The 230,686-nt window shown below is 60.5% G+C and carries 196 protein-coding genes, 4 tRNA genes, 1 other RNA gene and 1 other annotated feature (1 of these 202 cut by a window edge); of the genes, 24 read left to right on the top strand and 177 right to left on the bottom strand.

Translation table 11 applies throughout. The features are described from left to right. Nucleotides 1-146 precede the first annotated feature (146 nt). The 5 genes from KJS47_RS14660 to KJS47_RS14640 all read right to left on the bottom strand — a co-directional run bounded on the left by KJS47_RS14660 (nt 147) and on the right by KJS47_RS14640 (nt 4,409). Nucleotides 147-1,940, bottom strand: coding sequence for a putative bifunctional diguanylate cyclase/phosphodiesterase (locus tag KJS47_RS14660; RefSeq protein WP_213525761.1), 1,794 nt, complete (start codon nt 1,938-1,940; stop codon nt 147-149). A 198-nt stretch (nt 1,941-2,138) separates the two neighbouring features. Next, the gene (locus KJS47_RS14655) at nt 2,139-2,750 is read right to left on the bottom strand and encodes a stalk domain-containing protein (RefSeq protein ID WP_213525760.1); all 612 of its coding nucleotides are present in this window, start codon (nt 2,748-2,750) and stop codon (nt 2,139-2,141) included. Nucleotides 2,751-2,873: 123 nt separating this feature from the next. Next, on the bottom strand, nt 2,874-3,644 hold the full coding sequence (locus tag KJS47_RS14650) for a peptidoglycan recognition protein family protein (RefSeq protein WP_213525759.1): 771 nt from the start codon (nt 3,642-3,644) through the stop codon (nt 2,874-2,876). Between the two features lie 71 nt (nt 3,645-3,715). After that, a complete protein-coding gene (locus tag KJS47_RS14645) occupies nt 3,716-4,063 on the bottom strand; it encodes a YhjD family protein (RefSeq protein WP_213525758.1) in 348 nt (115 codons plus the stop codon). Between the two features lie 151 nt (nt 4,064-4,214). Beyond that, a complete protein-coding gene (locus KJS47_RS14640; RefSeq protein ID WP_213525757.1) occupies nt 4,215-4,409 on the bottom strand; it encodes a hypothetical protein in 195 nt (64 codons plus the stop codon). 133 nt (nt 4,410-4,542) lie between these two features. Between KJS47_RS14640 and KJS47_RS14635 the strand changes: the two genes are divergently transcribed. Further along, complete coding sequence (locus KJS47_RS14635; RefSeq protein ID WP_213525756.1) at nt 4,543-5,280, top strand: MBL fold metallo-hydrolase; 738 nt, start codon at nt 4,543-4,545, stop codon at nt 5,278-5,280. A gap of 77 nt (nt 5,281-5,357) precedes the next feature. On the opposite strand, the gene KJS47_RS14630 is transcribed toward KJS47_RS14635, so the two are convergent. Beyond that, complete coding sequence (locus KJS47_RS14630; RefSeq protein ID WP_213525755.1) at nt 5,358-5,594, bottom strand: DUF3892 domain-containing protein; 237 nt, start codon at nt 5,592-5,594, stop codon at nt 5,358-5,360. Nucleotides 5,595-5,649: 55 nt separating this feature from the next. Further along, entirely contained in the window at nt 5,650-6,105 is a 456-nt protein-coding gene (locus tag KJS47_RS14625) for a GNAT family N-acetyltransferase (protein ID WP_213525754.1), read from the bottom strand. 119 nt (nt 6,106-6,224) lie between these two features. On the opposite strand from KJS47_RS14625, the gene KJS47_RS14620 reads away from it, so the two are divergent. Beyond that, nucleotides 6,225-6,644 carry a CBS domain-containing protein gene (locus KJS47_RS14620; RefSeq protein ID WP_213525753.1) on the top strand — a complete coding sequence of 140 codons (420 nt, stop codon included), beginning with the start codon at nt 6,225-6,227 and terminating at the stop codon, nt 6,642-6,644. A gap of 81 nt (nt 6,645-6,725) precedes the next feature. Here the strand turns inward: KJS47_RS14620 and KJS47_RS14615 are convergent, their stop codons facing one another. Genes KJS47_RS14615 through KJS47_RS14600 form a run of 4 tightly spaced genes read right to left on the bottom strand, consistent with a single transcriptional unit; the run spans nt 6,726 to nt 9,358 of the window. After that, nucleotides 6,726-7,952, bottom strand: coding sequence for an ArnT family glycosyltransferase (locus tag KJS47_RS14615; RefSeq protein WP_213525752.1), 1,227 nt, complete (start codon nt 7,950-7,952; stop codon nt 6,726-6,728). 17 nt (nt 7,953-7,969) lie between these two features. Next, on the bottom strand, nt 7,970-8,317 hold the full coding sequence (locus tag KJS47_RS14610) for an EamA family transporter (protein WP_213525751.1): 348 nt from the start codon (nt 8,315-8,317) through the stop codon (nt 7,970-7,972). After that, nucleotides 8,289-8,657 (bottom strand): DUF2304 domain-containing protein, encoded by a 369-nt coding sequence (locus KJS47_RS14605; protein WP_213525750.1) that lies wholly within the window; start codon nt 8,655-8,657, stop codon nt 8,289-8,291. The genes KJS47_RS14610 and KJS47_RS14605 overlap by 29 nt, the downstream gene beginning before the upstream one ends. Nucleotides 8,658-8,659: 2 nt before the next feature. Continuing rightward, entirely contained in the window at nt 8,660-9,358 is a 699-nt protein-coding gene (locus KJS47_RS14600) for a glycosyltransferase family 2 protein (protein WP_213525749.1), read from the bottom strand. A gap of 418 nt (nt 9,359-9,776) precedes the next feature. Between KJS47_RS14600 and KJS47_RS14595 the strand changes: the two genes are divergently transcribed. The 3 genes from KJS47_RS14595 (at nt 9,777) to KJS47_RS14585 (ending at nt 11,158) form a co-directional block, all read left to right on the top strand. Then, the gene (locus KJS47_RS14595; protein WP_213525748.1) at nt 9,777-10,292 is read left to right on the top strand and encodes a DUF1572 family protein; all 516 of its coding nucleotides are present in this window, start codon (nt 9,777-9,779) and stop codon (nt 10,290-10,292) included. 63 nt (nt 10,293-10,355) lie between these two features. Further along, entirely contained in the window at nt 10,356-10,877 is a 522-nt protein-coding gene (locus KJS47_RS14590; protein ID WP_213525747.1) for an acyl-CoA thioesterase, read from the top strand. A gap of 208 nt (nt 10,878-11,085) precedes the next feature. Then, nucleotides 11,086-11,158: transfer RNA gene (locus tag KJS47_RS14585), tRNA-Val, on the top strand. 233 nt (nt 11,159-11,391) lie between these two features. Here KJS47_RS14585 and KJS47_RS24110 read toward each other — a convergent pair. The 5 genes from KJS47_RS24110 to KJS47_RS14565 form a co-directional block, all read right to left on the bottom strand. After that, the gene (locus KJS47_RS24110) at nt 11,392-11,481 is read right to left on the bottom strand and encodes a YjcZ family sporulation protein (RefSeq protein WP_249716382.1); all 90 of its coding nucleotides are present in this window, start codon (nt 11,479-11,481) and stop codon (nt 11,392-11,394) included. 113 nt (nt 11,482-11,594) lie between these two features. Then, nucleotides 11,595-14,681, bottom strand: a complete 3,087-nt coding sequence (locus KJS47_RS14580; RefSeq protein WP_213525746.1) for a glycerophosphodiester phosphodiesterase family protein — start codon at nt 14,679-14,681, stop codon at nt 11,595-11,597. Nucleotides 14,682-14,755: 74 nt separating this feature from the next. Beyond that, nucleotides 14,756-15,571, bottom strand: coding sequence for a carbohydrate ABC transporter permease (locus KJS47_RS14575; RefSeq protein ID WP_213525745.1), 816 nt, complete (start codon nt 15,569-15,571; stop codon nt 14,756-14,758). Then, on the bottom strand, nt 15,561-16,445 hold the full coding sequence (locus KJS47_RS14570; RefSeq protein ID WP_213525744.1) for a carbohydrate ABC transporter permease: 885 nt from the start codon (nt 16,443-16,445) through the stop codon (nt 15,561-15,563). Before KJS47_RS14570 ends, KJS47_RS14575 begins: the two co-directional genes overlap by 11 nt. A gap of 122 nt (nt 16,446-16,567) precedes the next feature. Next, nucleotides 16,568-17,878 carry an ABC transporter substrate-binding protein gene (locus KJS47_RS14565; protein ID WP_249716380.1) on the bottom strand — a complete coding sequence of 437 codons (1,311 nt, stop codon included), beginning with the start codon at nt 17,876-17,878 and terminating at the stop codon, nt 16,568-16,570. Nucleotides 17,879-18,459: 581 nt separating this feature from the next. Between KJS47_RS14565 and KJS47_RS14560 the strand changes: the two genes are divergently transcribed. Further along, nucleotides 18,460-19,038, top strand: a complete 579-nt coding sequence (locus KJS47_RS14560; RefSeq protein WP_213525743.1) for a DUF421 domain-containing protein — start codon at nt 18,460-18,462, stop codon at nt 19,036-19,038. Between the two features lie 36 nt (nt 19,039-19,074). Here KJS47_RS14560 and KJS47_RS14555 read toward each other — a convergent pair whose 3' ends face one another. Together KJS47_RS14555 and KJS47_RS14550 are read right to left on the bottom strand one after the other, a co-directional pair. Then, on the bottom strand, nt 19,075-19,584 hold the full coding sequence (locus tag KJS47_RS14555; RefSeq protein ID WP_213525742.1) for a GNAT family N-acetyltransferase: 510 nt from the start codon (nt 19,582-19,584) through the stop codon (nt 19,075-19,077). 174 nt (nt 19,585-19,758) lie between these two features. Beyond that, nucleotides 19,759-20,520 (bottom strand): DeoR/GlpR family DNA-binding transcription regulator, encoded by a 762-nt coding sequence (locus tag KJS47_RS14550; RefSeq protein WP_213525741.1) that lies wholly within the window; start codon nt 20,518-20,520, stop codon nt 19,759-19,761. Between the two features lie 178 nt (nt 20,521-20,698). Here KJS47_RS14550 and KJS47_RS14545 point away from each other — a divergent pair, with 178 nt between their 5' ends. Continuing rightward, nucleotides 20,699-20,860 (top strand): asparagine synthase, encoded by a 162-nt coding sequence (locus KJS47_RS14545; RefSeq protein ID WP_213525740.1) that lies wholly within the window; start codon nt 20,699-20,701, stop codon nt 20,858-20,860. 163 nt (nt 20,861-21,023) lie between these two features. Here the strand turns inward: KJS47_RS14545 and KJS47_RS14540 are convergent, their stop codons facing one another. The 4 genes from KJS47_RS14540 to KJS47_RS14525 form a co-directional block, all read right to left on the bottom strand. Continuing rightward, the gene (locus tag KJS47_RS14540; RefSeq protein WP_213525739.1) at nt 21,024-25,754 is read right to left on the bottom strand and encodes a hypothetical protein; all 4,731 of its coding nucleotides are present in this window, start codon (nt 25,752-25,754) and stop codon (nt 21,024-21,026) included. 233 nt (nt 25,755-25,987) lie between these two features. Further along, a complete protein-coding gene (locus KJS47_RS14535) occupies nt 25,988-27,409 on the bottom strand; it encodes an extracellular solute-binding protein (RefSeq protein ID WP_213525738.1) in 1,422 nt (473 codons plus the stop codon). A 165-nt stretch (nt 27,410-27,574) separates the two neighbouring features. Further along, entirely contained in the window at nt 27,575-29,503 is a 1,929-nt protein-coding gene (locus KJS47_RS14530) for an LTA synthase family protein (protein ID WP_213525737.1), read from the bottom strand. Between the two features lie 114 nt (nt 29,504-29,617). Then, entirely contained in the window at nt 29,618-30,469 is an 852-nt protein-coding gene (locus tag KJS47_RS14525) for an alpha/beta hydrolase family protein (RefSeq protein WP_213525736.1), read from the bottom strand. Nucleotides 30,470-30,578: 109 nt separating this feature from the next. On the opposite strand from KJS47_RS14525, the gene KJS47_RS14520 reads away from it, so the two are divergent. Then, on the top strand, nt 30,579-31,256 hold the full coding sequence (locus KJS47_RS14520) for an S-layer homology domain-containing protein (protein WP_213525735.1): 678 nt from the start codon (nt 30,579-30,581) through the stop codon (nt 31,254-31,256). A gap of 164 nt (nt 31,257-31,420) precedes the next feature. On the opposite strand, the gene KJS47_RS14515 is transcribed toward KJS47_RS14520, so the two are convergent. The 9 genes from KJS47_RS14515 to KJS47_RS14475 form a co-directional block, all read right to left on the bottom strand. Next, nucleotides 31,421-38,005 carry a carboxypeptidase regulatory-like domain-containing protein gene (locus KJS47_RS14515; protein ID WP_213525734.1) on the bottom strand — a complete coding sequence of 2,195 codons (6,585 nt, stop codon included), beginning with the start codon at nt 38,003-38,005 and terminating at the stop codon, nt 31,421-31,423. Between the two features lie 61 nt (nt 38,006-38,066). Then, nucleotides 38,067-39,665 carry an extracellular solute-binding protein gene (locus KJS47_RS14510; RefSeq protein WP_213525733.1) on the bottom strand — a complete coding sequence of 533 codons (1,599 nt, stop codon included), beginning with the start codon at nt 39,663-39,665 and terminating at the stop codon, nt 38,067-38,069. Between the two features lie 269 nt (nt 39,666-39,934). After that, entirely contained in the window at nt 39,935-40,123 is a 189-nt protein-coding gene (locus tag KJS47_RS14505; protein WP_213525732.1) for a helix-turn-helix domain-containing protein, read from the bottom strand. A gap of 22 nt (nt 40,124-40,145) precedes the next feature. Beyond that, on the bottom strand, nt 40,146-41,996 hold the full coding sequence (locus tag KJS47_RS14500) for a cache domain-containing protein (protein WP_213525731.1): 1,851 nt from the start codon (nt 41,994-41,996) through the stop codon (nt 40,146-40,148). A gap of 313 nt (nt 41,997-42,309) precedes the next feature. Beyond that, nucleotides 42,310-42,395 (bottom strand) — tRNA-Leu (locus KJS47_RS14495). Nucleotides 42,396-42,432: 37 nt separating this feature from the next. After that, a tRNA-Ile gene (locus KJS47_RS14490) sits at nt 42,433-42,509 on the bottom strand. A gap of 20 nt (nt 42,510-42,529) precedes the next feature. Continuing rightward, nucleotides 42,530-42,606, bottom strand: a tRNA-Met gene (locus tag KJS47_RS14485). An 85-nt stretch (nt 42,607-42,691) separates the two neighbouring features. Continuing rightward, nucleotides 42,692-42,859 carry a hypothetical protein gene (locus tag KJS47_RS14480; RefSeq protein WP_213525730.1) on the bottom strand — a complete coding sequence of 56 codons (168 nt, stop codon included), beginning with the start codon at nt 42,857-42,859 and terminating at the stop codon, nt 42,692-42,694. A gap of 94 nt (nt 42,860-42,953) precedes the next feature. Continuing rightward, nucleotides 42,954-43,514, bottom strand: a complete 561-nt coding sequence (locus KJS47_RS14475) for a phosphatidylglycerophosphatase A family protein (protein WP_213525729.1) — start codon at nt 43,512-43,514, stop codon at nt 42,954-42,956. 143 nt (nt 43,515-43,657) lie between these two features. Here KJS47_RS14475 and KJS47_RS14470 point away from each other — a divergent pair, with 143 nt between their 5' ends. Continuing rightward, nucleotides 43,658-44,170 carry a 2'-5' RNA ligase family protein gene (locus KJS47_RS14470; RefSeq protein WP_213525728.1) on the top strand — a complete coding sequence of 171 codons (513 nt, stop codon included), beginning with the start codon at nt 43,658-43,660 and terminating at the stop codon, nt 44,168-44,170. Nucleotides 44,171-44,491: 321 nt separating this feature from the next. After that, nucleotides 44,492-44,665, top strand: coding sequence for a hypothetical protein (locus tag KJS47_RS14465; protein ID WP_213525727.1), 174 nt, complete (start codon nt 44,492-44,494; stop codon nt 44,663-44,665). A gap of 185 nt (nt 44,666-44,850) precedes the next feature. Here KJS47_RS14465 and pyrE read toward each other — a convergent pair whose 3' ends face one another. The 9 genes from pyrE to lspA form a co-directional block, all read right to left on the bottom strand. Beyond that, nucleotides 44,851-45,498, bottom strand: coding sequence for an orotate phosphoribosyltransferase (gene pyrE / locus KJS47_RS14460; protein ID WP_283772077.1), 648 nt, complete (start codon nt 45,496-45,498; stop codon nt 44,851-44,853). Beyond that, entirely contained in the window at nt 45,495-46,181 is a 687-nt protein-coding gene (gene pyrF, locus KJS47_RS14455) for an orotidine-5'-phosphate decarboxylase (protein WP_213525888.1), read from the bottom strand. The genes pyrE and pyrF overlap by 4 nt, the downstream gene beginning before the upstream one ends. A gap of 131 nt (nt 46,182-46,312) precedes the next feature. After that, nucleotides 46,313-49,561, bottom strand: a complete 3,249-nt coding sequence (carB, locus tag KJS47_RS14450; protein WP_213525726.1) for a carbamoyl-phosphate synthase large subunit — start codon at nt 49,559-49,561, stop codon at nt 46,313-46,315. Further along, a complete protein-coding gene (locus tag KJS47_RS14445; protein WP_213525725.1) occupies nt 49,548-50,729 on the bottom strand; it encodes a carbamoyl phosphate synthase small subunit in 1,182 nt (393 codons plus the stop codon). The genes carB and KJS47_RS14445 overlap by 14 nt, the downstream gene beginning before the upstream one ends. A gap of 92 nt (nt 50,730-50,821) precedes the next feature. Beyond that, nucleotides 50,822-52,105, bottom strand: a complete 1,284-nt coding sequence (locus KJS47_RS14440) for a dihydroorotase (RefSeq protein WP_213525724.1) — start codon at nt 52,103-52,105, stop codon at nt 50,822-50,824. Nucleotides 52,106-52,151: 46 nt separating this feature from the next. After that, nucleotides 52,152-53,057 (bottom strand): aspartate carbamoyltransferase catalytic subunit, encoded by a 906-nt coding sequence (locus KJS47_RS14435; protein ID WP_213525723.1) that lies wholly within the window; start codon nt 53,055-53,057, stop codon nt 52,152-52,154. Then, nucleotides 53,057-53,608, bottom strand: a complete 552-nt coding sequence (gene pyrR, locus KJS47_RS14430) for a bifunctional pyr operon transcriptional regulator/uracil phosphoribosyltransferase PyrR (RefSeq protein WP_213525722.1) — start codon at nt 53,606-53,608, stop codon at nt 53,057-53,059. The genes KJS47_RS14435 and pyrR overlap by 1 nt, the downstream gene beginning before the upstream one ends. A 487-nt stretch (nt 53,609-54,095) precedes the next feature. After that, entirely contained in the window at nt 54,096-55,049 is a 954-nt protein-coding gene (locus KJS47_RS14425) for an RluA family pseudouridine synthase (protein ID WP_213525721.1), read from the bottom strand. Continuing rightward, nucleotides 55,030-55,542 (bottom strand): signal peptidase II, encoded by a 513-nt coding sequence (gene lspA, locus KJS47_RS14420; RefSeq protein ID WP_213525720.1) that lies wholly within the window; start codon nt 55,540-55,542, stop codon nt 55,030-55,032. Before lspA ends, KJS47_RS14425 begins: the two co-directional genes overlap by 20 nt. A gap of 155 nt (nt 55,543-55,697) precedes the next feature. Between lspA and KJS47_RS14415 the strand changes: the two genes are divergently transcribed. After that, nucleotides 55,698-56,444, top strand: a complete 747-nt coding sequence (locus KJS47_RS14415) for a TraR/DksA C4-type zinc finger protein (protein WP_213525719.1) — start codon at nt 55,698-55,700, stop codon at nt 56,442-56,444. A 100-nt stretch (nt 56,445-56,544) separates the two neighbouring features. Here KJS47_RS14415 and KJS47_RS14410 read toward each other — a convergent pair whose 3' ends face one another. The 28 genes from KJS47_RS14410 to mraZ all read right to left on the bottom strand — a co-directional run bounded on the left by KJS47_RS14410 (nt 56,545) and on the right by mraZ (nt 87,552). Beyond that, entirely contained in the window at nt 56,545-56,871 is a 327-nt protein-coding gene (locus KJS47_RS14410) for a DUF5665 domain-containing protein (protein WP_213525718.1), read from the bottom strand. Nucleotides 56,872-56,893: 22 nt separating this feature from the next. Beyond that, nucleotides 56,894-59,665: an isoleucine--tRNA ligase gene (ileS, locus tag KJS47_RS14405; protein ID WP_213525717.1), complete on the bottom strand. Its 2,772-nt coding sequence runs from the start codon at nt 59,663-59,665 to the stop codon at nt 56,894-56,896. A 91-nt stretch (nt 59,666-59,756) separates the two neighbouring features. After that, nucleotides 59,757-60,037: a binding site (T-box leader), on the bottom strand. Nucleotides 60,038-60,173: 136 nt separating this feature from the next. Then, complete coding sequence (locus KJS47_RS14400; protein ID WP_213525716.1) at nt 60,174-60,668, bottom strand: DivIVA domain-containing protein; 495 nt, start codon at nt 60,666-60,668, stop codon at nt 60,174-60,176. Between the two features lie 96 nt (nt 60,669-60,764). After that, nucleotides 60,765-61,544, bottom strand: a complete 780-nt coding sequence (locus KJS47_RS14395; protein ID WP_213525715.1) for a YlmH family RNA-binding protein — start codon at nt 61,542-61,544, stop codon at nt 60,765-60,767. Between the two features lie 2 nt (nt 61,545-61,546). Next, nucleotides 61,547-61,831 carry a YggT family protein gene (locus KJS47_RS14390; RefSeq protein ID WP_213525714.1) on the bottom strand — a complete coding sequence of 95 codons (285 nt, stop codon included), beginning with the start codon at nt 61,829-61,831 and terminating at the stop codon, nt 61,547-61,549. Between the two features lie 5 nt (nt 61,832-61,836). Then, nucleotides 61,837-62,280, bottom strand: a complete 444-nt coding sequence (locus KJS47_RS14385; protein WP_213525713.1) for a cell division protein SepF — start codon at nt 62,278-62,280, stop codon at nt 61,837-61,839. A gap of 37 nt (nt 62,281-62,317) precedes the next feature. Further along, entirely contained in the window at nt 62,318-63,013 is a 696-nt protein-coding gene (locus KJS47_RS14380) for a YggS family pyridoxal phosphate-dependent enzyme (protein ID WP_213525712.1), read from the bottom strand. A gap of 10 nt (nt 63,014-63,023) precedes the next feature. Continuing rightward, nucleotides 63,024-63,893, bottom strand: coding sequence for a peptidoglycan editing factor PgeF (gene pgeF / locus KJS47_RS14375; protein ID WP_213525711.1), 870 nt, complete (start codon nt 63,891-63,893; stop codon nt 63,024-63,026). A gap of 122 nt (nt 63,894-64,015) precedes the next feature. Then, complete coding sequence (locus tag KJS47_RS14370; RefSeq protein WP_213525710.1) at nt 64,016-64,327, bottom strand: YlmC/YmxH family sporulation protein; 312 nt, start codon at nt 64,325-64,327, stop codon at nt 64,016-64,018. A gap of 294 nt (nt 64,328-64,621) precedes the next feature. Next, a complete protein-coding gene (gene sigG, locus KJS47_RS14365) occupies nt 64,622-65,404 on the bottom strand; it encodes an RNA polymerase sporulation sigma factor SigG (RefSeq protein WP_213525709.1) in 783 nt (260 codons plus the stop codon). A gap of 164 nt (nt 65,405-65,568) precedes the next feature. Further along, the gene (gene sigE, locus KJS47_RS14360; RefSeq protein ID WP_213525708.1) at nt 65,569-66,312 is read right to left on the bottom strand and encodes an RNA polymerase sporulation sigma factor SigE; all 744 of its coding nucleotides are present in this window, start codon (nt 66,310-66,312) and stop codon (nt 65,569-65,571) included. Between the two features lie 46 nt (nt 66,313-66,358). Then, nucleotides 66,359-67,288 (bottom strand): sigma-E processing peptidase SpoIIGA, encoded by a 930-nt coding sequence (spoIIGA, locus tag KJS47_RS14355; protein ID WP_213525707.1) that lies wholly within the window; start codon nt 67,286-67,288, stop codon nt 66,359-66,361. 283 nt (nt 67,289-67,571) lie between these two features. Beyond that, nucleotides 67,572-68,711, bottom strand: a complete 1,140-nt coding sequence (ftsZ, locus tag KJS47_RS14350; protein WP_213525706.1) for a cell division protein FtsZ — start codon at nt 68,709-68,711, stop codon at nt 67,572-67,574. A gap of 82 nt (nt 68,712-68,793) precedes the next feature. Then, on the bottom strand, nt 68,794-70,029 hold the full coding sequence (ftsA, locus tag KJS47_RS14345; RefSeq protein ID WP_213525705.1) for a cell division protein FtsA: 1,236 nt from the start codon (nt 70,027-70,029) through the stop codon (nt 68,794-68,796). Nucleotides 70,030-70,278: 249 nt separating this feature from the next. Beyond that, nucleotides 70,279-71,046, bottom strand: coding sequence for a cell division protein FtsQ/DivIB (locus KJS47_RS14340; protein WP_213525704.1), 768 nt, complete (start codon nt 71,044-71,046; stop codon nt 70,279-70,281). A 54-nt stretch (nt 71,047-71,100) separates the two neighbouring features. Next, complete coding sequence (gene murA, locus KJS47_RS14335) at nt 71,101-72,384, bottom strand: UDP-N-acetylglucosamine 1-carboxyvinyltransferase (protein ID WP_213525703.1); 1,284 nt, start codon at nt 72,382-72,384, stop codon at nt 71,101-71,103. A gap of 15 nt (nt 72,385-72,399) precedes the next feature. Continuing rightward, nucleotides 72,400-73,305: a UDP-N-acetylmuramate dehydrogenase gene (gene murB, locus KJS47_RS14330; RefSeq protein WP_213525887.1), complete on the bottom strand. Its 906-nt coding sequence runs from the start codon at nt 73,303-73,305 to the stop codon at nt 72,400-72,402. Between the two features lie 236 nt (nt 73,306-73,541). Next, nucleotides 73,542-74,657 (bottom strand): undecaprenyldiphospho-muramoylpentapeptide beta-N-acetylglucosaminyltransferase, encoded by a 1,116-nt coding sequence (gene murG / locus KJS47_RS14325; protein WP_213525702.1) that lies wholly within the window; start codon nt 74,655-74,657, stop codon nt 73,542-73,544. A 5-nt stretch (nt 74,658-74,662) separates the two neighbouring features. Continuing rightward, nucleotides 74,663-75,760, bottom strand: a complete 1,098-nt coding sequence (gene spoVE / locus KJS47_RS14320) for a stage V sporulation protein E (RefSeq protein ID WP_213525701.1) — start codon at nt 75,758-75,760, stop codon at nt 74,663-74,665. Nucleotides 75,761-75,816: 56 nt separating this feature from the next. After that, nucleotides 75,817-77,232 carry a UDP-N-acetylmuramoyl-L-alanine--D-glutamate ligase gene (gene murD, locus KJS47_RS14315; protein ID WP_213525700.1) on the bottom strand — a complete coding sequence of 472 codons (1,416 nt, stop codon included), beginning with the start codon at nt 77,230-77,232 and terminating at the stop codon, nt 75,817-75,819. Between the two features lie 2 nt (nt 77,233-77,234). Beyond that, nucleotides 77,235-78,197, bottom strand: coding sequence for a phospho-N-acetylmuramoyl-pentapeptide-transferase (gene mraY, locus KJS47_RS14310; RefSeq protein WP_213525886.1), 963 nt, complete (start codon nt 78,195-78,197; stop codon nt 77,235-77,237). A gap of 80 nt (nt 78,198-78,277) precedes the next feature. Continuing rightward, complete coding sequence (locus KJS47_RS14305) at nt 78,278-79,660, bottom strand: UDP-N-acetylmuramoyl-tripeptide--D-alanyl-D-alanine ligase (RefSeq protein WP_213525699.1); 1,383 nt, start codon at nt 79,658-79,660, stop codon at nt 78,278-78,280. Then, nucleotides 79,653-81,143, bottom strand: coding sequence for a UDP-N-acetylmuramoyl-L-alanyl-D-glutamate--2,6-diaminopimelate ligase (locus KJS47_RS14300; RefSeq protein ID WP_213525698.1), 1,491 nt, complete (start codon nt 81,141-81,143; stop codon nt 79,653-79,655). The genes KJS47_RS14305 and KJS47_RS14300 overlap by 8 nt, the downstream gene beginning before the upstream one ends. A gap of 140 nt (nt 81,144-81,283) precedes the next feature. Beyond that, a complete protein-coding gene (locus tag KJS47_RS14295; RefSeq protein ID WP_213525697.1) occupies nt 81,284-83,218 on the bottom strand; it encodes a stage V sporulation protein D in 1,935 nt (644 codons plus the stop codon). 90 nt (nt 83,219-83,308) lie between these two features. Then, entirely contained in the window at nt 83,309-85,651 is a 2,343-nt protein-coding gene (locus KJS47_RS14290) for a penicillin-binding transpeptidase domain-containing protein (RefSeq protein WP_213525696.1), read from the bottom strand. A 14-nt stretch (nt 85,652-85,665) separates the two neighbouring features. After that, on the bottom strand, nt 85,666-86,094 hold the full coding sequence (locus tag KJS47_RS14285) for an FtsB/FtsL family cell division protein (protein ID WP_213525695.1): 429 nt from the start codon (nt 86,092-86,094) through the stop codon (nt 85,666-85,668). A 16-nt stretch (nt 86,095-86,110) separates the two neighbouring features. After that, nucleotides 86,111-87,067, bottom strand: a complete 957-nt coding sequence (gene rsmH, locus KJS47_RS14280; protein ID WP_213525694.1) for a 16S rRNA (cytosine(1402)-N(4))-methyltransferase RsmH — start codon at nt 87,065-87,067, stop codon at nt 86,111-86,113. 47 nt (nt 87,068-87,114) lie between these two features. Next, a complete protein-coding gene (mraZ, locus tag KJS47_RS14275; RefSeq protein ID WP_213525693.1) occupies nt 87,115-87,552 on the bottom strand; it encodes a division/cell wall cluster transcriptional repressor MraZ in 438 nt (145 codons plus the stop codon). Between the two features lie 199 nt (nt 87,553-87,751). Between mraZ and KJS47_RS14270 the strand changes: the two genes are divergently transcribed. Next, nucleotides 87,752-87,970 (top strand): hypothetical protein, encoded by a 219-nt coding sequence (locus KJS47_RS14270; protein WP_213525692.1) that lies wholly within the window; start codon nt 87,752-87,754, stop codon nt 87,968-87,970. A gap of 208 nt (nt 87,971-88,178) precedes the next feature. Here the strand turns inward: KJS47_RS14270 and KJS47_RS14265 are convergent, their stop codons facing one another. The 9 genes from KJS47_RS14265 to KJS47_RS14225 all read right to left on the bottom strand — a co-directional run bounded on the left by KJS47_RS14265 (nt 88,179) and on the right by KJS47_RS14225 (nt 98,961). Further along, nucleotides 88,179-89,441, bottom strand: coding sequence for an adenosylhomocysteinase (locus KJS47_RS14265; protein ID WP_213525691.1), 1,263 nt, complete (start codon nt 89,439-89,441; stop codon nt 88,179-88,181). A gap of 24 nt (nt 89,442-89,465) precedes the next feature. Next, entirely contained in the window at nt 89,466-91,094 is a 1,629-nt protein-coding gene (gene bshC / locus KJS47_RS14260) for a bacillithiol biosynthesis cysteine-adding enzyme BshC (protein WP_213525690.1), read from the bottom strand. A 134-nt stretch (nt 91,095-91,228) separates the two neighbouring features. Beyond that, nucleotides 91,229-92,179 carry an ABC transporter ATP-binding protein gene (locus KJS47_RS14255; protein ID WP_213525689.1) on the bottom strand — a complete coding sequence of 317 codons (951 nt, stop codon included), beginning with the start codon at nt 92,177-92,179 and terminating at the stop codon, nt 91,229-91,231. Next, complete coding sequence (locus KJS47_RS14250; protein WP_213525688.1) at nt 92,172-93,215, bottom strand: ABC transporter ATP-binding protein; 1,044 nt, start codon at nt 93,213-93,215, stop codon at nt 92,172-92,174. Before KJS47_RS14250 ends, KJS47_RS14255 begins: the two co-directional genes overlap by 8 nt. A gap of 12 nt (nt 93,216-93,227) precedes the next feature. Further along, the gene (locus KJS47_RS14245; RefSeq protein WP_283772082.1) at nt 93,228-94,139 is read right to left on the bottom strand and encodes an ABC transporter permease; all 912 of its coding nucleotides are present in this window, start codon (nt 94,137-94,139) and stop codon (nt 93,228-93,230) included. Between the two features lie 5 nt (nt 94,140-94,144). Beyond that, on the bottom strand, nt 94,145-95,077 hold the full coding sequence (locus KJS47_RS14240; protein ID WP_213525686.1) for an ABC transporter permease: 933 nt from the start codon (nt 95,075-95,077) through the stop codon (nt 94,145-94,147). A gap of 176 nt (nt 95,078-95,253) precedes the next feature. After that, entirely contained in the window at nt 95,254-96,915 is a 1,662-nt protein-coding gene (locus tag KJS47_RS14235) for a peptide ABC transporter substrate-binding protein (protein WP_213525685.1), read from the bottom strand. Between the two features lie 262 nt (nt 96,916-97,177). Then, nucleotides 97,178-98,134: a ketopantoate reductase family protein gene (locus KJS47_RS14230; RefSeq protein ID WP_213525684.1), complete on the bottom strand. Its 957-nt coding sequence runs from the start codon at nt 98,132-98,134 to the stop codon at nt 97,178-97,180. A gap of 176 nt (nt 98,135-98,310) precedes the next feature. Beyond that, on the bottom strand, nt 98,311-98,961 hold the full coding sequence (locus KJS47_RS14225) for an RsfA family transcriptional regulator (protein WP_213525683.1): 651 nt from the start codon (nt 98,959-98,961) through the stop codon (nt 98,311-98,313). A 326-nt stretch (nt 98,962-99,287) separates the two neighbouring features. Here KJS47_RS14225 and KJS47_RS14220 point away from each other — a divergent pair, with 326 nt between their 5' ends. Continuing rightward, a complete protein-coding gene (locus KJS47_RS14220; protein ID WP_213525682.1) occupies nt 99,288-99,518 on the top strand; it encodes a DUF2626 domain-containing protein in 231 nt (76 codons plus the stop codon). 163 nt (nt 99,519-99,681) lie between these two features. On the opposite strand, the gene KJS47_RS14215 is transcribed toward KJS47_RS14220, so the two are convergent. Continuing rightward, nucleotides 99,682-100,863 (bottom strand): class I SAM-dependent methyltransferase, encoded by a 1,182-nt coding sequence (locus KJS47_RS14215; protein ID WP_213525681.1) that lies wholly within the window; start codon nt 100,861-100,863, stop codon nt 99,682-99,684. Nucleotides 100,864-100,953: 90 nt separating this feature from the next. Between KJS47_RS14215 and KJS47_RS14210 the strand changes: the two genes are divergently transcribed. Together KJS47_RS14210 and KJS47_RS14205 are read left to right on the top strand one after the other, a co-directional pair. Then, nucleotides 100,954-101,916 carry a hypothetical protein gene (locus KJS47_RS14210; protein WP_213525680.1) on the top strand — a complete coding sequence of 321 codons (963 nt, stop codon included), beginning with the start codon at nt 100,954-100,956 and terminating at the stop codon, nt 101,914-101,916. A 121-nt stretch (nt 101,917-102,037) separates the two neighbouring features. Beyond that, nucleotides 102,038-103,117, top strand: coding sequence for a coiled-coil domain-containing protein (locus KJS47_RS14205; RefSeq protein WP_213525679.1), 1,080 nt, complete (start codon nt 102,038-102,040; stop codon nt 103,115-103,117). 42 nt (nt 103,118-103,159) lie between these two features. On the opposite strand, the gene KJS47_RS14200 is transcribed toward KJS47_RS14205, so the two are convergent. After that, nucleotides 103,160-104,482 (bottom strand): sugar ABC transporter substrate-binding protein, encoded by a 1,323-nt coding sequence (locus tag KJS47_RS14200; RefSeq protein WP_213525678.1) that lies wholly within the window; start codon nt 104,480-104,482, stop codon nt 103,160-103,162. A 298-nt stretch (nt 104,483-104,780) separates the two neighbouring features. Next, a complete protein-coding gene (locus KJS47_RS14195) occupies nt 104,781-106,112 on the bottom strand; it encodes a PhoH family protein (protein WP_213525677.1) in 1,332 nt (443 codons plus the stop codon). A 103-nt stretch (nt 106,113-106,215) separates the two neighbouring features. Here KJS47_RS14195 and KJS47_RS14190 point away from each other — a divergent pair, with 103 nt between their 5' ends. Continuing rightward, complete coding sequence (locus tag KJS47_RS14190; protein WP_213525676.1) at nt 106,216-106,758, top strand: YhcN/YlaJ family sporulation lipoprotein; 543 nt, start codon at nt 106,216-106,218, stop codon at nt 106,756-106,758. 32 nt (nt 106,759-106,790) lie between these two features. Here KJS47_RS14190 and KJS47_RS14185 read toward each other — a convergent pair whose 3' ends face one another. From KJS47_RS14185 to KJS47_RS14120, 14 genes are all read right to left on the bottom strand, one after another. Continuing rightward, a complete protein-coding gene (locus KJS47_RS14185; RefSeq protein ID WP_213525675.1) occupies nt 106,791-107,243 on the bottom strand; it encodes a pyridoxamine 5'-phosphate oxidase family protein in 453 nt (150 codons plus the stop codon). A 102-nt stretch (nt 107,244-107,345) separates the two neighbouring features. Then, on the bottom strand, nt 107,346-107,621 hold the full coding sequence (locus KJS47_RS14180; protein WP_213525674.1) for a hypothetical protein: 276 nt from the start codon (nt 107,619-107,621) through the stop codon (nt 107,346-107,348). A 13-nt stretch (nt 107,622-107,634) separates the two neighbouring features. After that, complete coding sequence (locus KJS47_RS14175) at nt 107,635-107,919, bottom strand: YlaH-like family protein (protein WP_306433030.1); 285 nt, start codon at nt 107,917-107,919, stop codon at nt 107,635-107,637. A gap of 180 nt (nt 107,920-108,099) precedes the next feature. After that, entirely contained in the window at nt 108,100-109,941 is a 1,842-nt protein-coding gene (gene typA, locus KJS47_RS14170) for a translational GTPase TypA (RefSeq protein ID WP_213525673.1), read from the bottom strand. 320 nt (nt 109,942-110,261) lie between these two features. Next, nucleotides 110,262-110,750, bottom strand: coding sequence for a LiaF transmembrane domain-containing protein (locus tag KJS47_RS14165; protein ID WP_213525672.1), 489 nt, complete (start codon nt 110,748-110,750; stop codon nt 110,262-110,264). Between the two features lie 90 nt (nt 110,751-110,840). Further along, nucleotides 110,841-113,735 (bottom strand): VWA domain-containing protein, encoded by a 2,895-nt coding sequence (locus tag KJS47_RS14160; protein ID WP_213525671.1) that lies wholly within the window; start codon nt 113,733-113,735, stop codon nt 110,841-110,843. Next, nucleotides 113,719-115,698 carry a vWA domain-containing protein gene (locus tag KJS47_RS14155; RefSeq protein WP_213525670.1) on the bottom strand — a complete coding sequence of 660 codons (1,980 nt, stop codon included), beginning with the start codon at nt 115,696-115,698 and terminating at the stop codon, nt 113,719-113,721. The genes KJS47_RS14160 and KJS47_RS14155 overlap by 17 nt, the downstream gene beginning before the upstream one ends. A 52-nt stretch (nt 115,699-115,750) precedes the next feature. Beyond that, on the bottom strand, nt 115,751-116,641 hold the full coding sequence (locus KJS47_RS14150) for a DUF58 domain-containing protein (protein ID WP_249716379.1): 891 nt from the start codon (nt 116,639-116,641) through the stop codon (nt 115,751-115,753). Next, nucleotides 116,638-117,627: an AAA family ATPase gene (locus tag KJS47_RS14145; protein ID WP_213525669.1), complete on the bottom strand. Its 990-nt coding sequence runs from the start codon at nt 117,625-117,627 to the stop codon at nt 116,638-116,640. The genes KJS47_RS14150 and KJS47_RS14145 overlap by 4 nt, the downstream gene beginning before the upstream one ends. A 159-nt stretch (nt 117,628-117,786) precedes the next feature. Further along, nucleotides 117,787-119,493 (bottom strand): coiled-coil domain-containing protein, encoded by a 1,707-nt coding sequence (locus KJS47_RS14140; RefSeq protein ID WP_213525668.1) that lies wholly within the window; start codon nt 119,491-119,493, stop codon nt 117,787-117,789. A 52-nt stretch (nt 119,494-119,545) separates the two neighbouring features. Next, entirely contained in the window at nt 119,546-120,388 is an 843-nt protein-coding gene (locus KJS47_RS14135; RefSeq protein WP_213525667.1) for an ABC transporter permease, read from the bottom strand. Then, nucleotides 120,385-121,314 (bottom strand): ABC transporter ATP-binding protein, encoded by a 930-nt coding sequence (locus KJS47_RS14130; protein WP_213525666.1) that lies wholly within the window; start codon nt 121,312-121,314, stop codon nt 120,385-120,387. The genes KJS47_RS14135 and KJS47_RS14130 overlap by 4 nt, the downstream gene beginning before the upstream one ends. After that, the gene (locus KJS47_RS14125) at nt 121,311-123,686 is read right to left on the bottom strand and encodes a DUF7408 domain-containing protein (RefSeq protein ID WP_213525665.1); all 2,376 of its coding nucleotides are present in this window, start codon (nt 123,684-123,686) and stop codon (nt 121,311-121,313) included. The genes KJS47_RS14130 and KJS47_RS14125 overlap by 4 nt, the downstream gene beginning before the upstream one ends. A 159-nt stretch (nt 123,687-123,845) precedes the next feature. Beyond that, a complete protein-coding gene (locus KJS47_RS14120) occupies nt 123,846-124,508 on the bottom strand; it encodes a TerC family protein (protein ID WP_213525883.1) in 663 nt (220 codons plus the stop codon). Between the two features lie 105 nt (nt 124,509-124,613). Between KJS47_RS14120 and KJS47_RS14115 the strand changes: the two genes are divergently transcribed. After that, nucleotides 124,614-124,907, top strand: a complete 294-nt coding sequence (locus KJS47_RS14115; protein WP_213525664.1) for a 4a-hydroxytetrahydrobiopterin dehydratase — start codon at nt 124,614-124,616, stop codon at nt 124,905-124,907. A 44-nt stretch (nt 124,908-124,951) separates the two neighbouring features. Here the strand turns inward: KJS47_RS14115 and thiI are convergent, their stop codons facing one another. From thiI to KJS47_RS14085, 6 genes are all read right to left on the bottom strand, one after another. Next, nucleotides 124,952-126,154 (bottom strand): tRNA uracil 4-sulfurtransferase ThiI, encoded by a 1,203-nt coding sequence (gene thiI / locus KJS47_RS14110; protein ID WP_213525663.1) that lies wholly within the window; start codon nt 126,152-126,154, stop codon nt 124,952-124,954. Further along, the gene (locus KJS47_RS14105) at nt 126,154-127,350 is read right to left on the bottom strand and encodes a cysteine desulfurase family protein (RefSeq protein WP_213525662.1); all 1,197 of its coding nucleotides are present in this window, start codon (nt 127,348-127,350) and stop codon (nt 126,154-126,156) included. The genes thiI and KJS47_RS14105 overlap by 1 nt, the downstream gene beginning before the upstream one ends. 157 nt (nt 127,351-127,507) lie before the next feature. Continuing rightward, nucleotides 127,508-128,209: a lytic transglycosylase domain-containing protein gene (locus KJS47_RS14100; protein ID WP_213525661.1), complete on the bottom strand. Its 702-nt coding sequence runs from the start codon at nt 128,207-128,209 to the stop codon at nt 127,508-127,510. Between the two features lie 133 nt (nt 128,210-128,342). Continuing rightward, the gene (locus KJS47_RS24105) at nt 128,343-129,299 is read right to left on the bottom strand and encodes a hypothetical protein (protein WP_249716378.1); all 957 of its coding nucleotides are present in this window, start codon (nt 129,297-129,299) and stop codon (nt 128,343-128,345) included. Between the two features lie 19 nt (nt 129,300-129,318). Then, complete coding sequence (locus KJS47_RS14090; protein WP_213525660.1) at nt 129,319-129,531, bottom strand: DUF1540 domain-containing protein; 213 nt, start codon at nt 129,529-129,531, stop codon at nt 129,319-129,321. 156 nt (nt 129,532-129,687) lie between these two features. Continuing rightward, complete coding sequence (locus KJS47_RS14085; RefSeq protein WP_213525659.1) at nt 129,688-130,188, bottom strand: YpuI family protein; 501 nt, start codon at nt 130,186-130,188, stop codon at nt 129,688-129,690. Between the two features lie 177 nt (nt 130,189-130,365). Here KJS47_RS14085 and KJS47_RS14080 point away from each other — a divergent pair, with 177 nt between their 5' ends. Then, on the top strand, nt 130,366-132,252 hold the full coding sequence (locus KJS47_RS14080; protein WP_249716377.1) for a S8 family peptidase: 1,887 nt from the start codon (nt 130,366-130,368) through the stop codon (nt 132,250-132,252). A gap of 192 nt (nt 132,253-132,444) precedes the next feature. On the opposite strand, the gene rnpB is transcribed toward KJS47_RS14080, so the two are convergent. From rnpB to KJS47_RS13900, 36 genes are all read right to left on the bottom strand, one after another. Next, an RNA gene (gene rnpB, locus KJS47_RS14075) (RNase P RNA component class A) lies at nt 132,445-132,853 on the bottom strand. 116 nt (nt 132,854-132,969) lie between these two features. Then, complete coding sequence (locus KJS47_RS14070) at nt 132,970-134,085, bottom strand: Nif3-like dinuclear metal center hexameric protein (protein WP_213525658.1); 1,116 nt, start codon at nt 134,083-134,085, stop codon at nt 132,970-132,972. Next, entirely contained in the window at nt 134,052-134,819 is a 768-nt protein-coding gene (locus KJS47_RS14065) for a tRNA (adenine(22)-N(1))-methyltransferase (RefSeq protein ID WP_213525657.1), read from the bottom strand. Before KJS47_RS14065 ends, KJS47_RS14070 begins: the two co-directional genes overlap by 34 nt. Nucleotides 134,820-134,821: 2 nt before the next feature. Beyond that, nucleotides 134,822-135,646, bottom strand: a complete 825-nt coding sequence (locus tag KJS47_RS14060) for a hypothetical protein (RefSeq protein WP_213525656.1) — start codon at nt 135,644-135,646, stop codon at nt 134,822-134,824. A gap of 113 nt (nt 135,647-135,759) precedes the next feature. After that, nucleotides 135,760-136,878, bottom strand: coding sequence for an RNA polymerase sigma factor RpoD (gene rpoD / locus KJS47_RS14055; RefSeq protein ID WP_213525655.1), 1,119 nt, complete (start codon nt 136,876-136,878; stop codon nt 135,760-135,762). A gap of 20 nt (nt 136,879-136,898) precedes the next feature. Continuing rightward, nucleotides 136,899-138,758, bottom strand: a complete 1,860-nt coding sequence (gene dnaG, locus KJS47_RS14050; protein ID WP_213525654.1) for a DNA primase — start codon at nt 138,756-138,758, stop codon at nt 136,899-136,901. Between the two features lie 43 nt (nt 138,759-138,801). Then, nucleotides 138,802-139,242: a YaiI/YqxD family protein gene (locus KJS47_RS14045; RefSeq protein ID WP_213525653.1), complete on the bottom strand. Its 441-nt coding sequence runs from the start codon at nt 139,240-139,242 to the stop codon at nt 138,802-138,804. Between the two features lie 120 nt (nt 139,243-139,362). After that, complete coding sequence (locus KJS47_RS14040) at nt 139,363-140,181, bottom strand: pyruvate, water dikinase regulatory protein (protein ID WP_213525652.1); 819 nt, start codon at nt 140,179-140,181, stop codon at nt 139,363-139,365. 45 nt (nt 140,182-140,226) lie between these two features. Continuing rightward, the gene (gene glyS / locus KJS47_RS14035) at nt 140,227-142,302 is read right to left on the bottom strand and encodes a glycine--tRNA ligase subunit beta (protein ID WP_213525651.1); all 2,076 of its coding nucleotides are present in this window, start codon (nt 142,300-142,302) and stop codon (nt 140,227-140,229) included. Continuing rightward, nucleotides 142,295-143,185, bottom strand: a complete 891-nt coding sequence (glyQ, locus tag KJS47_RS14030; protein WP_213525650.1) for a glycine--tRNA ligase subunit alpha — start codon at nt 143,183-143,185, stop codon at nt 142,295-142,297. The genes glyS and glyQ overlap by 8 nt, the downstream gene beginning before the upstream one ends. 340 nt (nt 143,186-143,525) lie before the next feature. Further along, nucleotides 143,526-144,272, bottom strand: a complete 747-nt coding sequence (gene recO, locus KJS47_RS14025; protein WP_213525649.1) for a DNA repair protein RecO — start codon at nt 144,270-144,272, stop codon at nt 143,526-143,528. 70 nt (nt 144,273-144,342) lie between these two features. After that, on the bottom strand, nt 144,343-144,486 hold the full coding sequence (locus KJS47_RS14020) for a YqzL family protein (protein WP_213525648.1): 144 nt from the start codon (nt 144,484-144,486) through the stop codon (nt 144,343-144,345). A gap of 120 nt (nt 144,487-144,606) precedes the next feature. After that, the gene (gene era, locus KJS47_RS14015) at nt 144,607-145,506 is read right to left on the bottom strand and encodes a GTPase Era (protein WP_213525647.1); all 900 of its coding nucleotides are present in this window, start codon (nt 145,504-145,506) and stop codon (nt 144,607-144,609) included. A 131-nt stretch (nt 145,507-145,637) separates the two neighbouring features. Then, nucleotides 145,638-146,336: a diacylglycerol kinase gene (locus KJS47_RS14010; protein ID WP_213525646.1), complete on the bottom strand. Its 699-nt coding sequence runs from the start codon at nt 146,334-146,336 to the stop codon at nt 145,638-145,640. Then, nucleotides 146,333-146,851 carry an rRNA maturation RNase YbeY gene (ybeY, locus tag KJS47_RS14005; RefSeq protein WP_213525645.1) on the bottom strand — a complete coding sequence of 173 codons (519 nt, stop codon included), beginning with the start codon at nt 146,849-146,851 and terminating at the stop codon, nt 146,333-146,335. The genes KJS47_RS14010 and ybeY overlap by 4 nt, the downstream gene beginning before the upstream one ends. Nucleotides 146,852-146,853: 2 nt before the next feature. Further along, a complete protein-coding gene (locus KJS47_RS14000) occupies nt 146,854-149,082 on the bottom strand; it encodes an HD family phosphohydrolase (RefSeq protein WP_213525644.1) in 2,229 nt (742 codons plus the stop codon). Nucleotides 149,083-149,097: 15 nt separating this feature from the next. Further along, nucleotides 149,098-150,069: a PhoH family protein gene (locus KJS47_RS13995; RefSeq protein WP_213525643.1), complete on the bottom strand. Its 972-nt coding sequence runs from the start codon at nt 150,067-150,069 to the stop codon at nt 149,098-149,100. 312 nt (nt 150,070-150,381) lie between these two features. Then, entirely contained in the window at nt 150,382-151,569 is a 1,188-nt protein-coding gene (yqfD, locus tag KJS47_RS13990; protein ID WP_249716376.1) for a sporulation protein YqfD, read from the bottom strand. 17 nt (nt 151,570-151,586) lie between these two features. Further along, the gene (gene yqfC, locus KJS47_RS13985) at nt 151,587-151,871 is read right to left on the bottom strand and encodes a sporulation protein YqfC (protein ID WP_213525642.1); all 285 of its coding nucleotides are present in this window, start codon (nt 151,869-151,871) and stop codon (nt 151,587-151,589) included. 163 nt (nt 151,872-152,034) lie between these two features. Then, the gene (locus tag KJS47_RS13980; RefSeq protein ID WP_249716375.1) at nt 152,035-153,393 is read right to left on the bottom strand and encodes a PQQ-dependent sugar dehydrogenase; all 1,359 of its coding nucleotides are present in this window, start codon (nt 153,391-153,393) and stop codon (nt 152,035-152,037) included. A 344-nt stretch (nt 153,394-153,737) separates the two neighbouring features. After that, nucleotides 153,738-154,316, bottom strand: coding sequence for a hypothetical protein (locus KJS47_RS13975; RefSeq protein ID WP_213525641.1), 579 nt, complete (start codon nt 154,314-154,316; stop codon nt 153,738-153,740). Nucleotides 154,317-154,353: 37 nt separating this feature from the next. Next, nucleotides 154,354-155,340 carry a flotillin-like protein FloA gene (floA, locus tag KJS47_RS13970; RefSeq protein ID WP_213525640.1) on the bottom strand — a complete coding sequence of 329 codons (987 nt, stop codon included), beginning with the start codon at nt 155,338-155,340 and terminating at the stop codon, nt 154,354-154,356. Nucleotides 155,341-155,403: 63 nt separating this feature from the next. Beyond that, the gene (locus KJS47_RS13965) at nt 155,404-156,777 is read right to left on the bottom strand and encodes an NfeD family protein (RefSeq protein WP_213525639.1); all 1,374 of its coding nucleotides are present in this window, start codon (nt 156,775-156,777) and stop codon (nt 155,404-155,406) included. A gap of 137 nt (nt 156,778-156,914) precedes the next feature. Continuing rightward, nucleotides 156,915-157,367, bottom strand: coding sequence for a GatB/YqeY domain-containing protein (locus KJS47_RS13960; RefSeq protein WP_213525638.1), 453 nt, complete (start codon nt 157,365-157,367; stop codon nt 156,915-156,917). An 11-nt stretch (nt 157,368-157,378) separates the two neighbouring features. Further along, entirely contained in the window at nt 157,379-157,552 is a 174-nt protein-coding gene (rpsU, locus tag KJS47_RS13955; protein ID WP_213525637.1) for a 30S ribosomal protein S21, read from the bottom strand. Between the two features lie 139 nt (nt 157,553-157,691). Continuing rightward, nucleotides 157,692-158,039 (bottom strand): histidine triad nucleotide-binding protein, encoded by a 348-nt coding sequence (locus KJS47_RS13950; protein WP_213525636.1) that lies wholly within the window; start codon nt 158,037-158,039, stop codon nt 157,692-157,694. A 333-nt stretch (nt 158,040-158,372) separates the two neighbouring features. Continuing rightward, entirely contained in the window at nt 158,373-159,260 is an 888-nt protein-coding gene (locus KJS47_RS13945) for a carbohydrate ABC transporter permease (RefSeq protein WP_374707033.1), read from the bottom strand. Beyond that, the gene (locus KJS47_RS13940) at nt 159,260-160,186 is read right to left on the bottom strand and encodes a carbohydrate ABC transporter permease (RefSeq protein ID WP_213525635.1); all 927 of its coding nucleotides are present in this window, start codon (nt 160,184-160,186) and stop codon (nt 159,260-159,262) included. The genes KJS47_RS13945 and KJS47_RS13940 overlap by 1 nt, the downstream gene beginning before the upstream one ends. Before the next feature lie 69 nt (nt 160,187-160,255). Then, entirely contained in the window at nt 160,256-161,605 is a 1,350-nt protein-coding gene (locus KJS47_RS13935) for an ABC transporter substrate-binding protein (RefSeq protein WP_249716374.1), read from the bottom strand. An 80-nt stretch (nt 161,606-161,685) separates the two neighbouring features. Then, nucleotides 161,686-163,227, bottom strand: a complete 1,542-nt coding sequence (locus KJS47_RS13930; RefSeq protein WP_249716373.1) for an extracellular solute-binding protein — start codon at nt 163,225-163,227, stop codon at nt 161,686-161,688. After that, nucleotides 163,224-165,542: an AraC family transcriptional regulator gene (locus KJS47_RS13925; RefSeq protein ID WP_213525634.1), complete on the bottom strand. Its 2,319-nt coding sequence runs from the start codon at nt 165,540-165,542 to the stop codon at nt 163,224-163,226. The genes KJS47_RS13930 and KJS47_RS13925 overlap by 4 nt, the downstream gene beginning before the upstream one ends. A gap of 404 nt (nt 165,543-165,946) precedes the next feature. After that, on the bottom strand, nt 165,947-169,399 hold the full coding sequence (locus KJS47_RS13920; protein ID WP_213525633.1) for an AAA family ATPase: 3,453 nt from the start codon (nt 169,397-169,399) through the stop codon (nt 165,947-165,949). After that, on the bottom strand, nt 169,396-170,595 hold the full coding sequence (locus KJS47_RS13915; RefSeq protein WP_213525632.1) for an exonuclease SbcCD subunit D: 1,200 nt from the start codon (nt 170,593-170,595) through the stop codon (nt 169,396-169,398). The genes KJS47_RS13920 and KJS47_RS13915 overlap by 4 nt, the downstream gene beginning before the upstream one ends. A gap of 6 nt (nt 170,596-170,601) precedes the next feature. Further along, a complete protein-coding gene (gene addA, locus KJS47_RS13910; protein WP_249716371.1) occupies nt 170,602-174,771 on the bottom strand; it encodes a helicase-exonuclease AddAB subunit AddA in 4,170 nt (1,389 codons plus the stop codon). Next, nucleotides 174,758-178,423 carry a helicase-exonuclease AddAB subunit AddB gene (gene addB, locus KJS47_RS13905; RefSeq protein ID WP_213525631.1) on the bottom strand — a complete coding sequence of 1,222 codons (3,666 nt, stop codon included), beginning with the start codon at nt 178,421-178,423 and terminating at the stop codon, nt 174,758-174,760. Before addB ends, addA begins: the two co-directional genes overlap by 14 nt. A 337-nt stretch (nt 178,424-178,760) precedes the next feature. After that, on the bottom strand, nt 178,761-180,140 hold the full coding sequence (locus KJS47_RS13900; RefSeq protein ID WP_213525630.1) for a class I SAM-dependent rRNA methyltransferase: 1,380 nt from the start codon (nt 180,138-180,140) through the stop codon (nt 178,761-178,763). Nucleotides 180,141-180,216: 76 nt separating this feature from the next. Here KJS47_RS13900 and KJS47_RS13895 point away from each other — a divergent pair, with 76 nt between their 5' ends. Next, complete coding sequence (locus tag KJS47_RS13895; protein WP_213525629.1) at nt 180,217-181,170, top strand: Na/Pi cotransporter family protein; 954 nt, start codon at nt 180,217-180,219, stop codon at nt 181,168-181,170. Between the two features lie 25 nt (nt 181,171-181,195). On the opposite strand, the gene KJS47_RS13890 is transcribed toward KJS47_RS13895, so the two are convergent. The 6 genes from KJS47_RS13890 to melA all read right to left on the bottom strand — a co-directional run bounded on the left by KJS47_RS13890 (nt 181,196) and on the right by melA (nt 187,182). Then, nucleotides 181,196-181,642 carry an NUDIX hydrolase gene (locus tag KJS47_RS13890; RefSeq protein ID WP_213525628.1) on the bottom strand — a complete coding sequence of 149 codons (447 nt, stop codon included), beginning with the start codon at nt 181,640-181,642 and terminating at the stop codon, nt 181,196-181,198. Between the two features lie 107 nt (nt 181,643-181,749). Then, nucleotides 181,750-183,090: a tRNA (N(6)-L-threonylcarbamoyladenosine(37)-C(2))-methylthiotransferase MtaB gene (gene mtaB / locus KJS47_RS13885; protein WP_213525627.1), complete on the bottom strand. Its 1,341-nt coding sequence runs from the start codon at nt 183,088-183,090 to the stop codon at nt 181,750-181,752. Between the two features lie 5 nt (nt 183,091-183,095). Next, nucleotides 183,096-183,854, bottom strand: coding sequence for a 16S rRNA (uracil(1498)-N(3))-methyltransferase (locus tag KJS47_RS13880; protein WP_213525626.1), 759 nt, complete (start codon nt 183,852-183,854; stop codon nt 183,096-183,098). A 91-nt stretch (nt 183,855-183,945) separates the two neighbouring features. Continuing rightward, nucleotides 183,946-184,644, bottom strand: coding sequence for a site-2 protease family protein (locus KJS47_RS13875; RefSeq protein WP_213525625.1), 699 nt, complete (start codon nt 184,642-184,644; stop codon nt 183,946-183,948). An 18-nt stretch (nt 184,645-184,662) separates the two neighbouring features. Beyond that, nucleotides 184,663-185,688 carry a 50S ribosomal protein L11 methyltransferase gene (prmA, locus tag KJS47_RS13870; protein WP_213525624.1) on the bottom strand — a complete coding sequence of 342 codons (1,026 nt, stop codon included), beginning with the start codon at nt 185,686-185,688 and terminating at the stop codon, nt 184,663-184,665. Between the two features lie 195 nt (nt 185,689-185,883). Next, nucleotides 185,884-187,182, bottom strand: a complete 1,299-nt coding sequence (melA, locus tag KJS47_RS13865; protein ID WP_213525623.1) for an alpha-glucosidase/alpha-galactosidase — start codon at nt 187,180-187,182, stop codon at nt 185,884-185,886. Nucleotides 187,183-187,398: 216 nt separating this feature from the next. On the opposite strand from melA, the gene KJS47_RS13860 reads away from it, so the two are divergent. Then, a complete protein-coding gene (locus KJS47_RS13860) occupies nt 187,399-188,262 on the top strand; it encodes an AraC family transcriptional regulator (RefSeq protein ID WP_213525622.1) in 864 nt (287 codons plus the stop codon). 99 nt (nt 188,263-188,361) lie between these two features. On the opposite strand, the gene KJS47_RS13855 is transcribed toward KJS47_RS13860, so the two are convergent. From KJS47_RS13855 to gpr, 14 genes are all read right to left on the bottom strand, one after another. After that, nucleotides 188,362-188,733 (bottom strand): hypothetical protein, encoded by a 372-nt coding sequence (locus KJS47_RS13855; protein WP_213525621.1) that lies wholly within the window; start codon nt 188,731-188,733, stop codon nt 188,362-188,364. Further along, entirely contained in the window at nt 188,730-188,885 is a 156-nt protein-coding gene (locus KJS47_RS13850; RefSeq protein WP_213525620.1) for a YfhD family protein, read from the bottom strand. Before KJS47_RS13850 ends, KJS47_RS13855 begins: the two co-directional genes overlap by 4 nt. 227 nt (nt 188,886-189,112) lie before the next feature. Then, nucleotides 189,113-190,234: a molecular chaperone DnaJ gene (gene dnaJ, locus KJS47_RS13845; protein WP_213525619.1), complete on the bottom strand. Its 1,122-nt coding sequence runs from the start codon at nt 190,232-190,234 to the stop codon at nt 189,113-189,115. A 175-nt stretch (nt 190,235-190,409) separates the two neighbouring features. Next, on the bottom strand, nt 190,410-192,254 hold the full coding sequence (gene dnaK / locus KJS47_RS13840; protein ID WP_213525618.1) for a molecular chaperone DnaK: 1,845 nt from the start codon (nt 192,252-192,254) through the stop codon (nt 190,410-190,412). Between the two features lie 86 nt (nt 192,255-192,340). After that, nucleotides 192,341-192,970, bottom strand: a complete 630-nt coding sequence (grpE, locus tag KJS47_RS13835; RefSeq protein ID WP_249716370.1) for a nucleotide exchange factor GrpE — start codon at nt 192,968-192,970, stop codon at nt 192,341-192,343. 98 nt (nt 192,971-193,068) lie between these two features. After that, nucleotides 193,069-194,595, bottom strand: coding sequence for a TCP-1/cpn60 chaperonin family protein (locus KJS47_RS13830; RefSeq protein ID WP_213525616.1), 1,527 nt, complete (start codon nt 194,593-194,595; stop codon nt 193,069-193,071). A gap of 54 nt (nt 194,596-194,649) precedes the next feature. Then, complete coding sequence (gene hrcA, locus KJS47_RS13825; RefSeq protein ID WP_213525615.1) at nt 194,650-195,675, bottom strand: heat-inducible transcriptional repressor HrcA; 1,026 nt, start codon at nt 195,673-195,675, stop codon at nt 194,650-194,652. Nucleotides 195,676-195,800: 125 nt separating this feature from the next. Next, nucleotides 195,801-196,262, bottom strand: a complete 462-nt coding sequence (locus tag KJS47_RS13820; RefSeq protein WP_213525614.1) for an N-acetyltransferase — start codon at nt 196,260-196,262, stop codon at nt 195,801-195,803. 59 nt (nt 196,263-196,321) lie between these two features. Next, nucleotides 196,322-197,491 carry a radical SAM family heme chaperone HemW gene (gene hemW / locus KJS47_RS13815; protein WP_213525613.1) on the bottom strand — a complete coding sequence of 390 codons (1,170 nt, stop codon included), beginning with the start codon at nt 197,489-197,491 and terminating at the stop codon, nt 196,322-196,324. Nucleotides 197,492-197,844: 353 nt separating this feature from the next. Then, nucleotides 197,845-199,662 carry a translation elongation factor 4 gene (gene lepA / locus KJS47_RS13810; protein WP_213525612.1) on the bottom strand — a complete coding sequence of 606 codons (1,818 nt, stop codon included), beginning with the start codon at nt 199,660-199,662 and terminating at the stop codon, nt 197,845-197,847. A gap of 163 nt (nt 199,663-199,825) precedes the next feature. Then, nucleotides 199,826-200,227, bottom strand: a complete 402-nt coding sequence (locus KJS47_RS13805) for a hypothetical protein (protein ID WP_213525611.1) — start codon at nt 200,225-200,227, stop codon at nt 199,826-199,828. Between the two features lie 9 nt (nt 200,228-200,236). After that, nucleotides 200,237-201,451 (bottom strand): stage II sporulation protein P, encoded by a 1,215-nt coding sequence (gene spoIIP, locus KJS47_RS13800; protein WP_213525610.1) that lies wholly within the window; start codon nt 201,449-201,451, stop codon nt 200,237-200,239. 162 nt (nt 201,452-201,613) lie between these two features. Beyond that, a complete protein-coding gene (locus tag KJS47_RS13795) occupies nt 201,614-202,375 on the bottom strand; it encodes an HAD family hydrolase (RefSeq protein WP_213525609.1) in 762 nt (253 codons plus the stop codon). Between the two features lie 134 nt (nt 202,376-202,509). After that, a complete protein-coding gene (gene gpr, locus KJS47_RS13790; protein WP_213525608.1) occupies nt 202,510-203,505 on the bottom strand; it encodes a GPR endopeptidase in 996 nt (331 codons plus the stop codon). Nucleotides 203,506-203,854: 349 nt separating this feature from the next. Between gpr and rpsT the strand changes: the two genes are divergently transcribed. Continuing rightward, complete coding sequence (gene rpsT / locus KJS47_RS13785; protein ID WP_213525607.1) at nt 203,855-204,127, top strand: 30S ribosomal protein S20; 273 nt, start codon at nt 203,855-203,857, stop codon at nt 204,125-204,127. Nucleotides 204,128-204,230: 103 nt separating this feature from the next. Here the strand turns inward: rpsT and holA are convergent, their stop codons facing one another. The 3 genes from holA to KJS47_RS13770 all read right to left on the bottom strand — a co-directional run bounded on the left by holA (nt 204,231) and on the right by KJS47_RS13770 (nt 207,409). Next, the gene (holA, locus tag KJS47_RS13780) at nt 204,231-205,247 is read right to left on the bottom strand and encodes a DNA polymerase III subunit delta (protein ID WP_213525606.1); all 1,017 of its coding nucleotides are present in this window, start codon (nt 205,245-205,247) and stop codon (nt 204,231-204,233) included. Between the two features lie 249 nt (nt 205,248-205,496). Continuing rightward, entirely contained in the window at nt 205,497-206,849 is a 1,353-nt protein-coding gene (locus KJS47_RS13775) for a hypothetical protein (protein ID WP_283772081.1), read from the bottom strand. Nucleotides 206,850-206,860: 11 nt separating this feature from the next. After that, nucleotides 206,861-207,409 (bottom strand): RNA polymerase sigma factor, encoded by a 549-nt coding sequence (locus KJS47_RS13770; protein WP_213525604.1) that lies wholly within the window; start codon nt 207,407-207,409, stop codon nt 206,861-206,863. A 394-nt stretch (nt 207,410-207,803) separates the two neighbouring features. On the opposite strand from KJS47_RS13770, the gene KJS47_RS13765 reads away from it, so the two are divergent. After that, nucleotides 207,804-208,712, top strand: a complete 909-nt coding sequence (locus KJS47_RS13765; protein ID WP_213525603.1) for a fumarylacetoacetate hydrolase family protein — start codon at nt 207,804-207,806, stop codon at nt 208,710-208,712. 202 nt (nt 208,713-208,914) lie between these two features. Here KJS47_RS13765 and KJS47_RS13760 read toward each other — a convergent pair whose 3' ends face one another. The 6 genes from KJS47_RS13760 to KJS47_RS13735 all read right to left on the bottom strand — a co-directional run bounded on the left by KJS47_RS13760 (nt 208,915) and on the right by KJS47_RS13735 (nt 216,373). Further along, nucleotides 208,915-209,511 carry a DUF1003 domain-containing protein gene (locus KJS47_RS13760; protein WP_249716368.1) on the bottom strand — a complete coding sequence of 199 codons (597 nt, stop codon included), beginning with the start codon at nt 209,509-209,511 and terminating at the stop codon, nt 208,915-208,917. A gap of 198 nt (nt 209,512-209,709) precedes the next feature. Then, nucleotides 209,710-210,609 carry a sugar phosphate isomerase/epimerase family protein gene (locus KJS47_RS13755; RefSeq protein ID WP_213525601.1) on the bottom strand — a complete coding sequence of 300 codons (900 nt, stop codon included), beginning with the start codon at nt 210,607-210,609 and terminating at the stop codon, nt 209,710-209,712. Between the two features lie 249 nt (nt 210,610-210,858). Further along, nucleotides 210,859-213,546, bottom strand: a complete 2,688-nt coding sequence (locus KJS47_RS13750; RefSeq protein ID WP_213525600.1) for a DNA internalization-related competence protein ComEC/Rec2 — start codon at nt 213,544-213,546, stop codon at nt 210,859-210,861. A gap of 176 nt (nt 213,547-213,722) precedes the next feature. Next, a complete protein-coding gene (locus tag KJS47_RS13745; RefSeq protein WP_213525599.1) occupies nt 213,723-214,229 on the bottom strand; it encodes a deoxycytidylate deaminase in 507 nt (168 codons plus the stop codon). A gap of 23 nt (nt 214,230-214,252) precedes the next feature. Next, nucleotides 214,253-215,545 carry a homocysteine synthase gene (locus KJS47_RS13740; RefSeq protein ID WP_213525598.1) on the bottom strand — a complete coding sequence of 431 codons (1,293 nt, stop codon included), beginning with the start codon at nt 215,543-215,545 and terminating at the stop codon, nt 214,253-214,255. A gap of 72 nt (nt 215,546-215,617) precedes the next feature. After that, nucleotides 215,618-216,373: a ComEA family DNA-binding protein gene (locus KJS47_RS13735; RefSeq protein WP_213525597.1), complete on the bottom strand. Its 756-nt coding sequence runs from the start codon at nt 216,371-216,373 to the stop codon at nt 215,618-215,620. 279 nt (nt 216,374-216,652) lie between these two features. Between KJS47_RS13735 and comER the strand changes: the two genes are divergently transcribed. After that, nucleotides 216,653-217,483, top strand: coding sequence for a late competence protein ComER (gene comER / locus KJS47_RS13730; protein ID WP_213525596.1), 831 nt, complete (start codon nt 216,653-216,655; stop codon nt 217,481-217,483). Here the strand turns inward: comER and leuS are convergent. From leuS to KJS47_RS13680, 10 genes are all read right to left on the bottom strand, one after another. Then, complete coding sequence (gene leuS / locus KJS47_RS13725) at nt 217,480-219,924, bottom strand: leucine--tRNA ligase (protein ID WP_213525595.1); 2,445 nt, start codon at nt 219,922-219,924, stop codon at nt 217,480-217,482. The two genes, comER and leuS, sit on opposite strands and share 4 nt — an antisense overlap. 427 nt (nt 219,925-220,351) lie before the next feature. Continuing rightward, nucleotides 220,352-221,104 (bottom strand): class I SAM-dependent DNA methyltransferase, encoded by a 753-nt coding sequence (locus KJS47_RS13720; protein ID WP_213525594.1) that lies wholly within the window; start codon nt 221,102-221,104, stop codon nt 220,352-220,354. 78 nt (nt 221,105-221,182) lie between these two features. Next, nucleotides 221,183-222,085, bottom strand: a complete 903-nt coding sequence (locus KJS47_RS13715; RefSeq protein ID WP_213525593.1) for a CvfB family protein — start codon at nt 222,083-222,085, stop codon at nt 221,183-221,185. Continuing rightward, the gene (rsfS, locus tag KJS47_RS13710) at nt 222,082-222,426 is read right to left on the bottom strand and encodes a ribosome silencing factor (protein WP_213525592.1); all 345 of its coding nucleotides are present in this window, start codon (nt 222,424-222,426) and stop codon (nt 222,082-222,084) included. Before rsfS ends, KJS47_RS13715 begins: the two co-directional genes overlap by 4 nt. A 25-nt stretch (nt 222,427-222,451) precedes the next feature. Continuing rightward, a complete protein-coding gene (yqeK, locus tag KJS47_RS13705) occupies nt 222,452-223,027 on the bottom strand; it encodes a bis(5'-nucleosyl)-tetraphosphatase (symmetrical) YqeK (RefSeq protein ID WP_374707031.1) in 576 nt (191 codons plus the stop codon). Further along, the gene (locus KJS47_RS13700) at nt 223,005-223,604 is read right to left on the bottom strand and encodes a nicotinate-nucleotide adenylyltransferase (protein ID WP_213525591.1); all 600 of its coding nucleotides are present in this window, start codon (nt 223,602-223,604) and stop codon (nt 223,005-223,007) included. Before KJS47_RS13700 ends, yqeK begins: the two co-directional genes overlap by 23 nt. A 28-nt stretch (nt 223,605-223,632) precedes the next feature. Next, the gene (yhbY, locus tag KJS47_RS13695) at nt 223,633-223,923 is read right to left on the bottom strand and encodes a ribosome assembly RNA-binding protein YhbY (protein ID WP_213525590.1); all 291 of its coding nucleotides are present in this window, start codon (nt 223,921-223,923) and stop codon (nt 223,633-223,635) included. Between the two features lie 56 nt (nt 223,924-223,979). Continuing rightward, the gene (locus KJS47_RS13690; protein ID WP_213525589.1) at nt 223,980-224,852 is read right to left on the bottom strand and encodes a shikimate dehydrogenase; all 873 of its coding nucleotides are present in this window, start codon (nt 224,850-224,852) and stop codon (nt 223,980-223,982) included. Between the two features lie 57 nt (nt 224,853-224,909). Next, nucleotides 224,910-226,049 carry a ribosome biogenesis GTPase YqeH gene (yqeH, locus tag KJS47_RS13685; protein WP_213525588.1) on the bottom strand — a complete coding sequence of 380 codons (1,140 nt, stop codon included), beginning with the start codon at nt 226,047-226,049 and terminating at the stop codon, nt 224,910-224,912. Between the two features lie 12 nt (nt 226,050-226,061). Beyond that, nucleotides 226,062-226,574 carry a YqeG family HAD IIIA-type phosphatase gene (locus tag KJS47_RS13680; protein ID WP_213525587.1) on the bottom strand — a complete coding sequence of 171 codons (513 nt, stop codon included), beginning with the start codon at nt 226,572-226,574 and terminating at the stop codon, nt 226,062-226,064. Nucleotides 226,575-226,757: 183 nt separating this feature from the next. Between KJS47_RS13680 and KJS47_RS13675 the strand changes: the two genes are divergently transcribed. Further along, on the top strand, nt 226,758-227,618 hold the full coding sequence (locus tag KJS47_RS13675; RefSeq protein ID WP_213525586.1) for an alpha/beta fold hydrolase: 861 nt from the start codon (nt 226,758-226,760) through the stop codon (nt 227,616-227,618). On the opposite strand, the gene KJS47_RS13670 is transcribed toward KJS47_RS13675, so the two are convergent. Both KJS47_RS13670 and KJS47_RS13665 read right to left on the bottom strand, forming a co-directional pair. Then, the gene (locus tag KJS47_RS13670; protein ID WP_213525585.1) at nt 227,612-228,523 is read right to left on the bottom strand and encodes a YitT family protein; all 912 of its coding nucleotides are present in this window, start codon (nt 228,521-228,523) and stop codon (nt 227,612-227,614) included. The genes KJS47_RS13675 and KJS47_RS13670 overlap by 7 nt on opposite strands. Before the next feature lie 126 nt (nt 228,524-228,649). Beyond that, on the bottom strand, nt 228,650-230,686 hold the 3' portion of the coding sequence (locus tag KJS47_RS13665; protein ID WP_213525584.1) for a DUF4129 domain-containing transglutaminase family protein. 213 nt of this gene lie beyond the right edge of the window; 2,037 of the gene's 2,250 nt are visible here — the last part of the coding sequence; its start codon lies beyond the right edge, outside the window — the gene reads right to left on this strand; the stop codon is at nt 228,650-228,652.

Genomic DNA, 230,686 nt, shown 5'->3' with positions numbered 1-230,686 from the left:
TTGCCTCGCCTCGCTTCCTCTGTTCCCTCATTAGTCGTCTTGGTTTTTTGCGGGGTCTCCCCGGCAGGCGTCCTTAGCCGCCTCGCTGCCCGTATCGTAACACGAATTCCTGGCATATTCAACGAACCCGCCAGGCTCCCAGCCCTTCAGCCGCGAGCGCCTTTCGTCCTGCTGCGGGCAGCCTCCGTCCAAGCAAGATAGGCAGGCGCCTTTCCTCTCAGGCTCCTCACGTTCCTCAGATAGCTTCTGAGCTCGTCTATTCCTAGCGGCCGTGCGATCCCATACCCTTGGAGCGAATCGCATTGAAGCTCCAGCAGCCGCTCATACTGCTCCTGGTTTTCCACGCCTTCTCCAATGACGCGCAGCCTGAGTCCGTGCGCCATGTCAATTATCGCCTTCGTCACGACACAGCTGCCCGAATCCGTTGTCAGCTCCTTCAGGAAACTCTTGTCGATCTTGAGAATGTCCAGCGGGAACTGCTTGAAGTAGCCGAGCGCCGAATAGCCCTTGCCGAAATCGTCGATGGCGAGCTGCGCACCGATCGCCTTAAGCTGCTGCAGGGTGGGGAGAACAGCCTCGATCTCATAGAGGCTTCCGCTCTCCGTAATCTCGAATACGATGTGCCGCGGATCGCACCCCGTCTCCTCGAGAATCGTCTGTAGGCGGCCGGCCAGATCGGGCTGCTGGAACTGGCGCGTCGACAGGTTGACCGCGACGCCGGTCAGCGCAAGCCCTTCCTCGCTAAGCTCCTTCCACAGACGGCCCGCTTCGGCGAGCACCCATTCCCCGATCTCAACGATCATGCCGGTCTCCTCCGCGATCGGAATGAACTCGGCCGGCGCAATAGGCCCGAGCTGCGGATGGTGCCAGCGAAGCAGCGCTTCCACACCGCTGATCCCGCCATGGGCCGCATCCATCTGGGGCTGGTAGCAGACGCTCAGCTCCCCCCTCTCCAGCGCTCGCCGCAGCTCGTGCTCCAGCTCCATCCGCCGTGTGATGGTATCGCTGATCGCGGTCGTAAACTGCTCGCACTCGCGGCGCTGTTCCTTCGCATGGTACATGGCGAACTCGGCGTGCTTCACCAGCGTTTCGAAATCGGCGCCGTCATGCGGAAACACGCTGATGCCGATACTCGTTGCCAAGAACAGCTCGTGTTCGCCGTCCACCACCGGCCGGTTCAGCTTGCGGGACAGGCGGACGGCCGCCTCCGCGGCGTCCTCCGGCTTCTGAAGCTCCAGCACGAGGGCGAATTCGTCCCCTCCGATCCGCGACACCGTATCGGACGGTTTGACAGCCGCCTTCATCCGCTCCGCCACCCTTTGCAGCACCCGGTCCCCGATCGCGTGGCCATGCGAGTCGTTCACCGTCTTGAACCGGTCGAGATCGACGAACAGCACGCCCACGAGGCGGCCGGTCAGCTGCGCTCTGGCCATGGCGTCGTTCATCCGCTGCCGAAGCAGCATCCGGTTGGGGAGGCCGGTCAGGCTGTCGTAATGGGCAAGATAGTGAAGATGGCTCTCAAAATGCTTGCGCTCCGTAATATCCGAGAACATGCCCAGATAATTGGTCAACGTTCCCGTCTCGTCGCGTACGGCATTGATTGTGAGCCACTCGGGGTAGATCTCGCCCGACTTTCTCCGGTTCCAAATCTCTCCCTGCCAGCTTCCGTTTCTAACGAGCGACGCCCACATCTCTTTATAATAGGCCGGCCCCTGACGGCCGGACTTCAAAACATTCGGCTTCTTCCCGACAACCTCCGCTTCCTCGTAGCCTGTAATAGCCGTGAAGGAGGGGTTGACGCTAATAATTCTGGTGTGCGAATCCGTGATCATGATCCCTTCGCGCGAGCCTGAGAAGACCCGCGCATACAGTCTCGCCCGGTCGTCCGGCTGCAGGAGGGCTTGTCCGGCGGAGGATTCGATGCCGATCTTCTCGTTCATGTTAGGACAGCCTCCACTCGAGAACGGCTTGTTTGCCGTCTCCCCCTATGTATTCCATTCTGCATTCCCATTTTAGCAAGTCCTTCCTGCTTAGACCGGCGAACATCTTGGCAAATCTGTGAAGAAATCGGAGGAGACGATACGCTTCCCCGAACTAACGAAAAAGCGCCCTCCGCGGAAGCGGAGAGCGCCGTTGGCTTATTCCGAACGAATGGTCTTGCGCGAGGCAACCGTATAGTCGCCATCCACAAGAAGCGAGAAGGTGACGGTGTAATCTCCCTTCTGGGAGAAGTTAACCTGAAACGGCCATGTGTACCAGAAGCTGTCGTTGACGCCGTCCAGCGGCACGGTCAACGGTTCCACCGCGTTTTGGCCGTTCGGCGCCTTGATGGTCAGCATGAACCCGGTTGCCTTCGCTTTCAGGCTGTCCACCTGGGTCGAGACGACGAAGTTCCGCGTCTCCCCGTGGTTGACCTTGCCGAACGGGCGCTTGACCGAATAATCCTTGTCTACGTCCAGCGAGACGAACATATGGACGTTGGGCTTGTAGATCTTCGCCGTCAAGGTGTCGTTGTTCCATTGGACGGTCGCCTCCAGCTCCTCGGCGAGCTGGCGGAGCGGCACGACTGTCGTCCCGTTGATGATGAACGACGGGACGCCTCCCGAGGAGGGCGCAAGCTCGGTATCGTTCAAATAGACGCGGGCTTTGTTGTAGTTCTCGTATCTTCCCCACAGCGAATCGGCAAAGGCGGTCACGGTTCCGAATAAAAAGATGATGCAGGCCAGAATTAGGATGCGTTTCGCTTTCATGAAGTAGGTACCCCCATCGATGGACATGATTGCTAGTTTATACTCGGCTGCAGGCTGAGAGTTGCGGCAGAATGGGGGAAAGTTTGCCGCTTCTTCCCTCCGACGTCCGGGCTGCCGGAGAAGTTACAAGAGACCCTTGCGGTCCAGGATGACCAACATGCGATAAAAATCGTAGGAGCCGGCGTCGGGCGTGTCGATCAGCCCTCCGGCGACGGCCTTCTGCACGCTTGTCCGCGCCCAGTCCGGCACCGCCCCCATCCTCGCCAGCTGCTCCAGATACGCTACGCGCTGCTCGAGCTGAGCCTTCTGGCGTTCCAATGCGTCTATCCGATCCGATAAGGCAGCCATGTCTTCTCCTCCTCCCTCTCTGGCAGCCAGTTCCGCGTACAGCCGGCTCCAAGGAAAGCGCGGTCCCGGGCAGTTTGGCTTCCCCTCCGGATTGACTTGAAAATGGCCGATGACATGATAGCGGTCCAGCGGGAACGAACGTCCCCACTTGTCCCGAATATACTGCTGAATATAAAGATGCAGCTGAACCGAAGCTTCGAACTGGGCATCCGTCAACTGTCCGTCGGTGCCTTCGTGCTCTATAGAAACGGTGTACAGGTTCGGATTGATTCCCATGTCCTTCACGACCTGCGCCTCAGCACGGGGGAGCTGGGCCTGAGTCAGGCCGTTCGCCCAGGCCATCCGGTCAACGGCCACATATTGATGGATCTCCCCTGTCTTGGAGACCCCGAAATGAGCCGATGAGACGGTATTGCCAGGATCGGTGAACCAGTAGTCCATGCTGGACATGGTACCGGCGGAGATATGGTCGACGATGACGAACGGGACGACACCTTCGCGGGAGCTGGAGTTGGTGTTGCTGTTGCCTATCCATCGAATGTCCATGAGTCTGCCCTCCTGCCCGAGAATCCTTCCTACCGCAGCATATGCGGCCGCCGCGGCGCCCGCTTGTACACTTACCTCTGCTGCCGGCCGACGAGGAGCCCCGTCAGCATCGCTTCGCACCGGCGCTTGAGCAGCACCGGCAGCAGCGTGCAGGTGCTCTCCATGCCCGCATGCAGGTAGCGTACGCGGACACACTTGTCCTCCCCGAGGTCCTCGGCGAGGATGCGGCAGCCCCGCGCCCCGAGACGGCGGCGCGTACTCCGGCACTCCTGCTCCACGAGGCCGAGGAGCGGGGGCCATGCCCTGCTCCAGTAAGCGCCCAGCGGCAGCATGCCCGCATACTGCCGATCCCAGCGCAGCACCTTGGCGAGCGTGGCTGCGGTAATATACTCGGCGACCTCTCCCTCCAGCTCGGACATTGTCGTCCGCCCCTTTCCGCTCTTGACTGGCTTTCTTCTTCCGGTCCCCCTGCACGCAAAGCGGACGCTCAGGAACCGGAAGAAGAACGCTCTTTGCTATAGTATACAGAACATCTGTTCCTATTCTCAAGAGGGGGGAGGGACTTTCCGCCTATTTTTTTACCCGGGTCAGGATGCAGGGCACTCCGCGGCCTACCGCTCCCGGCTCCCGCATGGCGGTCATGTAGCGGATTCCTCTTGCGCACTGCGACTTGCAGCGCTCGCAGACGTCCGAGGTGACGAGCCGCAGCGTCCAAACCGTACGGTCACTGACCGGTTGCTTTTTTTTGACAACTTTTTTAGCCATCTCCATTCCTCCCGTCCCATCCTGGTTGTAGAATAGGATATGTGAACGCCAGAGGTTGCGTACTCGTTCCGACAGGGACGGGAGGCCATTTTTGAACGGGCGCTCGCCCGCACGGCCGGAAAGGAGAAGAAAGATGGATTTGGAATTGACCATGCTTGGCACCGGAGGCGCCTTCGCCAAAAAATACGCGAACAATAACGCGCTGATCCGGTGGAACGGCGTGACCCTGCTGCTTGATTGCGGTGTTACGGCAATGGGGGCGCTGCATCAGATGGGCGTCGACGTCAAAGACATCGACGGGGTTGTGGTGACCCATCAGCACGCGGACCACGTCGGCGGCCTGGAGGAGTTCGCCTTCCGCCGGGGCAGCCGCAAGCCCCGCCTGTTCGTGCCCGCCACGCTGCGGCAGAAGCTGTGGGAGCATACGCTGAAGGGCGGCATGGAGAACCCTGCGGACGGCCTCAATACGCTGGACGATTATTTCGAGGTGACGGAGATCGAGGAAGGGCCTGCCCAGGAGATTGTGCCCGGCCTGCGGCTGCAGATTCTCCCGACCGTACATATTCGAGGCAAATCGAGCTATTCGCTGCTGTTCAACGACCGGCTGTTCTACAGCTCGGACACGACCTTCGACGAGGCCCGCCTGAAGGAGCTGCATGCCCGCGGCGTCGAGACGTTCCTGCACGAATGCCAGCTGACTGGAAAGGGGCGGGTCCATACGACGCTGGACGAGCTCCTCACCCTGCCGCCCGCCATCCGGGAGCGCCTCTATCTGATGCACTACGGCGATAACCGCGACGAATTCGATGGGCAGACCGCCGAGATGCGGTTCATCGAGCAGCGCAAGCCGTACCTCTTCCCTCTCGGTTAGCGGAAGGGCCGGATGCACGCTGCCAACGCGAAACAGCCGCCTGCTGATGCAGGCGGCTGTTTCTCATGAATGGGTGCTTAGAACGTCGGCAAGTTGTCGAGATTGTTGCTCGGGTCTCCGTCGGCGTCGCCGCGGATATAGGTTTCGCCGTCGCGTCCCTTGAAGGCGTTCACGCCCGCGATTTGTCCGCTGTGCACCTCCTGCAGCGCTTCCTCATAAGAAAGAACGCGCCCGGAGGACGTCTGGAACGACTGGATGTCCCCGTCTCCGTTCTTCTGCACGGCGACGAAGGTTTCGCGCTGATCCTGCTGCATCGCTGTCCCTCCTTCCGAATGGCTTCGGGACTAGCATGCCCGGGGTGGTGCCGGTCTATCCCAGTCTTTTCCTCATTCGGACATGAAGAATGCCCGCGTCGTAGAACGGCTCGGTCGAGATGGTCTCGTAGCCCAGCTTTTTGTAAAAGGGCTCCGCCTGGCACTGGCCGTCCAGCAGCGTGAACGCCGCTCCCGCTTCCCGCGCTTCCTTCTCCATGGCCAGAATGAGCTCGCGTCCCACTCCCTTGCCCCGCCAATCCGCAAGCACGGCGACCCGCTGCAGCTTGACGGTGCGTCCCTCCGGGGTCTCTTCCCCGTAAAAACGCCAGCGCGCGGTGCCGCACGCCGTCCCGTCCGCGAGCGCCAGCATGTGGCCGCACGCTTGCGGGGATACGTCGAATTCGTCCAGCTCCTCATCGGCTGGTACCTTTTGCTCGTTCACGAACACCTCCATCCGTATGCGCAGGCACTGGTCCAGCTCTTCTTGGGTTTTTACTCGTTTGATCATCATGTCTTCTTTCCTCCTGGTGTCGCATTCCGGGGCGGTCGGCAAGTGCCGCTATCTTCGAGCCCCGGCTTTTGGTAGAATAAGATGTGGACTACTGATTGAATGGATAAAGGAGCCCTCGCATGAACATTGCGTTTTTCCTGCTGCCCAAGCAGGATGTCATTCATTTAACGATGCAAACGACACTTCGCCAAACGCTGGAGCGGATGGAGTACCACCGGTTCACGGCTGTTCCGATCCTGAACGAGGACGGCACGTACGCCGGGACCGTCACCGAAGGAGACCTGCTCTGGTTTCTGAAGAACAACCGGGGGGTACATCTGGATACGGCCCATCGCCATACGCTGGCGGAGGTGCCGCTGCGCCTGCAAAACCGGACCGTCCGCATCGATTCCAATATGGAGGATTTGATCAGTCTGGTCAAGATCCAAAATTTCGTCCCGGTCATCGACGACATGGAACGCTTCATCGGCATCGTCCGGCGGAGCGACATCATCGAGTACTGCGCGGACAAGATCTTCAAGGAGCTGCATCATCAATAGCTTCCGCCATAAGCGCGCAAACGAACAGACACCCCGGAAAGAAGCGAAGGCTTCTCTCCGGGGTGTTTTGGCGTGTCATCGTCAGGACAGCGCCGCACGGCGGTGTTTGGCCAGCCTGCCCAGCAGCCGGAGCGTCATGACCGCCAGCTGGGCGGTCGCGAGCATCAGGAACGGCAGCATGCCGTATAGATAACGGTCGACGGGAATGAACACCGCATGCACGCTATAGAACAAAGCCAGCGACACAAGCAAATAGGCATAGGACCGGTGGAAGAATCCCAGAATGGGGATGGTAGCGAACCCGATATAGACGATCACGAAGTGAAGCTTGTTCAGAACCCAAGCGTACCACTTCGGCATCTCGAGCAGGTAAGGCCCCACCCACAGCGTCTGGAAAAAGACCTTGAACTTCCCGATCGTGAACCACCCGATCCACAGCCAAGGGTCGTCCCGCAGCCCTTGCTTGATCCGGCGCACGCCTTCGTTAAACTGGTCGTGCTCATCGATCCGGTCCCAGTCGATCGTTCCGCGGAAATACGGGTCCGTCCCTCCGAGGAATGGATTCCCCGCCTCTCCCTTGGCGACCGGAATGAAGGCGTGGAACGTCACGGCGTTGCGGATCCACCAGGGCAGCATCAGCAGCGCGAAGGCGCCTGCTCCTGTCACTATCTCGCGCAGGAACAGCCGGCGGTGCCGGACCCAGAGGAACAGATAGGGCACCACCGCTAGCGGCAGCGTATTCGGGCGGATCAGCACCGTAGCCGCAAGCAGAAGTCCCATAATAAAGTGGTCTCGGGTGCGATTCTCCTGGATAATGCGCACTTGCATGTAGAGCAGCGCCAGGAAGAACGACAGGAACGGAACCTCCGTCAGGATGGTGGACGCCGACCAGACGTAGGACGGGTAGACGGCGGCGAACAGGGCGGCGATCAGCCCCGTCGCCGGATGAAACAAGCGCTCGCCCAGCTTATAGAGAAACCAAATGGCGATCAGGCTGAAGAAGCAGAGAAAGATACGGATCTTCATCAGAGCCGGCTCTAGCGGATCGTAGCCGAATAGGCCGTACATGACGTACAGCATGGCGGGCCAGCCGGGGGTGACGAGCGTATTGGGCTCCGTATCCCGGTAGGCGTAGATTCCCTTCTCGAGCCATTGGATCGCCAGCTTCGTATACTCCAGCTGGTCCCAGACGAGCGGCGGATACGAGGCCGTCAGAACATAGGACAAGCGGAGGCCGAGCGCAAGCAGCAAAATAGCGAGTATGCCGTATGTATACCAGATGGACCTTCTAGTGTCAGGTCGTTTCAACGATTGCCTCCCCCCATTCAAGCTTTGGCAAAGACAACTACCCCGACGAGTATGATCACCATCCCGAGCCACTGCGTCATCGTGATCGTTTCCTTGAAGAATAGCACGCCTCCGACCGCCCCGAGCACGTAAGCCATTGACTGAAGCGGATAGACGCGGCTCAGGTCATAGCGGCTGAGCGCATAGAACCAGATCAAGGTAGCAAGCACGAAGAGCACGCAGCCGGCAATCATGGAGGGCTGCAGCAGGATCGTCAGGATGCTGTCCCACGATTTGAGTGGATATTTGTTAAGCGTAACCTTCCATAACAGCTGTCCTGTCACCAACAGGACGACATTAGCCAGTACGATGAGCAGGGCGATCATCCGAAGTCTCCTCTTTGTTCTGCGCCTTGAGCAGAGCCAATTCCTGGATTAGCCGGGTCACCTGGCGGTTCAGCCGGGTGACGACGATGGTCAGGTGGAGAATAATCACCATAGAAAACGTCAGGCCGATAAAAAACAAGAAGGAAGGCGCGTAGTAAATATGAAGAAGTGCCGACACACGGTCCAGCAGACTCGGGAACACGCTGAAGACGAGCATCAGCACCCCGAGCAGCAGCCAAATAATAGCGTACCTCTCCGCCATCTTCTGACGGCGGATCAATTCGACCGTGATCCCCAGAAACAGCAGACAGAAAACAACGGCAAGCAGATAAATGTTCATGGTCAGCTCACATTCCGGATGCGGGTCATCAGCACCGCAAGCGATACTTTAAACATGTAATACAGCGACTTGATCGGTGTGATCGACGATTTGCCGGCCGCCCGGTTATGCATGAGCACCGAGGCTTCCTTGACGCGGTATCCTTTGCGCTCCAGCAGCACCACCGCTTCGACCTCCGGATAGTCGTCCGGATAATATTCGGCGAACAGCCGGATCACCTGGCGGTTGACGGCTCGGAAGCCCGACGTCGGATCGGTAATCCGCTTGCCCGTCACCAGCTGGATCAAATATGTGAAGAATTGAATGCCGGCCCGTCGGCTGAGGGAAGACTTGTAGGGCGTCTTCTCGAGAAACCGGGAGCCCACGCAGCAATCGGCCTCGCCTCGACGGATGACGTCCACGATCTTGTCCAGATTGCTCGGATCGTGCTGGCCGTCGGCGTCGAGCTGAATGGCCACATCGTAGCCGTGGCGATGGGCATACAAATAGCCGGTCTGTACGGCGCCTCCGATGCCCACATTGACCGGCAGGTCGATGACATGCGCGAGTCCGGTAGTCCGGGCGACCGCGCTAGTCTGGTCCCGTGAGCCGTCATTGACGACGACAATATCCATCTCCGGATGATGGTGATGGACGGACCGCAGCACATCGCCTATGCTTTTCTCTTCATTATAGGCGGGGATAATTACTAACAGCCTCATCCGGTCTCCCTCCTTCTTCCTCTTCTGCTCCATTCTCTTCCGGGCGCCCTGCCGTTCATACGGCAGCTCCTTATGCGGCTGGCGAGCCGCAAACGAACTTACCGACGGGCGGTAGATAGCACAAATGCGCTCAGTCTCACCAAGATTATACCCTCCCCAGCAGAGCCGTAAACAAGCTGGCAGTAAGGCCAACCGGCTGCCGGGCAGGATCGTTTCGGCGGGGCTTCCCACGAAAAAGACGTCAGATCGTTCGAAAAAGTTGCATGTCCCCATTGAAAAACCGACTGTTCTATTGTTCCATATCGTCCAAAGCCGCGCAAGCGTCGGTTTCTCCCAGCTCGGCTAAACTGTTTCCCCTACGGCTCGCTATGGTAAAATAATGAAGAAAGCAAACTGGTAGCGAAAGGTGGAGAAACCAATGGAATGGCCAGCAGCAAGTACGGGAAACGTATTTTTGAAGGAAGCGATCGAAACGTTCCGCAGCTACAAAAAGCTCGGAGACAAAGCGATGGCCCAGCTGGACAATGCGTCTGATCTTCACTGGACGCCTAACAGCGAAAGCAACAGCATCGCTGTCATCGTCAAGCATCTGCGGGGGAACATGCTGTCCCGCTGGACGGACTTCCTCACCTCGGACGGCGAAAAGCCGGACCGGCAGCGCGACGAGGAATTCGCGGGCGGCGAAGAATCGGCCGAGACGGTCCTCGCCTGGTGGGAGGAAGGCTGGGAGGTCGTCTTCCGTACTCTCTCCGAGCTAACCGAGGAGGATCTGATGCGCACCGTAACGATTCGACAGGAGCCTCATTCGGTCGTAAAAGCCATCCTGCGTCAGATCTCGCATTACAGCTACCATGTCGGACAGATCGTGTACATAGCCAAGCAGCGCAAGGCGGAAGGGTTCGAATCGCTGAGCATTCCCCGCCGCAGGCCCTGACCACGGCGCACTTGTCCCGCCGGACCGCAGCAAAGGCTCTACATCCAAGAGGAGGGTATCCCCATGACTACTGCCAAACCGATCGGCTCGACCCGCTCCATCAAATCCAGCTACGTGCTGCCGCCCGATACAAACAATCACAACACCCTCTTCGGCGGCAATCTAATGGCTTATATCGACGATGTGGGGGCACGCGCCGCCATGCGGCATTCGCGCAGGCCGGTCGTAACGGCGTCCACCGACTCCATTGATTTCCTGCATCCGATCAAGGTCGACCACGAGGTCACCCTCGTGGCGGTGGTGACCTGGACGAGAACGACCTCTATGGAAGTGTTCATCCGGGTCGTTAGCGAGGATCTCCACACGGGAGAACGCATAGTATGCGCCACATCGTTCCTGACCTACGTCGCGCTGGGCGATGACGGCCGGCCGGTCGAGGTGCCCAAGGTGTTCCCGGAGACCCCGGAGGAACGGCTGCTGCACGAGGGAGCTCCCGCCCGCGCCGAAGCGCGGCGGCAGCGGAGAGTCGTCAGCAAATCTTTGGCCGAATCCCTCGGCACCAAAATGCCCTGGGAAAAGGACTAGTCCAACAACGAACGAGCCCGAAGAGCCGTCCGGAACCATCCGGCCGGCTTTTCGGCGTTTCGGAGCCTTTAGCACGGGTCTATACCGGTGAAAGGGCTGTCCGAAGACCGCTTCATTTTTTTATAGAAAAGCTGTTGACATTCCGTCCAAGCCTTGGTATTATAAATCTTGTCGCCGCGGACGAAGCAAGTTAGCGAGCGAAACACTTGACCTGATAGCTCAGCTGGGAGAGCACCATCTTGACAGGGTGGGGGTCGTCGGTTCGAGCCCGGCTCAGGTCATACGCGAAACAAGTCCGAGAAGAAATTCTCGGGCTTGTTTTTTTGTCCTCTCTTTTCGGTACCGGCTAGCACCATGCGATCCGGCATGAACAAGAAGACTCCTTCAATCCAGCTGCAAAAACACGCCGCTCCTCAAAAAAGGGGCCTCCTAAGGAGGCCCCTTTTTTGCGATCTTCGAATCTAGCGACCGAGCCGGTCTTGCAAGTTCTGCCTTCAGCACGGTTTAGCGAGTGTTAGATCAGGCATGCGCAAGAAACAATTACGAGCAGAATGAACAGCACCAGAATGGCTGAAGTGGATGTGAATCCGCCTCCGAATCCCATGCTTTTCTCCCCCTTTCGAGAAGCTAACACAGTTTATGCGGCAGCTTTCTAAAGGATTGGACAATAACCGAACACGTTCGAAACCCGCTCTTAACTAGATGGGAAAAGGATTATTATTTCACAGAAACCTCAGTCGGCCGGGCATAGACACGGGTCAGCTTGCCTTGGAATTCATATTCGTAATAAGCCTGAACCCAGGCAGTGCCTTTGCTCAACCCTTGCAGTTTATTATCCGCTGTCAGGGCGATCACTTCGCTTGAACCATCCAGCAGCCGAAGCTTCGGCGTCAGTGCTTGCTTCTCCCGGGATTGGAACACAACCTCTCCGGTGATGCCGGCTGCTTCTCCGACCTTCAATGCCACCTTCTCCGTCGTCTGCACCTCCGTCACCATGCGGGAATACTGTTGGGGCAGGTTCGCCACATCGCTGATCGGCCGCGCAAAGGTGACGATCCCCCGATGCTTGACATACTTCTCGAATACCGGATTCATGGAGATGCTGGGATTGAACAGAGCATTGGCCTTGAGCGATTCCCGGATGAACTTCTCCGCATGGCCGAGCGGATTATCCACCGAAGCCGGGCCATTATGAATGTACACAAGCCCTACTTCTTTATTGAGCTGGCGCACCTTCTTCAATTCCTCCAGACGGAAGGTAATGAGATAGACATCCTCCTCCAGTCCGTACTTCTTGACCAGCTCCAGAATAGACGATTCTATGTTAGGCGCCTTGATCTCCAGAAAGAGAGCAAGTCCTCTTGTCTTTTTCTTCTCCTTCGCCCAGGCCAGGTATTCGTCCAATGTCGGAACCTCGGCCGGCTGACTCGGATTCAAGTAGTTGGCATTCAGCTGCTTGATCTCGGCCAGCGTCATGTTGCGGATCTTGCCGGAGCCGTTCGTCGTCCTGTCCACATTATCGTCATGCATAAGAACGAGCTGACCATCCTTTGTTACGAGCACGTCGGTCTCAATGAGATCCACTCCGGCCTGCCAGGCCGCCTCAAAGGCCGGCATCGTATTCTCCGAGATTTGCTCGACGCTCCCTCTATGGCCGCCGATCAATGGACGCTGGGTGACGGTCCCCTCCGGGTAATCGCGGAGCGACGCAAGCGCCGCACGCGGATCTCCGGTGACCAATCCCCCTGCGCCGAGCGCAATCAGATCGTGCGCCTCACGCTCCGAATCTCCACCGATCCCCCACACTACGAGACCACGGACACGAAGATAATGAATAACGTCTGCCGTCAGCCGGCTTTGATCCAGCTGGATCGTGACCGCTCCGCTTCTGCGCGCCGCCAGTATCATTTGCTTCAGCTGTTCCGGGTTCACCGGTCGGCCTGCGTAATTCAGCCCGCCGCGAAGCTCGGCGTACCTTTCTTTAACAGCGGTGAGAATGCTTTCCTCTGAGGTAAAGAGATGCGCGTCCGTCCATTGTCTCGCCTTGAGCAGATCTGCCGTCTTCAGGGCAGCAGCCTCGGATTCTACCGATAGGACGGGGATCAGCTTGCCCTGGATCAAATCGAGCGCCTCCGACAGCTTCAGGATCCGCTGTCCGGCAAACTCGGGAGAGAACCAGCTGCCGGCATCCAACTGGCTGATCTCCGCCCAGGTATTCTTATCGACACGTCCTTTGCCGTTCGATCGCTTGTTCAGCGTTTCGTCCCCGAACACAATCAGCTCGCCGTCCGAGGTCATCTGCACCGGCAGCATAATTTGACTGGCGTCGGTTTCCAGCAGCTTTTCGATAGCGGCTCTCGTATTCTCGGGAGCGCTCTTGGCATCCCCGCCATACCCGATCACCGTCGGTGCGAAGGAGATCCCGGTCGCCGGCTCTCGTGCAGCAAGCACATCCGTCTTAAGAGCTAGCTCCGGGATCCGGCTCGTGTCGGCATGGGGGCCGAACAGAAGGACCCCTGGAGAAGGTTTCGGCTGCGCGACAAAATTGACGGCCGCATTGTTAGTATCCACCGCATTCCAGCGTTCGATCGAATGGCCGTTGTTCGCATTGATTGTCGGGAGGTAAGGCTGCACGCCGGGGAAAGGAGACGATTCCTGCCAAACGACGGCATCGACTATCTGCATATTCCGGTCGTAGAGCAGCGCCTGATCGCCTGCATTGCCCAGCTTCGCCATGCCGGTGGCCCAGCTCTTGTTTTGCTCCAGATTCGGTACCTCGTGAAGCGACTCCTCCAGCTCAAAATCCGCCGTCACGCCGTAACGGTCGCGAATTCCCTTCGCGTTAAGCGCGACTACAATAACTTGATACGGTTCGATGAAGGTTCCTTCCGGAAATAGAAACATGCCTTCGCCTGAGCTGGTGAACTTGGGAAATTCGGCGTCCCCGATCGAATAGCCGCTGATATCCAGACGCTCTCCGGAAACGTTCGTAATTTCAATGAATTCGCCGTTATCCTCATCGTGGATGGCATCATAGAGCACCTCGCTGATCAGGAGGCTTCGGCTGATGGCCGGCCCCGGATAAGGACGCGGCTGTCCCTCTCCCGGCACGTAGGCTCCAATCGTCGGGGGGAGGGGCCAGAAATCAATCGAAGCGTCCCCTGTCAGAAATTGACGCTGCAGCGACTGGATATGCTGGGTGATGCCCGGCGCAGCCTTATAGGTTTTGCCGTTCAGCTTGCCATCCTTCCCATAAGGGACATAATCCACCATCTTTTGTGAGGTGTCCATCAGCAGCACATCATCCCCCGCCTGCGCCAGCGTCAGGTAGCCGGTGGACCAATCCCCAGGCAGCATATCCGGCACGGACGGATCATTCTCCTTGTTATACGTCGGATGAGTAGGCAGCTCGTAATCAGGTGTCGACCCATAGCGCTCCTTCATTCCCAGGGACGATTGTGCGATGACGAAGGATTGACCCGCCTGCAGAATCGCGCCTTGGGGAAACTGGAACATGCCCTCCCCGCTTCCTTTCACTGCCGCATCGCCTATGTAGTAGCCGCTCAGGTCTACCGCCTGGCTCCCAATATTGGATACTTCCACATATTCGGCACCATCGTCGCTGCCCGGCGCATCGTACATAATCTCCGAAATGACGACCGCAGGCAGGGCCGCCGGCGCCAGCATCTCAGCCTCATTGGCATAGGAAACCGATGTTGGTCCCGCCAGAGGGAAGGCGGATGCCAGCAGAGTCAAGCTGACCGCCGCCGCCAGAGCTTTGTTCGAACGCGTCTTGCTTCCCATTGTAAAAACCTCCATTCAAGTTATGGATTGGATTCCGATAGGATAACTTCGCGATGTACCGCCTGCTCGGCGCATTATTTCACCCCTGTGCTTAGGAAGCTGCTAATGATGTGCTTCTGCACCAGAAGGAAGGCGACAATGGGCGGAATGGACGCCAGGGTAGCCACAGCCATCATCGGGCCCCAGGAAGTGCCGCCCTCCGAGTTGATGAACAGCTGCAGGGCAAGCGGAATCGTGAACATGTTCTGCTTGTTGATGACCATGAGCGGCCAAAAATACTCATTCCAAACGTTGATAAACAGAATGATGCCGATGGCGACGATCATAGGACGGACTGCGGGCACGACAATCAGCCACATTTTCTGCCAGTCGGTAGCTCCCTCGACCTCAGCGGACTCCAGCAGTGCCTTCGGGATCGTCCGGAACGACTGCCGCAAGAAGAAGATCCCCATCCCGCTCGCCAGCTGCGGCAAAATAACGGCAAAGTAGGTGTTCAGCAGTCCCCACTTGCTGAGTAGCAAATAATTCGGGAGCATGGTGACGAGGACAGGGATCAGCATGCTTGCCACGATGACGTAAAACAGCGCCTGTCTTCCTTTAAAGACAAACTGGGTCAAGGCATAAGCCGCGAAAATGCTCGTCAGCACTTGGAAGGCGGTTACCGAGGTGGCGACAACGAACGAATTCAGAAAAAATCGGTGAAGCGGCGAGCTATTGAAGGCGTGAATAAAGTGCTCAAGCGTAACAGGCAGAGGAATCGGATTCAGGAAATCCGAAAAAATCTGGTCCGTTTGCTTCAGAGCCGTGCTAACCATCCAGACAAGCGGAAAAAAGCTCAGAAGCAGGGAGAGCAGCAGCAGCAGCTGCCACGGATTCACTTTAATTTTCATAATGCACCCTCCGCTCCATCACCAGCGCCTGGAACACGATCAACCCGCTGAAAACAAGGAAGGTCAGCACGGCTGCTGCGGACGCAAGGCCGCTCTTAAAGAACTGGAATGCATACTGGTACACGGTAAACACAAGATGGCTGGTCGCCTGGTCGGGTCCCCCGTTGGTCAGCATCTGAATCGGCACGAACGACCACTGGATCCCGAATACCACGGTCATGACGAACACGAACAGCAGGGTTCCGCTGGACAGAGGAACATAGATTCTCCGGATGAGACCCATGCTGGAGCTGACCCCGTCGATCTTGGCGGCTTCCACGATATCCTGCGGCACCGACAGGATGCCTGACAGCAGCAGGATAAAATGATACCCGAATGTCTTCCAGGAGGTGATGATCACCATCGAGATCAGCGCCCAGGTCGGGTCGGACAGCCAGTTGACGGGAGGAATCCCGACGAGCGCGATCAAATGATTCACCGAGCCGCTGATCGGATTGAACAGCCACAGGAAGACGATAGACGAGACGGCCAGAGAAAGCACGGTCGGCACGAAAATAGCGGATTTGTAAAAGGCTTGCACGCGTCCCGAGATCCGAGTCACCGCATAGGCGACGAAAAACGGGGAAACAAGGAGCAGAAGAAGCAAGAGAACGGTATAGACGCCTGTGTTCCAAACGGAATTCCAAAACTCCCTGTTTTGAAGCAGATAGGAATAGTTGTCCATGCCAACGAATTTGCGGTTCGGGCTGACCATGTTCCAGCTCAGGAAGCTGATCTGCAGCGACTTGACCAACGGATAGTAGATAAACAAGGCTATCGGAATGAGGGCTGGAGCCAAATACAAGAAAGGCTTCACTTTTTGAAATGCTTTCATTCTATCAACCCAATCTTTCTCGCTTTTTTTTTCGAGTTCTCTTCTTGCAGGGACAGACGCCATAGGTTCGTAGGATAGCCCGCCCATCGGCATCCCCTGCCCGATCTAATACCAGGCCCGGCTTACTTCAGCAGTTCTCTGATCTTGGCGGCTGCCTTGGACATCGCGTCCTGGGCGGTACTCGTGCCGTTCAGAATTTGGTCGCGTGCATCAATGAGCGCCTGCTCCGCCTGAAGCCCATTGTCGCCCGGGAAGTTAGCCCACTGGACGACGGCATCCTTCTGCTCGATCGCCGGCTTCATTAACGGGTTTTCATCGAGGAATTTCTTCAGGTCTGCGCCCTTCGGATCCTTCTCTACCCCTTCGCGCGGCGGCAAGTAGCCCGTCCCTTGTACCCAGATGGCCAGCGATTCGGGCGACTGCAAGTGCTTGATGAACTCCCAGGCCGCCTTCTGCTTCTTTTTGTCCTTCGAGAAGACGACCAGCGTGTTGCCGCCTGCGGGAATGGAGCGCGGCTTGCTGCCAAAGGTCGGCGACTTGGACGTACGCAGGTCGAATTTGCTCTGCTGCTTGATCCCGCCCATTCTGCCGATCGTCGTATAGTACATGGCGATTTTTCCGTTGCCGAACGCTTGCTGGCCTTCTTCCTGCTTGCCGTGGAAGGCCAGTTTCTCCTTCACCATGTCCCCTATCATCTGATAGACCTCCACAACCTCCGGGGAGTCGACCGTCACCTTCAGCTCCTTGCCGTTCTTCTCCAGCCAATTGCCCCCGTTCGACTTGGCCAAAGCAAAGGTCGCCCAGTTATCCGGCGGTTCCTGTATGTAGAGTCCATAGTTTCCGGTCTGATCCTTGACCTTCTTGCTCAGCTCTTTGATTTCTTCCCAAGTGGCCGGAGGCTTGTCAGGGTTCCAGCCCACTTGCTTGAGCATGTCCGCATTGTAATAAAGGACCGGATTGCTAAGTCCGAACGATAGTCCTACCAGCTTGCCGTCATCCGCCCGGCTCAGATCGACGACGTTAGGCAGGAAATTATCCTTGATGAAATTGGGCTCCTTCTCGTCGAGCTTGGCCACCTCTTCGATAGGCGTATACGGCAAGCTTCCGTTCACGTAAGAAACGTAGTTGTACCCCATCATGGAGACATCTGGCGGATTGCCTCCCGCGATGGCGGCCTGAGCCTGCTGGATCACGCCCTGGTACTGATTCGGAATGTACTTACTTACCACCTGAATGGATTTGTTCTCTGCATTAAAGTTGTCTACGATTTTCTTTACTTCATTGCCGCCCCAGTCATTGGAGTTGACATGCCAGAATTCGATCGTAGTGACACCCGAGGCTTCCCCCGTACTGCTGGAGTCGGAGGAACAGCCGGACACGAGCAGCGCGGCAATCGACACGCCGATCGCGGAATAATGAAAGAATGATTTCACGATCCTTACTCCTCTCACAATTCAATCTGTCCATCAGTAATTGACCATCCCAATTCACCCAAATAAGGGAATGTAAGCACTTACAATCGTAAAGACAAAAAAAACCGAATCCTCTAGCCCCTGGGCTTACCTATCGGTTAGAAGGATTCTGGCGGTCGGGTTTCAGGGGCGTTTTCCGTTTTGCCTCCTTTCTTTCGATTTCGCTCACTTCTGCATGAAATTGCGTAGGATTAGTTCCCATCTTACATTCCTACCATAGGAGCGTCAACTATTTCCTTCCAAAAATGATCGTTTTTGTTTATTTCTTACTTTTATCCCGACATGGAGGGCCCACGGTCATGTCCGCAGTCCCACACCAAGAAGGCCCTTGGGAGTCCAAAGGACCTATCTGTCTGGCGGCCGCTATCGTACGAAATAGGATGGATCGTGGCCGCTACCCCCATCTCCCCTACATTTCCGCACCGAGCCAGCCTTTCCAGCGGCAAGCGGCTACCACCGCTTTCGTTCTCAGAATGTATAAAGAGAAGCGGACGGGAAAAGGCTAGTTCTTGGAATGCTTTCCAGAAAGGAGTGGAGAACCGATGCAATGGGCATGGATCTGGAAGTCGGTCCTTCTCCTGCTCGCCGGCATGGCGCTCTTAAGGATCGCGGGCAGAAAATCCATCTCGCAAATGACTGTGGCGACGACCGTTATCGTCATCTCGATCGGGACGACGATCGTGCAGCCCATCGCGAATAATCATATGAGCATTGCCGTCGGCTCGGCCTTTGTCTTTATCCTGTCTCTGCTCGTGGTTGAATATTTGCAGGTGAAGTTCCCCTGGATCGAGAGATGCGTCACCGGTCAGTCAAAGGTGGTCATTGAGAACGGAAAGCCGCTGGACTCGAATCTGCGCACCATGAGAATGACAGTTGACCAGCTGGAGTCGCAGCTCCGGCTGCTCGGGATCTCGAATATCCAAGACGTCAAGACCGCTACGCTGGAGCCCAACGGACAGCTCGGCTACGAACTGATGCCCCATGCCAAGCCGGTGACGATGGGGGATCTGGAACGGCTGCTCGGCTTGAAACAGGGCGAGCTGCCCAGCTCGAGCAGCAGCGCCCTGTTCGAGGAGCTCCAAAGCAGCCATTCGAAACCGATCGATCCCCGCCTGCAATAAGCGAACGGTTCCTGCCGGTCGTCCGGGTCGGAAGTGTCAGGATTCAAAAACCTGTACCGGACCGTCCCAGCTATCGCCTTGAAGCTGCTCTTCCCGGTATCCGCCCTCGCCCTTATAGGAAGCAAGAACGCGCCTCCAGAACGCATGGGCGTTCTTGTTACCGCTCGTTTGCCGGATTTCCCAGGCGCCGGGAAAGCGGTTGAACAGCGTGACCGCTACTTCCTTCCCTACTCCCTTTCCTCGAAATTTGCGCATAATGAAAAATTCCGTGATGGTGTTAGTCCCCTCTGCGGTGCTCAGCTTCATGTAAGCTTGGGGGACCCCTAGACTGACCAGCGCGAAGCCTGCGAGCTCCCCGTCCACCCGAACCAGAAACGGACGCCGGTACTCCTCCGCCCATTGATGATCGAAATAGCGGTACAAATAAAAGCCATGCTGGTTCAAAGCATGCCCATCGAACTCGCTGCTGTCATACTGATACAGCTGAAGCAGCTGATAGAGGATCGTCTTGTCCTCATATGGAACCAAAGCTACATCTATCATCATTGGTTTCCCTCCCGAATCCGATCGTATCACGAACACAGCAGCGACAGACGGATTCTAATGAAACTTTCCATACAAAAAGAGAAGCGGCGGCGGCCGCTTCTCTCCTATCGCACCTTATGCTGAGAGCTCGGCACTAAATTAAACGGCCGCGTCTCCCTCATTCGCTTGTTCTGCCTACACTGTCAACACATGGACGCCGGCCTCCTGGATCGTCTGGAGGTCGTAACCCGATGCTCCGCTTCCCGTAATGAGCGTATGAACGGCGCTCATCGGAGCGACTTGGTGAAGCGACAGCTTGCCGATCTTCGTATCGTCCGCCAGGACGATGACCTCTTGGGCCGCGGCGATCATGCCCTGCTTGGCCGGTACCAGCTGGGCGTCGGGATGCATGAGACCTCGTTTCGGATGAAGCGCCGGAATGCCCAGGAAGGCTTTGGAGACGTGAACGGAACGAAGCACCGCATCGGTGAACATGCCGTTCAGAATATTGCTTGACGGGTACAGCTCCCCGCCTGTCACCAGCACCTTGACGCCGGGCGCGTCTCGCAGCTCGGCGGCGATCTGGATGTCGTTCGTCACCACAGTCAGATGGGTCCGGTTGACGAGCTGCTCCGCCAGATGCAGCGTCGTCGTGCCCGAGTCGATCAGGATATGGTCGCCATCCTCAACGAGCTCAGCCGCGGCCTGGCCGATCCGGCGCTTCTGGTCGAGTTCGACGTGGCTTCGCTCGCGGAACGAGGCTTCCTGCCGGGTCAGCTGCTCGACGATCACACCGCCGTGGGTCCGCTTGAGCAGTCCCTCCTGCTCGATCTCCGCCAGATCCCGGCGGATCGTTACCTCATGCACGCCGAATTCACCGGCAAGCGCGGCTACGGAGGCGGACCTGTGCAAGCGCACATACTCGATGATTTTCCGTTTTCGTTCGGCTGCCAGCAATAGCGTTCCTCCTTCTCACACGGCCGCATGCAGGCGGCTCGTCTAGCACGTTCCTGCGATTAATAATAACCATGCACCAAAATATGTCAACTTGACTTCTCCTCTGCCGGAATAAACGAGCCCGTCCGAGCACACCCTAAGCTTCGTCTTTCCGACAACTATACGAGGAGTGATCAAGATGCGGGAAGGGTTAATTCCTACTGTACTTGGAACCGTCGTATCCGCTTCGGCAGCTACGCTGCTGCGCAGCCGGTATAAGCTGGCCGCCACAGGAGCCCTGGGCTTTGGGCTTGCCCATGTCGTCCTGGGTGCCATCGACCTGATCGAGCACAGGCGTTAGGAAAGACCGGGGAGGAACCGCATCTAGGCGGTTCCTTTTTCGCGTCATGAGGGCCGCGTCCAACAGCAAGAGCCTGTTCCGCAGGACCGCAGAACAGGCTCTCCTTGTGGGGCGGTGCCCCTTCCTTACCGCTCTTCCCGTTCAAGCGGGAAGACAGACCATCTTATCCGTTGTGGTGCTTGGTCCGGTATACCTCTCCGCTCTCCAGCACGATCCAGGCCCGGTCGGGCCCTGTCCCTGGATGCACATCGTTCACCAGGCCGCGGTAGGTCTCCTTCGCCTCTATGACGCCGTCCGGCTTGACGGTATATACCCCGCCGTTGTCCGTCACGGCGAGATACCGAAGCCCTTGTGCCGTCTGGACAGCCTCTGCACGGAGCACCCGATCGCCGAGCGTGGTGTGCCAGCGCACCGATCCGTCGGCTTCGATCAGATACAGCTGGAATCCGTCGGAGGCGACCAGCAGCTCCGTCCGCCCGTCTCCATCGAAATCGCCGGCTCGGATATCGTTGACCTCTCCTCCCACGTTCCGGCTCCACAGCTCCTTCGGCTTGCCGTTGAACTGGAAGAGATGCACGCGGTTCTGCTTGGTGCCGAGGGCTACCGCCGCCTGCAGGCTGCCGCTCCAGGAGGCGAGCGGCTCGACGACCTTATAACCGGGACCAGGAGCCCGGCTGCCGCCGTAGCGGGTTAGTACGCCGTCATTCAGGAACGAATAGTAGTAATACTCGAGTCCGAGAACGCCCTCGTCCTTGCCGTCTCCATCCAGGTCAAGAAATTCCATGTCCTCGATGCCATAGAAATATGCAATGTCTTCATACTGCTTGCTGCCATGAAGATCGAAGCCGTACAGGTAGCGGAACTGGGTACCGACCATGATCCACGGCTCCTTGTCGACGCCGTTCATATGCGCGACTCGGATGTTGGTGACGCCGAGCAGATTGCCCTTTTGCTCCCGATGCTCCGGACCATTCGGAATTTCCTTGTTCCACAGCTCCGTCCCTCCGGCATCCAGCACTTGGACATACCAGTTCTCGGTGGCGACGAACACCATCGGCACACCATCGACGTCCTGCACGGTCACCTCGTTCACCCGCCCCTTGGCGGCGAACGTCCATAACAGCGTGCCGTCCGCTCCTATCGCCTGCACCTTGCCGCTCGCTCCGCCGAGCAGCAAATCGGTCTGCCCGTCTCCGTCGATATCTCCCGAAGAGGAGTGGGTGACCGGCTCTCCGAAGGAATAAACTTTCTCCCTTTGAGGTGCTTTCGGGCTCCCCTCCCCCGGTGCTTCGTCTCGCTTCGGTCCTTGTCCTGGCTTACCGGGATGCGGATCGACCGGCGACCGCTTTATCTCCAGCAGGAGTCCGGCCAACTTGCCGTGGCTCGGTTGAAGCGTTCCGCTGCCGACTGTGCCGTCGTTAATGGGCTGCCCTGCTTCGTCGTACCGGGTCATGCCCTTGGTCATCCGGTACGCGGTCCAGCTTCCGTCCGTCAGGTTGAGCTTGAGCAAGACCGGCTGCTCGAAAGCGAGCGTTTCCCCTCCGATCACGACTTGCGTCGCCTCGGCGATCAAAGCTTCGCTCGGACCGATCAGATGGAATTTGCCGTTGGAGCGGAAGCCGTCCGCCTCTACCGCTCCCCAGCGGGCAAACCACTGCGACCCGTCTGCTTCCTCGATCCGGATCGTCGCGTCGTCGAGCCGCTTCGCCTGCACCGCCCGCTCATCGCTGGACCCGCTGGAGAGAACGTTGACGAACCGGGATACTTCTCCGGCCCGATACGCTTTCTCCTCCTTCACTTCGCGAAGTACATGCTCCTCGTCGGCATACGGATACGGGTACACGGTTTTCCAATACTTGATGAAATGCCCGTATCGCTCGTACTGCCGGAGGTGCGAGTCGTCCAGACTCTGCAGGCTCATCTGGACGCCCTCCTGCTCGACCTTGAACCGGTCCTTGGCTAGCGTCAGGCTGCCGAGCGTCTGCCAGGTCGCTTCGAGAGCGTATCGCCCGTCCTCCTTCATCTCCACATCGTCGTAGATTAGATAGAAGCGGCCCCCCGGACTCACAATCGACCGGGTCCAATCCGCCCCGTTATAGCTCGGCGTCTCGCTCCGGCTAATGCCGATTCCGCCGGCATCGGCCGCCCATTCCAGCCGGGTCAGCGGCGGCTTCGCTTCCTGGACGCCGTCCTTGATGACGAGCAGGCCGGTATGGTTTTTGGGCGCCTTCTCGATATAGTCGCGGTCGTCAATGAAGATCCGCCCGTTCGCGCTGTACTTGATGATCGTATTGCCGTCCATATGCCCATGCTTGCCGTCCGAGAAGCCGTCCAGCATCAGGTAGCTGTCTTCCAGCCGATAGCCCTCGCGGAAAGCGAGCTTATGGAACGTTTCGTCGATCGGGACCTCAAGCGAGCCTCCCAAATCCTTCTTCAGCTCGTCGTAGACGCCCTGCTCGACCGGGAATGCCTGCACGGCCGGATAGTCGCCCGTCAGCTCGGTCGCCTGCGCCTTGTCGGTCATGAACCGGTGGAACGGAAAATCAAGATCGCTCATGTTCTGACCGGGGAAGGGACCGGTACGCGTACGCTCCAGCAGAAACTGGTAGAGCGGCTCCTCAAAGAACCAGGACGCTGCGTTCATCACCTGCGAATGGTTCCAGGAATAGGCGCTGCTGCGGCCGAACGGATAAACGTCCCCGCCGCCCGACATCGTGCCCAGATTGTCGATCATCATGGCGTTCAGGTCGGCGCTCGGCCGAAGGCCCTTGGCCAGAAACCGCTCGTCCCCAGTCGCCATCGCGTATTCGAGCGTGATGCCCGGCACGTGCATCAAGTAATCCGAGCCTTCATCCAGGTTGATATTGCTCGTATTCCCGCGGAAGATCCGTTCCCCGAGCCGATACCAGCCGGCCATCTCCGGAAAGCCGTAGTACTTCTGGAAATAAGAAGCCCCGAAGATGAGCGACAGCGCCGGGAAGACGTCATGATTGTAACGAGCTCCCGTCTCGGGCGCGCTCACCAGGTAGCCGTCGCGCGTGTTTGCCTCATAGGTCAGATACAGAGCGGAAGCGAACTGGCTGCGCTCGGCCTCGTCGAACAGCGGCGATGCCTCCATGACCGTATACGAGCCGATCGTTGCATAGCCGTTCGTCCACATATTCCGCTTCGAAGCAAGCTGTCCCTGAGCTACCTTCGGATAGCGGTTCAAAAAGGAGGAGTAGGCTTGCCACAGATAGCGGTACCCTTCGCCGTAGCCCTCCGCCGAGGTCAGCTGATACAGTTTGCCGTAATAGGTCAGCTTGCTGAACAGCGACAGCAGATGGTTGGCATCGAGTTCGTCCGTGCTGTCCGGCACCAGCTTGGCGATCATCAGGTCGAACTCTGCCTTCATACGGACCACATCATCCGCGGTCGGATTGGCTCCGTACGGCAGCTTGGCTGCGGCCTCAGGCGCAATTACCGTCTCCGACAGCCAGGGCAGCGCCGGGGAGGACAGGCCGCCCAGCATCGCGTCCAGCCGGTCGGCTCCGGCTTGGAGCCCGGTCAGATCGCTCGCACCGAGCAGCAGCGTATTGCCGCCTTTGCCGAACGGGTCGATCAGCGTCTGCAGCTGATACCCTCCCTTGCCGGGATGAACGGCATCCGTATAAGACAAGTATAGGCCGTATAAGCGGGCGATGTGAGCATTGTTGCCGAGATTGCCCAGCACGAGCACGTTGCCCGCCCAGCCGTCCCCGACTTCGCTTTCGTCGGAGGCGGTCACCCGGGCCGTCACGCCCCATTTCTCGTTCAGCCGGGCGGCGAGCCGGTCCCCCGCCTGCCTCCATTCCGCCTCGGCGGGGGTGACGATCGTGAGCGCGGTCAAGTCGGTCTCGCGCTCCAGCGGGCGGGGCTCAATCGGCTTGGCAGGCAGCGGCTCTTCCGCCCCCAGAACCCGGACGGTCGCCGTATCCCCGTAGACGCTGTTGGTGACCGTCACGGAAGCCTGCCCGGCTTTATGCGCCTGAAGACGGCCGTCCGGCAGAGCTTCAACGATATCGGGAGCACTCGAGACGTAGCTGTTTCCGGTGCGGAGCACGTTAATGCCTCCCCCGGCGTACGAGCCAACCACTTGCAAATTCGCGGTCTGCCCGCTCTTCAGCGTATAGCTGCGGTTGACGAGCGCGAGCCCCGTCAGCTCAGCCGGATCGTCCTGGGCCCGGTCGCGAATCCGGATATCATCGATATGGAATACCCCCGTGTCCGTGCTGATGGTCGAGAACCGCAGCCGGTTGACCGACGCCATGCCGGCGTCGCGGAAGGCGGTGCCCTCCTTCACGTAGATCGGCCCGTTCTCGTCCGAGATCAGCAGCGTCTTGGTCTGCCTGGTGGCGTCGAACGCAACAGTGAACCGGTACCAGGTATCCAGATCATAAGAGGTGCCGGTATCCACCTTCGTCGCTCCATCGTAATAGACGAAGTTGCCGGTGCTGTTGAACCCGGCCCATTCGGCGGTCAACGTGCCGGACGGGCTATAGCTTTGCAGTTGGGTGATGAGCCGGGCGCGAGAGTCCGTTTTGGCCCACCATTCGATCTTACCTTCGGTGAGAGGAGAGAAATTGAGAAAGGGTCCGAACGCCTTGGTCGGATCGTCGTCCGTAATGCGGACCGAGCGGGTCCCGCTGTGGTAAACCTCCGCAGTGACGGTGGTCTTCGCGTCGGCGTTCCAGCCCTGCTGTCCTTGCAGAGGGCCGGTCTTAAACGATTCGAAATCAAAGAAAAGCCGGTCGGGCGTCGCGGCGCTCGCCGCGGAAGGAAGGGAGAAAAACGAAGAGATGGAGCTGACGACAAGCGCCAGCACAAGCAAAAGCGAAAAAACCTTGCGGGAACTGCGAAACATGGGCAATACCATCGAACTATTCCTCCTTTAATGGGAATCACTCCACAAAAAGGGGAAGCATTCTAGGTGTCGTTCAGGAAGCGCTTCCAGAATTCTGCCGGATCTAAGGCGCGCCAGGGAAGGCGCAGACCTACTGGCGAGCGGGACAGGAACAACGTTCCGTTAGGGCGGGCCCCCACCTCCTCTGGACTATAGCTACCTCATATTATGAAGGACACTGCACCAGATTACCACAATTTTTTGATTTATTTGTCAACATTGCCCGATAACTGCTTCATAGTTGTTTGCTGCAGCATGGAGGCCCAGCGGTTCTCCAGCCGCTCTGCCACCGGAGACAGTTCCTCCAGCCCGGACCAGAACAGCGCCAGCTCCCTCCTCGCTGCGAGTAGCTGCTCCTGGTTGAGCTGCAAATCGCGGACGGTCCGAAAGGTCGGAATGATGTCTCGGAACATGTGATAGCGCGACGGCTCGCTTCCCGTCTTCTTCTCTGCCATCCCGTCCGCCGCCTTCCGGTGAGCCGGGATGGATAGGGTCGTCTGCCGGATGAACAGCTGCGCTTCCCTGGACTGCATAAACCGGACAAAGGTACGGGCGGCCTCCTGGCGGGGTGACCCTGCATGGATCGCCAGGCCGACGGCAAGCAGCAGCGTCGTCGCCTCCCTAAGCGCGGGGAGGGGAGCGAGATCGAAATCGATCCGTTTGTCGCGAAGCGCGTTGATCGTAAAATAAGTCGCCAGAATCATCGAAGCCTTTCCCTGTTCGAACAGAGCCTGCAGGTCGCTGTCGCTCTCCGACAGATACGGCATATCCGCCGGCACCCGCATCAGCTCCCGGCTCGCCCGGACCGCCTCCCGAAGCCGCTCCTGCCGGTGGCCGTCCTCGGACGAACGGAACGCGTACCCGCTCTGCAGCAGGAAGATCGGCCAACGGTTCGTCGACAGGACATGGAACCCGAACCCGAGCCGCTGTCGGCCGTTCGCCAGCCGCTCCGCCGCCCGCTTCAGCTCGTCCCACGTCCAGCCGCTGTCGGGCTCTGCCAAGTCCGCTTCCCGGAAGTGCTCCTTGTTGTAGCAGAGAACGACGGGCGAGAAAACGAAGGGAGCGGCATAGATCGTACCTCGATGAATAAAGGCGCGCGTGAGAAACGGATACTCCTCTCCCGACGGCTCAGCCGGAGCCAGCTCCCGCAGCAGCTCGTCGTGCTGGCAGACGGCATCGAAGCCGGGCAGATTCAAGGTCATTACGTCGGCCAGCCGCTTGCCAATCATCTCGTGAAGCAGCAGCTCGGAATCCGGGTGGGGCAGACGGATGCATTCGATGCGAATATGGGGATGGTGCTCGTGAAACCGCTCAATCAGGGCGTCCATATTCGTCTCATGGGCCAGAGAGCGGTAGTAGCCGAACGTGAGCGTAACGGGTTTGTCCCCCTCAGGCTTCGCGACCTTGGTGCCCACGCGGGGAATGGTCGTCACATAGCCCTCCCCGGCCAACTGGTCAAGCGCCTTGCGGACGGACGTCTTGCTGAGCTGAAACCGCTCGGCGAGCCGAGGCTCGGCAGGCAGAAACTCCTCCGCCCTCCGTTCGCCCGACAGGATTTCCTCCCGCAGCGTCTTCACCATCAATTCGAACCGGTCCCGAAAGGTGGCTCGCTCTCTTCTTTTCTTCATGCCCCCGCCTCCTTGTCTCTGCTGACCTATATCTACCCTACTATATCACAGAACATGTCCCCGATTCGTCTTTGCTAGGCGGAAACCTCCATAAACAAAACAGACGGCCTCGAAGGCCGTCTGTTTTGTTTATGCCTGGCTGTCGCCGTCTACCGATCGCTGCCGTCAATTGGCCGCTGCCGTCCCCGAAGATGCCTTTTGCTGCCCCGCGGCGTCGCGTTTGGGCAGCACTTTGACGTATTCGTCCGACAGCTTCATCAGCTTGAGAATGTAGTCATAATCTTGGCGGTACGCAGAAAACTCTTCGACCGGCTCGAGCGTATGGAGCGAGATGGCCTTGCCATCCTCGAAGCCAGCGCCGGGAATGAACAGGATTTCGTTGTTGAAAAACGAGCCCGTCGGCAAATAATACCGCATGCCCACCACATTTCGCTTGCTGTTCAACAAATCCCTTCCGAACGGCAGCATGTCCTCGTCCGGCAACGCAATGCCGAGCAGATTGGCCATCGTCGGCGCGATGTCCACCTGGCCGCCTACCCGGGCGTATGCCGTTCCCTGGCTGGCGCCCGGCGCATGGATGATGAGAGGAATGTTAAAGCGGCTGACAAGCGGATGGTACGGAATGCCCAGCTCCTGCTTGAGCAGCTCGACATCGTCGCCCTCGAGCTGGAGGCCGAAATGATCACCGTATAGGACGAGCATCGTATTGTCCCAAAGTCCGTTTGCCTTCATGCCCTCGATCAGCTGCCCCAGAGCGCTGTCCGTGTAATGGACGGCCTGCAGGTAGTTTCCGATCTCGGTTCCACTCAGTTTCTCCGGAAGCGCCAGCGTCTCCTTTTCCTTCGGTATCTTGAACGGATGATGGCTCGACGCCGTGACCATCTGGGCATAGAAAGGCTTGCCGCTCTGCTGCTGCTCTGTCAGCCGCTCCAGGCCGACCCGGAACAGCTCCTCGTCCGACGCTCCGAACTCGTTGAACCGGTCGTTCGTGAACGCCGGCTTGTCGTAATACCGGTCGAAGCCGATCGCCGAATACAGCTTGTCGCGGTCCCAGAATTTGACGGCGTTGACATGGAACGTCAGCGATTCGTAGCCTCTCTCCTTAAGCAGCTTGGGCAGGCTCGGCAGTTCGCGGTTGCCGTACCCGGTCGACATGGCAATCGTCCCCGTCGGGTAGATGGACGTATTTGCGAGAAACTCCGCGTCCGACGTATTGCCCTGCCCGATCTGCTGGAAGATGCGGGAGAAGGTAAAGCTCTCCTGCATCAGCCGGTTCAGATTCGGCGTCACCTCCTGCCCGCCGACCTTGAGATGCAGCGGAAACGCCTGGAACGCCTCGAGCTGCAAGACCAGGACGTTCTTGCCCTCCTGGCTGGCAAAATAAGCGGGGTGCTCGACCGGACCTGTCGGTTGACCGTACCCGTAGTGCGCCTGCAACCGCTGTGCGATGCGGTGCGCCTGCTCCGTGCTCGTCAGCCTGGATTCTTCTTCCTTCTTGCCGTTCAGCAGAACGGCCGTCTCGTAGTTCAGGAAGCCGAGCTTCTCCGCTCGAACGAGCTCGTTGGCAATTTGGCCTTCCGCCCTGACCAGCTTCATCGAGGACGCAGCGCCAACGAGAAGCAGGACGGCCGCCGCCAGCCGGCTGATCTGCAGGACACCGTACCGGCTCTTTCCTTGTTTCTTGAGATAGTTTACGAGAATCCAGCCGATAGCGAAATCGGCAAAAAACAGGATATGCTCCGGCCGAAGCGTCGTTTTGACGCTAGAGGACACCTGCGCCAGCTGCTTGACCTCAAACAAGGACGTATAAATGACAACGGAACCGAAGTGCCGGAAGTAGACGGCCGCCGCGAGAAACACGACGGACAGCAATCCGTTTAGGCTCCAATAGACCGCGCGCTTCGCGCGGATCGGCGTCACCAGCTCCACGAGACCCGTGAGCACAATGACGCTTCCCAAGTCGACGGCCGCTCCCCGCCAACCGATCGTCCCGAACAAAAAATACCGCAGCAGCAGCATCTTCATCCATAGCAGCAGGGTGAACAGCACGAAGGGACTGCTCCCCCACGCCGCCGCTTTTGTTCTCCTCACCATGAAATGACCCCCACTCTAGCAATGTCCGCTCGCCGGCGGACTCTCTCTCCTCCTGTCTCTAGCAAAACGACCTAGCAACCATTACCCCAACGGGCACCTGCGTAAACCTGCCGTTCATAGAGAGGCCGTGCCTGCTCCCTCCAGCTGCGAAGAGATCCATTGCGCCGTCAGCTCGATCGCTTGCTCCAGCTCGCGCGGCACTTCCCTAAGCGGATGCTTGGCGTTGAACGTATGGTTCGCCCCCGGAATCTTCAGCCAGGAAATGTCGGGACGGCGGCGCGTCAGCTCCTCCGAGCCGGCAAGCAGGCGAGGATGATCCTTCTCGCCCTGAATGAGCACGGCCGGCACTCGGGAATCCCCGGCCCGCTCCAAGATGGCGAACCGCTCGCGATTGCGCTCAAGATCGTCCAAGATCTCCTTGTCGAGCGGCATCTGCTGCTTCGTCCGGGCGTTGACGACGTAGGACCGGCCTGCCGTCCGCATCTGTTCCTTTTCCCGGTCCGTGAACAGATCTACGTCGGTAATTCCGTTCCAGCTGATGACGCCCGCCACCTGCTCCGGATGGTCGAAGGCGTACAGAAGGCAGACGCCGCCGCCCCGGCTGTGGCCAAGCAGAAATAGCGGGGATGCCAGCGGCTTCCGTTCGGTCGGCAGTGCTCCCGCTTCGAGCGTGCGCATCAGAAACGTCATGTCCTCCAGCTCCCGGCTATAGGTATTGCGCGCGAACTTCTCCAGCTCCGTGAAGGTGTCCGGCTCCTCGCCGATCCCGTTATAAGAAAAATTGAAGGCGAGAACGTCCAGCCCTTCGCTCAGCTGTTCGGCGGCATACGGAAACATGCCCCAATCCTTGAAGCCCTTGTAGCCGTGGCAAATCAGTAAGGTCCCTCTTGACGTGCCCTTGGCGGGATACAAATCTCCCCGCAGCACCCGGTCCTCCCCCATTGCCAATCGGAATGCTTGGTTCATCGTCGGTTCCCTCCTTTTCGACACCAGTATACGCGGCTCTTCACGAGGTTGCAAACAAGTTGCAACATTTGGATAGACAGCCCCGTCTATCGTTACAGGAGGTGAGAACATGAAGAACAAACGCAGAATGGTCCTCCCGCTGGCGCTCGTGCTGGGCCTGACTCTGTCCTCGTCCGCGTTCGCTTTTTCCGATACGGCCGGCGATCCTTACGAGGCGCAGATCCGCGCCTTGGAGGAACGCGGCGTTGTAAGCGGCATCGGCAACGACCTATTCGATCCGAAAGGAACGATGACGTCCGCCCAAGCGGTCCAGTTGATCGTAAAGGGACTCGGGCTGAACATCGATTCGCTGCGGTTCATCAAAGAGCCCAAGGCAAGCGATTCGTTCGACAAGGTCGCCGACAACGCCTGGTATGCCGAAGCATTCGTCATCGCCAAGTTGAACGGCCTGCCGCTCGACCGGAGCATCGACCCGAATCAGCCGATGACCCGCGAGCAGTTCGCCCATCTGCTGGTCAGCGCCGTCAATCTGGAAGGACCCTTCCCGATGATCATGATGTATATCAACATCACCGATCAAGACAAGCTGGACCCGGCTTACGCCGGCAGCATCCAACAGCTGCTGCTCACCCGGCTCGCCAATCTCGACAAGGAAGGCTTTTTCCGCCCGAAGGACGCGGTCACGCGGTCCGAGGCAGCCGGCATGGTGCACCAGGCCATCGGCTTCCTGGAGTCGCACAAGAAGGATCACAAGCCGGATAACGGCTCGTCGTCCTCCACCCGTTGACGGAGGCCGGTACCCGCCCAAACTGCCGTCGCGAACAGGAGCGGCCGCTGGCAGAGAAGCGCTGCCCTCTCGGCGACAGCTTCGCGCCCCGTGCCGTTCCCGTCACACACAAAAGACCCGCCGGCAGGCGGGTCTTTTGTGTGTGAGTCGCCAGCGCAGGTCCGTCAGGAAGCACTCCCTTCCGTCCGGAGGACATCGAAACGGATCCACGTATTAACCGAGAGCGGATTCTTCTGCCCCGTGTTCACGATGCGCAGCGTGTGCGGACCCGGCGGCAGGTCCCCTATTTCCCATAGAAGGGAATGCGGGACGCCGGTGCCTCCCGAGTAGTAATCGTAGTTCGCTGCAAGCACCCCGTCCACGTAGATCTCCGCCAGGCCTCCGTTCGAAGCCTTGGTCCCGTATAGAGCCGCCCGCGTCCCGTAGAAGGGAATGTCGACGACTGCACCGTGCGCGGTGCCGATTCTCTCACTGCCGCCATACATGCGGGCGTCCTTGACGGTCGTCCAGCTGCCTAAGTAGGTGACCAGCGGACTGTCGCTGTCAACGGCGTTCTGAGCCGGATCGATGACGGCAATCGGGTCCGAACCTGCGGACACCCCGCCATCCGTCCCGACGGCGAAGACGGTATATCTACCCGGCACCATGCCCGCGGTCGGCAGCTCCGCAGGCACCCCGGCGAGTGCAGACGCTTTGACTCCGTATACCGCCTCCCCGACAGTCGTCACGGCCTGCTCCAGAGCGGTCCGGTTCGGTTGGGTACCAGACGCCACGAGGTACAGCATGCCGTCCGTAGAGCTCGTTGCCGCAACCGGCGTTCCCGCCGCAACAGGCCCGGCCGTGACGGACGAGAGCACTGGCCGTTCCAGCCCCAGGTCCGTAACCCGCAGAGCGTCGAAGGAAACGAGCGTTCCGGTGGACGCCGGGTTCTTCTCGCCGGAGGCGACGATCCGGAGGACATGCACGCCCGGCGCGAGCGGCCCCGTCCCATACAGCTCCTGCTTCGTTTGCAGCGAGGGGCTGTACAGATCGACCTTCTTGACGAATACTCCGTCTAGATACACCTCCGCGATACCGTACATACCGTTCCGAGCACCGATCCATTGCGCCTCCGCCCCGTAGAACGGAATTTCGGCGACGGCTCCGGTGCTTCTCGACAGGAGACTTTCCCCGCCGATGTAATTGCCCGAATATGCCTGCCACTGGCCGGTGTACCCGATGAGCGGATAATCGTTGTCCAAGGTGTCGAGGCCCGATTCGATAAGTGTAATTCTCACCGGCGCGGCGGAGAGGTTCCCGCCCTGGTCAAGCCCGTACAGCGCGTACCGTCCCGCGGACATCCCGGCGGTCGGCAGCTCCTCGCGCGGACCGGCCGGCACATTCGCCGACGAGCCGTTCGGCCCGGCCGCCGCCGCTTCCAGCGAAGCCGGATCGCTCGGGGTCCCTTCGGGGACGAGGAGCAGCCGGAGCGGCTCGGGCGCCGATACATAGACCGGCTTGCCGGCCGCCACATACGGCTGCGTCACCTCAAGCGACGGCGGCATCGTGTCGCCGAGCACGGCGTCGACGACAGCCATTCCTCCCGCCGGCACCGTGAAGACGTCGGATAGATAAGGCGTATACCCGGGAGCGGTCACGGCCAGGCGCCGGGGACCCGCCGGGGCGTCCGGCAGCCGATACGCCCCGGTTGCATCCGTGTACACGGCCGCCGAAGCGTAGCCGGACACGTACACCTTGGCGCCTGCCACCGGCCGGTTCCCCGGGCCGTAGACCGTGCCCGTCACCGTGCCGGCTGATCCGGCCTGCCGCTCGCTTCGGTAGACGGCCAGCCGGTACGCCGACGTGCCTCCGTCCGAAGCAGTCACGAGGATCGGCAGCTCGTTTGCCCCGGGATGCAGCGCGACGGTCTGCTCCGCCGTTCCGGTGAAGGATTGACCGGCGAACGTGATGGCGGCATCCGGCTGCAGCGCGCGGGCCGTAATCGTCGCCGCCGCCATATCGGGGCCGACAGAGACGGCGTAGTCCCGCTCGGACGGGCGGAAGGCGGGAACGAATGACCCCTGGTCGATCGTCAGCTCCGCGAGTGCGGAGGAGCCGAGCAGCTGCATCTCCGCGCCGGCCGGCCGGTAGCCGGCTGACCGGAGAACGACCCGCTTGCTCCCGCTTTCGCCGAGTGCACCCGGCGCAAACGTGACCGACCCGGGCTGAGCGGAGTAGAGTGCCGGCACCAGTTCCGCCCCGTTCACGCTCACGCCGACGAGGCCGGCTCGCCAATCCGGAGCGTCCGGAAAGGAGAGCACAACCGCCTCACTTGCTTGGGCAGCCTCGCGAGAAAAGCTAAGAGGCGGAGCGTCCAGCGCCCGTTCCTTCCATTCCAGCTCCCGCACCCCGAATTTGAAGTTGGAGGAACGGGCGTCCTTACCGGCGTTCACGAAGGTAAGCGTGTGCTTGCCGGGAGATAGCGCCTTCGTCCCGACAGGGAGGAAGACGTTGGAGGCGCCCGTCGTCCCATAGAAGTTGACGGTCTCCGTCTCCTCTCCGTCGAGCAGCACTTTGTATATGCCGTAGCTGGCGGCCAGGAACGGCTTGATGCCGACCTCGTAGACCGCCTCCTTGCCGGTCTCGAACTCGAAGGCAATGGACCCTCCCGCCTCGTTCGCCTCGAACTGAACCGTGTTCGAGCCTCCCACATACAGGGTCGGCGCCGATTGCTCCCGAACCGGCAGATCGATGAAGCCGGCCGCTTGGTAGTCGCGGGCCTGCGAGGTCATCCACACCTCAGCCGTCTTCGTCGTCCCGTTGTAGGAAACGGAGACCGTAATCAGCGCGGAGCCATCCCCTATCGCAGTAATCGTGCCGGAGGCATCGACCTCCGCGACGGCCGGGTCGCTGCTTGTGTACGTCGTCTGAACCGCCGCCGCAGGAGCGGGCCGGCCGTCCCGAAGCACCGGCGAAACGGACAGCGCCGCCGTCTCGCCCTGCAGCAGCTCCTTCCTGGAGGCCTCAATGCTTACCGCCTGCAGCGGGTTCGTATCGAGCACCTCGACGTTGTCGACCCGGAACGTGTGCGTTCCTGTCCACGACTTGGCCGGATAGAACGCCATGCTCGAGGAGCCGTCCGGCTGCAGGTCGAACCCAGGATCATGCTCCGCGAAGACGATTGCCGCACGCCCTCCCTCATCCCGCATCTCCTGAATCCGGTAGCCGTTCGTGGTCGCATCCGGATGGGTGACGACTACATACCTTCCCTTGACCGCTGCCGCCGTCTCTGAGCGGAACGGCGCATCCGTAACGACCCCGTCATAGGCATCGCCGTTCGCTCTCCGCTTCGTGGCCGTGATCGTTCCCGCCGCGGGTCCTTCTCCGGTAAGGACATGACTGCCCTTGGCCAGCCGGGTGCCGCCGATCAGCTGCATCGACGCTACGGTGCCGTTGACCAGCCGGATGAAACCCATCTCTCCCTGCAGCGTCAAATCCTCCACGACCAGAGGTTCTTCGCTGCCTCCCGGGGCACTGAGCAGGATATCCGTCGTATCGCCGTAGGTCACCCGGACCGCCACGGCCCCTTCGGGACCGGAAGCCGGCGTCAGCCGCTCGATCGACTCGATAATCGGCCCCGCCGTCCCCTGGTACGGCTCCATCGCCGTCACGAAGGTGCTCTTCAGGCCGGTGCCTTCCCTTCGCAGCACCAGCTTCGGCATATCGTATTTGGCCGCCTCGTCGTTCGTATCGCCGTTTCGCCCGAGAAGCCGCGTGGAACGAAGTGACGGCGAGCGAGCGAGAAACAGCTCGTTGCTGCCCGGCTCGAGCAAACCGGTAATCTTGAGCTTCGCCTTCTCCGCTCCTCCCTCGGACGTAGCCAGCGTGACGTCGTACCGGTCGTCCGTCAAGCTGACCTTGCGGACGTCCTTGACGCCGATATAGCCGTAATAATGGCCCTCGGCATCGCCGCGGTCGTTGAACTGCTCCGGCTCGCGAACCTGGGTGCCGGGCGGGAGCAGATACGGCCCGTAAGGCTCGGCGGCGAGATCGGTCCGGAACTCGGCGTCCCGATTGGCATCCCCCTGGAGCGTGTACTCGTGCCGGCTGCCGCCGGATACCCGGAACAGGTCCACGACATAGCCCTGTCCGTTGTCCGCACCCGGGAACGGAATGGACCACGGTTCCCGGCTGTACCGGTCAACTGCCGTATAAGCGTTGCTCTGATCCGCACGCATGACCTGCACGAGACCGGACGGAGCAAACGTCTGGATGCTCCCGCCATGCTTGGCGTCCGCACTCATCTCCATATCATGGCTGTCGACGACCACGGTGTTGTGCCCCATAGTGGATAAGGAGAATTCCCGGTATTTCGTATACGTATAGCCGATATCCGGCAGCAGCTCTTGGCCCCGGGCATACAGATTAAGCTGCAGCGGATCGTAATGGTTATGGCCGTATTTGGGCGCGAACTGGAGATACAGCTGGGTTTGGTCCGCGCCCTTGCCGTCCGCCAGCCTGCCGATACCGGCCGCCGGCATCAGCAGCGACCCGGCGTCCAGCATCGGCGCCGGCGACTTGTCGGCCGCCCAGGAATCCTGGATAGGCAGCAGCTTCCCGTCCGGATAGACGAGCAGGTTGTTGTTGGTGAGCGACTTTTGGATGATCGGATAGTTGCTTTGCAGCTGCAGATTGTCGAACCGGACTCCCGACCGCGGCGATACGTAGCCTGCGGGATCGCTGTAGCCGTTCAGGGCGGCGGCGGCCGTTCCGAGACCGTTCGTCGACTGGACGTGGTAGGATGGTGCCACCTCCTTCCAATAGCCGTCCGAGAGGAACTGTGTTTCCATATAGGCACGCATCCATTCGAACGCCAGATGAATGTAGTCCGGTTCTCGGATCGCTCTGCTCGCGTCGATCAGTCCGAGCCACTGGGTATAGTTCATGTTGCTGAGCATGCCGGGATAGCTGAGAATATAGTCCACCGAAGGCACGATCATCTGCTCAACCAGCTGTTTCTCCACGTCGATTCCCTTCTCCTGGCTCAGCACCTGAAGTGCGTTCGTCTTCTTCACGAGCTCGTAGGCGCGGAGCAGCGGGCGGAGGCTGTTCAGCTCGCCGGCCGACCAGCGGTACCACATGCCGCCCCAGTAGTTATAGGGCGGACCTGAATCGATGCTGATCGGATAGTTGTGCCAGATATAGTCGGTTGTCGGTACGTAGCCCTCGTATTTTTCTGCGAATGCGAGCAGCAGACGGGCCGCGCCCAGCGGATCCTTTTTGGCGATTTTCTCTGTCTCCGCCACCGCCCAGTCTTTCTGCAGATACCAGAGGTGAGCGGATAGGAAATACCGCTTTCCTTCGGCATCCTCATAGTACGGATAGTCGACGGTCTCTCCTTTGCGGTTGACGGCCGTCATCGATTTCGTCTCCGGATACCGTTCGTTCGGATAGACAGTCTTCGTTTTGGCCGCGACCATGCTCCGGCGGTCGGAAGATAACGTATACAGCTGGTAAGGATGCAGCTCCGGCATCTCGGGCAGCCCCGTAAAAATGAACCCCGTCCGGTCCGGAATGACGGCCATGACAGCCTCCACCTCCGCGGAGGCGGGCGCCGGGGGGACGATAGCATCCCCATCCGAAGGCAGACCAAGCCGGGCCTGCTCGATCCCAGCTGCGATCATGCCGCTGCGGTCAAAGGTAACGATCGTAAAGTAGCCATCCGCGGGACCGTTATCCCGCATAGCAATCACCTTGAGCTGGTACAGCCCGTTCTCCAGCGGCTCGGGATGCCGGATCGTCAGCGTGCAGCGGTCTCCCGCCATCTCCGGGACGACGGTCTCTAGCGTTCGCCAGTTCGATGTGGGCGTCTTCCATTGCACCTCAAACGTCGTTTTGACCGGATGAATGGCATTCATCCGTTTGACACTCAACACTTTCTCGGTGAAGCCGGCATATCGCCATTCCGTCTCCTGAGGCGTCCATGGCTGCCCAACCGGCGGACGCTCGAAGAAGACGCTGCCAAGCCGGCCTTCGTCTACGACATTCGCCTTCAGATTCACGATTCCCCCGGTGTCCCAATAGTTGGAGGTCCGGATCGGAACCCACGACAATAGCGGCTTCGTGTTGATGCGGTAAACGTGTACGATGTTCATTCGCCACTCGGTCCCCGGCGCGACCGCTCCCGCTCCCAAGGAGGCGAGCGGAATGGCTGCCTCGATATAGGTTCTCCCTTCGGCATCCGCCGTCCCGTGGGCGAACGTCTGCACCTCCGTCCGCTGCGGATTTTCCTTCGCCAACTCTCTGCCGACGTTCCAGTCCGTTTTGGTCGGCACGGCAAGCAGGGAGACCGGCAGACTGATCACATGATGCGCTTCCCCCGAGGAAGCGGTGCTGACCAGAATTTCGATTTTCTCCAGCAGCGGTTTATCCGCGGAGTCGAAGGAGCCTCCGATGTACAACGTCTCCTGGTCGAACGCCGCCTTGTAGACCGGCCCGTTGCCCGACGGCTCGTTATAGTACGCCGTTCGAAAATCGTCCAGCTCAGACGCCCCGCCCCAGGCCGGTTCGTTCAACAAACCGTCGATGACCGGAGCCTCCGTCCATTTCGGCAGCACTTTCCATTTCGTCTGGGAATGCTCGATAAGGGGCTTGGAGACGGAACCCGCTTCTTGACGGGCATTCGCTCCCGCGCCGCTTGCGGCCTGCGCGGGCAAGCCCGGTGAGACCGCAAGTGCAAGAGCGAGGGCAGCGATCAGCCATTTTCGCATGGATGTTCCTCCTATCCCGATCGAATATAAGACTTTCTCCTTCGGCCGCATGCAGGAACGGCTACTTCAAAATGCCGGCTGCCTTGAGGTCCTGGTCGTATTTCTCGACCAGCTCGGCTCCTTTGTATTTCGTCATAAGTTCTTCCAGGTACTTAGGCCAGTTTTTGCCCGACTTGTCGTCGAAGATCGCCTTGGAGAACAGCTCGTTCTGACGCTTGCGGAAGCCGGCCAGATCGAACCCGGAAGGCGGGAGCAGAGAAGCGCCGAGATAGCTCTTGGCGGGCTGGGAGGTCAGGAACTTCAGGATTTCCCTGTCGCGGTCGGTCTCGCCCTCCGAGATCACGGTCAAGCCGAACACTTCCGGCTGGTGATTCTCGTTCGTGAAGAAGGACCAGATCCGCAGAAAATCGCCCTGCTTGACGACATCGTTGCTGTACGCTTCCGTATTGAGCTTGATCGTCTTGCCTTCCCGGGTGTAATGCTTCCCTTCCTGCCCGTAATGGGTCAGCAAGTAGCCTTCCTCCGACGCGAGCCAATCCAGAATCTCGACGCTGCGGGCAATTTTCTCCGGATTCTTCTCGGCAACCGTCTTCGGGAAGAGGAACGGGTTGCTGGGCCCGGTTTTCGTCATGATCGGCGTATCCCCGACCATCGTGAACGGACGCCAGTCGGCTTTCGGATTGATGAGCTTGGAGCGGTACTGCAGACTTGTCGGGACATTGTCGTAAGCGAAGTCCCTTGTCACGCCCATGACGACCCCTACCTTGCCCTGGATCGCTTTTTCGATATGCTGCGGGGATTTGTTCAAGTACCAGTCGGGGTCGATGACCCTCTCCTGTGTCAGCTTGGCGACGTCGTCCAGCACCTGCTGCATCTTGGGACTGAGCGTCGGATCGACCCAATGGTTGTTCTCGATGAAGGATGGGAACAGCAACCCGTATTTCAGCAGCTCCGGCCATTCGTAGCCAAGGTTCGCGCCTCCTCCGGAGGTAGAGAACCCGTACGTGTCCTGTTTGCCGTTGCCGTCCGGATCCTGAAAGGTGAACGCTCTCAGTACGTTGACGTATTCGTCATAGGTCTTCGGCATGGATAGCCCGAGCTTATCCAGCCAGTCCTTGCGTATGTAGAACATCCGATAGCTCATCTTCACATAAGGCAGAGGAGCCCGATAGAACCCGCCCTGAATCTGGTAATTCTTCACTTCGCTTTCGGTCGTCCAATGCTTAAAATAGTTCGGCATCGTCGTGGGAGAGATAAAGGGAGTGAGATCGGCGAGAAGCCCGTCGACCGCGTACTTGTTCCCCCCGTCGCCGTTCATGTCTCTCCACATGTCGGGAGGCGTGGAGGCCAGGAGAGCGTTCAGCTTCGTATTGTAATCGTTTGGTGCCATGTAGGTGACCTTGAGGTTCACGTTGAACTTCTGCTGGATCGTCTGCAGGACGAAGTCCTTGGCAGGCTCGGGCAGATTCGTACTCGGCGGGGCGTTGATGAACCAGTTCAGATCTAGCTTTTCTTTGCCGTTCGTCGCCGCCGCCGTGCCGCCTTCCTTCTGTCCGGCTCCGCCGGCTGGCTGCTCGGCCTGCTTGCCGCAGCCGCTTAGGGCAAGCGATCCGATTAGCAGAAGCGCCAGAGCGCTTTTCGTAATAGGAAGCGTTTTCATGTTTCTCCTCCTCTTTATCATCCAACTCTCGGGTTCCGTCGTTCTTCGCTGACCTGCTGCGCATAACCGGCCTCTTCATCTTGGCAGGAACGCCTCTATCCTTCAATTTTCTCTTTGTAACTAGCGGTTTACCAAAAGACAACGACCCGAACCAACGGATAAAAGGGACCGTAAAAACGAAACGGCCGCTCCAGAAGAAGGAACGGCCGTGGTGGGAATGTGCTATTGCTAGGAAGGGAAGGAGCCAGGCCCTCCGACTGCGGTAGAAGTCAGCCCAATCTGGGAGGACGCTCAAGAGGCAACAAGGGCCCCGGCTCCGTTCCAGCGTCTACGAGGTCGCGATAGGCTCCCGGCGTCAGTCCCGTGCTTTTTTTGAAAATACGGGTGAAGTTCGCTACCGAGGTGTAGCGCAGCCGGTCCGAGATTTCCTTGATGCTTAGCTCGCCGCTTCGAGCCACGCCTGGAGCTCTTCGTGGCAGGTCAGCGTGTACGCCTGCGTGCGTCACGGGCGATTCCCTCCGCGAGCTCGATCCCAAGCTCCTGCAGGCTGTGATCCAGTTCGCCGACGAGGTGAACGAGCAGCCCGGCTACGGCGTCCGTGCGCTGCAGCCGGTGCGAAGCCCGCCCGACAAAGGCGCTCAGCCGTTCGCGAGCCTCGTCATAGCGTTCCTGAACCAGAGCGGCTACCACCTCCCTCTCCATGCGGATCAGATCACGCAGCGAGGCGTCCATATCCCGGACATGCTCGGGCAACACAATGGCGGACTCGCCTAATGCCAGACGATAGGCGAGTAGAGCATGGGCTTCCTGGTAAGACGCCGAGATGGCGGAGCTCCCCGTTCGGGTCTGAGACAGCGCCACAGAGACGGTGAAGGGAAAAAACCGCCTTGCCTCGGCGCATAGGCTGATCGCGAAGCTTCGAGCCGTCTCGTCCGCCTCCCCGTCCGGGCTTGCAAAGCCCATCAGGAAGACGACCTGGCCGGGCTGGGGCGACAAAGTAAGCGCCGTCCGGTGAGCCTCTGCGCTCTCTTCGGTCCACTTCCGCAGCGCATAGAGGAACAAGGCGAGATTCGCCTCGTCGTATTGTTTTCGGAGCTGGGAGTATCGATCTATCTCGATGACGCCGACGCAAAAGGCCGTTCCGCGCAGCTTCGCAAGAAGCGTCTGCACGCTGTCGTCCGCCCCATCCGGCGCACCGAAGCCGCGGAGCAGACGGTGCAGCAGGTGCTCCTCCACGATCGGCCGCTGCTCATCCAGCCGGTGGGCCATCCGGCTGTTCGCCTGCCGCATCTCTTGTACGGACCGGTCCAACGCAGCCAGCAGGTCGGTGCCGGCGGCTCCCGTCTCGCGGCCAAGTACCTTATGGGCAAGCCTCTGCAGCGGGGCGAACATGTGTCCGGAGGCGAAGATGGCTACGGCACCCCACAGAAGCGCGATACAGAGGACCAGGATCCAGCAGACGATCCGAAGGTTGTCCGCCTGGGCCGACCATTCGCGGGCGGAGGCTGCCACCACGTACGTCCAGCCGTTCAGAGAGGACGTGACGGAAGTGAGCATGAACGTCTCGCCGGCCAGCTCCACCCGGCTAGGAACGGCTCCCGCCTCCGGCAGCATACGCTTGAGATCGCGGGTGCGCTCCTCCTGCCGGCTATCGCTCCACGTTTCACCGATGACGACCTCTCGGCCTTCGTCATCGCGAATGATCAGGCTGCGGTTCGGCGGCAGCTGGCTCCTCACGATCGCGTCACCCCAACGCTGCGTATCCAGGCGAAAGACGAGCAGGCCGTTCGGCGACGAGGAATTAAGCGGAATGGGACGGACAATGAGCAGCTCGTTCTGTCCCTGGAATGTCCGAGGCGGAATTTTGTAGGAGGTGGCACTGCCGGTCCAATGCAGTTTGAGCAGCTCGGTATCGGGATAAGCAAGCTGACGGCTCATGCCGGCTCTATGGGAGTAAACCGCGTTATGGCGAGGCATGACAACCGAGATATCGATTGGCATGTCCGAGGAGGCGACTACATTATGCAGCTCGGTCATGAACTGGACCGAGAGCTCAAGCGATTCCATCGAGAGGCCCCGCTCTGCAATTTTTTGCACGGTTGGATTGAGGGATAGAGAGACGGACAGCTGGTCCATCCAGCCGATCGAGGAGTCCATCTGAATTTGCAGCTGCTTGAGCAGGCTCTGTTGATGCAGGTTGACCTCCTTTTGCAGCACCCGTCCAAACAGATTCATCGAGACCGTTCCGAGCACGAGGACCGGCACGATTCCCAGCATCAGCGAAAACGCCAGCAGCTTTTTGCGGTACGACATGGGGCCTATCGCAAACACGGTTCGCCCTCTCCCTTGCTTTCCCGACTTATGTAAGCGCATTCTTTTTATTCGTTGCTAAGAATTTAGCTATCGATATGACACGCTGTTTCCTGCTTTCCCGGTTCACGAACGATTGTACCAAAGATGGGCCAATCTGGAAACGGCAGATTGACGAGAAATGAAAAAAGCACCTTTTCAAGCGCTTCTCGTTTGGGAACGAGTATCTGCTTGAAAGAGGTGCTGTTCTTATCCGTTTCATTCGGCTTGCTGTTCGCAAGCGCGACTCTATCGCCTGTTTGTTCCCTAAACGGCTGGGAAGAAGGGACGAAAATGCCGAGGACCGGGATCGAACCGGTACGGTAGTCACCTACCGCAGGATTTTAAGTCCTGTGCGTCTGCCAATTCCGCCACCCCGGCATGTGATCGATAGATTCGATCAAAAAAAGCCTTCGTATGGTGGGCCCTGAGGGACTCGAACCCCCGACCAATCGGTTATGAGCCGACCGCTCTAACCAACTGAGCTAAAGGCCCTTAAAAAGACAAAAAAAAATTGGTTGCGGGGGCAGGATTTGAACCTGCGGCCTTCGGGTTATGAGCCCGACGAGCTACCGGGCTGCTCCACCCCGCGACACTAATAGCAGCGACAAAAATAAATATACAGGATAGATAGGGGTGTTGTCAATGGAAATAGCAGAAAAAATTGCCCGATTCGGTTATCTCATGTAACGGACGCCAAATTTGCCGCGCCTGGACCGAAACACTTCGACCGTCTGGGGGCATTCGTAGCCGTAGATCCACCAGTCCTCCTCCATCCGCTTCGCGAGGCATCCTGCCTGGAATTTGCTGTCGTACAGCTTTGCCCAATAAATCCACTTTCGCATAGCTGAGCTCTCCTTCCTTTCCTGCCGGCGTCTCTTTGTTCATAGCATAACCGGAAGGAGAGCATTCCTTACTTCCCCAGAGTCCTTTTTTGTCTTAACCGGCTGCGCCGCCCGATTCGCCGGTTTCCGATTCTCCCGCCTGCTCTTCCTCGCTTTCCTGCCAGTCCCGGCTTTTGTGGGCGATGCGGCTCGAAGCGGAGGCGGCGACCGCGGCCACCAGGTCGTCCAGGAAGGTATGGACGCCATCCCCCTGCTTCGTATCGAGCCGCAGGATGACGCCTACCTTGTGTTTGTCCAGATGCCCGAACGTCGTCACCGCTATGCTGCCGTATCCGAGCACGGCGCCGAGGGAGAGCGTCTCGTCGCAGCCGAACAGCCCTTCATCAGCCTCGACCAGCGACTGCAGCGGCTCCGAGAGCATCCCCTTCTCAGCCAGCATATCGAGCTCGATGCCGACGAGCAGGGCGTGCAGCAGCTCCCGCTTACCCAGCACCGCCTTCACACTGTCGAGGCAGGCAGCGTGCGTCAAATGAGGATGATACGGCCGCTGCATGACATAGACGATTTCCGCAATTTCCTCGAGCCTGACGCCTCTTTCGTTCAGGCGGGCCAGCACGGCCTCGTGGATTTCCTTGCTGTGGACTTTTCGGTTCATCCCATCACCTACTCTATTGGATGTGGTCCCGGTGAGACAGGAACGGCCCGCATACGGCCAGGGCCGGCGGTCGGTGTTAGAGCGGGGCAAATTGCGGTATAATAGAACAACGATTTTATTCGAGCGCCAAGGAGGCTATTCGCATGAAATACGGTATCGTCGTTTTTCCTTCCAAGGACATTCAGGACCTCGCCAACAGCTATCGCAAGCGATACGATCCGCATTATGACCGGATTCCTCCCCACCTGACCGTGCGGGACGCAGAAGAATGGGAAGAAGGGCGTCTGGAGGAAGCCGTTCGGCATCTCGAGCAAACGGTTTCGGGACTTTCCCCATTCCCTGTAACGTTCAACCGTTTCTCGTCCTTTGCGCCAGTCGCCAACGTCATCTACCTGGCGACCGAAGATCCGTCCAAGCTGACGGCTCTGCATGACGCGGTCTGCAGCGGACCGCTTGCAGTAAAGGAGCAGTCTTACCATTACGTCCCTCACGTAACGGTTGGGCAAAAGCTCGGCGACGACGAATTCCACGACGTATTGTCCAGCTTGAAGAATGCAAGCGTCAGCGAGACGTTTCAGATCGACCGCCTTCACTTGCTCTACCAAATGGACAACGGGGGCTGGACGGTCTATCAAACCTTTCTGCTCGGCAAGTAACGACCTGCTGTGAGCCGGGGCCCCTTCTCTTCTGCCGGAGAGACAGGGCTCTTTTTATCCTACGCCGCGGCCGCCAAAAGGTGCGGACGGGGACGGCTATAGCAGCCAATCGTTTTAGGTGCCAAGCATCGAAGCGAACCCTTGCCGTACCTCTTGACACCCTGTCCAGTCCCTTTCGAACCGTTCCTCTATCCTAATGAAGCTTGACCGAAAATATGCTCTTCGGTTTCGGCCAAGCTATAGGTTATTTTTCCTAGTGTTTTAATCGGTTTTGTGATATGCTGACGGTAACAGGATATGGAGAGAAAGGCGGGGTTGGCCATGAAGTGGAAATGGAGCTATATGCTGCTGGCGGCCGGTCTTTTTGTTGCAGCCGGCGTGTACGCCCAGGATTCGGGGGCGGCCAAAGAACCGGAGGCGCAGCAGCCGCAAGCGCTCATCAAATTCAACGGCAGCCAGGTGCTGTTCGCGGAAAACATGCCGGACTGCCATTAAGCCAGCAGGCCGTGCATAAGTTTATGTGCTGACAAACAAAACACCTCTTTCGCGGAACCGACCGACCGGTTCCTGCAAAAGAGGTGTTTTTTTGTTAGCTCCGTGCATGAGCCGGCAGGCAGCGGCGCTGGCGTCTCTTTCACGACGCTGCCGCCGCGCTTCGCTCGCTCCGGGGCGCTACTGCCTTACGCTTGGCCGTAGGCTTCCGGCTCCTCGCGCCACTTGCGCAGCACGTCCAGCTGGTCGTGCGCGATAATCCCCTTGGCCGCCGCCACGTCCAGCAGCGCCGTATAGTTGGACAGCGTATCGAGCGGAATGCCGTGCTCGGCGAACGCGGCCGCCGCTTTGGGGAACTGGTACGAGAAGATTGCCGCGACGCCGAGCGTCCGGGCGCCGGCTTCGTTCACGACCAGTGCGGCCTTGAGGCTGCTGCCTCCGGTCGAGATCAGGTCTTCGATAACGACGACCTGCTGGCCGGGCTTCAGCTGCCCCTCCACCTGGTTCTGCTTGCCGTGTCCCTTTGCCTTGTCGCGGATGTAAATCATCGGCAGGTTCAGCTTTTGGGCTACCCAAGCCGCATGCGGGATGCCGGCGGTCGCCGTTCCTGCGATGACCTCAGCCTGCGGGTACTTCTCGCGGATCAGCGAGGCGAAGCCCTCCGCAATCTGCTCCCGGATCGACGGATGCGACATCGTCAGCCGGTTGTCGCAGTAAATCGGCGATTTAAGACCAGAGGTCCAGGTGAACGGCTCCTCCGGCCGCAGCGCGACCGCCCCGATCTCCAGAAGCGCCGAGGCGATCTGCTCCTCCAGTTGCTTCTTTGCTTCGTTCATTCCGATGCCAGCTCCTTCCCAATCGATTCCAATGCCTGCCGCGGGTCGTCCGCACCGGTAATCGGGCGGCCGACAACGATATAGTCGGTTCCCTGGGCGAATGCCTCGGCCGGCGTCATGACGCGCGCCTGGTCGCCGATGTCCGCTCCCTTTGGCCGGATGCCCGGCGTGACGGTCACGAAGCCTTCTCCCAGCTCCCGCTTGATGCGCATTACTTCCACGGGGGACGCTACCACGCCGTCAAGCCCCGCTTGCTGCGTCAGCTTGGCATAGCGCAGGACGCAGTCTTCGACCGGACCGTCGATGCCGATCTCCTCGTTCATCGTCCGCCGGTCGGTGCTCGTCAGCTGCGTGACGCCGATGACGAGCGGCCGGGCGCCGCCTGCCTTGTCGACGCCCTCAAGCGCCGCTTCCATCATGCGGACGCCTCCCGCCGCGTGTACGTTGAACATATCCACGCCCAGGCGGGTGATGCTTTCGGCTCCGCCCTTCACCGTATTCGGTATGTCGTGCATCTTGAGGTCGAGGAATACTTTGTAACCGCGCTCCTTCAACCCGGCGACGAAGGACGGGCCCGCAGCGTAATACAGCTGCATGCCTACCTTCATGTAGCACGGGATGCCTTCGAGCTGCCGGAGCAGCCGCTCGGCCGAGGCGGCGTCCGGATAATCCAGCGCCACCATGACCTGCCCGATCCGACCCGACCGGTTCTTCGTGAAGCTGTTGTCTGTCTGCACGGTTTCTATCTCCTTCTGCCTGGCCGGCACTAGCTTCCTGAAGCGATCGTTCCGTCAAGCCGCCGAAGCGGCCGCCGTTAGCCTTCCTGGGAGAAGACGAACGGCTGTTGAACCGCTTCGTGTACCGGCATCGGACGGGATGAGAAGTTGATCGTCTCCAGCATCCCGAGCAGCGCCCTTACCGTATCGAGCGAGGTCATGCAGACGACGCCGTTCTCGACCGCCTCGCGGCGGATCCGGAAGCCGTCGCGCTCCGGCGTCTTGCCCTTCGTCAGCGTATTGACAACGAAGTGCGCCTCTCCGTTGCGGATCAGGTCCAGAATGTTAGGCGAGCCCTCGCTCAGCTTGTTGACTTTGTTCACCGTCAGGCCTGCCTTTTGCAGCGCCTTGGCCGTTCCGCCCGTCGCAACGATTTTGTAGCCCATGTCGTGGAAGCCGCGCAGAATCTCTACCGCTTCCTCCTTGTCCTTGTCCGCTACCGTCGCAATGATCGAGCCTGTCGGCGGAATCTTCATACCAGAGCCGATGAGGCCCTTGTACAGTGCCTTGGCGAAGCTGATGTCGCGGCCCATGACTTCCCCGGTCGACTTCATCTCCGGTCCGAGCGTCGTGTCGACCCGGCGGAGCTTGGCGAACGAGAACACCGGCACCTTGACGGAGACATGATCGTCTTCCTTCCACAGGCCGCCTTCGTAGCCGAGGTCCTTGAGCTTCCGGCCCATGATGAGCTGGGTAGCCACATTCGCCATCGGGATGTTCGTTACCTTGCTAAGGAACGGAACCGTCCGGGACGAGCGCGGGTTCACCTCGATGACATACACCTGATCTTGGAAGATGACGAACTGGATGTTCACCAGACCGACGACCTCGAGGCCGCGGGCGATCTTCGTCGTGATGTCGACGATCTGCTCCTTGATGTTGTCGCTGAGCGTTTGCGGCGGATAAACCGCGATCGAGTCTCCCGAGTGGACGCCCGCCCGCTCGATATGCTCCATAATGCCCGGAATCAGGACGGTCTCCTTGTCGCAGATCGCGTCGACCTCGACCTCTTTGCCCAGCATGTAGCGGTCGATGAGAACCGGATGCTCCGGATTGATCTTCACCGCGTATTCCATGTAGCTCAGCAGCTCGGCGTCGGAGTAGACGATCTCCATCGCCCGTCCGCCCAGAACGTACGACGGACGCACGAGTACCGGGTAGCCGAACTTGGAGGCGATCCCTACCGCATCATCGACGGAAGTGACCGTGCCGCCAGGAGGCTGCGCGATGTTCAGGCTTCTGAGGAGCGCTTCGAATTTCTTGCGGTCCTCGGCGGCGTCGATGCTTTCCAGATCGGTGCCCAGAATGCGGACTCCGGCTTTGGCGAGCGGCGCAGCCAGGTTGATAGCGGTCTGTCCGCCGAACTGGACGATGACGCCGACCGGCTGCTCCCGCTCAATGACGTTCATGACGTCCTCGAAGAAGAGCGGCTCGAAGTACAGACGGTCCGAGGTGTTGAAGTCGGTCGATACCGTCTCGGGGTTGTTGTTGATAATAACGGCCTCGTAGCCGGCCTGCTGGATGGCCCATACCGCGTGGACGGTCGAGTAGTCGAACTCGATCCCCTGCCCGATCCGGATCGGACCCGAGCCGAGCACCACAACCTTCTGTTTGTCGCTGTCCTGTACTTCGTCTTCCGTCTCGTAGGTCGAGTAGTAGTACGGCGTTGTCGCCTCGAATTCGGCCGCGCAGGTGTCAACCATCTTGTAGACGGGCTTGATGCCCTGCTCGAGCCGGTAGGCCCGCACCTCGTTCTCCATCACATAAGGCAGCTGCACGTTCGCATTGCGCCGAATCTCGGCGATGGCACGGTCGGTGAAGCCGTTGCGCTTCGCCTCAAGCAGAAGCTCGCGCGACAGATCCTCCTGCTGCAGCTCGAATTCGAAACGGATCAGCTTCTCGATCTTCGTCAGGAACCACCAGTCGATCTTGGTCAGATCCTGCAGCTGCTCGACCGTGTAGCCGCGGCGGAATGCTTCGCCGAGCAGGAACAGCCGTTCGTCGTCCGGCTTTTTGAGGCGCATCTCGAGCGTCTCGGTGTCGATGTGCTCGGTTTCCTTCAGGTACAGCCGATGCGTGCCGATCTCGAGCGAACGGATCGCCTTATGAATCGACTCCTCGAAGGTACGGCCGATCGCCATGACTTCGCCGGTCGCCTTCATCTGGGTGCCCAGCTTGCGGTTCGCGCTCGTGAACTTGTCGAACGGCCAGCGCGGGATTTTGGATACAATGTAGTCGAGCGTAGGCTCGAAGCATGCGTACGTTTGCCCAGTGACCGGGTTCATGATTTCGTCGAGCGTGTAGCCGATCGCAATCTTGGCGGCCATCTTGGCGATCGGGTAGCCGGTCGCCTTGGAGGCGAGAGCCGAAGAGCGGCTTACCCGCGGGTTGACTTCAATGACATAGTATTGGTAGCTGTGCGGGTCGAGCGCGAACTGCACGTTGCAGCCGCCTTCGATGTTCAGCGCGCGGATAATTTTGAGCGATGCGGAGCGGAGCATCTGGTACTCGCGGTCCGATAGCGTCTGGCTCGGCGCGACGACGATGCTGTCGCCGGTATGCACGCCGACCGGATCGAAGTTCTCCATGTTGCAGACGACGATGCAGTTGTCATTCGCGTCGCGCATGACCTCATACTCGACTTCCTTCATGCCGGCGATGCTCTTCTCGATCAGGCACTGGCCGATCGGGCTGTAGCGCAGGCCCGACTTGACCGTCTCGATCAGCTCGGCTTCGTTGTCCGTAATGCCCCCGCCCGTTCCGCCGAGCGTGTAAGCCGGACGGACGATGATCGGGTAGCCGATCTCGTTCGCGAAGTCGACCGCTTCCTGCACGGTGGTGACAATCGTGCTGTCCGGCACCGGCTGGTCCAGCTCGCGCATCAGATCGCGGAACAGATCGCGGTCCTCCGCTTTCTCGATGGCCGTCAGCTGGGTGCCGAGCAGCTTCACGTTCTCGCGCTCCAGCACGCCGTGGCGGGCGAGCTCGACCGCCATGTTGAGGCCGGTCTGGCCGCCGAGCGTCGGCAGCAGGCCGTCCGGACGCTCCTGGCGGATGATTTGGGTGACGAAGTCGAGCGTAATCGGCTCGATGTAGACCTTGTCGGCCATGTTTGTGTCGGTCATGATCGTAGCCGGATTGCTGTTGATCAGGACAACCTCCATGCCTTCTTCCTTGAGCGCTTCGCAAGCCTGGGTACCGGCATAGTCGAACTCCGCCGCTTGTCCGATGACGATCGGACCGGAGCCGATCACGAGAATTTTTTTCAGGTCTTTATTTTTTGGCATAAGTCAATTCCCCCTTCGACTCGGCGGCTTGCGCCCCGGATTGGGCTGCGCGGCTGTTGGCCAGCATGATCGCCTGGCGCGGCGGCAGCGGGTTGTTCTTCTTGAACTCGCGGATCGAAGCGATGAAATCATCGAACAGGTAGCTCGAATCGAATGGCCCCGGAGCGGCTTCCGGATGGTACTGAACCGAGAAAGCCGGATACTTCGTATGCTTCAAGCCTTCGATCGTGCCGTCGTTGTTGTTGATGTGGGTCACTTCCAGCCCGGTTCCCTGGATCGATTCGTCCAGAACGGTGTAGCCATGGTTCTGCGAAGTGATGTAGCAGCGGCCTGTGCTCAGATCCTTCACCGGATGGTTGCCTCCGCGGTGGCCGAACTTCATCTTGGTCGAGTCCGCGCCGCAAGCGAGCGCCAGCAGCTGGTGCCCGAGACAGATGCCGAAGATCGGGTACTCGCCGAGCAGCGACCGAATCATCTCTGCCGCATACGGCACGTCCTTGGGGTCCCCAGGACCGTTCGACAGCATGATGCCGTCCGGGTTGATCCGGCGGATCTGATCGGCCGTCACGTCGTGCGGCACAACCGTGACGTCGCAGCCGCGCTGGACCAGATCGCGGATAATACCGCTCTTGGAGCCAAAGTCCACGACCACGACCCGCTCACCGAAGCTCGGGGAGTGGAAGATGCTTTTGGTCGACACGCGGCTCACCTGATCGGTTACCGGCGTCATCGCGTTCAGCTGCTCCTGCAGCTCGCCGACCGATTTGTTCGAGGTTGTCAGAATGCCGCGCATCGTGCCGTAGTGGCGCAGAATCCGCGTCAGCATGCGGGTGTCGATCTCGCTGATGCCGGGGATGCCGTATTCTTTGAGGAAGCTGTCTACCGTGTACTCGGAGCGCCAGTTGCTCGGAATGTCCTCGTGGCGGCGGACGACGAACCCGTTCACGAACGGCCGGATCGATTCAAAATCGTCGCGCGTCATTCCGTAGTTGCCGATCAGCGGATAGGTCATCGTCACGATCTGTCCGCAATAGGACGGGTCGGAGAGAACCTCCTGATAGCCGGTAATGCCCGTATTGAAAACCACTTCGCCGGTGGATTCGCCGTCGCTGCCGAACGCCTTGCCGGTGAACAGCGTTCCGTCTTCCAATAACAATCTTGCCTGCATGCTCATCGCTCCTTCGCTCTATCCTGTATGAAATGCCTGCTTGCGCGTATTCTCTATCTAAACCTAGCCTAATTGCCTCGCTCTTGCCGATCCTATGCCTGCTTCTCCGACCAGACGATCTTGCCTCCGACGAGGGTGGCCGTCGGCCAGCCGGCGAGCTTCCAGCCGGTGAACGGTGTGTTCCGCCCCTTGGACAGGAACTCGTCCGGGTTCACTTCCTTCTCGGACTCGAGGTCGATCAGCACAATGTCCGCATCCGCGCCCTCTGCGAGCGTGCCGGATGCCAGGCCGAACACCTCCGCGGGCTTGCTGGTCATCCTCTCGAGCAGGAAGCCGAGCGTCCAGCGGCCGGTCTTCACGAAGTGGGTGTACAAGAGCGGGAACGCCGTCTCGAAGCCGACGATGCCGAACGGGGCGAGCTGCATGCCCTTGGCTTTCTCTTCCTCACTGTGGGGCGCGTGGTCGGTAACGATAATGTCGATCGTACCGTCCTCCAGCGCCTCGATGCACGCCTCGACGTCCTTGCGGGAACGAAGCGGCGGATTCATCTTCCAGTTGGCATCCATGCCCGGAATGTCCTCTTCCGAGAGGAGCAGATGGTGCGGGCAAACCTCAGCGGTTACCCGGACGCCTACCTGCTTGCCTTGGCGGATGAGGCGGATGGACTGCTCGGTGCTGACGTGGCAGACGTGATAATGAACGCCTGTCGCTTCCGCGAGCAGGATGTCCCGGCCGACGTGAATCGCTTCTGACTCGTTCGGGATGCCCTTAAGGCCGTTGCGGCGGGCGAACTCGCCCTCGGCGACCGGCGCTCCTTCGACCAGCGTGTTGTCTTCGCAGTGGGCGACGATCGGCACATTCAGCGAGGCAGCCTTAGCCATGGCGTCCTTCATCATCTGGGCGCTCTGCACGCCGACGCCGTCGTCGGTGAAGGCGAAGACGCCCGCTTCCTTCAGCGCCTCGAAGTCCGTCAGCTCACGGCCGAGCTCGTTCTTCGTGATGCAGCCGTAGGGGAGAACCCGGACCGCTCCTTCCGTCTCGGCCTTGTGCCGGACGAAGTTGACGGTTTCGACCGTATCGATCACCGGCCGCGTATTCGGCATGCAGGCGATGGTCGTGAACCCGCCGCGCGCCGCAGACCGGGTGCCGGTGGCGATCGTCTCCTTGTGCTCGAAGCCCGGCTCCCTCAGATGGACGTGCATGTCGATAAGTCCTGGCGCAACGAGGCGGCTCTGCGCATCCAGCACCTCATGCCCTTCCGTAGCGGGGCTTTCCTCCTCGCTGAATCTGACAATCTTGCCGTTCTCTACGTAAAGATGCTTCCGCACCAGTTCCTGTCCTTCCAGGATGCTGCCATTGATAATCCAGAGTCCCATAAGTGCCTCCTCTAGTGTTGTATTGGTGACCGGCTGCTCCTAAACGTCAGGACAGCGCTCGTTCCATAACGGCCATGCGGACCGGAACGCCGTGCCCCATCTGGGCAAAAATTTTGGAGCGGGGGTGTTCCACTAGCTCGTCGTCTATCTCGACGCCCCGATTGATAGGGGCCGGGTGCATGATGATCGCGTGATCCTTCAGCTTGCGCTCCCGCTCGACGGTAAGGCCGTAGCTGCTCCGATATTGTTCGGGCGTCGAGAACGCCTTCTCCTCGTGCCTCTCGAGCTGCACCCTCAGCATCATGACGACGTCGGCGTTCAGCGCCTCGTCCATCGTGACATAAGGGGCGAATTCGGCGAGCTCCGTGGCTCTCATCGACTCCGGGGCGCACAGCTGGACGCTCGCCCCCATCGTCCGGAGTGCCCACAGATTGGAACGGGCGACGCGGCTGTGGGAGATATCTCCGATAATCGAGACCTTCAGGCCTCTCAGATGGCCGAAGTGCTTGCGCATCGTATACAGATCGAGAAGCGCCTGCGTCGGATGCTCGTTGCTTCCGTCTCCCGCATTGATGAGCGGGATCTTCACATGCTCCGCCAGATGCTGGAGCAGGCCGTTCGGCTTCATCCGGATGACGCCGGCATGAATGCCCATCGCCTCCAGCGTTTTGACCGTGTCGTAGATCGATTCGCCCTTCTGGACACTCGAGACGGCGGCCGCGAAGTTCAGCACCTGTACGCCAAGCCGTTTCTCGGCTACCTCGAACGAGAAGCGCGTCCGGGTGCTGTTCTCAAAGAACATGTTCGCTACAAAGAAACCTTGGAACCAGGGATCGAGCTTGTTGCCGCTCTGCTCCCAGTAAGCGGCCCGGTCCAGCAGCTCGGTAATTTCCGATGCACTCTTGTCTTTCAAACCAAGCAGATGGCGTTGTTCCAGCGTCTTCAGCTGCATTAAGCTTCTCCTCCTCCTCGGTTGAATAGGACGACCTGGTCGCTTCCATCCACTTCCGCCAGCCGGACAACGATTTCTTCCAGCTTGGAGGTAGGGACGTTCTTGCCGACGTAGTCCGGGCGGATAGGCAGTTCGCGGTGCCCCCGGTCAATAAGGACAGCGAGCTGGATAAGCTGGGGACGGCCCATGTCCATCAAGGCATCCATGGCGGCCCGCACCGTGCGCCCGGTGAAGAGCACATCGTCGCAGAGGATGATCTTGCTGTTCTCCACCGAGAGCTTCTCCGGCAGAGCGTTGCTCGCGTCCCCTTCGTTCCTTCGATCGTCTCGGTATTGGGTGACGTCGATCTCCGCGACGGGCACCGGCACGCCTTCTATCTCTTGAATGCGCTGCGCGATCCGGCCTGCCAGGTAGATGCCTCGCGTGCGGATCCCGACGAGCGTGCATCCGTCGACGCCCTTGTTCTTCTCCAGAATTTCGTGGGCGATCCGGGTGAGCGCTCGTCGCATCGCCGTTTCGTCGAGCAGAACATGCTGTTCTTGGACGACCATCGCTGTCTCCTCCTGTTTGGCGGGGGAACCCGCTTGATTGCCTTGCTTTTCGCCTTTACCCGCAAAGTGATCCTTCGATCGCGTGGGAAACCGTTTGCCTCTCGGCTCCCGGCCCCGCTGCCGCGCAAAAACCCCCTTGCCCGAAGGACAAGGGGGTCTGAAGGTGCGGCTGTCCTGTCCGTCTCCCTGCTAAGGGTATACGGGTAGCATGAAAGGACGCTCGCAGCGTATTCATTCGATCACCTTGCCAGCCTCACGGGACTGATTTTAAAGGCGCTATTCAACTAAACGTAGTATCCCACTTTCGACAAAAAAAGTCAATAGACCGACTGAATAAGTTGGACGGCTCCCTGTTTAAGGAAGCCGTCCATAAAAATGGCGGCGGCCCATGAGGACCAGCCGCCCGACAGCCTAAGCTAACGCCATGCCCTCTCCCCCGTAAGCGGGAGAATCGGCAGCGGGCGCAGCGCTCCGGCATCATAAACTATTAGGAGTGGAGCCGCTGCAGCAGCTTCCCCATATCGTCCGGCAGCGGAGCCTCGAATTCGAGACGCTCGCCGGTTCTCGGATGGTCGAAGCCGAGCGCCGCCGCATGCAGCGCCTGTCCGTCCATGCCCATTCCTTTGCCGCGCCCGTATTGGGGGTCGCCGACAAGCGGATGGCCGATGAATTTCATATGCACGCGAATCTGGTGCGTCCTGCCCGTCTCCAGCTTGAGCTCCAGCAGCGTATGGGCGGCGAACCGCTCCAGCACGACGAAGTGCGTGACCGCCTGCTTGCTGTTGCGGTCGGTGACCGTGAACAGCTTGCGGTCCGCCGCGTCGCGGCCGATGGGCGCGTCGACGGTTCCCTGGTCGTGAGGAACGCGTCCCTGCACGACCGCTAGGTACTTGCGCGTGACGCTGTGCTCCTTGAGCTGTGCGGCAAGAGAAGCGTGCGCCGCGTCGTTCTTGGCCGCCATCAGGAGGCCCGACGTATCCTTGTCGATCCGGTGCACGATGCCAGGGCGGAGCACGCCGTTAATGCCCGACAGGTCCTTGCAGTGGTACATCAGAGCGTTGACGACCGTCCCGCTCGTATGGCCGGGCGCCGGATGGACGACCATGCCCCGAGGCTTGTTGATGACGATGACATCCGCATCCTCGTACACGATCTCGAGCGGGATGGGCTCCGGCAGGATGGCCGCTTCCTCCGGCTCCGGGATGACGACCGTCACCTGGTAGCCCGTCTGCAGCTTCAGATTCGGCTTGGCGCCGCGCCCGTTGACCTGCGCGTGCCCATCCTTGATCCACTGCTGGATCTGGGAGCGGGAGATGCCCTCCTCGTCTCCCAGCGCTTCGGTCAAAAACTTGTCCAGACGTTCCCCTGCCGTCTCGGCGTCAATTGTCCACTCCTGGCTGTCGGCCTCGTCCGGAAGCAAATCACGATTGCTGGGATTCATTGCGGGCTTCCTTTCTCTCCTGCGACCAGGACCGAAGTGAATCGATCAGCAGGAGCAGAACTCCGATAACGATCGCCGAGTCAGCTACGTTGAAGATGGGATAGATATAGTCGACCTGTTTGCCGAACAGGGGGAACCGAAACCAGAGTTGAAAGAAGTCGACGACCTCTCCCGTCAGCGCGCGGTCCAGAAAATTACCGAGCGCGCCCCCGAGCAGCAGGCTGAGTGCGAACGGCAGCAGCCGTTTGCTTTCTTTGCGAACCTTGTTCAGATAGTAAACAATGCCGGCGACGACAAGCGCCGTGATGACAAGAAAGAACCAGCGCTGGTCCTGCAGAATGCCGAAGGCCGCTCCCCGGTTCCGGTGAGAGGTAATTTGGAAGAATTCTCCGATCACCGGCACGGTTTCTCCGAGCTCCAGATTGCGGACGATGAGCCATTTGGTTATTTGATCGACCACGAATACAGCCAAAGCAATAAGATAATAGAGCAAAAGATGTTCCTCCCTGGAACCATGATTTCCTTGTCCACCAAGGAATTCCCTTAGTAGCGGACACCGCAAGGGCAACAATAAAGCAAGAAAAGCAACCGAACCCGGCAAGATGGGAATTCAAGAGTCCCTCTGCCGGTCGGAAGGGAGAGTTTTGCATGCACCAGTTGACAAACGACCAGCTGAGCAGGCTGCGGGAGCAACTGCAAAACGAAGAGCGTGCGCTCGCCGAGACCTTGCAGGACAACCACCATCTGGGACTCGACGACGCGCTACGCGACGCGACCGGCGAGCTGTCGGCGTACGATAACCATCCAGGCGATCTCGGCACCGAGCTGTTCGAGCGCAGCAAGGATATCTCGCTGAATGAGAGCATGGAAGCTCGGCTAATTGAGGCGCGGGATGCACTCGGACGTTTGGAAGCCGGCGAATACGGACACTGCTCTGTGTGCGGCGAACCAATTCCATTCGCTCGTCTGGAGGCGGTGCCCGCCACCCGCTTCTGCATCGATCACTCTCGCGAGACATCCGTATCGGACCGGCGTCCCGTGGAGGAGCAGCTGATGGCTCCGCCGTTCGGGCGGACGAGCCTGGACGAGCACGAGAGCACCCAAACCGAATTCGACGGCGAAGATGCGTGGCAAATCGTCGAGAGCTGGGGCACCTCCAATTCCCCTGCAATGGCGGAGGGCAATGAAGTGACCGACTACAACGACATGGCCGTCGAAGACGACGAAAATGTCGGCTACGTCGAACCGTTTGAGAGCTTTCTCGCGACCGACCTGTATGGCCAAGGCATTACGATCTACCGGAGCAAAGCTTATCGCGACTATATGGACAACGGCGAGGGTGAACGGCTGCTCGAGCCGGATGCCGAAGATCCGGGTGACGGCTTACGCTTTTAGGCCGCTTGCAGAAAACCGATCCGAATGGGGTCGGTTTTCTTGCCGTCCCGGTTAGCGAAAGGCTCGTCGGCTCCGGATCGGCAGACCGTTCCTCTCATGCTTAGTAACGCCGGTTGTCCAGTGACGCCTGAACATGCTGGATGATGTCGGCGATATAATCGCCCACGATCGGCAGGTTGAGGGCGCCGAGTGCCTGCAGCAGGTAGATGGCTGTCGAGGTCAGCAGCGTGAAGCCGACCGCGATGCCGAAGCCGCGCGCGATGCCGCCCAAAAAATGCCCCCACAGCATCCTCTTCGGCCGTTCCAGCATCGTGACATAATCGGCCAGCCGGGCCTTCTCCAGATCGGAAGCCAGCTTTCCTACTCGTTCACTAAGCTGCTGGAGCAGCAGACTCTGCTTCTCGTCCTTGTCGACCGGACCGGCCATGCGCATCTCTCCTTAAACGGACTTACTCTTCGTTCGAATCAAGCGCGGAGACGACTTCCGCACACCGCGGGCAGAGCGTCGGATGATCCGCGTCCGTCCCTACGTCCGGCGTTACGATCCAGCACCGCTCGCATTTCTCGCCTTCGGCGTTCGATACGGCAACTGCCACATGCTTTCCGCGGCTCGCCTGCTCCGGTGCCGCTTCGCCCTCCGCCACCTTCACGCCGGAGACGATGAACAGCTCATCGAGCTTGTCGAACTGCTTCAGCAGCTCCGCCGCTTCTGCGGTCGGATAGAGCGTCAGCGAAGCGCCCAGCGAGTTGCCAATGACTTTGGCCGCACGAGCCTCTTCCAGCGCCTTGAACACTTCCTCTCGCACGTCCAGGAATTGTTCCCACTTCCGCTCCAGCGCTTCGTCGTACTGAGCGGCGTCCGCTTCCGGCATGTCGGTCAGCTGAACGCTGAATCCTTCGAAGCCAGGGATATATTTCCACACCTCGTCGGCCGTATGCGGGAGGATGGGGGCAATTAATTTAGTTATTGCCGTCAGCGCTTCGTATAATACCGTTTGAGCCGCTTTGCGTCCCGGATCAGCAGGCGCGCTTGCATACAGGCGGTCCTTCACGATATCGAGATAGAAGGCGCTCATTTCTACGGCACAGAAATGATGCACCGCCTGGTAGACGACATGGAAATCGTAGCTGTCGTATGCCTTGAGCACCCGGTCGATCATCCGGTTCAGCTGAATAAGGGCGAACCGGTCCAGCTCGTTCATCTCCGCCGCAGCCACACGATCGGCTGCCGGATCGAAGCCGTTCAGGTTGCCGAGGAAGAACCGCAGCGTATTGCGGATTTTGCGGTACACCTCCGTCGTCTGGCTCAAGATGGCGTCGGAGATCCGCACGTCCGCCTGATAGTCTACCGACGAAACCCACAGCCGCAGAATATCCGCGCCGAGCGAGTTGCTCACCTTATTCGGATCGACCGTGTTGCCGAGCGACTTGGACATCTTCCGTCCTTCTCCGTCCAGCGTGAAGCCATGGCTGAGAATGCCCTTATAAGGCGCATGTTCCCGAACGGCCGTCCCTGTAATGAGCGACGAGTTGTACCAGCCGCGGTATTGGTCCGAGCCCTCCAGATACAGATCTGCAGGCCATTGCAGCTCCGGACGCTGAGCCAGCACAGCAGCGTGGCTCGAGCCCGAATCGAACCAGACATCCATGATGTCGGTTTCCTTGCGGAATTCTCCGTGGCCGCATGCCGGACAAACCGTCCCCTCCGGCAGCAGCTCTTGCTCGCTGCGCTGGAACCAGGCGTTCGAGCCTTCCTTGGCGAAGATCGAAGCGACATGCTCGATTGTCTCTTCGTTTACGACCGGCTGGTTGCAGCTACGGCAATAGAAGATCGGAATCGGCACGCCCCAGGCGCGCTGGCGAGAGATACACCAGTCTCCGCGGTCGGCGATCATGTTATGGAGACGCACCTCGCCCCACTCGGGCGTCCATTTCAGCTGCTTGATCTCCTCGAGCATCTTGTCGCGGAACTTGTCGATCGAAGCGAACCACTGCTCCGTCGCCCGGTAGATGACCGGTTTTTTGGTCCGCCAGTCGTGGGCGTACTGGTGCTGGATCGAGCTTTTTTTCAGCAGATGGCCCGACTGCTCCAGGCGCTCCATAATCGGCTCGTTTGCTTTCTCGTAATACAAACCCTCATAGCCGGGAGCCTCGGCCGTGAATTTGCCCTGATCGTCGATCGGGCACAGCACGCCGATGTTGTAGCGCTGGCCGACCAGGAAGTCGTCCTCCCCGTGCCCAGGCGCTGTATGCACGCAGCCGGTACCGGCATCGAGCGTAACGTGATCGCCCAGCATGACGAGCGAGTCTCGGTCGTAGAACGGATGCTTGGCCACAACTCCCTCAAGCTCGACGCCCTTGACCTTGCTCAGCACCTCAACCTGCTCCCAGCCGATCTCCTTGGCGACTGTCTCCAGCAGCCCCTCGGCCAGCAAGAGCTTGCGCCCGTCAGCGGACACGACCACGTAGTCGTATTCCGGATTGACACTGATACCGAGGTTCGCCGGCAGCGTCCAAGGCGTCGTCGTCCAGATAACGATGGCCGCGTCCTCCGGCAGCTTGCCTTTCCCGTCCTTCACCTCAAACGCCACATAGATGGACGGGGAGGTCTTCTCCTTATATTCGATCTCCGCTTCAGCCAGGGCACTCTCGGAGGAAGGCGACCAATAAACCGGCTTCAGCCCTTTATAAATGTAGCCTTTGCGCACCATTTCGCCGAACAGGCGGATTTGGGCCGCCTCATATTCCGGCTGGAGCGTGATGTACGGGTTGTTCCAATCGCCCCGGACGCCGAGCCGCTTGAACTGGGTCTTTTGCTTCTCGACCCACTGCAGAGCGTAGTCCTTACAGTATTCGCGGAATTCCGGCACGCTCATCTTTTTGCGGTCGACCTTGCCGCTGTTGGCGATCGCCTGCTCGATCGGCAGACCGTGCGTGTCCCAGCCGGGCACGTACGGCGCGTCGAAGCCGCGCATCGATTTGTAGCGGACGATGACGTCCTTCAGAATTTTGTTCAGCGCGTGGCCGATATGGATATCCCCATTCGCATAGGGAGGTCCATCGTGCAGGATGAACTTAGGCTTGCCGGCGTTGTGCGCCTGCACCTTGCCGTACAGGTCGTTCTCCTCCCACCATTGCTGCATCTTCGGCTCCGCTTGCGGCAAATTGCCGCGCATCGGAAAATCGGTCTTGAGCAAATTGAGCGTTTTGCTGTAATCCATTCGTTTCGTCCACTCCTTCAAGTCGTCGTCATCTGGCTTCGCAGTCTTTTCCACAGGGGAAAAGGGCCGGAAACGAAAAAAAGCCCCGCCCCAAAGGGACGAGAGCATACTCGCGGTACCACCCTAATAAGGCATGACTTCCGGTTCTCCGGATCGCCGTTCGCCTCACTCCTGCAATCGTTAACGGAATTACCCGATTCTCTCTACTTGGATAAGCGCCTGCCCTGCGCGCTTCCAGCGGCAAAAGGCCGGTCTGTCGTTCAAGAGAATACTCCCGGAGGATATTCGGACGTCTCTATTCATTAGGCTCTCACCATCCCTAATTCGCTGAGAACGAGCTCCCGTCCTACTTGTTCCGGTCATCGCTTTGGTCATCGCATGCACTTAGTTGCTAGGGAGAAGTATAGCGAATTTCACAATTCCCGTCAACTGATGCCAAAAGGGCGGCCTACGAAGCAGGATCGGCCGGCCGCCCGGCCGATCCTCCCCTTGTATTCGCTCTCTCGGATTATCCCGCCGAGCGGCTATAGTCTGTCGTCAGCTTGCCCTCCAGCGCATCCCAGCTCTCGGTGTTCAGAAGCTCGAGCTGCGCCTCGAGCAGGGTGCGGAACCGCGTGCGGTAAACCGACGCCTGCTTCTTGAGTTCTTCGATCTCAAGGGCGACCTTGCCCGACTTGACCAGCGACTCGTTGATGATCCGGTCGGCGTTCTTCTGGGCTTCGCGGATGATGAGCTCGGCTTCCTTCTTTGCGTTGTTCTTGACCTCGTCTGCTGCCTCCTGAGCGACGATGATCGTCTTGCTGAGAGATTCCTCTATATGGTTGAAATGATCCAAGCGCTCCTGTAGGCCGCCGATCTGATTGCCCAGCTCCTTGTTTTCCCGCATGAGGAGCTCATAATCCTTGATGACCAGATCGAGGAATTCGTTCACCTCGTCTTCGTCATAGCCCCGAAAAGTGCGCTTGAATTCCTTGTTATGTATGTCCAAAGGCGTAAGCGGCATGGTGCACCTCCACAAAATATAAGGATCGTCTTCCGATCTCGGTAACGGTACTATTCGACATCCGGGGCTCGATTCCTTCCGTACGCCTCAACAAAATTAACTGTATTTCCCTACCTTGACCCGCATTCTCCCTTTTTTCGTCATCCCCTCGACCGCCAGGACGCGGAACCTTCCGAAGCCCTTCAGCGAGACGACATCCCCGTCCTTGAGCGGCTTGCTCGGATCTTCCTCGGCCTTCCAGTTGACCCTGCAGCGGCCCGCCTTGATCGGCACGAGCGCCTTGGCCCGGCTCAGCCGGAATACGTCGCTCAGAATGCCGTCCAGACGCAAAGAGGCCACCGACAGGCTCATCTCTTCCAGCGTCTCGGGGCTGGTCTGCAGCTGCTCAAGCGGGAGCAGCTCGGTCTGGACATGAACGCGGTGGACCTGCTGGAGATGGAGGCGGAGGAACTCCGCTATCTCCTCCGTCACGAGAATATGACATCCCTGCTCCAGCACATGGATGTCGCCGATCTTTTCTCGCTTGATGCCAAGTCCGAGGACGGCTCCCATATAATCGCCATGCTCGAGCTCGGCCAGCTTGGCGTCGTCAGAGGTTATCGAAAGCACGACGATCCCAGCTGGCTCCTCCGCGGGATCGCGGTAATCCGGAGCGAGAATCGCCCGCTTCCGTTCCGCTTCCTCATAGCCGCCGTTTAATGCGACAACCACGTCGCTGGACCGGTTCGCGAGCGCCAGGACAATCTCGCCTTGGCGCGGATCGAGAAAATCGGTTCGCTTGACCGAGTGGTTCTCAGCCTGCCGGACCCAATCGGCGGCGCGATCGACGAAGGCATGCTCGTCGGGATGGTAATGCGTCAGCCAGTCCTTGCTCATGGCTAGGACGCCATCCCGAACAACACTTCGATGATAGCGATAATCCCCTGCACGACGAAGTTAAGGGCGATCAACGCGATGATCGGGGACAGATCCAGCATGCCTCCGATCGGAGGAATCAGCTTGCGGAAGGGAGACAGATACGGCTCCACGAGCTTAGACAGCCAGACGCCAACGATGCTCTCCCGGGCGTTGGGAAGCCAGGACAGAAGAACATAGGCAATGATGACATAGGTGTAAATGCTGCCGAGAGTAGTGATGAATTTTTCAATGGCGAATAGATCCAAACTGGTCACCTCGTATTAGTAAAATCGGTCTCGTCTTCCATCATCTCTTTAATGGCGCCCTGAATTTCCACCGAATCGGGGGTGCACAGGAAGATGCCGGGTCCGATCTTGGAGATCATGCCGTTCAAGGCATAAACGGTCCCGCTCAAGAAATCCACGATGCGCATCGCCTGGTCGGAGCGGACCCGCTGCAGGTTGACGATCACGGAGCGCCGGGAGCGGAGATGGTCGGCAATATCCTGGGTTTCTTCATAAGAGCGCGGCTCGCAGAGAATGACGCGGACATTTTTCTGGGAATGGATACTGACAATATTGCTCCCTTTACTTTTACGAGCTTCGAACGGATTGGTTTCATGCTCTTCCGCAGCTTCGGCCGCCCGCTCCCTGTCCATTCCGTCCTCTTCCTCCTGGAGCCCCAGGAAATTCATAAACCGATTCATGACACCCATTGCTCAATCTCCTCCTTTTGCGTCCGACTCCGGTCTGTCAGCCTTCCTTGCCGACCAGCACCGTTCCGAGCCGGATCCATGTCGCCCCTTCTTCAATCGCAATTTCAAAATCGTTCGACATGCCCATCGACAACTGCTGGACCTGATACGGCAGCAGCGCCCGGGCATTCAGCTCGTCCCGCAGCTCCCTGAGCCGCCGGAAGACCGGCCGAGTCTGCTCCGGCTCCATCTCGTAGGGGGCCATCGTCATGAGACCGGCTATGCGGATGGCGGGAAGCTCCTTCAGCTGCTCGACGAACGGAACCAGCTGCTCCTCGGCCATGCCGAACTTGCTTTCTTCTCCGGAGATGTTCAGCTGGATCAGGCAGTTAGCCGTCACGCCCAGCTGCTCGGCCTTCCGGTTGATCTCGTTAGCCAGCGACATCCGGTCCAGCGAATGGATATAAGCGAACTTTCCGATGACATCCTTGACTTTATTCGTCTGGAGATGGCCGATAAAATGCCACTCGGCCGCGTCTCCAATCGCTTCCCACTTAGGCTTCACGTCCTGCCAGCGATTCTCTCCGATCCGCGTGTAGCCGAGGCTTACCGCCTGCCGGGCCGTCTCCAGCGAAACGTACTTCGTCACGGCAATGACCTGCACGCTCTCCCGGGAACGGCCGCTGCGCTCGCAAGCGGCCGCCACGCGTTCTTCCACTTCTCTGGCTCTCACTTCGAACTGCTGCAAACTCATAAGACTTCCTTCACTCCGTTCTATTGTCCCCGGACCGCCAGCCTATCCAAGCCAGCATGCGGCCGGTCTTCCCCTGCTCCTTGCGGTGGGAGAAGAAGGCGTCGGTGCGGCAGCTGGTGCATAAACTAGTAAGTTCGATACGAGACGGCAGGATTCCTGCTTTTATCATAATTTGTCGGTTCAGCCGTTGCAAGTCAAGCATCGCATGTCCTTCGCCGGCCGGCCTGAGAATGGGATGCGTGGGCGCGTCGGCTGCCTCGGGCAGCTCCTTGAGCAGTCCGCGCACCCGGTCCGCCACCCGGTCGTCGACCTCGTAGCAGCATGGCCCGATCGAAGGACCGACCGCGGCGAGCAGCTCGCCGGGCCGGCTTCCGAACCGCTCCTGCATCGTCTGTACGACCGCCTCGGCGATGCAGCCGACCGTTCCCTTCCAGCCGGCGTGCGCGATCCCGACAACTCTATGCTCGGGGTCCAGGAAATAGAGCGGCACGCAGTCGGCGAACAGCGCGGCGAGACAGAGCTCCGTGCGGTCGGTGACGAACGCGTCCGTATCTCCGAACGCCGATGCCCGCTCGGTCGTCCCCCTGCCCCGATCCTCCTCGGTGACGACCGCGACCCGGGTGCCGTGCACCTGCTCGCCGAACGTCCAGCGGCCGAGCGGAATGCCGACTGTTTCGGCCAGTATCTCCCGGTTGCGCACGACATCGTCCGGATCGTCCGCGACATGCAGACCGCAATTCAGCGAATCGAAGGCGCCGTAGCTGACGCCTCCCAGACGGGACGTGAAGCCGGCGGTCAGGCCGGGAACTCTCTCCATCCATTCCGCAAGCAAATACACCCCCGGCTTGTCCCGCTTTTCAGCAGATACGAACGGTTCCATATTCGGTCTCCTTTTCCAAGTACAGTTCCTCCCATTGTACCACAGTCGGCGCACGCGGTCAGGCCGGACGGGAACGGGACGGGGAGACGGCGCTCCCCGCAGCATCTGCGCCGGTCTGCCCGTTAGGCGTCTCTGCGCTCGTTCCCGTTCCGGTAGGGCCGGTATTCGGCTGCCTCCCCTTCGTCGGCGCGGTACGCCTTCGTCTCGTCCAGCTTGACCAGCACGACGTCCATCCCAATCTTAACGATATTGCGCCAGGGAATCACCACGTCGGTCCCGTTGCCGAAGAAGCCGAAAAACCGCCCTTGATGGGGAACAACGATCGAATCGATCCGTCCCTGCCGGAGATCGAGCTCCAAGTCGCTTATCTGGCCTAGCTTCTTGCCGTCGACAATGTTCACGACATCCTTGGACTGGAAATCCGATATTTTCATGGCGTCATCACCGTCCGCTCTCTCATGATTGCGCTGCATCAGCCTATCCGCTCGTATCCAGTATATGAGCCGTCCGCCCAAAAGTGACATCCCCGTGCCTGTACAATTCATTCGGCGGCCGAAGCCCTTCCTGAAGGCAAGGCTTCGGGAAAGCTCGGAACGGCAAAGGCCAAGCGCCAATCCCGCGAAGGCATTCCATGAACCCATTCCTTCCTTCGAATGACGGTTAAAAGAACAAGAAAACGGCCTCCGGCAGTGCTGGAGGCCGCTTCCCGCGGCGGACGATTTGCCCGCTTACGATTTGACATGCTTTTGCATTTGCGAAATGGCCGATTTCTCGAGCCGGGACACCTGCGCCTGAGAGATGCCGATTTCCTCGGCCACCTCCATCTGCGTCTTGCCGTCGTAAAACCGCATCGACAAAATCATCTTCTCGCGGTCGTTCAGCTTTCGCATCCCTTCCCGAAGGGCGATCCCCTCGATCCAGGACACATCCTTGTTCCGGTCGTCGCTGATCTGGTCCATTACGTAGATCGGGTCTCCGCCGTCATGGTAGATCGGCTCGAACAGGGAGACGGGGTCCTGGATGGCGTCCAGGGCGAACACGACGTCCTCCTTGGGCACATTGAGCGCCTCGGATATTTCGTAGATCGTGGGCTCCCGGCTGTTCACGTTCGTCAGGTTGTCTCGCACTTGCAGCGCCTTATACGCAATATCGCGGAGCGACCGCGACACGCGGATCGGATTGTTGTCCCGCAAATACCGCCGGATTTCCCCGATAATCATCGGGACCGCATATGTAGAGAACTTCACATTCTGGCTCAAGTCAAAGTTATCGATGGCTTTCATCAAGCCGATGCAGCCTACCTGAAACAAATCATCCACAAACTCGCCGCGGTTGTTGAAGCGTTGAATGACGCTGAGGACCAGCCTCAGGTTGCCGTTCACGAGCTTCTCTCTCGCGTCCAGCTCCTTCTCGTTCTGCAGCCGGCCGAACAGCTCGCGCATTTCCGTATTCGTAAGCACGGGCAGTTTGGCTGTATCTACGCCGCATATCTCGACTTTGTTTCGGGTCACCGTGATTACCTCCCAAGGAGCAACATTACTGTAAATTATCTCCTCGGTTTTCGATTTTATGCGCCTCACTCCCCTCACTCCCCTCCCGTCTGTCCCTCCCAAAGGATGTGCAAACGCTCTCTCCCAGGCGGTAAAAAGAAGCCCGGAGCGCTCGCTCCGGGCCTTTAGACCATCTTGTTAAATTCTTTGCGCAGCCGCTTGATGATCCGTTTTTCGAGCCGCGAAATGTACGATTGCGAGATGCCGAGCATGTCGGCGACATCCTTCTGTGTCTTCTCCTCGCCGTTTTGGAGGCCGAACCGAAGCTCCATGATGATCCGCTCCCGCTCGCTCAGCTTGTCGAGCGCCTTGTGCAACAGCTTGCGGTCCACCTGCTCCTCGATATTTCGGTAAATGGTGTCGTTCTCGGTTCCAAGCACGTCGGAGAGCAGCAGCTCGTTGCCGTCCCAGTCGATATTGAGCGGCTCATCGAACGATACCTCCGTCCGGATCTTGCTGTTCCGCCGCAAATACATCAAAATCTCGTTTTCGATGCACCGCGAGGCGTAGGTCGCCAGCTTGATCTTCTTCTCGGGGTCGAAGGTGTTGACCGCCTTGATCAGGCCGATCGCTCCAATCGACACAAGATCCTCGATATTGATGCCCGTATTCTCGAACTTCCGGGCGATATAGACGACGAGACGCAGGTTACGCTCGATTAGCATCGCCCGGATTGCGGCGTCGCCCGTCGACAGCTTTTGCAGCAGAAATTCCTCTTCCTCTCTCGTCAAGGGCGGCGGGAGAGCTTCACTGCCGCCGATATAATAGATCTCGTTGCCCTTCAGGCCAAGCAAGAGCAGGAGCCGGTAATAGTGGATTTGCAGCGACATTCTCCATTTGAACAGCTTGGTTGTACCCGTTAACAGCATGGATTCGTTCCTCCTCATGGCTTATGTCCTTCGCTCGCCCCGTCTCCTAGCTGGCGGCGGAGAGAGAGGCGACCAGGTCGGGATGGAGAATGGCTTCGTAGCCGCCATCCTCGCTCAGCCTTCCGGCGTCCAATCCGACCAGCACCTTGGTCGACTCCAGCCATTCGCCTTGGTAGTGAACGCTTACTCCGTCCGGCTTAATGGCCAGCATGAACTGCGTTCCTTTGTTGATGCCCCGATACGGGACCAGCCGAAGGCGGTCCTGCCAGCGGAACGCCTCGGCTTCCAGTCCCGCGACCAGCTGATCGACCTCACTCCGCCGGATCCTCTCGTTCCACGAATCCGGCAGCTCCTCTAACAGGCTCGTCTGGACAACCATGACCGGTGTCCGGGTCAGCGGATCGTACAGCCGGTTGCCCGTATCGATCAGCGCTTTGCAGCACACCGTGCTGTCCTCGATCCGGATGCGCACCTCTGCGAGCAGCTGGGCGAGGTTCTCCTGCTGCCGCTTGCCGGTCACGAGCTTGCGGAGCAGGAAGAGCCCGAGCGGAATGCCCACCCCGATAACGCCGATCCCGGTCGACAGCTGAAACCGGAATCCGCCCGACTGCGTGAGCCAGATGCCAGCCAGCGTCTCCGCCGAGGTCAGAAAAAAATAATGAAGGCCGAAGATGGCGCCGGCCGTGACAAAATTAATGACATAAAAGGCACCGAGGGTGCGCAAAAACGGAAGCGTCCCGCCAAATCCAAAGGCGATCCCAATCATTCCGACGGACACCAGCAGCTTGACCACGAACGTAAACAACAGGGAAAGCTCGGGGTACAGGAGCAGGAGCGAATAGCCGGCTCCTAGCCCAGCGGCTGCCGTCAGCCTCAGCCAGCTTGCCCGTTTGCCCCGCAGGCGGGCGGTGGCGTACAACAGCCCTCCGTCGATCGCCAGGTTCCACAAGAATATGAGATCCAGATAGATTACCACTCTCCTATCCTCCCACCTTCTTCCGACGGTTGACCCCAGTATATAGCGTCCTCGCTCCAAAGTCTGTCTAACGGTGATGGTTGCTAGCCGGTTTTTTTGTCGAAGTAGAACAAGTATATGCGCCTTGTGCGCTAGACATGCCCCGGCGCAGTCCGCGAAACGAAACGCCGGACTTGGTCTGAGAGAGGGCGTCGATCGTTGCTGCTAGACATAAAAAAAGACCCCTCATGGGGCCGTTTCCGGCTCATCAAGGGGTCTCTTGCCACACCGCACAGCGCGGCGGCTAGTCGTTCAAGTGATTCTTCCCGCGGTTGCGCAGGAAGGTCGGAATGTCGAGCTGGTCGTTGCTCATCTGTCCGCCGAACGGACGGATATTCGGGGTCTTCGGCGCCTCCTGCTGGGCAGGCTCCGAAACCTGCTGCTGCTGCTGCTGGCCCATCGGCTTGCGCGCAGGCGCCGGCGTGTGCGGCTTTGTCTCGAAGCCGGTAGCGATGACGGTAACCTTGATCTCTTCCTTGAGGTTCTCGTCAATGATCGCACCGAAGATGACGTTCACTTCGGGATCGGAAGCCGCTATGACAATCTCCGCCGCTTCATTGACTTCGTACAGACTCAGGTTCGAGCCGCCGGTGATGTTCATGATAACGCCGCGGGCGCCTTCGATCGACGTCTCGAGAAGCGGGCTCATAATGGCCTTCTTGGCCGCCTCGGCTGCCCGGTTCTCGCCCGTTCCCATTCCGATGCCCATCAACGCGGAGCCGCGCTCGGTCATGATCGTCTTCACGTCGGCAAAGTCCAGGTTGATCAGCCCCGGAACCATAATCAGGTCCGAAATGCCCTGTACCCCTTGACGGAGCACGTTGTCTGCTTCGCGGAACGCTTCGATCATCGGCGTCTTCTTGTCGACGATCTCGAGCAGGCGATCGTTCGGGATCACAATGAGGGTGTCGACCTTCTCCTTAAGCGCGTTGATCCCTAGCTCGGCCTGTGCCTGACGCTTGCGGCCCTCAAAGGTGAACGGACGGGTCACGACGCCGACGGTCAGCGCGCCGCACTCCTTGGCGATCTCGGCGATGACGGGAGCGGCACCCGTACCGGTTCCGCCGCCCATACCCGCCGTGACGAACACCAGGTCGGCTCCTTTCAGCGCCTGGGTCAGCGCATCGCGGGATTCCTCGGCCGCCTTCTTGCCCACATCCGGGTTCGCACCGGCGCCAAGCCCTCTCGTCAGTTTCTCGCCGATCTTCAGCTTCGCTTCCGATTTGGCCAGGTTCAGCGCCTGCGCATCGGTATTGACGGTTATAAATTCGACACCCTGGATGCCGTTCTCTATCATTCGGTTCACGGCGTTGCTTCCGCCGCCGCCAACGCCGATGACTTTAATCGTAGCCATTTGATCCAAATCCAAGTCAAATTCAAACATAGCGATTATTATCCTCCTCACGCGTACTCTATGAACCTCTTGCCGTTACTTTCCCTTGTGCAGCATCCCGGAGGATGTACCCCTAAATTAATTCACTTAACCAGTTTTTGAACTTCTCGAACCACCCTGGCTCGTCTGTCGGGGCTTTTTTAACAGCTTGTTTCTTTACGGTTGCCACGTTGCTTCGGTTCCGAAGGGATCTCGTGAGGAACATAATAATCCCGACACCACTCGTGAAAGCCGGATCGCGAACACCGATGAAATCAGGAGCCGCAATACGCACGGACGTGGCGAGCTCCGATTGGGCGATGGGGAGGATGCCCGGCATGGACATCGTCCCTCCCGTCAACACATACCCGCCAACCGGTTCTTCATAGCCCATTCTATATACTTCAGTGCGGATCAATTGGAAGATTTCACGTACGCGGGGCTCTATGATGCTGGCCAGATCCACCTGCGAGAATTCTTTCTCGGTATTGCTCCCGATGCGGGGAACCTTGAACACTTGATCGTCCGCGGAGTCCGCCAGCGAGGCGCAGCCGAACTTCAGCTTGACCTTCTCAGCGTTCTCCAGCTGCGTATGAAGCCCTATCGAGATATCGTTGGTCACGAATTCGCCGCCAATCGGCAGCGTGGAGGTCGCTTCCAGCGTCCCATTCTCGAATATGGAGATCGTCGTCGCGCCCGCTCCTATGTCGGCGAATACCGTCCCGATCGTTCTCTCATCCTTGGACAACGTCAGATAACCTGACCCAAGAGACATCAAGACGAGGTCTGCCACATGCAGGCCGGCCTTCTCCACGACACGGCGCAAATTATGTATAGCGGTTTTGGAGCCCGTAATAATCGTCGCTTCGACTTCCAGCCGAACGCCGATCATTCCCCGCGGGTCCTGGATGCCTTCCAGACCGTCCACGAGATACTGCTTCGGCACGACGCCGATAATCTCCCGCTCCGGCGGAAGGGCGATCACTCTGGCCGCCTGCAGCACCCGTTCGATATCTTCTTCTCCAATTTCTCTGTCTTCGTTGGAGACGGCGACAACGCCATGGCTCGTCTGCAAGCCGATATGATTGCCGGAAATGCCGACATAGACATCCGAGATCTGGATGCCGACCATCCGTTCGGCATGGTCGACGGCATTGCGGATCGACTGCACCGTCTGATCGATATCGACGATCGCTCCTTTGCGGATTCCTTCTGATTCCGCGGAGCCGACGCCGATGATATTGATAGCTCCGTTCGATAATTCCCCTATAATAACCCGAACTTTGGAAGTACCGATGTCTAAACTGACAATTACGTCACCGCTGCTCAATCCGAGGCACCTCCCGTAGCTTGTCCGTTATGCAGGTCGTAACGGTCAGACCTTTGTACTTATTCAACATCGTTCTTATATACCCTCTTTTTTCGGCGATTTTTTATATAGTAAATCATTCCTAGAAGTCTCGAATACCATGGCTTCAATTTTAACACTATTAAATACCAAAGAGTAGCCCGTTTTTGATCTTTTTTTCCTCTCAAACCGGGCCGCTGCGCCGCCTGCCGGCTCAAGGACCAAGACGGCTCAGGGAGTGCCCGCCCGGTCCTGCCAAATCATCGTAAGCACGCCGGAATGCACGTTCTTCTCCTGCATTTCCTTAATCAAAACGCCCATATATGGCATCTTCTCGGGAAGCAGGCTCACGAGCGTATAGACGACGAATTGAGACTTGGTATACAGCTTGATCTTGTCCTCGAAGCCGCTCGACGGTTCGGGACGGATCTCCGAGACGTCGCTCAATAGAGCCGGCGGTATGTTCGCGAGGACGGCACACAACCGGGCCTTGAGCGGATCGTCCGCCCGCCAGCCGCTCAGAATGGGCTTGTCCGCCGGCAGACTGCTGCGGTTCAGCGGGAGAGCCGTTCCGTCGGCAAGCAGCACTTCCTTCTGGCCCGACTCGCTGATCTGGTAAGCGACGCTGGCGAATTCCTTGACCGTGATGGTCACCTGACCGGGGAACACTTTGTCGATCGTCACGGTATCGATCGCATCCAGTGAACGTATCGCCTCGGCCGCGGCGTCTTCCTTCATGGTAAAAAAGCTGTCACCGACGCGGATGCCGGAGGCTTGTCCAATTTGCTCGGTGCTGACCAGGCTATTGCCCTTAATGTCGATCTTCGAAATCTTGCTGATGGACGTCTGGAAGAATAGAATCACTAGAACCGTCACAAAAAAGACGACCAGCATGAAAAGCAGTTTCCGGTTCCCCCGCTTTTTCGGACGATCGGGTTTGATGACCGGCACTCTGTTCTCGGATTGCAAAACCGCATCATCCCAATCACAGGTAGTCATAATGCCCGCCCCTCCCCGGCCGGAGCCGGAAAGGAGCAAGGCTAGTGCTAACTCTCAAGAAAGCAGCGTCTTCCTCGTATAGGAGGCGGATTCCCGCGAGATCCTCGCCCCAAGGCTGCTGAGCATGGCCTCTATTCTATCATATCCTCTATCGATATGATGAACCTGCTCGACAACCGTCGTGCCGCGCGCAGCCAGGCCCGCGATGACCAGAGCCGCTCCCGCTCTCAGATCGGTCGCCTCCACCGTCGCCCCGTATAGGCGGGGAACGCCGCGCACGAGCGCGCTGCTGAGATCGACGCGAATGTCGGCTCCCATGCGGGACAATTCGTCGACATGCTTGAATCTACCTTCGAATATCGTTTCTTTGATGACGCTCACCCCGTCCGCCAGCGAGAGGAACACCATGATCTGCGACTGGAGATCGGTCGGAAAACCGGGATGAGGCGCCGTTACCACCCGGTCGAGCGACTTGGGCCGGGAGTGGCAGGATACGTGTATTATATCACCATCGACAGCTATTTGAACACCGGCCCGCTTGAGCACGTGCGTGACCGAGGTGAGATGGGCCGGATTGACCTTCTCCAGCGTCACGCTGCCGCGCGTGGCGGCCGCCGCTACCATGAAGGTGCCGGTCACAATCCGGTCGGGAATGACCCGGTATTCGCAAGGCTGAAGTTCGGAGACACCCTCGATAGTGATCGTATCGGTGCCGGCTCCGATAATCCTGGCGCCCATGGCAATCAGGAAGTTCTGCAAGTCCACGATTTCGGGCTCGCGGGCGGCGTTGTAGATCGTTGTCGTCCCCTCCGCTTTAACCGCGGCCATCATGATATTCTCGGTAGCCCCAACGCTCGGAAAGTCCAGCACCACGTCGGCGCCCGTCAGACGGTTCGCCCAGCAGACGATCGTGCTGCCGGTTTCCTCCACAACGGCGCCGAGCGCCTGCAGTCCCTGGAGATGAAGATTGATCTTGCGCTCGCCTATGGCGCAGCCCCCCGGCTGGTACAGCTGAACCTTACCGAACCGGGCGAGCAGCGGTCCCATCAGGAACACCGAAGACCTCATCTGACGCATCAGGTCCTCGGGTATATGCGAGGATGAAACGGACGTCGTATCTACGGTGACGGTATCGCCGGACAGGTCCGCCTTACAGCCGAGCTCGCGCAGAATGTCCAGCATGACGTGAATGTCAAGAAGATCCGGCACGTTGCCGATCGTATGCCGGCCTTCCGCAAGCAAAGCGGCGGCCATGATTGGCAAGGCGGCGTTTTTGGCCCCGTGGATCCTAATGGTTCCCGAGAGGGGCTTCCCGCCTTCGATCACGAGCTTTTCCAATGTCCCACCTCCGAATTACCGCTCGCCCACCACCAATACCTCGGGGATCAGCTCGATCCCGTTTTGTTCGCGTATGGTGGCTTTCACCCGTTCCATCAGGGCGAGCACGTCTTCGGCCGTCGCATTCTCCTGGTTAATGATGAAGTTGGCATGGAGGGTGGATACCTCCGCTCCTCCGACCCGCAAGCCCTTTAGCCCTGCCTCCTCAATCAGCTTGGCGGCGTGGGTGCCCGGAGGATTCCGGAACACGCTGCCCGCGCAGGCGAGCGAGAGCGGCTGCGTCCGCAAGCGGCGCTCTTTGTAAGAGGCGTTAGCGGCGGCGATCTCCTTGCGGTCGCCGAATTCGAGCTCGAAGACGGCTTCCGTTACAATGCCCGGCAGCGTGTGCAGCACCGAATGCCGGTATGCATACTGAAGTTCCTCCCTTGTCATCGTCACCAGCTCGCCATTGCCCAGAAGCACTTCAGCCTGTTTGAGTATGCGTGACACATCGGACCCGTGAGCTCCGGCGTTCATGTAAACGGCTCCTCCTACGCTTCCCGGGATCCCGCTGGCAAATTCGAGACCGGTGAGCCCTTCACGGCTGGCCATGATCGACAACTTGATGAAAGAGAACGCTCCGCCCGCGATGACCAGCTGATCTTCGAAACGGACGTACTCGAACGCCTCACCGAGCCGGATGACGACTCCGCGGATGCCTTTGTCGGCTACAAGCAGGTTCGAGCCCCTCCCGAGGATGAACCAAGGGATCTGGTGGCGGTTCAGAATGCGGATCGTCTCCGCCAGCTGTTCTTTCGTCTCCGGCTTCACCATCGCGTCGGCCGGACCGCCGATCTTCCAATACGTGTAAGGGGCCATCGGTTCATTAAGAGTAATGTTCTCGACGCCGGCCTCCTGCAATTCGGTTAGGACCTGTTGCAGCATAGGATAACCCTCCTTCACAAACGAACGGGGCAAAATAGCGGGGCTGCCGCCAATCGGCCGTATTCGCCGCAGCGCGCCGCGTTCAGGTTCCGGGTGTTTGTCACGGTTATAGAGTATCTTATTCGGCGGCGCCGATAGTGTGACAGCAGCCCAAACCCGCTATCTTCCCGTCCATTCTCTCTCTATATAATGGCTTGCAAAAAAGGCGGCTAGTTACAACGTTCGTAACGGAATCAGCGCTTGTGGCGCAGCCTCAGCAATTCGTCCACGAGCCGCTGGGCGGAATCGGGCGTGCCGAGCCGTCTCGATGCGCTTGCCATCTCTTCCCGGCGGAACGAATTGGTCATAATCGCCTCGATCTCCTCAAACAGACGTTCTCCTGTCAGCTCGGACTCCAGCAGGACGCGTGCCGCATCCTCCTTCTCAAGCAGGCGGGCATTCTTCTCCTGATGATTATTCGTCACATTGGGAGACGGAATAAAGATCGCCGGAATGCCGAGGGCGGTCAGCTCCGCCATTGTCGAAGCGCCGGAGCGGTTCACGACGAGCGAGGAAGCCGCGAGCACCTCGGGCATGTTGTCGACATACGGCATCACCATAAGCTGCCCGTCATCCGGAAGGGCGAGCTCGCGGATCCGCCGCGACGTCTCCTCGTAATACCGCTGCCCGGTTACATACAAGAACGAGGTGTCCGACAGACGACCGACGAGCGGTGCCATGCCGATCATCGCTTCGTTGATCGCCCGGGCGCCTCCGCTCCCGCCAACCACGACAACGAGCTGGCGACCGCTTGGCAGGCCGAGCGAGCGCCACCCGTCTTCGGGATTAGCCTGCGACACGGTAGTCGCGCGCGGGTTGCCCGTGAACACTGCCCGCTTGGCGGCCGGAAACTGCTGCTCGGAGCCGGAGAAGCTGACAGCGATCGTGTCAACGTACCGGCTCAGGAACTTGTTCGTCAGCCCGGGGATGACGTTCTGCTCGTGAACCAATGTGGGGACGCCCATTTTGGCTGCGGCGTAGAGCACCGGTCCGCACACATAGCCTCCCGTTCCAATCGCAAAATCGGGGCGGAAGGCGGTCATGAGAGCCTTGGAACGGCGGATGCCCCCAAAAAAACGCATAACCGTCTTTACGTTATCGAACGTAAGACGGCGCTTGAAGCCGGAAATCGGGATGGCCTCGAACGGAATATCCAGCCCGGAGCGGCTGACAATGCCGCTCTCGAGGCCCGAGCTGGTGCCTATGTATAGAAATTGGGCTTCCGGGTATTCCTTACGGAGCTGCTCAGCGATAGCCAATGCCGGATAGACATGGCCGCCGGTACCGCCTCCGCTTAAAACAACGCGCATGAAAGTCACCTCGAATAGCGGGATATGTTAAGCAAAATGCCTATGGATGTCAGCATCAAGGTAAGAGAGGAGCCTCCATAGCTGATCAGCGGAAGCGTGATGCCCGTGACCGGCATCATGCCTATGACGACGCCTATATTGATGATAACCTGTACCGCGACCATGCCGGAGATGCCGATCGCCAGCAGGCTGCCGAAGGAATCGGGCGCCGTGATGGCGGTCCGAACGCCTCGCCAGACCAGGAGGCCGAACAGCAGAATGACGGCGGTGCCGCCCAGGAAGCCGAGCTCTTCGCCGATAATCGAAAAGATGAAGTCGGTTTGGGGCTCTGGGAGGTAGCTGTACTTCTGCCTGCTCATATTGAAGCCGAGCCCCACGAGGCGGCCGGGTCCGATGGCATACAGCGACTGGATCGACTGGTAGCCCGCGCCGAGCGGATCCTGCCACGGATCAAGGAAGGCCGTGATTCTCTTTAACCGGTAAGGCGCCGTCAGAATCAGGCCGACGAGCCCGGCCACGCCGACAAGAGCCAGCATGGACAAGTGCAGCATCCGGGCGCCCGAGGTGAAGATGATCAGCATGGAGGCTCCCACCAGGACGGCGCCTGTCCCGAGGTCGGGCTGCAGCATGATAAGACCGAATGCAAGGCCCATAATGCCGAGTGGCGGCAGCAGGCCTTGGGTAAACCGTTTGATCGGATAATGATCCTCGGACAGAAGCTTCGCCAAAAAAAGCAGAATGCCGATTTTGGCGAACTCGGACGGCTGGATGCCGAACGAGCTGATACCGAGCCAGCTGCGGGCTCCGCCCCGAATGACGCCAATGCCGGGGATGAGAACGATGACCAGAAGCCCGAAGCAGACGAGCAGTCCTATCTTTGCATATTTTTTCCAAACCCAGTAATCGACATTCATGGTCGTCCACATCGCGGCCACGCCAAGCACGGCGAACAGCAGCTGACGCTTCACATAATAAAATTCATCGCCAAAGTCGTGGAACGACAGGATGGCGCTTGCGCTGTACACCATTATGACGCCTATGGCAAGCAGCAGCAAGGTCGATGCGAGTAAAATGACGTCCGGACCGGACCGCGCTTTCCCCATGCCTTAACACCTCTCCCAGATGGTGTGGGACAGCCAAGGCTTGGTTATCCCCCCTGTTACAGGGTATGCACGGACTTTTTAAACATGCTACCGCGTTCCTCGAAGGAGGGGAACATGTCCCAACTGGCGCAGGCGGGCGACAGCAGCACGATGTCTCCGCTCCCGGCCATGCCGGCGGCGGCGCGTACAGCCTCGTCAAGCGTCTCGGCGGCCGATTTGCCGGCCCCGTCGATGGCGACGGCCTTCTCGATACCGGCCTGCTTGGCGGCGGCCAGCAGCTTGTCCCTCGTCTCGCCAAGCGTGACGATCGCATGGACATGCTCCTGAAGCCGGGGAACCATGTCGGTGTACTCCATCCCCCGGTCCAGCCCGCCCGCGATAAGCACGACCTTACGATCGAACGCCTCGAGAGCTTTCACCGTCGCGGCCGGGTTCGTCGCCTTGGAGTTGTTGTAATAGTGGACTCCATTCTTCTCCTCCACATACTCAAGACGATGCTCGACGCCGCGGAACGACTTGAGCGCAGCGGCTACCGGTTCTATCGGAGCTCCCGCCGCCAGCGCAATCGCCGCGGCCGCGAGCGCATTCTCGATGTTAAACTCCGCCGGCAGGCCGAGCTCGGTCGCCCGGAGAATAAAATGCAGCTCGCCTTGCTCGTCGCGGTAGACGATATCGCGCTCCAACCGGCCGGTCTCCGCATGGCGGCGCAAAAAGACGCCGTGCTCCAGCTGTTCCTTGCGGCTGAACGGAAGCAGCTTGGCGCGGAGGCTCGAGGCCCGGCGCCGGCATTCTCCGTCGTCCCAGTTCAGGACCGCGATGTCGTCTTCCGTCTGATTGGCGAACAGCTTCAGCTTGGATTCCACGTAATCCTTCATGGTGCCGTGGTAATCCAAATGGGTTTCGTACACGTTGAGAAGAGCTCCGATACGCGGGCGGAACAGATCGGTCCCCTTCAGCTGGAAGCTGCTGAGCTCCACGACGAGCCAGTTGTCCTCTCCGGCCTCCTGAGCGGCTTCGCACAAAGGCGTGCCGATATTGCCGGCGACGATCGGCTTCATGCCCGCAGCCTCCAGCATGAGACCGACCCACGTGGTGGTCGTCGTCTTGCCGTTGGAGCCGGTAATCCCGACCATCGGCGCTTTGGCGACTCGATAGGCCGGTTCAACCTCGGTGACGACCTCGATCCCAAGCTCCAGGGCGCGGCGTACCGGCGGCGCCTCGTAGGGGATGCCGGGATTTTTGACGACAAGCGCCACATCCCCGTCGAGCAGGCTGTCCGGGTGACCTCCGCAAACAACAGAAATACCCAGAGCCTCCAACTCGTCGGCCTCCGGGCATGCGGTTCTTTCCTTGGCATCGTTCACCGTCACGACGGCTCCCAGCGAATGGAAAAGCTTGGCGGCTGCGGCGCCGCTGCGGGCCATGCCGAGGACGACGACCCGCCGTCCTTTATATGCGTCTGGCTGCTTCATTGTTAGAACACCTCATTTATATAGAGTCCGACTGCGGCTAACACGAGTCCGGCGACCCAGAACGTCGTCACCACGCGCCATTCCGACCAGCCGACCAGCTCAAAGTGGTGATGGATCGGGCTCATCTTGAACACGCGCTTGCCCCGGGTTTTGAAGGAGATGACTTGAATAATAACGGATAAGATCTCGACGACGAACACGCCCCCGATTAGAAGCAGGAGAATCTCCGAGTGCGTCAGAATGGATGCCGCCACGAGGCCGCCTCCGATGCCGAGCGATCCGGTGTCGCCCATGAAGACCTTCGCCGGATGGGCGTTGTAGACGAGGAAGCCCAGCACTGCACCGACCATCGCCGCGGTGAAGACTGCCGTCTCCGGCTCGTGCATCTGCATCGCAATGATCGCGAAGGCGCCGAAGGCGATCGCACTTGTGCCCGACAAGAGGCCGTCGAGGCCGTCGGTGAAGTTGACGGCATTGCTCATGCCGAGCATGAACAGGATGACGAACAGATAATAGAACCAGCCGAGCGGCAGCGCCGTATCGAAGAACGGAATACGGATCTCCGTCGGGTGGCCGATGCTGTACAGCAGATAGCACACAACCAGCGATACGATCAGCTGGCCGGCCAGCTTTTGCTTGGCCGTCAGGCCGAGCGAACGCTTGAAGACGATCTTGATGTAATCGTCCAGGAAGCCGACGAGCCCGTACCCGAGCGAGGCGACGAGCAGGATGACAAGCTCCGGCGTCTTATCGGAGAAGCGGAGGGCTGCCAGCGCCAGCGCGAGCAGGATGATGGTCCCCCCCATCGTCGGGGTCCCGGCTTTTTTCATGTGGGCCTGGGGCCCTTCCTTACGGATTTGCTGCCCGAATTTGAGCGCGCGCAATACCGGGATCAGCAGCGGCCCGGCCAGCAACGCCAGCACGAACGCCGCTCCCAGGGGAAAGAGCATTTCTTTGAAATCAATCACAACGAACCCTCCTGAACAGTTTGCGGTACTCGGAGGCCGGAGGGACAGAGGACAGACGCCCCTTCCCGGCCTCCCGCCTAGAGGAGCGCCTGCACGGCATCCTCAAGCGCCATCCCCCGCGAGCCCTTGAACAGGACGGCATCTCCGTCCCGCACCTCGGCACGCAGAGCGGCGATCAGATCCGCCTTGTCGGCGAACCAGGCGACTCTGCCGGCGCCTAAGCGCGGAGCCGCCTCCTCGGCGATGAACTTGGCCAGCGGCCCGTATGTAAACAGCAGCGTGAAGCTGCCCGGATCAAGGAGACGACCGATTTCGCGGTGATACTCCTCTTCCTCCGGCCCCAGCTCCAGCATATCGGCCAGCACAGCCAGCTTGCGGGACGCACCGGGCAGCGTCCTGAACAGCTCGAGCGAAGCTTTGGTCGACAACGGGCTGGCGTTGTAGGCGTCGTTCAGCAGCAGAGCGCCCGACGAAGCCGAGATGCGTTCGATCCGCATACCGGTCATTTCCGCAAAGCGCAAGCCGACGACGACGTCTTCGTCCGTCACTCCCATATATTTGCCGACCGCAATGGCCGCCAGTGCGTTGACGACGTTATGCTCGCCGAGCACCGGAATGAAGCAGGGCGGGAAGTCGGGAAGACTGACGGTGAAATGCATCCCGTCCTCCTCGGTCAGCATGCCGGTCGGATACAGGTCGTTCGCATTCGATCGCCCGAACCGGTACCGGAGCATCTCCTCCGGATGCGGCATCTCCGGAAGCAGCCGCTCGACCAGCGGTTCGTCCCCATGATATACGAAAAACCCGCCCGACCTCAACCCGGAGAGAATTTCCAGCTTGGCCCGACCAATCTCCTCGCGCGAGCCGAGCTGCAGCAAATGGGCTTCGCCGATGTTTGTGATAATGGCCGCATCCGGCTCTGCAATCGACGTCAGCAGCTCGATCTCGCCGCGCCCGCTCATCCCCATCTCCACGACTGCCATCTGCGTGTCTTCGTCCAGCGACAGCAGCGTATAGGGGACTCCCTGGTGGTTGTTCAGGTTTCCCTGGGTCTTGTAAGTCTTATAGGTGGTCGACAGGATGGAGAAGACAAAATCCTTGGTCGTCGTCTTCCCGTTGCTGCCCGTAATGCCGACGACCCGGACCCCGATTTGCCGGCGGTACTCCCGGGCCAACCGCTGGAAGGCGGCCATCGTATCGTCCACCAGAACGACCGGCACGCCTGCAGGCGGTTCGCCCTGGTCCTTTTGCCAAAGGCTTCCCGCAGCGCCTTTCGCCGCCGCCTCGGCTACGTACTGGTGGCCATTGCGGGCCGCAATAAGCGGAAGGAACAGCTTGCCCGGCAGCCCCTCCTCCCGGTTGTCGAAGGAGACGCCGTGAATTTCGATTGCCGCGTCCTCCCGTTTTGCAAGCTCGCCGCCCGTCATGGCCGCTATGGCTTCTAGCGTTCTCTTAATCATCGTTTCGTCCCCTTAGCGCGTCCCGGGCTTCTTCCCGGTCGTCGAAATGATGCGTCGTCCCCTGAATGATCTGGTAGGTCTCATGCCCTTTGCCGGCAATCAGGATGACATCTCCTTTGCGGGCTCGGCCGACTGCCTGCCGGATCGCTTCCCTGCGGTCCGCGAGCATGGCGTAGCGGTCGGGCCCGTAGCCCGCCTCTTTCACACCCGGCTCGATATCCCGGAGGATCGCCTCCGGATCTTCCGAGCGCGGGTTGTCGGAGGTCACGTAGACATAATGGCTGTTCTGCGCCGCAATGCGGCCCATGATCGGCCGCTTCGTCCGGTCGCGGTCTCCGCCGCAGCCAAAGACGGTCATGATCTCGCCCTCCGCGAACTCGCGGATGGTGGACAATGCATTCTCCAGACCGTCGGGCGTATGCGCATAATCGACCAGAACCAGGAAATCCTGACCTGCGTCCACCGCTTCCATCCGGCCGGGAACGACGTTCATGTTTTCCAGGCTTTGCTTGATGGCGGCCAGGTCGATCCCCTCGAGCAGTGCCGCCGTAATGGCGCCCAGCGCATTATAGACGTTGAACTTCCCGATCAGCTTGAGCTTGATCTCCGTGTCGCCGCGGAACGTCGTGAGGCGGAAGGTTGTGCCGGAAGGCATAATCCGAATATCGGACGCGCGGACGTCTGCCTCCTGCTCGATTCCGTACGTCAGCACCTGGGCCGCCGTCAGCTCCGCAAAATAAGCGGAAGCCGGATCGTCGGCGTTCAGCACCGCATAGCTCAGCTCCCGCTCGTCGTCCGCATATTCGTTGCCCAGCCGGGAAAAAAAGAGCCCCTTGGCCGCGCGGTAGTCGTCCATCGTCTTGTGGTAGTCGAGATGGTCCTGTGTCAAATTCGTAAAGAGAGCGGTCCGGAAGCGGACGCCCTTAACCCGTCCCATGTGAAGAGCGTGGCTCGAAACCTCCATCACGCAGTAGTCGGCCTGCGCCTCCTTCATGCGTCTTAAGTTTCTTTGAATCTCCAGCGCTTCCAGCGTGGTGTTGGCGGTCGGGAGCGTCTCGTCGCCGATCTTCAGCTGAATCGTGCCCATCAGACCGGTCCGGTGGCCGGCGTCCGCGAGCAGCTTCTCGATAATATAGGTCGTCGTCGTTTTGCCGTTCGTACCGGTAACCCCGATGACGCCCAGCTCGCGGCTCGGATAGCCGAACCACTTGGGGCCGATGATCGCCATGGCGAGCCGCGAGCTCTTGACGACGAGCTGCGGAACCGTCACGTCGAGCGGACGCTCCACGACGAGAGCTGCGGCACCGCTTCGGACCGCGTCTTCCGCGAACCGGTGCCCATCGTGAACAGACCCGGGCAGACAGATGAACAAGTCCCCGGGCTCGATCCGTTTCGAATTGGTGGTAATGCCTGTTAGTTCAACCTCTCCGTCGCCAATCAGTCTGGATGCGGCCAGGAGCGGTGTCAGTTCCTTCAGTTTCATTCTCTTTGTCCCCCTGTCGGCTGTGCCTGTCGTCTCTCATTCTGTCATAAAGGAAGCGCCGCGGCGATGAACGCCGCGGGCGGAACCTGCATTAGTTTCATTATATAGCGGCAGTGCCGCCAATTGTCCCCGCCGGCCGATTATTTGGCCGCCGGCGGCGGATCCGACAGATAGACGCGGACCGTTGAGCCCTGGTCCACCCTCGTCCCCGCCTTAGGTGCCTGGCTGACGACCGTCTGTCCGTTGCCCGACTTGGCCAGCACGAGATCGGAGCGGATATCCTCATAAATATCCGAGACCGTCATGCCAATCATGTCCGGCACCTCCACGACGGGCTTCTCGCCCAGCTTGTATTTCTTCGGAAGCTGCTCGGCGCTCGGCTCTACATTCATATAACGGAGCGTATCCGCCATAATATTTTTGACAATGGGAGCGGCTACCAAACCCCCGAACTGGATCCCCTGCGGATTGTCGACCGCTATGTAAATAACGACTCTCGGCTTGTCGGCGGGCGCAATCCCGACGAACGAGACGATGTGCTCGTTCGAGGAATACCGGCCGTTCACGACTTTCTGCGCCGTTCCAGTCTTGCCGCCTACCCGGTAACCGTCCAGGAAGGCGTTGCCCCCGGTGCCGTTGGCCACGACGCTCTCAAGCGCTTCGCGCACCTGCCGCGACGTATCCTCCGAGATGACGTTCCTGACGAACTGCGGCTGGACCGTGTCGATCAGCTGCTCCGTCTCCGGCTGGTACCAAGCCTTCGCCAGATGAGGCTGATAGAGTTTACCCCCGTTGACCGCCGCCGAAACGGCCGCCACCTGCTGGATCGGCGTAACCGACACGCCCTGGCCGAACGAGGTCGTCGCCAGCTCGACGGGGCCGACCTGGGATTTCTTGAACAGGATTCCATTCTCCTCGCCGCCCAGGTCAATGCCCGTCTTGCGGCCGAAGCCGAATTTGTTGATATAGTCGAAGAGCAGGTCCTTCCCGAGCTTCTGGCCCATCGCTACAAACCCCGGATTGCACGAATTCTCTACGACCTGCATGAAGGTTTCGCTGCCGTGCCCCTGCCGTTTCCAGCATCGCAGGCGAGCCCCCGCCACCTCGACAAAGCCGGGATCGTAGAAGTGGTCGGTCTTCAGATTGATCTTCTTCTCCTCGAGGGCGGCCGCCAGCGTCATGATCTTGAATGTCGAGCCCGGCTCGTAGGTCATCCAGATCGGAAGATTGCGGTCGTACGCTTCTTTCGGAAAATCCCGAAAATGGGACGGCTCATACGTCGGGCGGCTCGCCATCGCGAGCACCTCGCCGTTGTTGGGATCCATCATAATGCCGATGATATGATCCGGGTTGTGCTGCAGCACCGCCTGGTCCATCTCCCGCTCGAGCACCGACTGCAGGTAGCTGTCGATCGTCAGCTGGAGATTCAGGCCGTCCTTGGGCTTCACGTATTCGTCCGACGAATCGGGCATCTTCTGGTTGCGTGCGTCCGCCAAGTACGAGATGCTGCCGGCCTGTCCGGTCAGCAGCTTGTTGAAGGAAGCCTCTACCCCCGTCAGGCCCTGGTTGTCGATGCCCGTGAAGCCAAGCACATGCGCCGCGAGCGAGCCGAATGGATAGTAGCGCTTGTTGTCTTCCGCAACGAAGATGCCCGGGAGCTGGAGATTGCGCACTTCCTGCGCTTTCTCTTCGGTAATCTTCCTCCCGGCCGGCTGGAGCCGAACGTAAACTTCCCGCTTCTTGATCTGAGCGAGAATGCCCTCCTCCGATGCCTGCAGCACCGAGGCGAGACTGGCCGCCGTCGCCTGCGCGTCCTTGATTTGGGCGGGAATCGCCCAAACGGTAGGCGAGCTGACGTTATAGGTCAACCGGACGCCGTTCCTGTCCAATATTTCGCCGCGCTTGGCGGCGAAGGGAAGGTCCCTGCGCCACGATTCCTCCGCCCGGCTGGCGAGCTCCGGACCGAGCCACAGCTGCACATACGCCAATCGTACCACTAACGCTAGAAAAATCAACAGACCGGCAAGCAGGAGAACCCACAGCCTCCTGCGGATCGTTAAGCCAGAAACCCGCATGGACGAAATAACCCCCTTTGTCCGTCGTCAGGATCGTTCATATCCATGACTATTCCGGACAACCAGGGGTTAGAACAACCCTCCCGCTTGTCAGCGGGAGTCTTTCTTGGAAGGCGGCGGTGTCGATGACGCCGGTGCTTTCTTGTCGGACGCAGCCGTTCCGGCCTTGTCGCCGGACTTGCCCGCGCTTCCGCCGGCTGCGGCGGCCTTGACGGCAGCCGGATCAAGCGGCTGCAGCTCGAGATGAACGAGCTGCTGCCCATTTTCCTCGGTTACCGTCTGCGAGACTACGTAGCCTTCTCCGTTTGTTTGGCACGTCACGCCGAGGAACGAGCACAGCTCGAGCGCCTCGCGCATCGATTTGCCCTTCATTTCAGGAACCCCCAGTGAGGATGGCTCCTCCGTTGCCAGATAGACGGTTTGCGATGCGGTCACGCGCGTTCCCGCCGCCGGATATTGCCCGACGACCTTGCTCCCCTTGCCGAGCAGTTCAACCTTAAGACCCGCCTTCTCGAGCGATTGCTGCGCGGAGCCTTTGGCGGTGGCCGTCACATCCGGAACCTCAACGGTCGGGGATGCGGCATCGATCTCCGTCGACGTCTCGGACGTATTGGTCGACGTATCCGGCGGAACCTTCAAGTAGGCGAGCGTCTGCGACATGATCTCCTTGAATACCGGTCCGGTCAACTCCCCTGCCTTGTGGAAGTCGCCTCCGAGATCCGGCTGGTCCGCCATAACGGCAACAATCACCTTGGGATTGTCCGCCGGCGCGTAGCCGATGAACGAAATGTACCACGTATTGTCGGAGTACGTACTCTTGCCTTCCGGCACGATGTTGGCCGTTCCCGTCTTGCCAGCGACCCGGTAGCCGTCGACGGCGGCCCGCCAGCCGGTGTTGACGGACTTGTAGGCCGGGTCGACCGTCTTCTCGAGATACTCGGTCGTCTTCTTGGCCGTCTGCTCGGAGACGACCTGGCGTACGACCTTGGGCTGGAACGACTGCACCACTTCGCCTGTATCCGGGTTGACGATATCCTTGACGATATACGGCTGCATCAGCTTGCCGCCGTTCGCGATAGCCCCGTAAGCGGCCACCTGCTGAATGACGGTAGTCGTGATGCTCTGGCCGAAGGTGGCCCGCGCGATGTCGGACGGGTACGTCATGTTGATCTTGCCGTTCGCTTCCGCCGGCAGGTCGATACCCGTCTTGGTACCGAAGCCGAACTTGGTCATATAATCCTGAAGCCGTTCCTTCTGCAGCCGCTCATAGCCGAGAATGGCGAAGGCGACGTTACTCGAACGCTGCAGCCCTTCCAGGTAGGAGATCCGTCCCCAGCCGCTCCGATTGTAGTCGTGGACGGGACGGCCAGGCACATTGTACGTTCCTGATTGGTAAAAATCGTTCGGGTTGAACAAGCCCTCTTCAATCGCCCCGGCAAGTGTGACAATCTTGAAGGTGGAGCCTGGCTCGAACTGGGAGCCGACGGCCCGATTAATGTAATCGGTCCCCGCGTTGACCTCCCAGAATTTGTTCGGATTAAAGTCGGGAATGCTGGACATGCCGAGAATTTCCATCGTCGACGGATCGACGGCGACCGCCGTCAGGCTTTTCGGTTTCCACTTGGTGTAGGCCTCGCGAAGCGCCTTCTCAATATAGAACTGAATGTTCTGGTCGATCGTCAGCCGGACATCGTTGCCGTCGACGGCCGGCGTCATCGTAATCTTGGAGTCCGGCAGCTGAACGCCCATCTTGTCCCGTTCTCTTGACAGAGTGCCGTTCGTGCCGCTCAGAAATGTGTTGTACTTCTGTTCAATACCGCCGATCGCCTTGCCATCCCGGTCCGTATAGCCGATTACATGAGAGGCCAGCCGGTTGTTCGGGTAAAGCCGGTTTTGGGATTCTCTCAAATTGATGCCCGTGAGCGAGACCCCTGTCTTTTCCTTTATATCAGCAATAAGATCCCTGATCTTTTGGTATTTGTCGGCGTCGATTTTGTAGCCTTCGTTGCGCACTTCGACTTCCGTCATGAGGGTTTTGCCGTCATCCTTCGTCTTGGTGGCGAGCTTGTAGATCTTGTCCTCCAGCTTGGCAATCTCCGTGCTGTCCTGCGACTCGCTCAGCACTTGCGCCAGCCCCTGGGAAACTTCCTTCTCTATCTTCTTCGAATGGATAATCTTGGGATTCAAAGTAACGATATAAGCGATCGTGTCCTCCGCCAGCGTCTTGCCGTTGCGGTCCACAATCGACCCGCGTTTGGCGCGAAGCACCTCGTCTTCCTTCCACTTCTGCTCGGCCTGGCTCTGCAGCCAAGCCGCATCCACCACTTGGATCCAATACATTCTGCCAACCAGTGTGAGAAAAATCATTGTAAAGACAAATCCGAGGGCCAGAGATCTCAGCTTGATACGTTTCAAATTGGTTTGCTTCTTCATAAGCTCAGCCTTCCCTAAGGCTTCGTGGTCTTAGCCGCAACCTTGGAGGACGAGGCCGGAGCGGAGCCGTTCTTGTCCGTCAGCTTGACGATCTGGCTTTCCGACGGCGTTCTCAAACCGTTCTTCTTGGCTTCCGCCTCCAGAACGGCATAATCCTTCATCTTATCCATCTGCTGCTTCAGACTGCTCGCCTCAATGTTCGCATCCCGGATGGCTCTCTCGGATTTGCTGATCCGGGTGTTAAGATCATAGACGGAGGCGCTTTGCCAAATGGCCACTCCCCAAATGGCGATGGGCAGCAGCACCATGACCAGGTAGAACAGCTTCTCTCGAACGGGATTGTGCCGGCCGCGGCCGGAGCCGGGCTGAGGCAGCTTGACCGGTTCCTTCCGAACAACTTGCTTCTGCTGGAGCGCCGAGGTCCCTTGCGTGTAATAAGCCACTATGTTTCCTCCTCGCTTAGTATGGTAATTTCTCCGCCACTCTCAGCTTCGCCGAGCGGGAGCGCGGGTTCGCCTGCAATTCTTCCTCGGAAGGAGCAAGAGGCTTGCGATGGATCAGCTTCAGCACCGGCTTGCGACCGCAGACGCAGACCGGCAGATCCGGAGGGCAGGTGCAGCGGTTCGTCTGCTCGGCGAACGCCTGCTTGACGATTCGGTCCTCCAGCGAATGGAAGGTAATGACGGACATGCGCCCGCCGGGAGAAAGGCAGGCAATGCCCTGCTCCAGCGCGTCCTCGAGGGCGCCCAGCTCGTCGTTGACAGCTATGCGCAGCGCCTGAAAGCTCCGTTTGGCCGGATGGCCGCCCGTTCTTCTCGCCGCGGCGGGAATGCCTTCCTTGACCAGCTCCGCCAGCTCGGAGGTGGTCCGAATTGGTGCCTTCTCCCTTGCCTGCACGATCCGCGAGGCGATCCGGCGGGAGAACTTCTCCTCCCCATACGTGAACAAAATCCGGGCAATCTCAGACTCGTCCCAATCATTGACGATATCGGCCGCCGTCAGCATGCCCTGCGGATCCATCCGCATATCGAGCTCCGCCTCCTGGTTGTAGCTGAAGCCTCTCTCGGCTTCGTCCAGCTGCGGGGACGAGACGCCTAGATCGAACAAAATCCCGTCCACCTGGGGAATGCCTTCTCTCATCGGCACGTCCTGCTCGGCCAGCACCTCTTGCAAATGGCGGAAGTTGGTCTTCACCAGCGTCACCCGCTCCTCGAATGGAGCGAGACGCTCTCTCGCATTCGCGAGCGCCGCGTCATCCTGATCGAATGCGATCAGCCTGCCGCCCTGCCCGAGCAGCGAGGCGATGAGCTCGCTGTGCCCGGCACCGCCGAGCGTGCAGTCGACGTACACGCCGTCCGGTCTGATATGTAAGCCTTCCACCGCTTCTTTCTTCATCACGGTAATATGTTGAAACAATCCATGTCCCTCCGCTCTTTCCTGCTGTTGAGAACGTCAGCCTCCGCTTATAGATCGATCTGAAAGTCGACGAGCTTCTCGGCGATTTCGTTGAACGATTCCTCGGATTGCTGGAAGTAGTTCTCCCAGACGTCCTTGCTCCAAATCTCCACCCGGTTGGACACGCCGATGACGACGCATTCCTTGGTGAGCTTGGCATGTTCCACCAGATTGTTCGGCAAATTTACCCTTCCCTGTTTGTCCAGCTCGCATTCGGTTGCGCCCGAGAAGAAAAACCGGGTAAACGCCCTGGCATCGGACTTCATAAGCGGCAAGGATTTCAGCTTGGTCTCCAGCACCTTCCATTCGTCCATCGGATAGACGAACAGACACTGGTCCAGGCCTCGGGTGACAACGAAGCGGGGTCCTAGGTCTTCACGGAACTTGGCGGGAATGATCATGCGGCCTTTGTCGTCTATGCTGTGCTGGTGTTCCCCCATGAACATGAGCCGCCGTCCCCCTCCCACCACTTTGCCCCACTTTTCACCACTCTATATTAAATCTTCTCTATTATATCAAAAATTCCTGCCAAACCAAGTTGGCGTCCTCAAACTTTTTCGACAACTCCCTTTGTTTGCCAGAGGAGGGAGAAGGGTAAGGAACCGTATAGCCGTCAAACCCTCATCAAGAAGGAGGTCGATTCACATGTCTCTCGGCTTGGAACAATGGATCGGGGAAACGGTGGAGCTTGTTTATATGGACGACTCCGGCGTTCCCCGGCAGGAGCAGGTGGAGCTGCTCATTATCGGAGCCCGCTGTGTCACCGCCTTCAGTTACGAACGCAATGACGCCCTCATGTTCCGCAACGAATCGATTCTTGGCTTCATTCCGGTGCAGCGCCGGAATGCGACGCTCTATCATTGAACACACAACCGCCTCTACCGGCTGCGGACCGGAAGAGGCGGTTCTATGTTCACGGCAAAAACAGCCCATCCCGCATGTACGGGATGGGCTGTTCGATGATTCCGGACCAGAGCAGGGACACGGGCTTAAGCCGTCCGGCGCGCCGTGGCAAGAGCCCGTGAAGACCAGCTGGGCATCCGGTCTCCCGAACGCCTGGCGCGGCTCCCTGTTAGTGCTCCGTCCAACTGTCCAGATACTTTTTCTGTTCGTCCGACAGATGGTCGATCGACAATCCGAGCGAGGCCAGCTTGAAGCGGGCCACCTGCTCATCGAGCTCATACGGCACGTTGACGACCTTGCTGCCGATCGCTTCGTACTGCTCGTTGACATGCCTCAGGGACAGCGCCTGAAGCGCAAAGGTCATATCCATAATCTCCGCCGGATGGCCATCGCCCGCCGCGAGGTTGACAAGACGGCCTTCCGCCAGCAGATAGATCCGCCGGCCGTCCTTCAGCTTGTATTCCTCAATGTTGCGGCGCACCGTCCGCTTCGACTCCGAGAGCGCTTCGAGCTCTGGCTTGTTCACCTCGACATCGAAGTGCCCGGCATTGGAGAGGATGGCGCCGTCCTTCATGACGGCATAATGCTCGCCTCGGATGACGTCCCGGTTGCCGGTTACGGTGACGAAGAAGTCGCCGTGCTTCGCCGCTTCCTCCATCGGCATGACGGCAAAGCCGTCCATATACGCCTCGACCGCCTTGATCGCGTCGATCTCCGTCACGATAACATTCGCGCCGAGTCCCTGCGCCCGCTTGGCGACGCCTTTGCCGCACCAGCCATAGCCGACGACGACTACCGTCTTGCCGGCCACGACGAGGTTGGTCGTCCGGTTGATGCCGTCCCAGACGGATTGGCCCGTGCCGTACCGGTTGTCGAACAGGTACTTGCAGTAAGCGTCGTTGACGGCCACCATCGGGAATTGCAGCTGGCCCTCCCTCTCCATCGCCTTGAGGCGGAGAATGCCCGTTGTCGTCTCCTCGGCGCCGCCGCGCACGTTCTTGAGCAGATCCCTGCGCTCGGCGTGCAGAATCGTGACGAGATCGCCGCCGTCGTCGATAATGAGGTCAGGCTCGGTCTCGAGCGTCTTGATCAGCAGCTCCTTGTATTCCGCTGGGTCCGGGTTGTACTTGGCGAAGACGGTGATGCCGTCCTCCACAAGAGCGGCGCACACGTCGTCCTGCGTGGACAGCGGATTGCTCCCCGTAATGGCCACGCTCGCGCCGCCAGCAGCCACGACTTTGGCCAGATAGGCGGTCTTCGCCTCCAAATGCAGAGAGATGGCGACCTTAAGACCGGCAAACGGCTGCTCACGCTCGAATTCTTCCTTAATACGGTTGAGCACCGGCATATGGGCCGAAGCCCAATCGATCTTCAGATGGCCCTCGGGCGCGAGCGACAGATCGCGGATGATGCTTGCTTCTTTTGCGTTCATGGGGAAACAGCCTCCTGTCGGTACTTATAAATAAACGATCGTATGAAGAGGACGCAGCCGGAACGGCACGTCAATCAGCTCGTCAATCCAGCCGCTGCCGTACTTGTTCAAGTAGGCCAATACGTTGTAGACCCTCTCCTGGGGTTTGCCCAGCGGTTGGATGGTGAGCCGGATGCGCTCCAGCTGCCGGAGAGAAGCGTCGAACTGGGATTGGTGTGCCTCGGTAGCACGTGCCTCCAGGAAGGCGATCTGCTCGATAATCTTCTGCAGGTTCATCTCGCCCAGCTTCTTCATTCCCGGATTAATCGCCCCTACAGTCGCAAGCACAGGTGCGTACAGTTCTTCCACCTGCCGTTTGACGCCAGCGAACTGCTCCTCCAGGTGCAGCTCATCCTGCTGCTTCAGCCAGCTGTCCCGCCGTTCCTCGAAGCGTTCTGCGACGTCGTCCGGCGACAGCTCGTATTTCTCCATATGCTTCTTCACGGTTCCCTCGATCAGCGTGAACTCGCGGCGCGGAATAAGCACCGGCATTCTCATGCCGAGCGTGTGGAAGACACCCTTGGTCATGCCCCAATAGGCCAGCTCCCCGGGACCGAGGACCGCGCCGAGCACCGGCAGCAGGTAATCCTGCATGACCGGCCGGGTCATGACGTTGTTGCTGAACCGCTCCGGCTCTTCGGCAGCGAGGGCGGTGAGCTCCTCAAGCGAATAGCCCATCTCGGCTTTCTTGTCCACGAACCGGTCTCCGCTTCGGCGGAGCAGATGCCGCTCGCCATGTGCGTCGAACAGGAACAGATTCGCGTTGTCCTCCGTTGCATCCGCCTGTGGCGTGTAACCGAGCTCCCGGACGCGCTGGTAGCCTTCCAGCACTTGGTCGTTCACTTCCTTGCTCCGCCGAAGCAGCTCGGCGAACATCCGCCCTTCCAGCTTGCGGATGCCCGGATCGTCGGAATCCAGCAGCACGAGTCCGTGCTTGCCGAACAGCCAGGCCATCATCCGTCCGAAGAAATCGGATAGCGTAGCCGATTTGCCGGCGAACGTCAGGAGAGTCTCCATGAGCGGTCCTTTGAATTCCGTCTGCATCAGATGCCCGTCGAGCTGCTTCAGCGCATCCTCCCACGAGTCGATCGCCAGCCGGCTGATCGAGGTACGGATCCCGGTCGGATGCTCCAGCTTGATCTTGTCGACCGACTGCTGGGTAGATAACGAATAGATATGGTTCACTTCATCGAAATCATGATCCTCGCCAGCGATCCAGAAGATCGGCACGACCGGACGGCCCAGCTCCTTCTCCGCTTCGCGGGCCGCCTGCAGAATCGTGATGATTTTGTGAATTGTCAGCAGCGGACCCGAGAACAGTCCGGCCTGCTGCCCCCCTACGATGACGAGGGCGTCGTCCCGCTTCAGCTTCTCGATCGCCGCGAAGCTCGCAGGATCGTTATGCAGCTTGTCGTTATACCGGATCAGGCTGTGGATCAGCTCGGTCCGGTTCGCCGCCGGATAGCTCTTCTCGTCTACCCACTTCGCTCTTTCCTGCCAATCGGCCTTATCCCACGGGGAGTAATCGTACAGCTCCCGCACTATATCGTATTCGTGGCTGTAATCGCCGGCCAGCGTACGGCCGGTCCGGCGAATCCATTCCTCGAGATTCATCTGACGGCCACCTCGCTCTCTATGTACATGCTGAATTTGCGCCTCCCTGTTTCCGGAATGCGGTCAACTTGATTTTACACATCCGCTTACTTTTAGTCAAAAAGGAAAAACCGCCCCTAGGGGCGGCTAAGGTATCAGTACAGGTGGCAAGCCGTGATGTGGCCCGGCTTGATCTCCTTCATCGGCGGCATCGTCTCCGCACAAACCTGCATCGCGTGCGGGCAGCGGGTGCGGAACGGACAGCCGCTCGGCGGATTCAGAGGGCTCGGAACTTCGCCCTCCAGGATAATCCGCTCGCGCGTCCGCTCCACGTCCGGATCAGGGATCGGGATCGCCGACAGCAGCGACTGGGTATAAGGATGCAGCGGATTGGCGTACAGCTCCTCGGACGTCGTCAGCTCCACGAGCTTGCCCAGATACATAACGCCGATGCGGTCGGAAATGTGCTTGACCATCGCCAGGTCGTGCGCGATGAACAGATAGGTCAGGCCGTGCTGCTTCTGCAAATTCTGAAACAGGTTGATGACCTGGGCCTGGACCGATACGTCGAGCGCCGAGATGGGCTCGTCCGCGATAATGAACTGCGGCTCGATCGCCAGCGCACGGGCGATGCCGATCCGCTGGCGCTGGCCGCCCGAGAACTCGTGCGGGAACCGTCCCGCGTGTTCGGGATTCAGGCCGACGTCGGCGAGCAGCTGGAGGACGCGCTCCTTCCGCTTCTTTCCTTTATATAAGCCGTGAATATCGATCCCCTCGGCGATGATGTCGCCGACCGTCATCCGCGGGTTGAGCGAGGCGTAAGGGTCCTGGAACACCATCTGCATGTTCCGGGTGAACTCCCGCTGCTCCTTGGCATTCATCTTGGACACACTCTTGCCGTTAAAGACGATCTCGCCCTCCGTCGGCTCGTACAGCCGGATGAGCGTCTTTCCGACCGTCGACTTGCCGCAGCCGGATTCCCCGACGAGGCCGAGCGTCTCCCCTCGGCGAATTTCAAAGTTCAGGCCGTCGACCGCTTTGAGCGCGCCCTTGCCGAGATCAAAATGCTTCTTCAAGCCGCGTACTTCCAGAATGTTATCAGGCATGTACCTTTCCCCCCTTGCCGACAGGAGGCTCCACAGCCGGAGCGTCCGGGTGGAGCAGCCAGCAGGCAGCTTTGTGCTGATTCGTTACTTCGAATTTGTCGGGATCCTGCTGCAGACAAATGTCCATTGCATACGGGCAGCGCGCGGCAAAGGCGCAGCCTTTGGGAGGAGCAAACAGGTCGGGCGGCGTGCCCGGAATCGGAACGAGATCGCTCTTGTGCTCCAGGTCAAGACGCGGCACCGACTTCAGGAGGCCCCAGGTATACGGATGCTTCGGATTGTAGAAGATGTCGTCGACGGAGCCTTCCTCGACGATTTTGCCGGCATACATGACGACGACCCGTTGGGCCATGTCGGCCACGACGCCCAGATCGTGGGTGATCAGGATGATGGCGGTCTCCGTCTTCTCCTGGAGCTTCTGCATCAGCTCGATAATCTGTGCTTGAATGGTTACGTCCAGCGCCGTCGTAGGCTCGTCCGCGATGAGCAGCTTGGGGCTGCACGCGAGAGCGATCGCGATCATGATCCGCTGGCGCATCCCGCCCGACAGCTCGTGCGGATACTGCTTGATCCTGCCCTCGGGATTCGAGATGCCGACGAGCCGCAGCATTTCGACGGATCGTTCGGCCGCCTGCTCTTTGTTGAGCCCCTGATGCTTGATGAGGCCCTCGGCGATCTGCTTGCCGATCGTCATCGTCGGATTGAGCGAGGTCATCGGATCCTGGAAGATCATTCCCATCTCGGAGCCTCTGATCTTCTCCATGGCCCGCTCGGACAGCTTGGTGATATCGGATTTATTGTCGAACGTTATGGAGCCTTCCTTGATAAAGCTGGGCGGGGAAGGCACCAGCCGCATGATCGTTTGGGCCGTAACCGATTTGCCGCAGCCGGACTCGCCGACGATCGCCAGCACCTCTCCCTTGTACAGGTCGAAGGAAACGCCGCGGACCGCCTGGATTTCTCCGGCGTACGTCTTGAAGGACACCTTGAGGTCCTTCACGTCCAGAATTTTCGTTGGTTGTTTCTTCTCGCTCATGCTCTCTCCCCCTTACTTTCTCATCTTCGGATCAAGCGCGTCGCGGAGTCCGTCGCCCAGCAGGTTGAAGCTGAGCAGGATCAGGCTGAACACGGCCGTCGGCAGCAGCATCTGGTGCGGGTAGAACCGCATCGTCTGAGCGCCGTCAGATACGAGCGACCCTAGCGAGGCAAGCGGCGGCTTGATGCCGAGGCCGATGAAGCTGAGGAAGGCCTCGACGAAGATGGCGTTCGGCACGACAAAGGTGATCTGTACGACGATGATGCCGAGCGCATTGGGAATCAGGTGCTTCAGGATGATACGCAGCGGCTTGGCGCCGAGCGTCCGGGCCGCCAGCACATATTCCTGCTCCTTCATCTGCAGCACCTGGCCGCGGACGAGCCGCGCCATCGGCACCCATCCGGTAATGGAGTAGGCGATGATAATGGTTGAGATCCCCGGCTCCAGGTACATGATCAGCAGAATGGTGACGAGCAGGAACGGAATCGAGTAGACGATCTCCGACGCCCGCTGCATGATGTTGTCGACCCGGCCGCCCAGATAACCGGAGATGCCGCCGTACAGCACTCCGACGATGAGGTCGATGACCGCCGCGGCCAGACCGATGAAGAGCGAGATGCGAGTGCCCCACCAGATCCGGACCCACAGGTCGCGTCCGAACTGGTCGGTGCCGAACAGATGCTCCAAGGAAGGCTTCTGGTTGGTTACGTCATAATCTTGCGTAGCATAATCATAACTCGAAATGAACGGCGCGAAAATAGCAAATAGGGTCAGCAAAATCAATATAATGAGGCCGGTCATCGCCAGCTTGTTTTTCTTAAGTCGTCTCCACGCGTCCTGCCAGTAGTTGAGCGAAGGGCGGACGATCCGTTCCTGGTCCAGGTCGCGCTTGACGGGAGCGAACAGTTCTTTTTTCAGCTGCATCATCGCTACTTCCTCCCTTTCGCCAGACGGATTCGCGGATCTACAAGACCATATAGAATATCAGTCAAAAAGATAACGACAACGAGAATAGCGGAATAGAAAATCGTGAGGCCGCCAATCATGGTAATGTCCTTGGTCTGGATCGATTGCACGAAGTGCTTGCCGAGGCCGGGAACGGAGAAGATCTGCTCCACGATCAGCGTACCGGTAATGACATTGACGAAGATAGGGCCGAGCACGGTAATGACCGGCAGAATGGCGTTGCGGATCGTATGCTTGATGACGGTCGACGTTTGGGACAGGCCTTTGGCTTTGGCCGTCTTGATATAGTCCTGGTTCAGCACGTCGAGCATGGAAGTCCGCATGAGACGGGCGAGAATGGCGACGGTAGAGAACCCGAGCGCGATCGCAGGCAGAACGCGGTGCTTCGGGGTGTCCCAGAGCCCGGGAGGGAACCAGCCGAGCTTCACCCCGACATAATAGGAAAGCAGCGGGCCGAGCACCATGGAAGGAATCGACACGCCGACGACGGCGGTGAACATGGCGGCGTAATCTAGACCCCGGTTATGGTTGAGCGCCGCTATGATCCCGAGCAAGAGTCCGATCACGACGGCGATGAGCAGCGCCCACAGGCCGAGCTCGAGAGAGGCCGGAAACGATTGTGCGATTTTTTCGTTGACGGACGTATTCGGGTATTGGAACGAGACGCCCAAATCCCCTTTTAGCACATTGCCCATGTACTGCAAATATTGCTGAAACATCGGTTTGTCGAGACCATACTGCTGATACAGAACCGCCCTTTGCGCCGCGGACATTTTTTGCGACATCTCTCCAAACGGGTCGCCGGGCAAATTCATCATGAGAAAGAACGTAACGGTTGTAATAAGAAACAACGTTATGATCATGGAGATCAAACGGCGAATAACGAATTTTAGCATGCGACACCTCCAACACGGTTTCCTATCAGGGATTCGCCGAATCCCGCCAAGCAGGGCCGCCAGTTAAGGGACGTGCCGGTATGTCCGAAACCGGCCGTCTCAAAAAAAAGGGCCGTTCTGCCAGTTTGCAAGAACGGCCCCTTCTATCTGGTGGCATATGATGCGGATCTTGCTATCTACTTAATGGATGTCCACTTCAGATCCCATTCGATCCCGAAGCTTGGCAGAACGATTCCTTCCACTTTCGGCGCTTTCGCGTAAACCTTGCTGCGGAAGTAGAGCGGGCCGATCGGCATTTCGTCCATCAGCAGCTTCTCGGCTTCCACCAGCACCTTGGACCGTGCGGCCGGATCTTTCTCGTCTTCAGCTTTCTTGATCAGCTCGTCATATGCCGGGCTAGACCAGTCGGTCGTGTTCAGCGGGCTGGTCGACGTCCACATGTCCATGAATGTCATCGGATCGTTGTAGTCCGCGCCCCACAGGCTGACCAAGACCTCGTAATCCTTGCTGTTTTGTCTGTCGACGCGCAGCGCGTGAGTGATCGGCTCAGCTACGGCTTCGACACCGAGGTTCTGCTTCCACTGGGCGAGGATGAATTCGAGCGTCTTCTTAGCACCATCGGTATCGTCCGCCGTTACCTTGAACTTCGGCAGCTGGGTCATGCCGAGCTCCTGCAGACCCTTTTGCAGAAGCTCTTTCGCTTTGGCCACATCGTACTTCGGCTGGGTATCCCCGGCCACCTTGCGGAATTCCTCATTGTTGCCGTCCGCGGTGCCCGCAGGTACGAGGCCGGTCGCCGGTACGGAGCCGTTCTTCAGCACCGTCTCGACGTGCGCCTTGCCGTTAATGGCCATCGTCAGCGCTTGGCGAATGTTCTTGTTCGCGAGGAACGGCGCTTTCTTCTGCTCGAACATCAGGTAAGCGCTCGTCAGTTCTTTCTTGACGGTGTACTCCGGCTTGCCTTCGAACTGCTTGACATAGTCGCCGGTCAGGTCTGTCAAATCGGCTTCCTTCGTATCGAACAGGTTCACGCCCGTTGCCGGCTCCTTCACGATGTTGACAGTGAACTTCTCCAATTTCACATTAGCCGCATCCCAATACTTGGGATTTTTCTCGAACACGAGCTTCTGCTCATGCGCCCACTCTTTCAAAATGAACGGTCCGGCGCCGATGACCTTGTCGGGATCCTTGCCGTACTTGTCCCCTTGCTGGGCGACAAAATCTTCTTTTTGCGGGAAGAAGAGTGGGAAGGCGAGCAATTGGGTAAAGAAGGTTACCGGCTTCTCAAGCGTAATTTCGAGCGTCTTGTCGTCGAGCGCCTTTACGCCGAGCGCGTCCTTCTTCGCCTGAACCTCTTCCGGCTTGGCGGTAATGAGCGCTTCGCCGCCCTTGATCCAGCCCACCATGAAGTTGTATTGGGCTTTGGTCGCCGGGTCAAGCGTCCGCTTGAAGGAGCTTACAAAATCGCTTGCTTTGAGAGGCGAACCGTCCGCCCACGTCAGGTTGTCGCGGAGAGTAATCGTGTAGGTCAGTTTGTCTTCGGATATTTTAGGCATGTCCTTTGCGAGACCCGGAGTAGGCTTGCCGTCCTTGTCCAGCCGGTACAGTCCTTCGTTCAGCGCATTGATCATGGTGAACGCGGCGTTCGTCGTCGCTTTGGAGCTGTCGAGCACAGGCGGTTCGGCCGTAAAGTTGATATTCATCTCCTGCTTGGCCGCAGAGCCGCTTGCGCCTCCGTCACCGGAGGAGTTCTTTGTGTCGTTGTTGCCGCAGCCGACGGCTGTGGTGCCGAGCACCGTTACCGCGAGAGCAGCGACCATGGTCTTCTTTAGTGTCATGATGGCCTCCCTAATCAATGAATGTTGTGGTGCTGGTCGGTCAGGTGCACGCCAAAGACACCGCACACCCCCTAACCAAATACCCGGGTAAAAGGTCATGAGAAAAGGCGAAATAGTTAAATAATTATGAAAGTAATTATACAACCACTGGTTAATAAAATCTACGCTTTTTTAAAAAGTTTGTAGTCACTAACAAACGAGAAGTTTCTTCCAGACGGCGTTCGTCCGAAAGAAACTTCCCGTTTTTTTGCTTGCTATGGTCCTAAATTTTCACATCGATCGTCTTGCTTGCCGACTTGGCTTTGACCAGCCAGTACAGCAGCTGATGCGATTTGGCCTCGAAGCCGCATTCTGCGCCGAGTCGGAGGAGGCTGCCCGTAATGGCCTCGATCTCCGTCTCCCGCCCGGCCAGCACGTCCTGCAGCATGGAGGACTGGTTGCGCGCCGTCCGCAGGCAGACGCCGGTCACCTGCTCCCACAAATTCTCCGAGACGATGATTCCCTGGCAGCCCGCAATGCCTGCCGCCTCCTTGTACAGTGCCCGCATCGCCTCTAGCAGCTCCGGCCGCTCAAGCAGCTCCCCGTTCCTGACGTTCAGGACGGCAGTAAGCGGGTTGATCACAGCATTGATGATCAGCTTGTTCCAGACCAGCTGCTCCATGCGGGGTGCGTAGGCTGCCTCGAATCCCGCCTCTCGGAGCCGCTGCAGCAGCCCGGCCTCCGGCCCGTCCGGCACATGACGGAGCGCCTCTGGATAGACCGGCCCGAGCCAGGTGATGCCGCGGCCAGTATGCTCCACCTCGCGGGGACCGGTTCTCCTCGCCCCCTCGGTAGTCACCGCAGCGAAGAGCCGCTCGGCGCCGAGCGCCCCCGCCAGCACCTCGGTGTGGCCGACGCCGTTTTGAAAACAGGCGACCCGCGTGCCCGGCCCGCACATGGCCGCCAGCCGCTGGGCAAATGCCGGCGTGATCGCCTTCTGCTTGACGGTGACGAGAAGCCAGTCCGGCTTCCGTTCCTCCGTCCGCTCCTCCTCATCGGCGAGGACGGACAGCGAAATCTCTCTTGCCTCCTCGCCTTCGATGAGCCTCAGCTTGTCCCGGCGCAAGAACTCCGCCTGGGAGGTCGTCCTGCAGAGCAGCTCCACCGAGGAGCCTCCGGCCGCGAGCCGCCCGGCAAGCAGCAGCCCGAGCGAGCCTCCTCCGACAACCCGTATGTTCACAATCGCCAGTTCCCTCCCCTCGTTTCTGCAGCAGTTCGAGATTCTGGCACCATTATAGCATGCGCCGGCCCTTCTCCAGGCAAATGGCAAAAAACCTCCGCGCCATGCGCGTAGGCTTTTCCCGGCCGACAGCCGCGGCGTCGGTTCCTTGCCGGACGGCCGACGTACAAGGGCTACTATTCGATTCGTTCCAGATTGCCGTTAGCATCCATCTTGAAGCGCGACTTGTTGTCGTCTTCCTCCTCGACGAGGAACGCCAACTTCCTGGCGCGGTCCATAATCTGAATCAGCGCCTTGTAGTCGTCGTTGACGACCTGGTAGTCGGTCTGCACCTCGTTCACCTGCTTGCTGAGCCGTTCGTTCTCGCGGCGCAGCCTGTCGGCTTCCTCCTGCAGCTCCTGCATCTCCCGCTCCACCCCTTTGGCCTGCCGCGCCAGCTCCTGGTAGGCGTGCTTCCACTGCTTGAGGAAGCGGATGACGGTGTCGAAGCTCAAGCTTTCCTCCGAGACGCCGTCCGTACGTACCGCAACTTCGTTGGTTTCCAGCATTCCGAGGGCCGAAACACTCGGCATCGTCACCTGGGCGTGCTTCTTGTACTGGCTCCGCTTCTGCCGCTGGGCTTTGGCGATCTGGATTGCCGCCTCGTATTTTTTGCGGACGCAGCTGTTCCAGCGGAATCCGCATGCTGCCGCCGTTCTTCCGATCTTCTCGCCGACCTCCTCGAACGCGGTCAGCTGGGTGCTTCCTTCCCGAATATGACGGAGCGTCACTTCCGCCAGAACCAAATCATCTTCTTCACTCCATGCATCTTGTCTTACTGCCGACATCGCATACCCTCCCAACCTATAGTACAAGGACTCGCATGTTTTGTGGTGTCCGGGCCGCGATCTTCCGTACCTCTACACGGTCCCGCCGATACATTATCTCTATGCCCATACTAGAGTTCATAGAATCTATTTGATACTAAAAGGTATTTCCAAAATTCAGACGGCTCATACATGTTTGGCGAAGTTAAGGGGAAACCTGTAAAGGAAAGCGGAGCTAGCGAAAACTTTGTCGATTCCTTCTCGCTTTGCCAGTTTACACTCCAGGAACTGGACGCTATAATAGGATGGAGATAATTGCGAACGTAACAGTGAAGGGAGGTTGTCATGTGGCACGCATGTATCGTGTTCTAGGGTTCTGGACACTTGTAATCGGATTGATGGCTCTGGCCGGCGACTTGATTCCGATGGCGCTTCTTTTCTTCTTCCAGACAGCCGTCTTTGCGGTGTTGGGCTATATGAATCTGACGGAGCGTACCTACATAGTCTTGTTTTGGGGGTACATGTTTATCGCATTTACCGGCTTTACCTACTGGTCTTTCTTCAAAATGCCGCTTTAGGGCCCGAGGAACTCCGGACAAGCAAAAAAACGACCGCTGCGGCGGTCGTTTTTTTGTGCGTTCCTTCCGTCCCCCCGCCCACGTGCAGGCGAGAACTAGGCGATGCGGCGCCTGCCGCATGCCCGCGCTTGCCGTACCGCCGCCCCGAGAAGCGACTGCAAGGCTAACTTCCGTCGGGTGGCCCGGCGGTGCCCCTGGTTTTCGTCTGGACGAGCACCTTGAACAGCTCGCTCATCTGATCGCTGACCAGGAGCTGCCGGACGGCACGGTTCCTCCGCGCTTCTGGGCTGAACGGATCCGTTCCCGCATGATCGGCCAGCAGCTCGAGGATGCCGTTGTCGATCAGGAATTGCTTCTGGGTTCGCAGCGACTGGTCCGTCATCCCACCCTCTCTCCCCGCCTCCATGCAGACGGAGAAGTCGACATGTGCGGTTATGTCTTGGTCTCCGGGCCAGTCCAGCGGGCGGTCCGTCGCCTGATGCCGGCGGTAGGCAAGCAGCGTTCCGTTCATCCGGTGGCCGGCATAGAGTTCCTCGGACGTGTCGCCGTAGTCGATCGTGACGATCGCTCCGGCCTCAAGCCACTGCGCGCGTTCTCGCAGCCAAGCCTCGGCCTGCAGATTAAGCTCGGCCGTCTGGCGGTCGCGCAGCCGGATGCCGTGCCGCCGCATATAGCTGAGCAGCTTTGGAGAAAAGCACGGCCTCTCCTCCCAGCGGAAGCCCCCCGCGTCCTCATCCCATGCCACCCACAGCTCCATCAGCTCGCCGCCTCTTGCCGTTACGCGGTGGACCGGAAAAGCGTCCAGCAGCTCATTGGACAGGATAATCGTACGGTCCGGACGCGCCAGCCGTGCCCAGCCGGTTTCGTCCGCGGGGATAACACGCGCAGCGTGGCGCTCAAGCGTCTCCTTCTGCAGCTGCCGATGAAAGGGGCTGTTATCCACGGAGCGAAACCTCACACCCCTATACAGATCGGGTCTCTCTTCCTCCAGCGCATCCAGCACCTGCGCCGCGAACCGGCCGGTGCCGCCTCCCCATTCGAGTAGATCCCAATCGCCCCAGCCGAAGCGATCCGCCAGGCGGGCAAGCTCCCGCGCGGTCATTCGGCCCATGACGTCGCCGATGGCCGAGCTCGTATAGAAGTCGCCGTCCTTCCCTACCTTCGGATTCTTCCGCATATAATAGCCGCTATCCGGGTGGTAGAGGCACCATTCCATAAACTTAACGAACGGTACCGCTCGCTCACCTGACTCTTCGATTCTCGCCCGAATCCAAGCGGATAGCTCCTCCGTCGTACCGGTCCGCGCCATATTGGATCCCGCCCTTTCTTCCAAAGTATGATTCAACCGAGACATCCCCCGGGTAAAACGGTATAATAGGGACGGACTGCGGCCACTATATTCCATTTACTTCCATATCAAAGGAGTCTTTCTACTATGCGTGCTACCAAATCGCTGTTTTTGGCGGCCGCCGCCGGCCTTCTGCTCCTGTCGGGCTGCAACAAGCCGGACGGCGAGGAGCTGAAGAAGCAGGCGCTCGACGCCCTGAACAAGCAGCAAGAGATGAAGACGTATACGTTCAAAGGCGAGGCCGACCTCGCCATCGGACAGCCCCCGGCCCCGGGCGCGGACAACCCGATCGCCAGCACCTTGACGGGCATGTTCACCAGCGGCAAGCTGGCCTGGGAGGGAACCGCCTCCACCGATCCGCTTCGCGTGGAAGCCGATCTGAAGGCGACGCCGGCTGGCGGCTCGACGGCGTTGTCACTACCGCTTCAGCTGCAGGACAAGAAGCTGTTTCTGAGCATACCATTCCTTAGTAAGCCTGGCGAGTCCTACTCGCTCGATCTGGACCAATTGGCGTCGCTCACCGGCCGTTCCGCCGAGGATACGGAACAGCAGCTTAAGCTCGCCGGAAGCGCAGGGGGCAAGCTTACCGCCACCTTGCTGGACGGCTTCGACGCCGACTGGTTCCGACCGGGCCCCGAGGCGGACAAGGAATCCGCTATGCGGACGATCCGCGTGGAAGTGACGGACAAGAACGCGCAAAAAGCGACCGACGCCCTTCATGCCAAATGGCCCGAGCTGATCGAACAGCTCCGCACAAGCGGGCTGCTGACCGACAAGCAGGCCGAAGCGGCCAAGACCGGCGGTTCGTCCGTCCAGGTGAAGGCTCCCGGGCTGCTGGAGCTTCATGTGGACGAGCAAGGTTTTGTCCGCAAGGAGAGGATCGAGCTTAAATTTGCCGTCACCAAACCGGACGGCACCAACGCCGAGCGCACCGTCACATATGATCAGGCGTTTGATGCGATTAACGCAGAGCCTTCGTTCAAGAAGGAGCCGCCCAAGCAAGTCTTCCCGCTGGAAACCGTGCTTCGCCAGCTGATGAGAACCAAATAATCCCCCGCCCGCATGCCCTGACTGCTGCCCCAGCTTCCCGGACCGGGAAGTTTTTTTATGGGCATCATTCAAGCGGGTGAGCGATAGAGTAGAGAGTAGACCCGTCGAAAGGGGGATCTGGATGGCCAAGCCGTTCCGCAACGCTCTTGTCCTGCTGCTCTGCCTGCTGCTCTCTGTGGGCCGCCCCGTTCCGGCAAGCGCTGCGGAGCCTACGCTAGAGGAAACGCGCAAGCTGCTTGAGAAGGGACTCACCATCTATGAGCTGGAACAGGAAATAACGCGTTTGACAGAGAAGGAAACCAGGCTGGAGGCCAAGCTGGCCGAAACCGAACGGACGATCCGGGAAAACGAACAGAAGCTCGTGGAAGTGCGCGAGCATGCCGGCCACGTTCTCCGCGCTTACTATATGGGGGACCGCGATTCGGTATGGATGCTGCTGTTCAGCGTCAAATCGCTGTCCGACGCTATTTTCGTTCTGGAATCGTTGACGCTGATCGTAGAGAATGACCAGAGGGCTCTCAACGCCTATGCCGATTCCTATAAGAAGCTGAAGGACCAAAAAGAAAGCCTGCTGACAGACAGTCACGAGCTTCAGCAGGTTAAGACCGCATTTGTCCGGGAACGGGACCGCGTAGTCGCGCTCCAGGAGGAGGTCAACCGGGCGGCTCAGGCTTCGCCTGAAGCCCAGGAGGTGTTCAAGCAGATCGTCGATTTGACGACACAATGGCGAGACAAAGGCCTTCCGGTCTTCCGCAGCTACTTCCAGGCGATGGCAACGGAGATGGAGAACATTTCCGAGCTGCTCGGAGGCAGCGGCGGCAACCGCTACCTGAACGGATTGACGTTCCAGATCAGCGATACCGACCTTATCGCGTTTTTTCGTTCCAAAAACCCGCTGTTCGACAATGTCACCTTCTCGTTCCAAGGAGGCTCCTTCCGGATTACCGGCAACGAAAAAGACGTAGCGGTCTCCATAAAAGGCCACTACGTCTTGAAGGAAGCGCCGGCGAACCGGCTCACATTCCGCATAGAGGAGCTCGTCTTCAACGGCTTCCCGCTGCCGGATACAACGATCCGGGCGATGGAGGAGGATTTCCCTCTCGGCATTTCCCCCGACAAGGTCGTCCCGTTCGTCCAGGCGTCCGAAGTATCGACCGACAATGGGCTGCTGACGCTGAAGATGAAGCTTAAGCTGAAGTAACGGGGCGCCGGCCCACCTCTCTGCGCGGCAGCAGGAGCCCGGTTAAGGCTGCGGCTTCCATTGGGCGGCCGTCGTTTCGCCGAACCGCTTGAGATCGAGCTTCCCCTGCCGCAGCATGGCGGCGTCGGCCTGCAGCGCCGCCAGCTTCTTGGCGGCGTCGATTTGAACCGGCAGCACGCGGCCCTGCTCGACCAGCCAGGCGTACGACTTGTAGGACGGATCGTTGCGCAGCGCCGAGGTCGTATAGGCTGGGATAAGCGCAGGCAGCCTCCGGCCGTCCGCCCACAGCTTCATCTCGGAATCGAGCGAGCTAATCTCTTTCAGCCAGGCGACTGCCGCCTGGTTTGTTTTTGCTTTCGAGGAAAGCGCGTAGCTCCTTCCCTTGAGCCAGGTGCCCATCTGCGAGAGTTTTCCGGTGACGGTGACCGGCAGTGCGCTGATCGTTACCGAGTCGCCGCCGTGCAGCTTGTAGTCCGATACCGTGGTGAGGAAAGCGGCCAGCTTGCCGCTCTCCAGCAGCTCCCATGGCTGGAACCCCTTCCCCTCCGCTGGGTAGTGGCGTTCGAACGCTTCCGCGCTCCACGTCTTCTCATCAGGGAGCAGAAGCGATTGCAGCTGCTGGATGGAGCCCGGCTCGTCCAGCCGTGCGAGAGGACTGCCGGTCGTATCGGCAGGAATGCCGGTGGCCGACACGAGGGAGAGCAGCGAGTAGGCGTCCTCCGTTCTTGCATAGAGCCCGTACCCTGTACCATCCGGCTTGTGGAACTGCTTGATCCAGGCGAGCAGCTCCTCGGTCGACTCCGGCGTATGGTCCTTGGACCACGCAGCGGCCTTTTCCTTGCTCCAGGCGATTATATACGGATCTACATCTTTGGGAATGCCCCATAGAAACCCGTTCCACTTCACTTGATTGAGCGAGGTGGCGATCCGCTGGGACTGCTGATCGCCGGTCAACAGATCGTCGACCGTCGACAGATAGCCGAGCGCCGCGAACTCGTTGAGCCATTCGTTCGGCAGCAGCATGACGTCATGCGGCTGGCCGAGCTGAGCTTCCTTTTTCAGCGCGGCATAGGCTTCCTCGGGAGGCAGGTTGTCAATCTTCAGCTCCACTCCCTTGTGCGACGCTTCATATTGATCCGCCAGCTTCTTCATCGAAGCGAACTCCTCCTCGCCCATCGTGACGGCTACCCGGACCGACTGGCTGCTGCGGCCCGTCTCCCCCTCCGTTCCTCCGGCGTTCCCTCCACCTCCTACTTGCGTAAAGGAGGATAACGACTTCCCTCCGCCATCCATCCATTGCGCTATCAAAATGGCCGAGAGGCCAAACACGGCAAAAAGTAAAAGAGCGATGCGTTTTCTGGACAAGCTGAATACCCCTTCCATTCTATACGAAAAATCCGTTGACCGATTCCGGCGAACCGCCGCGGCTTGTTCCACCCTCTGCCCGCTATGGCATGCCATCAAAGCCGGCAACATGAGGCCTTCCGGGCAGGTATCCCTTGTCCGACCGTTGGTCGTCCAAGGAAAAGCCGAATCGGTTCCTGCTGCTGCGCCCCTCATCCCCGGATATCCCGGGGACGCGGACGGCGAGCCTAGCAGTCGTTCCTTCCAGTATAGCGATTCTGGGCCTAAGATACTAGACCGTTAGAAGGAGGGAAGCCATCTACAGGAGATCGGCGGCAAGCTGGGCGAGCTTCGACCGCTCCCCGCGCTCGAGCGTAATATGGCCGCTGACCGATTCCTTTTTGAACCGTTCGACGACGTAGGTAAGTCCGTTGCTCATGGCGTCCAGATAAGGGTGGTCGATCTGGCCAGGGTCCCCCAGCAGAACGATCTTGCTTCCTTCCCCGACCCGCGACACAATGGTCTTGACTTCGTGTCGGGACAAATTCTGAGCCTCGTCGATAATGATGAATTGTCCCGGGATCGATCTCCCCCGGATGTAGGTCAGCGCTTCGACCTGAATGCTCCCGAGTCCGGCAAGAATCTTGTCAATGTCGCCCGCCTTCTTCGTATCGAACAGGTACTCCAAATTATCGTAGATCGGCTGCATCCAGGGACGCAGCTTTTCCTCCTTTTCTCCCGGCAGGAAGCCGATATCCTTGCCCATCGGAACGACCGGGCGCGCGATCAGAAGCTTCTTGTATCGGTGTTCGTCCTCCGTCTTGAGTAGCCCGGCCGCCAGCGTCAGCAGCGTCTTGCCGGTCCCCGCCTTCCCGGACAGCGTGACGAGCGGGATCTCGTCGTTCAGCAGCAGCTCTAGCGCCATCCGCTGCTGCGCGTTACGGGCGGAGATTCCCCAGACCGGCTCGTTGCTCAGATAAAGCGGCTCCAGCTTTTTGGCATCGGCATTGACTTTGAGCAGCGCCGACTTGGTCGTCCCCAGCTCGTCGCGCAAAATGACGAACTGATGAGGATGAAGCGGGTGCCGCAGGCCCAGGCTGTTTACCCCGATCTGGCGAAAGGAATAGAACTCGTCGATGACGGACGGATGGACGTTCACCGTCAGGCAGCCCCCATACATCTCCGGCTCGGATACGACCCGGTCCGACATGTAATCTTCCGCCGGAATACCAAGGACGTCGGCCTTGATCCGCACGAGCGTATCCTTGCTGACTAGCACTACCGGCCGGGGTTCCGCTTCCTGCTGCTCCTCGAGCAAATAATTGAGCGCCACGGCAAGGATGCGGTTGTCGTTCGTAACCTCGCCGAACACTTCCTGCATCTTCAGGAAGCTGCGATGGTTCAATTCGACCTTGATCCGCCCGCCACCCTCGAGCAGAACGCCGTCATAGAGACGCCCCTTACTTCGGAAGCCGTCGAGCAGCCGGGAAACGGTCCGGGCGTTGCGACCTATCTCATCCGCCAGCCGTTTCTTCGCGTCGATCTCCTCCAGCACGACGGCCGGGATCACCACTTCGTTATCGGCAAACGCATAGACGGCGTTCGGATCGTGCAGCAGAACGTTGGTATCCAGTACATAAATTTTCTTCATGACGTAACGCTCCCCTTTCGGCTATGGTCAAGCGGAGAATGGATAGTTCCATTCCCGATCGGACAAACTACCGTCAAATCGATTTGCGGAAAGGACGTGCACAATGAAGGCATTCGTAGCACTGGCGGTATTGGCGGCGGCGCTTTCCGGCTGCGGAACCAATAAGGGAGCGGCGCCCGCTCCCTCGCCGGGAACCCATTCGGTCAGACAGCAAACGGTCCAGGAATCTCCCGCCCGCCCGGACCGCGCCCAGCTGACAGCGCATCTGGAAAGCCTCGTGAAGGGCATTCCCCAGGTCGAGGACGCGCGCTGTCTCGTCTTCGGCAATACGGCCATCGTCGGCATCAACGTCAAGCCGGATCTGGAGCGGGCACGCGTGGATTCGATTAAGTATTCCGCGGCGGAAGCGCTCCGCAAAGACCCGCACGGCGTGAATGCGTTCGTGACAGCCGACCTCGATATGACTCAGCGGATCCGGGAAATGGCTGCCGACGTTCAGGCGGGACGCCCGATCGCAGGCTTCGCGGAAGAGCTCGGCGACATTATCGGCCGCTTGATGCCGCAGACGCCCCGGGACACCTCCCCCCAGAGCAATCCGCCGACGAAGAACGACAATCCAAACAACTATCAGTCGAATAATCTTTGAAGGAAGACAAAAGCCTGACCGCAGGAAAGCGGTCAGGCTTTTGTCATGGCATCAAACACTTGTCCGTCCAGCTTGTCGGCTGCGCGCTGGTCGTAGGTCTTCTCGTATTCCGGTTCGACAGAGACGCGCGAACCGTAGAACATGGCGTCGCGAACTGCCGCTACCTCGATCTCCAGGCATGCCAGCTTGAGCGGCACGTCCTCGAGCGGGTCGGCGATGATCCGGGCGGTCCCGTTCACCGTATGAAACGAGTTGTCGCCGAAGAACGAAGCGGCGACATCGGGCCGGCTCTGCACGTTGGCGACGATGCGCGAGCGGCGGTCGACGGCGATTCGGATTCTCTCGGGAGATACGGCATGCACCCAGGACACGGCGTTCATCTGGGGAGCGCCGGTATCCGCGTCCAGCGTCGTCAGGAAGACGAACGCATTGTGCCTCAGCTTCGGAAGCAGCGACTCGGGAAGAGCATTAACGGGGTCGGCCATTAGGCGATCCTCCTTCGAGCGAGTTTGTCTACCGCCTTCATTATAGCATATGCCCGAACAGCCAGCCATCATGCGCGGCCGGCTGCTCTTGCCCCTTACCGATTATCCATAGTGATGCGGGTGGGTCTCGATGTCCGCCAGCAGCTGTTCGGCGGCTTCCCGGTCGAACAGCTGGAGCTTGGTGGTCTCCCGGACCCGGTAACGGACGTGTACCATCGTAGCGTCCTGGGCGGCAATGCTCATTTCGGTAACGCCGTGATCCTCGCGCAGCACCTGCTCGAAGAACGCGACCGTCTCCCGGGCGGCCCCGTCATCGGGCCGGGCGTCGGCGACGAGTTGAATCTGCAGCCAGTTAAAGAGAGCGTCCTGAAGCTTCATCCGGATTCCCCTTTCAGGATTTGCGGCTTTGGCGTGCTTCGACGAAGTAGCGGATGCGTACCATTAGCATGAGCAGCACCGCGATCGAAAGGCTGGGAACGATCGGAAGCTGCATGAACACCTGGAACGTCGTCAGCAGAAAGGCGCCGATCAGAATGAGGAAATAAATGAGAATTTCCTTGAGGATCGGCAGGCGGCGTACCTTGAAGACCTTGTTGTAAATATACACCAGGAAGACGTAAATCAGGACCAGCGTGACAATGGGATGCGCGGACAACCAGTCGAGTATTGCGGACAAGACCTTTGACCCTCCTTGAACGGCAAGAGAGCCGGCCTAGGCGCATCGCTCCGGACGGACCAAGCTGGATTCGCTTGACCCGTCTGCCGCGGAGCGGATGCTGCCCGGACCGGCTCTCGCCTCATACTACCGCCGGCGGGAACGGGACACGCTCCTGCCGGGCTTTTCTCTACCATACCATTAAATGTTCGATTCCGCCATCTTCCGATGCTTCTCGGCCCGCTCGCGCTCGTTCTTGTTCAGAATTTTCTTCCGGAGGCGAAGGGACTTGGGCGTAATCTCGCAATATTCGTCGTCATTGAGGTATTCCAGCGCCTGCTCGAGTGAATAGAGACGAGGCGTCTTCATCTTGACTGTATCGTCCTTGCCGGAGGAGCGTACGTTCGTCAGCTGCTTCTCCTTGCAGATGTTGACGATGATGTCGTTGTCGCGGGTATGTTCGCCGACGATCATGCCTTCGTATACTTCGCTGCCCGGCGTAAGGAACAGAATGCCGCGGTCTTCGATGGACAGAATCCCGTACAGCGTCGACGTTCCGGTCTCACTCGAGACGAGCACGCCCTGGTGACGGCCGCCGACATTAGAGCCGTAATACGGGCCATAGCTGTCGAATGCATGGTTCATGACGCCGTATCCCCGGGTGAGCGTCAGGAAGTTCGTCCGGTACCCGATCAGGCCGCGGGCCGGAATCAGGAACTCGAGACGGACGGTGCCTGTGCCGTTGTTCACCATGTTGACCATCTCGGCCTTGCGGGAGCCGAGGCTCTCCATGACCGCGCCCATACTGTCCTCCGGCACGTCGATGATGAGGCGCTCGACCGGCTCCATCTTCTGGCCGTCGATCTCCTTGATGATGACCTCCGGCTTGGACACCTGGAGCTCGAAGCCTTCGCGGCGCATATTCTCGATCAGGATGCCGAGATGAAGCTCGCCGCGTCCGGAAACGATGAAGGCGTCCGGGCTATCGGTCTCTTCCACCCGAAGGCTGACGTCGGTTTCGAGTTCCTTGAACAGACGCTCGCGCAGCTTGCGGGAGGTGACCCACTTGCCTTCGCGGCCCGCGAACGGGCTGTTGTTGACGAGGAACGTCATCTGCAGTGTCGGCTCGTCGATCTTCAGAACCGGCAGCGCTTCTGGGTTGGCCGGATCGGCAATTGTTTCTCCGATGTTGATGTCCTTGATGCCCGAGATGGCGACGATATCGCCGGCTCCGGCTTCCGGAATCTCAACGCGCTTCAAGCCCTGGAAGCCGAAGAGCTTCTCGATGCGCGCCTGTTTGACGCCGCCCTCGCGGGTCATAACGGCCACCGGCTGGCCGGAGCGGATCTTGCCGCGGTTGACGCGACCGATCGCGATACGGCCGAGGTATTCGTTGTAGTCCATCAGCGTGACGAGGAATTGAAGCGGCAGCTCCGGATTCTCGGTCGGAGACGGGATATGCTCGACGATCGTCTCGTAGAGCGCCTCCATGTTCTCTCCCTGCTTCTCGGGGTCATAGGAAGAAGTGCCCTGGAGGGCGGAAGCGTAGACCACTTGGAAGTCCAGCTGCTCGTCGTTTGCGCCGAGCTCGATGAACAGGTCCAGCACTTCGTCGATGACCTCGGCCGGACGGGCGTTCGGACGGTCGATTTTGTTCACGACGACGATCGGATGAAGGTTTTGCTCGAGGGCTTTGCGCAGCACGAATTTGGTCTGCGGCATACAGCCTTCGAACGCGTCGACGACGAGCAGTACGCCGTCGACCATCTTCATGATCCGCTCCACTTCTCCGCCGAAGTCGGCGTGTCCGGGAGTATCGACGATGTTGATCAAATAGTCTTTATAATGAATGGCGGTGTTCTTCGCGAGGATCGTAATCCCGCGTTCCCGCTCGATGTCGTTCGAGTCCATGGCGCGTTCCTGAATCGCCTCGTTCTCGCGGAAGGTGCCCGATTGCTGCAGCAGCTTGTCGACCAGAGTGGTCTTGCCATGGTCGACGTGCGCGATAATGGCGATGTTTTTGATTTTATTGCGGTCATGCATAGGTAGTAGTTCCTCTCATCGTGGTATGGTCCTCTGCAGAAGGAAAGCTCTAGGCAAACCTTCCATCAAGAAAAGCTTCTGTCGAAGGATCTTCGAAGAAGCTGTCTGTCATGGCTTAGCCGGCCGGCCGAGATTGCCCCGGACCGGAACGCGGACTGCCTCGGTTACAGGAATGGTCAGCCCGGTTCGAACTCGTCTGTCCCTCTAGGGCAGATAGGTCCAATCCAGTAAAACAGCGTCGGAGGATAGCCTCGACGCCTAACATTGCCATAATAGTATAACGAATATTGCTTCAAAAAGCAAGAATTTGTTCACCATTCTCAGCGCAGTTTCCGCCCGTTCCCCCGGAACAAAAGCAGAACACCCGCAACAAGGAGTAGAGCTACCAGCACGTAGATCGCAGCGGTAAACAGGACCATGAAGCCGAACAGGACGGCAGACAGCACGGCCAAGAACACCGATGCGCCCAGCACGCCGCGCGGACTCGTACGGTCGAAGTAGTACAGTTCATACAGGCCTACGGCGGCTCCGAACAAGAAGCCCGGCCACAGCACCTTCATCGCTCCCCAGCCGAACAGGTTGCAGAAAAAGAACAGGAGCGAGTACGTCACCAGAATGCCTCCCGGCACGAGCACGCCGGCGGGAAGCCTCCGGTTGAAGTACAGGTAATGCAGCGCCAGACCCGGGATAAGCAGCAGTGCCGGCCAGAGCAGATAGGCCAGGAAACTGAAAACGCCCAGCTTGCCGAGCAGCAGAATGACGGCGACCACGATCAGGATCAGTCCGATGGATACTTGGTTTCTTTGCATGGAGAGCCTCCCGCCAACAGATTGCGACACCAAACTACACCAAGTTTAGCGGATCGCCTCAAAAAAAACCAGTACCCTGCGAACACTCCCTTACCGGCGCCGCCTGTTCCTCGCGGCCAGCAGCCGACTCATCGTGCTGCCGGCCTCTTCCTCCGGCGTGCCCGGCTCCGCGTCCTGCGCGGTGCTGCCACGCGGCGCGGCGGGCTCTGCCGCCTGCGAGGCACTGCCCTGCGGCACGCCCGGCTCCGCCGCACGCGCGGTGCCGCCCTGCGGCGCATCGGGCTCCAACGCACGAACGGCGCTCTCCTGCGGCGCTCCGGTCGGTGCATCCTTCGCGCTCAGCCGCCGCTGCAAGCGCGCCAGCGCTGGCGCCGCCTCGGGAGCCGCCTCCGCTTCCGCGCGGCGTCGTCCCGCCACAGCCGCAGCGAGTCGGCGCCACGGAAGCGACAGCCGCCGCACGGCAATGTCGGCGATCCACAGCAGCAGCGCCGCGATGAGGAGGGGACGCGCCAGGCTGCGGTACTCGCGCCGGGCCGGAGCTTCGCCCGCGAACACCTCCTCGGGGCGCTCCAGCGACAATACGCGGCCGCCGGTCAGTTCGGCAAGCCGGGCCAGCTTCTCCCCGCCATCGCCCTCCGTGATCCGGTATTCGGCTGAATACGGCAGGACGAAGCCCGATGTGACCGAGCCCGAGAGCCCCTGCTTTCCATCCTCCCCCGCAGCACCCTTGACGTCGAGCCGCATCAGATAGGCTCCCGGCTCGGTGACGGGCAGATTGGCCTCGTACTCACCGGGCATCGTCGGCACGAGTTCTACCTCCTGGCTCTCTAGCGATTCGCCGGTCACCGTCGCCTTGAGCTCACCCTGAAAATCAGGCACCGCGCTTCGCACCGCCAAGTGCGCGTGCCCGTCCTCCAAGCGGCTGCTGATCTGGAAGGGAGAGGCGTCAAACTGTGGGAACGTCCATTTGATGATCTGATGAAATACCTGCGGGAACCGGTCCCAGGCGACCCAGTTCTTCGACCATTTGCCGCTCACGTCACTCGTCCACGCCACCGTCCGGCCTGAGCCGTACTGCCAGCGGGCGAGCACCGGATCCGGCACCGGGCTGAGCAGGGACACCTCAGCCGTTTCCTTGGGCGTCACAGCGATATAGCCGTCCAGAGAAGGCACGCCTCCCGCCCAGAAGGCGCTCCAATCGGTCCCCTGCCCGACGATCGGCGTGAACGTCCGGTCGACGATATACGTCCGGGAGATAAGCACCGCCTCTCGGCTGAAGATAGCCGGGACCGTGCTCATATCGTTCGTAAAATAAGACCGTCCCTCCGCCAGCTCCGCGAGCCGCTCGAGCAGCCGGCGGTCCGCCCCGTCGCCGATCGCGACGGTCGAGAGGGTAATGCCTTTTTTGCGCATGTCAGCAGTGAGCGACTCGTAGCTTTTATCCGTTGCCGACTGGCCGTCCGTCAGCAGGATGATGTGCTTGCGCTGTGCGCTTGAATCGGCAAGCTGCTTGTAAGCTTCCTCCACCGCCGTGTAGATTTCCGTGCCGCCGTCCGCCGGAATCGAACGGATCGCGCGGGTCACCTTGTCCTTGTCGGTCAGCTTTTCGGGCTTGACGACCCACCACGGCGTCGAATCGAACGCCAGCACGCCCAGCGTATCGTTCTCCCGCATGAGGTTGACGGTTCGTGACGCCGCTTCCTGGGCGAGCCGGATGTTCTCGCCGGCCATGCTGCCTGACTTGTCGATGACGAGCACGAGGCCGAGCGACGGCATTTCCCGTTTGCCGCGCAGGTCCATGTAAACGGGAAGGGCCTTCTCGATCGGCGTCTGGTAATAGCCGCCGAGGCCGTAGCTGTTCTCGCCGCCCAGCATGACGAGCCCGACGCCGAAGCTGCGGACCGCCTCCTCCAAGCGCTCCATCTGCGACTCTGCAATCCGCGTCGCCGGCACGTTGTTCAGCACGATGCTATCGTAGGCCGTATACCCGGCCAGTTCGCGGGGAAGAAGCTCCGGCGCAGCAGTCTCGGTGCTCACCCCGCCCGCTTCCAGCAGCGAAGCGATGGTCCGCGACGTTCCCGGCTCTCCCTCGACAAGCAGCACACGGGGCGGCCCGGTGACGCGGCTGAACGCGGCTCCGGCATTGTTGGCCGCCTGGACGTCGCCTTCCATGTAGATTTCCGCCCGATAACGGTGAAAGCCCGGCTCCTTGGCCAGCCCCTGCAGGACGAACCGGTTCGTCCCCTTCTCAAGTGTCACCTCTCGCACGCCGAGTTCCCTGTTATCCTCATAGAGGCGAAGCGTCGCCTGGCCCGCGCGGGTGCTGGCTACCGCTACCTCCAGCTTGTAGCTCTCGCCCGGATACAGCTTTTCGGGTACGCGAACACTCTCGATGGCGGCGTCCGCCCCCCGCTCCGACGGCACGTGCAGCACATCAACCGGAATGCCGCGGTCCTTCAGCAGCCGGCCTTGGCGGAGCAGGTCCCCGACATTTTCTTCTCCGTCGCTGATCAGCACCGCCCGGCGTTCCGCCGACTCGGGAAGCAGACCGGCAGCGGCGCGCAGCCCCGCTTCGAGATTCGTAAACTGGCGGTTCACCGGAGCGGTCCAGCGGAAGCCCTCCAGCGAACGGCTATCCGGCCTCCGTTCCGCGGCCGCCTCCCTTCCGACCGATACGATGCCCAGCTCGTCCTCCCTATTCTTGCCCGTCTCGGCCTGCCGAATCCAGTCGGCCAGCCGTTCGGGATCGGCCATGCTGTCCGACCGGTCGGCAACGAACAGAACCGCGCGTCTCTGGGTGACGGTGTAGGTCTCAAGCCCCGCAAGCACCGCGATGATGAGGAGCAGCACGAGGCCGCGCAGTGCATACGCCGCCCGCTTGCGGCCGCCTGCGAGCCGGTGGGTGGACCGGCAGCTCCAAAGCAGATAGCCGAACGCCGGAAGCAAAAGAAGCAGCACCCACAGATGCTCAAAGTGAATGCCCACGCCGATACACCTCCCCTTCGGCCAGCACGGCCAGGAGCACCAAGGCCGCAGCCGCCATCATCAGCGGCACCGCCGACCGTCCATCGGCTGTCCTAGAGGCGGTACCTGCCGCCAGGTCAGGCTCCCGGTCGGCTCCCGTGACCGGTCGATCAGACGCAGCGGCTCGGCCAGCCTTGGACAGATTGGACTCCCGTCCATCCATGCCTACCGCGAGCAGCCGGTTACGAATCTCTTTGCCTTGCTGATCGAGCTCGACGAACCGGTACAGGCCCGGCACGGCTGGCACGGTCTGGCTGACCTGGATCTGGCCGGCCGTCCGATGAGCCGGCTTCTCTTCGCCCGTGTCGGTATTCACCCATTTGGCGTCGGCGGCGAGAGCCGACAGCGGGATTTCCTTCGCTGAGGACGCCAGGGCGGTTCCGAGCTGGCCGGGCTTTGCGGCGCCCAGCCATTCGGCCGCATTCTGCACGAGCACCGGAAATTCCGGCCGCAGCGGGAGATCCGAACGGCGCAGATCGAAGGCAAACAAGAGGCGCGGCCGACCATTTTCTTCTCCTGCCATGATGAGCGGGCGGGACTCCGCACGGACCAGCGGACGGGCCCACAGCGGCACCCTCCCCGTCAGCACGGACGCGATGTGGGCGTCCTGCAGGCGGATGTAGCGGGTGACCGGATGCTCCGCGACGGTATAGATCCCCGCGGGCACCGGCTCCTCCGGCCCCTCTATCCCCGTGTGGATGTACCAGACGGGCTTGCCGGCGAGCGCCGTTTGCCATTCGGGCGACCGGAACTCCGCTTCCGCAACGGAATCCAGCACGATCCAGTCGACCTCGCTGTCCGGAAGAACATAGCCGGTCTCGCCTTTCGTCGCTTTTACGACCTCGACGCCTGCGAGAGCCAGCGCTTTCTCCAGAAAGAGGTTACCTTCTCCTGCCAGCAGCGCGCGGCTCGTCTGGGCGCCTGATGCGAAGGCGTGGGCGGTATTGTCCTCCCGGATCGCGTCGTCCGCCGTCAGCGCAAGCCGGTAGACCTGCGCCTCCGGCAAAGACCCGATGGCGAGCGTTTTCTGCTCGCCCGCCTTGACGGTTTCCTTCCGCTGATAAGCGAGACGGCTGTCCGCATACACGGACACGTCCAGCTCCATCTCGCGGCCGCTCCAGTTTTTGACCGAGGCGGTGCCGGCGGCAGAGCGCCCGGACGTGCCCGAACGGACGCCGAACTGCACGACGCTAATGTTGTCGGTCCGCTTCTCCTCCGCCCGGACGACCGTGTACGGAATGCCGCCCTCCGGCCATCCCGCCGGCTCCGGCCACTGGCCGTCCGTATACAGACGGAGCTCCGCCTCCTTCTCCTCGCGCGCGATCGCGCCGGCGAGCGAGACGGCTTCCTCATACGCCGCCCTGCCGTAAAAAGGCCGGACGGAGCCGACCGCTGCCTCGAGTTCCCCTGCCGTGCCGCCCGAGAGGACAGATTCCGGCCCGCCTTCCCCGAAGGCAATAACGGTAAACCGGCTGTGCTTTGCTTCCTTCCGTACCCACTGCAGCAGGTCGGCCTTCGCTGCCTCCAGCCGGGTCGGACCGCCTTTCTCCGCCTGCGCCGCCGCAGGCGACGTGCGGCCGGGACCGGAACCCGCTGTCTCTTCTGCCCTAGCTGTGGCTGCCTGCATGCTCGCGGAATTGTCCAGCAGGATGACGACCTGGGCGCCGGCGCTTCTCGGCAACCATGCGTATGGCTCGGTCAGCGCCAGGACGAGCAGAGCGGCGGCGAGCAGCTGCAGAAGCAGGAGCAGCCTGCGGCGGAGCCGCTGCCAGGGACGATTCGCCTCGCTGTCCTGCAAGGCTCGTTCCCAGAGCAGCGTGCTCGGGACTGTCCGGCGGTCATACGTTTTTTTCAGTAGATACATAGCCGCAATGGCCGGAAGCGCCAGTGCGAACCACCAGCTGGCCGCCGAATCGAACCCCATCCCCGTCCTCCTCTCCCGGATACCGGGCCGCAGCCCGCTCCGTTTCTTCTTGTTAGCGCATACCCGGTCCTCCGAGCAGCTCCATGGCCGCGAGGCGCAGCGGGGTGTCCGTCGTCAAACGGACGAATCCGATGCCTCTTGTCAGGCAGAATGCACGCAGCGATTCCGTATGGCCGCTCACGGCCTCCCTGTACTGCCGAAGCACCTTGCCCGAAAGGGCGACTTCTTTCTGCGCGCCGGTTTCGCTGTCGGTCAGCTTGAGATCCCCCGTAAGCTGCGGATCGACTTCCTCAGGCGCAAGCACCTGGACGGCGACCGTTTCCTGGCCGGCGGCCGCAAGCGCGGTCAACGCCCCGCTGCCCGCGTCCTCATACAGAAAATCCGAGAAGATCCAGCTCATCCCGGGACGCCTCGGACGGGCGGCGGGATGGGCAAGCGCCGCGGCGAGGTCCCCCCGTCCGCCGGCCTCGCCTGTCTCCAAAAACGCGAACAAGCGCCCCGCCGACGCTTTGCCGGCAAGCGGGGGCAGCGTATCCCGAACCGCCTCCCCGAACAGGTGGGCCGCAATCCGGTCGCCTCCGGAGAGCGCGGCGTAGCCGATGCAGGCCGCCAGCTGCCGGGCGTAGCGGAATTTGGCGGCTTGCCCCTGCTCCCCAAAGGCCATGGAAGCGGAGGCGTCTATGTACAGCGTGACCGGCAGCTCCTGTTCGTCCAGGAACAGCTTCAAAAAAGGCTTGCCCGTCCGCCCGTAGGCGTTCCAGTCCAGCCGCCGAAGATCGTCACCTGGCACGTACAGCCGGTAGTCGGCGAATTCCAGCGAGCTGCCCTGCTGCCGGGATTGGCGGCGGCCCTGTCTCGTGCCGCTCATCCGGCGGCGGGACCAGAGCGATGCGCGGTCCAGCAGAACCAGCATGTCGTCCGGAAGCAGCCTGCCGTCCGTCACGGGGCCGCCTCCCAACGCGCCAGCACCGAATGAAGCACTGCATCGGCCGTCATGCCGGACGCCTGTCCCTCATAGCTCAAAAAGATCCGGTGCCGCAGCGCAGGCAGCGCGGCCTGGCGCAGATCTCCTCTCGAGACATGAAGGCGTCCCGCCATAAGCGCCCTTACCTTGGCGACGGAGACGACCGCCTGAAGGCCGCGGGGGCCGGAGCCGAACCGGACATACCGCTTGACCTCCTCCGGAGCGTCCGGCTCGCCGGGGTGCGTCATCATAACGAGGCGAACGGCCTCTTCCAAGACGTCTTCCGCGAGCAAAATGTCGCGTGCCCCCCGCTGGATGGCGGCGATCGTCTCCCCGCCGGTAACGCGCGAAGCCCTTCTTTCTTCTCCCCCCGTCGTCCGCATGACGATCGCCTTGAGCTCGTCCCGCGTCGGATAGGTCACGTGGATCTTCAGCAGGAACCGGTCCAGCTGCGCCTCCGGCAGGGCATAGGTTCCCTCCTGCTCAAGCGGATTCTGCGTCGCCAGAACGAAGAAAGGCTCCGGCAGCTTGTGCGTGACCGGCCCAACCGTCACCGTTCTCTCCTGCATAGCCTCGAGCAGTGCGCTCTGCGTCTTGGGGGTGGCCCGGTTGATCTCGTCGGCGAGCACGAGGTTGCCGAAGAGCGGCCCACGCTCGAACCGGTACGCCGCCTCTCCCTGCGCCCCGAACGAGATGATGTTGGTGCCCGTTATGTCGGCGGGCATCAGATCGGGGGTGAACTGAATTCTGGAAAAGCTAAGATCGACGGTATCCGCCACCGTCTTAACGAGCATCGTCTTGCCGAGGCCCGGAATGCCCTCCACAAGCGCATGACCGCCGGCCAAGAGGCACCAGAGCAGCTGCTCCACCACCTCCTGCTGGCCGACAATCACCTCGCCGATCTGCTCGCGGATGCCGGCTATCGTCTCCCGCCACTCCGCCAGCTGCTGTTGCGATTCGATCATACTGCCACTCCTCTACGTGTCGTCATGGGGCTCCTTGCTCCTCGGGCCTGCCGCCCCTCCGAGGTATCCGGGCGGATTTCCGTGCAAGTGGAACGAGCAACCGCGTCCATCCGGCTGTGCATTCCGGCCTTGCCGGAGCGCTCGTTCTGGAGCCTCCTGCTAATTCGGCTGGATTTCGAGAAAATAGTCACGGACCAAATTCTGCACGCTGCCCGGAAGCTCCGAGCGGTTAAGCGATTCCGTCGCTTCCGCCGCATAGCTCCCGTATACTTCTTCATACGGCCGCATGCTGCCGGGGCCGACCGGCACAGGGACCCCCTTCTCGACCTGACCGCCCGTCCCGTTCAGAGGACCGGCGTCCAGCGTCGGTGTGCCGCCGCCGGAGGAAGCGCCCGGCGTGGTGACGAGGCTGCGGGAGCCCGTCCCGACGCCGCCGCTCAAGCCGCCCGCGCCGCTGCCGGTCCCACCGGCGCCGGCTCCGCCTCCGGAGCCCTGGCTGCCGGTCCCCGCACCCGGGCCGGTGCCTGGACCGCCGGCTCCATCGCCCGTCCCCGGCCCGGTGCCGCTTCCGGTGCCCGCGCTGCCGGGCCCTGCCAGCCCGCCGGAACCGCTTCCTGCGGGGCTTCCGGCTCCGCTCGCCGCACCTCCTGCGCCTCCGGCATCCGCGGCCGCCATCGCCGCAGCGCTGCCGCTCTGGCCCCAGCCGGGCGGGACGGCGGCACCTTGCTCGGCCAGCTCCCCGGCCATGGCGAGACCCGACTGCGCGAGCCGCGCCCCGGATTCCCGGAGCTCGGCAAGCAGCCGCTCCGCTTCCTCGCGGCCGGCCTGCGCCGCGGCGAGAGCCTCGCCCAGCTCCGCCGCCGAGCTGCCTTCCGGCTCCGAGCCGTCGCGGAGGCTGGAGGCCAGCTCCCGCAGCGCCTCCGCCGCTTTTCGGGCGGCTTCTTCGCCGCCCGGCGTCTGCGCGGCCAGCTCTTCGAGCCGGTTTGCGAGCTCGTCTCGTCCTTCCGGGTCCTGCTGCCGTGCCTGCTCCAGGAGGGAAGCAGCGGCCTTCGCGGCCGCTTCCGCGTCCCCCCGCTCCATCGCTTCGGCGAGCGGGCGGAGCTCCTGTCGCTGGTTCAGCTGCTGGAGGAAGGACTCCGCCTGAGCGGCCTTCTTCTCCTCGGCTTCCGCCAGCCGCTGCATCTCCTTAAGTGTCCGCTCCATACGCTCCAGCGCCGCAAGCGCCGACTCGCTATCCTTCACGCCCGTCTGCAGCTCGTCAAGCGCCTGGGTCATTCCCCTCCCCGTCTCGGTGTCGGACTGCTCCCATTCCCGCTTCAGATCAGCGGCCAGCTCCCGCTGTTCGGACAGCCAATTTTTCTCCCCGGCCGCCCGTACCGTCACGGCGTCCATCGGGTTGGGCAGCAGCAAAAGTAAGGTGAGTGACACAAGGAGGACGCCTCCTGCAGCCAGCTCCCGGCGCGGCAGCCGGAACGGCAGTCGAGCGCTCAGCTTGGCGGTATACGTTTCTGCGTACTGAGCAGCTTCCTCCCGCTGCAGCCGGGCGACGAGCGTATCCGCCGTCTCGTAGGCGAGCGCCGTCGTCATCCGGTCCTCCAGACCGCCTGAGTCCATGCGCCGGGCCGCATCCCGGACAGTCGGCCCCCGCGAGGCGGCGTAACCGGCGAAGCCGGCCGCTCCCATTGCCACAGCGGCCGCGCAGGCGGCCCGGTAGCTCCCCAAAGGGAATACGAAGGCCGCGGCTGCCAGTAGACACGCCGCTGTCATCCCCGTCAGGACGCCCAGCCAGAGATGCCGGAGGACGGCCAGCCGGTACAGCCGGGTGCGGACGGTATGCAAATAGCCTCTTATTGTTTCGTTCGGCATGACGGTCCTCCTTCCCCTCTTGGCTGTACTTACTTTTCCTTTGACAACCTGCTTATTGCTTGCCGTTACCCGCAGGCTTGCGGAGAATCGGCCGCAGGTAACGGATGCTGAGGAGAATGGCCAAGACGGTCACGAGCGTGTAGAACGGCACGAAGATATGCCAGATTTGCAGCGATGACGCCCTGCCGAACACCTCGCGGGAGAAATCCTCGTTCAGCAGGCTGAGCAAGGCTCCCATCGGATTCGTCCCCAGCACATAGCCAGCCAGCATGTTGCCCCTTGGCAGGATCGCGCTCAGGAAGATAGCGAACAGCCCCGTGAAGCCGTAGATGACGACGGTAAAGCCGTAGGTCAGGATGACGGCCACCATCGTTTTTTTGAACATCGTGGAAAAAAATACGCCAACCGCGCCAAGCATGACCATGACGAACAGAAAGAACAGAAACACCGAGATCAGCTCGCTCGGCGAAACGCCTCCGAACAGGAAGACCATGCTGTACAGCGGAAGCGTCGCGATAACGATCAGCACCATAAAGCTGAGAGAGGCCGCCAGCTTGCTCAGGATGATGGAGGCGGAACTCTGCCTTGTCGTCAGCAAGATGTTCAACGTCTGCTTCTCGCGCTCTCCGCTGATGACGCCGGCCGTGAGGCCGGGCGTCATGAAGCAGATGAGCACCATCTGCGAGCCGGTAATGAAGTAGAACAGCATCTGGCTTCTCTCGGGATTGAACGCCTGCATGCCGTAATCGTTCATCGTCACATAGAGAAAGCCGAACGCGAGGAGTGCCATCGCCACCAGATAAGAAAGAATCGCCACGATCGATTTGACGCTGCGCATCCGCAGACGGAATTCCTTCTCCAAAACGGGGTTGATCAGCCGGTCGGTCACATTCATGACAGCTTCGCCCCCTTCGTAATTTCCATAAATACATCCTCCAGGTTCGTCTGCGCCTCCGAATAGGACACGACCCGATACCCATGGCCGATCAGCCGTCCGAGCAGCGCCGCCTGGTCCGCGTCCGTGCCCCCGAAGTGCAGATGAATTCCCTGCTCGTCGAGATAGGACATGGAGACGTACGGCTCCTCCGCCAGCATGGCCAGCGCCTCGTCCTCCCGCTCGAGCAGGCGGATGTGCAGCACCCGGTTGGCCCTCATGCCTTGCTGAATGTCGGAAACCCGGCCTTTGGCGATCAGCCGACCCTGCTCGATGACGCCGATCTCGTCCACCATCTCCGCCAGCTCCGGCAGAATATGCGACGAGATGATGATGGTCTTGCCCATCAGCTTGAGCTCCTTCAGAATCTCTCTCATCTCGATTCTCGCCCTGGGATCCATCCCCGAGGCCGGTTCGTCGAGAATGAGGAGCTCCGGCTCGTGAACGAGACAGCGGGCGAGACAGAGCCGCTGCTTCATGCCCCGGGAGAGCGAATCGACGTAGAACTCCGCCTTATCGGACAGATTGACTAGCTCCAGCAGCTGGGGAATGATCTTCTTCCTCTCTGCGCGGGAGAGTCCGTAGCTCGCCCCGTAAAAGTCCAAGTACTCGGTCGTCTTGAAGTTGTCGTACACGCCGAAAAAGTCCGGCATATAGCCGATCAGCCGGCGAACGTCGCCGGGATGCTCGGTTACCTCGAACCCGCCCACCTTGGCGGAGCCCGACGTGGGGGCGAGCAGCGTGGCCAAAATAGACATCGTCGTCGATTTGCCCGCTCCGTTCGGCCCGACGAAGCCGAACACGGTACCTTTGGCGATGTCCATCGTCAGCGAATCGACGGCGGTAAAGCTGCCGTAGCGCTTGGTTAGGTCCTTGATCTCGATCATCGCTTTACCGCTCCTTCCAAGCCCAGATCCGGGTATGGGAAATTCGCCATCTGCCGAACTTCCGCCTTCACCCGAACGATGCCGCCGGGCATGATGTACACGGAAGGTTCCGGCAGCGTTTCTTCCGGCCCGCTCAGCGGCTCCCAGCTCTGCTTGTTCTCGTTCCAGATGGCGAAGTCCGCGCTGACCGACGGGTAGATCCCCCGCAGCGTCAATTTCTCATAGACGGCCTCTGGCAGCTCCGGCAGCCGGTAATCCAGCAGCACGGTGCCCTTGTCGGCCTCGATGTCCTTCCACCCGATCAACCGGACGTGTCCGCCCTGCTGGGCGGTGACGGAAGGCTGAAGTGTGCCCGGCAGGATGCTGATCCGATCGCCGTACACCATGGATATGGCGACAGGCTGGGCATACATTTCCACCAGCTCGGAGCCGACCGCCTTACCCTCGATATCGAGCACCGGTCCCTTCCCTCTGTCCGTGAATCCGATGACGAAGGATTCTCCGGCGGGACGGCCCGCATATTCCTTTTGCACATAGGCGTTCAGCAAGCCCCGTTTGGCCATCACTTCGGCGCCGTTCTGCCCGTAGCTGGGGAAGAGAGTGTAGGCAAGATCGGATGGGTAACTGAGCGAGCCTCCGTTCAGCGGAGCCCCGATCGCTGCCTTGCCTCCGGCCTTCAGCGTGCCCACCGGCCTGGCCTGGCCGTTCAGGTAAAGCGCGACATCCTCCAGGTCCTTGCCGGTGTTGTTGACGATCTCGCCCTCCAGCACACCGTTTACGCTCTTCAGCGTATAGCCGATCGAACCGGTTTCGCGGGGCTTCTGTTCCTCCATCCAGACCTTACGGACGGACCAGTAGGAGACGCCCTGGAACCGCAAGGCCGTCCGGTCGGGCGCCTGATCGACGATCAGATCGGTTTTACCGGTCAGCTGGGGCGACATCCCGTTATCCTGCAGCAGAGGAGACACGTAGCTGCCGCCAGGCACGTTCATCGCGTAATTGCCCCCTTTGGGGACGAAGATGCCGGTTGCGCTGGTGGTCGTGCCGCGGCCCTGTCCGTCCAGCTCGACAATGGCGAGCGTCTGGGACATGACGGACCCCCGGCCCGACGCCCCAATGCCGTAAATGCCGAGACTGCAGACGATCGCGATGAGCGGGATGACGCCCCACGCCCATTCCCGCTTGTCCAGTCGTTTCAGAATGCTGTAGAGCAGCGGCCCGATCACTACCGCATAAAGCACGAGCACGAGCATGAGAATGCCAAAGGATGGCGGAGCGAGCGAAGGAAAGCTTTCAAGCGCCATGGACAAATCCCCGTAGCCCGGCCCTCCCGGAACCGATTGCCCACCCGCTCCTGCCGCCAGATGCAGCGCACTCTCCCACACGGTAAGGTGGCCATTCCAGGAAGCAATTGGCTGGAGAGACAAATCGTAAGCGGCGAACCAGACCTGGCCCTTCCCGTACGGCTTGGAGGCGATCAGCGGCAGGCCGCCCTCGCTGTGGCTCGCCACCGCCCCTTGCCTGAGGGCGGACTTCGTCACCGTGAGCGGCGCCCCCAGCGGAAGCGGCTTGCCTGACGCGGCCTCCAAGCTGCTCACCGAAGGTACGACGGCCGTTCCTTCTGCGGTTACGGGAGACAGCTTGTCGAAGGGAGCTGCCGTCTTGGCATAGCCTGCTCCTCCGGCCAGGATAAGCTTGCCGCCCCGGCCGACCCAGCCTTCGATCGCCTGGACTTGCTCGGGCTTCAGCTGGTCCGACGCGTAGTCGTTCAGGATCAACAGATCGAGCCCGTCCAGCTGCATCGCGTCGGCCGGCAGCGTTTTATCCGTGAACGGCACGACGGCCGTCTGCAGTCCTTTCTGATTCAGCAGGGTCAGGGTATTCATCGTATCCGGGTCTCTGGCGAGCACCCCGGCCAGCAATCCCTCCTGCGGCAGCCGTTCGACTTGAAGCTGCGGCGCTCCTCCTTCGAACGGGACGTTTTTGCCGTCCGTTGCCCCTCCCTTGTAAAAGATCACCCGAGCCGAGCCGGGATTCGCCTCCAGAGGAGGCAGCGTCATGGTGACCACCTTGGTGCCGCCTTTCGGCAGGTCCACCTTCGCCACGTATGCGACATCCTTTTCGTTATAGGAAGAGGCAAGCTGCAGGGCCAGCTCCCCCTCCAGGTCGTCGCCCGGGTTGGTCAGGGTAATTTGCACGGGATACCAGGCGCCTTCTTTGGTTTTACCGCCCAAGCCGGCTTGGAGCTGAGCTTTTAGCGGCTCCTCTTTGGCTAGTACGCCGGCCGGAAACCCCACGGTTCCCAGCAGCAGTGCGAGACAGGCGAACAACCCGCCCGTGCGGCGAAGAATGGATAGGAATGCGTTTGCCACGGAACTGCCCCTTTCGCTTAAATGGGAGCAAGCAAGCTCCCGGTCTATCGTGTATAACGATTCACCCGTCAAAAAAGTTCCAGAAAGCCAAAAAAGCCCTCTTTCGTATCGTACCATACGAAGAGGGCGCCGGGCGGACCCGGTTTGGAATTAGCTGCCTTATGCCCGGCGGCCGGGCGACGCGAGCTTCTTGACCAGACCGGCCACAATGACGAAGGCAGCGGCCAGAATGGGAAGGAGCGTATGAAGTGTACCGTGGCCGAGGTAGACGCCAATCTTGTCGTCCTTGATCAGCATCTCCCCGGCGGTATAGCCGAGTATTCCCGCTCCGAGATAGACGAGGATCGGGAACTTCTGAAGGAGGTTCATGACGAGCGTGCTTCCCCAGATGATGATCGGAATGCTGAGCCCGATCCCAAGAATAATGACGCCGATGTGTCCGTTCGCCTTGGCGGCTATGGCCAGTACGTTGTCGAGGCTCATGACGAAGTCGGCCAGGATGATCGTGCCGACCGCCTTGCCGAGCGTGGACGCCTCCCGGACGTTCGACTCGCCTTCGTCGTCAATCAGCAGCTTGACGGCAATCCACAAGAGCAGCAGCGCGCCGATCGCCTGGATGTACGGCAGGTCCAGCACGGCCACCGCCACGATCGTAAGCACAAGCCTAAGCGCGATCGCACCGAAGGCTCCCCACCAAATGGCCTTCTTGCGCTGTTCGACGGGCAGGTTTTTGCTTGCGAGCGCAATAACAACCGCGTTGTCCCCGCTGAGAACGATATTAATAAGCATGATTTCGAGAAAGAGAATGAAATTGTCCAGCAGCATGATTAAGCCTCCTGTGAGTCCGGGTAAAAAATGGAAGCGGCCGGCTGGGCGCCCGTAGTGCGTCCTGCCTCCGTCCATTTAAAAAAGAAGAGGTGATGCTTCATGTCGGTCAAACTGTCCGAAGAACAGGTGGCGGTTTATCTTAGCAAATTAATGGACTGGCGGTACGAAAGACAGTCTCTCGTCCGGACTTACGGCTGCCGGAGCTTTCGGGAGGCGGCGCAGGCCGCCGCCGCAATCGCGGAGCTGGCCGAGCTCGCGGATCATCATCCCGACCTGTCGATTCAAGAGCGTCGGCTCACCGTTTCGCTGACGACCCGTGATTGCAGCGGCGTGACGGGCAAGGATTTTTGTCTTGCCCAGCAGATCGACGCCCTCCTGCTGCCCACGCACTAACCAAGACCAAATACGTATCAGTTCGCGCCCGGTTTCAATCTGGTTTAAAAAAACCGGTCCAGCGTGTCCCGCTGCTTCCAGTACACCTCGATGGTCTCGGTTTTTGCAACGGCCTCCTCAATCGCTTCGTCAAGCCAGGGCATCGCCTGTTCGGCCCGCTCCACCACCGCCATATTGGGGTTGGTGGTCGGCGATTTGGGGACGAAGATCGTGCAGCAGTCTTCGTAGGGCAGGATCGAGGTTTCGTACGTGCCTATTTTCTCCGCCCACCGGATAATCTCCTGCTTGTCCAGCGTAATGAGCGGACGAAGGATCGGCAGCGTCGCCACTTGCCCGATGGCGTGAAGGCTCGGCAGCGTCTGGCTGGCCACCTGTCCGAGGTTCTCTCCGGTGACGATGCCGAGAGCCTTGCGGCGGTGCGCCAGCTTTTCTGTGATGCGCATCATGATTCGGCGCATGACGGTAATCCGGATGTTCTCACGAACGGCCTCCAGCATCCGAGTCTGAATGTCTGTGAAGCCGACAAGATGAAGCTTGAGCGGGCCGCCGTACTGCGTCAGCGTTTTCGTCAGCTCGATGACCTTGTCCTTGGCGCGGTCGCTCGTGTAGGGATAGCTGTGAAAATGCACGGCTTCAATCTCCAGCCCCCGCCGCATCGCCATCCAGCCGGCGACGGGAGAATCAATGCCGCCGGACAGCATGAGCATCGCCCGGCCGTTGCTTCCGATCGGATAGCCTCCGTTGCCCGCTGCAACTTCCGTATAGAGGTAGACTTCCTCCTGCCGCATATCCACGCGGAGCTCCGCTTCCGGATGGCGGACGTCGACCGTCAGGCCGCTCATCCGCTCGAGAATATAACCGCCCACCTCGTAGCTGATCTGCTGCGAGTCGAGAGGGAACCGCTTGTTCGCCCTGCGGGACGACACCTTGAAGGTAGCGGGAGCAGGCTCCACCCTTTTCATAACCATAAGTCCCGTCTCCTGAATCGCCTCGAGATCGAGCGGAGCTTTCCAGGCGGGACTGTAGCTGACGATACCGAATACTTTGTCCAGCTGACGGGCGGCTTCCTCGTACCGTTCTCCGTTGAGCTCGAGGTAGAGACGACCGAATTCCTGTTTCCATCCGATCCGGGGCATAGCGCCCAGCAAATCGGCTATTTGCGCGTGTACCGTGCGGACGAATCGTCCCCGGTTGCGCCCTTTTAGCATAACTTCGCCCAGCCGGACGATGATGACTTCTGGCTGCATTATGACGCTGATCCTCCTTCCGGCTGCAACACGGACCGGCCGGCCCCGGCCGGCCGCATCGGTGACAGTTTGGCGAGGACGGCTGCCAGCTCGTCCGCGAAGCGCGCAAGCTCCCCGGCGGTCCGGGAAGCTGTATAACTGACGCGCAGGCCACTGGCCGCGCGTTCCTTGTCCATTCCCATGGCGAGCAGAACCCGGCTCGGCGACGACTCACCAGAGGCGCACGCCGATCTTGTCGATATGAATATGCCGGCTTGCTCCAAAGCATGCACGATCACTTCCGATTTCATTCCGGGACAGGTGAAGTGTACGAGATGGGGAGCCATCTCCTCGGGACGCCCGGAGCCGCTCACCTGCACGTCCGGCATTTCCGAGAGCCGCGAGACCAGTCCGGCCCGAAGCTGCTCGAGCTTCCGCCGATTGTCCGGCTGCGCGTCCATAGCCATGCGAATCGCCTTGGCCATCCCGACGATGAGTGGGACGTTCTCCGTCCCCGAACGGTAACCATGCTCCTGACCGCCTCCGCTGAAGAGCGGCGTCAGCCGGACGCCCTCTCTTACATAGAGCAGTCCGGCTCCCTTAGGCCCCTCCAGCTTGTGGGCGGATCCGCTCAGCAGATCGATCCCCCACTCGGAAAGACGGACGGGCAGCTTGCCTATGCTCTGTATGGCATCGACATGAAACAAAACCTTGGGTCTTGCGCCGAGCAGCCTGCCCACCTCTTCAATCGGCTGGATGCGGCCGACTTCGTTGTTGACATGCATGAGACTGACGAGAATCGTCTCGTCGGTCAGCGCCTTCTCTACATCCTCTACACGAACCGCGCCGGTCTCGTCGACGGGCAGGTACGTGACATGGAACCCTTCGTCCTCCAGCTGGCGAAAGGCTTCGTAGACCGAAGCGTGCTCGACAGCGCTCGTAATCAGATGGCGCCCCCGCGCCCGGTTGGCGTTCACGGCTCCTTTGATCGCCAGGTTATTGCTTTCCGTGCCGCCCGAGGTGAACACGATCTCGCCGGGGCGGACGCCCAGCGCATCCGCAAGCACGCGTCTGGCCTTGGTCACCAGCTGCTCGGCTTCCAGGCCAAGTCTGTGAATGGAGGACGGGTTGCCGTAAAAGGTTCCCATCACCTCGTGAATGACGGCCGCGACGTCCGGATGGACGGGGGTCGTGGCACAGCTGTCCAGATATAGCATGGCGGCCTCCTCTCGAGGCCGGAGTCCGGCCGCCTTGGCGGCTGTTCGCTCCGGCCCTCCTCTCTTTTCTCTAAATCTTGGTTCTGCCAATGGCAGTATGGCGGAATCGAGCGAGAAAACGAAAGAAAAGATCGGCTGCGATCTTTTCTTTCTTCCCTTACGTATAGGATTGTTTGGCGTTCATTACCTTGCCAATATAGGCTTGTGTCTCCTTGGGAAGCGTGGAGAGCTTCTCCTTCAGGCTCGCATCATCCGAGATGCCGAGCCGGTCGACGCGGCCGGGTCCCGCGTTATATGCGGCTAGCGCTACGCCTTCGTTGCCCTTGTACTTGGCTAGCAGCCCCGCCAAAAACTTGGTGCCCGCCTCGATGTTCTGCTGAGGATCGAACGAATCCGTCACGCCGAAGCCGCGGGCCGTTCCGTCCATGAGCTGCATAAGGCCCTTGGCCCCGGCAGAGGACTGCGCATACGGATTGAAGGACGATTCGGTCGCGATGACCCCTTTGATCAAGGCGGGATCCACGCCGTGCCTGCTGCCCGCCTCCTCGATCAGCTTCTCGTACGAGGACGGCTTGCTAAGAGCCGGGTGTGCCGCCCATGCCGCCGTTTTGGCCAGAAGCGGCGCGGGCACGTAAGCAGACTCCGGTACCGGCGCCTGCACGAGCGGGCGCCCTTCCTCGGCCGCAGTCTGTGCACGCACGGTACCGGCGCCTCCCTGCATCTGATCAAGCAGCATGGAGAACAGAGCGGCCGGCGAATCGGACACCTCCGCGGAGGGATCAACCAGCAGTCCTCTCTGTCCGTACATCTGCAGCTGCAGCATTTGCTTCATCAGGCGGGGATCTATGGAAACAGCCATTGCTCAATTCACTCCATCCAAACATACTCTCTTCATTGTACATCGTTTGGACGGGTTCTTCTACCACTTTTTTGTAGAATGAAGTCGAAAACGGAATGGAACAAGGCAGGCCGCGTGGCCTGCCTTGCCGTCATTATCGGAAGTACGGACTCAAAAACAAGGCGGTTCCCAGGCTGATTAGACCGAGAACGACGGACCATACCCCCATCGTGCGGTTGCCCTGCAGGTAGGCAAGGAAGCCGAGCACCGTCGCCGTCGGTCCGAGGATAGTCGGGAAGACGAACAGCGAGAGGATGGCCGTAATCAATCCGACCCAGCCAAGCGTGCGTCCCTGCGGCCGATCGGTCTCTTGCTCCCGGGTCTCCGTCCTCTCCGTCCGATCCGCCGCTCGATGGACCTGCTCTGCCGTCAGACGGTTTTGTCTCTCGACAGCGGCAGGTATCGGAACCGGAGCCGCCAGCTCTCCGGCATATTCCTCTGTGTAGGAGCCGGTATCTTCCTCTGGAAAAGCTCCGTTCCTTTTCCCGGCGGCCGCCGATTCGTTCATTTGCGAGAGCCCGGAATCGGCCCCCTCGGATTCCCGAATCGCTTCGGGAAGAAGTCCGGCAATAGGCTGCTCCTGTTCCGTCGGCTTTTTCGGCTGATTGCCGTAATACGAGGAAGCCGTCAGCGAGGTCGACGTACCGTTCGGGCTGACTATGGTATTGCGGCTTTCTGCGGAATCGTTGGCCTGGTTCGGTGCCTTATAGGCAGCCTCTTCGGCTCTTGGGACAGCCGGAGCAGCCGAAGAGGTCGACATGCCGTTCGGGCTGACTGTGGAATTGCGGCTTGCTGTGGAATGGTTGGCATAAATAAGTTCCTGGTTCGGTGCCTTATAGGCGGCCTCTTCGGCTCTTGGGACAGCCGGAGCAGCCGAAGAAGTCGACGTGCCGTTCGGGCTGACTGTGGAATTGCGGCTTGCTGTGGAATGGTTGGCATAATTAAGTTGCTGGTTCGGTGCCTTATGGTCGGCCTCTTCGGCTCTTGGGACAGCCGGAGCAGCCGAGTTCTGCGTCGTTCGGTAATCGGTCCGATTCGTCTGGTCGGTCATGGCTCTCGCCCCCTTCAGGCTAACGGTTCTTGGGTTCGAACGTGTGGCAGCAGGTTTCCCTCGTTTGCTTCGCCTGATCTTGGTGGTCGCTGTCGAACGATTCGCCGGCGAACTCCTCGTTGAACCTCGCATTGGCGTGCTTGTCGATCTCGATCATGATCAGATCGGCTTTGCAGTTGTTGTCCTGCGACCAAAATTTGCAGTTGGCGACGCTGCACTTGACTTCTGGCATGGTCATCACCTCCCATATCCAGTTTGCCCTCGGCCGCAGGGCGTATTCCTTCCAGCAGAGGGATTGGCAGGGCTGGTTTGGCGGCACCCCTATACACGAAAAAAAGGACGCCTGGCGGCATCCTTTTTGAAAATGATCAGGTTGGGGTGAGGCTTGTTAGACGTTCTCGCCCTGCATCCGGCGCTGGGTGATGTAGTCCGTCTCGTAATAGGCGAGGTCGTCGCGCAGCTCCTCAAAAATATGGGAGAGCGAAATGGTCAAGTCACGGATCGCCCGAACCGGTTTCTTGCGGAAGCGGATCGCGTCCTGTCCGGTGTAGGCATAGCGGCCGTCCTCCGAGTAGCATTCGTTCTTCGGATAGAAGAAGCTGTTCACACAATTATGATAGACGTCATAGAGGGCTTTCTCGGCGAAATCCACATTAAAGGTCTGTCTTCTGAGGCTGACCCCGATCTTCTCGTACGCCACCTCGGTGAACACGAGCAGATGCCGCATGTCAGACAGATAGGCAGCGGTAAATTCCTCGACGGCCGGATCCGAATCCGTAATCAGGTCGGACAAGGAATGATAGTTCAAGAACGATTCCAATTGGGATATGGCGTCCTTTAGTTTGAATTTCGTCGATTCGCAAAGATTCTTGACGTTATGCATAGCCACAACAAGGTCCCCCTCCGGCGTTATGAAACTGTCCAATTTTGGCATAAGTTTGGTCCTCTTTATCGTACCACATATTGCCCGGGAAGGTAATACAAATCCTGCATAAAGCTCCTCCCGTTATCGAAGCCTAAACGGAAAACCGCCATGCTAACAGACAGGCAAATTCGGAGGTGTCCCATGAGTCGTCGCATGCAAATGGTTCTCTATGGTCTTCTCGCTGTCTTCCTCGTGCTCCCCCTCGGTTACGTCCTGTTCCGGTCGCCTTCGTCCCAGGCTCCGACGAGACCGACCGAGCTGTCCGCCAAGCAGCGGCTCGTCGCTCAGGACGTGAAACGGACGGACGAGCTGTGCCGCATCCAGTGCGCCGCCGATTTTCGCTCGACGGCCTCGGCATTGTCCACACGCGGAACGGCCGGTGGGCAGGCCGAGCAGGAGTTGGCCCGCCTGCAGCAGCTATACCCTCACATGGACCGGCTAATCTGGACCAAGCGGGGCGAGCAGCTCGGCGCAGGCGTCCGAGTGGGATCGCTGCCTCCCGCCGCCGAGCAGGCCGCCGCGCCTCTGCTGGCGAAGGCGAAGGCGGAGGCCGAACGCGGCAAGGAGTACCAGTCGGCCAGCTTCGGCCAAGGGAGCGAGCGTTATTTCGTCCTGGGCGTTCCGGCTGCGAACGGAGCCGCTGCGCTTGTCGGGGTCATCCACCAAGACATCCTGCATCAGGTCACTGGCCACCAAGAGGTGAACCTCCGGACCGTTCCGTATCCTGTGGGCAAGAATTGGAAGGTCGAGTCGGTCGACGCCAACACGCGGACCCAAAAGCCGGTCACTCACCCGGAGGATAACGGGACGACTAGCCATTACCACCGCAACGAGGTCGTCGTCAAGTTCAAGCAGCCGCCTACCGAAGAGCAGCTGAAAAGCATACAGCGGGACATTCGCTCGGAAGCCCCCCGCAAGCTTGGCTACACGTATGTGTTCACGTCGGCCACGATGGAGGCCGAGGCGCTTAAGTCGTATTTTATGAAATGGAACATCGAGTACGCGGAGCCCCATTTCCTCTATCTGACGAATGAACGGTCGGCGGCCCCCGCCCCCGACCAAGTGCCCGCCGGAAACGCCGGCAATGGGCCGGTACCCGTCAACGATGCGCTGTACGAGAAGTACCAATGGAATCTGCCGATCATCGAGACGGATCTTGGCTGGGAGGTCGGCACCGGCAGTACCGATGTTCCGGTCGGCATCGTCGATACCGGCGTGGACCTCGACCATCCCGATCTGCAGGGCCGTCTTCTCTCCGGAGTCAATCTCGTCGACAAGTCGGCTCCGCCACGCGACGACGTCGGCCACGGAACGCATGTCGCCGGGGTCATCGCCGCACTGACCAACAACGGGCAGGGTGTGGCAGGCATGACATGGAGCAATCCTATTCTGCCGGTCAAGGTTCTGGATTCGAGCGGCGCCGGGAGCACGTACGCGGTAGCACAGGGCATTATCTGGGCGACCGATCACGGAGCGAAGGTCATCAATCTCAGCCTCGGCAATTATGCGGACGCCGAATTCCTCCACGATGCGGTCCGGTATGCTTACGACCATGATGTCGTGCTGGTGGCGGCCAGCGGCAACGACAACACGGAACAGCCGGGGTATCCAGCCGCTTATCCCGAGGTATTCGCCGTTGCGGCGACCGACGCGGACAAGCAGAAGGCGTCGTTCTCCAACTACGGCGATTATATTGATGTCGCCGCTCCGGGCGTGAGCATTGCCAGTACCTATCCGGGCAACCGGTACGCGGCGCTGTCGGGAACCTCCATGGCCTCGCCTCACGTGGCCGCATTGGCTGCGCTGGTCCGCTCCGTCAATCCGCTGCTCAAGAATACGGAAGTGATGGAGATCATGCGCTCGTCCGCCCAGGATATCGGCACGCCCGGCCGGGACGCCTCGTTCGGCTACGGCCAAATCGACGTCGCACGCGCACTCCAGCAGGCGCGGGAGAGCCGGCAAGCGGTCGCTAACTGGCCGGAATGGCTGCAGCGCGATCTCGCCCGCATTGAGGCAAGCTATCGTTAGACGCCGCGCGGCTGGTAAGCCTCAAGCCGCGGCTAGACGCTAAGCCGGCCACTCCCACCGTCCTTTAGCCAAGAGTTCGGCTGGATAGGCTTGCTGAAAAGCCTCCTCCGAACACTCCCTCGCCGCCCGTATCATGCGGCTAGACGCAACAAAACCCGCCAGGGCATGCCCTGGCGGGTTTTGTTCGGTGCATCAAAAAGTTTTCCGTAAGCCGGGTTCTGTACTTCCAGTGGTCAGAACGGGCTGTTCGCCCTCCCACCGTTGAAGCGACAATCATCTATCTAGGCCGTCCATTGCTGAACGGCTCCAGCGACCAACCCAGACGCGCCTCGGGCTAAGGCTGCGGATCCAAGATCCGCGTGCGTCCCATTAGGTCTTGCTCCAGATGGGGTTTACCAGGGGCTATGTCACCATAGTCCCTCGTGGTCTCTTACACCACGGTTCCACCCTTGCCTGTGCCGCTAGGCGGCCATCGGCGGTCCATTTCTGTGGCACTATCCTTCAACTCGCGCTGACTGGACGTTATCCAGCATCCTGCCCTATGGAGCCCGGACTTTCCTCTCGCGGTGCAAGCACCGCCAGCGATTGTCTGTCAAACTTCCTGATGCAAGACTATAGTATACCTCGTCTTTACCCGACGTGCAACTGGAATCCGATGGAACCGGGAAGCGGCGTTGAGTCTTTGCTCCCGCCTCCCCGAACCTGAAGCGGTTTGTCTTAAAGGAAGCGGAAGACTTCCGTATCAACCGCGGACGCCTGCACGGCGGTATCGGTCTTGAGCTTTTGCAGCTCCTCGCTCAAATAGGCGGCGACGCCCGCCTTGAGTATCTTCTCGGCATTGTGGCCCGGATCGACGAGCGCCAGCCCCGCGGCCAGCGCATCCTGGGCCGTGTGGTAATCGATGTCGCCGGTTACGAGCACATCCGCGCCCGCGAACAGCGCATGCCGCACATAGCGGCCGCCCGAGCCGCCGAGCACGGCCACCTTGCGAATCTCGCGGTCCAGACTGCCTACTACTCGGACGAACGGCACGTCAAGAGCCTGTTTCACCTGCTCGGCAAAGGCGCCCAGCGAAGTCGTCTCCGCCAGCCGGCCAACGCGGCCGAGCCCGAAGGCACGCCCGGTTTGCTCAAGCGGATAGACGTCATAGGCGACTTCTTCGTATGGGTGAGCCTTCCGCATCGCCTGAATGACGCGCTTCTCGTCCCGCTCCGTCACAATCGTTTCGACGCGCACCTCGGCGGCCTTCTCCAGCTTGCCCTTCGTGCCGAGAAAAGGGTTCGTCCCTTCGCCCGGCAGGAACGTGCCGGTGCCAGGCAAGTTGAAGCTGCAATGGCTGTAGCCGCCGATCGCTCCCGCCCCTGCGCCGAACAAGGCGTCAAGCATCCGCTCATGATGCGTCTCGGGCACGAACACGACCAGCTTTTTGAGCTGCTCGCTGTGCAGCACCTCGAGTGGCTTGGTGTCCGCTAGGCCGAGAGCCGCACTCATCAGATCGTTCACCCCGCCTTCCGCCACGTCCAGGTTCGTGTGGGCGATATAGACGGCGATATCGTGCTTGATCAGCTTCTCGTACAGCCGTCCCGCAGGTGTATCGGTCTGCAGATGGGCAAGCGGCCGGTAAATGATCGCATGATGGGCGATGATCAAATCGACGCCTTCGCGGATTGCTTCCTCGGCGACCTCCTCGTTCACGTCAAGCGTGACGAGCACCTTGCGGATTTCCTTGTGCAGCGTTCCGAGCTGCAGGCCGATCTTGTCCCCCTCCACCGCATAGGATTTGGGGGCCAGCTTCTCCATCAGTTGGATGACGGTTTGTCCTTTGGCAAGCATGCCAGCACCTCCTTCAAAAATGCGCTGTCCGCCTCGAACGCGCGTCGGCGCTCCTTCGATTCCGGCAGGTCCGACTCCGCCAGCTGGCGGGCGATCTTGTCCAGCTTGTCCGCCTCGGCCGCCCACTTGTCCCGGAACACGGGAGCCGCCGCCTCCAGGAGATACGGGCCGAGCCGGTAGAGTGTCTCCTCGCCGAAGACCCGTCCATGGAGATGGCGTTGACGGAATAGGGCGGCGTTGAACAAGGCGGCATCCTCTCGCCGCTCGGCGGTCAAAATTTCATACCGTTTACCGTCCTCTTCGAGAATTTCTTCCCGCACCAGCGCCCAGTTCTCCTGGACGAGCCAGCGGCGCACGGCTTCCTCGCCGACGTTCGGCTGCAGCACCAGGCAGCGGACGCCGGCCAGCTTGGCCGCTCCTTCGCTCAAGATTTTGACGATCAAGTTGCCGCCCATGCCGGCAATCGTGATCGTATCCGCCTCTCCAGTGCTGAGCACCTCCAGACCGTCTCCGCGTCGGACCGCGATCCGGCCCTTGAGTCCCGCCTCCTTCACCTGCTGAAGGGCGGCCTGGTAAGGGCCCGGATTGACCTCCCCTGCGATCGCGGAAGCGATTCTGCCGGTCTGCGCCAGGTAGACGGGAAGCAGCGCATGGTCGGAGCCGATGTCCGCCAATCTTGCCCCTTGAGGGACCTGCCGGGCGATGGCCAGCAGTCTGTTCGATAATGTCACCATAGTTATGCAACCCATTCCGTCCATTTTTTTCGAAACGCGAAAAGCACGACGCCGGCCGCCGCCAGCTTGACGAGGAAGCTCGCCTGTACGATGCCGCCCCGCACCTCCGGAAGCAGCATGCCGAACAGCTCCGGCGCAAACCACAGCAGCACGCCGATAAAGAAGAGGACGCCGGCCGGCGCGCGGTTTTTGTGATGAAGGAGCCACCCGCTCCACAGCATGACCGCCGACGGCGGCAGCCAGGCCATCTGCGTCAGCGGCCAGTTGAAGGCGGGGATGTAGCGATACAGCAGCCAGCCGTAAACCAGCAGCAGGACGACCCAGCCGGCGAAATGAAACAGCCCGATGCCGGACATCAGTCCGAGCAGCATCCACCCTACCGCGCAAACGGCCGTAAAGCCCGCGACCACCCACGCAGACGCTCCCTGTGCCTGCAAATAATCCAGTCCCGCATAGAGCACGAGCAGCGCGCCGAGCCCGAAGCCGATGCGCGCCAGCACCGATTTGCGGGCGCGAAACCGGTAGCCAAATGCAAGGCCTATTGCACTGCCGGCCAGCAGGAGGATAGTTTGCATTGGCTGTGAAAAAGAGGTAAAATGAAACCCTAGGTAACAGATAATCCCAATTAAACCAATTATAGCGAACCAGCTGGTTCCCTTCATTCCGCGAAGCTCAGCCGGCGTCAAGCCGTGCCAGGATGCCGTCTTCTCCTCCGGCTCCGCCGCGTATAAATTGAGCAGGAAGTCGCAATAATGCTCCGGAAGCAGCTTGCTTCTCCGCCACTGCCGGATTTCTTGAATGAGATAGTCGCGTTTGTCCGGTTCCACGCCGTCGTTTCCCTCCCGTTTATGCCCTTATCCCATTTTTATCGGCCAGGACCCGGCTTGCCTGTAGTGCCGAAAAAAATGACCTTGCTGCAGGCAGAAGGTCATCCGTACATCTATTCAAGAAAGTCTTTCAAACGCTTGGAACGGCTGGGGTGCCGCAGCTTGCGCAGCGCCTTGGCTTCGATTTGCCGAATCCGCTCTCTGGTCACTCCGAATACCTTGCCTACTTCCTCCAAAGTCCGGGTGCGCCCGTCATCGAGGCCGAACCGCAGTCTGAGCACGTTCTCCTCTCGTTCTGTCAGCGTGTCGAGCACGTCCTCGAGCTGCTCCTTGAGAAGCTCGTAAGCGGCCGCGTCGGCCGGAGCGAGCGCCTCCTGATCCTCAATGAAGTCCCCAAGATGCGAATCGTCCTCTTCCCCGATCGGGGTCTCGAGGGAGACTGGCTCCTGTGCGATCTTCATAATCTCGCGGACCTTCTCTACGCTTAGGTCCATTTCCTTGGCGATCTCTTCGGGGCTCGGCTCCCGGCCCAGCTCCTGCAGCAGCTGACGCGACACGCGGATCAGCTTGTTGATCGTCTCGACCATGTGTACCGGAATCCGGATCGTTCTCGCCTGGTCCGCAATAGCGCGGGTAATGGCCTGCCGGATCCACCAGGTGGCGTAGGTGCTGAACTTGAAGCCCTTGGACTGGTCGAACTTCTCAACCGCCTTAATGAGGCCCATATTGCCTTCCTGAATAAGGTCAAGGAATAACATGCCCCGTCCGACGTAGCGCTTGGCGATGCTGACGACGAGCCGCAGGTTCGCTTCGGCGAGCCGGCGCTTCGCCTCCTCGTCTCCCTGCTCGATCCGCTTCGCAAGCTGCACTTCGTCCTCTGCCGACAAGAGCGGGACCCGTCCGATCTCCTTCAAGTACATGCGTACCGGGTCGTTGATCTTGATGCCAGGCGGCAGCGACAGGTCGTCGCTGAAGGAGAAATCCTCCTCGTTCTCCTGGTCGTCGCCGCCCCCCTGCATATCTTCCGACTCGTTGCCGACATCGATGCCCAGCTCGGACAGATGCTCGAAAAATTCGTCGATTTGCTCCGGGTCTTGGTCAAACGGAGACAACCGCTCCATGATCTCTTTGTATGTGAGCGAGGACCGCTTCTTCCCAATCTCGATAAGCTGCTCTTTCACCTGATCCAGGGTCAGCTCGGTTTCTAGCTCCGTATGGTGTTCATTCGCCATCGTGATTAACTCCCTCCTACCTAAATCTCCTCTAAAGGTAGAACCTGCAATGATTTCAGTTGCTTCTCCAGAAGGATAATCTCACTCGCCATCTGGGCCGCGCGCAGCACGTCGCCCGCCCGCTCCGCCCGGACCATCTCTTGTTTCTTGTCCCGGATCGCGTTTTGGTGAGGAACCTTCAGTATTTGCCGGATATAATCGTCGATCACTTCCGGATTGATAGCATGGATCGATTCTTTTACGGCGATGGAGCTTGCCAGCCGTTCCAGCTTCTCGTCCTGCAGCGAGGCCAGATAGCGGCTGACGTCGGCTTCGTTGCCCTGGCTGTAGTAAGCGTATAAATAAGCGGCCAGTGCAGCGTGCGTTTCTATATTAAACCGATCTCCCAACTTGCGGCTGACATAATCCGCAATCTCACGATCGTGCATCATGGCCGCAAGCAGCCGGACTTCCGCGTTATGATAGGCAGGATGGAGAACAGGAGCGGGAGCAGAGCCGTTTCTCGGATCAATTCCAATTCCATTATTCCACAGATTTTCGTTATTATCCCCGGTTTGCTGCTTTTTTAAAACATCCTGGCGGCTCATATTGAGCTGCTGCCTCAGCGAATCGGCGTATTGCGGAAATTCTGCGACCAGTTCCTTGAGATAATGCTCCCGTTCGATCGGGAGCGTGAGCTCGGCGATCATCTTTACCGCCGTATCCAGATAACGAAGCTTCTCGTCAACGTCCTTCAGGTTGAAATTGCGGCGGATGTAGACCAGCTTGAACTTGAGCGATGGCAGCGCATCGTCGAGCACCTCGCGCACGAAGCGCTCCCCGCCCCGCGAACGGATGTATTCGTCGGGATCGAGCCGGTCCGGGATAACGGCTACCTTGACATGGAGCCCGGCCTTCTCCAGGATCGGAATGCTCTTGAACGCAGCGGATTGCCCCGCATCGTCTCCGTCATAGCACACCGTGACGGTATTCGCCATCCGCTTGAGCGTGTGGGCATGCTCCTCCGTCAACGCCGTCCCCATCGTGGCCACCGCATTCTGTACGCCGGCTTCCCACACCTTGATGACGTCCATGAAGCCTTCCATCATCACGGCCTGTCCGCTCTTGCGAATATCGGCGCGCGCCCGATGCAGATTGAACAGCTGCCTGCTCTTGTTGAACAACGGCGTCTCGGGACTGTTCAAATATTTGGGCTGCATATCCCCGAGCGACCGTCCGGCAAATGCGATCGCCTGACCACGGTGGTTGTGGAGCGGGAACATGACCCGGTCCCGGAACCGGTCCATCTGCCCGCTCCCTTCCCGTACGGCGACCAGGCCTCCGCGCTCTACCAGCTCGGACGGAAACTTGCGGCTCGTCAGAAATTGAGAAAGCTTGTCGCGCATCGGGGGCGCGTAGCCGAGCTGGAACTGCTCGATCATCCGGTCTCCGACTCCGCGGGAACGGAGATAATCGAGCGCCGGCTTGCCCTGCTCCGTATTGAGAAGGACGTGGTGGTACCACTTGGCCGCCAGTTCATGAGCATCGATCATGACAGCTGCATCCTTCTGCTGTTGGGTCTTCTCCTCGGAAGCCGCTTCCCACGTGACAGGCATGCCGGCTTCTTCCGCCAGCGCCCGCACTGCCTCCACGAACGTATAGCCCTCAATTTCCATGAGAAATCCGATCACGTTGCCTCCGGCTTGGCAGCCGTAGCAGTGGTAGATCTGCTTCTCGGGCGTCACTGTGAAGGACGGCGTCTTTTCCGAATGGAACGGGCACAGCCCCTTCATGTAATGGCCCTGTTTGGTCAAATGAACATATTTCCCGACGATATCGACAATATCGTGGTGTTTGAGAACGGCCTGGATGACTTCCTCAGGAATACGTCCGTATGCCATACCGGTCACCTTCGTTTCGCTAACACGTAAATACTATTCGCTATTACTGCGTTTTTTCCTGCATTGCCCCCAAAACTTTTGTCAAAGAATGTAGAAATCGCGCGCGATCCTCGTCCGAGAACGGCTTCGGTCCCTTCGTGTGTTTGCCTGCGCGGCGCTTCTTGGCCTGCGCGTGGCGGGTATCGAGAAGAAAATCGATCGTCTCGTCCCGATACTCCTGGCCGCGGTTCGACAGCACGACCGCCCGCTTGGCAAGCCCGATGGTCGCGAGGCCGAAATCCTGGGTGACGAGCACGTCTCCCGGCTGCAGCCGGTTGGCAAGGAAAAGATCGGCTGACTGATCGGAAGGGTCGACCTGAAAAACCTCAACGCCCTCCTCCGGCACGAGCCGATGCGCATAGGAAGCGACCATCCATACCCCGATGCCGAATCGCCGGGCGGTCTGGATGATCTCTTGTTTGACGGGACACGCGTCGGCGTCCACAAGTATCTTCGGCGTCCGTCCCAGGCGGTCCGCCTCCTTCCTTCCGGCAGGCTGCCGTCTGGAATGTCTTAATATATATACGCTTAAGCGGACAAAATTCCTTCTTTTTACCCAAAAAAGCTACTTCCGGCTCCGCATGATGTCCTGAATCTGGCTCGCGGTCTCTTCGACGGCCTTGTTGGACACATCGATGACGACGCAGCCGAGTCGTTTCATAATCGTCTCCGAATAAGCGAGCTCCTGATTGATCCGGTTAACGTTGGCATAGCTGGCGTTATCGGCCAGGCCGAGCGCCCGCAGCCTTTCCTTGCGGATCATATTCAGCTTGTCCGGGCTGATCGTCAGGCCGATAATCTTGCTCCGCGCGACCGTAAACAGCTCGTCCGGCGCCTTGAGCTCAGGCACGAGAGGAACGTTGGCCACCTTGAATTTTTTGTTTGCCAGATACATCGACAGCGGCGTCTTGGACGTCCGCGAGACGCCGACGAGGACAATATCGGACTTGTGAATGCCCCGCGCGTCCTTCCCGTCGTCGTACTTGACGGCGAATTCGATCGCCTCCACCTTCCGGAAATAGTCCTCGTCCAGGTGATGGATCATTCCCGGCTGATGGCGGGCCGGTTGATGAAGCACATTCTCCAGGCTGCCGATAATAGGGCCGAGCAGATCGATCGTTACCACCTGATGGATCACGGTCTGCTCAAGCAGGTAATCCCGGAGCTCCGGAATGACGAGCGTGAAGACGATCACCCCGGCGGCCTGCTTGGCCGCCTTGACGATCATATCGATGCTCTGCCTATCGTTCACGTAAGTATGACGGCGAATCTCGATCTTGATGGGCGAGAACTGGACGATCGCCGCCTTTACGACGGACTCGGCGGTATCGCCGGCCGAGTCCGAGACGACGAAGACGGCCGGAGACCGCATGTTGTCGTTCATAGCATTGCCTCCTCTGCTTGTTTCCGCTCTAGGAAAGGTCTGCCGCTACCAGACCAGCTTGGAGAAGTCGGCAATCCGGTGCAGCTCGTTCGCCAGCCGGAGCAGCAGCGCAAGCCGGTTATGCCGGACGTCCTCGTTCTCGGCCATCACCATGACCCGCTCGAAGAAGACGGTAATCGGCTCCCTCCATTCCGTCAGGCTGGCAAGCGCCTGTGCCTCGTTTCCTGCGACGAAGGCAGACTCCGCCTTGCCCGCTCCAATGTGATAAGCCTGCCAAAGCTCTCCCTCCGCCGGGTCCTCGAACAGCGCTTCCCGCACCTCCTCCTCTCCCGCCTTCGCGGCGAGATTGGCGACCCGGTTGAACGATTCGACCGTCGCCTTGAAGTCGGGATGGCCGAGGAATGCGGTCACCGCTTCGGCCCGGCGGACAGTCGACGCGATATCGTCGAACCCCGCGGCCATTACCGCTTCAACGACATCGTAGCGCATGCCGCGCTCTGCGAGCAGATTTTTTACCCGCAGACCGAAGAAATCCATAAGCGTGTGGCGGATATCGTCCGCACCGCTCTTAAGGAGATTCGCTTGCCCGAGCACGTCGAGTGCGATACCGAACAGATCCGACAACTGGACCGGAAGCTGGTGGTCGAGCAGAATCTGCACGATGCCTGCGGCCTGCCGCCGCAGCGCATACGGATCCTGCGAGCCGGTCGGCACGATGCCGATGCCGATGCAGGCGGCTATCGTATCGATCTTGTCCGCCATGCTGACGAGCGCGCCGGTCAGCGAAGCCGGGGAGGCGTCTGCCGAGAAGCGGGGCTGGTAATGCTCGAAGATCGCATTCGCAACTGCCTCGCTTTCCCCGAATTTCCTCGCGTAGTCCTGACCCATCACACCCTGCAGCTCCGGAAATTCGTACACCATCTGGGTGACAAGGTCGAATTTGCAAATGGCCGCCGTCCGTTCCACCTGTCCGTGCAGCTCGGCATCCCCACCGACGAGATCAGCGAGGCGCGCGGCAACCGTCTTGACGCGCCGCACCTTGTCGGCGACCGTCCCCAGCTCTTCGTGGAACACGATGGTCTCGAGCCGCGACAGGTAGCCGTCAATAGAGCCCTTCTGGTCCTCCTCATAGAAGAACTTCGCGTCCGACAGCCGCGCTCGGAGCACCTTCTCGTTGCCTCGGGCTACCTGCTCCAGCGAATCGCGGTTGCCGTTGCGCACCGTTACAAAGAACGGCTGCAGCTTGCCTGCGTCGTCCAGTACCGGGAAATACCGCTGATGCTCGCGCATCGAAGTAATGAGCACTTCCTGCGGAATGGTGAGGAAGTCAGGATGGAACGAACCGTACAGCGCGGTCGGATACTCCACGAGGAAGACTACTTCCTCGAGCAGATCGTCGGCGATGGCGATGGTCCAGCCTTTCTCGTCCGACAGCTCGCGGAGCTGCTTCAGGATCAGCTCCTGCCGCTCTTCCGGATCCGCATAGACGTATTGCTCCCGAAGCCGGTCGACATAGAGTGCCGGCTCCGGCAGCTCGACCGGCGCACCGAGAAACCGGTGACCCTGGCTCTGCCGTCCCGCCTCGACGCCCGCTACGGTGAGCGAGACTACCTCCGTGCCGTAAAGGGCGACGAGCCAGCGGATCGGGCGGACGAATTTCATTTCCTGGGTACCCCAGCGCATATTCTTCGGAAACGTAAGAGAATGGATGATTCCTTCAAGTCCCTCCGTTAGAATAGACGAGGTCTCCTGGCCGGCGTTGTTCTTCTTGGCATGAACGTATTCGACACCCGCCAGCTCCTTGAAGAATAGATCCTCGGGCGCGACGCCCTGGCTGCGAGCGAAGCCGAGAGCAGCTTTGCTCCAGCCGCCTTCCGCATCGAGGGCGATCTTGCGGGACGGTCCCTTCACCTCGAGATCGAGGTCCTCCTGTTTCTCGGCGATATCCTTCACGAGCACCGCCAGGCGGCGAGGGGTCGCATAGCCGTGAACCGAGCCGAAGGCAATCCGGGAATCGGCCAGCCATTTCTCTGTCTTGTCGACGAGCTGGCGGACGGCATCGCGGACGAACCGGGCCGGCACTTCCTCCATTCCGATTTCCAGCAGCAGATCCTTAGCCATGGGACACCTCTCCTTTCTTAACCATAAGCGGGAAGCCGAGACGCTCTCTCTCCTCCAAATAAGCAGCGGCGCACTGACGAGCCAGATTGCGGACGCGCGTAATGTATCCCGTCCGCTCGGTTACGCTGATTGCACCCCGCGCATCCAGCAGATTGAACGTATGCGAGCACTTGAGCACGTAATCGTAGGCGGGGAACACCAGCTTCTGCTCCAGCGCCCGCTTGGCTTCCTCCTCGTACATGCCGAACAGGGTGAAGAGCATCCGTGCGTCCGAAACCTCGAACGTATACTTCGAATGCTCGAACTCCGGCTGGTGAAAGACGTCGCCGTAGGTGAACCCGTTCACCCATTCCAGATCGAACACGTTCTCCTTGTCCTGAATATAGGAAGCGAGCCGCTCGAGACCGTACGTAATCTCGACGGCCACCGGGCTTGCATCAATGCCTCCGACCTGCTGGAAGTAGGTGAACTGGGTGATCTCCATGCCGTCGAGCCATACTTCCCAGCCGAGTCCCCAGGCGCCGAGCGTCGGAGACTCCCAGTTGTCCTCGACGAAGCGGATATCATGCTGCAGCGGATCGATGCCGAGCCGCCGAAGGCTCTCCAGATACAGCTCTTGGATGTTGTCCGGGGACGGCTTCATGATGACCTGGAATTGATGGTGCTGGTACAGCCGGTTCGGGTTCTCACCGTAACGGCCGTCCGCGGGACGCCGGGACGGCTCTACATAAGCGACGTTCCACGGCTCCGGGCCGATGCTGCGCAAAAACGTCATCGGATTCATCGTGCCCGCACCTTTCTCGGTATCGTACGGCTGAACGATCAGGCAGTTTTGCTCCGACCAAAATTGCTGAAGCGTCAATATAATTTGCTGGAAATTCATGGACATGCCCCTCCTTGCTTCTATGTAAAATGAACAGGCGGCGGGACAACAAAAAATCCCGGTCCCTGTCCGGCATGCGGACATAGGGACGGGATCGTGCCCGCGGTTCCACCCTACTTGGCCGCACCTTGGGTTACCATGGCGGCCCACTTTTCACAGTGTTACGCTCCGGAGCGCCACTTCACCGGCTTGGAATCCCGGGCTCGCACCATCCCCGGTTCGCTTCGTTTCCGCTGGGCCGCTTACTCTTCTCCATCGCAGCGTTCCTATCGAATTGTCGAACAGAATTTCTTACAAAATGTTAGCAGACCCCTCGCGGAATGTCAATCACAAGCCGGCGCTATAGGTCGTATTTCTCCAATTGATCGAGAAACCCTCTCGCCTTCCAGCGGATATCGAGATGCCGGTCCATGAAGTCTCTCATCACGGCCTTGAGCCATGCCTTTGTCTCCGGCTTCACCTCGACATGGCCGAGCCGGCGCAGATCGGTCCGCTGAAACACGCGCAGCAGGCGAAGCACCGCTTCTGGCAACTGCTTCGCCTGCGGGTCGCGGAAGCGGCATGCCTTGCACAAAATCCCGCCCTGGGCACCGCTGAACGCAAACGGTCCTTCCGTCCGTCCACAGGAGACGCATTCGTCCAGCTGCGGCAAATAGCCCGACAGCGCAAGCAGCTTCATCTCCATAATGTGGTTAACGATCGCCGGATCCTTGCCTTCCTCCATGGCGGTGAGACCGGCATTGAGCTGCTCGAACATCCGCTCGTCCGGTTCTCCATCCGGCATGAGTCGGTCCATCATCTCGGCCAGATAGGAGGCGTGCGCCGCCTTATGCAGATCCTCGCGCAGTCCCCGGTGCGCCTCAATGATTTCTCCATGATTGAGGGAGGCGAGCGACTGCCCCTTGAACACGGCAAAATCGCCATGCGTAAACAGCTGCGCAATGGCGGTATGCCGGCTTTTGACCTTTTTGGCGCCGCGGACGATGACGCCTTGTTTGCCTGCCTGTTTTGTATAGAGGGTCAGGATCTTGTGTCCCTCCCCGTAATCCGTAGTCCGGATAACTATGCCTTCCCATCGGTATAGCATCGGCGGCATCCTCTCCCATCGATCCAGCCGAAGCCGCCTCGCCCGGCGGCCCATCCGTGCTGCTTGCTTGTCAGATTTCCATCTCCCAGCCGGGATTGGGTTCCTCTGCTGCGTCCTCTTCTTCCTCGCCTGCCCAATCGTCGGTCTCCCGGTAATGCATATACGCGTCGATCGTTCCGGTCCGTCTGAAATAGTCCCAAAAAAACTCCTTCATCAGCCAGCGCCTCCCAGAGAAAGATTGGATCCTTAACGGTTAGGATGGAACCGGAAGCCTCGCCGTATGCTATGCAATTGCTGGGAGCCGGTGGGCGGTTATGCGGCCGAGCCGCCGCCGTTAGTCGTGCCGGAATCCCAGGTCTTTGAGCGTCCGCTCCTGGTTGCGCCAATCCTTCTTAACCTTTACCCACAATTCGAGGAAGCATTTCGAGCCGAGCAGCGTCTCGATATCGGCGCGCGCTTTCTGGCCGACCTCCTTCAGGAGGGCTCCCTTCTTGCCGATGATAATGCCCTTTTGGGAATCGCGCTCCACGAAGATAACGGCCGAGATGCGCACGACGCCGTTCTCCTCTACGCGCATATCCTCGATCGCTACGGCAATCGAGTGGGGAACCTCCTCGCGCGTCAGGTGCAGAATCTTCTCCCGGATCAGCTCCGCGCATACGAATTGCTCGGGGTGGTCGGTTACCTGATCGGCCGGATAATACTGCGGTCCCTCGGGCAAATAGTTGGCCGTCTGCTCGAGCAGCGTTGTGACGTTGCTGCCGTTCAGCGCCGACACCGGAACGATCTGCGCGAAGTCGTACAATTCCTTGTACGATGCGATGATCGGCAGGAGCGCCTCGGGATGAACCTGGTCGATCTTGTTCAGCACAAGAATGACCGGCGTCTTGACCCTTTTGAGCCGTTCGATGATGAAGCGGTCGCCGCCGCCGAGCCCTTCGGCGACATCGACGAGGAAGAGGATCGCCTCTACCTCGTTCAGCGTACCCTCGGCCACTTTCATCATATAATCCCCAAGCTTGGACTGGGGCTTGTGAATCCCCGGCGTATCGAGGAAGACAATTTGATAGTCCTCGGTCGTATAGACGCCGTGAATTTTGTTGCGGGTGGTTTGGGGCTTGTCCGACATGATCGCGATCTTTTGGCCGATCACCTGGTTCATCAGCGTCGACTTGCCGACATTCGGGCGGCCGATAATCGCGACGAAGCCGGAGCGGAATGGGGGTTTGCTCATGCTGTTCCTCCGTTCATGGATAGGGTCCTCCGCCCGGGCGTCAAGCCCAGACGGGAAAATGCGGACAGCAGCACCGAGGTTCGGTCGGGAGCTGACCGATCCGTCCGAAGCTCGGTGCCGCTGTCCCCTGTTTACAGAATCGTATGAAGCCAATAAGCGAGTGCGGTCAGGATCGCGCCGAGCGCTGCGCCGAACAACAGCGTCGGGAGCGTCCGCGTCCGTCTGCGGAACAGCTGCGCCAGGAACAGCGCTGCCATACTGTAAGCGAGAAGAGCCGCCAGCGGCTCGGGCGTCAGCAGCGCGATCAAAGTCGCGAGCGAGAAGGCCGCCGCCGTCCACAGACTCGGCCGGAGCCGACGCTTCGCGCTGAATCTTGTGTCGGCGAGGACGAGCGTCACGAGAACAAGCGCGAGGTAGAGCCAGACGGCCGCCGCCGACAAGGCGGCCTCGCGCTTGACGCTTCCGGCGATGAGGCCGGCTACCGGCTCGTAGAACAGGATCGAGCCGACCGCCGCTGCAAAAAGAGCGGCGACCAGCACCGCCCCCGCCGCCACGTCCTTGGCGATCTTCGCCAAAGGGTGCCGGTCAGGCATCGCCAGGTCAACCGCTTTTTCTACCGCCGTATTGATCAGCTCGGTCACGATGACGAGCGTAATAGCCGCAAGCAGAAACAGAATCTCCAGCTTGCCGAGCCGGAGCCAGAGGGCGGACAGCAGAGCGACCAGCGATGCAGCGAAGTGGAACTTCATGTTCCGCTGCGTCGCTAACGCATGTTTGAGGCCCTCGTAGGCATACCGGAAGCTTCGGGACCAGCGGGGTGCGGGTTTCACCGGGTCAGCCCCGCCTCCTGAAGTACCTTTTCCTGTTTCTCCGTCATGCGCGCTTCGTCCTCTTCCGTCTGGTGGTCGTAACCGATCAGATGCAGGAAGCCATGGACGAAGAGGAAGCCGACTTCACGTTCGAACGAGTGGCCATACTCCTCCGCCTGCTCGATCGCTTTGGGGATCGAGATGACGATGTCCCCGATCTGTTCCTCGCCGAACCAGCCTTCCATGACGTCCTCGTCGTCGGAGATCGTCTCGAGATCTCCGTAGAGGATCTTCATCTCGTCGGCGCCTTCTTCCCGCATCGGGAACGAAAGCACGTCGGTCGGCTTGTCCATTCCGCGGTAATTGCGGTTCAGTTCCTGGATCTGGTCGTTATTCACGAAGGTGAGCGTCACCTCGCCGAGCTCGATCTGCTCCTCCCTGCCCGCAATCTGCAGCAGCTGCTGCAGCTGGTTGATCAAGGTGTCGCTTATCTCGCGCGCTTCCTGCTCATTGGTCCATTCCAGTACAAGTGCCATGGTCACGCCTTCCCTTCTTCTTTGGATTTGGTGGACAGCTCCTGCGGATATTCGATACGGGCATGGAAGATGCCCATCAGCGTCTCCTTGAGCGCCTTGGCGATCGTATCCAGCTCGCGGATCGTCAGGTCGCATTCGTTGAACTGCCCGTCGTCGAGCCGATCCTTGATGATCTTGTGTACCATCGAGTCGATCTGCTCGATCGTCGGATGGCGGAGCGAACGGACGGCCGCCTCCACGCAGTCGGCGATGCCGACGATGGCCGCTTCCTTGGACTGCGCCTTCGGCCCGGGATACCGGTACTCTTCCTCGGTCGGCGGCTCCAGCCCTTTCTCCTCGGCCTGTTTGACGGCCTTGTAATAAAAGTATTTGAGCAGCGTCGTGCCGTGATGCTGTTCCGCAATGTCGCGGATCGGCTTGGGAATCTTCTGCTCGCTCAGCATCTCGACACCGTCCCTCGGATGGGCGGTAATGATCGCCTTGCTCAGGTCGGGCTCGATCTGGTCGTGCGGATTGTCCATCTGCATCTGGTTCTCGATGAAATAAACAGGCCGCTTCGTCTTGCCCACGTCATGGTAATAGGCACCGACCCGGCACAGCAGGCCGTTCGCGCCTACCGACTCGGCGGCGGCTTCCGCCAAATTGCCGACCATCACGCTGTGGTGATAGGTGCCCGGCGCCTCTGTCAGAAGCTTGCGCAGCAGAGGCAGATTCGGGTGCGACAGCTCGACGAGCTTGAGCGGCGAGAGAATGCCGAACAGCATTTCGAAGAACGGCAGCAGTCCGATGACGAGTACCGCGGTGACGAGGCCGCCCGCCGCGGAGAAAGCAAAGGCAAACGACAGCTGCTTGAGCGTCCACTCGCTGTCGAGGAGCGACAGCGCCAGCACGGCCACGCAGCCGAGCAGCGAAATCATGATGCCCGCGCGCAGAATGGTCGTCCGCTGGCTAGCCTTGTGGACGGAGAAAATCGCCGCGAAGCAGACGACGAGCGAGACGAGCATATAGCGGTAATCGAACACCCGCTCCGCGTCCAGGTTGAAGACGATACCCGCCAGCAGACTGAACAGCACGGCGGTAATGAACGCGAACTGGGCGTCCAGCAGAATGAGAGCGAGCACGCTCCCAAGCGCGAACGGAGCCAGGAACCCGATGAACGGATATTCCAGATTCTGTCCGAGCGACACGATTCGGAGGCCGAGAAGGGCCATCACGTAGATCAGCATAAGCATGCCGAGCTGGATATTGTTGCTCTGCAGCGGCAGCTTGCTCTGCCGCACGAACTGATGGAGCACCAGCACGAGCAGCGCCACGAGCAGCATTAAGCCGGCATGATGGCGGTAATCGGTCTCATCCTTGAGCAGATTGAGCTTATCCAGCCGCTGATAGATCTCCTCGGTGACGACCTCGCCCTTGTTAACGAGCACGTCGTTCTTGTTGATCAGAACCGGCTTGGTGTTCTCCCGCGCCTGCACGCGCGCCTCTTCGGTCGCCTTGGCGTCGAGAAATTTGTTGGGGGTGATGGCGAATCGTGCCAGTTCCTGCACCATTTCCCGGGAAGTATTCTTGGCCAGATTGGAGGAGTTAACGAGCTCGGTCACTCTCGTGCGGACGTTCTGGGCGTCTGTGATCGGGTCGTTCATCAGCTTGTTCACGATCTCCAGCGTAACCGGCTCCATCGCCGCAAGGTCTTCCTTGGTCAGGCGGGGAAGCTTGTAGAAGCTCTCCTCGGCCATCTTGTACTGCTGCTCCTGGAGCTGCTTCTTCATCTCCGCCAGCAAATTGTCGTTGTACTTCCCGGAGAGCTGCGCGACCGCGCGGTCCACGTGGTCATTATACTCGGACGGGAATAAATTCCGGTACAGATTCGCCTTGATCTCGACGGTCATCTCCTGGTCGGCGTTGTTCATCTCGAGCTTGTCGAACAGCAGCTCGACCAGCTGGTCGTTGCGGACCGAGACGGTCCGGTAAACCGGCTGCACCCGGGCCGCCGCCTCTTCCTTGGCCTTCTCCGTGGCGATCTCGTTCGGGATTTGCCAGGGAGCGACGATCGTCTTCTCGCTAACCGTGTTGGGCCGGATATCGTACGTTTGCGGAACCACCTTGCCGAGCAGGGAGGCATAGAGAATCAAAGCCAATGCGACGAACAGGAAGAACCTGACCAGCCCGCTGGTCCTCCAGCCGGTCTGTCGGGAGGCGGTGTTTGGTTTTAGGGACGCGTTTCCGAACATGGACCTCAGTCCTCTCTATCCATGCTTTTCCTGTTCGAGGTTGTAGGCGGTGATGATCTTCTGCACAAGGGAATGGCGGACGACATCTTGTTCCGAAAAATAAATAAAGCCGATCTCTTCGATTCCGCGGAGAATCCGCTCCGCTTCGACCAGGCCCGAATGCTTGCCGCGCGGCAGGTCGATCTGCGTCACATCTCCGGTTATCACCATCTTCGAGCCGAAGCCAAGACGCGTCAGGAACATCTTCATCTGCTCGGGGGTGGTGTTCTGGGCTTCGTCCAGAATTATGAACGAATCGTCCAGCGTACGGCCCCTCATATAAGCAAGGGGAGCGATCTCAATCAGTCCCCGTTCCAGCGATTTGGCCACCTGCTCGGGTCCGAGCACGTCGTTAAGTGCATCATACAATGGCCTCAAATAAGGGTCAACCTTTTCCTGGAGGTCCCCCGGAAGGAAGCCGAGGCTCTCGCCCGCCTCAACAGCGGGCCGCGTGAGGATAATCCGCTTGACGCGCCCTTCCTTGAGGGCGGTTACCGCCAGCACGACGGCCAGGTAGGTCTTGCCCGTGCCGGCAGGGCCTATGCCGAAGACGATATCCGACTTGCGGATCCGGTTCACATACTGCTTCTGACCGATTGTCTTGATCCGGATCGGCTTGCCGCGGTGCGTCGTCGCCACTTCCCCCTTGAACAGGTCCAGCAGCTGCTCGACCATGTTCTGCTTGGCCAATTCAAGCGCGTAGGTAACATCCCGCTCCGACAAGACATAGTTATTGCGAATCAGTTCAAGGAGCACCGCGAACAGCCGCCCCAGCCGGTCGGCCTCCTCCGCCTCGCCTTGAATGACCAGCTCCTCCTCGCGGGAAAACAGCTTGGCCCCGGTCTGCGCTTCGATCAGCTGCAGAAACTTATCTTGTGGTCCGAACAATGCCAGACCTTCTGCCGTGTTCTTAAGTGGAATTTTGACAATGCGTTCGCGTTCGGTCAACAGGCCTCAGTCTCCTTGGTTTATCAATATCGTTAGTATACGTAAGATATTAGCGCAGAATCCGCAAAAAAGAAAGCGAGACCCCGGGGCTTCTCCCCGCCGGTCCCGCCTGTTCGGCCTCGTCTTGCGTGCCGGCTTGCCCTTCGCAGGTCTGCCCGGTCTGGCTGAGAAGCTCAGGCTCCCGGCCGGATCGAGCCTCTCGTCTTGCGTGCAAGCTTGCCCTTCGCTGGGATGCCCCGTCAGGCCCTAAGAAGTCTGGAATTCCGATGGTTAGGCCCAGCCTTGTCCTGCTCGGAATAGATCGTCCCTCAATCAGGGAGAAGCGAGCAGCTGCTCTGTGTCGATCCGCTCCTCCACCTCGAAATGGACGGTCAGCAGCAGCTTGCCGTTCTCCTCGCGCTGCGACAGAATCTTCTCTCCCGTAATCCTTGCCTCTTCCCCCGCTCCGGCAAGCACATCGGCGCGGCCCCTCTCGAGACCGGCAGCTAGCGCTTCCTCCGGGCGGATTGCCAGCTCCGATTCCTTGACCTCCTTGACCTCCTCGGTCAGCCAGCCGACGGGCAGCACATAATTCCGCCAGTGTAACGTCTTGCGGTCCGGAATGGTCTCACTTCGGGAGTAGTCCTCTTTCCCGTAGCCGGTGATCTGAAGCGCCCGGGAGCCGAACACGAGATAGAACCGCTTGTACTGCTCGCCGGTATACGTTTTGAGCGTGCGGGAGAGCGGCACCTCGATGTCGCTCGTGTACCAGACGAGCCCCTTGACCTTGCCCGAGGCGGCTACCAGCTGCTGGTTCCCCCCTTCGGCGCCGATCAAGCCCGACACGAGCACGTCCCCCTGGCGGACATACGAATGGGGTTGAACGAGCGGCTTCCCCTTGTCCGCCAGAATCTCGGTAATGATCGCGTTTTTGGAAGCGATCAGATGGCGCGGTCCCGTCAGCTGGCGCGGATCGGGCCGCGTGGATTCCACAACGCGGATGTGTACATGCGTCCCCTCCACCTCGACGCCGACCCAGGCCGCGTCGGGCAGGCGGCGGTGAAGCTCCGACGCCATCTTGTCGGGGTCCTGCAGCCGGAATTTCCACTGCAGCCGGTAGATGCCGATTTCCCCGGCCTTGTCCAGGACGACGTCCTCTCCCAGCTTCTCGAGGCCCAACACTTCCACCTTCCAGACGACCGACGTCAGTAGAAATAGCCCCAGTAGAAAACCCAGCAGCCCAATAGCGAACGTCTTGCGCTTGCCGATCTTCACGAGCAGGAACGGAAAGCCCGCTCGCTCCATGACATGCACCCGGCAGCCTGTCCGTTTCAAAAGCGGCCGCAAGCGAAAAAAATCGCTCACAGGCATCGAAGCCCGGGCCGATTCCGCTCCGGTCATCCGGACATCCCACAGGGTAAACCGCTCCGCCACCGCGAGATTGAGCAGCTGCTCAATTCCGGTGCCCCGAAACGCCACGGTCACATATCCTCTCAGCCTCATCAATCCATTCGGTCGCACGCCTGACACCTCTTTTTTTACTCGTTATGGAGGAGCTGGATTCCCGCAATCACGCCTTCAATGAAGACTTCGTCCGGCAGAATCGCGCGCATGACCAGGTCCCGGCCCCGCACCTCGAGCTCTCCCTTGCTCAGCGACAGCCGCAGCAGCTCGCTCGTGAATTGCAGCACGCCGCGGTGATTTTCGATATACAGCTGCCGGTCGCCGATCATCGTCAGCCTTGGCAGGTCGAGGGTTACATCCTGGGGCACATCGAGCATTTTCGCTGTGAGTGAATGAAGTCGTTTTTTGAGGCGGCCCATGCTTCCCTCATCCCCTCCCGGACAGATGGCTTTTTACCACTTTATGCACAGAGCCCGGCAGATATGAAGAGAACCCAGGATAGGAAAGGGACAAGCGCAAAAAACTCCCGCCAGCGTCTGCCTGGCGGGAGTGAAGCGGAAGCGAACGTTATTGGAGAAAGAGTTAGGGACGAAGGCTAAGACGAAGGAGCTTGTCGTCTCCGCTGGCCGGCGTTCCCCGCCCGTCCCGGTTGTTCGTCAGAATGTACAGCGAGCCGTCCGGGCCTTCCGTTACGCTGCGTAGACGGCCGTAGACGCCCTGGAGCCATAGCTCGGCCGCCGCTACCCGGTCAGACTGCGGGCCTTCCAGCCGGACGCTCATCAGCTGCTGGCCGCGCAGCTGGGCGATAACCAGTCGGCCGGCCCACGGCCCACGGGTGACAAAGGTCATGCCGGATGGCGCCCATGTCTCCTTGCCGCTGTGCAGAAGAGGCGGTCGCAGCGGCGTCCCTCCCTTCTCACCGGTTTTGTCGCCCTCGATGAGCGGCCAGCCGTAATTGGCTCCCGGCTCGATCCGGTTCAGCTCGTCATGAGCGGACTGGCCGTGCTCCGAGCTGAAAAGCGCTCCGGTGCCCGGCTGCCAGGCGAGGCCCTGGGGGTTGCGATGCCCCCAAGAATAGACCGGCGACCCGGGGAACGGGTTGTCCGCCGGAATGGCGCCGTCCGGCTGCAGCCGCAGCAGCTTGCCCCCAAGGCTTGCCCGGTCTTGGGCCAACTCGGGCTCGTAGCGCTCTCCTGTCGTGACGTACAGCATGCCGTCCGGGCCGAACCGGATCCGTCCGCCGTTATGGTTCGTATCTCCGGGGATATTCTTGATCAGCACCCGATCGAGGACGATGCCTCCGGCTGTTTCCTTGAGCCGGAGCACTCGGTTCTGGACCTGCCCGTCCTCGCCATAGCTGTGGTAGACATACATATACCTGTTGTCGGCAAACCGGGGATCGAGGGCGAGGCCGAGCAGCCCGCCTTCCCCCCGGCTGAGGAACGGATCGGTGAACTTGAAGACCGGCTCGGCCTCCAGGACGCCGTTCTTCATCACCCGGATCTGTCCGGGCCGCTCCGTCAGGAACGCCCGCCCGTCCGGCGCGAATACCAGTTCCCAAGGGACGTTCAGCCCTTCCGCCGCTACCTCGACCGTGTAGGGGAACGCCGACGGATTGCCCGCATGCGGCGCCGTGTTCGCGGAAGGAGCGGCCGACGGAGCAGCCGTCTTCCCGCGCTCTTGCGCTGGGGGAGAAGAGGACGGCGGAGATGCCGCCTCCTCCGAGCAGCCAGCGAGCAGCGCTAGACCAAGAGCGGGTGCCAGCCAGACGGCAGACAGCGGGAGGCCGCCCCTTCGTCTGGCTCCCTCCGCCTGGGGAACGCCCATCCACTGTACCGTTTGCGGCTTGGTTACTTTTCCGGAAGCGGAAAGCCGGCGCAGCCTGTTCGGGCAAAGAGAATTCCTCGCGTCCTCCCGGTTAGGTTCCACTTGATTACTCATCCGCTTTCCTCCTCTTTCTTGCCATCCACACACGGCCCTTTGCGTATCATGCCAAGTCCCACAAGGGCTTTTCCAGGCATTGCGTGCCCCCCATAAGCCCACTGTTCGCTCTGGTACTTTGGTTGCATCTAGAAAATGCAGCCGCTACCGGTTCCGGTGCGTTGCGTGCTCTTGCGAAAGCCACATCCTAGCTGTTCCGGTGCGTAACGTGCTCTTGCAAGAGGCCACCCCGATCGTTCTAACCCTTGCCGCTCTCTTGCAAGGATCGGTCGTCCCTCTGCGCCGCCCCGCCTCCCGGCCCAGCGCAAAGACCCCTTCCGGATAACCCGGAAGGGGCTGCTTGCTCAGCGCCGATGCGGCCGTCGCGCGCGCGGCGGCCCGAGCACCTCGGCCCACATGAGGCCGCGGCGGGCATCTTCGGCCGACGGCACCGGCCGGTCGCCGGAGAACGGCGCCTCCGGCGCGGCGCCGAGCGGCCGCTGCCGGGCGTGGTCCGACCCGGCTGCCGCGGCGGGCCGGGGGCGCGCCGGGGCGGCCGGGCGGCTGCCCTCTGCCGGCATAGCTCCGGCAGCGCGGCGCTCCTCCTCGGCCCAGCTCCGGCCGGACAGCTCGCTCCAGCGGCCGTCGTCCGCCGGCTCCGGGCGCTCGGCCGCAGCGGGCCGCTCGGCGTGAGCGGGCCGGTCCGTGCCGGAATCGCCGGCGGCGCGGCGGGCTTCGCCTTGCGGAGCAGCCTGCCGCGGTGCATCGCCGCGACGGGCGAGCGTCCGGCCGGGCCCCTGCCCGAACGGCGGCATGCTGCTCGGCGGCCGGCCCGGACGGCCTTTGCCTTGTTGTTCGTCCTTCCTCGGCTTCAGCATGGAGAACAGGACGAACACGATGAACAACAGATAGTAGTGGCGCAGCAAAAACTCGATTATGGCCATCGCTTAAGTCCCTCCGTTTCGACCGGAAGGCCGGCGGTTATTCGTGACCCGACTTGTTGTCGTCGGGAGCCTTGCCGAACGAATTGCGCATCTGCGTATCGGCATTCAGGTTCTGCATGTTCAAGTAATCCATGACTCCGAGCTTGCCCTCGCGCAGAGCTTCGGACATGGCAAGCGGTACTTGGGATTCGGATTCGACCACCTTGGCCTTCATCTCGACGACGCGCGCCTTCATCTCCTGCTCCTGGGCGACCGCCATCGCGCGGCGCTCCTCGGCCTTCGCCTGGGCGATCCGCTTGTCGGCTTCGGCCTGCTCGGTCTGCAGATGCGCTCCGATGTTCTTGCCTACATCCACGTCCGCGATGTCGATCGACAGAATCTCGAATGCGGTCCCTGCGTCCAGTCCTTTGCCGAGAACGGTACGGGAGATCAGGTCCGGATTCTCAAGAACGTCCTTGTGGGAATTCGAGGAACCGACAGTAGTAACGATGCCTTCGCCGACACGGGCGATGATCGTTTCCTCGCCGGCGCCGCCGACGAGCCTCTCGATATTGGCCCGCACGGTAACCCGCGCCTTGACCTTCACTTCGATACCGTCCTTGGCGACGGCGGCGACGACCGGCGTCTCGATGACGCGCGGGTTAACGCTCATCTGGACGGCCTGCAGAACGTCCCGGCCAGCCAAGTCGATGGCGGCGGAGCGCTCAAAGCTGAGCGGGATGTTCGCCCGCTGGGCGGCGATGAGCGCGTTGACGACGCGGTCAACGTTGCCCCCTGCCAGGTAATGGCTCTCAAGCTGGTTGATCGTCAGCCCGAGACCGGCTTTGGTCGCCTTGATGAGCGGGTTGACGATCCGGCTCGGGGTAACCCGCCGCAGCCGCATGGCGACGAGGGTGAAGATGCCTACCCGCACGCCCGAGGCGAGCGCCGAGATCCAGAGCATCACCGGGAAGAAACTGAAAAAGACAGACAGCGCAATAATAATCAGCACGACAATCAAAAGCGTAAAAATAGTCGGATCCATAGCGTCCCTCCGAAATCATAGTCTTAAGTCATTCCGTTCCTGCTTGGAGGAGCGGTCCCGCCGTCAGGCCGGCCCCCGCTCCTCCGAATCGAGCTTCTTCACGACGACGCGCGTGCCGTCCACGAGCACGACCTGCACCTGGCTGCCCGCCGTGATGAATTCCCCGCCGGTGACGACGTCCACCCGCTCCTCGCCGATCATGGCCGAGCCCGACGGACGAAGCGAAGTAGCGGCAGTCCCCGTCTGCCAGAGCAGATAGTCGCGGGACGAGGAGGAGCTGTAGCCGCTTTCGGCGGTAAGCGCATCCTTCAGGATGAATTTGTTCCAGACGCCTTTATGCTTGAAAATACGCAGCACGATCACGATGACGACGAGCGCCAGCAGCGCTGCAATTCCCAGAGAACGGAAGGCGTCCCCCGTATCGTAGGCAGCCAGCACGACTCCGCTCACGAGTGAGACGGAACCGGCCAAAGCCAGTATTCCGAAGCCCGGCAGGAAGATCTCGAGTAGGAGAAGCACCAGGCCCAGTACGAACAGGACGATCTCCTCCACACCCGCGAAGCCGGCAATATAATGCCCGAAGAAATAGAGCCCGAAGCCCAAGGTGCCCAGGATTCCCGGAAGGCCGAAGCCCGGGACGAACAGCTCGATCGCGACGCCGGCGATCCCGACGAGCAGAAGCAGAGTGCGGACGAGAGGCGACGTCAGCCATTTGGCCGCCTTCTCGGCGGCGGTGAGCTCCACGTGCAGCAGCGTAAGCCCCGGCTTGCCCGCTGCCTGCAGTACGTCGTCCAGCGTAGCCCCTATTTTCTCCGAGTAGCCGACCTTGACCGCCTCCTCGGCGGTGAGCGACAGAATCTCTCCTTGCGCCTTGGTCCGGTTCAGCTGGGGCAGCTGCACCGTAAATGCCGGGTCGACCATCGCCTGCGCGATGTCGGCATTGCGCCCTCTCATTTCGGCTGCGGCCCGCACGAGGCTAACCCAGTACGAGACCTGCTTCGGATTGTCTACGAGCTTGCCCGTGCTATCCACCATGGCGGCGGCTCCGATCGAGCTGCCTGGCTCCATGACGATCCGCTCCGCGTTCATGGCGATATAGGTGCCGGCCGAGGCGGCCCGCCCGTGCACGAAGGCTATGGTCGGAATGCTGCTTTCGCGAATCAGCTTGCCGATGCCCAGTGCCGAGTCCAGTTCCCCGCCCAGCGTGTCGATATCCAGAATCACAAGCGCGGCTCTCGCTTCCTCGGCCTCACGGAATCCCCTCTCCAGGAAGCTCTGCAGCCCGCTCTCCACCGTCTGGTGTACCGGCAAGACGACTGCCGTATTGCCGGGTTCATACGCCTTCTTGCTTTCGGCCCGCGCCTGCGCGGCGGGCAGGACGGCCGACAACAGCAGCACGGCCATCAGCAGGAAGCGTACCCAACGGGTTCTTATCATATGTATCCGCTCCTCCTTTCCCGCATACCGTTAGTCCTGCATATCGGTTAATACGGAACATGGGGAAAGACGTTTCAGACTTAAACAAAAAACACTCCCAGCAGTCGGACAAACCGGCTATCAAGGAGTGCTTCAGTTTATTGCGTGGTAGAAAGAGCTTGTTGGACAAGCTGGTTGACTAGCTTGCCGTCCGCCCGGCCCTTTACCTTCGGCATAAGCGCGCTCATCACTTTGCCCATCTCCGCTTTAGAAGAAGCGCCTGTTTCTTGGATGGTCTGCTGTACAAGAACTCTAACCTCTTCTTCTGTCAACTGCTGCGGGAGAAACTCGGCAATGATCTCGATCTCAGCCTTGGCTTGTTCTGCCAGATCGTCACGGCCCGCTTTATCGAATTCTTGGAGGGAATCCCTGCGCTGTTTGATTTCACGATTCAATATATCAAGCACTTGGTCATCATCCAGCGTAGTTCGCTGATCGATCTCTATATTCTTAATCGCGGAGCGAATCATGCGGATTACGGAGAGTCTGAATTTGTTCTGGCTCTTCATCGCTTGTTTCATATCTTCGTTCAATCGATCGCTTAAGCTCATGATGAGTCCTCCTAGAACTTCCGCTTGCGTGCTGCCTCAGACTTCTTCTTGCGCTTTACGCTAGGCTTCTCATAGTGCTTGCGCTTTTTGATTTCAGCCAGAACGCCATCTTTGGCAATGGAACGCTTGAAGCGGCGAAGAGCAGCATCAATTGTTTCGTTTTTGCGAATTCTCGTTTCCGACACCAGATTTCCCTCCCTCCGAACAGACCGTCCAAGACCATAAAACACGGTTATCAAACTTCATTATAGATGAAACAGAAACCGGGTGTCAACCTACCGATTCACACGCACGCAGGACACGCAAAAAAGGCGGCCCGGCCGCCTATTCCTGGCTGTTGGCAGGCCCCAGCTTGCTCCCGCCCAGCAGATGAAAATGAAAATGGAACACGACCTGGCCGGAGTCCTTGCCGCAATTGTTGACGAGGCGGTAGCCCGTCTCGGCGACCCCGAGGTCTTTTGCCAGCTTCTGGGCGACGCGGTGAATTTCCGCGATGTCCTCCCAGTCTTCCTCCTGCACGTCGTTCATCGATTCGATGTGCTTGCGCGGAATGATGAGCGCATGAACGGGAGCCGCCGGCTGAATGTCATAGAATGCGACTACCTTGTCGTTCTCGAAGATCTTGTTGGAAGGAATCGAGCCCTGAGCAATCTTGCAAAAGATACAATCCAATGCCACTACCTCCACTAAACGCAGTCTAATAGATCCATAATAGCGAAAAAGGAAAGGCGAGTCCACTCGAGAGGACGGCTTGTCCATTTGCATCAGGATTCCTCTCCCGGAAGGCGTCTACTATGTTTCACCTGGGACGAAGACGGACGGCGAAAAGCCGGTCCCTTCCGACTTGCACGAAAGTGAACCGGCGGACAGGCACCCCGGTCTCCGCGCCAATCGGCCGTCCGGAAGCGGGGTAGGAAGCTGTTCTTAATAGTAGAACAGCAGCGACAATGTGCCGCCAGCATATGCATGGCTTGGTGAATGGATATCCGATAGAGCGGCCCGCGGCTATTTTAGTCCGGTGATGGTAATGCCCTCAATAAACTTCTTCTGCACGAAGAAGTACAGAATGACAATTGGCAGTGTAAAGATGGTGGAGGCCGCCATCAGCTGGCCCCAGGCGACCTTGTTCTCCTGAATGTACTGCTTTAGGCCGATAGAAAGCGTCCACTTGTCGGGATCGTTCAGATAGATCAGCGGCCCCTGGAAATCTCCCCACGCTCCCAAAAAGGTGAACAGTCCCACCGTCAGCAAGGCTGGCTTGGACAGAGGAAGCACGATTTGCGCATAAATGCGCAGCTCGGACGCCCCGTCTATTTTTGCGGACTCGGTCAGCTCATGGGGAATGCCCAGAAAAAACTGCCTCAGCAAGAAGATATAATAGGCGAGTCCCGTGCCGAACCAGGAGGAGAGCACGATCGGCCAATACGAATTCGTCAGGTCGATCTTGTTGAACATGACATAGATTGGAATCATCGTAACCTGAAACGGCAGCATCAGCGTACTCAGCATAATGTAGAACAGTCCGTTGCGCCCTTTGAAGTCGATCTTGGAGAAGCCGTAGGCCACCAAAGGAGCGATGACGACGACGCCGAGCACGCAAAGGGCGGCGATCCAGATGGTGTTGCCCATGTAGCGGAAATATGGAATGGCGTGAATCGCTTTGGTGTAGTTCTCCCATTGGATGGCGCCCGGCAGCCATTGAACCGGCACGACGAAGATCTCGTCGTCGGTTTTGAGCGACGTCAGGACAAGCCAGACGAAAGGCATCAGGAACAGGAGGCCGACGAGCGTCAGCACGAGATGGCTCATCGCCTTCCTGGCGGCTCCGCTCCGTCTTCTAGCGGCAGAACGCGGCGCTGCGGCTGCGTCTGCCGATTGCGGCGAGGCATTCATTAGCGGTCACCTCCGTAATACACCCATTTGGCTGAAGTCTTGAAGACGAGAATCGTCAGGGCGAAGACGACGGCGAACAGCAGCCAGGCCATTGCCGACGCATACCCCATGCGAAGGAATGAGAAGGCCGTCTGGTAGAGATACACCCCGTAAAAGAGAAGGGAATTCTCCGGTCCTCCGATCGCCTGCCCGTTACCTTCGGCGAAGACATAGCCTTGCGTGAACAGCTGCAGCGTACCGATGATGCCCATGATGACCTGGAACAGCGTCATCGGGGAGATGGCGGGGAGCGTGATCTGGCGGAATTTCTGCCAGGCGTTCGCCCCGTCGATCTCCGCCGCTTCGTAATACATCCGCGGCACCTCCTGCAGCGCTGCGAGATACATGATCGTCGCCGTACCGGTTCCCCAGAAGCCCATCAGCACGAGCGCCGGCTTCGTCCATTTCGGGTCGAGCAGCCAGTTCGGCTGGGGCAGGCCGATCCGCCCGGCCAGCTCGTTGATGAGCCCGTACTGGGCGTTGAGCAGCCACATCCACAGGAGCGTGGCCGCCACGATCGGAACAAGCGTAGGCAAGAAGTAGATCGTCCGGTAGATAGACTGTCCCTTGACGTTCCGGTTCAGCAGCAGGGCGATCGCAAGCGCGAAGGCCAGGTGCGGGAACAGTCCGAAGATAGTCATAAACAACGTATTGTAGAGCGAGAGCCATACTTTTGGATCGTCGAACAGCTCCTTGTAATTCGCCGCGCCGACCCATTCCGGCGGCGTGAACAGGCTGTACTCCGTCAGGCTGTAATAAAAAGAGGAAAGGATCGGATACAGCTGGAACAGCAGCAGGCCGGCGAGCCAAGGACTGATGAACAGCAGGCCGACCAGCAGGCGCTTCCGCTCTCTGCGCCGGATTCCGATTTGATTGCCGGCATTCATCCGCAAGTCCCCCCTGTCAGTTGGAATGAAGAACAGCAGAAAGCGAGCTCCTGCTGTTCTTAGGAACGCTTATTTCTTGGCCGCTTTGTCCGCCTTGGGCTGGATTTTGGCTACGACGGCATCCATCGCCTGCTGCGCGGTCTGCTGCCCCTTGAGCGCTTTTTCCGTCTCCTCGGACAGCGCCTGCAAGTATTCGTTGATGTAGATGCTGTTCGGGAAGCCGTTCAGGTTTTTGCTCTTGGCGCTTTCATAGAACTCCCACATCGACTTCAGCGACTCGTTCTTGGTCAGCTTGGGATTGTCGAGCGCCTTGAGGAGCACCGGAATTGTCTTGACCTCGGTTGCATACCGAATCTGGACATCCTCGGACAGCAGATACTGCATGAAGGTCCATGCCTCGTCGGCGTGCTTCGCTTTCGCTGGGATGAACATAGCGACGGGACTGACCATCCCCGAGTTTTTGAGCTCCGGACGGTCCTGCGGATAAGGGAACGGTGCGACGCCCAGCTCGCCGTTCTCGCCGCGCTGGTCATTGTACTTGTTCTCCCAGCCAATCATCATGCCGAGCTTCCCGGACAGAATCGGATCCTGCGGAGTGTTGGCTTTTCCCATCCCCGATTTGAATTTGGCGATCGCCTCGTTGCCGAATTCCTTGTAGAACGATGCCTGGTAGGCGATCGAATCGACGTTCGCCTTTTGATTCGCCGTCAGCTTGCCCTTGCCGTCCTCCCAGCTTCCTCCGAAGATGATCGGCCAGAAGACGTTGTCGATCCACGGATAATCGGGAATGAAGCCGATCTGCGTGATGTTCCCCTTGTCGTCCTTCTTGGTCAGCTTCTTGGCCGCATCGAGGAGCTCCTCGAGCGTCTCCGGCGGCTTGGCGATGCCGGCCTCCTGGAACATCTTTTTGTTGTAGAACAGCTTGTTGGACATGCTCATCGAAATCGGGAAGCCGTGCAGCTTGCCGTCCACCTTCATCCGGTCGAGAGCGGCGGGAATGATAGTCTCCGTCTGGAAGCCGCTCGTCTTGATCTTCTCCTCCAGGTTCAGCACCGCTCCCGCTTCGGACCAGGGGCCGATGTTGTTCCAGTACGTCATGACCAGATCGGGAGCGTTCCCGCCCGAAATGGCGGTCAGCTGCTTCTGCGGATCCTGGCTGCTGAGCGTCTTGACGCTGATGGCATCCTGGCTCGTGTTGAACGACTGCGCAATGCCGTCCAAAATTGCGGCGGCCTCGCCCGTGAGCGGATTCCAGAATTGGATTTCGACCTTTTCTTTCGGCTTCTGGGAACCGCCGGGCTGCCCCGAGCCGCCCGCTTGAGCGGGCTCACCGGATTTGGAGCAGCCGCCGAGCGCTCCGGCGGCCAGCAGTCCCGCCAATACGACGAGCATCGCTTGCTGCTTCTTTCCACGTTTCAATAGACTCACCCTTTCGGACAATTTGGTTAACGCCGTTTCGGTGACGATGCGGCTTCATCGGATGGTTTTTTCCGTGAGCGTCAGCGGCTCCTCCCTGCGAGGAACGACTGAATCTGCCGCTGCAGCTCGGTCTGGATGGCGTCCAGCGCCGGACCCGCTTCCCGCTCCAATTGGACAAAGGTGGCTTCTGGGTCGACGACCCCGTTGAACAGCGGCGAATAAAATTCTGCCTCCAGCCGGACATACCGGTTCAGCTCGGCCAATACGGGAGCGGGATCGAACGCAAAGCCCGTCAGCAGATCCGGCTGAAAGAAATCGGGATCGCGGAGTGCCCGCTCAAGCTCCCCGGCCATTCCCTCCTCCTTCAGCAGCCGATCGTCGGTCGGATTCCACAGCCAGACGAATGGAGCTTGGGCGTAGCGGTTGCTGAGCTGGCGATAGCCGTCCGGCCCGTCCGCTTCCCAGTGGACTCCCTCCAGCCCATAGGCAAGCAGATCATAATTTTCCTTGGTGTTGGCCCAATTGAGAAACTGGATCGCCGCTTCCTTCTGCCCGCTGCGGACCGGCACGGCGAGAAAATTCCATTGAGCGAAATCCGAAACTGCCTCTCCCCGAGCGGGGCGGTAGAACGTGAGACTTTCGTACTCCGCCTGCGGCGCATGCTCGCGCACCTTCTGCTGATAGCCGGCGCTCACGCCGAGATTGCCGGTCGGAAAGGCCGCTACCGTTCCGAATCGCCCGGGAGACTGAAAATCCTTCACGCCAAGCACGTTGGCATCCATAATGCCGTCCACGTACAGCCGGCGCGCTTCCGCGATCCAGGCGCGAACTGGGGAATCCTTCTCCTTCAGCACATTGTGCACCTTGCCGTCGTTGCCCTGGTAATAGAGCATCAGACTGCGGCTGAGTGCCTCAGTCGGCCGGATCTGGGTCGGATCGTCGTAATGCCGGAACGCCGCGAGGCTGTACAGCTGCTGGGAGGGAGAGCCCGCCGCGATGAGCGGAGTCATGCCCGGCAGCTTTTCCTTCACTTCATAGGCGAACCGGATCAGCTCGTCGTAGCTGCGGATTGGAGGAATGCCGAGCTTCTCCCGGATATCCTTGCGGACGTAATAGGAATGTCCCATTTGGTAGGAGTTCCCGAGCGGCACTGCCATGATCTTGCCGCTCACGCGGTTGGCCTCCCACATCTTCTCCGGCCGCTTGGCCAGCACGGCCGGGCCATACCGGCTGAGCAGGTCGTCTAGCGGTGCATAAAACCCGCTCGCGATCATTTCGCCAAGGTGAAGCCAGGGGGCGTCGAATACGAGGTCCAGGTCGGTGCCGGAGGCAAGCAGCACCTGCGAGGTGCGCCCGTAATCGTTCCACGGCACGAACTTTACCTCGATGCGCAGGTTCAACTCCTTCCGAAGCCGCTTCTCCGCCTCCTGCATCACGAGAGGAAAGTCCGCGGATGCTTCTCCCGGGAGGAGGAGCCGGATCGTTGCCGGATCAGCGGCCGTCACGGATGCGGGTCCGGTACGGAAGACGGCGAGCGTGAGACATCCTGCCGCGACGACCGCGACGGCGGCAACCATCAGCGCATGCCATGCTTTGCGTCGTAAAGTGATCGGCAAGTTCATCCCGCTTCCTCCTCCCGTTTCCCTGCGGCATGCTCCCGGTATTGGCTGGGCGTCATCCCGGTCGCCTTTTTGAAGGCGGTAAAGAAGTGGCTCCGCGTCAGAAAGCCCGATTGCTCCCCAATCTCAGCTACGGGCAGCGACGTCGTTACGAGCAGCTCCTTGACCTTGCGGATGCGCAGGTCAAGCAGATAGCCCGAGAGAGTGACGCCCTGGATGTCCTGGAAAAGCCGTCTCGCGTATTTGACCGACAGGGAGATATGGTCCGCCACGTCCTCCGCAGCGAGCAGCGGGTCCTGCAGGCGCGCCTGCAGGTAGACCTTCATCTCTTCAACCAGCCGATCCTTGCGTTCCAGGCTCTTGCGGCTCCCGAGCTGTTCCATAACGAGCAGCAGCTCGGCGTGCAGCCAGTCGCGCAGCTCCGCCAGCGTGGAGAACCGGTCCAGCTGCCGATCGATGCCGTCCACCTTCTGGAGCGCCGACAGGCTGTCGAATTCCTTCATAATCGTGAACAGAATGACCGTCAGGCGTACCCGGCATTCCGAATACCGCATGGCGGCCATCGGGCCGAACAGCTCGCCAAGCCGCTCGGCCAGCTCTTCTGTCCGGCCGGCCTTTACGGCGACGATCAGATGCTCGAGCGTTTTGGGCTCGGGAAGCGGCTGCAGCAAATTGGCATACGTCTCGTAATCCGCCTCCGTATAGATCCGGTCCTCGCCGCCGAGGAAGCGCAGCTTCGCCAGCTCGAGGCAAACGTCGTAGGCGGCGCGCAGATCATCCTCCCGGTGCTTGCGGTCGCTAAGAGCGATCGTCACGCCGAGCCCCGTCCGCGCGGCAATCCGCCGCTTCGCCCGCTCCAGCAGCTGGAGCAGCGCCTGCCATTCGCCGTCATAGCCGAGCAGCAGCACGAGGTGGTCGCCCGCCAGATCGACCGCCTCGCAGCCGGCTCCGCCGGACGCCAGAGTTTCCTCCGCGATCCGCGCTATGGCTTCCTTCCGCTGCCGGCGCGCATGCATATCCACGGACTCGGCCCATTGCCCGTACCGGTCGATCTTGAGCACCGCGAGGAACAGCGTCTCTCGTCCGGCGAGGCCCGAGGCGGCGACAGCGTCGTTGCGGACCGACTGGTTGACCCGGCCCTGCAGCACCCACTGCCGCATATACTCCGCCTTTGCGAGCGGGAACGCCGCCTGCAGCGAGCCCTTCATTTCGTCGACGCTCGTTGCGAGCCACTCAATGCCGTCCTTCAGAATCCGGTATTCGTCCCCTGGAAGCGGCCGATGCGGCCCTTTGTCCGGTTCAGCGGACAGCCGGGTGCTGACCTGCTCGGCGAGAGAGCGGAACGGACGGATGACCCGCCGGGAGTTCCAGAAGGCGGCGGCCAACAGGCAGAGCAGCACGAGTCCCGACCCGCCGAGGATGCCGTTGCGGAACGACTCGGCCTGCTGCCGAAACGTTCGGAGATCCGAGCGGGACACCACGGTCCATGCCTGGGACGCCAAAGGAGCGCGGTTGAGAAAGGGCCGCTCCTCCCCCCGTTCAGCGGCTGCCTCCGTCCCCCGCTCCGCGGAAGCCCTGCTCTCCTCGAGCACTCCTATTGCCGGGACCGCTTCCCTCTCTCCCAGAACGGGGCGATCCTGCTCGTCGAGAATCCAGATCTCGGTTCCCAGCCGCTCGTTGTTCTCGAGCAAAAACGCCTGCAGGGCTTCGCGGTCCAGCAGAACGGCCAGGTAGCCGTTCTCCGCCTTGCGGGCTGGAGTGGCCGGCACGAGCATTGCCGGATAGGTGGCCTCTCCAAGACGATGTGGGAAAAACTGAAGAAACGCCGGCGGGTCGGTCTCGAGGCGGTTCAGCATGGCGGGATCGGCGAACTGCTCGAACGGGACTACGCCGACGGCCGAATCCAGAACGGCCCTCGTGCTGCGGTTCACCAAGTAGACCCGCTTCAAAAAAGGCTCGGTCGCCATGTAAGATGAGACGATTTGAAGCGCTTCCATATTGGCGAGCGGCAAATTCCGGTCAGCCTGCAGCCAGTCCCGGATCGTGCGGTCTTCGTACATATTGAGTGAATAGGCTTTGAGCTTGCTCAGCAAAAAATCCGTCCGGCTGGCCGTCTGCGCAATCCGGTCCTGCTGAAACTCGCTCATCTGGGTATACGCGTATGCGGAAAACCGATGAGTCAGGTACAAGGAGCAGGGCACGACGATGACGGTCACCAGGATGCCGATCCATACATAGAGACGGATCGCTTGTTTGGTCAGCAGATAGCGCATGGCGAACCTCGCTTCGTTCCTTCTCCCCCCATTTCCGTGTCGCACGCCTGGCGCTTACCTCCTGCCGTCCGGCATCCCGTTAGCATCGTACCAGCCGCGGCGGTGCGCGGCCTAGTTCTCATTCGCCGGATCGGGTTCTCAATAGGCCAAAGCGTCTGCCGAAGGGGGGGATTCGGAGTTTTAGTTGTGGAGCGTTATTCCTTTAGACAGTTCGGCAAGACCTTGCCCGTTCCTCTCCCGGTTCCTCTGCACCACCTCCTCATGTAGTCCGCCAGAACTCCCCTCGAACGCAAAAAAACCGCCGTGTGCCTGCATTCGCACGCATACGGCGGTTCTCGTAACACACCTTTTATCATTTGTTGCAGCATTTCAGCCGGCCGCCTTCCCGCCTCGCGCGAAGCTCCCAGCGCGGTCTTGACGACACCTAATCGAATAGTAAGCACATGCCGCTAAAAGGTCTCCAGCTCGATCCTGCTGCCCCGTCCGGCAGCATCCGCCGGGTGGACGACCAGCCGGCGCGGCAGCCGGGCTTTGAGCTCGGGCACGTGGCTGATAATGCCGACCGTCAAGGCGTCGCTGTGCAGCTTCTCCAACGACCCGATGACCGTGTCCAGCAGCTCGGGGTCCAAGGTGCCGAACCCTTCGTCGAGGAAGAAGAATTCGAGCGGGTACTGGCCGTTCAGCTGAATCTGAGCAGACAGCGCAAGCGCGAGGGCGAGCGACGTCAGAAACGTCTCGCCCCCCGACAGCGATGCGACCGGCCGCCGAATGCCTCCGTTTGCGTCGTCGCGGATGACGAAGCCTCCCGCCGAATCGACCTCAAGCGCATAACGCTGCCGGGTCAGCTGTCCGAGCCGGCGGGACGCCTCGCGGCTCACCTGCATCAGCTGCTCCTCCGCCATGAACTCGACGAAGGCGTTGCCTCTCAGCACGGTTTGGAGCTTGCCGAGACGGCCCGCTTTCCGTTCCGCCGCGAGACGCTTCTCCTCAAGCGACCGCCAGTGGGCGTGCTTCTTCTCCAGCTCGTCCAGATCCCGTTCGGCCTTGGCCCGCCGCTGCAGCGCCTCCTCGTCCTCGCGGACGGCCTCGGCGAGCTTAGCCAGCCACGTTTCCCATTCTTCGTCCGTGAGCCGCTCCGGTCCGAGTCGCTCCGCGACCCGCTCGAGCCGGGAGCGGAGCTTGGCCGTCTCCTCGCGGTACTGCCGGACGTCCTCGGTCCAGGCCGCCGCCTGTTCCTCGTCCAGCCGGGCGGTCTCGACCTGACCCGGATCGTCGAACACCGAGCGGGCGAGCGCTTCGTTCCAGACCGTCTCCGTCTTCGTCCGCTGCTCGTTCCAGGTGCCGTATTCCTGCTTGACGGCTATGTACATTCGGCTCAGCTCCTGCAGCGCGTTCTGCAGCCGCTCAAGCCTCTCGCCGGCCCCTCGCTCGCGTGCGGTCAGTCCGGCGAGCCGCTCCTCCGCCTGCTGCAGCTTCCGGGCGGCCTGCTCTTCGCCGACGATGCCAGCGAGCTCCTGCTTCTTGAATCCAAGCAGCTGCTCGCGGCCCGCGCGGTCGGCCTCCAGCCGGACGCTCTCCTTCTCCGCGTCCGCGAGCGCCCGGCGGAGCCCCTCCAGCTTCTCGAGCGTCTGCTCGAGAAACGGCACACTCTTCTCCAGCCGCCCGCGCAGCTCCTCCGCGGCACGGTCGCTGGCGTGCAGCCGCTCGAGCTCGGCCGCGAGGCGCTCCGGCGGCAGCGCCGGGAACCGGCTCCGCCACTCGGCGGTGAGCCGCTCCGCCTCGGCGCGGGCGGCCGCGAGCTTGCGCGCGAGGCCCGCCTCGACGCCGCGCTGCGCCGCGAGCCGCGCGGCGGCATCGCCGAGACGGCGCTCCGCCTGCACGAGCTGCGCCGCCAGCGGCCGCGTGCGCTCGCCGAGCGCGGCGAGCCGCGAAGCCGCGGCGCCGAGCTGCTCGCCAAGCGCGGCGAGAGCGGCGCGCCAGGCAGCCTCGCCCGCGGCGGCCGGCTGCGGCGCGGCGCTCGCCGGCGCCGGAGCAGGCGCTGCCGGCGGCGCGCTTGCGGCCGCGGCCTCGGCGAGCCCGGCGGCGGCCGGCCCGGCGGGCGCGAGCGCGGCCTGCAGCCGCTCGAGCAGCAGCTGCGCGGCGCCCTGCTCGCGCCCGGTGCGGCCGTGCTGCTCGCGGGCGTCGGCGTGCAGCCGCTCGAGCCGGGCGAGCGCCTCCTCGGGCGGCGGCGCGGCGTGCCCGGCCGCGGCGGCCGGCTGCGGATGCTGCGCGGAGCCGCACACCGGGCACGGGCAGCCGGGCGCGAGGTCGGCGGCGAGAAGCGCGGCGAGCTGCCCGCGCTCCCGCTCGCGCTGCGCGGCCTGCTCGGCGGCGATGCCGGCCGTGAGCGCCTGCTGCAGCCGCTCGTGCTCGGCTGCGAGCGACTCGAGCAGGCCCGCGTCCTCGGCGGCGCGGGCGGCGGCTTCGGCGAGCTCGCCGGCCAGCCGGGTCCGGAGCGCCTCCGCTTCGCTTGCTTCTGCCTCTGCCGCCTGGGCGGATCGGGCAGCTTCTCCAGCTTCGCCCTCCAGCTCCTGCTGCTGCTTCTCCACAGCCAGCATCCGCTGATGGGCTGTTCCCGCTTCCTGTAACAGGAGGCGGTCTTCATTCTTCACTTCCGCCTTCTTCAGCTGCTCCTTCAATTCCGCCTGCAGCTGAAGAGCACGGTCGTAACGCTCCTTCTCCTTCGTTTCCTGCTCCACGAGAGAGCCCGCCCGGGCACCGGCTTCGCCGAGCTGCCGGATCAGTTCCCCGAGGCCGGCCTCCCCGGTCCGGATCTCCTCCTCAAGCCGGAGCGCGTGTCTCAGCTGCTCCAGCTCCCGGCGAACCGCCGGCTCCTCGTCTGCGAGTGCCCGCTTCGCGTTGGCATGCGCCTCCGCCGCTTCCCGGCGTTCGGCCTCCGCCTGCTCGTGCCGGCGCTCCGTCTCCGCAAGCCGGACGCCGAGCTCCTCGCTCCGGCGGGACGCCTCCCGCAGGTCCTGCAGGAGCGGATACAGCCGATCCGCCCGATCCGCGAGCGCAAGCTTCCGTTCGCGCTCAGCCATCTCTTCCTCGCGTCCGGTGAGCGCGGCCAGCGCCTCCTCGAGCCCGGCCGCTTCCTGCTGAAGCTCGTGCAGCTCCCGGCGCCGCCGGACGCCTTCCTCCGTTTCGGTTCTCGTCTTGCGCGCCTTGTCGGCGGCTTCGGCAGACTCCGTGAGCCTCTCCCGGGCGATGGCCAGTGCCTCCTCCGATGCGTCGCCGAGACCGAGCTGCTCGGCCCTCGTCTCCTTGAGAAGCGAATCGGTTTCCTTCACTTGCTGGCTAAGTCTCCCGTTCAGCACATCGCCGTACTGCTCGAGATGAAACAGCCGCTGCAGCATCTGCCGCCTCTCGCTGCCCTTGAGCGCGAGGAATTCGGCGAATTTGCCCTGCGGCAGCACCACGGCGCGCGTGAAGTCCTGCATCGACAGTCCGAGCAGCTGCTGCACGCCCTGGTTCACTTCGGCCACCTTGTCGGCCAGCACGACGCTCTCGCCGCGCGACAGATCGATCAGGCGGCTGACCGTATTGTTCACCGACAGGTCGTGCCCGCGTTTGAATTGACGCTCCACCCGATAGACTTTGCATCCGGACGCATGGGACAGCTCGAACTGGAACGCGACCGAGAGCGCCTGCTCAGCGTGGTTCAGAATGCCCTGCGTGCCGTTGCTCGCGCGCTCCACCTTGCCGTACAGCGCAAGCGTCATCGCGTCGAGCACGGTTGATTTGCCGCTCCCGGTCGGGCCGAAAATACCGAAGACGCCCGTGCCGCACAGCTGGGTGAAGTCGATCTCCTGCTTTTCCCGGTAGCTCTGAAGTCCCGCGAGGGACAGATAGACCGGCTTCATTCGTCCTTCCTCCCTTCGGGTGCAGCCTCGCCGGGCCCGCCTTCCTCCTGCAGCAGGTCCAGGAAGAGCCGGATGAGCTCCGCCTCCGGCTCCGCGCCCCCCGTCTGCCTCGTGTAGAACCGGCGGAACATCTCGTCAAGCGGCAGGCTCTTCTCAGCCTGCGGCTCGTAAGCTGTCGCCTGCTCGCGGTAGACCGGACGGATCGTCAGAATGCCGCCGTGGCTCTTGCGCAGCGACTGGATCTGCTCCATGGACAGCGAATCGTCCAGATGCAGCTCCAGGTCGATCCAGGCGTTGGCGTCCCGCCCCTCGTCCAGCCAGGCGTGCAGCTGCGCGATGCCGCCGTCGGCCTTCCACCGGACGAGCGGCTTGCCGCATGATAGGAAGATCTCTTCTGGGACGGCGGGGCCGCCTCCCGGCTTCAGGTCCACGATCGTCACCGATTTGGCCTGCCCCGCCTCCGAGAAGCTGTAGCCGAGCGGAGAGCCACTGTAGCGGATCGGCGACGACGCCTTCAGCGTCTGGGGACGGTGCAGGTGGCCGAGCGCCACGTAGTCGGCATTCACGCACAACGCCCCAGTATCGACCGTGTAGGCGCCGCCGACCTGGATCGGCCGCTCCGAATCCGTCTCGGCGCCGCCGAGCACGTACAGATGGCTCATGATGAGGTTGACTGTCTCCGGCTTGAAAGCGCCGGAGCATTTGCCTACGAGCCCGCGAATCTTCTCCGAATAGGCGAGCCGGAGCGCGGCTTCGTCCGAATCGGCGGACAGCAGCTCCGCGAGCCTCGCCTCCGACGGATAAGGCAGCGCGTACAGCATCGCCCGCTCGCCCGTCCGCGTGATGTCGATGGCGATCGGCTCCGCCGTCGGCAGGCCGACGAGCGTGATACCGTGCCCGCCGGCAAGCGGAGCCGAGGCCGCAATCCGGTCGGGATTGTCGTGGTTGCCCGCAATGACCGCAATCCGGCGGCGGCCTCCGGCAGCGAGCCGCGACATCGCCTCGTAGAACAGCTTCTCGGAGGCGGCGGGCGGATTGACGGAGTCATAGACGTCACCCGCCATCAGCACGAGATCGATCTGCTGATCGTCCGCGATGCGGACAAGCTCGTCGACGAATTGCTCCTGCTCCTGCTGCCGGCTTCTTCCCTCCAGCGTCCGGCCAAAATGCCAGTCCGCCGTATGTAGAATTCTCATCCGCCTTTACTCCTCCTCCGGTTTCCGGATATCCGTGCCGCTCACAAGCGCCGCTCCGTCGAAGAAATACAGATAGGCCTCCGTCAGCGGCTTCTTCAAGCTGTTCTCAATAGCGCGGCCGTACAGCTCCAGCTGGATCGCGTACCGCGCGGCCATCTCCTCGGGCGTCCGGCCGCGTCTCGCGTCCGTCTTGAAGTCCAGCAGGACGAGTCCTTCCTCGTCCTCGAACAGGCAGTCGATGACGCCCTGAATGAGGATCGTCTCTTCCCCGCCGTCCTGCTGCCCGTCGTCCAAGCCGGCGTGGAGCGTCTCCTCGTTCCGGCGCGCACCGGAATCGGGCTCTTCACCGGCCGGCTTGGGAACGCCGCCGCTCCCGAACACCTCGCGGGCCGGCAGGCCGTAGTTGAACGGCTGCTCGCGCAGCACCCGCGGCGCCCGAAGCAGACGGCGGCCAACCAGCGTCTCGAAGAACGTCCAAACGACATCTGCGTCCACCGCATCGGCCTGCTCCTGCGTGAGCAGCCGGTGGCCGACCATATCGGCGATGGTACGGCCGACGTCCTCTCTCGTCAGCCCTTCCCGAAGCGGCATCCGCTGCATGACCGCATGGTAGGCAGTCCCCCGCTCCGCCGCGTTCAGCCGCTTGTCCTCCCGGAATCTGGGCCTCCGGTAAACCCCGGTCGGCCTCGGCTCGGCCGGAGGCGCGAAGTGGCTGGCTTCCTCTGGTTCGGTCAGCGGACCGCCCTGCAGCAGCTCCTCCGCATCCCTCCTCCGCTTCATCTCCGTGACCGACGTCTTGGTCGGCATACGGGAGGCGGCCGGCCAGCGGTAGGCCCAGCCGAGTCGGCGCATGACCTCCCGGCCTTCTTCCGTCAGCGGACTCGCTACCGGCTTCAGCTGCCGCACGGCATCGAGCTTCTCTTCCTGCCCGGCCAACGCGTCGTGAGCCGCCGCCGCTTCTTCGAGCAGCATCCCCGAGGTGAGAACGTGCAGCTTCCAGAGAGAAGGGTCCTCAAGCGTCTTCACGCCCTCCGCCTCCTCGCGTCCCATCGCTTCGAGCTGTTGTCTGGAGGCGCCGTGCATGAGCAGCGACGGTCCCACCCAGTCCAGATAGCTCTTCGCCTGGGCGACATCGGCGTCCGCGAGCTCGCCGGACTCGCCGGCAGCGGCGGTGCGCGACCAGGCGGCAAGCTGCTTGTCCAGCGACTTGACAGTCCCAAGCAGGAACAGCTTCTCTCTCGCTCTCGTGAGCGCGACATAGAGGATCCGCATTTCCTCGGCGAGCAGCTCAAGCTTCATCCGTCTGCGAATGGCAAGCGTAGGCAGCGACGGATAACTCACCCGCTGCTCCAAATCGACGTACCGCGGACCGAAGCCCAGCTCCTTGTGTAGCAGGAACGCCGCCTGCAAATCCATCCGGTTGAAGCCTTTGCCCAGTCCCGCGACGAAGACGACGGGAAACTCGAGCCCCTTGCTCTTGTGGATCGACATGATCCGGACGACATCCTCCTGCTCGCCCAGCGCGCGTGCCGTTCCCAGATCGCCGCCGCTCTCCTGCATCCGCTCCACAAAGCGGAGGAACCGGAACAGGCCGCGGAACGAGGTCGCCTCGTACTGGCGCGCCCGGTCCTGCAGCGCGCGCAGGTTCGCCTGCCGCTGGATGCCGCCCGGCATCCCCCCGACGAACTCATAAAAGCCCGTCTCCCGGTACAGCGTCCGGATGAGATCCGTCAGCGAGCCCTGCCGCGCGTCCGTCCTCCAGCCCTCCAGCTGGCGGAGGAAGCGCACGATCCGGCCGCGCAGCTCCTCGCGGCCGCCCTCTTCCTCGGCAAAGGCGAGCAGAGCCGCGTAATACGACCCTTTCCGGTCCTTGAGCCGGATCGCGGCCAGCTCATCCGCCGACAAGCCGAGAATCGGCGACCGGAGGACGCCTGCGAGAGGAATGTCCTGGTAAGGGTTGTCGATCACCTTCAGGAGCGAGAGGACGATGTCGACCTCCGTCGCGGAAAAATACCCCGTGTTCAGATCTGCATAGGCAGGAATGCCGAGCAATCTCAGTTCTTCCATGAAGACGGGCGCCCAGCTCTGGGTCGCGCGAAGAAGGATCACGATATCGCGGTAGGTGGCATCTCGCAATCCTTTCTCCCGTTTGTCGTAGACCTGGAACGGCTTCCCGCCGTCCGCACCGAGCAGCCGGCGGATTTGAAGGCCGATGCTGCGAGCCTCAAGCTGTGCGGTCTCCCATTCCTGTCTTTCCTCCTCGGGGTCGGGCAGACCCGCTTCGGCCTCCGGCCCCTCGCCGTCCGCGGCTTCGCCCGCCGGCTCGTCCGGGCCTTCCGTCTCGTCCAGCCCGGTCCTGCTGCGGTCGATGAGCATCCACTCGACCGGCAGCTCGCGGCCTGCGGCCGCCTGCTCGTAATAGGAAGCGCCGTATACCAGCTCGGCATCCCGGTCGTAAGCGACCTCGCCGACCGTCTCCTTCATAAACCGCTTGAACAGGAAGTTAACTCCGTCCACAACCTCGCGCCGGCTGCGGAAATTGCTCGACAGGTCGATCCGGACGCCGTCTCCGGATCCATCCGAGCCGAAGCTTTTGTACTTGGCCAGAAACAAGCCTGGCTCGGCGAGCCGGAACCGGTAAATGCTCTGCTTCACGTCTCCGACCATGAACCGGTTGCCCGCTCCGTCCCGGCTGATCAGCGAGACGATTGCCTCCTGCACAAGATTCGTGTCCTGGTACTCGTCGAGCAGAATCTCGACGAACTGATTCCGGTAATCCTGCGCGGCAAGCGAGGGCCTCAGCTCGCCCGGCGGCGAGGCCGGGTCGGCCAGAATCGCCAGGCAGTAATGCTCCAGATCGCCGAAGTCGATCAGGCCCTTGCCGGCCTTCCCCTTCTGAAACCTGTCGCCGAACGCCAAGGTCAGCTCCGTCAGCATCTCCATAAGCGGACGCATGACGCCGAGCTCGCGCCGGTATTCCTCCGGGGTCCGCCCGAACAATTCGCTCTTCAGCTTGGCGAAGCGCGTCTTGGCGATTTCGCGCAGCTCCTTGGTCTGCTGCTGCAGCGCAGGATCCAGATCGTCTCCCTTGCACGGCTTGAGTCTGCCGAACGGGGCCGTCTGGAACGCGGCGTAGAGCGCCTCCCACTCCCCTTCACTGAGCTGGAGCAGCTCTGCCAGTGCGGCCTTCTCTTCGGTCAGATTGACCAGGTAGGGAGCGGGTCCGCCGGGGAGCCCCGCCAGACGGGACGCTTCCGCCAGCAGCCCGAGCATGCCCTCCAGCTCGAGACGCACGTCACGCTGCAGCGTCTCGAACCAGAGGGACGGCCGCTCTCCCTCCGGATCGAATAGGCCGGCCATCTCCTGCAGCCAGCCTGCGGGGTCGGGATGGCTCTGCGAGGCGTCGTGGAGACGGAGCACGAGCCGGAACAGCGCCTCGTCACTCCTCTCTCCCCCGAACCATTCGAGCAGCGTCCAGAACGGGCTGGCGGCATCGGCGTTCGTGTAGTACTCCTCGAACAATTCCTCCAGCACGTCCTGCCTCAGCATGTCCGTCTCCGTCTCGTTCGCAATCCGGAATCCCGGATCCAATCGGATCATCTGGTAATACCGCTGAATGACCTCCAGGCAAAAGGAGTGGAGCGTCGTGATCGAAGCGCGGCCGAGAAGCGCGAGCTGCCGGCGCAGATGCGCGGAGTCCGGTTTTGCGTACAGCGCCTTCTCAAGCGCTTCGCGGATGCGCTCGCGCATCTCCGACGCCGCCGCCTTGGTGAAGGTGGCGACCAGCAGCCGGTCCACGTCAACCGGCTCGCGCTCGTCCGAGACGCGCCGAATGATCCGCTCGACCAAGACCGCCGTTTTGCCGGAGCCGGCGGCGGCCGCCACCAGAATATTGCTGCCCCGGCGCGCGATAGCTTCCCACTGGCCGTCCGTCCATACGGCCCCTGCGGGCTTGGGAGGGACCGCGGACGATGTCACCGGCCGGGTTACGCTTGCTGCGCCGTCCCCTGCCGGGCGGACAGCTTCCTCGCGGACGATGTCGCCTGCTATCTCTGCGGCGGTCTCTCCGACGTCAACCATCTGGTCCTCTTTACCGTCCCCGCGGCCCGTCTCCGCCCAATCGGCGTCCCGGGTCGCGGGACCGGGCCTCGGTTCTTTCTTGTCATGCTCCGTCATTACGCCTCTTCTCCTTTCCTGTCGGATTGTCCGCCGTCATGGAACCGCCCTCGGTCCCTTCCGTCTCGTGTCCGGCTGCCACGCCTGGCGGCAGCAGCAGCCCTCCCGTTTGGGAGCTCGGTTCCGCTGGAGCCAGCGACGCCCAGACGTCGTCCTTGGTGCGCCGGTCCAGCACCCGATATTGGTTCCCCTCCAGCAGCGGATCGAACTGGCAGACCGGCCGGAACGAACAGAACGTACACGCCGCCTTGGGTCCCATCCGGAACGGCCGGATTCCCACTTCCCCGTTCGTCAGCTCGGTTCCGATTTGCCGGATGGTGCCGCGCACGTAGCTCCTCAGCTGGCTCCACTGCTCAGGCGTCGCAACCGACGCGTTGGAATAAAAGCCTCCGTCGGCTTTGAGAGCGACGGGGATGATCTCCGAATAGCCTTTGTCCAGCTTGGTGTCCATCAGCTGCACCGCTTCCTTGTCGGCCAGCACGAGCCCCTTCATCTTGAACCGTTTGCGCATCTCGGCGTCCGCGGCCTCCGGCGTCATCGGAGCCGACGCGCCGAGGATCGGATTGTGAACATGGAAGTAGAGAACCCCTGCCGGGGAGGCGGGCTGGCCGAGCCACTGCTCGGCATGGGTCAGCACAACGTCGAGATAGGTCAGCATCTGCAGCGACAGGCCGTAGTACAGCTCCGGCAGCCGCAGGTCCGTGCTGCTGGATTTGTAGTCGACGACCCGTAGCAGAAGCCCCCTCTCGCCGACGGCGGAGTCGACCCGGTCAATCCGACCGATCACTTCCATCACGCAGCCGTTCTCGAGCTCAAAACGAAGCGGCGGCAGCGGCTCGTCCGGCCCAAAGCCCAGCTCCAGGCCGACAGGCGCGAAGCCGCTTCTGCAGGCATGCTCGGCGAGAATGAGCGTCGCCCGGCCAACGATGCCCTTGAGCTTGCGGGCGATGTAGCGGTAGCGCGGCGTGCTGAGCAGAATCTCGCCTTGCAGGCGCGGCGCCAGCCGGTCCACCGTCTCGGACGCCCGGTCCAGCAGCTCGTCCGCCTGAAGCGTCGCCCAGTCGGCCTGCTCATGCTGGATCGACTGCACCAGGCCGCTCAGAGCGGCGTGGAACAGCTGGCCGATATCGGGAGCCTCGAGGCGGAACACCCTCCGCTCCTTGAGCCGCAGTCCGTGGGAAGCGAACTGCGAGAACGGGCAGGCGACGAATTTCTCCATACGGGAGACGCTCGCCTGCAGCCGGGTTCCGTACAGCTGGCGGCTCGTCTCCGGCGCGAGCGGCTCCTCCCTGTTCGTGAACTGAAGCGAGCGCGTCATCATCTGCACCTTGTCCTGCCAGTCGTCCCGGGTCACGAACCAGTTGTAGACGTCCCACCAAAAAGGCGACATCTCCCCCGTCTTCATCCACTGCTTGATCTGCACGATCAGATACGAAATCGCCTGCGCCGTCGGCGATACGTAGCCCATCTGCTCGGACAGCGGCTGTTCCGGAGACGGCTCCGCGAGGAGCATGGTCTCCGCGAGGAGCGGAAACATGGCACGCACCTGCCTGACGATCTCGGACGGCAGCAGCGCCTTGCCCTCGTCGTCGGCGAGCGGGTAGCTGATCCACAGATGCTCGGACGGCGTGCAGAAGACCGAGTAAAGAAGCAGCTGTTCGTCCAGCTGCCGGCGCCGCCCGCCGTCGGCGAGTCCCATCCCCGCCTCGCACAGAAACTCCCTCTCGTTCTCAGACAGAATGCCGTCGAGATTCACCTTGGCCGGCATGACGCCATCGTTCACGCCCAGCACGAAGCAGTACTTGATCCGGGTCGACCGGGTCCGGTCGATGCTGCCGATCAGCACCTGATCGACGGCGGGGGGGACGTGTCCGAGCCGAATGCTGTCCAGACCGGCGTCCACCAGATCGGCGAAGCGCCCGGGCTCCATCGCATCGTCCCCCAGCATCTCGTCGAGCTGGTCGATCAGATCGATCAGCCTGTCCCACATTTGGGCATGCTCTCTTGCCTTCTCCGGCTGTCCTGCCCCCAGTGCCTCGTCGCTCCAGCGCTCTAGCCGCTCCGGCGCCCTAACCTCATCCAGCAGGACATACAGCGCCTCTGCCATCTCCCGGACGGTACGGGCCCGGCCGAAGCTCTCCTCGAACCGCTCAAGCGGACCGGTGACGAGCCTCCGGCAGAGGCGGATCATCCTCACATAGTCCGGATCGGGCCGGTGAAGCTGCCCGGTCTCCTCCTCTTCCAGCGCCAGCTCACCCTGCAGCATCCACGACCGCTCGTCCTTCCAACGGTAGCCCTGGATACCGTAAGCGAGCACATGGTTCTCCAGCTCGTCCATCTGATGGCGGCCTACGGCGACGCCGTCCGCCTCTCCCTCCAGCGGAAGGAAGAAGTCCGTCTTCACGCAGCGGAACACGGCTTCGTACCGCCAGTGGTGCAGCGCCACATCGAGAGCCGACCGGACGAATTCGGCCAGCGGATGGTGCGTCACGCTTCGCTTCTTATCGAGGAAGTAAGGGATGCCGAACTCGGCGAACACGGAGGCGATCCGCTCGCCGTATCCTTCCATGTCTCGGACCATGACGGCCATATCCCGCCAGCGGACGCCCTCGTCGGCGGCCAGCCGGAGCATCCGTCTCGCCACTCCGTCCACCTCGGCCTTCGGGTTCGCGGCAGCGTTCACCGACAGGCTGCACGGGGCGTCCGCACTGCCCGCGTACGGCTCCGTCCGCCCAGACAGCCGGTGGTCAAACTGACTCTCCAGGTGGGCGAGCATCGGGCTGCTCAGGTACCGGGGAGGCGTCGGGTTCTCCAGCACGACGACCTCCTCCGACCGGATGCCGGCCCCCTGCGCCCAGCTCCTCAGCCTCGCCATGGCGGCGGCTGTCGGATAGAACAGGTCCAGCTCATCGGGCTCGTCCCCGGCCTCATACGGGCGGTCGAGACAGAGCGTCACCGTCACCGAGCGGGCGTGGCGTGCGCACTGCAGAATTGCTTGCATCTCCAGAGGAGTGAAGCCGAAGAACCCGTCGACCCACAAATCGGCCCCCTCCAGCAGCGTACTAGCGGGCAGCTGCCGGACCATATGGTCGAGGTAGCTGTCGGTGTCGAGATAGACGCCGGCCATCGCCGCTTCGTAGTCCTCGTAGAGCGTCTGCAAATCGGCGAGCTTCTGCTTCAGCAGACCGGGCTCCTCCTCGAGGAGCGGAGCCAGCCGCTTGCCATGTGCGGAGAACGCCTGCGCCTGAATGCACTGCTTCTTCAGCTCGTCGAAAAATCCGAGCACCTCTCCCGCGAAGCCCGCCTTGTCCGCGGAAGCGTGAAACAGCTCGAAGCGGTCCGCATGCTTGTGCAGCAGACGCTGGACGAGCATCGTCTTGCCTGTCGCGTCGATCGGCACGCCGGAGGTGCCTCCTGTCTCCTGCATGATCCGCCAGGCCAGACGGGGAAAGCTGTACACCTGGGCGCGAATCATCCCGGCGATCCCCGGCGTCGTCACCAGCGCATGCTCCGCCTGGAACGTCGCCTGCTCGGGCACGAGCAGCAGAAGGGGTGGGCCGGAAGGATCCCTCCTCAGCTCGCTCCTAATTTCGTCCAAACATCTCTCGGTCTTGCCGCTTCCCGCCCGTCCGATCACAAAGCGCAGTGCCATTCCGTTGTTCCTCCCTCTTGCTCTATCCTTCTATTCTATCACACTCGTATGGGAGAGGGGAGATCGTTTGTTCGCCTCTTCATTGGAAAGCCGTGGCAGCATCTCCTCGTGCCTACCGCTCGCACTCCGGCCCTTCGGCGCTCGCCGGTCCGCCTCGGCGGATCCACGGGGCGGAGCCGGGGGCGCTTTGCGACCAGCCGAAAGCGGTTCGCCTTAAGCAGCCGAAGGCGATTCGTTGCCAGTTGCCGGCAGCCGGAAAAACGGCAGAGAGCCCTAGCCCGGATGAGCCCGGACTAAGGCGCCGCTTTCGTATGGAGATTCCGCAGCGGCCGCCGGTTCAGCGGGAGGCCGTTTTCTTGCTGCGGACTTCAAAAATCGCGTATTTCAGGTAATGGCCTTCGTCGACGCCGAGGATGCGGGGATGGTCCTTCCCGGCTCCCGTGAATGCGATCAGCCGGAGCGTCTTGCCCGCGTCGGTCGCCGCCTCGTGAATCGTCTCCAGGAACAGATCCGGCCGCATGTGGTACGAGCAGCTCGCGGTAACCAGATAGCCGCCCTCGTTGACCAGCTTCATCCCGTGCAGGTTGATATCTTTGTAGCCCCGGCAGGCACCCTCAACGGCGCTGCGCGTCTTGGCGAACGCCGGCGGGTCGAGAATGACGACGTCCCATGTCCGGCCTCCGGTCAGCTTGACGGACGTATCGACCTTGCTCGCGCCGGCTGCCGCGCGCTCCTTCCGCTGGTCCAGCCCGTGCACTTGCTCCCGCAAATAGGCAAAAGCGTCCGCCACGACGAACTCAACGCGGTCCGTGAAGCCGTTAAGCTCCACGTTCCGCTTCGCTGTTTCGATCGCGTGCTCGGAGACATCGAGGCACGTCACCTTCTTGGCGCCGTACTGGCAGGCGTGCAGCGTGAAGCTGCCGGTATGCGCGAAGCATTCGAGCACCGTCGCCCCGTCCCAGTACGGGAAGGTGACCTCCTTGCCGTTGGCGTTGACCGGCACCAGCCGGCTTTCTCCGTTCTCCTCCCGGATCTCCTGGCGTTCAATGCCGCTGCGCGCTCCCCAGCCGGTCATGAGCGGCTGCAGCATCGCGCGATTCTCCCTCTGGTCGAAGAAATATCCGGTCTTCTGCCCTTCCTCGATATCGACCTCCAGCTTTAGGCCGTTCTCCCTGATTTCCACATACCGCGGACAGTCGCCGTACAGCGGTCCTTTCCGCTGCTCCAGCCCCTCCAGCTCCCGGACCGATACGTCGCTGCGCTCGTAGATGCCCGCCGGACCAACCACACGGACGAGCGCCTCCACAATCGCCTCCCGCCGCTTGTCCATCCCCAGCGTAAGCAGCTGGACGACGAGCACCTCGCCGAACTTGTCGACGATGAGTCCGGGCAGGTAATCCGCCTCGCCGTACACGAGCCGGCAGGATGAAGGGTCCTCCAGAAACCGGCGGCGGTGTTCCAGACAGCGGCGGATTCTCTCCTCGAAGAAAGCCGTGTCCATCTCGGCTAGCTCGTCAAAGGAGACAAGACGTACGACGATCTGCGACCGTTCGTTAAAATAGCCCGTTCCCAGCAGCTGGCTCTTGTGGTTCCGCACACGGACAAGCGCGCCCGGCTCAGGCTCGCCCTCTACCCGTTCCACCTCATTCTGATAAATCCAGGGATGTCCTTCTTCCGTGCGCGGCTTGCGCTTGCGCTTCAGCCATATGTCTGCCATACGCTTCCTCCCATCATGTTCGGCGGTTGTCCCGCATATACATAAACCATTTCCAGCAAAAAGGAGACAAGCCGGCATGTTCACCGCACTCTTCGTCCCCATGTCCCTCGGCCTCGCCGTCTTCCTGCTCGGCATGAAGAGCATGGAATGGGCGCTTCACCAATGGGCGGGCCAGCATCTGAAAACGGCGCTCGAGCGATTCACCCGCACTCCGCTCCGCGGCATGGCCGCCTCCACCGGGCTGACCGCCGCTATGCAGAGCAGCACCGCCGTCACCGTCATCGCGATCGGACTCGTCAATACCGGCCTAATGACCTTTCCGCAATCGCTCGGGATCATCCTCGGCACGAACATCGGCACGTGCCTCACCACCGAGCTGATCGGCCTGCAGCTCGGCAAGAACGCACCCGGCCTGTTCGCCGTCTCGCTCGCCCTCTTCCTGCTGAGCTATCTGCTGCCCGAGCTGCGGTCGAAGCCCCAACTGTGGAGCCATCATCTCCGCTACGTCTCGCTCGCCGTATGCGGATTCGCCTGTCTGCTGCTCGGCATGGAGGTTATGCAGTCCATTCTGCCCGAGCTGCGGTCACTCGGCTTGTTCGGCTGGTTCGTCGACCAAGCCAAGAGCAGCCTCCTCTGGGCGATGATTGCCGGAGCGGTGCTGACCGGATTGATCCACAGCAGCGTCGTGACGATCACGATGGCGATGGGCCTCGCCTCGGTCCAGGCGATCAGCCCGGAAGTCGGCATCGCCATTACGATCGGCGCGAATGTCGGCACGTGCGTCACTGCCTTGATGGCGAGCATCGGCGGCAGCCGGTACGGCGTCTATGTTGCCTGGTCCCATATCCTGCTCAATGTAGGCGGCGCCGTGCTCTTCTATCCGCTCCTGTCCGTGCTCGCTAACGGAGTGAGCTACCTGGCAGATGCCCCAGCCACCCAGATCGCCCATGCCCAGACGATCTTCAACATCGTCAGCTCACTCGTCGCGCTGCCTCTCTGCTATACCCCTCTGATCCGAAGGCTGACGTGAGGCGCCTTCCTATCGGCTGCTCTCGTCAGCGGCTCTCCGCCGCTCCTTCCGCCTTCAGCTTGAGCAGGGCTTTCTCCACTACGGAAACATTGTTGTCGTAGCCCGCTCTGCACTGCTGGCTCCACGCCTCGTCGGGCGAGAGCCATTCGACGCCGCGGATTTCCTCGATCTGGGCCTGAAGCTCGCCGTCCAGCGCCTCCACGAGGAAATAATGGACCTCCTTGTCCACCTCGCCCCGATCCGGATGGGTATACCGGTATCCCACGACTTCGAGCGGGTACCGGATCGTACCCCGGATGCCCGTCTCCTCCTCGATTTCCCGCAGCGCCGCCTGCTCGACCGTCTCCCCTTCTTCCAGCTTGCCCTTCGGGAGCGTAATTTTGCCGAACCGGTCCTGGATCATCTGGATTTCGAGCGCGCCGCCCTTCCTGCGGTACACAACGCCGCCTGCCGACAGCTCCTTCACCTTCATCCTTCCTCTCTCCTCTTCTCTTGTATGGACAAAACAAGAAGGATTCCGCTCCGTCCTCCCGGACGGCAGCGAAATCCTCACACGCGTTTTTCTTCTAACGGACGGTGCTAGACGACCGCTGCCCGATCCTCGTCCAGCACGCGGACGAAGCTGCCGCGGCATTCGTTTACGCCCGCTTCGGTCAGCTTGACCTTGACGAGCTTGCCCAGCATATCCTCGGTCCCCGGGAAGACGACCTGGATGTAGTTGTCGGTATAGCCCGCCAGCAGGCCGCTGTCCGGAGCTTCCTTGAAGGGGCCTTCCGGAATGACTTCCAGCACCTGGCCGACGAACGGCTGAGCGTAAGCGAGCTGCAGCCGCTCCGACAGGTCGAGAAGCTCGTGTACGCGCGCGTTCTTGATCTCCTCGTCCACCTGATCCTCCATCCGCGCAGCAGGCGTCCCGGTCCGCTTGGAGTACGGGAAGACATGCATCTCTGCGAACTGCATCTGCTCCATGAACCTGTACCCCGCCCGGAACATCTCGTCCGTCTCCCCCGGGAAGCCGACGATGACGTCCGTCGTGATAGCCGCATCCGGCATAATCCGGTGGATCAGGTCGATCTTGCGCCCGTACTCGGCCGTCGTGTACTTGCGGCGCATCCGCTTCAGTACCGTATCGTCTCCGGCCTGCAGCGGGATATGGAAGTGCCGGCACATCTTGTCTGAAGAGCCGAGCGCATCCAGCACCTCCTCGGTGATCTGGCTCGCTTCGATCGAGCTGATCCGCACGCGGCGCAGCCCGTCGACCTTGTCCAAATCGCGGAGCAGGGCGGCCAGGTTGTAGCCCTCGAGGTCCTCCCCGTAGCCGCCGGTATGAATCCCGGTCAGCACAATCTCCTTGTAGCCCGCATGAACGAGCTGATGGGCCTGCCGGAGGACGCTGTCCGGCTTGCGGCTGCGCAGCAGCCCCCGCGACCAAGGAATGATGCAGAAGGTGCAGAAGTTGTTGCAGCCCTCCTGAATCTTGAGGAACGCCCGCGTCCGGTCGCTGAATTCCGGTACGTCCAGCTCCTCGAACTCCCTCGTCTTCATGATGTTGCGGACGGCGTTGATCGGCTGCCGCTCCTCGCGGAACCGGTTGACCAGCGGAATGATTTTGTCGCGGTCCTGGGTGCCGATGACAAGATCGACTCCGGGAATGGCCGCCACCTCCGCCGGAGACGTCTGCGCATAGCAGCCGGTTACGGCGATGATGGCGTCCGGATTGCGGCGAATGGCACGGCGGATGACCTGCCGGCTCTTCTTGTCACCCGTATTGGTGACGGTGCACGTATTGATCAGGTAGACGTCAGCCGTCGACTCGAAGTCGACTTGCTCGTACCCCTCCTGCTTGAACAGCTGCCAGATCCCTTCCGTTTCGTAGTAGTTCACTTTGCAGCCCAGTGTATGAAAAGCAACGCTTGGCATTGCAATTATCCTCCCATCTCTCCGGTCTCGTACATGATGCAGGTCAGCGCCACAAGGGCGGCGGTCTCGGTGCGGAGAATCCGGCTGCCGAGGCTGACGGTCCGGCACCCGGCCGCCTGCGCTTCCTCCGCCTCGCGCTCGGTGAAGCCGCCTTCGGGGCCGATCACAACCAGCACCGTCTGCGCCGGTCCGGCCGGCGGCGCGAACTGGGCGCGCAGCCATTCCTTGAAGCTGCGGCCTTCTTCCTTCTCGTAGCAAAGCAGCGCGAGATCTGCCTGTCCCGCCAAGGCGAGCAGCTCCTTCCAGGAAAGCGGCGCCTCCACCTCGGGAATCCGGCTCCGGTGCGCCTGCTCGGCGGCCTCCTTGGCGATTTTGCGCCAGCGGTCAAGCCGCTTGGCTTCCTTGCGGGCGTCGTACTGGACGACGGTCCGCTCGGACAAGAAAGGAAGGAACCGGGCGGCGCCCACCTCGGTTCCCTTCTGGATGACGGTCTCCATCTTGTCGCCCTTCGGCAGACTCTGGGCGATCCATACCGTCACGGGGGACTCCCCGCTGAGCGGCCGCTCCTCGACGATGTCGGCGACGACGGCCTCCTTCTCGATCTCCCGGATGCGGACGAGGACCTCCCGGTCCGCGCCGTTCGCGGCGATGACCTCGTCTCCGGGCTTCGCACGCATGACACGTGTCAGGTGGTGGGCGTCGTCCCCGGTTATATGCACGACGTCAGCTTTCATTTGCTGCGCCGGTACGAAATAACGCTGCATGGATGCTTGCACTCCTTGTTTGGCGATCATCCTTCATCATACAACTTTTGGCCGGCGAACGCCACCAACAAGCGGCATTCCCGGCCAATGGCTAGAGTCCCAGCATAATCCAATCGATGCCCGACCCGAACAGTGCCCGCAGCGGCGCGTCAAGCAGCTCGCGCAGCGGGTAGCGCAGAGCGAGCCACGCCCCAATCGTTTTGGAATAAAGCGGCGGGATAAAGACGAACAGCAGGAACAGATAAACCGCCCACTGCTCGTATTGCTGCACCGCCAGCCGGGCCCGCAGCGGCAGAAATTCCTGCAGAATCCGGTACCCGTCGAGAGGCGGCAGCGGCAGCAGGTTGAACAGGAACAGCACGAAGTTGAGCCGGATCAGCAGCACGAGGAACAACAGGACCGCGTTGCGTAGGCCCGGGCTCATCGTCTCGAAGACGCCGTAGTTGGCGAGCAGATACATGATCAGCATGCCGACGAACGCGAGCAGCAGATTCGCCAGCGGTCCGGCGACCGACACGATCACGCTCATCAGGCGCGGCTTCTTGAAGGCGCTCCGCCGGATGAGTACCGGCTTCGCCCAGCCGAAGCCGACGAGGAAGATGAGGATCGTGCCGAGCACGTCGAGGTGAACGGCGGGATTGAGCGTGACCCGCCCCATCGAGCGGGGCGTGTCGTCGCCGAACTTGTCCGCGGTGATCGCATGGGCGAATTCGTGCAGCGTAAAGGCCAAGATCAGCGCCAAGAAGACAAAAGGCAGCTGGTCGAATGAGAAAGCGAGGAAATTGTTCAAAGGATTCGTCCCCCGTCCCTATAGCTTGCGGGCAACGAGCGCTACCCAATCTTCTTCCTTATTCCGCTGCTCGATCGCGAAGCCGGCCGCTTCCAGCGCGCGCTCCACTTCCACCTGCTTGCTTGTAATAATGCCGGAGGCGATATAAAGCCCCCCGGTCTCCAGCGCCTTGTGCACATCGGCGACGAACAGGAGGATGATGTCGGCCAGAATGTTGGCCACGACGAGCTGGACCGGCATGCGGACGCCCATCCCCTCCCGGATCGGCTCGGGCCTGCCTACGCTCGGCAGCCCTTCCTCGCCGTGGACAGTGGCGGCTCCCGGTCCGCCGATCGCACCGAGCAGGTCACTCTGCCGGATCGTAATCCGGTCCTCGAGCCCATTCAGGTGCGTATTCTCGGTCGCACTCGAGACGGCGACCGGGTCGAGATCGAGCGCGAGCACATGACGGGCACCCAGCTTGGCTGCCGCTATTGCCAGCACGCCGGAGCCGGTGCCGACATCGATAACATCCTCGCCGCCCTTCACCACGCTCTCCAGTGTACGGAGGCAGAGCGCCGTCGTCGCGTGCGTGCCGGTACCGAACGCCATGCCCGGGTCCAGCTCGAGGATGATCTCGTCCGAAGACGGCTCATACTCCTCCCAGGACGGCTTGATCGTCATGCGCTCCGTAATGCGGACCGGCTTGAAGTACTGCTTCCAGGCGTTCGCCCAGTCCTCGTCGTCCACCTCCTGCACGGAGACGGCCGCCTTGCCGGTATCGATGCCGATTTCACCCGACAGGCGGGTGATCGAATCGATCAGGCTCGCGAGTATGGCGTCGATTTCGCTCTCGATGGCGAAATAGCCTTTGATCTCCGCCTGTCCTTCCGGAATATCGTTCAGCGGGAGCTCGTACCACTCACCGAGCGAGGTGTCCCTCTGCTTGTTCAACGTTCCCGATTCCTCAATGGAGACGCCGCCCGCACCGAGCTCATGCAAAAAATTCGAGATCATCTCAATCGCTTCTTCGGTCGTTTCAATCGTTATTTCATGCCAGCGCAAAAGCCGTACCTCCCCAACCGAACGTCTTCCCCCAGGGAAACATCCGACAGAATGTCCCTATTGTACTATAGCTGTCCACGCAAAGGGAAGGACGAGGACGGCGGCAGCGTCTAGGAGCAAAAAAGCAGGCTGTCTTTCGCGAAGATAACCCGCGAAAAGCAGCCTGCTTGATGGAGGACGTGATAGCGGTGGATTTTAGCGATACTTGGGCAGCCAGTCGCCGTGCGCTTCGATCAGCTCGTCGCACAGGGAGACGATCTCATCCATCGACAGCTCCGCCGACGTATGCGGATCAAGGAGCGCCGCATGATAGATGTGTTCCTTCTTGCCGGTAATGGCGGCTTCAATCGTGAGCAGCTGTGTGTTGATGTTGGTGCGGTTCAGCGCCGCCAGCTGGGGGGGCAGATCGCCGACGTAGGTCGGCGTCACGCCGTTCTTGTCGACGAGGCAGGTTACCTCAACGCACGCTTCCTTCGGCAGGTTCGTAATGAGCCCGGTATTCATGACGTTGCCGCCGATCCGGTAAGGCTCGTTCGTCTCCATGGCATGGAACATATAGGAGGCATACTCGTGCGAGCGGGTATGCTCGAGGTTCCGGTTGTTCACGAGCTCGTCGCGCATCGTCTTCCACCGTTCGATCTGGCGGACGCAGCGGCGCGGATATTCGTCGAGCGGAATGTTCAGCTTCTCGATCAGCTCGGGATACTGCCGTTTGATGAAATACGGGTGATACTCGGCATTATGCTCGGACGACTCGGTTACATAGTAACCGAATTTGAACATGAGCTCGTAGCGCACCATGTCGTGGTGCAGCTCCTTCTGCTTCTCGCGGGCGAGCCGCTTGATCTCCGGATAGAGATCCACGCCGTCGCGGGTAACCTCGAGCAGCCACGCCATGTGGTTAATTCCGGCGATCTTGGACTGCACACCCTCCATATCGAGGTTGAGGTTGGAGAACAAGTGCCGAATGCACGCCTGCACGCTGTGGCAGAGACCGACGGTTTTGACGCCGCCATGGGTGATCATGACATTGGTCAGCACTGCCATCGGGTTCGTATAGTTCAGGAACCAGGCGTCCGGACATACCTCATTGATGTCGCGGGCGAAGTCCAGCATGACCGGGATCGTCCGCAGGTTGCGGAAAATGCCGCCGATGCCAACCGTATCGGCGATCGTCTGGCGCAGTCCGTATTTCTTCGGAATTTCGAAGTCTGTAATCGTACACGGATCGTAGCCGCCGACCTGGATGGCGTTCACGACATACTTGGCTCCCCGGAGCGCTTCCTTCCGGTCGGTATACGCTTTCACACGGCAGGTGCTGCCGAGCGATTCCTTCAGATTGTTGAGCATGTTCTCGGAATCTTTCAGCCGCTCGTGATCGATATCGTACAGCGCGAGCTCGAAGCCCTGCATCGACGGCGTGAGCATCGTATCCCCCAGCACATTCTTGGCGAATACGGAGCTGCCCGCTCCTAAAAAGGTCAATTTCGACATGCGGTTCATCCTCTCGGGTTCTTGTTCGGTTCTTCCCTCTTACTATACCGCCGTGTTATGCCGCGGCATATGGACGCAAACAAGGAAGATATGGACGAATGTAGGATTCTGCCAGGTCGCCTCTTGCCAGATCCCTCTGGCCCGGGGCAAGATAGAGACAGTAGAGAAAAGTTGAGTCGAATCCAATCCATAGACCAGAGAAAGGAGAACCAGGCGATGGAACCCGCTAAGCCAAGCCATTCCGTGGCAATCAATCCTTATCCCGACAAAGGTGAGCTGACCGTCCTCTTCGGAGGCAGCGCCCAGACCGAACCGCTGCACCGGGCCGGGCCGCAGGTGCTCGACTATTACCTCATTCATCACATCGAGAAGGGGCGAGGCACCTTTATGTGCCGCGGCACCACCTACTCGCTCGGTAAAGGCCAAAGCTTCCTCATCCTCCCCGGTGAGCTCGTCTTCTACGAGTCCGACGGTGACGATCCGTGGGCGTACCGGTGGGTGGGCTTCCGCGGGGGCCGTGCGGACGAGCTGCTGAGCCGGATGGGCCTATCGGCCGGCAGTCCGGTTATGACAGCCTCCGACGTACGGCGTCTGACGGTGCAGTATGCACGTCTACAGCGCGCCCTCGCCCGCGAGGACGAAGCCGGGGATCTCGAGGCGGGCGGCCTCCTGCGCGGCATTCTGTCCCACTATTGGCGCGCCTCACCGCAGACGGCGCCAGGCAGCACGGCCCAGCCGGCGATCCGGCGGCAGATCGATCAGGCGATCCGCTGGATGAACCTGCAGTACACCCAGCCCATCTCCATCGAGGAGATGGCGGTGTCGCTCGGCTATCACCGTACCCACTTGTCCAAAATGTTCAAGGAATACACGGGGCAATCACCCTCCCAGTTCCTGCTTAACCTCCGGATGGACCGCGCCCGCCGACTCTTGGGGGAGCCGCTGTCCATCGAGCAGATCGCTTCCTCCGTAGGCTTTCCGGATCCGCTTTACTTCTCCAAGCAGTTCAAGAAGCGGTACGGCTGCTCTCCCACGGCCTACCGGGAGCAGCAGGATCGGGAGGATCCCTACTGTCGGTAGCCTTAACGAACAAAGCGGCAGCCCATCTCTCCCGAGACGGGCTGCCGCTATCTTACGCTTGCTGCGGCGCGTATCCGCGTCCGCTTGCCGTCCTGCCGGCTACGCCATGCCGCCGCTATCGCGAATCAGCTTGAGCGCCTGATGAAAGGTGCTCTCGTCCATAACCGCCGTCAGGAGAATATCCCTCCCGGTCGGTCCGCCCTGGCCGCCGTCGCTCATGCCGCTCGCGCTCGGGTCGGCCGCCATCAGAATGCCGGCGCTGCGCTCCGAGATGTCGGCATCCATCGTCAGCCCCGCGAGGCTGGTGATGTTGCCGGTAATCGGGTTGACCGGCTCGTCGACCGCTTCCCCCGGGTACCGGCTGATTCGGTCGATCTGCAGATCAATGGCCCGCATCGCCTTCAGCTTGGCCGCCACCGCTTCGGCCTGTTCAGGGGTGTGGAAGTAGGCCAGAATCGCCCGCTCGCTCATTCGCCCGTCACCCTTTCCTCCGCCGCGTCTGCACGCTCCTGGGCTTCCCGGTCGTCCGCGTCCGCCAGCTCCTCCGCATATTCCACATCCTCGCTGCGGGCCGTCGGCAGCTTGCCGACCTCCTCGTGCCACTCGTTGCCATTCTTCTTCATGGTTTGGTATCCCTCCGTCAGCCAGATTCGGACCGTTCGTCACTTGCCGGCCCCGCTGCCATGCCTTAGTATTTGCCCGAATTCGCCAATTATGTAAGCCGGAGGATACGGATTGCAGACTCGAGCTGCACCAAACGAAGCTAGAACGACAAAAAGTCCGGCATCCCGTGAGAGAGACCCTCTCCCCGGAATGCCGGACTTCCTGTTGCCGCGATGGAAGCTACGCCTCAGTCGCCGCGAAACGCTCGTTTCATGCGATCGAACAGCGACTCGTGCTGCTCGTTCGTATGCTCGCCGCTCGCATTCGAAAACTCGCGAAGCAGCGATTTTTGATCCTCGCTCAGATTGCGCGGCGTCACGACCACGACCTTGACATGCTGGTCGCCCTGGCCGTATCCGCGCAGCCGCGGTACGCCCTTTCCTTTGAGCCGGAAATGAGTATCCGTCTGCGTGCCCGCCGGAATCTTGAGCTTAACCTTCTCGGTCAGCGTCGGAATTTCGATCTCGTCTCCCAGAGCCGCCTGTGCAAACGTCAGCGGCACCTCGCAGTAGATATCGTCTCCGTCCCGCTCAAAGAATTCGTGCGGCTTCACCCGGATGACAATGTACAGATCGCCGGGCGGCCCTCCCTTGGATCCCGGCTCGCCTTCGCCGGATACGCGGAGCTGGGCGCCTTCGTCGACCCCTGCCGGGATCTTCACGTGGATCCGCCGGCTGCGCTTCACCTTGCCCGTGCCTTGGCAGTCTCCGCATTTGTCGCGGATGATCTGGCCGGAGCCGCCGCAATGGTTGCACACCCGCCGGTTGACGATCCGGCCGAACGCCGTGTTCTGTATGACCTCCTGCTGGCCGGAGCCTTTGCAGACGGAGCACGTCTCCGGCCGCGTTCCGGGCTTGGCTCCCGTACCGTGGCACGTATCGCAGTCCTCGGTCCGCGGAATGGTGATGTCGGTTTCCTTGCCAAACACCGCTTCCTTGAACTCGATCGTCATCGCGTACTGCAGATCGTTCCCTCGCTGCGGCGCATTCGGATTGCGACGTCCGCCGCCGCCTCCGCCGAAGAACATGTCGAAAATGTCGCCGAAGCCGCCGAAGTCCATCCCGCCGCCGAAGCCGCCTGGTCCCTGGTTCGGGTCGATATGGCCGAACTGGTCGTATTGGGCGCGCTTCTGCTCGTCGCTCAGCACGTCATACGCTTCCTTGACTTCCTTGAACTTCGCCTCCGCATCCGGCTCCTTGTTGACGTCCGGATGGTACTGGCGGGCCAGCTTGCGGAACGATTTTTTGATTTCCTCGGGCGCCGCTTCCCGGCTTACTCCGAGCACTTCATAATAATCACGTTTATCCACCGTTTCACCCCTTAAGGAATCCGGGAGACCGAGGCGTTCCGCCGCTTCGATCCGCGTTAGCCGCTTTCCCGGTACCCAAAACCGGCTGCCTGCTGCCGCCAAGCAAGGCCAAAGCCAGGGCTCCCCTGGCTTTGACCTTCCTTAACGGAACAACAGCTCGATTGGTCGTCTGGTCTTACTTCTTGTCCTGGTCGTTCACGACTTCGTAATCGGCGTCCACGACATTGTCCTTGCCTTTGGCGCCTGCGTCGGCTGCGCCTTGCGCGCCGCCCTGCGCCTCGGCCTGCTGAGCAGCCTGCTCATACAGCTTCACGGACAGCTGCTGCACCACTTGGGTCAGCTCTTCGGTCGCCTTGTTGATCGCCTCGAGATCGTCGCCTTCCAGCGCCTTCTTGACCTCTTCCTTGGCGGCGTTCGCCTTTTCGACGTCAGCCGGATCCGCCTTGTCGCCCAGATCTTTAATCGTCTTCTCGGTCGTATAGACGAGCTGGTCGGCCTGGTTGCGTGCCTCAACGAGATCCTTGCGCTTGCGGTCTTCCTCGGCGTGGGCTTCCGCATCCTTCATCATACGATCGATTTCCTCGTCGGTGAGACCGCCGGAGGAGGTAATCGTAATTTTCTGGCTCTTGCCGGTGCCTTTGTCGAGAGCGGAGACGTTCACGATGCCGTTGGAGTCGATGTTGAACGTAACCTCGATTTGCGGAATGCCGCGCGGCGCCGGAGGAATGTCCCCGAGCATAAACCGTCCGAGCGTCTTGTTGCCGCTCGCCATCGCGCGCTCGCCCTGGAGCACGTGAATTTCGACGCTGGTCTGGTTATCGGCATAGGTGCTGAACACCTGCGATTTGCTGGTCGGGATCGTCGTGTTGCGGTCGATCATCTTGGTGAATACGCCGCCTGCGGTCTCAATGCCGAGGGAGAGCGGAGTCACGTCGAGCAGCACGACATCCTTGACGTCGCCGGTCAGGACACCCGCTTGAATCGCGGCGCCGAGCGCAACGACTTCGTCCGGGTTGACGCCCTTGTGGGGCTCTTTGCCGGTCAGCTTGCGGATCGCCTCCTGAACGGCCGGAATCCGGGTGGATCCGCCGACAAGCACGACCTTCTGAATATCGTTAGGCGTCAGGTTCGCATCGGACAGCGCCTGGCGGGTCGGGCCGAGCGTACGCTCTACCAGATCGGCAGTCAGTTCCTCGAACTTGGCGCGCGTCAGGTTCATCTCCAAGTGCTGCGGCACGCCGTCTACCATGGTAATGAACGGCAGCGAGATCGTCGTGGTCAGCACGCCGGACAGTTCCTTCTTCGCTTTTTCAGCCGCATCCTTCAGGCGCTGGACCGCCGCTTTGTCTTTGCTCAGATCAACGCCCTGCTCCTTCTTGAATTCGGCTACGAGGTAGTCGATAACGGCTTGGTCGAAGTCGTCGCCGCCGAGACGGTTGTCCCCGCTCGTCGCTTTTACTTCGAAGGTGCCGTCGCCGAGCTCCAGGATGGAGACGTCGAACGTACCGCCGCCGAGGTCATAGACCAGGATCGTTTCTTCTTCTTTGTCCATGCCGTAGGCAAGCGCGGCCGCGGTCGGCTCGTTCACGATCCGAAGCACTTCCAGACCCGCGATTTTGCCCGCGTCCTTGGTTGCCTGGCGCTGGCTGTCGTTGAAGTAAGCCGGAACGGTGATAACCGCCTGGGTTACCGTGGAGCCGAGATACGCTTCGGCATCCGCCTTCAGCTTCTGCAGAATCATCGCGGAAATTTCCGGCGCGGAATACTGCTTGTCGCCGATCGTTTCTTTGTGGTCGGTTCCCATGTACCGCTTGATGGACGCTACCGTGCGGTCCGGGTTGGTGATCGCTTGGCGCTTGGCGCTCTCACCGACGATGCGCTCGCCGTCCTTCTTGAAGCCTACGACCGACGGGGTGGTGCGGCTGCCTTCCGGGTTGGGAATGACGACCGGCTCGCCGCCTTCCATAACAGCTACACAAGAGTTTGTGGTTCCAAGGTCAATACCGATAACTTTGCTCATTCTCGTGTCGTACCTCCTTAATGGGATTCTCAGAAGGTGAGAATCCGCCTGGTTGCGGCATCCGCCGCGTTAAGTATGGAAAGCTCCTATCCGCTCACTTTGACCATGGCGGGACGGAGAACTTTATCTTTCAGCATATAGCCTTTCTGGATCTCCTCGACCACGATGCCTTCCTCGTATTCGTCGGATTCCACCTGCATGATCGCCTGGTGGCGGTCCGGGTCGAACGGCTGGCCGATGGCGTCCATAGCCGCCAGGCCCTCCTGGGCCAGTACTTGATCCAGCTGGCGGAAGGTCATTTCGACTCCTTTGAGCATGCCGTCGAAGTCGCGGGTTTCGCGGCTCGTCTGGATGGCACGGTCAAAATTGTCCACGACCGGCAGCAGCTGCTCGATCAGCTTGAACGACGCATACTTCGCGAAGTCCTCCTTCTCGAGGCGCGTGCGCTTGCGGAAATTGTCGAAGTCCGCCTGGGCGCGAATCAATCTGCCGCGGCTCTCCTCCAGCTCCTGCTGCAGCCGCTCGATCTCCTGCTTCATGGCGATCGTCTCGGCGCTGTCTGCTTGCTCTTCGGAGGCGTCAGCCGACGCACTAGCCTGCTCCTCGGCAGCGGATTCCTCCGCACGGATTTCGTCTTTTCCCGTCTCGGTCTCTTCCGCACGGGATGCCGCCTTCTGCTCCTCATTCACGGCTCCCTGCGTTTCGTTTGGATTCACTGTTACGTTCACCTCCTTGGTAGACTTCCATTCTTTCCTTATAACCATTTCGTAGCGTGCCTGAATAATCGGCGATTTATCCCGTCGGGACGCCGCCCCTATCCTTTCATCTTGACCACGGTATGGATGCGGAGAACCGCACCCGCCACTTCCCCCGCCGCCTGAACGGCGTGAATCTTGACGGGGGCCGGGTCGACGATCTGTGCCGCGAGGCAGTCGAGCAGCTCCCCCGTATCGCAGTCGATACCCAGCGCGTCCGATCCGCTCTGCAGCTGGGAGGCTTTGACCAGCTCCAGCTTCTCGAGCGGATGGAAGCCCGCATTGACGAGCATCTGCGCAAGAGGCTTGCGAAGCGCCCTGGCGACCGCCGCGACGCCGTACGCCTCCATGCCGCGCATCGTCTCGCGGCGGCGTTCCAGCTCGCGGGCGACGGCCAGCTCGACCGAGCCACCGCCCGGCACATAGCCGCCGCGGACGGCAGCCTGCACGGCGGAGGCGGCGTCGGCAGCGATCCGTGCCCGCTCGCCGACGACCTCGCGCGTGCTGGCGCCGACGACGACCGACACCGCCGGGCTGCCTGCTCCGCCGCCGAGCTTGACGCGCTCCTGCGCCTCGTCGTAGCCGAGATGCCCGGCGCGGCCGAGCACCCGGGCGAGCTCGTCCGGCTGCTTGCGCAGCGCGGCACGGCGCACCGGCATGGCGCCCGCGAAGGCGGCAATGCGGCGCAGCTCGGCCCGCGTGAGTCGCGTCAGCAGCAGGATGCCGCGGTCGGCGCAAAACTGCTCCGCCTCGGCGTCGGCTCCGCGCTCGGTGGCGATGAGGCCGACGCCCAGCTCGGCAAGCCGCTCGAGCTGCCCGGCGAACTGCTCGCGCCGCTCGAGGAGCAGGCGGACGCCGGCGTCGGTGCCGAGCGTCTCGTCGCCGGGCCGCTCCGGCTCGAGCGCGTCCTGCAGCACGAGCACGGCGCCGCCGGCCGCATCGGGCCGCCACAGCTCGGGCGCCGGCTTGCGCGGCACGAGAAGGCCCGGCCACACCTCGCTCGGCCCTTTGTCGGAGGAGACGACGGCGTCGCCGAACCGGTAGCCGGGGTCCCGCAGCCGCTCTTCGCCGACCAGCCGGGCCCCCTCCGTAACGAGACGGGCTATGTCCGCGTGCTCGCGGCCGGCCACGTAGGCGATCCGGTACAGCATCGGATCGTCCGGCCCTTCAATCGGCCGCGCGTGAGCGGCCAGCGCTTCGGCGGCGAGGCGGATGCCCTCCTGCATGCCGGCGGCCACCTTGGCGACAGGCACGCCCTCTTGGACGTGGGCAACGCCTTCGGCTACGAGCGCTCCCGCGAGCACTGTGGCGGTCGTCGTTCCGTCTCCGACCTGCTGCTGCTGGGCGCGGGCGACCTGCACCATGAGGCGGGCCGCCGGATGCGAGACGTCCATCTTCTCAAGGATGGTCACGCCGTCGTTCGTGATGAGCACGTCGCCCTGGCCGCCGACCAGCATCGTATCGAGTCCCTTCGGACCGAGCGTCCCTTCGACGGCCGAGCAGATCGCACGGATCGCCGCCGCGTTATGCAGCAGCGTCGAATGGCGTTCGTCGCCGTCCGCCTGATTCTGTTTCAGTTGGCTCATGTGCCCTGCTCCTTTGCTTGTCGGAAGCCGGACGCGGTCGCACGTGTCCGCTCCTTACTTGTACCAGCGGCCCAACAGAACGGCCATGTCCTTGGACAGATGGTCCAGAAGGCTGAGCACGCGAGCGTAATCCATCCGGGTCGGGCCCAGAATGCCGATCGTGCCGAGGTTCTGCCCGCCCAGCGAATAACTGGCGGTGATCAGGCTGCAGTCCGCGATCGCATCCAGACTGTTCTCCGTGCCGATCCGGACCTGAATGCCTTCCGGAATTGACGTCAAGAGCCGCGCGATCGTCGGCGTCTCGCCGAGCAGGTCGAGCAGATGCTTGAGCTTGTCGACATCCTTGAACTCCGGCTGAATCAGCATGTTTGTCGTCCCGCTCATGTAGATGCGGTCCTGTTCGTCGGTGTCGATCGCCGTCTCGAGCGCCTTGACGAGCTCCTCGCAGCCGTTCACGTAACGCGTCAGCTCCTCGCTGATCTCGTTGTACAGCCTCGCGCGCAGCTGGAGCAGCGGCACGTTCTTCAGCTTGGCGTTCAGAATGTGGACCGTCTTCTCAATGTCGGCCGCCGTGATTCCTTCCGGGAACCGGATGACCTTGTTCTCGACATGTCCCGTATTCGTCACGATAATGGCGACTCCCGACTGTTCGTCGAGAGGAATGATCTGCAAATGCTTAAGAGTGGCGCTGAACACCTCCGGCCCCAGCACGATCGATGTATAATTCGTCAAGTGGGACAGCACGGAAGCGATCTGCTGGAAAATCTGCTCCATCTCCTGTATTTTTTCAGCAAAAAAAACCTTCATCACATTCAGCTCGTGGCCGGATAAGGTTCCGTATTTGACCAGATGATCGACATAATACCGGTAGCCCTTGTTAGAAGGAATGCGCCCGGCGGACGTGTGGGGCTGCTCGAGGTAGCCCATCTCCTCCAGATCCGACATCTCGTTGCGGATGGTAGCCGGACTGAAGGCGATATCGCCGCGCTTCGATATGCTCCGGGAGCCGACTGGCTCAGCGGAACGGATATAATCGTCTACGATTGCCGTCATAATCATGCGTTGGCGCTCAGTCAACATAACATTCCCCTCCTGAAGTCATCCCGAGGCTCAAAGCGATAACGCCTTTCGCATCGTTAGCACTCCTCTCTAATGAGTGCTAACCGTTACTACAAAAATACCAGACCCCCACGCCCGTTGTCAAGTTAAGCCAGGCGTTTGAGTACGGCAATTTCGTCGCAGCAATGCTGCTTTTTGCAGTGGATGCAATCCTTCCACACTTTTTCCGGAAAAATCTCCTTCGGGACAACCTCGTAACCTACTTTTTCGAAAAACCCGACTTCATAGGTTAACGCCATGATCTTGGGAATCTGCTTCGTCCGTGCCACTTCTTCCAGTTTCTCTACGAGCATGCGGCCTATGCCGCGCCCCTTGTAACCGTCCGTAATGCCGAGCGAGCGGATCTCGACCAGGTCCTGTCCCAGCTGGCAGAGAGAGCCGCAGCCGATCAGACGCCCGTCGTCCTCCACCACCACGAAGTCGACCAGGGAATACTTCAGCATCTCCTTCGAGCGCGGAAGCATGATTCCCTGCTCGGCGTATCCTTGAATGATCTCATGCAGCGCATCCAAATCTCTTTCCTCTGCCTGTCTGGAAACCAAAGTCATCGTTCTCACCGCCTCCTGTTTGTAAACATGTATAAATATACAACAGAGCGCATAAGGACTCAAGATAAAGTTCCAATAAATTCGGCAAAAACCTCGTTACCGAACAAGAGGCCCCGTTCCGTCAGCTTCCATCGGTATCCGTCGGCCTCCAGCAGTCCTTCTCCGGCCAGCCGGTCCAGCAGAGAACCAAACACCTCGGTTAACGACACGCCGAACTGGGCGCGGAAATCCGCGTCCGACACGCCCTCCAGCACCCGGAGGCTGACCATCATGAAATCCTCCATCGCCTCTTCCCGCGGCACGGGATTCTCCTCCAGCCGGGGAAGCCCCTGCCGGGTTGCTTCTATAAAAGGAGTGATGCCTTTGATATTCACATGTCGGCGCCCTCCGATATAGCCGTGGGCCCCTGCGCCCAGACCATAATAGCTGCGGTTCTGCCAATACGCCAGATTGTGGCGGCTTTCCCGGCCCGGTTTGGCGAAGTTGCTGATCTCGTACTGCGCGTAGCCGTTCGCCTTGAGCTTCTCCATCGTCAGCAGGTACATCCCGAGCTCGTCCTCCTCTTCGGGGAGCGGCAGCTGGTTGCGTTCGTACAGCGTATGGAACAGGGTGTTCTCCTCGATCTTCAGCGCGTAGATCGAATAATGCTGCAGATCGAGCCGAAGCGCCTTGTCCAGGCTGTCCTCCATCTGGCCGATCGTCTGGCCGGGCAGGCCGAACATGAGGTCGATGGATAGATTGCGGAAGCCGGCGGCGCGGGCGTTCTCCAGGCTGCGGTAGACGTCGTCCACGTTATGGATGCGCCCGATCCGCTCCAGCAGTCCCTGATCGAACGTCTGGACACCGAAGCTGATCCGGTTGACGCCTCCCTCGAACATGGCGGCCAGCTTCTCGGGATCGGTCGTGCCGGGGTTCGCTTCCATCGTGAATTCGCAGTCGTCCGCACGATCCGGAAAATACGTCCGGACCAGCCTCAAAAAGTGTTCCATCTGGTCGGGCAGCAGGACAGTGGGCGTCCCTCCGCCCACGAAAAAGGTCTCGATCGCAGCAGGCGGCGTCCGCTTCACCGTCGCTTCCATCTCGCGCTCGAGCGCGTCGAGATAGTCGCGCACCGGCTGGCCTTTCAGCACGTAAGAGTTGAAGTCGCAGTAGTAGCACTTGTTCGTGCAGAACGGGATATGCAGATAGACGGTTCGCGGATCGGTGTAAACGGGAGCTGGTTGTTGCAAGAAAGCCCCCTCCTCTCAGGTGCAAAATGGGGGAACGGCAGGCAAACGGATTTCCGCTTGCCTGCCGTTCGTCTAACTCAGCCAGGGCTGGCCGCCCTTGGTCGCTATTATCATCGTCTCGGAGCCCTGCATCACTTTTTGGGGTTCTCTGTGTTTTGGGGCCCCCGCAAAGTAATCGGAATTGGCTTCGAAGCTTCCCTTCCCTTTGTGGGGCTCAATATTTCGGGGGCCCCCGAAAAGTACCCGGAATTCGCTTCGGAGGCCAGCGTCACTTTTTGGGGCATGTTTCCCGGGGCCCCCGCAAAGTAATCGGAATCGGCTTCGAAGCTTCCCTTCACTTTGTGGGGAATGGTTTAGTTGTCGTCGAGCTTGAGGACCGCCATGAACGCTTCCTGCGGGACCTCGACACTGCCGACCTGCTTCATCCGCTTCTTGCCTTCCTTCTGCTTCTCAAGCAGCTTCCGCTTCCGCGAGATGTCGCCCCCGTAACACTTGGCAAGTACGTTTTTGCGCATCGCTTTGACCGTTTCCCGCGAAAGCACCTTCTGTCCGATAGTCGCCTGGATCGGCACCTCGAACATCTGGCGCGGGATGAGGTCCTTGAGCTTCTCGCAAATCTGGCGTCCGCGGTTGTACGCCCGGTCGCGGTGCACGATGAACGAGAGAGCGTCGACCTGCTCGCCGTTCAGCAGAATGTCCATCTTCACGAGGTTGGACTGCCGGTAGCCAGAAATCTCGTAATCGAACGAGGCATACCCCTTGGTCGTCGACTTCAGCTGATCGAAGAAGTCGTATACGATTTCGGCAAGCGGTACGTGGTACGTAATGGTCACCCGGTTCGTATCCAGGTACTCCATGTTGATGAACTCGCCGCGCTTGCTTTGGCAGAGCTCCATGATGGCGCCGACGTAATCGTTCGGCACGATGATCGCGGCTTTTACATAAGGCTCCTCGACATATTCGATCTTGCCCTGCTCCGGATAGTTGGACGGGTTGTCGATCTCGAGCATTTCTCCGTTCGTCTGGGTGACGTGGTAAATAACGCTCGGAGCCGTCGTAATAAGCGGAATGTTGAACTCCCGCTCGATCCGCTCTTGAATGATCTCCATATGGAGCAAGCCCAGGAAGCCGCAGCGGAAGCCGAATCCGAGCGCAGAGGATGTCTCCGGCTCGTAACGGAGCGAGGCGTCGTTCAGCTCAAGCTTCTCAAGCGCTTCGCGCAGATCGTCATAGTCGCTCGTTTCGATCGGATAAAGCCCGCAGAAAACCATCGGGTTGATTCGGCGGTAGCCAGGCAGCGGCTCGGCAGCCGGCTTCTTCGCATCGGTGACCGTATCCCCGACACGCGTATCCTTCACGTTCTTGATCCCAGCCACGACGAACCCGACGTCGCCGATGTTGAGCTCGTCCACGATTGTCATGTTGGGCATGAATGCGCCGACCTCGATGACCTCGAACGTTTTGTTCGTTGCCATGAAGTGAATCTTGGACCCTGCGCGGATCACGCCGTCCATGACGCGTACATACACGATGACGCCCTTGTATGGATCATAGTGAGAGTCGAAAATTAGCGCCCGCAGCGGCTTGTCCGGGTCTCCTTGCGGAGCCGGCACCTGCTTCACGACCTGCTCAAGAATCTCCTTGATGCCTATGCCTGCCTTGGCGGATGCGAGCACCGCGTCGCTCGCGTCCAGCCCGATCACGTCCTCAATCTCCTGCTTGACGCGTTCCGGCTCGGCGCTGGGCAGGTCGATCTTGTTGACGACGGGCAGAATCTCGAGATTGTTGTCCAGCGCCAGATAGACGTTCGCCAGCGTCTGGGCTTCGATCCCCTGAGCGGCGTCGACGACCAGGAGGGCGCCCTCGCAAGCCGCGAGACTGCGCGATACCTCGTACGTGAAGTCGACGTGCCCGGGTGTGTCGATAAGGTTCAGGATGTACTCCTCGCCGTCATCCGCTTTGTAGCCCAGACGAACGGCCTGCAGCTTGATCGTGATGCCCCGCTCGCGCTCCAGATCCATCTTGTCCAGCACCTGGTTCTGCATCTCGCGGGAGGTGAGTGCCCCGGAGTATTCTAGGATGCGGTCGGCCAGCGTCGATTTGCCGTGATCTATATGTGCAATGATCGAGAAATTCCTAATCTTCTGTTGTCTAGCCCGAATATCCGTCATGCCGTACCCCCAAGCGTATTCGCAAAAATATACAGTACTTCATTATACCAGCAGAACTCGCCGACAGCAACGAAGAACTCCACGCCGGTAAGGATGGCGTGAAGTTCTTCGGCTGTTTCTTAGATGCGGGCGCTAAGGCCGCCTCCGCCGGCGAACCAGCCGGCTAGTTCAGCAGACTGTCGATAGCGGAGACGACGAGACGGAGCCCCAGCTTCGCCAGCGCGCTCACCGCGTCTCCCGCCTTGTCGAGCAGCCGGTTCAGGAACGAATCCTGAATTTGGACGTAGACGGCCGGTGGCGCGGGCGGCGCCGGCACCGGCGCTGGAGCGGACGGTCCGCCCGGTGCCACGGTGCCTCCTGCCGGGGCCGGAGTGCCGGCAGGCATGCGGTCTCCGTAATGAGACGCCTGCCGGGCCTGCTGCTGGAGACCCGGGGCGGGCAGCGCCGGTTCGCGCACCTCGGGGGATTGGAGGAAGGGCGGCTTGCTGGCGGCATCCAGTCCGAGGAAAATGCCGACGCCGAGGATGAAACAGAGGAACAGTCCGTTAACAGCCAATCGTTTCATCGGCGCCTCCTATTGTTTGGCGGGGGCGGCCGGCGCCCCGACCTTCTCGGCTTCCCAATATTGCTCCGCGATGATGCCGGCGAGCGCGTCGGCTGTCCGGTAGCATTCCTCCAGGCTGTTGTAAGGACCGCCGATTTCGATCAGCACACTGTTCGGAGAGAGGGACTGGTTGTACTCGGCGTCGCCCTCATTCGGATTTTTGCCCCAGACGCCCCGGGACAGGCCCGGCAGCTTCTTCTCAAGCTTCGCGTGCAGCTGGGAGGCGAAGCTCTCGTTCGTCTCCCAGTTCGGATTGCGCTGGCCGATAATGAAGTACACCTGGGCATAGTCGACGCCGTTGATCGTCTTGGTCGTCTTGTCCCGCTTGGACGAGTCGCGGTGGAGGTCGAAGACGAATTGGATATCCGGATGGGCGGCGAACGCTTCCTTGACTGTCTTGGCCGAATACTTGTAGGACTTGTAGTAGTTGAAGTCCTGCTCGGTCGACGAGTAATCCTGCGAATAGGCGATGGCTCCGACGCCTTGTTCCTCGAGTTTCTGCGCGAGCCGTTTGCCGACAAGCGTCACGTTCTTCACCGGGTCGTACGCCTTGTTCGGATCGGTGACGCCGGGCAGCTCGGGCAAGTACGACTCGCGGTTGTGAGTCGTGTAAACCATGACAACCTTCTTGCCGCTCGTCGTCTGCTTGCCTGCCTGCTCAGGGGTCGGCTGCGGCGTCGGAGCAGGTGTGCCGGCTGGCGTCGGATCGGTAACCGGCGGCGTGCCGCCTCCGGCATGATCCGCCGGCATCGGATAATCCACAGGACCGCCGTCGTCATGGCTGCCGCGGATGAGGACCGGCGTACCGCTCGCAAGACCCGGCACTTCATGGGCGATCAGTGTCTTGGGATCGTTCGGATTGACGTTGGTCAGCAGACGGAACACGAAGCTGAACATATTGGCCTGCGAGAAAGTCGACGACGAGCTTGTCTCATTTTTAAGATGAGGAATCTCAAGTTTCATCATATCGAGGAAAAATTCCTGCGACACCGAGGCCGCCAGGCCTTTCATAGACGAGACGGGAGAGGTACGGAGATAGGATTGGGCATACCCGGCCGCGCCGAGTAGTACAAAAAACAGGAGTGTGCTGACCGATAGTGCGAGAAGCGACCTTCCGGTCAGGCGGACGGTTTGCACCGTTTTGCGGACCCGGCTGAGATCCATCGTCATTGCTGTCCATTTCATACTTGCTTCCTCCGATCCTTGGCATGCTGCGGGAGAAGACTCGGCTCCTCTTTACTAGCAATCTATGAATCGGGGAAGAAAAGTAGAACCCTCCGCACGAGGGCGGAGGGAACCGGGATGAGGGGCAGCGTCTCTAGCAGCCGCTAACGGATGCTCACTCTGCTAATGGATGCATTCTCTGCTAACGGACGCTCTCTCTATTAAGGAACCTATCGCCGCGCGGACCTCGTTCAGCGAGCGGAGCGTCAGGAAGGCGCCCTGAGGCTCGGCGGTCGCTTCGACGACGTTGAAGGCCCACTCGTTCTCGGCAGGCAGATAGATGGCGTGAATGCCGTTCTCCAGCGCCGGCATGACGTCGGTGCGCATCGAATTGCCGACCATCCACGTCTGCGACCGGTCAAAGCCGTTCGCCTTCAGAATGGCGTCCAGCGCCTCGGCATTCTTGTGCCGCCGGATGAAGATGCGGTCCTGGAAGTAGGTTTCGAGACTCACGGCCTTCACCTTGCGCATCTGGATCGCCTCGACGCCCCCCGTATACAGATAGAGCCGGTGGCCGTCCTCCTCCAGTTCCTGCAGCGCCTCGACCATGTACGGATATGGCTCCACCTCATGCTCGTACACGGAGCGTCCGAGCTCCTGCAGCTCGGTGACCTCCATGCGGCTCAGCCGTCTGCCGGTCAGCGTCCCAAAGTGCCGGTAGGTATCGACCAGCGACTGCGGAAAATGGCTTTCCGTGAAGCCCAGCACATGAACGCCGGCGATGTCGATTTCCAGTTGCTTGTCCAGCACCTCCTGCTTGGACAGTTCGTAAGATGCGAACCAGGTTTCCATCAGATCGGCGAACTGGTCCAGCACGAGCATAAAGTATTTGTTGCAGTGGACGAGTGTGTCGTCCATGTCAAATAGAATCGTTTGCGGTTTCATCGCGATGCACCTCTTGTCTCTGTTGCGGATTCTTCCAATATACCAGAAGAGACCCGGCTGAAAAAGACAGCGCGAGTCTCTGCATTGTCGGCAGGGCCTCGCCGGCGGCCAGCCGCTCCGCCCTTTTTTGCCCGTCAATGCGTGTAGGCGGATACGTTCTCCATATCGATCGCATCGTGCAGCGCCGCATTCAGCCCGCTCGCGATAATGTTCGCGATGTCTTCGATGAACTGGTCGATCTCCTTGGGCGTTACCAGCAGATCGTGGCCCAGCGGATCGAGCACTTCTTTGACAAGCTGGAGCCGGTCCTGCTCCTGCATGCTGTCGAGCATGCCGAGGATTTGTCCTGTCTGGTCGGTCATCTGCGCGAAGTGGCGCGTCATCAGGTCGATGCTGTTGTTCACAATGGTCGAGGCGTATACGACGGTCGGCACGCCGATCGCGATGACCGGGACGCCGAGGATGTCATGGGTCAGCCCCTTCCGCTTGTTGCCGATGCCGGAGCCCGGATGAATACCGGTATCCGCCACCTGGATCGTGGTGTTGACCCGCTCCAGGGAACGGGATGCGAGCGCGTCTACGGCGATGACCAAATCGGGCTTGGAATGTTCGACGAGGCCCTGCACGATCTCGCTGCTCTCGATTCCGGTCGTACCGAGGACGCCCGGCGCGACGGCGCTGACCGAGCGGTAACCGGGATGGACCGACAGCGGCGCAAGCTGGAAGTAATGGCGCGTCACAAGCACGTTCTCCACGACTAGCGGCCCGAGCGAGTCAGGAGTGACGTTCCAGTTGCCGAGCCCGATAATGAGCACCTTGGCCTCGGGGCCGATCTCCATCCGCTGCAGGAAATCGTGGAACATGCGAGCGAACTGGGTCGTCACCTTGTCCTGCAGCACCGAATCCTTCTCGCGGAGTTTGGGCACCTCGAAGGTCAGATAGCGGCCCGGCAGCTTGCCGATCGCGCGTCCCCCCTCCGGCGTCGAGACGGTCATGCGGGTAATCTTGATGCCCTCGTCCTCCTCGACCTGCGACTCCACGCCCGGAATCGCCCCTCCCGTCCCGGCCTCCGCCAACTCTCTGGCTTCCAGAGCCAGGTCCGTCCGTACCGCATACATGCTCAGATCCATCGTTGTTCCGCCCTTTCTTCTCCAATTGTTTTCCTTATGATGCCATCCGGGAGGGGCCTCTATTCGTTCCAACTGCCTGTCCGGCAGCGGCCTCCCTCCGTTCCATTAGCCCATTCGGAAACGGCCACCTTTCGTTCCCTCGGACATTCCGGAACCGGCAGCCGTTCTCTCCTTCGGCCCCGTCCGGCTGCGTCTCTATTCGTGCCCTACAGCTCATCTTGCAAAGGCCTCTTTTCGTTCCTTCGCTGCCGTTCCAGCTATTGCATTTTGAAAGAGCGCGTGATAGAATATCTAAAGTTGTCAAGAACTGAAATGGATCTTGCTCTTTTCTGCAGTAGGAGGTGACGAAATGCCAAACATCAAATCCGCAATCAAACGCGTTAAAACGAACGAGAAGCGCCGTCTGAACAACGCTTCCCAGAAGTCCGCACTCCGCACAGCTGTGAAATCGTTCGAGCAAGCAGCTGCCGGTAACAATGCGGAAGCCGCTAAAGAAGCTTTGGTTCTGGCTGTCAAGAAATTAGACAAAGCAGCTACCAAAGGTCTGATCCACAAGAATGCAGCTAACCGCAAAAAATCCCGCCTGGCCAAGAAGCTCAACGAGCTGAATGCCCAAGCGTAATGATGATGAATGAAACGAAGACCATCGACTTTTCGAAGCCGGTGGTCTTTTTTTGTTGCCCCTCCTCTTCTCTCGTTCCCGCTTCCACAAAAAAAGAGCCGACCTAAGCCAGCTCGAGCAGCAGCAGCTCCAGGCCAAGCACCTTGTCGACCTGGCCGGTCTTCATCTGGTAATCCAGCTCGGCGAGCCTGGACAAGATCGCATACAGCCGCTTCGCGTCGTATGCGCGCCCCTGCTCGGCAGCCAGCTTGACCGCGTACGGATGGACGCCGATCTGGCCCGCGATCTGCTGGTGAGAGTAGCCGGTCTGCACCAGCTCCTTCACCTGCATGACGATGCGGTACTGCCGCGCAATCAGCATCAGCAGCTTGATCGGCTCCTCCTTTTGCTTGAGAAGCTCATTCAGGATGGCGAACGCCTTGTCCGTCCGGCGGCGCACCAGCTCCTCGACGAGCAGGAAGACGTTCTGCTCGGTATTCGGCACCACCAGACGGCCGATCAGCTCACCGTCTACCTCGCCGCCCTCGCCGATATAAAGCGACAGCTTCTCGAGCTCCGAGGCCAGCGTCTGCAGCTGCGTGCCTGCATACAGCAGGAACCTCTCGGCTGCACCGGGGGCGAACCGAAAGCCCAGACGGCTGGCACGGTGCTCCACCCAATCGCCGATCTGCTCGGGCGACAGGGTTGGGAATGCCAGGACAGCCTGCTTGTCCTTGAGCACCTTGACGAGTTTCTTGCGCTCGTCCAGCTTGTCCGCATCGACCATGAATACTATGATGGACGAGTCGACAGGCGCCTTCAGATATTCCAGCAGCCGGTCCGTCCGGTGCGCGGCTTTGGCCGTATCCTTTGCCCCTGTAAAGAAAAGGGCGTTCTCCGCCACAATCAGCTTGCGCTCCACGAGGAACGGGACCGTCTCGGCATCGTCCAGCACCTCGTCGAGCGACGACTCCTGCAGGTCGTACCGGCTGACGGCCATCTCTTTCAGCTCCTCGCCGATCAGCTTATGCGTGAGCGCGTCCAGAAACTCCCGCCTCCTGTACTTCTCCGGACCATAGCATAGATAGACCGGGCGCGCCTTGCCCTGCTCCACTTCTCGCATTGCCGTTCTTGCATCCACGTGCGTTCACCTCTGTACCATCATACAGGCAGAGAGGGACGGCGTCAAAACGTTCCGTTTTGACGCCGTCCCTCTCGTATCCGAGCTGCATGGTGTATATGAACACCCGGGGAAAACCGCTCTAGAAACGGATTCCCGGGCGGCTGGCCTCTGCCGCCGTTTGTTTCCTTCTGATCCCAGCATACGCAGGATACCCGCCAAGTGTGCCAACGCCCCCCATTCCGGGTGATGACCGGCCCGCCGGGCCGGTCAATTCTGGGGAACTTCCCTCTTCTGGCTCAAATCGACGAAGTACGCCTGACGGCTGCCGTCAGGGCGCGTCACCTCATAGAGGAAGCCGTTCTCCTGCTTCCAGCCAAGCAGGGCGATCCGCTCGTGATCCGCCCATTGATGAGTGGAGGCGAACACCAGCTGGCCTCGTTCGTCCCGGATCACGACCCGCTGCTGCTCAGCCGATGCGAAATGCGTCCCCTGAGGCGAATAGACCGGAGCCGGCACGGCCGCGTCGGCTGCGGTCGTCTTGTCCTGAGCCGAATCGTCCGGCAGGCCGCTTCCCGGTGCCAGCGTCAACCCGGGCAGCCAGGCGATTCCCGGGAATCGGCCAGGTTCCGTGAGAACTGCTCCCGGGCCCGCTTCCGGCGTCTCCTCTTCGGGCAGACCGGCGATGCCTAAAACGCTCTCCCTCGGAGTCTGCTTGCCCTGGTCGCCTTTCGTCGGCTGCGGCGTCTCGTTCGCTTTCGGGACACCCGCATCGGTCAGCAGCTTGCCCGGCGTCCTCGCCGGCGACTCGGGGCCCGCCGTAGCCGGCGCGTCCCCGGCAGATGCTGCCGGGCTCACAGTGCCTTCCGGCGGCGCTCCTTTGCTCTTGGCTGCGCTGTTCTGCACGGCGTCCGAGAATGCCGTGGCCGAGGGCGCCAGCGTCCGCGTATCGGCGGAAGGCTGAGGCGTCGTAGGGAGGAGCCCCGGCGGCTTAGCCGAGGCCGCGGGCGTCCGCTCGGACGCCGGCGTATCCGGCGTCAGCATGCGAACCGCCCCGTCCCGACTCCCCGGCGTGGAGCTCTCCGCGGCCGGAGAAGAACCGGCCGCACTGTCCACCGGAGTCGACTGGCTGCCGCTGCTCTTAGCGGCACTGCCCGCCTGGTCCGCCGAACTTTTTTGCGCCTTCGGGCTGAGCGCCATTTCATGAATGCCTCTCGCGTCCTGCCGCATATCCCCATAATTCTGGAACAGGAAGATGCCGAGAGCGAGACAGGCGGCGGCTCCTCCGGCCGTCGTCCAATACAGCGACCTCCGGCGTCTGCCCGGGCTGGCCGGCCGCTCGGCCGGCGGCTCCTCGGCTGCGAGCGGAGTCACGACCGGCGGTACTGCAGCGGGTGCGGCGGCCGGAGGCTTCCCCTGCAGATCGGGCAGCCGGTCCAGGATCGAATCGACCACACTGTAGGGAGGCGCTACATGCGGGAGCGATTCGAGCTCCTCGGCCAGCCGGTGAAGCCGGCTTCTCCATGCGGCGCACTCGGGGCACTGCCGGATGTGGGCGTGCATCAGCTCCGTCTCGTACGGATCGAGATCGTGATCCAGCTCTCTTTGCATAAGCTCCTCCATCTGCCTGCACATCATCCCCGAACACCACCCTTCTGATAATCTTGGAGTAAAGTTTGCAGCTGCTTGCGCGCGCGGAACAAGTAGGACTTGACGGTATTGAGCGGCAAATTCAGCGATTCCGCAATCTCATGATAAGAAAACTGCTGAAGGTACCGCAGCACGACCACCGTCCTATGGTGGTCCGGCAGCTGCTCGATCGCCCTGCGGATGTCGGTTGCCAGATAAGACGAGAGAACCGACTGCTCCACGTTGTCGGACGCATGAAAGACGAGTTCGTGCTCTTCAATCGAAACCGAAGGCTTGGTCTTCCTGAACTTGTCGATGCAAATGTTCGTCACGATGCGCTGCACCCACGTTTTGAACATCGCTTTCTCTTCGTACGTTTCAATTCGGGTATAGATCCGGATCAGCGCCTCCTGGGACGCGTCCATCGCGTCCTCCTGGTTGCCGAGCAAATAATAGGCTGTCCGGTAGACATGGCTTTCGATTTCGCGCAAAAGGGTTATGAGAGCGTCGCGATCGCCCGTTTGGGCAGCCTTGATAAGTTCAGGAGCTACCACTGGGTTCCCCCTCTCTTGCATTTCATTAGACGGCATTCCGGTTCAAAAGGTTGCACTCTTTTTCGTAGAAGCCCGTTCTTAACCGCTGTTTCCTAGAATAGCAGAAATCACCTGAGGATGGTATATATTAGAATTCATTTCCAATCATACACATCGGAAAAGAAGACTTCTAACGGCTGTCCTTGCCCGTTTCTCCGCAGCGGGCATTCCTACCCGGTACCTCCATTGAATACCCTAGCGGCCTCCGTGCCCGGTTCCTCCGTCGAATTGTCTAGCGGGCGCTGCGCTCTTCCCTCGTAATTGACCCCCCTTCTATGGGATGGTACGATAGCAGAGATTGGGTTATGCCGTGTCTGTACATATTATTATGGGAGACAGAGGAGATGATGGAAGGATGAAACTGCTAACTTTCCTGAAGGACGATCGGCTGTGTCTGGGGGTACAGACAGAGAAGGGAATCGTGGATGTCGAGCTGGCGGCGGCTCGTTATGGAGCCGTCGATGCAGAAATTCCCACGGATATGATGAAAGCGATTGAAGGCGGGCAAACGACGGTAACCGCGCTTCAGAGGCTGACCGACGCCGTGCTGGCCGAAGCGGAGACGTCCGGCTGCCTGCTGGACGAGCTGAAGCTGACGCTGGGGCCTTGCGTCACCCAGCCGAACAAGATCATTTGCGTTGGTCTCAACTACCGCAAGCACGCAATCGAGACCAAAGCGCCGATTCCGGATTATCCGATTCTGTTCAACAAGTTCAACAACGCGCTCACCGGCCACGGGCATCCGGTCACGCTGCCGGATGTCTCGCAGCAGGTCGATTACGAGGCGGAGCTCGCGATCGTGATCGGCAAGACGGCGAAGAACGTAGAGAAGGAGCATGCGCTGACCCACGTCTTCGGCTACTGCAACGCGAACGACCTGTCCGCGCGCGACCTGCAGCTGCGGACGACGCAATGGCTGCTCGGCAAGACATGCGACGGCTTCAGTCCGCTCGGACCGTATCTCGTGACGGCGGAGGAAGTTGACAATCCGAATAACCTGACGATCAAGTGCTTCGTCAACGGAGAGGAACGGCAGAACTCCAATACAGCCGACATGATCTTCCACTGCGACGAGATCGTCAGCTACATCTCCAAGCATATGACACTCGTTCCGGGCGACATTATCCTGACCGGGACGCCGGAAGGCGTCGTGCTCGGCTATCCGAAGGACAAGCGCGTCTACTTGCAGGACGGTGACATCGTCACCGTGGAGATCGAGAAGCTCGGCTCCTTGACGAACCGGATGGTCAAAGAGGTTGTTTAATATCCCTTCTCCCTGACAGGGTACAGCACGCAAAGCAAGCCCAGCCCGGCTCCTGCCGGACTGGGCTTGCTTCTGTTTGGAGCGGCTTCCCCGCATTCCTGCCGCCCTCTCCGCACCGTTCGAAGCTTCAAACGCGCGATTCTTGGCGTCACCTAACGGTAGTTAACGTTCCCTTTCGTGCTGCAGCGGTAGGCGAGCCGCGTCAAGACGAGCGTTTGCCCGCAGCCCGTCCCCCGTGTTGATGCCGGGTCAGCTCACGGATGTGCTCGTCCGCCATGTAAAGCTCAAGCTGACGGATCCGTTCATCGATTCGCTCCAGCATTCGCTTGATTTCGAGGTTTTCCTGCTCCGCTTTGTAGTCGATGGCTGTATGAAGCATCTGCTCCTGCTTGTCCTTCGCCGCCTGACGGTTCTGACTCATCAAGATGAACGGTGCCGAGAAGATGCTCAGACAGGATAGCGAGAAGCTGAGATAGAAGAGAGTATCCCTTCCGGTAATCTGGTTCCACAGAATCCAAATGAGGATGATGATCGCGATCGCCAGGATAAACCACCAGCTGCCCCCGAACAGAGCTACCCGGTCGGCCAACCGGTCGATGCGGCTGTCCTTTTTCTCCTGCTGCTCCCTTAGGTAGACCTTGATTTTTCCCTGGTACTCATTGACCATCTCGGCCACGCGGAAGACATCTTCCTTGTTCAGCTTCTGCTCGGGATAGCTTTCGAGCTGCTGCAGCAGCTCCTCCTCGTGCCGTTCCTCCGATTTTTTTCTCCGCTCGGCTTCCTCTTCGGCAAGTATCAAAAGGCATCCCTCCATTCCGTTAAGAATGTCACTTTCTCCTTACCCGAGGAACGCTCGGCCGCTTGCCGCCTTTTCTTTTTTTCTTCATGGAAATTGTTTCTTCCCGCCCTGTCGGTTGCTTCGAACCGGGAAGCGGGAGCGGAAAGGAAGCTACGCGCCTCGTGCCCGCCGATTGCGGATAGAAGCGCTCTAGTCAAATCAACGGGTACGCGCCGGCTCGAGCAAGCCGCCGACGGCCCGGTACAGCTCTTCCAGCTCCTCACGTCCCGCCAGCTCGGGATTATGTTCCAGCGTGACGTGAAACCGATCGTTCCGCGCCGCGAGATAAGCCAGGTAGCGCTCGGCATCCCCGTACGCCGGGTCGTCCGCCTGGTGTGGAAGCACCGGCAGATGCCGCCGATACGTGCCGTCCGGAACGACCTGAATGTTGCTGTAATGCACCAGATAGACGGAAGGAGCGATGGCATCCATCCAGGCATAGGGATCGAAGTCGGGGAAGACGCGGGTGTGCACGCTCATCCGCTGGGTGTCGATCACAAGCCCAATCTCCGGATACCGCTTGAATAGGGACGCGTAGACGGTCCCAAACTCGCCAAAAAAGTCGTATTCCACCACAATCCGCTGGCCGGTGCGCTGCTGCAGCTCCGCCAGATGATCGAACGCTTCGATACTCGCCTCCTCGAACGAATCGTCCGTCCACTCCTCCGAACGATAGCTCGAGAAATGCGGCATCCGACGCATCTCCTCTGGTCGGAAACGGCTGGACAGGATGGGCGGGAAAGGATAGTGAAGCAGCACATATTCCGCGCCGCAGGCGGCCGCAAGCTCTGTATCCCGCTCAACGAGACGGCGGGCAGCCTTCCGTTCCTGCGGCTCCAGCGCCGTCAAAGCGGGAAGCAGCTTGATTCCCTCTCGGTTCACTGCCGGAGCGTGAATGCCGAACACCAGCCCCTTCTCCGTACAGAAGGCGGCCGCGCGGTGCAGTTCATCCTCGTCCGGGTATTGCGACAGCTCGAGGCCGCCGATCGCCGGACTCCCGTACCGCTCCCAATCTTCAGGCCGAAGCCCGTTCCACATGCCGATCTGGACTCTTCTCATCTTTCTACTCCCCCCGAAGCTCTCTCACGCTAATGCAGATGGGCCTCCGGCCAGCGGTCGGGATGCGAGTCTTCGTTCCCGCGCATGAACGAACCGGAAGCTTCTCTGCCAATCTTCTTCCTCTTCCTACCTCTAGCATTCTCCGCAAGGGGCTCGTTTCCTGCTTGTCCTTAAGGAGGGAAATGCGGCATCGGTTATTCCCGAATGTTGAAGAAGATGCCTGCAGCCGTTTCGGTCTACAGCAGCCACCTATTCGGACGCTGAAAGTCTGTTCCCCGTTTCGTGATGCAGCTGCGTACGGATGCGGAAGCCGTCCCGCCGCACGAGAAAACGGACTTCTCCCTGCTGGTCGGTTCGATAAACCTCGGCTCCGAACGCTGCGAGCCTGTCCAGCACTGGCTTAGCCGGATGGCCGTATACATTGTTTTCGCCTACGGAGATGACGGCTACACGGGGCTGCCAGGCGGTCAGCCACTCCTCCGTCGTCGAGGTTTTGCTGCCGTGGTGGCCGACCTTCAGCACATCGACCCCGCGTGGAGGAGGAGACGACGACGCGAGCACTGCCGCTTCCCCACCCCCGGAGCCGCGGCCGTTCGACTGCTTCCCCTCCGCTGCCCCCTGCTGCGGACCGGCCTGCGCAACCTCAGAAGTTCCCGCCGCTCCGGCGGCCGGTGCGCCGCTCTCCGCTGAGGCGGGAACCGTGACCAATTGGGTGAACAATTGATCGACTACCGCTGCCTCTCCCGCCTTTTCCAGATCCCCGGGAAGCAGGATCCGCGTGCCGAGCAGATCCAGCAGGAGCACGATAGAGCGGTCGTTCTGCTTGCCTTCGAATGCAGCCGGCTCGTCCGACCATTCCGGAAACAGGCAGCGAAGGAACGTCCCTTCACCTAGCCGAATCGTTTGGCCAGCCTCCGCCGCATAGAGCGGGATGTCTTTGGCGAGCGCCGTCTCGAGCAGCTTGCGATAACCGGCATTCTCCTTGAGCGTGCCATTATACAGAATCCGCTTCACCGGGATCTGCTCTAGCACCGCCTGCAGCCCGCCGATATGGTCGTTATCCGCGTGCGTAAGCACGAGCCATTCCAGCTCGTGCACGCCGCGTTTCTTCAGCAGAGGCACAACGACCTTCTCTCCCACCTCATAAGGATGGCGGCGCTCCTTCCATTCCTGTCCAGGCTTGCGGAACGTCACCGTCCCTCCTCCGTCGATGAGCATGCGGCGGCCGTCCGGACTCTGAATCAGGATCGAATCGCCTTGTCCGACATCCAGAAAATCCACGCGCCCCAGGCCGCTCCAGCGATCCGGACTGTAGCCGTAGACGAGCAGTACGGCGAGCAGAAGCCCGCTGCCCAGCGTGGCTCGTCTCCAGCGGCCGAGAAAAACCGGCTGCTTCAGCTCCAGCATCGGCCGCAGCTCGGCTTGGTTGGAGGCCGCTCGGAGGCGGACAAGCGCGGTCATCCCCGTCCCGAGTGCCGCATAGTAGGCAAGCAGCCACCAGAGCGGCGGAGATGGCCAGATCGTATGGAACCAGTCCCAGCTATCCATGATTTCCACCGCCCAAAAGGAGAGCCGGTTCATCCAATCGACGGGAACGGCGATCAGTCGGCCGGCCGATTCCCACAGGAGGCCAACTACTAAACTGACGGAGCCAGCTGGCGTGACGACCATGCTGATGAAAGGAACGAGGATCAAATTGGCCGTCCAGCTGACCAGTGAGAATTGATTGAAGTAATAAATAGAGACCGGGAACGAGACGAGCTGCGCGACGGTGGTTACGGCAACCGCTCCCATCAGAGCGGGATAGCGGGCGGGCAGCAGCTTACTCATCAGCGGGACGCCGAGCACCAGCCCGGCCGTAACGAGAAAGGACAGCTGAAAGCTCACATTCCGCAAATAATAGGGATCCCAAAGCAGCATCGCCAGGCAGACGAGGCTGATCAGATTGAGACCGTCCTTGAGCATCCGCTTCCTTGCCGCATAGAGGGCTATCATGCCCATGAAGCCCGCCCGAACAACGGAAGGTGAGCAGCCGGTTAGCAGAATATACCCCGGCAGCAGAAGCATGGCCGCCAGCTGGCTGGTCTCCCGGGGGACCCGGCAGGCGCTCAGCAGCCCCATGACGACCGCTACGAAGACAGCGACATGCAAGCCCGAGATCGCTAGAATGTGTGTCAATCCGAGCTGGGAGAACTGCTGGAACTGCTCGGGATCCAAATCGGACCGAAGCCCGATCAGCAGCCCTTTCATATAGCCTGCCTGCTCGGCCGGGTACAGCCGATCCAAGAGGCTCCCGAGCCGTTCACGCAGCGCATCGTTGTGCCGGTTGAGCTCCGTCCAATCCAAGCGGAAGACCCGCTCCCGAGCCGCCTGCTCCATTCCCTTGACCGACAGCTGCCAATGGATGCGCTGCAGCCGCAGATAGTCCCGGTAATCGAAGCCCCCTTCATTGCGGGCGACCGAGGGCGTCTTCAGCGTCCCCGTCAGCCGCAGTTCATCTCCTCTCTGCCACGTCCGTGCCAGCTCCTGCTCTTCCTGAAGCAGCAGCTTCAATGTCAGCCGCACTCGTTCCTCGACAGCCTCCTCTCCCTCCCCGAAGTCGGCCGCGGAGAGGAGCAGGATCGCGGAGACAGTGTCCCCATCGACGTCCACCGGGGAGAGCAGGCGGCCGGAGGCCGTCATCTCCATGCCATTGTGATCGTCTCCCCATGCGGACTGATTGCCTTCGTCTATCCACTGGGTATAGCCAAAGGCAATCAGCAGCACGAGCGGCAGATGGGTCCACATCCGATATGGCAGCCGGGCGGCTATCAGCAGCAGCAGAGCGCCGACGCCAGACAGCAGCAGAGTCAGCCCCATTCGGGTCTGCGTCGTCTGCAGCGCCAGAGTACCTCCCGCGATCCAGCAAACGGTTCCAAAAACAAGCGGCCGCTTCAACGTACACGCTCCTTTCTTTCCGAGCCGCGGAACCCGGCAGCGGGCAAAGAAAAAAGAACCCCATCCGCCGTATCGGCTCGACTGAGGTTCTTCCTCTTCTTCGCGCTATCGCTATTCACCCTATCCCGGTGCCATCGGCAGCTCGGATAGGGCAATTTCTTTTATTCGTCGCCAGATCAGTTTGTGACCTCCATGACCGTCTCGGCGGGCGGATCGTACGCTTCGAGCCGGCGGAAGCCGATTCCTCTGGCCGCCATCAGCTCGTATACCTTGGCGCTGTCCTTCGGGTAAGAGCGATGATACACGATCTCCTTAACCCCGCTGTTGGCCAGCATGTTGGCGCACGTCCAGCAAGGCTGGTCGGTCACATAGACGGTCGACCCTTCGCGGTCGATCCGGTCGGTGAACAACAGCAGGTTCTGCTCCGCATGGATCGTCCGGATGCAGCGCTCCTTGCGGACCATCTCCTCCTTGCCGTCCGTCACCTTCAGTTCCAGCTCCTCGACCAGCATGCAGCCTGCCTCGTAGCAGTCCGGCACGCCCATCGGCGCACCGTTGTAGGCGGTGCCGAGCAGCTTCTTGCCCTGCACGAGCACGGCGCCTACATGGCGGCGAATACATTGCGAACGGGTAGAGGCCATATAGGCAATATCCATGAAGTAAGTGTCCCAATCTTTGCGCATGTTGACCGCTCCCGTCTAAATCATTAAGCCTGGCTGGCGCGAATGGCCTGCTCCAGGTCGTGCAGAATATCGTCGATGTTCTCGGTGCCGATCGACAGGCGGATCATGCCGGGCGTTACGCCGGCGCTCACCTGTTCCTCCGCGGACAGCTGCTGGTGCGTCGTGCTGGCGGGGTGGATGATGAGAGATTTGGAATCGCCCACGTTTGCAAGATGCGAGAACAGCTTGACGGCGTTGATGACCTTGCGACCCGCTTCCAGGCCGCCTTTGATTTCAAACGTCAGGATGGCACCCTGGCCTTTCGGCAAGTACTTTTGTGCAAGCTGGTAGGACGGATGGCTCTCCAGTCCTGCATAGTTTACCCACTCGACCGCATCGCTCGCTTCGAGGAATTTCGCGACCTTCAGCGCATTGCTGCTGTGGCGTTCCATCCGCAGATGCAGCGTTTCGAGCCCCTGCAGCAGGAGGAACGAGTTGAACGGCGAAATCGTCGCTCCCATGTCGCGCAGCAGCTGGACACGGGCTTTGATGATGTAGGCGATCGGGCCGACCGCATCGGCATAAACGACGCCGTGATAGCTAGGGTCCGGCTCAGTCAGGCCGGGGAACTTGCCGCTCGCCTTCCAATCGAACTTGCCTCCGTCCACAATGACGCCGCCGATCGACGTGCCGTGGCCGCCGATGAACTTGGTTGCGGAATGTACGACGATGTCGGCGCCATGCTCGATCGGGTTCAGCAGGTAAGGGCTCGGGAAGGTGTTGTCGACGATAAGCGGAATGCCGTGCTCGTGCGCGATCGCCGCCACTGCTTCGATATCGAACACGTCGCCCCGCGGGTTGCCGATCGTCTCGGCGTACAGCGCCTTGGTTTTCTCGTTAATATGCGCGCGGAAATTCTCCGGATCGCTCGGATCAACGAAATGAACCTTAATGCCCAGCTTGGCCAATGTGGTCGAGAACAGATTGTAAGTGCCGCCGTACAGGCTGGACGCGGAGACGATCTCGTCGCCGGAGCCTGCAATGTTCAGGATCGAATATGTAATGGCTGCCTGGCCCGATGCCGTCGCCAGTGCGGCTGCGCCGCCTTCCAGTGCCGCCACGCGCTTCTCGAAGACATCGGTGGTCGGGTTCATGAGACGAGTGTAGATGTTGCCGAATTCCTTGAGCGCGAACAGATCCGCGGCATGGTCCGTATCCCGGAATCCGTAAGAAGTAGTCTGGTAAAGCGGAACGGCGCGGGACAGCGTGGTGGGGTCGATCTCCTGGCCGGCGTGAACGGCCAGCGTCTCTGGTGCGTATTGACGTTCTTCTGCCATAGCAATAATTCCCTCCTGATAGGTATGAATTAACTCTATCATCTCACAAATATTGTTAAATGAAAAGACGCATTACCGCGGAGAGGTAACAGTGATCTTATCTTTCAGGGTATCGAATGTTTTTTGTCCGATTCCCTTGACGTTCATCAGCTCCTCCGCGGAGCGAAAAGCCCCGGCCTGCTTGCGGTAATCCAATATGGCGCGCGCCTTGCTTTCGCCGATTCCTTTGAGCGTCATCAGCTGAGCAAGCGTCGCCGTATTGAGGTCGATCTGCTTCCCGGCCGGCGCCCTGGCTGCCGGAGCCGCCGGCTTGGCGGCCGCATCGCCCGCCGCTTTGGCCTGTGTCCCTCCCACGCCCGCATCGCCAGCCGCTTGGGCCTGCGTCCCGCCAGCACCGCCCGCCGGGGCCCCTCCCGGCGCCGGTGCGCTGCCCGCTGCTGCCCCCGGGCCAGGCGTACCGCTACCGGCGCCTGCAGCGTCTGCGCCGGGCGAAGCCGCCGGCGCCCCTGATGCCTCAGGCCGGTCGGCCGCCGAGGCAGCACTGGCTCCCGCTGCGCCGTCCGCTCCCTGCACCCCGCCGGCAGCAGCTGCCTCTTCCCCCGTTCCCGGACCGCCCGCTCCCTGGCCCGTATTCGCCGTCCCCCCTGCTGGCGAACGGTCCTGCTGCAGGGCGCTAGCAACCGCATCGTTGACGGGCCGCACCCCAGCCGTCATCAGCGGCTCCTGCCCGGTTCCTCCCCACAGCCGATAGCCGAGAATCGCTGCCGCGGCCAATGCCGCCAGCAGCAGCAGACGGGGCGCCAGCCTGCCGTCCAGCCAGTCCTTCATGCCATGTCTCCTCCTCCGGAGCGTACAAAAAAAACCGCCCATCCTCCCGAGCATGCGGGTGGAGGGCGGTTCTTCCGCTCATCCAAAACTGTTCCTTCTTCCGCCTAGAATAGCACACCCCCCGTTCTTCCCGCAAGAGGCACCGCGCCAGAGACGAACGCCTTCTCCGCCATGCTCCCTGTCCGCGCTCGTCCGTTATATTCGTGCCTCCCGCTGCATAGGGTAGAGCAAGCGAAGTCTGCTAACCTTCCCTATGAAAACCGAGCAAGGAGGTGTACCATGACGACAGGCTTTATCGGCACCGGCAGCATGGGCAGTCTGCTCATCGAAGCGTTCGTGCAGGCCGGAGCGCTTGCGCCCGCCCAAGTGATCGCAAGCAACCGTACCGCTGCCAAGGTCCAAGCGCTGGCGGACCGTTACCCCGGGTTGCGCGCCGCTCAGCATAACCGGGAAACGGCGTCGGAGAGCCAGACCTTGTTCCTGTGCGTCAAACCGATGGAAATGCGGAAGGTGCTTGACGAGATCCGGGACGTGCTGACTCCGTCGCAGACCGTCCTTACGATCTCCAGCCCCGTCCAGGTCGCCCACCTGGAGCAAGAACTTCCGTGCAAAATCGCCAAGGTCGTTCCCAGCATCACCAACTTTGTGCTGAGCGGGCCGACGCTCGTTTCTTTCGGCTCCCGCTGGAGCGAGGAGGACAAACAAAGCCTTTTCGCTTTTCTCCGCACGATCAGCGCGCCGAGCGAGGTACCGGAGTCATTCATCCGCGTCACCTCTGATATCGCCTGCTGCGGGCCCGCTTTTTTTGCTTACCTGCTGCAGCAGTTCGTCGAGGCGGCTGTCGACGTCACCGGACTAGACGAGCAGCGGGCGGAGGCATTGGCCTGCGAGATGCTTCTCGGCACCGGCAAGCTGTTGACGGAAGCGGGCTTCACTCCGAAGGAGCTGTGCCGCCGGGTCACGGTTCCGGGCGGCATCACCGAGATCGGCCTCGCGGCCATAGCAAAAGAGCCGGGGAATGCCTTCCGCCAGCTCTTTCGCGCCACGCATGCTAAGTTCGAAGAGGATCTGCATCGAACGGCCGGGCAGTTCATGCCTCCGTCCGTTTAACCTACGACAATATTGACGAGTTTGCCCTTCACGGCGATGACCTTGCGGATGCTCTTGCCCGCCATCGCCTGTTTTACTTTGTCGAGACCAAGGGCGATCTCCTGCATTTGCTCCTGGTCGAGGTCCGCGGCAATCGAGACGCGGTCGGCGATTTTGCCGTTAACCTGCACCACGATCTCTACTTCGTTCTCTACGGTCCAGGCCTCGTCATGCTCCGGCCAGGCTTCGTACGTCACGGTCTCGCTGTGACCGAGCTTCTCCCACAGCTCTTCCGCAAGGTGAGGCGCGATCGGGGAGAGCAGCTGGACGAAATTCTCCATCCCCCGTTTGGACAGAGCCTCCGCCTTGTTGGCGTCGTTGACGAAGATCATGAGCTGGCTGATCGCCGTATTGAACCGAAGCGCTTCGTAATCCTCGGTCACCTTTTTGATCGTCCGGTGCCAGGTCCGCTTGAAAGCCTCGTCAACCTTGGCATCGTCCTCCGTAATCTTGGCGCTGAGAGAGCCGTCCTCGTTCACGAACAGGCGCCAGACGCGGTTCAGGAAGCGGTAGATGCCCTCCACCCCGTTCTCGTTCCACGGCTTCGTCGCCTCAAGCGGTCCCATGAACATCTCGTACATGCGCAGCGTATCCGCGCCGTACTTGCCTACGATGTCGTCCGGATTGATGACGTTGCCGCGCGACTTGCTCATCTTCTCGTTGTTATTCCCGAGGATCATGCCCTGGTTTACCAGCTTCTGGAACGGCTCCTTGGTGGAGACGACACCGAGATCATACAGCACCTTGTGCCAGAACCGGGCGTACAGCAGGTGAAGCACCGCATGCTCCGCTCCCCCGATATAGAGATCGACCGGCAGCCATTCCTTCTGCTTCTCGAACGAGCAGAGCTCCTGGTCGTTATGCGGGTCGATGAAGCGCAGATAGTACCAGCAGCTGCCGGCCCACTGCGGCATCGTATTCGTCTCGCGGACCGCCTTTTGGCCGGTCACCGGATCGACGGTGTTCAGCCAGTCTGTGACGTTGGCAAGCGGCGATTCGCCGGTACCCGAAGGCTTGATGTGCTCCACGTCGGGCAGCATGAGCGGCAGCTGATCCTCCGGAACGGTCGTCATCGTCCCGTCCTCGAGATGAAGGATCGGAATCGGCTCTCCCCAATACCGCTGGCGGCTGAACAGCCAGTCGCGGAGACGGTAGGTTACCTTGCCGCTGCCATGGCCGTTCTCTTCCAGCCAAGCGGTCATGCGGGCGATCGCTTCTTCCTTGCCGAGTCCGTCGAGGAAGCCCGAGTTGACGTGCGCTCCGTCGCCTGTATAGGCTTCCTTGCTCAGATCGCCGCCCTGGACGACCTCCACGATCGGCAGGCCGAACAGCTTGGCGAACTCATAGTCGCGCTCGTCGTGGCCGGGGACCGCCATGATGGCGCCAGTTCCGTAACCGGCCAGCACGTAGTCGGCGATCCAAACCGGCACCTTCTCCCCGTTAACCGGATTGACCGCATAAGCGCCGGTGAAGACGCCGGTTTTTTCCTTGGCGAGGTCCGTACGCTCGAGGTCGCTCTTGCGGGACGCCTTTTCCCGGTACAGGTCGACCGAATCCTTTTGCTCCGGGGTGGTGATCAGATCCACGAACTCATGCTCCGGCGACATGACGCAGTACGTCGCGCCGAACAATGTATCCGGACGAGTCGTGAAGACGGTCAAATGAACGTTGTCGTGCCCATCGACCGCGAAGCGCACCTCGGCTCCCGTCGATTTGCCGATCCAGTTGCGCTGCATATCCTTGATGCTCTCCGCCCAGTCGAGCTCCTCGAGATCCTCGAGCAGCCGGTCGGCGTATTCGGTAATCTTCAGAATCCACTGGCGCATCGGCTTGCGGACAACCGGGTGATTGCCCCGTTCGCTCCGGCCGTCAATGACCTCTTCGTTCGCGAGCACCGTCCCGAGCGCCGGACACCAGTTGACCGGCACCTCCGCTACATAGGCGAGCCCCCGCTTGTAAAGCTGGATGAAGATCCACTGCGTCCACTTGTAATACTCCGGATCGGTCGTGCTGATCTCCCGGTCCCAATCGTACGAGAAGCCGAGCGACTTGATCTGCCGCCGGAAGTTGTTGATGTTCTTGACCGTAAACTCGCGCGGATGCTGACCGGTATCGAGCGCGTGCTGCTCCGCCGGCAGACCGAATGCGTCCCAGCCCATCGGATGCAGAACGTTATAGCCGCGCATCCGCTTGTAGCGGGAGAGGATGTCGGTCGCCGTATAGCCCTCGGGGTGGCCTACGTGCAGCCCCGCTCCGGACGGATACGGGAACATATCCAATGCGTAAAATTTCGGCTTACTGCTGGTTTCCTCAACTTTGAATGTTTTTTGTTCGTCCCAAACCGCCTGCCACTTGGGTTCGATGACGAGCGGATTGTACCCTTGGGTCGTCTCCTGACTCATATGCTTTCCCTCCTGCTCATTGTCCCGGCGGGCTCCCATCATGGGGAGCGAACCGTCCGGTTCCGGTGTTCCCTCTGTAGGGGAACAACAAAAAAGACCCTCGCCTCTAGCTTATCGCTAGGGACGAGAGTCGAATTCCCGTGGTACCACCCTAGTTAACGGCTCCGCTCGCAATAGCCGGACGGCCGTTCCCTCATTCTCCCTTATCGCGGGACGGACGGACAAGCTGCCGGGCGCTAGCAACGCGCACTGTCGCGGCCCCGAGGCCGCCGGTTCACTTGTCAGGCTCCCAGGCGAGTTCACCGGTCCGCGACGCCGGCTCCCACTTCAATCCCCGGCTCTCTGTCGTTCGCGTCATGCGATTACTGCTCCTGTTCGCAGCCAACTTGATATATGAACCCCATTATAGGACGAAGGAATACCACTGTCAAGATTTGACGGCGGTAAAGAAAGCCCGTCCCGTAGCGGAATCCGCAGGCGTCCAGGTGAAGTCCGCGGTCACGCGGATCTCGGAAAAGCCAGCCTCCGAAAGCATGCGCTCCAGCCGATCGAGCGGGTAAGCCCGCTGGATATGCGTCTCCTCGTATCGGCGGAACAGCCCGCTGCCCTCTCGAGCGAAGATGGTCAGCGCATGTTCGATCTCGGTCCGCTCCTCGTCGAAGTCGCAGGTCCAGATGTAGGCGATGTCCTCCTCGTCGAGCAGAAACGGCTGCGTCTCGGCATACTCCGCCAGCTGCCGGACCGTGTGCACGTCGAACGCGAACAATCCTCCAGGCCGCAGAGCAGCCGCCGTTTGCCGGAACGTCTGCGCGACGTCCTCCTCCTCGGTCAAATAATTCAGACAGTCGCAAAAGGACAGCACCGCGTCTACCGTGCCGGGCAGCTCCCATTCCCGCATGTCCTGCTGAATCCAGTCGAGCGTCCCTCCCGCCGATAACGGCACCTGCTCGCTCTTCGAACTCGCCACGGCCAGCATGTCCTCCGACAAGTCGATCCCGATTACCTTGAGACCGGTGGCGGCGAGTGGAATCGATAGGCTGCCCGTCCCGCAGCCGAGATCGACGACCCGCTCGGGGCGCCCGAACCGCTCCCAGCACTCTTCCGCGAAGCGCAGCCAGGCCCCGTAGGGCATGTCCTCCATTAAGCGGTCATATGAATACGCAAATTGTCGATAGGCCATCTCGTGTTCCTCCTCTGACCTGCCGAGGGGACGCTTCCCCCGACAAGCGGAACCGGGATGCCCGGAGCGCCGCCCGGTCTAGCGCGGCCCCTCCGGATCTCCCGGCTCTTTTAGATACGTCCAATTTTCCTTCTGGGTGATGAGCCCTTCCTTCATCAGCTTGCCAAGCGCCCGCTTGAAGGCCCCCTTGCTCAGCTGAAACCGTTTCTCGATCATGTCGGCGGGCGTCTTGTCCGAGTAGGGCATCGCCCCGTTCGGCCTCTCGCGCAGGAAAGCAAGAATCCGCTCGGCGTCCTCTTCCCGGCCCACTTCCTTGATGGGACGGACCGACAGATTGACGCGCCCGTCTTCCCGGACAAGAGTGACACGGACGTCGACCTCTTCCCCCATTCGCAGAAGGCCTGTCCTCTCCGAGGCGTGAATCAAGCCGATCGCGCCGAAGCCGAGCGCACCTTCGGGCTCCACAATGACGAACGTCCCCATCTGGAGCGGCTTGTAGACGCGGGCTTTCTTCCACTCATTCTTCCAGGATTCGGGCGCCCGGACGGCATGCGCCGCGAGTTCCTCCTCGCCGGCCGCGCGGGCAACGAGCCGGCCCTGCCGGTCATGCCCAAGCACAACATAGACGCGGTCTCCGACGACCGGCCGCAGTTCGGTCAGCTCCGGCTGCTCACGATACGGGAACAACAGGTTACGTCCGAGCCCCATATCCAAAAAGCTGCCAAAGCGCGGGTGAATGTCCACCACCTCCAGCAGAGCGACCTCCCCAAGCGCGAGCCGGGGACGCCGCATCGTAGCCGCCATCCGATCCTGCGTATCGTAGAACAGGTAGACAACGACGGTTCCGCCCACGGTCACCTCTCCGGTTTTCTCCGCATAGGGAAGCAGGACGTCCCGCTCTCCGTCGGTCAAAAAGAAGCCGTAGGGCGCCACCTCACGGGCGACCTGCAGCTCCATATATGTGCCCGCCCTGAGCGTCATACGCGCTCCACGACCTTGGCGTCAGACCAGAGGCGTTCGATATTGTAGTATTCGCGGTCTTCGCGGTGGAAGACGTGGGCGACAACATCGCCCAGATCGATCAGCACCCAGCGCGCCGTGTCCATCCCCTCGATGCCGCGTACCCGGATGCCGTGTTCCTCTGCCTTTTTTCGGATTTCCGTCGCGATGGCCTGCACCTGCGTCTCCGAATTGCCGTGGCAAATGACAAAATAATCCGCAACCAGCGATATGTTTTGAAGGTTTAGCGCCACGACGTTCCAAGCTTTTTTATCCTCCGCCGCCTGCAGCACGAGCTCAAGCAGCTGATCTTGTTTCTTCATGAGGCATTCCTCCTGATGGTTCGGTTTAGTTCTGCTGCGCGATCAATTCGTTCCTCGCCTGCACGGTTAGCGGGTAGACCCGCTGGCCCTTGTCGAGCAGGAAACGGATTGTCGAGTCAAAGCCGGCCACCAAAGCTTTCTCAAGGCTATGTTCGGCCAATTCCCTTATTTTATTCACACCCGGAAAGTCGCGGCCGGGTTCCATATAATCGGCCAAACAGACGATTTTGTCCAGCAGCGTCATGCCGAGGCGTCCCGACGTATGGTACCGGATCGCATCCAGCACCTCCGGATCGGTGACGCCGAATCGTTCCGGCACGATGAGCGCAGCAGCGGGCCCATGCCAGAGCGGCTTGTCGTAGTCCAATAAGTCGAGGGAATCCCCGTGGTCTACGAGCACGCGCCGCTGTTCCTCGACGGGCCAGTATTTGCAATAGTCGTGCAGCAGCGCCGCCAAATCGGCTTTGGCCGGATCGCCTCCGAACCGGTTGGCCAGCACGACCGCCGTCTCCATGACGCCGGCCGTGTGCTCCCATCGTCTCGCGGGCATGGCGCTGCGAACCTGCCCGATCATCTCGTCACACGTGAGGCTCACTCGCATACAGTCCCTTCTCTTCGAGATACCGAAGCACCGGATCGGGCAAGAGATAGCGCGCGGAACGGCCGCTCGACAGCCGCTGCCTCAGCTCGGTAGACGAAATCTCAAGCAGAGGCATAGGCACGAGCGTTACGCTCGACCGGATCTTTTCCGGGAGCCGCTCCAGATCCAGCTCGTAGCCGGGACGCTGAAGGCCGATGAACGAGACGAGCTCCGTCAGCTCCTCGATCCGGTGCCAGCTCGGCAGGTACATGACCATGTCCGCACCGATTATCAGATGGAACCGGTGGTCCGGATAGTCACCACGCAGACGGGCCATCGTATCGATCGTATAAGAAGTTCCGCCGAGCCGCAGCTCGTAATCGGACGCCAGGAAGCGGGGATTGCCCTCGACCGCCAGACGGACCATGGCGAGCCGGTGCTCCCCGGAGGCCCAGGGGGCGTGGTCTTTGTGAGGCGGAACGTGGGCGGGCAAGAACCAGACCTGATCCAGGCCCGCCTCCTCCCTGGCCCGCTCGGCCGCCACCAGATGGCCGCAATGAATCGGATCGAAGGTGCCTCCCATTATGCCGATCTTCATCCAAGCCGTCCCCCCGTTCTCGTTCTTGTTACGGCAGCTCGATCGTCTTGTGCTCCTTGGATTCCTTGTAGAGGACGACCGTTTTTCCGATCGTTTGCACGAGCTCGGAGCCCGAACGCGCAGCCAGGTCGGCGGCGATCTCGTTCTTGTCCTCCAAGCAGTTGTTCAGGATGGATACCTTGATCAGTTCTCTCGTTTCGATCGCATCGTTAATATGGGTAATCAAATGCTCGTTCACGCCGCCCTTTCCCACCTGAAAGATCGGGTCGAGATGATGGGCGAGCGAGCGCAGATAACGTTTTTGTTTGCCAGTCAGCATAAATCGGTTCATTCTCCTTCTGTTAGAGCCGGATTGATCCGGTCAATCAAGATCGGTCAGGCGTGGGCGCCGAGCGCCTCCTCCACAGCCTGCCGCATAGCCTCTACCGGAGCGGCGGTACCGGTCCAGTATTCAAATGCATACGCCCCCTGGTAGATAAACATGCCGAGTCCGCCATGAACAGCGGCTCCTCGTGCGCGTGCTTCCTTCAGAAGCGCCGTCTCCCGGGGGGTGTAGACGATGTCGCTTACGAGCTGCCCGGCCCTAAGAAGCGAGGGGTCGACGGGAAGCTCGTCGGGATGCGGATGCATTCCCACAAGCGTCGTATTGACAATAAGGTCCGCCTGCGCGAGCTCGTCCGCCGCCTGGTCAAGCGAGACGCCTGCGCTTGCGCAAAGACCGCTCAAGTCTTCGGCCAAACTCTCCGCCTTGGCGGCCGTCCGATTCGCGAGGACGAGACGCGCCGGGCCTTCCTTGGCCAGCGCGAATGCGATCCCCCGCGCGGCGCCCCCCGCCCCGACGAGCACAATCCGCCGGCCGGCGGGCGAGAATCCGGTTTCTTCCTTAAGGGAACGGACGTACCCGATGCCGTCGGTGTTATAGCCGGTGAGCCGGCCTTGTTCGTTGACGATCGTATTGACGGCGCCTATGCGCTCCGCTTCGGGATCAACGGCGTCCAGATACCGCATGACCTCCACCTTGTGCGGAACGGTCACATTGACGCCCCGGAATCCGAGCGCCCGGATGCCGCGCACAGCATCCTCCAGCATGCCGGGCAAAACGTGAAACGCCGCGTAAGCCGCATTGATTCCCGCTTCCCGGAACGCCCGGTTCAGCATGAGCGGCGATTTCGAATGGGCCACCGGATGACCGAAGACGCCATACAGCGTCGTGGCCGTATCGATAGGGGTAGCTTGCCCCTTATTCATCTATACCCTCTCCCGAACAAAGCATATCGATCACTCCCGGTTCCCCGGGAATTTCCGTTAAATCAAGGAAGGGCGCAGCGCAATCTTGACGCCCTTGGGAGCATGAACCTCCAGCTCCGCCCCGAGGTCGCTGTTTACCTTGATCCAGCCGAGCCCGGAGATGACGACGTCCATCTTGGCTCCCTTGGGCACACGGACCGGGAATTTGGTCCAGGCCGGCATGCTGTCCGCCTCTTCCTTGCCCGGCGGGTAAAGCAGCTCGCCCCTGTGATTCTCGTACAGCTCCTCCGCCTTCTCGAGCTTGGTCCGGTGGACTTTGATGTCGCTAGAGACGAAGCAGGTGAACGACTGATGCTCGCCCTTCACAAAGTCGAACCGGGCGAGCGCTCCGAAAAACAGCGTCTGCCGCTCGTTCAGCTGGAATACGAGCGGCTTGAGCGGCTTGTCCGGCAAGAGAGCCTGCAGCACGTTCTTCGGCACAAGCTCTGTCAGCCGATGCTTGTAGACAATTCCCGGCGTGTCGATGATCGCCTTGCCGTCATCCAGCGGGATGCGCACCAAATCCAAGGTAGTGCCTGGATATTGAGACGTCGTCAGCTCGGCTTCCAGATCGCTGTAATCCTTAATCAGGCGGTTGATCAGCGTCGACTTGCCGGCGTTGGTCGCGCCGACGACATAGACGTCACGCCCTCTGCGGTGCTCCTCTAGCTTGGCGAGCAGCCGGTCGAAGCCGATCTTCTTCTTGGCGCTGACAAGGACGATGTCCTCCGTCTTGACGCCGTGTTCCTTGGCCTGCTTCTGGACCCAGTTGAGAATGCGGTTCATGTTGCTGACTTTAGGAAGCAGGTCGATCTTGTTGACCACAAGCAGCACCGGGTTATTCCCGACGAACCGCTGCAGCCCGCCGATCAGGCTGCCTTCAAAATCGAACAGGTCGACGATATGGACGACCAGGCTCTTCGTATTGGCAATATGCCCGAGCATCCGTAAAAATTCGTTCTGGTCGATCGTCGCCGAGGACACGTCGTTGTAATGCTTGATGCGGAAGCATCTCTGGCAGACGACAGGCACTTTGGCGAGCGCCTGCTCGGGAATATAGCCCAGACGAGAGGGATCGTCGAGCTGCAGCTTGACGCCGCAGCCTTCGCAGCGCAGGTCCTCCTCTTCCGTCCAATTCTGCAAGTCGGTTTCTTTCATTCGCGTTTCTCCTTATGGCTTCCCTGGCTTGTTGTCTTTCATGATAAGCCGGGCCGCTTTTTCAATTTGCCTGTTGATCCGGGTAAAGAAGCCTTCCTCCCCCCGGGCGATCGGCTGGACGAGAATCGTATAGAGACCCATCCGGTTCCCCCCCAGCACGTCGGTTAGCAGCTGGTCTCCTATTACCGCCGTCTGTTCGGGGGTCAGCTTCATCATGTCAAGCGCCCGGCGAAACGGGGAACGACTCGGCTTGCGGGCGCTGCAAATATAAGGCACGTTCAAGGGCTTGGCAAACCGGCCTACCCTTGTCTCGTCGTTATTCGATACAATGACGACCTGGAATCCGAGCGAACGCAAATAATCGAGCCATTCGACAAGCTCGGGCGTAGCAAGCGGGATTTTGGCTCCCACCAAAGTATTGTCCAGGTCGGTAATAATTCCGCGCACGCCGTTTTTCCACAAGTCCGCCAGAACAATCTCGTAGACGGACTCTACCTGCTGCCGCGGAATAAGTTTGTTCAGCAACCGTTTCACCTCATGCACTTCCAAGATATACAGACAAACTATACCATACTTACGGTTTTTTGCAAAAACGGATTCCCGGGACGGCATGCGGCCATGCGGACGGAGAATTGGGGAATGCTAGCATTACCATGTTCGTACCCCTGGGGCACGAGCCTAACCCTTATCGAAAGGTGGATGTTTAGTATGCCCATGCTGGAAGCCAACGGAACGCTGCTGCATTATCATGTTGCCGGGAAAGGGGTCCCGATTGTATGCATTCATCCCCCACTGCTGAACCGAGGCGCCTTCCGCTACCAGGAGGCCGAGCTCGCGGATCGGTTCCGAATCGTCACCTTCGATCTGCGCGGGCACGGCCGGAGCGCCCCTTCTCCGGTCCCGCTTACCTATACGCTGCTTGCGGAGGATCTGCGGCAGGTCTGCATCGGGCTGGGTCTCAACAAGCCGTATCTGTGCGGCTATTCCACAGGTGCCGGTCTCGTGCTAGAGGCGATGCTGACCGATCCCGACCGCTATGCCGGCGGCATTCTGATCAGCGGTATGTCTGAGCTGACGGGCTGGTACAACCGGGCGCGCGTGCGCCTCGCCAAGCTGCTGACGAGCTTCGGGGCCAAACGGCTCATGAATGCCGCCTTGTCTGCAGGCAATGCCGACAGCCTTACAACGTTCGGCAATCTGTTCCGGGGTGCGCAGCCCGGCCAGGTTAGAGCCTGGAAGCAGTATTTTGCCGCGAGCATGGCCTATTCGTGTACAGACCGTCTGGGTGAGATCAAACAGCCGATGCTGCTCTTGTACGGAGAGAAGGATCGGAGCTTTCGGCGGTATGCACGCCTACTCCACGAGCGCCTGCCGGACAGCCAGCTGAAGTGGATCGAGCACGGCACGCATCAGATTCCAATCAAGCAGCCGCTCTCGGTCAATGCCCACATCCGGGATTGGCTGATCGGCCTCGAGAAGCCGGCGGATGCCCAAGAGGAGGATATCCGGGGCCTCGCGGCACCGGCCGTTTGGGAGCATGCCGAGGAGCGGGAGCAGCCGCTTCAGTGAATGTTTTTCTTCTTGAACCGGCCGCCCTTCACGTCGTGGATGTTGCCGACCGCGAGGAACGCATTGGGGTCCCAATCGTCGACGATGGACTTCAGCTTCGCTTCCTCAAGACGGGTGACGACGCAGAAGACGACGGTTTTGTTGTCTCCCGAATAGCCTCCGGTCCCGCTTAAATAGGTGACGCCGCGCCCAAGCCGGTGCAGAATCGCCTGCCCGATCTCTTCATAGCGGTCGCTGATGATCCAGACGGACTTCGACTCATCGAAGCCGACCATCGTGATGTCGATCATCTTGAAGGCGATGTAATAAGCGATAAGCGAATACATCGCGTTGTCCCAGCCGAAGACGAAGCCGGCGCTGCCGAGGATGAAGATATTGATGAACATGACCGTCTCGCCGACGCTGAACGGCGTCTTCTCGTTGACGAGAATGGCGACGATCTCGGTTCCGTCCAGCGAACCTCCGGAGCGAATGACGAGGCCGACGCCGACGCCCAGGATAACGCCGCCGAAGACGCTGGCGAGCAGGCTGTTCGGCGTGAGCGCTGGTACCTGGTGCAGCAAAGATGTGCCGACGGACATGACCAGGACGCCGTATAGCGTTGAGAGGGCGAACGTCTTGCCGATCTTCTTGTACCCGACGAACAGAAACGGGAGGTTGAGCAGGAAAAGAAACAAGCCAAGCGGGATGGGCGTCAGGTGAGCGAGCATGATCGAGATGCCCACCACTCCGCCGTCGATGATCCGGTTCGGAACGAGGAAGATTTCAAGGGCGACGGCTACCAGCACGGCGCCGATCGTCAGAAAGAGCCCTCTGCGAAGCAATTTGGCAAGCGTCAGCTTGCTGTGTTGGGGCTGAAGAGCCAGCCCGGATTCGCTGCCTGTCAATAGAATTCCTCCTTGCATCTGGATAAGAGCCGACCGCCAAAAACAGCACGCGCCGGCCTGGAATACGCCCGGATGCCCGGACGTTCCGTCGTCCGGAGCGTGCTGCGAAGGAAGGTCGGTCTTTGGACCGGCTCGGCCGGACCGTTACATCGTTTCCTTGAGTCTCTTCACGAGTGCGGCCGCATGCGTATATTCTTCGGCGGACAGCGACCTTGGGCTATATTTGGCCTTCTCGAACAGCTGGAGAAGCTGCTGCAGATCCCGGGCCGCCCAGACGTCTTGGGCACTGAGCCGCGAGACGGTTTCCCTCGCCGTCTCATAATCATAGGCCGGCCGGCCTTTGCGGCGCAAATACCGCAGCAGCCGGTTGTACTCCGCGATGACGCGCTCGTTCCAATCGGATGCCTGACGTCCGCCAACCAGGCCGCGGAGCCATCTGCGACCGGTGCGGGTACCGGCCAGGACCGCAAGCAGTACTGCCGCCGCGCCAGATCCAACGCCGAGAAGCAGCCACGGTCTCGAGCCGTTCCCGCTCGGAGCGGCTTCCGGCTCGACAGGTGCCGCGCTTGCCTCCGTCTCAGTGTCCGGCTGCTGAACCGGAGAAGACCCCGGTTCGTCCGGCGCTGGCGCGACCGGCATCGCGAAACCGGAAGTGGGCTCGAACGGGATCCACCCGTAGCCCTGCAAATACACCTCAACCCAGGAATGGGCGTCGGAGTTGCGGACGACATACGTGCCCGCCGCGTCGATCGGCGGCATATCGCCTTCCAGCGTATCTCCGCCCAGCGGCGAGTCGATGATCGGACTGCCGGGCGCGAATCCTTTGACCCAGCGGGTCGGCAGGCCGACCGAGCGAGCCATGACTGCCATCGATGTCGAGAAGTAGTCGCAGTAGCCTTCACGGATCTCGAACAGGAACCGGTCGACGAAGTCCATGTTGTCCGAGCCGTTCTGGTTCGGCTTGTTCGTGTAGCGGAAATTCGTCTGCAGGTAGCGCTCGATGCTCTTGGCCTTCGCATACGGCGTATCGGCTCCACGCGTCACGTCAAGTGCCAGCTGCTTGACCCTCGCCGGGGTGGAAGCGGGAAGCTGCAGGTACTCTTCGAGCGCCGCCTTGTTCGCCGGCTCTTCCGCGGAATTGAGCTCTTCCTCCGTCGAAATCGGCATCTGCGAGACCAGCTTATACTGCTTCGGGAACGGCGGGCGTCCCCGTTCACTCCACCGGAGCTCCGCAGAACGGACCGCCCACTGCAGCCGGTCGAACGTCCGCTCGTCCGCCAGCGCCTCTACGCTCTGGATTGCATAGGCGCCGAAGAGCACCGGATACGTATCGTCCGTAAGCATCGAGACGGTCTGCTCGATCTCCAGCGTCCGCAGCCTGGAGGTATTGATCCGGGAGTCCTTGGGGAGCTGAGAGTCGGGACCGATCGAGCCGCTAACCGGGCCCTGCCGGTCGCCCTGACTCTTCTCCCATCCTTTGCCGTTGTAGAGCGAACGGGTCTCCCCCCGCCAATAGCTGCGGTAGGACGTCTCCACTTGCATGATCGGATTGTAGTCGAAGTTGAATCCCCCGCCGAGCTTCTGGTCGGAACGGCTGTAGCCCGAAGTGGCATCGAGCGGGGTCAGGAACGCCCCCGTGCCCTTGCCGTTCGTGGATACGGTCTCTCCCTGCCACGCCTTCCACAGCGTATATGGGTCAGTGACCAGGTTCGGAACGTTCGGAGCAAGCAGTCCCGGCAGGAACATGACGGCCAGCAGCAGCACGACGGGCACGGCCGACGAAACGGGGTATTCGGCCAGATGCGACCAGCCGGCCGGATGGTGGCGGCGCAGCCGGGCGAACTGGTGAACGATCAGGAGACAGAGTCCGCTCAGCACGAGGAGAGCCGCCTCCTGCCACAGAATGAGCTGGCTGAAGGAGTCGCGAACGGCGATCGCCGTCACGCCCAGAAAGAGAAGCACGTAGATTCTCCATCTGGCCTGCACCCACCAGACGGCGACATGATAGATCGCCCAGGCGCCCATAATGAACCAGACGAACGGATGAAGCTGCACGAGATTGCCGTCCGCCCACAAGCGGAGACTCTCGAGGATGCCCTCTCCCCGCTCCCAGCCGACGGGCCGGTAGCCGACGACATAGCCGGAATATGCGAGAAGCAGGAGCCCCTGCAGCCCTCCCCG

The sequence above is a fragment of the Paenibacillus sp. J31TS4 genome (genome assembly GCF_018403265.1).
GTDB lineage: Bacteria > Bacillota > Bacilli > Paenibacillales > NBRC-103111 > J31TS4.
The sequence above is the reverse complement of the archived record's forward strand: the minus strand, read 5'-3'. Positions and strand labels throughout refer to the sequence as shown.

Coding starts and splice junctions, on each gene's coding strand:
- KJS47_RS14660 (WP_213525761.1), bottom strand. CDS start 1,940: ATGAACGAGAAGATCGGCATCGAATCCTCCGCCGGACAAGCCCTCCTG.
- KJS47_RS14655 (WP_213525760.1), bottom strand. CDS start 2,750: ATGAAAGCGAAACGCATCCTAATTCTGGCCTGCATCATCTTTTTATTC.
- KJS47_RS14650 (WP_213525759.1), bottom strand. CDS start 3,644: ATGGACATTCGATGGATAGGCAACAGCAACACCAACTCCAGCTCCCGC.
- KJS47_RS14645 (WP_213525758.1), bottom strand. CDS start 4,063: ATGTCCGAGCTGGAGGGAGAGGTCGCCGAGTATATTACCGCAGCCACG.
- KJS47_RS14640 (WP_213525757.1), bottom strand. CDS start 4,409: ATGGCTAAAAAAGTTGTCAAAAAAAAGCAACCGGTCAGTGACCGTACG.
- KJS47_RS14635 (WP_213525756.1), top strand. CDS start 4,543: ATGGATTTGGAATTGACCATGCTTGGCACCGGAGGCGCCTTCGCCAAA.
- KJS47_RS14630 (WP_213525755.1), bottom strand. CDS start 5,594: ATGCAGCAGGATCAGCGCGAAACCTTCGTCGCCGTGCAGAAGAACGGA.
- KJS47_RS14625 (WP_213525754.1), bottom strand. CDS start 6,105: ATGATGATCAAACGAGTAAAAACCCAAGAAGAGCTGGACCAGTGCCTG.
- KJS47_RS14620 (WP_213525753.1), top strand. CDS start 6,225: ATGAACATTGCGTTTTTCCTGCTGCCCAAGCAGGATGTCATTCATTTA.
- KJS47_RS14610 (WP_213525751.1), bottom strand. CDS start 8,317: ATGATCGCCCTGCTCATCGTACTGGCTAATGTCGTCCTGTTGGTGACA.
- KJS47_RS14605 (WP_213525750.1), bottom strand. CDS start 8,657: ATGAACATTTATCTGCTTGCCGTTGTTTTCTGTCTGCTGTTTCTGGGG.
- KJS47_RS14600 (WP_213525749.1), bottom strand. CDS start 9,358: ATGAGGCTGTTAGTAATTATCCCCGCCTATAATGAAGAGAAAAGCATA.
- KJS47_RS14595 (WP_213525748.1), top strand. CDS start 9,777: ATGGAATGGCCAGCAGCAAGTACGGGAAACGTATTTTTGAAGGAAGCG.
- KJS47_RS14590 (WP_213525747.1), top strand. CDS start 10,356: ATGACTACTGCCAAACCGATCGGCTCGACCCGCTCCATCAAATCCAGC.
- KJS47_RS24110 (WP_249716382.1), bottom strand. CDS start 11,481: ATGGGATTCGGAGGCGGATTCACATCCACTTCAGCCATTCTGGTGCTG.
- KJS47_RS14580 (WP_213525746.1), bottom strand. CDS start 14,681: ATGGGAAGCAAGACGCGTTCGAACAAAGCTCTGGCGGCGGCGGTCAGC.
- KJS47_RS14575 (WP_213525745.1), bottom strand. CDS start 15,571: ATGAAAATTAAAGTGAATCCGTGGCAGCTGCTGCTGCTGCTCTCCCTG.
- KJS47_RS14570 (WP_213525744.1), bottom strand. CDS start 16,445: ATGAAAGCATTTCAAAAAGTGAAGCCTTTCTTGTATTTGGCTCCAGCC.
- KJS47_RS14560 (WP_213525743.1), top strand. CDS start 18,460: ATGCAATGGGCATGGATCTGGAAGTCGGTCCTTCTCCTGCTCGCCGGC.
- KJS47_RS14555 (WP_213525742.1), bottom strand. CDS start 19,584: ATGATGATAGATGTAGCTTTGGTTCCATATGAGGACAAGACGATCCTC.
- KJS47_RS14545 (WP_213525740.1), top strand. CDS start 20,699: ATGCGGGAAGGGTTAATTCCTACTGTACTTGGAACCGTCGTATCCGCT.
- KJS47_RS14540 (WP_213525739.1), bottom strand. CDS start 25,754: ATGGTATTGCCCATGTTTCGCAGTTCCCGCAAGGTTTTTTCGCTTTTG.
- KJS47_RS14535 (WP_213525738.1), bottom strand. CDS start 27,409: ATGAAGAAAAGAAGAGAGCGAGCCACCTTTCGGGACCGGTTCGAATTG.
- KJS47_RS14530 (WP_213525737.1), bottom strand. CDS start 29,503: ATGGTGAGGAGAACAAAAGCGGCGGCGTGGGGGAGCAGTCCCTTCGTG.
- KJS47_RS14525 (WP_213525736.1), bottom strand. CDS start 30,469: ATGAACCAAGCATTCCGATTGGCAATGGGGGAGGACCGGGTGCTGCGG.
- KJS47_RS14520 (WP_213525735.1), top strand. CDS start 30,579: ATGAAGAACAAACGCAGAATGGTCCTCCCGCTGGCGCTCGTGCTGGGC.
- KJS47_RS14515 (WP_213525734.1), bottom strand. CDS start 38,005: ATGCGAAAATGGCTGATCGCTGCCCTCGCTCTTGCACTTGCGGTCTCA.
- KJS47_RS14510 (WP_213525733.1), bottom strand. CDS start 39,665: ATGAAAACGCTTCCTATTACGAAAAGCGCTCTGGCGCTTCTGCTAATC.
- KJS47_RS14480 (WP_213525730.1), bottom strand. CDS start 42,859: ATGCGAAAGTGGATTTATTGGGCAAAGCTGTACGACAGCAAATTCCAG.
- KJS47_RS14475 (WP_213525729.1), bottom strand. CDS start 43,514: ATGAACCGAAAAGTCCACAGCAAGGAAATCCACGAGGCCGTGCTGGCC.
- KJS47_RS14470 (WP_213525728.1), top strand. CDS start 43,658: ATGAAATACGGTATCGTCGTTTTTCCTTCCAAGGACATTCAGGACCTC.
- KJS47_RS14465 (WP_213525727.1), top strand. CDS start 44,492: ATGAAGTGGAAATGGAGCTATATGCTGCTGGCGGCCGGTCTTTTTGTT.
- pyrE (WP_283772077.1), bottom strand. CDS start 45,498: ATGAACGAAGCAAAGAAGCAACTGGAGGAGCAGATCGCCTCGGCGCTT.
- pyrF (WP_213525888.1), bottom strand. CDS start 46,181: ATGGTGGCGCTGGATTATCCGGACGCCGCCTCGGCCGAGCGGCTGCTC.
- carB (WP_213525726.1), bottom strand. CDS start 49,561: ATGCCAAAAAATAAAGACCTGAAAAAAATTCTCGTGATCGGCTCCGGT.
- KJS47_RS14445 (WP_213525725.1), bottom strand. CDS start 50,729: ATGCAGGCAAGATTGTTATTGGAAGACGGAACGCTGTTCACCGGCAAG.
- KJS47_RS14440 (WP_213525724.1), bottom strand. CDS start 52,105: ATGGGACTCTGGATTATCAATGGCAGCATCCTGGAAGGACAGGAACTG.
- KJS47_RS14435 (WP_213525723.1), bottom strand. CDS start 53,057: ATGCAGCTGAAGACGCTGGAACAACGCCATCTGCTTGGTTTGAAAGAC.
- pyrR (WP_213525722.1), bottom strand. CDS start 53,608: ATGGTCGTCCAAGAACAGCATGTTCTGCTCGACGAAACGGCGATGCGA.
- KJS47_RS14425 (WP_213525721.1), bottom strand. CDS start 55,049: ATGAATCCCAGCAATCGTGATTTGCTTCCGGACGAGGCCGACAGCCAG.
- KJS47_RS14415 (WP_213525719.1), top strand. CDS start 55,698: ATGCACCAGTTGACAAACGACCAGCTGAGCAGGCTGCGGGAGCAACTG.
- KJS47_RS14410 (WP_213525718.1), bottom strand. CDS start 56,871: ATGGCCGGTCCGGTCGACAAGGACGAGAAGCAGAGTCTGCTGCTCCAG.
- ileS (WP_213525717.1), bottom strand. CDS start 59,665: ATGGATTACAGCAAAACGCTCAATTTGCTCAAGACCGATTTTCCGATG.
- KJS47_RS14400 (WP_213525716.1), bottom strand. CDS start 60,668: ATGCCGCTTACGCCTTTGGACATACATAACAAGGAATTCAAGCGCACT.
- KJS47_RS14395 (WP_213525715.1), bottom strand. CDS start 61,544: ATGAGCAAGGACTGGCTGACGCATTACCATCCCGACGAGCATGCCTTC.
- KJS47_RS14385 (WP_213525713.1), bottom strand. CDS start 62,280: ATGGGTGTCATGAATCGGTTTATGAATTTCCTGGGGCTCCAGGAGGAA.
- KJS47_RS14380 (WP_213525712.1), bottom strand. CDS start 63,013: ATGAGTTTGCAGCAGTTCGAAGTGAGAGCCAGAGAAGTGGAAGAACGC.
- pgeF (WP_213525711.1), bottom strand. CDS start 63,893: ATGGAACCGTTCGTATCTGCTGAAAAGCGGGACAAGCCGGGGGTGTAT.
- KJS47_RS14370 (WP_213525710.1), bottom strand. CDS start 64,327: ATGAAAATATCGGATTTCCAGTCCAAGGATGTCGTGAACATTGTCGAC.
- sigE (WP_213525708.1), bottom strand. CDS start 66,312: ATGCTGTTAACGGGTACAACCAAGCTGTTCAAATGGAGAATGTCGCTG.
- ftsZ (WP_213525706.1), bottom strand. CDS start 68,711: ATGTTTGAATTTGACTTGGATTTGGATCAAATGGCTACGATTAAAGTC.
- KJS47_RS14340 (WP_213525704.1), bottom strand. CDS start 71,046: ATGACTACCTGTGATTGGGATGATGCGGTTTTGCAATCCGAGAACAGA.
- murG (WP_213525702.1), bottom strand. CDS start 74,657: ATGCGCGTTGTTTTAAGCGGAGGCGGTACCGGCGGCCATGTCTATCCG.
- spoVE (WP_213525701.1), bottom strand. CDS start 75,760: ATGGGGAAAGCGCGGTCCGGTCCGGACGTCATTTTACTCGCATCGACC.
- murD (WP_213525700.1), bottom strand. CDS start 77,232: ATGAAGCAGCCAGACGCATATAAAGGACGGCGGGTCGTCGTCCTCGGC.
- KJS47_RS14305 (WP_213525699.1), bottom strand. CDS start 79,660: ATGATTAAGAGAACGCTAGAAGCCATAGCGGCCATGACGGGCGGCGAG.
- KJS47_RS14300 (WP_213525698.1), bottom strand. CDS start 81,143: ATGAAACTGAAGGAACTGACACCGCTCCTGGCCGCATCCAGACTGATT.
- KJS47_RS14295 (WP_213525697.1), bottom strand. CDS start 83,218: ATGCGGGTTTCTGGCTTAACGATCCGCAGGAGGCTGTGGGTTCTCCTG.
- KJS47_RS14290 (WP_213525696.1), bottom strand. CDS start 85,651: ATGAAGAAGCAAACCAATTTGAAACGTATCAAGCTGAGATCTCTGGCC.
- mraZ (WP_213525693.1), bottom strand. CDS start 87,552: ATGTTCATGGGGGAACACCAGCACAGCATAGACGACAAAGGCCGCATG.
- KJS47_RS14270 (WP_213525692.1), top strand. CDS start 87,752: ATGTCTCTCGGCTTGGAACAATGGATCGGGGAAACGGTGGAGCTTGTT.
- KJS47_RS14265 (WP_213525691.1), bottom strand. CDS start 89,441: ATGAACGCAAAAGAAGCAAGCATCATCCGCGATCTGTCGCTCGCGCCC.
- bshC (WP_213525690.1), bottom strand. CDS start 91,094: ATGAATCTCGAGGAATGGATTCGCCGGACCGGCCGTACGCTGGCCGGC.
- KJS47_RS14255 (WP_213525689.1), bottom strand. CDS start 92,179: ATGCCTGATAACATTCTGGAAGTACGCGGCTTGAAGAAGCATTTTGAT.
- KJS47_RS14250 (WP_213525688.1), bottom strand. CDS start 93,215: ATGAGCGAGAAGAAACAACCAACGAAAATTCTGGACGTGAAGGACCTC.
- KJS47_RS14245 (WP_283772082.1), bottom strand. CDS start 94,139: ATGCAGCTGAAAAAAGAACTGTTCGCTCCCGTCAAGCGCGACCTGGAC.
- KJS47_RS14240 (WP_213525686.1), bottom strand. CDS start 95,077: ATGCTAAAATTCGTTATTCGCCGTTTGATCTCCATGATCATAACGTTG.
- KJS47_RS14235 (WP_213525685.1), bottom strand. CDS start 96,915: ATGACACTAAAGAAGACCATGGTCGCTGCTCTCGCGGTAACGGTGCTC.
- KJS47_RS14225 (WP_213525683.1), bottom strand. CDS start 98,961: ATGTCGGCAGTAAGACAAGATGCATGGAGTGAAGAAGATGATTTGGTT.
- KJS47_RS14210 (WP_213525680.1), top strand. CDS start 100,954: ATGCGTGCTACCAAATCGCTGTTTTTGGCGGCCGCCGCCGGCCTTCTG.
- KJS47_RS14205 (WP_213525679.1), top strand. CDS start 102,038: ATGGCCAAGCCGTTCCGCAACGCTCTTGTCCTGCTGCTCTGCCTGCTG.
- KJS47_RS14195 (WP_213525677.1), bottom strand. CDS start 106,112: ATGAAGAAAATTTATGTACTGGATACCAACGTTCTGCTGCACGATCCG.
- KJS47_RS14190 (WP_213525676.1), top strand. CDS start 106,216: ATGAAGGCATTCGTAGCACTGGCGGTATTGGCGGCGGCGCTTTCCGGC.
- KJS47_RS14185 (WP_213525675.1), bottom strand. CDS start 107,243: ATGGCCGACCCCGTTAATGCTCTTCCCGAGTCGCTGCTTCCGAAGCTG.
- KJS47_RS14180 (WP_213525674.1), bottom strand. CDS start 107,621: ATGAAGCTTCAGGACGCTCTCTTTAACTGGCTGCAGATTCAACTCGTC.
- typA (WP_213525673.1), bottom strand. CDS start 109,941: ATGCATGACCGCAATAAAATCAAAAACATCGCCATTATCGCGCACGTC.
- KJS47_RS14165 (WP_213525672.1), bottom strand. CDS start 110,750: ATGCAAAGAAACCAAGTATCCATCGGACTGATCCTGATCGTGGTCGCC.
- KJS47_RS14155 (WP_213525670.1), bottom strand. CDS start 115,698: ATGGGGTTCGATTCGGCGGCCAGCTGGTGGTTCGCACTGGCGCTTCCG.
- KJS47_RS14145 (WP_213525669.1), bottom strand. CDS start 117,627: ATGATCGAATCGCAACAGCAGCTGGCGGAGTGGCGGGAGACGATAGCC.
- KJS47_RS14140 (WP_213525668.1), bottom strand. CDS start 119,493: ATGCCGAACGAAACAATAAGAGGCTATTTGCATACCGTCCGCACCCGG.
- KJS47_RS14135 (WP_213525667.1), bottom strand. CDS start 120,388: ATGAATGTGACCGACCGGCTGATCAACCCCGTTTTGGAGAAGGAATTC.
- KJS47_RS14130 (WP_213525666.1), bottom strand. CDS start 121,314: ATGATCGAGATCAAGGACCTAACCAAGCGCTACGGCAGCTTTACCGCC.
- KJS47_RS14115 (WP_213525664.1), top strand. CDS start 124,614: ATGTCGGTCAAACTGTCCGAAGAACAGGTGGCGGTTTATCTTAGCAAA.
- thiI (WP_213525663.1), bottom strand. CDS start 126,154: ATGCAGCCAGAAGTCATCATCGTCCGGCTGGGCGAAGTTATGCTAAAA.
- KJS47_RS14105 (WP_213525662.1), bottom strand. CDS start 127,350: ATGCTATATCTGGACAGCTGTGCCACGACCCCCGTCCATCCGGACGTC.
- KJS47_RS14100 (WP_213525661.1), bottom strand. CDS start 128,209: ATGGCTGTTTCCATAGATCCCCGCCTGATGAAGCAAATGCTGCAGCTG.
- KJS47_RS24105 (WP_249716378.1), bottom strand. CDS start 129,299: ATGACCGACCAGACGAATCGGACCGATTACCGAACGACGCAGAACTCG.
- KJS47_RS14090 (WP_213525660.1), bottom strand. CDS start 129,531: ATGCCAGAAGTCAAGTGCAGCGTCGCCAACTGCAAATTTTGGTCGCAG.
- KJS47_RS14080 (WP_249716377.1), top strand. CDS start 130,366: ATGAGTCGTCGCATGCAAATGGTTCTCTATGGTCTTCTCGCTGTCTTC.
- KJS47_RS14070 (WP_213525658.1), bottom strand. CDS start 134,085: ATGCTTGCCAAAGGACAAACCGTCATCCAACTGATGGAGAAGCTGGCC.
- KJS47_RS14065 (WP_213525657.1), bottom strand. CDS start 134,819: ATGGTGACATTATCGAACAGACTGCTGGCCATCGCCCGGCAGGTCCCT.
- rpoD (WP_213525655.1), bottom strand. CDS start 136,878: ATGGCGAATGAACACCATACGGAGCTAGAAACCGAGCTGACCCTGGAT.
- dnaG (WP_213525654.1), bottom strand. CDS start 138,758: ATGGCATACGGACGTATTCCTGAGGAAGTCATCCAGGCCGTTCTCAAA.
- KJS47_RS14040 (WP_213525652.1), bottom strand. CDS start 140,181: ATGAACGACAACATGCGGTCTCCGGCCGTCTTCGTCGTCTCGGACTCG.
- glyS (WP_213525651.1), bottom strand. CDS start 142,302: ATGGCTAAGGATCTGCTGCTGGAAATCGGAATGGAGGAAGTGCCGGCC.
- glyQ (WP_213525650.1), bottom strand. CDS start 143,185: ATGAATTTCCAGCAAATTATATTGACGCTTCAGCAATTTTGGTCGGAG.
- recO (WP_213525649.1), bottom strand. CDS start 144,272: ATGCTATACCGATGGGAAGGCATAGTTATCCGGACTACGGATTACGGG.
- KJS47_RS14020 (WP_213525648.1), bottom strand. CDS start 144,486: ATGAAGGAGTTTTTTTGGGACTATTTCAGACGGACCGGAACGATCGAC.
- era (WP_213525647.1), bottom strand. CDS start 145,506: ATGAGCAAACCCCCATTCCGCTCCGGCTTCGTCGCGATTATCGGCCGC.
- ybeY (WP_213525645.1), bottom strand. CDS start 146,851: ATGGCACTTGTACTGGAATGGACCAATGAGCAGGAAGCGCGCGAGATA.
- KJS47_RS14000 (WP_213525644.1), bottom strand. CDS start 149,082: ATGTTCGGAAACGCGTCCCTAAAACCAAACACCGCCTCCCGACAGACC.
- yqfC (WP_213525642.1), bottom strand. CDS start 151,871: ATGGGCCGCCTCAAAAAACGACTTCATTCACTCACAGCGAAAATGCTC.
- KJS47_RS13980 (WP_249716375.1), bottom strand. CDS start 153,393: ATGAGTAATCAAGTGGAACCTAACCGGGAGGACGCGAGGAATTCTCTT.
- KJS47_RS13975 (WP_213525641.1), bottom strand. CDS start 154,316: ATGGCCATAATCGAGTTTTTGCTGCGCCACTACTATCTGTTGTTCATC.
- floA (WP_213525640.1), bottom strand. CDS start 155,340: ATGGATCCGACTATTTTTACGCTTTTGATTGTCGTGCTGATTATTATT.
- KJS47_RS13965 (WP_213525639.1), bottom strand. CDS start 156,777: ATGATAAGAACCCGTTGGGTACGCTTCCTGCTGATGGCCGTGCTGCTG.
- KJS47_RS13960 (WP_213525638.1), bottom strand. CDS start 157,367: ATGAGCTTAAGCGATCGATTGAACGAAGATATGAAACAAGCGATGAAG.
- KJS47_RS13945 (WP_374707033.1), bottom strand. CDS start 159,260: ATGAATGCCTCGCCGCAATCGGCAGACGCAGCCGCAGCGCCGCGTTCT.
- KJS47_RS13940 (WP_213525635.1), bottom strand. CDS start 160,186: ATGAATGCCGGCAATCAAATCGGAATCCGGCGCAGAGAGCGGAAGCGC.
- KJS47_RS13930 (WP_249716373.1), bottom strand. CDS start 163,227: ATGAACTTGCCGATCACTTTACGACGCAAAGCATGGCATGCGCTGATG.
- KJS47_RS13920 (WP_213525633.1), bottom strand. CDS start 169,399: ATGAAGCCGGTCTATCTGTCCCTCGCGGGACTTCAGAGCTACCGGGAA.
- KJS47_RS13915 (WP_213525632.1), bottom strand. CDS start 170,595: ATGAGAATTCTACATACGGCGGACTGGCATTTTGGCCGGACGCTGGAG.
- addA (WP_249716371.1), bottom strand. CDS start 174,771: ATGACGGAGCATGACAAGAAAGAACCGAGGCCCGGTCCCGCGACCCGG.
- addB (WP_213525631.1), bottom strand. CDS start 178,423: ATGGCACTGCGCTTTGTGATCGGACGGGCGGGAAGCGGCAAGACCGAG.
- KJS47_RS13900 (WP_213525630.1), bottom strand. CDS start 180,140: ATGGCAGACATATGGCTGAAGCGCAAGCGCAAGCCGCGCACGGAAGAA.
- KJS47_RS13895 (WP_213525629.1), top strand. CDS start 180,217: ATGTTCACCGCACTCTTCGTCCCCATGTCCCTCGGCCTCGCCGTCTTC.
- KJS47_RS13890 (WP_213525628.1), bottom strand. CDS start 181,642: ATGAAGGTGAAGGAGCTGTCGGCAGGCGGCGTTGTGTACCGCAGGAAG.
- mtaB (WP_213525627.1), bottom strand. CDS start 183,090: ATGCCAAGCGTTGCTTTTCATACACTGGGCTGCAAAGTGAACTACTAC.
- KJS47_RS13880 (WP_213525626.1), bottom strand. CDS start 183,854: ATGCAGCGTTATTTCGTACCGGCGCAGCAAATGAAAGCTGACGTCGTG.
- melA (WP_213525623.1), bottom strand. CDS start 187,182: ATGTCGAAATTGACCTTTTTAGGAGCGGGCAGCTCCGTATTCGCCAAG.
- KJS47_RS13860 (WP_213525622.1), top strand. CDS start 187,399: ATGGAACCCGCTAAGCCAAGCCATTCCGTGGCAATCAATCCTTATCCC.
- KJS47_RS13855 (WP_213525621.1), bottom strand. CDS start 188,733: ATGAGCGAGCGGGCGATTCTGGCCTACTTCCACACCCCTGAACAGGCC.
- KJS47_RS13850 (WP_213525620.1), bottom strand. CDS start 188,885: ATGAAGAAGAATGGCAACGAGTGGCACGAGGAGGTCGGCAAGCTGCCG.
- dnaK (WP_213525618.1), bottom strand. CDS start 192,254: ATGAGCAAAGTTATCGGTATTGACCTTGGAACCACAAACTCTTGTGTA.
- KJS47_RS13830 (WP_213525616.1), bottom strand. CDS start 194,595: ATGAGCCAACTGAAACAGAATCAGGCGGACGGCGACGAACGCCATTCG.
- hrcA (WP_213525615.1), bottom strand. CDS start 195,675: ATGTTGACTGAGCGCCAACGCATGATTATGACGGCAATCGTAGACGAT.
- KJS47_RS13820 (WP_213525614.1), bottom strand. CDS start 196,262: ATGACTTTGGTTTCCAGACAGGCAGAGGAAAGAGATTTGGATGCGCTG.
- lepA (WP_213525612.1), bottom strand. CDS start 199,662: ATGACGGATATTCGGGCTAGACAACAGAAGATTAGGAATTTCTCGATC.
- KJS47_RS13805 (WP_213525611.1), bottom strand. CDS start 200,227: ATGAAACGATTGGCTGTTAACGGACTGTTCCTCTGTTTCATCCTCGGC.
- spoIIP (WP_213525610.1), bottom strand. CDS start 201,451: ATGAAATGGACAGCAATGACGATGGATCTCAGCCGGGTCCGCAAAACG.
- KJS47_RS13795 (WP_213525609.1), bottom strand. CDS start 202,375: ATGAAACCGCAAACGATTCTATTTGACATGGACGACACACTCGTCCAC.
- gpr (WP_213525608.1), bottom strand. CDS start 203,505: ATGGATCTGAGCATGTATGCGGTACGGACGGACCTGGCTCTGGAAGCC.
- rpsT (WP_213525607.1), top strand. CDS start 203,855: ATGCCAAACATCAAATCCGCAATCAAACGCGTTAAAACGAACGAGAAG.
- KJS47_RS13775 (WP_283772081.1), bottom strand. CDS start 206,849: ATGGAGGAGCTTATGCAAAGAGAGCTGGATCACGATCTCGATCCGTAC.
- KJS47_RS13765 (WP_213525603.1), top strand. CDS start 207,804: ATGAAACTGCTAACTTTCCTGAAGGACGATCGGCTGTGTCTGGGGGTA.
- KJS47_RS13755 (WP_213525601.1), bottom strand. CDS start 210,609: ATGAGAAGAGTCCAGATCGGCATGTGGAACGGGCTTCGGCCTGAAGAT.
- KJS47_RS13745 (WP_213525599.1), bottom strand. CDS start 214,229: ATGCGCAAAGATTGGGACACTTACTTCATGGATATTGCCTATATGGCC.
- KJS47_RS13740 (WP_213525598.1), bottom strand. CDS start 215,545: ATGGCAGAAGAACGTCAATACGCACCAGAGACGCTGGCCGTTCACGCC.
- KJS47_RS13735 (WP_213525597.1), bottom strand. CDS start 216,373: ATGAAGGACTGGCTGGACGGCAGGCTGGCGCCCCGTCTGCTGCTGCTG.
- comER (WP_213525596.1), top strand. CDS start 216,653: ATGACGACAGGCTTTATCGGCACCGGCAGCATGGGCAGTCTGCTCATC.
- leuS (WP_213525595.1), bottom strand. CDS start 219,924: ATGAGTCAGGAGACGACCCAAGGGTACAATCCGCTCGTCATCGAACCC.
- KJS47_RS13720 (WP_213525594.1), bottom strand. CDS start 221,104: ATGGCCTATCGACAATTTGCGTATTCATATGACCGCTTAATGGAGGAC.
- KJS47_RS13715 (WP_213525593.1), bottom strand. CDS start 222,085: ATGACGCTCAGGGCGGGCACATATATGGAGCTGCAGGTCGCCCGTGAG.
- rsfS (WP_213525592.1), bottom strand. CDS start 222,426: ATGAAGAAACAAGATCAGCTGCTTGAGCTCGTGCTGCAGGCGGCGGAG.
- yqeK (WP_374707031.1), bottom strand. CDS start 223,027: ATGCGAGTGAGCCTCACGTGTGACGAGATGATCGGGCAGGTTCGCAGC.
- KJS47_RS13700 (WP_213525591.1), bottom strand. CDS start 223,604: ATGAAGATCGGCATAATGGGAGGCACCTTCGATCCGATTCATTGCGGC.
- yhbY (WP_213525590.1), bottom strand. CDS start 223,923: ATGCTGACTGGCAAACAAAAACGTTATCTGCGCTCGCTCGCCCATCAT.
- KJS47_RS13690 (WP_213525589.1), bottom strand. CDS start 224,852: ATGAATAAGGGGCAAGCTACCCCTATCGATACGGCCACGACGCTGTAT.
- yqeH (WP_213525588.1), bottom strand. CDS start 226,049: ATGAAAGAAACCGACTTGCAGAATTGGACGGAAGAGGAGGACCTGCGC.
- KJS47_RS13675 (WP_213525586.1), top strand. CDS start 226,758: ATGCCCATGCTGGAAGCCAACGGAACGCTGCTGCATTATCATGTTGCC.
- KJS47_RS13670 (WP_213525585.1), bottom strand. CDS start 228,523: ATGCAAGGAGGAATTCTATTGACAGGCAGCGAATCCGGGCTGGCTCTT.